This is a genomic window from Psychrobacter sanguinis (genome assembly GCF_020736705.1).
Classification (GTDB): domain Bacteria; phylum Pseudomonadota; class Gammaproteobacteria; order Pseudomonadales; family Moraxellaceae; genus Psychrobacter; species Psychrobacter sanguinis.
This window is the reverse complement of the sequence record NZ_CP085990.1, coordinates 2,306,858-2,537,543: the sequence shown is the minus strand read 5'-3', so window position 1 is coordinate 2,537,543 and position 230,686 is coordinate 2,306,858. Positions and strand designations below refer to the sequence as shown.

Below are 230,686 nucleotides of genomic sequence, written 5' to 3'. Positions count from 1 at the left end.
AAATGAGTGTGATTTAACATCACCAACCACAATTAAGCTGTTATCTTTAACAAGCTTGGCGGTGAATTTATGAATTAAGTCTAATCTTGTGTTTTTGATTTTAGCGTGGATTGCTTTGACACGCTTTTTATTCTTAGCACGCTGGGCTACTGCTAATTTACTCGCCCATTTTTGCGTTTGCTTAATAGTTAGCTTGTCACCCATTGAGGTAGTAGCAGACTCTTTTAAGCCCAAATCAATACCAACGCTGCCCTTACCACTTACTTGCTTAGGAAAGTCTTTAACGGTGATACACGCATACCAACGACTACGACTGTCTTGTACTATCTCAAGCGTGTTAATTTGATATAGGCTTAGGTTGTAGCTATCGAATACATCTATGATGAGCTTTTGACCTTTAGATAGCGATAGCTGTATGGTTGATTTCAGTGCCTTCTTACCTGTCTGCCTTGTTTGCAAATACTTGATGGCAGATTTCTTAAAAGGTATCCAACCTAAGCTTTTACGCTTGGCATCAGCTCTATTAGTACGCCAGTTAAGTTTGGCTTTTTTAAATTGTTTACGTGATTTAGCGTGTGTCTCATTGATAGCCTGTAAGGTCTGACTGTGTAATCCTAAATATTCACCGCTACCTTTGGTATACTCACTTAGATCATAAGCACTAAAAAACTTACCGGTACGTTTTAGATGCTCAAAGCAAAGTGCATTAACATAGTTCCACACGAAGTTCACTGAACCGCTTAGCTGATTCAGCTTTTTTATGTGTTTGTCTTTAATGCGTAGCTTGAGTGTTTTCATATCTTTAGTATGGCAAGATTAATTTTCACTTACAACCCTTTAACGGTTTCTTACGACAGTGTATGTCGCCTTATATCCACCCCCTGAAGTGGGTGGTTTTACGGCGACTGGTGATAAATAATGACAGTCAGCTAATGCTACTGATTTCTCAAAACAGCTGACAAAATAGCTAACCAAACTCTTCGCCAAACAGCTAGAAACACAACCAAGTTGTCTAAGGCTAATAGATTTTTAAAGCACATAGTATGATTAGAACCAAGAGCTATGTTAAAGCGGGTTCTGTCTAAGTAAATAACTTTGTTGAAACTACTGGTTTAGCTTTTTTTTAAATCGACCGGTTAGCACAGGCATTATTTTGAATGTCGGCCATTTTATCATATCCGCACTGCTGCGTCTTATAGACAACGTACTTAAAATCAAATACCGGTTATGTGGCTTGTTTGCTATAATCAAATTCCAAAATTAAAGATTAACCTTGTTGTATAGAGAAGACTGTAATGAAAAAATGGGAATGTATCGTTTGTGGCTGGATTTATGACGAAGAATTAGGCTGCCCAGAAGAAGGTATCGAGCCATGTACTAAATGGGAAGATATCCCTGATGATTGGACTTGCCCTGAATGTGGTGTTGGAAAATTAGATTTTGAAATGCTTGAAATTTAGTATATTTTAATACTAGAAATATTTAATAGTAGACATAGGCAATGATAGAGATAGCGCGTTGGTTATAGACCATATTAGCTATAGGCTGTATTAGTCATACCATGACAATGCAATCTCTCACCTGTGTCTACTTCAAGAAGCGTATTGTCACTATTGGTCAAATTACCTATATGTGTTGCAATGACTGTTAGAAATTGGCTGTCAAAAGGAGTTAGAACAATTATGCAAAACCCTGCTCTGTCACGACATGAATGGTACCCGTCTCCAATTTCAGACTTAATGCAACAAGCCATTATCCCGGTCTCTGATGAGATTGAACTCTGCGTGGAGGTCGGGGGTAATCCTAATAATCCACCGTTATTATTGGTAATGGGCTTAGGATCACAGCTTATTTTTTGGCCTGAAAGTTTTATTAAACGTCTTATTGAGGCTGGATTCTTTGTAATTCGCTTTGATAACCGTGATATCGGTCTTTCTACCAAAATATCGCGTAAAGATTTACCCAAAGTGAACACTATCGCCGCCATGATGAAGCTGCAGTTTGGTCTCGATAACTCAAAGACGCCTGTTCCTTATCGTATTGATGATATGGCAGATGATACGGCCGGCTTAATTCGGGCCTTAGGCTTTCGTCAAGTGCAAGTACTAGGGGCTTCTATGGGCGGCATTATTGGGCAGGTATTGGCCGCCAAATATCCACACTTGGTCAATCGCCTTGCGCTGATATTCTCTACTCATAATAAGCCTTTATTAGCGCCCCCTCGCCCCAAACAACTTTACTCTTTGATCAAACGTCCTAATAGCTATGAAGAGGAAGACATTGTTAAACACGGTCAATGGTTTATCAGGACTATAGGCTCACAGGGCCATATTGATGAAGAAGCAGTCGCCGAAGTTGCCAGACTAAGATACAGACGCTGCTTTTATCCTATTGGTTCGCTGCAACAGCTCAAAGCCATTTTGATGACTGGCTCTATCCACCCGTACAGCAGAGAAGTCAAAGCACCCACTTTAGTGATGCATGGTAGCCATGATGGGTTATTGCCACCCTCTCACGGCAAAGCAGTGGCCAATGATATTCCAAATGCCCGCTTTAAGCTCATCAAAGGTATGTCACACGATTTACCTGAGTATTTTCAGCCTTTCATTGTCTCTCAGCTGAAAAAACATATGTTAGACAAAGATTAATCTACTACGCAGTGCTTAATTACGCTGTGCTTAATTTAACGTACTGTGTTATTCAGTCAAAAGCACTTTATTATTCTGGAAACCCTATACTTTAGCAATCCTATTGCTCAAAAAATAGTACCTATAAAACTTAAACTACTATTAGTTTCTGCTAGAGCCTAGACCTTCTCTAGCTTCTAGCAGTACCTAATCACAGCATTTTATGGCTAATTGTCATCAAAATGACATTCAAATGCTCTAGTCTTCTTTGATAATAGCCTTTTGCTAACCGCCTATATCACCTCTAGAAATCTTCCTATTTAGGAAAGCAAACGCAAAAACCACAAATCATACAATTGATAAGTCGTAGGTTTAGCGAGTTTGACACAAATAGGTTGTTTTATAGCAAAGGTATTATTACAAAATACTAGGTTGTGCTCTATGTCCACTCCAGAATCACCGTATCAGATTAAAACCAAACCTTCGAAATATGCGCATTTTATGCAGGCATATAAAATTAAAACACCCAAGTATAAATTCTACTTAGAACGTGGTGGTAATGAAGGAGACCCTATCATTTTGTTAATCATGGGGCTTGGGGCACAATCTTTAGTTTGGTCTAATGTGTTTTGTGAGCGTTTAATCAGCTGCGGCTATCAGGTTATTCGATTTGATAATAGAGACATTGGCAAATCCAGCAAGCTAAAGCATAAAAACAAGCTTACCAAAGAATATAAGTCCGTCTCTAAAAAACTGGCCTTACTGTCTAGATTCAAACTGGGATTACCGATTAAGATTGAAGAGGACAGTATCCCCTACACACTATATGATATGACAGAGGATGTGCATCAACTTTTAAATGCTTTAGAGATTGAGAAGTGTTATGTCATTGGTATGTCGATGGGTGGGATGATAGCTCAAATATTGGCCGCTGAATATCCTGAACGGGTAGAAAAGCTAGGTCTACTGGCAACCAGTAACAATAAGCCTTTTTTGCCACCACCAAAGCTTGATGCCTTAAGAGCGCTAACCAAACCGGTAGCCGATTTGAAAGACCCTAAAGAGGTAATTGAAAACAACTTACAATTACAACGGGTAATCGCATCACCTGATTTCTTCGATGAAAGACGAGCCTTAAAAAAAACAAAAACTCTTTATAAGCGGCGTTTTTATCCCAAAGGAGTCAATCGTCAGCTATTGGCTGTTTTAGCAACCGGCTCTTTGGTGGAAACTGATAGCAAAATAAAACAACCTACTTTAATCGTGCATGGCTCCAAGGACAGGCTACTGCCCCCTGCTCATGGTCACAGCCTAGCCAAGACCATTCCTCATGCTACTTTTAAGCTTATTCCAGGTTTAGGACACGATATCCCTTATGCGTTGGCGCGTTATCTGGCTGATTTATTCGCTGAGCATTTTAGCGGTACAATAACGGACATAGAAAAAGAGGCAACGCTTAATTCACTAGAAGTAAACACTGCCTCTAAAGACTAAAACCCAGTCGTATTTATTTGATAAACCTACAACAGGCTCTTAACTGCGATAATCTGCATTAATACTGACATATTCATGAGATAGGTCACAGGTATAGACTGTGTCTGCTGCATCCCCCATACCCAAATCAATATTAATAGTAATCTCAGGTCGGCTCATGACCTTTTGCCCTTGTTCTTCGGTATAGTTAGGATCCAACTGACCTCGTGTACAAATAGCCACATCGTCTAAAGTGACACTGACTTGGTTAGCATCTAGATTTTCAGCCCCTGAATAACCCACAGCCGCAACAATACGACCCCAGTTTGGATCACTGGCAAAGAAAGCTGTCTTAACCAAGGGTGAATGTGCTACGGCGTAAGCCACATCACAACAGTCTTCAACGGTCTTGCCACCAGTCACTTTAACCGTAATAAACTTAGTAGCGCCTTCGCCGTCACGTACAATCAAAGTCGCCAAACGAACAAATACTTGCTTCAATGCTTCGAACAATCGGGCATAATGCGGATGCTGCTTAGAATCAATCAGATTCGACTCATTATCACCAGTGGCAATTAACACACAGCAATCATTGGTCGAGGTATCACCATCGATGGTGATGCGGTTAAAAGATTGATTGGTAAGTTCAATCAACATCTGTTGTAGTAATGGCTGAGTGATCGGTGCATCAGTGGCCACATAACCTAACATAGTAGCCATATTAGGGCGAATCATGCCCGCCCCTTTAGAAATACCGGTCACACTATATTCAGTACTATCATCGACCGTAATCTGAGTGCTGGCTACTTTGGGAATGGTATCGGTAGTTCTAATAGCATTGGCGGCTGCTAACCAATTATCTTGTGATAAATCAGCCAAACACGACTCTAAACCTTTAATAATGGCCTCGCTATTGATAACCTCACCGATGACACCGGTAGAAAAAGGCATTACTTGATTGACCGCCACACCCGTTTTATCCGCCAACACCTCACAAGTCTGTAGCGCACGACGATAACCTTCATCGCCGGTCGCAGCATTGGCATTGCCTGTATTAATCAGCAAATATCGTGCTGATTTATTGCTGTCTGCAAGCTGCTTCAAATGCTCACGCACTAACAATACTGGTGCAGCACAGCATTTATTGCTGGTGGTAACACATGCAACCGTGGCACTATCCGCCAAGCGAAATACGACCAAATCATCACGGTCTTTATAGCGCACACCAGCAGCGGTAATACCAATTTCAACGCCCTTAATGGCATGGATAACGTCTGGTGGTGCAATATTTCCTACTGGCATAAATGTCCCTTACTTATCGGTTAAAAATTATCGGTGCAGTCTTTATTTAATTTAAGTTAATTTTATTTGCTTAGGCTATTTCTTAGAACTTGAAAGAAGCCCAAATTGGCGCATGGTCGGATGGCTTTTCCATCGCTCTTAATTCATAACTAATACCGGCATCAATGCAATGGTCTTTAATGTCATCTGTGCACAGGATATGATCAATTCTTAGACCTCGCTTAGGGTCATCGTCAAAGCCACGACTGCGGTAATCAAACCAGCTAAATTTCTCATTACAATCTGGGTTATGAATACGGTAAGTATCAAATAAATCACGGCTCATCAAAGCGCTGTACCACTCTCTCTCTTCAGGCAAGAAAGAGGTCTTACCATTCTTGAGCCAACGCTGTGCATTCTTCTCACCAATACCAACATCATTGTCTTCAGGGGCAATATTCATATCCCCCATGATAATCAAAGTACGCCCTTCCTCTTTTAACTGATCGACATACTCATTGAGTGAGGCGTAATAGTCTCTTTTCATAGGAAACTTGATTTCGTGATCACGGCTTTCCCCTTGCGGAAAATAACCATTCAACACATCAATCTCTTTACCATCAAAAACATAACGGGCATGAATAAACCGCTTTTGTGCCTCTTCAGACTCACCTGGAAAACCTTTTTGTACAAATATCGGCTTAACTTTCGAGACCAAAGCCACGCCATAGTGAGCTTTTTGACCAAAATACTCCACATGATAGCCTAGAGACTCTACATCTTGTAAAGGAAACTGCTCATCATGTACTTTGGTCTCTTGAATACCCATTACATCAGGGTCAATAATATCTCTAACCGCTTCTAATTGATGCTGACGTGCTCTAATGCCATTGATATTAAAACTAACAAAACGGATCATAAACCTAAATATCCCAAGGTAAAAAGTAAGTGCTAATCATTATTATAAATTTATAGAGGTCAACGACCTTATGCTTATTATTGGCTTATAAGCATTACGCCAATAAAATGAGTACCCATAACAAGGTAAGTACCTATAAAATTTATGGCAATAGACGCTTAATGGTCCAATTTTCACTGCCCGCTGCTTTTGTATACAGTATTCTGTCGTGCAATCTGTTGGGTCTGCCTTGCCAAAATTCTATCTCAGTCGCGGTAATCTGATACCCTCCCCAAAAGTCGGGCGTCGGCACACTGCCTTCAGGATACTGTTGCTTAAGCGCTGCAAACTTGTCGTCCATAGTGTCTCGGCTATCCACTTCTCCACTTTGCGGTTGACTGACCCAAGCACCTATTTGACTTTCATAAGGACGTTTTTGGAAATAAGCCTCTGTGGTGGCAAGGTCTACTTTAGCGATACTGCCTCGGATTCTTACCTGACGCTGCATATCGTGCCAAAAGAACAGACTTTCAGCGTGAGGGTTTTGTGCAATATCCTGACCCTTTTCGCTTAGGTAATTGGTGTAAAACACAATGCCTTTATCATTAATTTCACGTACTAATACTGTCCTAACCGCTGGCATACTATCAGAACCACAAGTGGCCAAGCTAATGGCATAAGGTTCAGGAACCTTTTGTTCAATCGCTTCACTCACCCATAAGGTAAGTAACTCAAAAGGGTCATTTAATAAAACTTCTTCATGAAGTTCGCCCTTTTCATACGATACTCTTTGATCCGTAAAGTCCATAAATCACCTATGTTACGCCCTATTTGTATTAACCCCTATAAATTGTTTTTATGCTGATAAGTCTTATAAGGGCACTCAATATATTTAATAGAAAAATGCCGAATCAATACCTTTATTAGCCCGCCATAACAGCTTTGACTTTATCTGCGAGCTTATGAGCCAACGCATCGCACTCTTCCGTATTATCAAGCTCAACCATAACCCGAATCAAAGGCTCAGTACCTGACTTACGAATCAGAATTCTTCCTCGTCCCTCAATGCTTTTTGAAGCCTCGTCAAAAGCTTGGACTAATTCTGGGAAGTCATAAGGATCTTGCATCTGCTCAAGACGTACGTTTACCAAACTTTGTGGCAATAGCTTAAAGCCTGCGGTTAACTGGCTAAGCGTTTGCTTGGTTTCTGCCATAACTGCTAAGATTTGAAGACCGGCAATGATCGCATCACCCGTACGACTCTTGTCTAAACATAGAATATGACCTGAAGGCTCACCGCCTAAAATCCAATCATTTGCCTCTAGACCTTGCATCACATATCTATCGCCTACTTTGGCTCTCTCTAGAGGAATGCCTTCTGCTTCAAGTGCCAATTGCAGTCCCATATTACTCATTTGGGTACCGACCACACCGGCTGCTTTGGTTTCCGACTTAGTGGCTAAGATATATAAAATACCATCACCATCTACCAGCACGCCATTTTCATCGACCATAACAATACGGTCACCATCACCATCTAAAGCAATACCGACATCGGCTTTATGCTCTACAACGGCTTGTTGGATGGTTTCTGGATAAGTAGAACCACATTTATCATTAATATTAACGCCATTTGGCTTGTTATGAATAGCGATAACATTTGCGCCTAACTCACGTAACACACGAGGGCCTACACTATAGCCTGCCCCATTTGCACAGTCGATAACAATAGTCAGATTAGACAAATCGTATTGGTAAGGGAAGCTGCCTTTACAGAACTCAATGTAACGCCCTTTGGCATCATTGATTCTGAAATGCTTACCCAATCGTGCAGGGTCTTCTTGAAAATAATCAGCATGACCTTCAACAATACCCTCTAGCTTTTCATTGATGGCGTTTTGCATGTCATCGCTAAGTTTACGGCCATCTCCTGAAAAGAACTTAATACCATTATCATAATAAGGGTTATGAGACGCAGAAATAACTACCCCAGCATCGGCATGAAAGCTACGGGTTAAATGGGCGATAGCAGGTGTCGGTAAAGGGCCGATCATATGAACATCGACCCCTGCTGAGTTAAATCCTGCTTGCAGCGCTGCTTCGATAACATAGCCTGATAGACGTGTGTCTTTACCAATCACCACGCTCGGTTTCTTTTTGGGGTTAGGGTTTTTGTCTACCAAAACCTGTCCGGCCACATAACCTAGCTTTAAAACGAAATCAGGGGTGATAGGAAATTTACCAAAAAGACCACGAATACCATCTGTACCGAAATAGCTCATATATACCTCAAATAATTAACGGTTAAATTGAATTTATTATGTCCTAATATACTACAAAAAAAAGACCAAAAGATATGGTCTTTTGGTCTTTTAAATCACTATTTGAGAACAATCGACACTTCCTATCATTTTAATAAAAAACGTGGCTAAGCCTATTTAAATTAGTGATAAATAGGCTCAACTGAGTGTCATTTCTATAACAATAAATTATGCAACAGCTACCTGTAACTTAGTTAGCATACGGCATAATCAATTCTATCGATTAGCTGATGCGATAGTTAGGCGCTTCTTTGGTAATTTGAACGTCGTGTACATGCGACTCTTTCATACCGGCAGAAGTCACTTTAATGAATTGAGGCTTGGTACGCATCTCTTCGATAGTGGCACAACCGGTGTAACCCATAGAAGAACGTAAGCCGCCTACTAATTGGTTCACAATACCATTAACAGGACCTTTGTAAGGCACACGACCTTCGATACCTTCTGGTACTAACTTCTCAACACCGTCTTTGGCGTCTTGGAAGTAACGGTCTGATGAGCCGTTAGAGCCAGACATAGCCCCTAAGCTACCCATGCCACGGTAAGCTTTATAATAACGACCTTGGAACAGCTCTACTTCACCTGGCGCTTCTTCAGTACCGGCCAATAATGAGCCCACCATGATGCAAGAAGCACCCGCGGCAATGGCCTTCGCCATATCACCTGAATAACGGATACCACCATCAGCGATCAATGGAATGCTGTCTTTAAGTGCTGATGCTACATTATCGATAGCAGAGATTTGAGGTACCCCAATACCAGCAATAATACGCGTGGTACAAATAGAGCCAGGACCGATACCAACTTTCACAGCGTTCGCGCCCGCATCACGTAAAGCTAGAGCAGCATCACCGGTTGCGATGTTGCCACCGATAACTTGAATGTGTGGGAAGTTTTTCTTCACCCAGTTTACTTTATCAATAACGCCTTGCGAATGACCATGCGCAGTATCTACAACAATAACATCAACTTCAGCTTCAACCAATGCTTCTACACGGGCTTGAGTGTCTGCACCTGTACCGACAGCTGCGCCCACACGTAAGCGACCTTGAGAGTCTTTACAAGCATTTGGGTTATTCTCAGCTTTGTTAAAGTCATTAACCGTGATCATACCTTTTAGGCCGAAGTTGTCGTCAACCACTAGCACTTTTTCGATACGGTGTTCATGCAGTAATTTTTTAATTCTTTCGTTACTTTCGCCTTCTTTCACTGTCACTAGCTTATCTTGAGGCGTCATGACATTGCTAACAGGCTGGTTGTGATTGGTTTCAAAACGCACATCACGGTGAGTAACAATACCCACTACCTGGCCACTGCCTGCCTCAACCACTGGTACACCAGAAATGTTATTTTCATGAGTAATACGAAGTAGCTCACCCACAGTGATATCTGGGGTTACAGTAATAGGATCTACCACCGTACCGGCTTCGAATTTTTTCACTCGGCGCACTTGCATGGCTTGACGATCAATATCCATGTTTTTATGCACAATACCTAGACCACCAAGTTGAGCCATGGTGATGGCCATTTCTGACTCAGTCACTGTATCCATTGCTGCAGATATGATAGGAAGATTCAATGAAATCTCTTCAGTTAATCGCGTCGTCAATGAAGCTGATTTAGGAAGCACATTTGAATATGCAGGTAGGAGTAAAACATCATCAAAAGTTAGGGCATCATCTACGATTCGCAACATACAGACCTCTTGGCTAGGGAAAATAAGCAACCTATTATAACAAAATAAATGCTTTTGTGAGCAGTTGAATTTAAAGAGTTTCGCGGTTAAATACGCTTTAAGTAATTATTAATAATGACAACTTTGCTGGTGTTATTGTCCCTCAACTTACAATAGCAGGTTGCTCACTTTCAATAACAGAGCCTAATATCTCAACTTTAAATTTAGTCCCAATAATTAAGAGATATAGGTAATAAAGGGGCGAGTTGCATAAACTGGCTTTCAAATCAATATCTATCTCTCGTAGCAGGCAAAGTAAGCAGTTAATCTGCCGCTCTAAAACTTAACTTCTAGGTGCGAAATTTAATCTCTTGGTGCAAGCGTAATACGATCCGTCGGTAAATAGTCACGATGCGTCTCATTTAAGTAATCCAGCATTTGCTTACGAATATCGCATTCCAAATTCCAAGCGTTCATCGGCCCATCAGCGCTAACTTTACCTCGTAGTGTAATACTTTCTTGGGTCACTTCGGTGACTCTCATCTCAGGCTTCATTTCTTTGTCCCATAGTTTATGAGCTATAGCCAACTCATAAAACTTCTGCTCTATGGCATCAATATCTGCCCCATAGTCGACATACAAGTGAATAGCACTTGACTGATGTGATGAAGTATGTGACCAGTTTTCCAGCACCTCAGTGACAAAATACTTCATGGGTACAATAAGTCGTCTATCATCCCAAGTTTTTAATACCGCATAGGTATAACGTAAGTCTTCTACCTCACACCAGATATCATTAACAAATATGGTATCGCCAATGCGTACTGGCTGCGTAATCGCTACCTGGAATCCAGCAATAATATTGCCCAAAGTAGGCTGAGCCGCGATACCTATAATAGCGCCTGCAATACCGGCAGAGGTCAATAACGTGGTACCTAATCCTTCTAAATCAGTGAATTCTGCCAAACTTATCCATATACCACCCAGCACCACCACAAAAATAAAGATACGTCTGAAGATTGAAACGTAGGTCATTCTGATGCGCTGGGTATTTACCTGCTCTTCATCTAACGAGTCAATTTGATAATCTTGGTAACGGTTGGCAAAGAAATTAATCCCTCTAATGCCAAGCCATAGACCACTCATGACCAGACACAACCAGATAATGGGCCGAGTGGATGTGGCAATAGCATCTACTCTAGGTAAGCTGCCAGATACCAAAGCCAGCATCATAGAGAAGCTTAGGGTGACAGTGAGAGGCACAGTTATTTTAGAGAAGAAGTCAGTCAAGCTTCGACTACGTAAGGACAGCTCATTACTCTTAGTGCGTCGGGTAATGGTATTAGAGTAGAGACTAACTAACTTTGTCACGCCTTTACTAAGGGTAAAGCTTATACCCAAAGTGGCTAACATAAACAAAAATAAAGTCAGCACTTCCCAAGCGCTAATACCCCAAATCTTAGTCGTCATTGGCCCTGGTAAAAAGTGCTCAAACTCTGCAGGCTTATGAATGTCATATAACGCATTAATATTGGCCACAGTTTGCGAAGAGAACACCCAAACTGGGGCTTGATCGCCGACTCGCACGCGTTCTAAATATAGAGGTACACTTCTGCCTTTATAGTTAATACTGCCTAATTTTATGGAGCGTCTGGCCACCCCATGAATGGGACTATTTGTCCCTAACGCAGGTTCAATCAAACCATCTGAGCGATCCGGCATCTCATCAAACACATACAATGCTTTTTCATTCATCAGATAATCTAGTTTTTGTGCTAGATAAGCGGCTTCATTTTTTTGCTGAGCTTCGGGGAGTAAATTTAGGTTTAGAGCATAGCTTGCCAAGGCAAAGTTATTCTGTAGATTGGCACTGTTAAAGAATTCTAAGGTCGCAAGTGGTGTTTCTAGATTCGGTGGCGTAGATAATTTTGGAAGTCCTGTATTAAGCTTATTGATGACATAATAAGCCTCATTGAACTCGCCAGTGAGCTCAGGCTCAGCCAATAAGGTTCGACTGGGCGCTTCTTCGTCAGATTCAGACTCTTCCCCATCTTGTCCGATCTTCTGCAGGGCATATTCAACCAAATTCTCAGGCTGTTTGTTAGCCTCATTAGTGTCTTTACCCTCTTTGGCATGAGACAAAACAGAGAGTGACGACACCCCTATGATCACCACAACCAAACTGAAAACTCTCACCATACACCGAGTTAAGTTAGTCTTAGCCGAATCAACCTGCTCACCGAGCCCTGCGTTATCAGTGGCGTGCATTAATAAACGTACCATACGTGATAAAACGACTTTAAAAGGTAAGCAGTCGATGGCTGGCTTGGTTTCTAATTTAGGCGCTATTGACGGCCCGTCATCCTTTAAATCACTCATATCCCTTCCATTTCTTTGAGCCGTCATACCTTTTTACACCACCGACATTAAACCTTTATAAGACATCTAACTCTAAACATCTATTCAACTCAACCTCTGTTTAACTTAGATGCGTCTCCAAGTGGTTCCTTGCTTGCTGTCTTCTAATTCAATATTGTTTTGTTGAAGCAAATTACGAATCTCATCCGCACGGGCAAAGTTTTTGTTGGCTTTGGCATCAATACGCTCTTGAATCAGAGTATCAATTTGCTCATCTGTCATCTGACCTTCATCGACTGCCCCAATTTGAGCTTGTAAAAACTCAGTAGGCTTCACTTGACCAATGTTTAACGTGCCTGCCAAACCTTTTAAAGTAACTACAGCGGCTTTCAACTTAGCGATGGCTTGATCATCCTCTGTCTCACGCGCTAACTTGTTAACCTCTTTTGCCAAACTAAACAACACACTAATGGCCTGCGGGGTATTAAAGTCATCGTTCATAGCTTTGATAAAGTTAGCACTATAGCCTCTAATCTCGCTATCTATACTGGCAATATCTACTGTCGCCTCAGACTGTGTATTAACCGGCGTATCCAGCACTGCTTCCGCTGCTTTTAAGGCTTGGTACACACGGGTTAAACCTGAATGTGCCTCTTTTAGCGCCGCATCAGAAAAGTTGACTTGACTACGATAATGGCTAGATAAAATAAAGAAGCGAATGGTTTCTGGATGGAACTTTTCCATCACTTCACGAATGGTAAAAAAGTTACCCAAAGATTTAGACATCTTTTCGCCATCGACGTTAATAAAGCCCACATGCATCCAGTTGTTGGCATAGGTGCAGCCCGTTGCTGCTTCTGATTGAGCAATTTCGTTTTCATGATGCGGAAACTGTAAATCATGACCACCGCCGTGAATATCGAAACTATTACCTAAGCACTTAGTGGACATCGCCGAACACTCAATGTGCCAACCGGGACGACCGCCGCCCCAGTTTGAATCCCACTGTGGCTCGCCAGCTTTGGCGGCTTTCCATAACACAAAGTCAAATGGATTCTTTTTGTCCGTATCCACATCGACACGTGAGCCCGCTTGTAAGTCCTCTAATTTACGCTTTGAGAGTTTACCGTAGCCCTCAAAAGTATCCACCGCATAATAGACATCGCCATTAGAAGCGGCATAAGCATGCTCTTTTTGCTCAAGCGTACCGATCATTTGTAGCATGTCATCAATGTGCTGTGTGGCACGAGGCTCTGCATCTGGGCTTTCACAGCCTAATGCGGCAGCATCTTCATGCATGGCTGTGATAAAGCGTTCTGTTAATTGACCAATCTCTTCACCATTCTCATTGGCACGGGCGATAATTTTGTCATCGATATCGGTAATATTACGCACATAATTGACATCAAATCCTAAGTGACGTAACCAACGCGATACCACATCGAACGCCACCATGACCCGAGCATGACCAATATGACAATAATCGTAAACCGTCATGCCACACACATACATCCCCACTTTACCGACTTGTAACGGCTCAAAGCTACGCTTATTGGTGGTCATAGAATCATAAATCTTCAACGTCGCCTGACTTTCAATCAGTTGCTTCGATAATGATTCAGGAGTGGGTGTGATTTTGGCAGATACAGACATAATAAAACCTTAAAATTAAAGCTGATAGTAGATAACTGATAATAGATAAAAAGCTACAGCGAGTATTATTCTTTGTGGGGCTCATATTACCTAAGCTTGGCTAAAATTGCTATATTTCATCCGCATAGGATATGATGCAGCTTTTATATATGTGATAAAAATCGACAACACCTTAACTGGAGACACACATTATGGGCAATCGACTTACCAAAATTTATACCCGAACCGGAGATGATGGTACGACCGGATTAGCCGACGGCAGCCGAGTTAGTAAATCAGATTTAATTTTTGTGGTAATGGGTGATGTGGATGAGCTTAATGCCCATATTGGCATGATATTGGCTCAAATAAATGGTTTAACTGCAGAGAAAGTTGAAGCATTTACTACAATCTCTATCAGTTTAAGCACAGTACAACACTTATTATTTAATGTGGGCGGTGAGCTTGCTATGCCAGAATATATCGGTATTAGCGAGGCACACATTAGCTGGCTAGAATCAGAGATTGATGCCTTTAATGAAGAATTACCTGCCTTAAAGGACTTTATCCTACCAGCAGGCTCTACCTTGGTCAGCCAAATTCATATTGCCCGCACAGTCTGCCGTAGAGCTGAACGCCAAGCGGTCAACTTACAGCTCAACAATAAAGAGGCGATTTCTGCCAATGCACTTAAGTTATTAAATCGCTTATCAGATTGGTTGTTTGTTCTATCTAGATATTGCGCTAAGGTAGAAGGCTCTAAAGAAGTATTGTGGGACAAGACCATACTTACTAGATTTGATTAAGCTAATTTGATTCAATGACTTTGACCCATAGCCTATGCTAACGGCCCATAAAAAAGGTCCCACATTTAGAATGTGGGACCTTTTTAATTAGGCTATAAACCTTAAACGATAAAATCAGCAATAGTTATTAATAAAGTAGCGACTTAATAAGTGCCTTCTTCTTCAATAATAACCATTTCCATATCATCATCCTTAGGCACAGTTAATGGCTTAGGTTTAGGCTTTGCCACAGCTTCTAAGTTACTGTTTTGCTCAGGTGCAGGCTTTGATGCACTGGTCTTTGGCGCTTCAGAGGCTGTTGGTTTTGCAGGTTCAGCAGGTTTTACTGCTGGCTTTTGTTGGGCCTGAGTTTGTGCTTCTGCACTACGAGCGGGCTGGGTCTGACGTACCGCTGGCTTCTGTTTTTGTTCAGGCTCTGGACGAACGCGAGGCTGTGAAGGCTGTTTTGGCTCTGCAGGTAAGGCAGGTGCTGGTCTTGGCTTATTGGTATCTGGTGCAGAGCGACGGCTATCAATAACCGCTTGGAATTGTGATTTAGCAATCACATCTGCCGCTGCCATTAAGATAGCAGGCTGTCCCACAACTCTAGCCACTGACTGACCACCTTGCATACCGACAACATAGTTAAAGTTATCACTAACCAACATATTGTTGTTTAATACGATATTTTCTGAACGCAATAGATCGGCTAGACTACGCTCTTCAACTTGGCTATAGACTCTGTCAGCACGGCTAATATCTTGATTGGGTAAAGTTAAACTTAAGCTGGCACTACAAGTGACCATGCCTTGGGCATTGGCATCTTGAATCACTTTTGGATTTGCAATATCGACTAGTATTGAGCCCGCAGCATTATTCACATTGGTAACGCTTAAACTTTCACCAACATTATCGGCATAGTTCTTAAATAAATTCTGTGACTGAGCCCCTAAAGTCGATTTTACAGATTGTGTTAGCTGAGTTAAGGCCATTTGATCATCACATTTAACCACTGGATTGGTTGTGACTACTTCAACTTTGGTCTCATCTGACTTATCAGCAGACTCTTCTTTTTTGCTACATCCAACCACGGTTAATCCGCAAAGTAACAGCACGCCTACCAAACCAGTAGGACGAGAAACACGATCAAAACTTAACTTCATTATAACCTCTTTTAAGACCCGCTTTGACTACCACACGGCAACCCATTTATTTAATAAAGTACTGCAAAACTCATTCAGTTAAGACACGTACATTAACCCTGTTAGTCATATTGTTGCGTATTATACGCCAAAGCATTTAAATTTGTTAATCCCTATTACTGTAACCGTATTTTAATGAAGCCTTATCACAAATTATATCTATACTTTGTAAAGTACCTTTTTTTGATCCTATTTATCTGCCACTATTGATCTAAAATAATTAGACTTAAATTGAAATTTTCAGCCTCAAATTAAAAATACATTTAGGTTAAAAATGCGGCGTGATTAACAAAGCCGTTAGTCTAAACAGAGAACAGTCATCTGCTGGTTATTTTCCCACCGCTACCACTATATTTAATCTTTACCATTAACCGTTTAACGAGAAACTATGACTTCCCTCAGCTCTTTACTCAAAAACTCACATACAACTTGCCCTACAACGTATTCCACCTTTTTACTTGGCCATAGAGGGGCACGTGGTGAGCGACTAGAAAACAGCAGAGAAGGTTTTATATATACTCATCGCCTAAGTCACCATTCTCAAGATAGACTGGTGGGCATTGAGTTTGATGTTCAATTGACCCAAGATGGCAAGCTAGTAGTATTTCATGATGACACTATGCTTAGGCTATTTTCAAGGCAGTCTAGAATAGATCAATGTACCGCTGCCGAAATCCAACGTCTTAGCGGTGGTGCTATTATGTTGCTTGAAGAGATGCCAGAGGTATTAGTAGGCTACCGTCATATTGAACTTGAAATAAAAACCCACAATCGCACTAACTATTCCAGGCTACTTCAGGCCCTTAAACAGTGTCTGAGCCAATCAACGTTTAAACAGTTACCTATAACTTTAACCAGCTTCGATGTGCAATTACTTGACTATTTACAAGCCGATTGTCTGTTGAACACCTTTAAGCGTGGACTACTGGTAGAGCCTATCTCTAGCCAATCCAACCCTGCTCTCATGAGTACCGGTCAGCTCTTATCGCACACTATAGACACAGCTTTAAGACTGCAATGTGAGGCTGTTGGTCTTTATTATCTTTTATTTAATGAAAGTTTCGTCACGCAATGTCGACGATATGGCCTTTCTACAACCGCTTGGACCGTCAATGATACTGATTATGCAAAATATCTGATAAAGTTGGGGGTAAACTACTTAATCACAGACTATCCTTCTGTATTTCTTAACAATGAAATATTAAAAATCCGATAATATTTCGCTTTATTTCTATAGGACATTTTTGTTACCGTGCTATTAATTGACTGTTAGATATAAGTAACTATGGTCTAAAAAATCACTTTATCTTTTAAATCCGAGTGCATAAGTGTTCACTTTGATATTTATTTAAGGTATTCTACCAATATATAGTTTTATCTATATTGTAAATTTTAACACCAAGTAAGGATGCTATACGAATGCATACTAGACCACGAAGCCTTTTAACCTCATTGCGCGCTATTGGACAACGTTCAATACAGAGTGCAAATAAAGCGGTTAGTACGGGCAAAAATTTGGTTAATACCTTAGCTAATTTGCCATTAGCCCAACTAATCAATAAAGATCCATCCAATAAGCAACATTCTATTAGTAATGGCGAAAAACTAATTACTGTCAGCTCTAATAATGGATCTGAGGCGGCTTCTAATCAATTGTCTAAAAAACTTGACCTAGGTAATGAGTTAACTGAAAAGTTAAGTGCCGAGCAAGAGCTGCTAGAAAAAGAGCTTGCTTTTAAACGTGCACCCATCAACTGGATTCCAGCCGTTGTTCTTGTCGCCACACCGATTGCCGCAGCAATAATCACGCCTTGGTATTTGGCTACTCATAAAGTTAGCGCCCCAGTATGGCTGACCTTTGGTGCGGTTGGAGTTTGGACTGGCTTGAGTATCACTGCCGGCTATCATAGATTAATGTCACATCGGGCTTATAAAGCACATCCTGCAGTGCGTAATTTCTTCTTAGTAGGTGCGACACTTGCGGTACAAGGCTCAGCATTTGATTGGTGCTCTGGGCACAGAACTCATCATAGACATGTTGATGATCCTATGGATGATCCGTACTCAGCCAAACGCGGCTTCTGGTTCAGTCATATAGGTTGGATGCTACGAAACTATCCTAGCGGTAATTTTGATTATAAAAATATTCCTGATCTTACCAAAGACAAAGTACTACAAATTCAGCATAAATATTATGGTGCTTGGGTAGTTGTTGCTAACGTAGGTCTAATCGGTGCTATCGGTTGGTTAATCGGTGATGTATGGGGTACTTTATTACTAGCCGGCTTGGTACGTTTAGTGATTAATCACCACTTTACCTTCTTTATCAACTCGTTATGTCATATGATTGGTACGCGTCCTTATACCGATACTAATACCGCCAGAGACAACTTCATATTGGCGATTCCGACATGGGGTGAGGGCTATCACAATTACCATCATTTCTTCCAATATGATTATCGTAATGGGGTTAAATGGTGGCAGTATGACCCAACCAAATGGTTAATTGCCGCTTTAGCGAAAGTGGGACTGGCATCAGAATTACGCACAGTAGATGACATGACTATTAAGCATGCTGAAGTAAATATGATGTTTAAACGTGCTCAGAATAAGCTTGCTAAAATTACCAATGAAGATGGCATCGTTATCGACAATAGCTTGCCGCGTAGCCTACAGAATTTTAGTGATCGAGTACATTTCGAGTATCAGATGTTCAATGAAACGGTTAAAGAGTGGCAAGCTCTAAAAGCCAAAGCCATTCAACTTAAGAAGACCGAGTTTGCTGAACGCTTGCATGAAGTCGATGAGATATTAAAAGATCAATACCATGCACTTGAAAAGCGTATTTTCAAACACAATCGCAATCTCAAACAAGCATTTAAAGAGGTTAACTTTAAAACAGCTTAGTAGATGATGTGTGGTGGTTATTTGTTCCTCTTGTTGCTTTAGAAGCTTTCAATAAATGTTTGTTATAAATAACTAGAATAATAAAAAATGCAGTAAGCTTTCTCCACCCCCTTACCTCAGGTAAGGGGGATTTTTTTTATGAGAAAATCATTTTAGCCTTTGCAAGTTACTCATGTAAGTTACTCACAACATTCTCACCACAATCGCCAAAGCAAAGGTTTGTTAGAATCAATATATAGCAATTGCTATAGTAGTCCGCTGCACTCTTCTAATATTTCGACCTGTTAATTTTTTAACTTTTTAATATCGAATACCAGTGTTTTGGAAAGCTCTTATTATCAAAACCTACAATGCCAAACATTTAGATCACCAGTGATAGAATTATAGCCGCAACTATCAAGACGACAAATACTTAAGACAACCAACCTTCATTATTAACAATCCAATCGAAAACTATAAATAACCCATACGATGCAGAATAAAACTATGACAGACCGTTCCCTAAATTATAAAAACAGCTATGTAAACTTAGACCCTAGGTTATATCATCGTCAGCCTCCTACCCCGTTAAGCAATCCGCGAGCAGGACACTTTAATCCAATAATTGCCAAACAATTGGGCTGGGACAAAGATCCTGAACTTATGGCGCGTTGGGTAGATATCTTGGGAGGTAATTATGTGCCTGAAGGATTTGCACCCCTTTCTATGGCCTATGCTGGACATCAATTTGGACAATGGGCAGGTCAGTTAGGCGATGGTCGAGGTCTGTTAATGGCTCAGGTCATCGATAATGAAGGTGAATTAAAAGACTTACATTTAAAGGGTGCAGGACTTACTCCCTATTCAAGAATGGGAGATGGCCGAGCAGTACTGCGTAGTACCATTCGAGAATATCTATGCGGACATGCTATGTCTAGTCTAGGCATTCGATCTTCAAGCTCTTTGGGCTTTGTGACCTCTGACACCGCTGTCCGCCGTGAGACGGTGGAGCAAGGCGCTGCTCTAATGCGTGTGGCAGATACTCACATTCGTTTAGGCCATGTTGAATGGATTGCCAGCTTTGCGCCAGATTTATTACCAAGCTTTACTCAGTATATGATTGAGACTTATTATCCTGAGCTGACTACCTCTCAAACTCCAGTAGCAGATTTTATCTCTGAAGTCGTCACTTCTACCGCGGTGATGATCGCTGATTGGCAACTGATTGGCTTTGCGCATGGCGTCATGAATACGGATAACTTATCGATTACTGGCACTACCTTAGACTATGGCCCTTTTGGGTTTTTAGAGAGATTTGACCCCGCTTGGATCAATAACCATTCTGATTATTCAGGTCGTTATGCCTATCAAAACCAACCTGCTATTGGTCATTGGAACCTAAATGTGTGGATGATGCACTTTATGCAGCTGTCTGGGAAGACCTTATTCAATGGCATCAAAGAAACCCTTAGTCGTGAGGTTTTGGCCAATTGCTTAGCCAAATATGAACCGAGCTTCATGCGTCACTATCAACAAGGTATTTGCAAAAAGCTTGGGTTGTCTTGGGATTATCTATCCAGTCAATCTTCATCAACTGAACTGTTATCTAGAGAGCCATCATCTAACGAAGCCGAAACTATCAATGAGACTTTAAAATTGGCTTTTGAACTATTGGAAATTGTTGAGTCCAATAAGCTAGACTATACCAACAGCTTTAGAGCGCTGATAGCGGTCGTTAATGCAGAGAATTACCCTTATGAAGCAGGCCTATTACAACAAATAGATTCAGAACTAGATTCTGAACAACTGACTGTTTGGCATCAATGGCGACAGCGTTATTTGTCTCATATCGAGAAAGTAGCAGCTACCCATAAGTTAAACCCAGATGCTGAGACCGCTAATACTTCAGCTGACTCAGCCAAAGCTGCCGTTATTGAGCAATTAACTCAATCCAACCCCGTCTATGTATTACGTAATGCTATGGCACAGCGTGCGATTGAACAGGCGCAGTCAGGAGACTTCTCGGAGGTGGATCGTTTATTCCAGCTGTTAACTACCCCTTATCAACTGCATGGATTAGCAACAAAACAAGACATAACTCCTCCAGATAGAGCCGCCAAACCGTTGGTTATAAGTTGTTCGTCGTAGTCGTTTATAGTACCTCATGATATTTATTTGTCTTACCATTAAGTATTTTTCATGTAAAAAACTGTTTTCAGAGCGGGTTATACAAGCTATATGACGCCTGAATCTGTATAATCAGCATATTACTGACGTGCTAGATAAATCTAAATATTGCATACGTCATTAATAATGTTAATAATGTTAATAATATTAAGTGACTTCTGACCCTGCAGTTACCGCTGTAAAGTGTTAAAATATCGGGGTTAAATGCCACAATTTTGAGTCTCCCGTTTGCGGATTTCCTTTTTCTAAAGATAATTGGTCTTAAACATGAGCGATAATACTTCTAATTCAAATTCCACAGAAATTAATGACATCAATGCGATGAATAAAGAGCAATTTGAGCAGTCTGCCCTGCATTATCACGAGCATCCTATCCCAGGTAAGATCTCGGTTACCCCTACTAAGCAAATTGCTAACCAGCATGATTTGGCGCTGGCTTATTCTCCCGGTGTGGCCGTTCCTTGTTTGGAAATTCAAAGAGACCCAAAACTTGCCGCAAAATATACTGCTCGCAGCAACTTAGTGGGTGTTATCACGAATGGTACCGCAGTACTGGGTCTAGGTAACATTGGTCCTCTAGCTTCTAAACCAGTTATGGAAGGTAAAGGCGTTCTGTTTAAAAGATTTGCCGGTATTGATGTATTTGATATTGAAATTGCTCAAAACGATCCAGATAAGTTCATTGAAGCTGTAGCTTCTCTTGAACCTACCTTCGGTGGTATTAACTTAGAAGACATTAAAGCACCAGAATGTTTCAAAATTGAACGCGAATTGCGTGAACGAATGAACATTCCTGTTTTCCATGATGACCAACATGGTACTTCTATCATCGTGGGTGCGGCATTAATTAATGCGCTAAAATTAATCGACAAAAAGATTGAAGATATTAAAGTAGTTTGTTCTGGTGCCGGTGCCGCTGCTATCTCTTGCTTAGACTTGATTTGTGCGCTAGGGGTTCAAAAATCTAATATTACTGTATCGGACTCACGCGGTATTATTTCTACTAAGCGTGAAAACTTAGATGAAAGCAAACAACGTTATGCTCGCGACACAGAAGCCACCAGTATCAATGAGGTGATGGATGGTGTGGATATGTTCCTAGGCCTATCAATGCCAGGTACTTTAACTCCAGATATGATCACGCGCATGGCCCGTGACCCAATCATCTTTGCCTTAGCCAACCCTACTCCAGAAATTATGCCTGAGCTGGCTCATGCGGTTCGTGATGATGTTATCATGGCAACCGGTCGTTCAGACTATCCTAACCAAGTAAATAATGCGCTTTGCTTCCCTTATATTTTCCGTGGTGCTCTAGATGTGGGCGCAACCATGGTAAATGAAGAGATGAAAATCGCTTGTGTCCATGCTATCGCAGCTATGGCGCACGTTGAAGCTACGCCACTACAAGGACAAAAGTATGTTGATACCAGTAAGAGCTTTGGTAGAGAATACTTAATTCCTGGTCCATTAGAGCCAAACTTAATCGTTGAAATCGCTTCAGCAGTGGCCAAAGCCGCTATGGATTCAGGTGTTGCTACCCTGCCTATCGATGACTTCGCAGCTTATCGTCAGAAACTTTCTGCCTTCGTTTATAACTCAGCCTTCGTTATGAAGCCTCTGTTTGCACGCGCTAAAGAAGATCCAAAACGTATCGTATTCTGTGAAGGCGAAGATCCTGATGTGTTGCGTGCGGTACAGGTTGTGGTCGATGAAGGTTTGGCTAAGCCTATTTTAGTGGGTCGTCCAAGTATCATTGAATCACAAATCAATGCCCTAAGCCTACGTCTTAAAACTGGTGAGAACATCGAAATTGTTAACCAAGATGATGACCCACGTTATAAAGATTACTGGCAGTATTACTATGACAAGAATAAGCGTAAAGGCGTAAGTATTGAGCTTGCTCGTCGTGATGTGCGTCGTAAGACTACTTTGATCGGCTCACTATTAGTTGAGAAAGGTGATGCAGACGGTATGATCTGTGGTACATTCAGCTACTATAACTTGCACTTAAACTACGTTGAAAAAGTTATTGATAAGTTAGAGGGTGTGAATAACTTCTACTCAATGAATGCTGTACTAATGCAAAACCGTAACCTGTTCATTGCTGATACTTATATTCATGAAGATCCAACGGCTGAGCAATTGGCTGAAATGACTGTATTGGCTGTTGCTCAGATGCGCCGTTTCGGTATCACACCGCGCGTTGCTCTGTTATCACATTCTAACTTCGGTACATCAAATCGCGATAGCGCGGTTAAGATGCGTAAAGTATACGAATTGTTGACTGACATGAATGTGGACTTCGAATTTGATGGTGAGATGCATGGTGATGCGGCTCTAGATGATCGTATCCGCACTCAAGATTTCCCACACAGTGTGTTGAATGGCCCAGCTAACCTATTGATTATGCCAACACTAGATGCGGCAAACATTGCCTTTAACTTATTGAAAACAGCTACTGGCAGCGCGTCTATTGGTCCAATCTTATTGGGCGCTAGCAAACCTGTCCATATCCTAACTCCTTCAGCCACTGCTCGTCGTATCGTTAACATGACAGCTTTAGCGGTTACTGAAGCTCAGGATCTTGCTGCTAATAATGCACAGTAAACTGCTGAAATATAGCGGTTAAGAATTTATTATTTGTTAGCCTGACAAATTGAAGTTAATAAAAAGCCAGCTTAATGCTGGCTTTTTATATGGGACAGTGTTTAATTATTGAAGGTTATTAATGGTTGATAGCTTTTAATTTTGGTATAGATCTTTTAGCTATAAAAGCTTAATTAGATGACTGAATTAGTCCGTAGAATAATAAGCAGTAAAATGACCACCATAGCTAATAAGAATCGATGTAATAGGGTTGAGTCAAACAGGCTGGCTATTTGAACATTGGAGTCTTGTACCACATTATAGCTACCAGTCTGGTCATCATAGCCTTGATTAATATTATCAAACTTCTGCATGGTCTCTAGGAAATATTCCATAAACCACTCAGACCATTCCAGAGGCCTAAAAGGTATAAACTTTCGCAATTCAGGAGAGTTGGCCTGAAGAGAATTTTTAAGCCAAAGCCTATCGTCTAAGTTGAGGCTACGCATGCGCCAATCGTCAAAGCTGTAGTGATCAATAGGCTTAAGCAGCGTTACTTTAAGTTTACTATGTCTGTCGTCCTTAAAAATATTATCCATAAGAGGCAATAATTTTTCCTTAGTCCCTTCTAGACACTGTAAGAAATAGGTCTGGTTATTACAAAGCATACCTTTAATGTTATTTTTTCGGTTATAGTCTTCAGCATGACTGCGGATATGTTCGAACAGCGAAGGATCTAACTTACTTTTTTTGCTAATATTGCTGACATAGACCAATCTAATTAAGGAGTCATCCTCAAAATCATTTAAGGCTTTTTTTAAGTGGTTATAACTTGAAATAATCATTCAATAAAACTCCGCTATGACTCACTGATAAAATTTGTGATTTCTAGCTTGGCGATAGTAATTGGGTTAAATAAAACTAAAACAAATAACTTTGTTAAAAACCATACTAATGTAGTTAAATCACTCAAAAGCTTGGCATTATAATCAATTTTAGCGTTTTATATTTAAGAATTTATTGACCAAACCGGTCATTGAGATACTCGGGCTATATAACATAGCTTATTTTAAATTTATAAGTAAATATCATTATTAGAAAGAACAGATTAAGGAATATTATGCAGGTATATATTGTCGGTGGCGCTGTTCGCGATAAGCTACTTAATCGGGCTTACACAGATAAAGACTTCGTGGTGGTAGGTGCCACGCCTGAACAAATGGTACAAGCGGGCTTTATACAAGTGGGTGAAGACTTCCCAGTATTCTTACATCCTAAGACCAAAGAAGAGTACGCCTTGGCTCGTACTGAACGTAAGTCAGGAAAAGGTTATAAAGGCTTTGAGGTATATGCCTCTCCTGAAGTAACTATAGAGGAAGACTTATTGCGTCGTGATTTGACAATCAATGCTATGGCAATAGAAGTCAAAGGGCTAATGGATGACACCCCTACTTCAGGGACTGTGATTGATCCCTATAACGGTCAACAAGACATCAAAGATAAAGTCTTACGCCATGTCTCTGAAGCCTTTAGCGAAGACCCCCTTCGGGTATTAAGAATCGCCCGATTTTATGGCCGCTTCTATGACCCTAGTGCAGCACAAAACTTTATTATCGCTCCAGAGACAGTGAATCTCATTCATACCATTAATGATAGTGGTGAGTTAAAGCATTTAACGGCGGAGAGAGTATGGCAAGAAACGAGCCGAGCCTTATTACAGTGCTCGCCTCAAGCTTATGTCGACTGCTTGATTGAAGTAGGTTCCCTACCCCATATCATGCCTAATTTGGCTCAAGCTTTACAAAATCCTTTTATCAAAAGCTTGGTATTTAAAGCTCTGCAATTAGCAGGACAACAGAACTTAAACTTGGCTCAGCGCTGGGCAATTTTGATGTTTGGTTTCGCTGCTGACTGTACCTCTCAACTATCTAATAGTCTGGGTTTGAAAGATCAGACTATAGATAAAACGGATACCAAGGCGCTGCAGCTTTGGACCGCAGAATCGAAAGCGCTAGGCCAGCTATTAAAAGTGCCTAATAAGATAACACAGTATGCACAAGCCTATATTACTTGCTACCCCTACTTGACTAATTATACGCGGCTTTCCGCAGCTGATATTGCCCGACTCATTGGCGTTACTAAGGCAGACAAGAGTGATACCGAGATAAATGAGCTATTCCAAGTTCATAAGATATTAGAGCTGGCTTATCAACAGCTTGAGTTTGATCGCTATATTCAGGCCTTTAAAAGCATCACTATTAAGGATGTAGATGAGAGTTTAAAAGGCAGTGCCATCGGTGAGGCAATCCATCAAGCTAGAATAGATAGCATTGAAAATTTAAAAAAACTGCCATAAATTAGCGTCTTATGCTTGCAAATTTATAATTTTCAGGTAATATAATGCGTCTAATAAAGCTGATTAAACAGCTTGTTATTAGGGCCCATAGCTCAGTTGGTTAGAGCAGAGGACTCATAATCCTTTGGTCGTAGGTTCAAGTCCTACTGGGCCCACCAGATTTCTTATTACAAGCATTCAAGGCTTACCGTTATATTCGGTAAGCCTTTTTTATGGCTGTTTTATTTGGATTACAAACATTTGCGACAAAAATTGGTCATATAGAATATTAATTGGTATATAAATCACATAATCAAAAATTCTAAGTTTAAATAAATTCACAATAATGAATTAAGTGTTTATTTAAACATAGATTCGCCATCTACAGTAACGACAAGACCTCCATTTTTCCATTTTAGTCGTGGTGTTGCTTCGCTCATACGTTTCGATGTCTGTCCCGAATGCTCAATAACAATGCCTTGCTCATCAATGATTGCAGTCCCTATCACATAAGTATAAATAAAGTTACTTTTAGCTTTGGGAGAAATACTAGAATTAAAAACGCATTCAACTAATTGATCAGCATATGTCATTCGCATTTTCGGTTGAAGCGAGGCAATCGAAACAACACCATTACTAATAGCCGAATAGACCGAAAAAACAATACCAACTCTACGGCCAATTAACTTAGCAATGTCACAGTTAATTTCTACACGCTCAACTCCGGGCTCATTTTTACTCGCCTCCTTAACGTCTCCCATGTGTTGAATATAGGGAAACTTATTCAAAGCTCCCGTCTGGTTGGGTGCATGAATATAGTGCATAACACTTTCGCCTTCAACCAATAAACCAACTCGTAAATCTAAATCATCATTGTCACTGCGATTATCGCCATTATCAATCCAAATTGCTTCAACTATTAAAGAAGACTGCTTTTTGGTAAGATTTACTCTATGAGGTCTATCCGGTTTATCTAAAACAATTTTGTTTAACGACACTTTAGACTGACTATCAAGCTGTGTACCTGTATTAGTATGTTGCGATAAGCTAGTATCAGGTAGACTTACAGGTTCTTCAACTTCCCCGCCATAATATTCAATCAAGCTGGCTAACCCACCACTGAATCCTTGTGCTATTGCGCTAAATCGCCAGATACCTGATTTTTTATAGCATTCAAACAACATAATCGCACGTTCTTGATCAAACATACTGCCATCAAAAGCAAAGCTTGCTACAACTTGACTCTCCATATTGATTAAGCTAATTTTGCTTTGGTCTATCTGCGACATTGTACCGCTACCATCAATTGCTAATGTCACCATCAGATGTTCGATTTTGCTATCCAACGTAGCCAGATCTATTGAAAACAATGATTGTTGGTTTGTACTATGTTTAAGGCTTATAGAACCACAAGGGCTAACAGGTTGATTATAAAAAATCATATAGGCTTCATCGCTCAAATGATTTTCAGTATCTAAACCAAACACTGAGACATCAATCGTTAGTGGGCTGTTTAAATCAACCTGTAAGCTAAATGCTTTTTGAGTGGTTAAAACATCACTTAGCTTTGCTTTTTGCCCACGTATAAATTGCATAATAAAATTTCCGGTGGTGGTTCAAAAAGTAGGCTGACATTAGACATATCCATGATTGATGTAAAAGAAAGCTAAATCAAAGGCTTTAAAGTGATTTTCCAGCTTTTTAGAAAAGTTACAACTTCGCCTAAATGCTCGCCTTACTCGATGTCTGATAGTGCAATTATTACCTTCAATACCGACCGTGAAAAACTTGCCAATGACTTGGGTAAAGCCCTTAAAACCGGTAACAAAGCTATCCCAGGTATCACTAGCGATTCTAGCACAACTTACGCCTAAGGCTTGCAGTTTAGCTTTAAGCTTTTTGACAGTGTTAAGGTCTCGTTTTCCCCACACATAGGCAACAATTTCACCTGTGTCACGGTGATAGGCATAAATTAGCCATTGTTTGTTGGTCTTCTTGCCTACGAATGTCCAAAGCTCATCGACTTCAAGACAGTCGTATTGCCTTTGCTTGGGGGTTATTTGGTAGTGACACTTTTTTAGGGTGGCCAGTACTTTGCCTTTGCTGATTCTCTCAACGCAAGCGATGTCTTTTATGCCACTGCCTCGAACCATAAGATGGCGTATTTTGCTATCTTTTTGGGAGTGACAGCCTTGGTACGTTAAGGCATGGTCGCCAATAAACTGCCGTTTGCAGTCTTTGCATTTATAGTTTTGTTTACCATAGCTTTTGAAGCCATTTTTCTTTATACTGTCACTTAGACAGGCTGGGCATTTGATGTATAGTGTGATTTGCATTTCACTATTTTATCAATTTCTCAGCCTGTTTTTTTTCAGCCTACTTTTTGAACCACCACCAAATTTCCATGTAAATATTCGATTTTTATAATGTTTATGTAATTAGTACTTTATCGCATTACCGTTACTTTTCTTCACTCTTGCAGTTTCAAATATGATATAAGTATTTAAAAGCTAACTCATTATGGAAATGATTAATAACTTATCAAGACTATAAAATATCTAGATTTATCATCGAATATTAATCAGCTTTAAAAACTCATGTTCTTTAATGATTCTAATATCAGCACCGCTTTCTATTAACTCTTCGACCTTACGCTGCTTGCTACTTTTATCATGACCATTTAGTAAGTTTATGTCTGGTATCCCAACTACCAAGTAATGTAGCCTTAGAGTGATGGCAACATTGCAAATTCAACTTATCACTTTAAGAAAGTCTGATTAATCTCTTTGCCAGTAAATACTTCATCTGTCTCTTCATAATCTTCAGGTTTGTCATAATCATAGTCAATTTCGAACTTTCCATCAGGATATAGAGTAAAGGTCAAGCCCCATATTCTATCGCCTGTAAGATTTATTAAATGATCTCGGAGATAGATTGCAGCATTATGCTCTGATATTAAAATCTCACTTGGTAATTCCCTATATTCTTTAATAACTTTTTTACTAGAATAGATGATTTTTTCAGACCGTGACATTTTATTGAAAATTTCAGTATTTAAGACTAATCTGTCCCAAGTGTCATTACCAACATGCTTTAAAAGTGCTTTTACTAAGATATGGTATGCCTCATTTTCATTAGATATACTCATTCAAAGACTCCTTTACTGTTCAAAAATATATGGTGATTTTGCTTTTCCATCTACTTTAATATTAACGATGAATTTACTTGGTCTGCTTGAGCTGGAGTTAGCATAATCCAAATCAATCTTTATTGATACAGACTTACCTGCTTTGAACTCATTCCTTACTTCATTTTCCATTCTTTTCCAATTGCCTCTATTCAATGTGCTCGCTTGCGGAACCATATTTAATCTATAACCTGCAACACCTAATTTACTAGCAATTAAATGACCGCTATCATCACCTGTTGCATTCTCAGCTTTGCCTGCATTTCTTTGTCGATTGGTATTCCTATCTATTTTATTAAGAGACAGCTCAACTTTAAACTTATTGATTCGACCTTTACTGTTTGTGATGTATTTATGCCCGTTTGAGATTTTATATTGTTTAATTAGTTAAAAAATTGGTTTATTTATGAACCTATCCCCTTTGCCCTTTGATCCAGTAGGAAGGTTTATAACAAGCTTAACATCTTCACCTTTACTAACCATACTAATAAGGTCAGCACCAGATATCTAAAAAGACCTGCCGTAATAATACGACAGGTCTTTTTTATGGGTTTTGGAGAGGTTTAGAATGAGCCATTTACTCAAGCTACTTAGCTTTCAAGCTCACCCCTACTTACCCTCTGCAAATTCAACCAATGCATCAACAAACTTTTTCAAATACTTCTGAGTACGTTCGTTTGTAAAATTACCTTCATCATCTAGTGCATCATAAGCATTACTTAGATAGATTTCCGGTGCCAATAATACTGGCGCTTCAAAAGGCAGCATGGTTTTACGTAAGTCAAAGCCACAACTTCTACCGCCATATGAACTAGGTGAAGCAGTGACAAATGCTGTTTTTCTACCGGTTAATACACTGTTCTTAAAAGGTCGTGATAGCACATCAATAGCATTTTTAACACCACCTGGGATAGTACGGTTGTATTCTGGACTAACAATTAATAACGCATTTGCATCTTTTACTTGCTCTCTAATGCGAGAGTAACTTTCAGGTGGCGTGTCAGTGTCAATGTCTTCATTATAATGGGGTAAGTCGTCTATTCGGCACTCTACTACCGATACATGATCAGGCATTTGCGAAACCATGTATTCAGCAAATTTACGATTGACAGAATCTTTGCGAAGGCTACCAATGATAAGAGCTATTTTTAAAGGTTTAAAAGTACTCATGATGTATCTTCTCCTATATTAAGCTATTTTATTAATTCTATTTTTATGAACTGCAACTTCAATATAGATATGATATCATTAGTTTTAATAAAATAAAGTTAGGATAAGACGAAAATTTGTGTTGTGAATGTTAAAAAGTATTTTTCAAAGTTTAAGCCATATAATGCTCATGTTACCTCTAACTGTTAGCAATTTTTAGTCTGCTTAGAGTTGGTTTTTAAGTGTTAAATTTTTTTAGCTAATGTCGTATATTTAAGAAGGTTAATCAAAAATTAAACGCCTCGCCATACTCTCTAAAATCAAAGAACCCTTCCTGTCTAGACAATAAATGAGCGGCATATTTGTCAATCGCTTCGGCAGGGTTTATGAGTTTTTTGATGCTATAAACATCTTCATCTTCAATAATGAACATGTCTTTTTTAGCGTGATTAACAATTGAGAATAGCTGGAAGTTTTTTGGTTGCTCTAAAAGATTAAATCTTGTATCAATTAAAGCCCGTAGCTGAAAATGGGTGTCATAACTGTCGTCATCTTCATAATCTACTAAAAATGGCTGTTGAAACTTTCCTTCTAAAAATGCGACTTTTTCACGAGCTTTTTTACTCTTTCCTTCAATGTCTGGACAAATTGAACCAAGAGGAGGATTGTTACTTGACGGTAAAGCACTTGGGGCTAGTGATCCATAATTTACTCCATCAGAAATATACCAACCTGCACTACGCCATAGCCATGATTCAACAATCTCGTTAGGAAAATTGAATTCGTTTTGCTCAGCGTCATCTGAAATGTATGGGGTATACCGTAGATATATAATAATACCGTTTATATTAATACCAAACGCAGTGATGTCTGACATTATCTCTGGCATGTCTGTTCTTTCGATAGCATAAAAGAACTTTTCTTTAACCTGAGATAACACTATATAAGTTTCAGGTTGAGTGTCTTTAAAAGGCTTAAAGAAATACTCATGAAAGCTTATTCCTTCAGGCTTGGCATTCTTAAAGTTAATCGCATTAAACTCAATTCTTGTTTCATCTCTATTTTTAATGTAAACATCATCAATACTTACCTTATCTAAGTCATAATAAATCTCATCAAACTCATTTAAAATATGGGTATTCATTTTACTTTCCCTGTTTAGCTTTAATAGTTTTAGAAATTTGATTGGGACTCACTTAATGCTATGACAGTTACCGAGTATAGACAGGTGGACTAATGTTATCACCAGAGTTAATTTCTGTTATAAATATATTATATCTATAACTGACGACAAGGTTTACCGTCATACTATGATGCAACCTCTTACTTATTCGCTGCCTTATATGCTTACCCTCTACAAGCTACCTTATTTTTATGAAAAATATTCAATAACAACTTCCAACCTACTTGTTTTTTAGTCTGCCTATTCAGCTTGATGTTAAGTTTAATAACCGTCCAACACCTGACTCAGAGTTGATCGTCATCTTAACCAAACGATTGTTATAAAAGAATAAATCGTTGCCCTTAAGCTTTCTTAAGGTTCAGTTAAGGTTAAACCCTTACTATGCTCCCATGCCGATTATGGCATTTTAATTTATAACCGATTGGGAGCAATCCATGTCAATAATTAACGCTTCAGTTGGTCATCAAAACCCCCTGTTACAACAAGCGCTATCACAAAATCCAAATACCACTTTTCATATTGAGACACTTAATCCAACACCAGTAAGAAACGGGAAAACCGTCGTGTCTGAGTTGTCGGTTTATGCGACGACAGCGTCCTCGTCTCCTTTTATGGCTCACGATGTGTGCTCTCAGCATCACATGGCACAAAACTTTATCCAACAGATATATGAAGTCAGTCATCAAGCAAAACTTAGCTACTTCATGCCTATATTGTTTTCAGGATTTAGTCAGCCCACCTCTACAATTGCTGCTGCCCACAATAATGTTTTTATACCCAGTGTGGCGATTGGATTGACGCCGGTTACCCAACAGCCGATATTTTTAGAGCAGTATCTTAATTCTCCTATAGAAATTGAGATCGCTAAAATTGCAGGTCAGCATGTGCCCCGTGAACGCATTTGCGAGATTGGCAATCTGGCCTCTCAATGTGCGGGTAATGCCCGTTTAATGGTGGCTTTTTTAGTATTTCATTTGTCATCTCCAATAACCAGATTGGCTGATGACAGTGCTTGTCCGCCTAATGCGGCCGCTACCAAAGTCGATTGGGCGGTATGTACCGGAACCAATGTAGTCCAACATATATTGTCTAGCATGGGTATTGAAAGTCATGTCGTTGCAAGAGCTACGGTCGATGCGTTACAAGACCCTGAACAACAATCCGTTTGGGGCAGTTACTACGATAATAACCCATTGGTACTGGCCATCGATGTGGCTAAATCCAAAGCGGTGTGTTCGCCTTATTATCGATACACTGAACATACTCACGTTGAGACTGGGGTCAGTGCAGACATCTGTCTTGAACCTACTGAAAATTATCAACAAGCGTCTGTTTGTACGCCCACGGCTAATAAGCCATTCAATGATATACAGACAGCGGGTATGCAACCGACTGACATGCAAACAACGAATGCGCATACCATTGATACGCAAAATGGCCTATTAGTTACCCAGTCCTCTACTACCCAACCGCCTGTAGATAAACGGCCTGCCTGTTGCTAAGTACACGTCCTTATAAATATAAAAATGAGGTATATGCGTAACTGTTGACCCCTCTTCTTAACATGTGAGCCAATCATGACCCCTATTTACCATGCTATTTGTCAGCACGCCCGCCAAACTCCCAATCGAATTGCCATTAGCGCCATCCCTCATAATCAACCAAATAGTCAGCAAAATTCTGATGACCTAACCCATTTATCTTATGCCACCTTAAAGAGTTTCTTGGATAAATTGCAGCATCAACTGAGTAATTGGCAAGGTACCCGCGTGGCGATATATGCCCACAATGACATAGATTGGGTCTTATTAGACTTGGCTTTGAGTCATGTCGGGGCAGTTGTTATACCTATTCCACTATTCTTTAGTGCATCGCAAATTAATCATTTAATTAAAGATGCTCAAATCCATACCGTCTATGTTGGGTCCGGTCTTACTCTGTCTGAGCTTACTGAGACTCCTATTGAGACAAGTGCTGAAAATAAACTCAAGACAAGTACTTCCGGCTATATCAGCAAATTGGATATGGCGAATATAAACACCATTACCTTTGAACAAATGCCGTTGATTACTGGTGAGTTTTACCACGTTGATAGCCGTTTATTTCCTAATAAATTATCGACTAATAACTTATCGACGAATAAAGCCAACTCATTGCAACAAACGGCCAGTCACAGCAGTTCAGAAACATCGCCTTTTTGTAAGGTGACCTATACCTCAGGCAGTACCGGTATGCCCAAAGGCGTGTGCTTAGGTGAAGATACCTTAATGAAAATTGTGGTGTCACTATCGGACGCTTTAAGCGATACATTATTAGCTGACTCTCCTAACCACACTTCTAATCACACTTCACGCTATACCTCATCACGTACAGACATGACCTTCGATTTTAAAGCCGGTCATTTAAGCGTATTACCTTTTACTACCCTACTAGAAAATGTCGCAGGTATGTATGTCAGCTTTTATATGGGTCGCACTTTAGTCATAGGCGATGTGAGTAAATTTGGATTATTGTCTAATCAAGCCTTTGATGCCGACAGATTAATACAGGCAGTACAGACTCATAAAATAGCCAGTGTTATTTTACTGCCACAAATGCTTAAAGCCATTTGTGAGACTATGATAATCCAGCAAACTACTCAACCAGTCACTCAATGCGGTTATGAAAAAGAGCATAAACAAGAGTATCTAAAGGCACAAGAAACAAACAAAGACGACTCTGATCTAGTCTCCTTACGCTCATGCACCATGCCAACGCTACGATTTATGGCAGTAGGTGGCGGCAAAGTATCTCCCAAATTATTACAAGAAGCAGCGTCTTTAGGCTTGCCAGTATATGAAGGTTATGGACTCTCAGAATGTGGCTCAGTGGTTAGTCTCAATACACCGAAAGCTCATCGATTCGGTAGTGTGGGTAAACCGATGCCTCACGCTTCGGTCAGTATTGCCCCAAGTGGTGAAGTCATGGTGGCGGGTAATGCGATGCACGGTTATCTCAATCAAGACGATGAGCCACTTGAGTCATTGACTACCTCTAAGCAAAGTCAGCCATTGATTGCCACCGGAGACATTGGCCATATAGATGATGATGGCTATTTATACATTACCGGACGACTTAAAAATGTGCTGATTAGCAGCTTTGGTCGCAATATTTCACCAGAATGGGTAGAAGCCCAGCTGTTAACTCAGCCCGTTATCTATCAAGCAGCGGTCTTAGGTGATGGCGAGCCAGCCTTATCTGCAGTAATTGTGGTAAATCAGAACTGTCAGAACGTGCTGAGTGGTGATGGCAGTAGCAGTGCCAACATGAGTAATAGCAACAGCAATGATAATAACGAGATTCATAAAGCCGTTGCTGAAGCCATAGAACGCACTAATAACACCTTACCTGATTACGCACGTATCAAACATTGGCAAATAGTAGACACCCCGTTTAGCACTGAAAATGAGCTACTGACTGATAACGGGAAACTGCGAAGAATGCATATTCTCAGCGCTTATGGTCCTGCATTAGGGCTAAGTGTTTAGCCCTACTTTACCTACTGATTAAAATGATCATTTTCATTATTTATTATTGCCATTATCAATAAGGAAACCTTATGAACACCCTGTCTTCACAAACTGCTTCATCTCCAAAATCTGAGTCACAGTCTGAATCAGAGTCGCAGTCACAATTACAACCACAGTCAGCTATCGATACTGCTCACGAAAACCCTATTTTGACAGACAGCATAGAAAACGGCTTGCAACATAGAGCGGATATACTAACGGCTCTACAGACCCAAGGCTGGTTACTATTACGAGATGAGGGTTACAACGTAGATAGCTTTAGTAGCTTAATGAACGACTTATGCCAAACATTGACCTATGATCCTGCTCGCGAAAATATAAACAAAGAAGCACAGAAAGTGGATGCTGGCACGCATCCGGTCGGTCTACATATAGAAAATGGCAATACCCCGATGCCGCCTGATGTCATTGCTTTTTTTAGTGAGCTTAGTGCCAGTAAAGGCTCACAAACCACAGTATGTGATGGCCATGCGGTATATGAAGCACTACCGGCAGACCTAAAACAACTATTCTCCCAGCCTATCCGTATCAGCCGTTATCTTCCCAAAGCAATTTGGCAGACTTATATGGCCACAGCGATGGGGCAAACCGAAGGAAGTAATAATTTTAGCCTTGATGACTTAAAATCCTTTATCGATAAGACAAAGAGTGACTTATTGACTCATGCTGTTGAACCTCAGAGCGATGGCGGTGTACGTTACGTGTTACAAGTGCCCGCCATTCGTTCAGATAATTTAAGTGGGCTGCCTGCTTTTGCCAATACCTTACTAGGGCCTTCTTTTAACTATGAAAAACCAGAGTTTACCTTAGCAAATGGCGAGCCAGTAACTGCTGACATGATTGAGCGATTAACCCAGCTTTGTGAGGCCTATACGCAAGATGTGACTTGGCAAGATGGCGATGTGTTGGTTATCGATAACAAACGAATCATGCATGGTCGTCGTGAAATCCTGGTGCCTTTAAATGAGCGTAAGCTTTATATTGCAATGGGTTTAGGGCTTAGGGCTTAAGGCCTAGAGTTTAGATTTGAGAAACTAACCCATAGTTAACCCGTTACACCATTACGTTGTTGCCCTGATAAAAACAACATAAAAACAGCCATAAGGTCTACTTAAAATGACAACCTCTGACACTCAATCACACGCTGAGGCGACCATTCCCTCTTTATCCTATACTGTTCTTATTGGTGCGACGGGCGGTATCGGCCAAGAAATAGCCAAACAATTATGCCTCAATAACAGTCCTGTCATTTTAGTAGGTCGCAACACTCAAACATTAGCCGACTTACGATACAAACTGAGCCAAGACTATCCCAAGCTAGCGATTGAGTCTTATGTATGCGATTTAAGCCTGCCCGCCTCGCAAGATGACTTAGTCAATGCTTTAACTCAATTCACTAGTGGCTCAAATACTATCGACACTGTCATTCTCAATGCTGGGATTAACGACTTTGCACTGTTAACTGACCAAAGCGATCAGTTGCTCGAGCAAATGATGTTGGTCAACGTCTCTTATCCGCTACAACTGATAAAAAGACTATTACCGGTGCTAATAACACAAGGTCAGCCGAGCCAAATTATCACTATCGGCTCAACTTTCGGCAGTATTGGTTATCCAGGATATAGTGCTTATAGTGCCAGTAAGTTTGCTTTACGCGGCGCGACTGAGGCATTGAGCCGAGAATATGCCGATACCAATGTTCGGTTTCGCTATTTTGCACCTCGAGCCACTAAGACTACGATGAATAGCAACGCTGTCATGTCGATGAATCAAGAGCTAAAGGTGGGTATGGATTCGCCTGATATCGTAGCTGCTGCGTTGATTAAATTTATCAAAGGACAACAAGCCAGCCAACATATAGGCTTTCCAGAGCGGTTTTTCGCTTGGCTTAACCGGGCATTTCCGAGCTTCGTCGGTAGTGCTATTGTCAAAGATTTACCCACTATTAAACGCTATGCAAAAAAATAAGCATTATTCTATTAATCCAATAAGGTCTTAACATTTTCTTGATAATAAAATCGTTACTATGATGGGACAGCTTTACGGTAAGACTTAAGGTGCTATGTATTGGCCTAAGCTTCATACCCTCTCATGACGATTTTATAATACAGGAAGCCCCTTATGTCGACCTACGACTCCACATTATCACCCTTAGCTAGCGTATCAAATAGCCCTTCAAAGCCTCGTAATATGTTCAATAAAGTGCCTGAAATCACTCTGATTTTCTGGCTGATAAAAATGATGTCAACCACGGTCGGTGAAACGGCCGCAGACTTCATGATATTTAACTTTAAGCTGGGATTGCCACTTACCTCTTTAATCATGACTGTATTGTTTGCTATCGTTTTGGTCATACAGTTAAAAGCGAAACAATACATTCCTTGGAAGTACTGGCTCACGGTTGTATTCGTCAGCGTGCTAGGTACTTTGATTACCGATAACATGACCGATAATCTTGGCATACCATTATCGTACTCCACCATAGGCTTTAGCTTGTTACTCGGGGTGGTTTTTGCCATTTGGTACGCACGTGAAAAGACTTTGTCTATTCATCACATAGACACTTTCCCCCGTGAGTTATTCTATTGGACTGCTATCTTAGCGACGTTCGCCTTAGGTACTGCGGCAGGTGACTGGTTTGCCGAAGGACTTAACCTAGGCTATTTAACCTCAACCTTAATATTTGCAACAGGCATCGCTATCATTGCTGCTGGGTATTATGGGTTTAAATCGCACAGTGTCTTATTCTTTTGGTTGGCTTATATTTTGACCCGCCCTCTTGGCGCTGCACTCGGTGATTGGTTATCACAACCGTTAAGCAATGGCGGCTTGGGCTTAGGCGTTACCAGTATAAGCGTTGTGTTTTTATTGATGATTGTGGTCTTAGTAAGCTATGAGACCTACAAAAAAAATAAACCCTTTACTGTAAAATAATCTATCTTTGGCAAACTCACTGAGGCTACTTATTATTTATCACTTAGCACTTAGTATTCAATACTGATTAACAAAACTTATTAGTTACTTACAGGGTTGGCGCTTGTTTTACTTGATAAGCTAATTGATAGATTTAATATAAAAAACCGTTTTAGCCCCTGCCGAAAGACAGTGATTAAAACGGTTTTAGACAACATCTGTGATTTAATCAAGCTAAGCGACATTCAACGCTTAAGCTCTACTAAAACAGGGTAAGCTGCATCCCTCTTCTAGAAGAAACCCATAGCCTTGGTACTATAAGACACCAACATATTTTTGGTTTGCTGATAATGATCCAACATCATTAAGTGGTTCTCACGACCGATGCCGGACTGTTTATAGCCACCGAAAGCAGAGTGTGCTGGGTAGACATGATAGCAGTTGGTCCATACTCGACCTGCTTGGATACCACGACCAAATCGGTAAGCTTTGTGTACATTGCGAGTCCAAATCCCGGCACCTAAGCCGTACAAGGTATCGTTAGCAATGTGCATGGCCTCTTCATCATCTTTGAACTTAGTCACAGACAGCACCGGACCGAAGATTTCTTCTTGGAAGATACGCATATCATTGGTACCTTCAAATACGGTAGGCTTAATATAATAACCGCCTTCAAGCTCACCACTGCGGATATCTTGCTCACCGCCAGCCAATACTTTGGCCCCTTCTTGCTTACCAATCTCTAAGTAAGACTTAATTTTTTCTAGCTGCTCTGTACTCGCTTGAGCACCGACCATGGTCTCCGTATCTAAAGGATTACCAAGCTTGATCGCATTGACTCTTTCGATGCATCGTTTCATAAATTTATCATAGATGCTTTCATGCACTAAGGCGCGAGACGGACAAGTACAAACCTCTCCTTGGTTTAACGCGAATAGCACCAGACCTTCTACCGCTTTATCCAAGAAATCATCGTCTTCATCCATTATATCGGCAAAGAAGATGTTTGGACTCTTACCGCCCAACTCAAGGGTCACAGGGATGATATTTTCACTGGCATATTCCATGATTAGGCGACCGGTGCTGGTCTCACCAGTAAAGGCAATTTTATTAATACGAGGGTTTGAAGCCAATGGTTTACCCGCCTCTAAACCAAAGCCATTGACTATATTTAGCACCCCCTTTGGTAGTAGATCAGCGAAGCCGCAAATGTCTATCAAATATAGCAATGAGGCGGGCGTTTGTTCTGCAGGCTTGAGCACAATACAGTTCCCAGCAGCCAATGCCGGTGCAATCTTCCAAAACGCCATCAAAATTGGGAAGTTCCAAGGAATGATTTGACCGACAACCCCTAGTGGCTCATGGAAATGATAGGCCACGGTGTCATCATCAATTTGACTGAGTCTACCCTCTTGGGCACGGATGGCACTGGCAAAATAACGTAGATGATCGATGGATAGAGGGATATCAGCAGCCAAAGTTTCTCGCACCGGCTTACCATTGTCATAGCATTCCGCTACCGCAATCTTTTCTAGATTTTTCTCCATGGCATCTGCCATTTTATTCAAGATACTGGCACGTTCGGCAACACTGGTTTTGCCCCAAGCATCTTTGGCGGCATGGGCAGCATCTAAAGCTTTTTCGATATCTTGTTCAGTAGATCTGGCCACTTGGCAAATAATTTTGCCATCCACTGGGCTGACATTATCAAAATACTTGCCTTCAACTGGAGCTACCCACTCACCATTTATGAAATTATCATATTTTTTCTGAAATTGAACTGGGCTTTTTTCTGTATTTGGAAAATCATATAACATGTTACGTTCCTTGTTGTTTAAGTTATATATGACAGCGTAAGGCTTCCTAGCCCGCTGATAGTAACCGATTCCTCTCAGTTACTTCGGATAATGTAACATATGTTCACTGAAATTTGGAAGAGGTTTTATTTATTTTATTTCTTCATTTCTAATTTCTATTTTTGACTAATGTGTTAACGCTAGTTATACCTTTATTTCTATTAGGGACCACTGTTTAATGCCTTGATATTCTACTGCTCTAACACCCTGTGAGTTATCAAACTATTAACTTTGCTACAAAATTAACAAGCAAATGGTAAATGACAAGGTAGATGAGCTAAGGCAAATACCCCTCATCAGGCAGTATTTCAGTAGGTAGATCTGCCTCCCCCAATGCTTCCAACAGATTTCTCTCGATCATACGAGACAACGTAGTTAGCGGTAAATGGTTGGCCGCCTCTCCAAAAGGGTCGGCTATCTCTTCATTAAGCGCATCTAAACCGAAAAAAGTATAAGCAATCACTCCGCAGACCAATGGGGTCACCCAACCCAATGATGTGGCCAAACCAAATGGCAGCATAAAACAATATAGGTAAGTTGTACGGTGCACCAACAAAGTATAAGCCAGTGGCAGAGGCGTATTATGAATACGCTCACACGCTGACAATACAACGGTCAACGAGGTCAATCGCTCGTCCATATTTTGGATCATAAGATCAGAGGTTAGGTTCTTTTGTCGACATTGCTTTAACTGCTGACCCAATAATCGCAATATATATTCTGGTAAATTGCCGGCTTGACGCGCACTGACATGATGCTCTGGTGCAATAAATTTATCGACATCTTGCCAAGGGGAGGTGTTACGAAGTCTATACCGCAATGCATGGGTAAAAGCAATGGCCAGATTGACCATAGTTCGCTGCGCTTCTAGTCCGCCCTCTGTTTTATCGTCTACAAAAGACATCACCTGCCGGGTGAAGCTACGAGACTCATAAACCAGTTGTCCCCATAAGATTCTGGCTTCCCACCAGCGTTGATAACTGGCATTATTACGAAACCCTAGAAATAATGACAAGGCTATGCCTAATAAGGTCAAAGGCGCAGCGCTGTAAGAGGAAAAGGAGCTAGGTATCCAATGCTGGACCGCTGAAATGATCGTACTCATCAAGATTATAAACAGCACTTGACGATAGATATGGGGAATAATGGAGCCGCGCAACGTAAAGAGTATCTTAAATGCATTGGGTTTTTGCAACACAATCATGACTGCTTCCTATTGATGTAATCTTAGTATGCGCAGTATCAATTACTAACTAAATAAGGTCGATGATACAGTTCACCTATTATCTGGAGAAATGGGCGGACTATTTTAACATCAAACTTAGTCATAGCTCGACTATTGTCGTCACGATTAGTTGCTTCTTCCAAACAGTTCTTGTGAGGATAGTAAAGGCTTTAAGCAGACTCTTTAATCAACTCTAAGGCAGGTTAATACTTATTACCAACCTGCCAAAGTCTTATCTCTATATATCTGAGACTAAAAGCCACACTTTATCGGTTTCTACTGCTTGATAATCAGCATCACCAAGGGTTTGCTTTCTTAACAAGCGACTGCTATCCAGTTCTTGTATATAGGCTAAGTCATCCGGATCAGCCAGATTGTAAAACTGAATGTGACGATACAACGTCCACTGATAGCCATCTAAAAATTGTGCGGTCTGCTCATTATAATGGTTAGAGCTTTTGATACCATCGTCCGGCTGTCTCTCTACTGGCTCAAATACGTTAGAGAAGTCCATCGGTTCTTTAATAGTGCATAGTACTTGAGAACGGCTTATGCTTTGCTCAAATAACCAAATGGCCAGATAGTAAGGCCCATCTAACTGCTGCAAAGTGTTTTCCCACGACTGATATATTTTTAACAGATTGGCAATAAGCAAGGTTTCAAGCTCGCCGGTTGGCTCTGCAGGGATGCTATTGATTAACAGCGAATCCGACCAAGGTCGTACCCAAAGCTTGGCGTAATCATGATTCGTCTGTTGTAACCTGTTTAAATCCAAGGTTTTATAATACTCACCCCACTCGTTGATTAAACGTTTGCGGCGATTAATACCTCTGACTTTTCGGTATCTTATTTTATTATTACTCATGTACGACTCTATTTATCGTAGGCCTCAAATAATTTTAGAACCACTAAAGGTGTTTTTATATAGCGGTAAGTTATGAACTACCCGCCATCTGTAAAGGTGGAGGATTTCTGCTATTAGAGTTTAAATAAACTGAGTATTATTATTTTATTTATACAATTCATTCATTCCAAAATTAAGACCTTATTAATTCGCATACTTCCGACCTTTAGAGTTAATACAAGTCTTTAGATAACTATCTATTTCATTATTATAGATAACATTAGGATCATTTTTCCTTTCATAGTTATCTTCTAGTGAATTATGATTTAGCGATATATCTTCATGAGAAGGTTGGGAGTCATATAGAGAGATAGGCTTTTTAACAGCTTGATATGCTTCCGTCTTACATTCATCATAATCTTTATCAGAAACAGTGGAATGAGAGATGGAATAGGGTCTATCTGAACAAGCTGTCATAACACCTGTTGTTAATAATGCAAGCAGTACTAAAGGTAGCTTTGTTTTCATAATAAATCCTTAAATAAGATTAAATAGCTTGAAAAACAGTAACTTAAGACTCAATCAAATAAAGAATACATCAATCCGCATTCTGTGTCTTTAGCACTTACATTCATTTACTTAATATTTTTCAGTATTTATTGAATTAGCAAAACCTAATAATCAATCTTACCGCGAAGCACCTTTGTTCTACCCCGTTGTACTTTTTGATCCACCCGTTTGCGCTTTGCATTTCTACTAGGTTTGGTAGGTCGCCTAGTAGGATTGATGTGCGTTGCTGACACAATGAACTGCTTAAGGCGTTCCATAGCATCTATTTTATTACGCTCTTGAGTACGATATTGTTGCGCCTTAATAATGAGCACACCGTCTTTGCTAATGCGATTGTCTTTGCTATTTAATAACTGTTGTTTTTGTTCATCACTCAAGCTTGAAGCGTTAATATCAAAACGCAGATGAATGGCCGACGATACTTTATTAACGTTTTGCCCGCCAGCACCTTGAGCACGAATCGCCGTAATTTCTATATCGCTTTCGTTTAGGGATATTTTGTCGTTAATAGTTATCATAGTTATTCCACAGTACCGATAACATTCAATAAATGACCGGTTTTTAGATAAATAGTGGCACCATTCTCTCCAGCTATTAAGTTGCGATGATTGCTTAACTCACTGCCTGCGGGCAATCTTATCCAGCTTTGGGGTCGATATAGAGTTTCTGCATCTACAAGCATACCTTCAACAACTAATATTTCCGCTCCCCCAGACATATTGTTGCTATCGGCAACACTGTCTATAGCCAAATTATCACCAAATACTGGCTCGCCAGCTTTTATACGCTGCAAGCTCACCTGCTCGTAATCATCTGAAAATAGCTGACAAACCTCACGACCGTTTGACGTTTGCCAGTGGCTAGCGTCATTGGTATTAATCGCCACATAGCGGGTTTCGGATTCCGGCATCTGACGTAGCTTAACAAAAATTAAGGCACCCTCATCGCTATAAGGTCTATGACCTGAGTTTGGAGGATTCCGCAAATACCAACCAGTTGGATAATGAGTGTCATCTGCTGAAAATATCCCTTCTAGTACTAATATCTCTTCGCCACCAGGATGCTCATGATGCGGAAAATAGGACTGAGGAGCATAACGTACCAGACTAGTTGCGCGCGCCTTTTCAGCCCCTATTCGGTCTAACATCATTCGCTTCACGCCACCTTGAGGCGATGCTACCCATTGGTGTTGTTCAGGTTTTAAGCTGACAGGTTGAGAAAAATCTGCATTAATTAACATATATCTAGGCCTTTGGTATTCAATATGAGCGTAAGTTAAGTCTGTAAACAAATTCGATAGATAAGCTTTTATGGTGCTGTTACACCGAAACACCAAACAAATTACCAATAATAGTCGTGGCAACCATCGCCAAAACCCCCCAAGTAACTACCCTAGCTGTCGCAGGGACAACTGGTGCACCGCCTAAACGCGCTGAGACCACACCCAATATCGCTAAACCAAATACTGTTAACGCTGCTAAAGAGTAGACCAACGTATGCGCTGGAAACAAAAATATACCTATCACTGGCAGCACACCGCCCGCTATAAACGCCAATGCAGAAGCTATGGCCGCCTGTAGCGGATTGGCTTGACTGATTTCGGTAATACCAATTTCATCTCTGGCATGCGCCTCTAAGGCATTGTGTTCGGTGAGTGCTTTTGCCACTTGATGCGCAAGTTCAGGCTCGAGCCCACGTTTCTCATAGATGCGGGTCAATTCTAACAACTCACGTTCTGGATTATGATGCAGCTCATATTTCTCTTTTCTCAAATCGGCTTTTTCAGTATCTGCTTGTGATGACACAGAGATATATTCACCTGCTGCCATCGATAATGCGCCTGCTGTTAACGCGGCAAATCCTGTTAATAGTAGCGCTTCATGGCTTTGATTGGCAGCAGCGATACCGACCAATAAACTCGCCGTTGAAATCAAACCATCGTTAGCGCCTAAGACGGCCGCTCTCAACCAGTTATTTCTATCGCTTAAATGTGCTTCTGGGTGTATTGAATTGGGCATAATTGTTCTCTTCAATATTTTATGGCTGTAATACTTTAATGGTTATCCTATTATAATAGCTGTAAAATTATTATCTTTATAAAACCTTATAGATACTAGGGAGTTTTTCTATTGATTAATAAAACGTCTTATCCATCACGTTTCTAACTGCAAATTGGGCCTTAATATTGGCTTTGTTTTAAGCCGTAAATGACAAATATTTGCTACTATATAAGCCTATTTTAACCATACCAATAATTTAAGATAGTGTATGAGCGAAAATATTCTCAGCACTAGATAGCATACTTATTATAAGCTGCCGCTTCTAAGGCTTTAATTATGACGACCTACATATTAGATACTGAAACTACTGGACTGGTAGACCCGCACATGACTGAGGCGGCCTACTCCATTATTGATATTATTAATGGACAAGTACAGGTATTACAAGCACCTAGAGACAAACGTTTCAATCCATTGAAGCCCATCAGCTTAGGCTCTATGGCAACCTCGCACATCTGTGATGAAGACGTGGCCAATGAGCCTCCGCATACCGATTTTAGATTGCCTAGCAGTGTTCAGTATTTGGTCGGTCATAATATTGACTATGATATGCAGGTATTAAAAAATGCGGGGGTCACGCACACGCCCAAGCTTATTTGCACTAAAGCCATGTCTAATTTCTTGTTACCCACTTTAGAAAGCCACACTTTAGTAGCATTGTTGTACCATTTTCATCGTGATGTGGCACGCCGTGATGCCAAACAAGCTCATGCAGCCGTATATGATATTTTCTTTACTCAATTAGTGCTTAGCAGCTTGATTGATTTGGCCAATAGCCAAGGTCACTCCATTACCGATGTAGAAAGCTTATATCAATTCAGTGAATTGGCCCGTATCCCTACTCACTTAAGCTTTGGCAAATATAAAGGTCAAGCCATTGCTGATATAGCGGCTAATCCAGATGGTGCGGGTTATCTTAAGTGGCTGTTAAATCAAGACAGTGTCGATCCTTATCTGGCTCAAGCTTGCCAGCAAGCACTTCAAGCAGGCTAGTTCGTAATAACGAGGCGTTTTAGTATTAGGCAGTAAACGCTTCCAGCGAACAAAACTTCTTATAGAAAACCTACTTCTTATAGCAAACCTTAGGCCATCGATCTTTGGGTATCTATCAAAAAGCGAAAGTCCAAACAAGGACTTTCGCTTTTTTTTGTTTAGGTTTTATTCATCTAAATTAAGTGCTCAATAAATACATTTCTAAAATTATTTAGAGTAATCGATTGGCAATATGAAATATCTATAATTTTCTATTATAAGTTAACAGGCTTTTTTTAGTAGCTACTGCCTTGTAAATATCTAGGCATGACTATTGCAATGCTTGTTATAAACGATGACCAATACTGAGGAATAATAAAAGTAGAATTTTGTGGTGATTTTTCAAAGAGAAAATAATTTTGAAAGCAAACAGTTATTAATATTTATTCTCATCTTTCATTAATAAACTTTATACACATTTAATGATTGCGTTAACTTCTAGTAATTTTTAATAGAGGCTATAAAGGTCTTATGTTAAGTTTTATTAAGACAGTATTTACTTTAATAAGTCGGTGATATATTACTATTAATTATACAAATTAATATTGAATAATAAAAATTGATTTAGGGTTACTTAAAAATACTATTATAAAAGTCTAAGACTCAAACTCTAAGTAAAAAATGAACCAAAATTTTACTTACAGTCCTTTGCTGAAAGCCTTTGCACTTAATTATTCTAATTTTTAACTAATCATTATTAGTTGTCAGATAAAACCAAGGATAATCCATGAGTGACAGACCGCTAAATTTTCATACTATAAAAAACGATAAAAAAAGCATAAATACTATAGTAAAAGACTTTAAACCGCTACTCGCAAATGAGCAGATATTAACTTTAGGCAATTCTAGCTTGGATAAACCTGCCTTAAATACTTATATCTCAGATATCCATAAATCAAATGCCTATAAATTGGATAAATTAAGCTCTGACAAACTAAATACTCAGAAACAGGTAGCTTTGAGTTTTCAAATTATGACTCGAGCAGAGCCACCAGAGCTTGTGATAGAGACTATTAAATCATTATTGGCCGTAAAAAAACCTGAAGATGAAATTCTTATTATTGATAATAACAATCAAGAAACCCACTTATATCAGCCTCTGTCAAACTACTGCAATAAACTACATCCTAAGTTAAACGTTCACTTTTATCATGTCGATTCGGTGAAGGGTTATAAAGCAGGTGCGCTCAATTTAGCGCTTCAGCTGATGGATGATAACTGTACTCACATCGTGGTCGTAGACAGTGACTACCAAGCGCTTCCTCATGCAAGAGCGGCTATTGCCAATGCTATCGCTACCTATCCTAAGCATACCTTGCTACAGTTCCCCCAGTTTTATCGCAGTAGTGCTCAAACTGAAGTGCAAAGTGAGTTAAACCATTATTTTAATCATCACTTATTGCGCTCTTTTAATTGCTCAAAAGCCTTATCTACGGGTACTTTCGCTGTTATTAATCGTCGTGACTTGTTAGCACTTGGTGGTTGGTCTTCAGCGTCAATTACTGAAGATGCGCAGATGGGGGTTAAAATGCACCGTAGTGGGTTATTTAGTCAATTTATACCTGAAGTTATCTCTACAGGGCTATTGCCTCATACATTGAAAGACTTGATGTCACAGCGTCAACGCTGGATATACGGAAATATGCAGGTGCTTAGCGGCTATTTTAATTCTGTACCCGCCTCTAAAGTTGATGTCACTCAAACATCAACACACTCAGCTTCAACCACAACATCTAAAGACAGCGCTGCTTCTAAACACAACCAGAGTATGGGTGAAAAACTGGAATATTTGCGGGCCCATTTTTCTCAGCTCACAGCTTGGGTTAACTTTACCGGTCCGTTTATTGTGTTGCACTTTTTTGCTTTACTCATGATTGTGGCGTCTACTATTTATCCTATTTCTAAAGCGGCTGTACAGTTGCCTTTGATGATGGTTTATAGCGGTTATGCGTTTTTTGTGATTCGACGTTTGATGGCTTATTTAAATGATAAGGCACCTCTCAATAAGCAGGTCAATCATCAACATCAATTTACCCTTAAAGGCAAACTTCGTACTTGGCTTATGCACCTTAACTTCTGGGAGCTGGGAGCCCTATCTTGGACGCCCGTGTTGTGGGGGCAGAATAAACCCTTTAACTGTACGCCAAAGCACAACTTGATGACCGATGATACTGCCCCATGGTTAGAGAGTCTGATGGTTGCGCCCAAGCTGTTGTTGCTATTAAACCTATTCACCACTGTGATGGTCTCACCGCTGACTGACTTTTATTCGCCTGCACTGTTTGTCTGTGCGGTTAGCTTCCTGTTGCTAAAGGTTGCTTCAATAATGGTCGCTATTGACAACTTCTCTGCCGCCAAGACTCAAAAGCCGGTGAAAATAGCCACAATGCGCTCAGAGCAATATATTAATACAGTCGCAGGCCAGTTTGTCGGTCCGACACCCACTAGATTAGCCATGAAAACGACGTTAGATCGTTCTAAGTTAGAGGCAACTGCCAAACTAGACAAGCTAGGTAAGGTTATTGAGAAATCTAAGCTGTCTAATCTAGAAGCTTCTAATAATCAACAATTTATTAGTAAATCTGATGTGACTTATTTTGATAAGAAGCAACTTTAAGCGCCTGTTGTTATCCGTGTACTTAGTCATGGGTATGCTGAATTTTAGCTTTAAACAATTATTTTTAAACAATGATCTTTGAATCATTAATAACTTTATAAACTTATATTTTTACGACTTTTCGTCTTGAGACCCCTATGTTATCTTCTCCTGTTACAAGATCCGCTCAGCAACCTGCTGAGTCATTTCAAAATGATCCTTATATTGCTACTAACCCCCACTCGCCTGCCCCGCTACGAATAGCGGTTATTGCCCACTCGCTATACCCTATTGCCGAGCCTTATGCTGGCGGGTTAGAGAAGATGACACATTTAATATGCGATGGCTTAGTAGATCTTGGTCATGAAGTGCTGTTATATGCACACAAAGACAGTAAAACAAAAGTGACGTTAATCCCGTTACTTACTGAAGATGAATTTGATCAGCTCATTGGAGAAACAGGACCTGAAAATTTATCAATGAGCCGTGAAGAGCTACACAGTTACTTAGCTTATCAAATGGCAATGCGCGACATCATTGAGCGTGATGAACATGGTGACATTGATATTGTCCATAACCACAGCTTACACCATATACCTATGATGACTGGTCAAGCTTTTGGGCCCCGTTTTTTTACCACCTTTCATACTCCTATTTTCCCCACACTGCATCTGGCACTTCTAACGCTCAGTCAGGGTACCAGTACCCAATTTACAGCGGTGAGCGAATATCAGCAGCAGCTTTTTTCAGAATTTGTGCCCTCCCACGTGGTCTACAATGGTATCGATATAACCTCTTTTACTCCCAATCTAGAGCCCATTGAGGAAGAGGTGTATTTTTGGTGTGGTCGTATTTGCCCAGAAAAAGGCACCCATTTGGCAATGCAGTATTGCAAACAGGCCAATAAGAAACTGATTATTGCCGGACCAAAGAGTAATGAAGGATATTTTAACGAGCATGTTGAACCCTTATTGCAACAAGATGCAAGTCTTGGTAAAGACAAGCTGTTTAACTATGTGGGTCATCTTACTAACTCTGAGATTAATCAATATCTACGCCAAGCCACCGCTATGCTATTTACGAGCACCTGGGATGAGCCCTATGGATTAACCCTTGCTGAAAGCTTGGCATGTGGCACACCAGTACTAGGATTCGATGCAGGAGCAAGCTCTGAAATTATCACGCCGGAGACAGGTATTATCGTCGCCAAAGAAGATGCAGACGCTTTCGTACAAGGCTTTAACGAGATTAAAAATATTTCGCGTCAAGCTTGTCATGAGCGCGCCTTACAGTTTTGCTCTGTGCAAGCGATGGTAGAGGGCTATTTAGATTTATACTACCAAACGCTAGATCAAATTGACTCAGCCTTATCAAACACCACACGAGCCAGCCAATCAGCACGCCAGCAGCCTGATTGGCAACATCTAGTGGATTGTGCTGACAATATTAAAGGTACGCATAGCCTTAGACGTCAGACTGATAGCTTTATTAATATTGATGCCGACGCTCAGCAGCCATTGCTGCAGCCTGTTGACCTCGCTATTTCAAATTTTGGTCAGGAATAACATCAATGAATATTGGGTACTATGCTCACCATCATGGTTCAGGACACTGCCGCCAAGCTGATAAGTTGGCGGCTTTACTTCCTACTGATCAGAGAAGTCATCTCACCGTATTTACCAGTTTAAGTGCAGAGACCTATGCGTTTAACTCTATACCTGAGTTGCAAGTGATTAGGTTGGCTGCAGAAGATGAACTTGAAAGCGATACCTTAAAAGGTAGGGCCGGAGAATACTGGCACCCTAATAGTTTGCATTATTCCCCAGTGGGCAATAGCAATATACAAAAGCGCAGTCATAAGATTTTAGACAGTATCCATAAACTCAATATAGAGCTTATGATTATTGATGTCAGTGTTGAGGTTGCAATGCTGTGCCGAGCCGCGAGTATTCCTTATTTGTATGTAAGATTACCCGGTGTGCGTGATGATACCCCTCATTTGAATGCTTTTGCTGGGGCATTAGCTATGATTGCACCCTACCCAGAAGCTTTAGATGCTGGTGTTACCCCGCAATGGTTACCTTCTAAAACGTTATATCTTAATTTTATAAACGTTGGTCAATTTGCTAATGTCTCTTATCCAGAGTTTATTGCCTCGTTGGTGTCTTTTGCAAATAATAATAATCTACCTATAGAGGTGGATGATCGTCCCATTATAACGGTGATCAAGGGCTACGGTGGGCATGAAGATATTGATAATAAACTGCCCAAATTGCGAGAACTATTGCCTCATGCTCTCATTATTTCATTAGGTCCAATACATCATGATATACGTGATTATGTAGATATCGCTGCTGAAGTTAACGATGTGACACCTTTTATAGAACATAGTGATTGTTTATTAATGGCTTGTGGCTTAAATGCTATTGCCCAAGTTTATAGCACTGATACTCCCCTAGTGGTATTGCCAGATTTTAGACCCCATGATGAACAACATTTTACAGCTCAGGCCTTAATTAAAGAAGGACGTGCAGTAGATTGGGACTATTTTCAACAATTAGTCTCCAGACATGGTAATGAATTATTTTCAGATAACTCATTATTTAAGGGACAAGCTTCAGATAACTCTGCCTCTGCTCCTGCACCTATACTAGAATCAGAAATACCAATATCTGCAACATCAATAACTGAGACGGCAATATCTGAAACAGAGGTTTCTGAATCTGCTAATGATAATAGTTTTGCTGCTAATACTATAACTTCTAATATAAATCTAAAACCTTCAATAGCCGAAGAATTTATGCAAAGCACAAAAATTTATACGTCTATTAATTCATGGTTTCAAGATTGGTTGCTGCCACGCATTAATTTACAGCCAGATTAAACTTATTCATGGCTTAACTTACGACATTTCAATATCAAAGATAATCACCTATGGTTTCTCATTCTGTATCTCAATCGACGTCCTCAATGTCTGATTTGGCACAAGTCAGTGTCATTACCACTTGCTATGGCCGCAATACCCATCTCTATAATCTATTAAGCAGTCTTGAACAAGGCAGCGTTCAACCTGCTGAAGTGATTATCATCAACGACGATGCAGACCCTGAGCGTTTGGCTGAGTTTGCGCTAAATATTATCAAGATACCTACCACAGTGGCATCAAGCCCTAAAACTGAGGACAGCGCTAAGTTCGATATAGGACACAATCGCAATTTGGGAGCGCAGCATGCCAGTCAAAATGCGCTTATCTTTCTGGATGTGGACTGTATAGTGGCACCGTATTTTATTGAACAATTTAGTCTGAAGTTACAACGCCACCCTGAGGCCTTATTAATGGGACAGCCGCGTTATCTAATTCGGCCGTTAAGCTCTGAAGAAAGCCTGCAGTTAAAGTTGGGTCAATTACCGACGTCACATCTTGACGAGCTATCGGTCTATAACCCTTACCGTTTTAATTTTGATCCTAGTGAGTCAATACCTTCAAAGCGCGCTACAGACTCAGACAGCGATGGGACATTGCAAACGGCGTTACAGCAGACTGAAGATTACGGGGCTTTTTGGAGTCTATGCTTTGGTATTACCCGCCAGCAGTTCGATAAAATAGGTGGTTTTGACACTCAATATATTGGCTATGGTGCTGAAGATACGGATTTTGCTTTTACCGCTCGCTCACTAGGTATTAAGTTTTACCTAAGCGCGGATGTGGCTTACCATCAACAGCATAGCGTGTCTCGTCCTCCGCTAAATCACTTAAACAGTATCGTAATTAATGCCAATCGTTTTTATCAAAAATGGCAACATTGGCCAATGCAAGGTTGGCTGGAACAGTTTGTATCAATGGGATTGATAGATTGGCAGGAGCAGCAAGCTTCTTCGATAGAGGTTATTAGATTGCCCACTAAAAAGGAGCGGGACATGGCACACTGTCCTAACGCTCCTTTTGTTTAAATGGCTTTTTAAGGGTTCATATTTAAAAGATTAAAGACTGCCTTTCAAAAAAATGACAGCTATCAAACTACATATCGACTTTTAAACGATCCCAGTATTTTTGATACAGTGCCATGGTCTTATCGCCAACATCTCGACGGAATAAAGCGTGACCCATTTTATCCGCTGGCGGGTAGATAATCTCATTGTTTGCCATCTTAGGTGGCATTAAGGCGCGAGCAGCATCACTCGGTGAGCCGTAACCAATTTCTTCACTGATAATCGCTGAGTTCTCAGGGCGCATTAAAAAGTCGATAAAGGTATAAGCGTTCTCTAAATTTTTAGCATTTTTAGGAATGGCCATATTGTCCATCCACATGATGACACCCTCTTTAGGATAAACAAAATCAAGCTCAGGCATACCTTGGTCTTGCGCCATAATAACCTCACCATTCCAAGCCAATCCCAAATAGGTTTCACCTTCCATAAAGGGCATACGCGGTGCGTCTGAGTTAAAAGTACGCACATTTGGCATTAATGTTGCCAATTTTTCATAAGCTGCTTTGATGTGTTTGGGATCTTGAGTTGAGGTAGGATAACCAAGCGTCAACAGACTCATTGAGAATACGTCACGTAGGTCATTCATCAGCATGACTCGACCTTCATATTGCGGTAACCACAAATCATCCCATGATGTAATGGACGATAAATCGATACGCTTAGTATTAACCGCAATTCCTGATGACCCCCATAAATAAGGCACACTATATTTATTTTCAGGATCAAATTCTGCATTTAACAGTGTTTTATTCAAAAGTTTAAAGTTGCTAATCTTATTATGATCAAGCACTTCAAGCATATTCTCCTTTCGCATCTTATCCACAAAATCAGTACCTGGGAATATGACATCATAATCACCGCTATTGCGCATCAGCTTTAGCTTGGCATACATTGCTTCATTGGAGTCAAAGGTACTGTAAACCACCTCAATACCTGTTTCCGCGGTAAAGGCTTTAAGTACACTGTCAGAGATGTATTCAGTCCAATTATATACGTTTACGACTTTACCTCTCTTAGTAGCTGGTGCATTTTGAGTAGAAGTCGCATCTGCTGCCTGATTCTCATTATTACCAGACTGCTGGCAACCTGCTAAACCAAGACCTGTTAAACCTATCAGCCCTGCTCCAGTCATCTCCAAAAAACGTCGACGTGTGACAAGGTTATTTTTGGGCATATGGTTCTTTGGCATAACTTATCCTTAACGTTTTTTGAGAAGTAGTAATTGAGAGACGAGCAAACCTACTAGTGATATACCCAGTAAAATCGTACCCACAGCGTTGACTTCCGGCTTAACACCGACACGGACCATAGAATATATCTGTAAAGGTAAAATCTCAAAACTAGCGCCCGTATTAAAGGTTGATACCACCACATCATCTAAAGACAAGGTAAAGGCCAATACCCAGCCGGCCAATACTGCTGGCAAGATAATTGGCAATAATACAGTGCGAATCATGGTAAATTCACTGGCACCCAAATCACGTGCTGCCTCTAATAAACTATTGTCCAGACTGGCCAAACGCGCTGAGACCGTAATTACCACAAATGGTAGGCAAAACGTAATGTGCGCCAATAGTAAGGTTACGAAGCCCAGCTCAATACCTATCATCAGAAACAACGCCAACAGAGAAATTGCCAATACAATCTCAGGTGACATCATTAACACGAACAATAGGCTTTGTAAGACGCTTTTGCCTTTGAAATCATAACGCTGAAAAGACAGTGCGGTCAGACTGCCAATCACTGTGGTCACCGTGGCCGCTACTACTGCCAATAGCACTGAATTAATCGCAGCTTGTATCATCGCTTCATTGCTAAACAGCTCATAATACCAGTGTAAGCTAAAGCCCGCCCAGGTATAACCTACTTTAGAAGAGTTAAAAGAGAACACCACCATTACCAAAATAGGGGCAAATAACACCAAATAAATTAGGGTCAAATAGAGACGAGAGAACCATTTCATTGCATTGCTCATTGTTGTACTGGTCATATCCGCCTCCCCTAAGCCACTTCATTGTGATCGGTTTTGCCGATACGTTTACTGCTGGCATAATATGCCGCAATCAATATCGCCATGGTCAATGTCAACAGCACACTGGCTGCGGCACCAAATGGCCAATCTCGGGCATCTAAGAATTGGGACTTAATAATATTACCTACCAACAAGTTGCGAGACCCTCCTAAGATATCAGCCACATAGAACATACCCATTGCTGGTAATAGCACTAACAAAACCCCAGAGATAATACCTGGTGTGGTCAACGGTAAAATCACATGCCAAAAAGTTTGAAACTTATTGGCACCTAAGTCTTTAGACGCTAGGACAATGTCCTGTCGCAAGTCTGTAAATACCGCATACAATGGCAACACCATAAATGGAAACAACAGGTACACTAACCCGCCAATCACCGCTTTTTCGGTATATAAAATCTGTAAGGGCTCATTAATAAAACCCATGCCAATCAAGGCGCTGCTTAATAACCCATTGGCCGCCATAATCAGCTTAACCGCATACAAGCGAACCAAAGAGTTGGTCCAAAATGGAATAATCAGCAATAACATCAAAAACGATTGCCAGCGTTTTGAGGTGCGGCTCACCAACCAAGCAAAGGGATAACCCAATAGCAAACAGATAATGGTGGTCACCGAGGCCATACTAAGTGAGTGCAAAAACACCTTGACGTACAGCGGATCGACAAAACGCAGATAGTTATCTATTGTCACTGGCAATGCCAAAAACTTATCTTCATCTCGGGTCAGAAAACTGGCCAATACCACCAATATATTGGGAATAAAAGCAAAGATAATTAACCATGCCCAAATCACGAATAAGGTAACACGCTGGAACAATCGCCCGTTATTACGTAAGTTGGCAGCGGTATTCGGTAAAATTGACTTATTCATCTGGCAGTATCCACTCCCATCCGTCGACCCAGTCGACCCTTACTTCCTGGCCCAGCTTATAGTTAAAGTTGGGATCGTCTTCGTTAAAATACTCTGAGGTTTTAATGGTATTGCCGTTTTGCAAACGAATCACTGAGTCTAGCGTACTGCCTTTGTAAGCACTGTCTACTACGTGACCTACTAAGCCTTCATGACCTTCACTTAAGTAATAAACGCGAATGTCCTCTGGGCGTAGCAGTAGGTTAATACTTTGACCGACTTGTACATCAAACTTGGGCTTAGGCAAATCACGAATCGGGTGATAGCCCTCTTTTTGTTCGGTAACTTCTACTTTAATACGATGCTCACCCACTTCTAAGACACGGGCTTTAAATAAATTGGTTTCGCCAATAAAGTTTGCAGTAAATAAGTTGGCAGGTGACTCATAAATACGAATCGGGCTATCAATTTGCTGAAATACGCCAGCCTTCATAACCGCAATCCTATCTGACATAGACAGTGCTTCTTCTTGGTCATGGGTGACGAATACGAAGGTAATGCCTAGCTCGCGCTGTAGACGCTTTAATTCAGACTGCATCTGCACTCGCATCTTGGCATCAAGCGCAGACAATGGCTCATCAAGTAACAGCATTTTTGGTCGATTAACTACCGCACGTGCGATAGCAATACGCTGCTGCTGTCCCCCTGATAAGTCTTGCGGACGTCTATTAATAGTATGCTCTAGCTGTACCATTTCCAACGCCTCTTTGACTCGGGCTTGGATTTCATCTTTGGGTACTTTTTTTAGCTTTAAACCATAAGCAATGTTGTCAAAGACACTCATGTGCGGAAATAAAGCATATTGCTGAAAGACAGTATTAATAGGACGCTTTTCGGCTGGCATATTGCTGATATCAACACCATCAAGCTGCATCGTGCCGGCATCTGGCATCTCAAACCCACCTATTAAGCGCAGTAAAGTAGTTTTACCACAGCCAGAGGGTCCCAGCAGGGTTAAAAACTCGCCATCATAAATATCTAAATCAATACCATTTAGAATTTGCGTGTTATCGTAAGCTTTGCTTAGCCCACGAATACGCAGCAATGATTTTTTTTCAGATAATTGCGCTGAGGCCATTGAAGAGGATTCATTAAGTGACATAGGAACGGTCTCATATCAAAGGGGGTTGCTGGTAAAGCGTTATCGTACATGACCGCCATAAAAAAACCAACTGCTAAGCCAATATTTACCTAAGTTTAATGTAGTTAAGCAACATAGACTCTCTTGACAGCAGGTGCCAATTTAAATCATGCTGATATTTACGGCTAAATTAGACAATTTTACTAATCTGATTACCGAACTTATTACTAAATTAGCTACTTAATTAACGGCTGAGTGGATTGCTAATCAGCCTTAATCTCTATCAACTTTACTTATTTGAGGAATTACCATGAGTGACACCCTACCTCCGCTACGCATTGATATTGTGTCGGACATTGCTTGCCCTTGGTGTGTGGTCGGCTACCGCCAATTAGCAGAAGCTCTAAAACAAACGCATACCGCCCATGAAATACATTGGCATCCTTTTGAGCTCAATCCTAATATGCCGCCTGAAGGACAAAATATGCGAGAGCATATCATGGAAAAATATGGCTCGACCCAACAAGAGTCTGATGCAAGTCGCGTCAGAATTACAGAAGCTGGTGCTGAAGTGGGCTTTGAGTTTAACTTTAATGACGACACTTGGATGCACAATACCTTTAATGCACATCAACTGCTACAGTGGGCCGGCGAGCAAGGTTTGAAACACGAACTTAAGCAGGCATTATTTGCTGCCCATTTTACTGATAATCGTGATATCTCAGACACTGAAGTATTGGCGGATATTGCTGAAGATGTCGGTCTAGATCGCTCTCAAGCTTTAGAGGTTCTGGCAGATCAGCGCTACGCTCAACAAGTTAGAAGTGCCGAGCATCAGGTCCAACAGCAAGGGATTCAAAGCGTGCCAGCGATTATCTTTAATCAACGTCACTTAGTAAGCGGCGCTCAAGGCGTTGATAATTTCAAGAATATTATCACCCAATTGACCAGCAACTGATGAATATAATAGGTTATTAAAGGCATAGTGATGATAGTTAGCTATAAGCGATAACAATTGGCTTTAAACAGTTGGATTCGTTTATAAGATAAGAAACTATAGTTTTTAGCTTATAGGTATTAGATTTTAGGCATGTATATCACAATTATATAGATTTATTTGCTTAGGCTATTTTATATGACTGATATTGTATATTGTTATTGCTCGCCTGCCTCTGTCTAATACCTTTTTAAATTAACAAAGATATATCCTGCCCTTAAAATCAGATTCGACAACGTTAAAACGAAACCTTGTGTTTATATTATTGTTCTCATATGAAGAACAATGTTTTGCGATAACTGCTGTTTATTGAAAGCTTATAATCCCCTAGTATGAAGCTACTTATTTATAGAAAATAATTTTTATAAACACAAATTAATTGATTTTTTTAATTTTTGATTGGAGAACAACATGGGATTATTAGTAGAAGGCAAATGGCAGGATCAGTGGTATGACACAGAGGCCACCGGTGGACGTTTCCAACGTGATTTGTCTCGTTTCAGAAGCTGGGTAACTGTCGATGGTAGTGCCGGCCCTTCTGGCAGTGATGGCTTCAAAGCTGAGCCTAATCGCTATCATTTGTATGTATCTTTGGCTTGTCCTTGGGCACACCGTACCCTTATCTTCCGTAAGTTAAAAGGCTTAGAGGATATGATTAGTGTTTCAGCAGTACATCCTCTCATGCACGAAAATGGCTGGACGTTCCAAGATGGTCCTGGCGTGATTGCTGACCCTATCTTCAATGCAGACTATATGTATCAGATTTATACCGCTGCTCAGTCTGATTATACCGGCCGCGTTACTGTGCCTGTATTGTGGGACAAAAAGAACAATACCATCGTCAGCAATGAGTCCTCTGAAATTATCAGAATGTTTAATTCAGCCTTCGATGAAGTGGGCGCTAACAAAGACGTGAACTTCTTACCTGAAGACTTACGTGGCAAGATTGATGAGTTAAATGATTTTATCTACCCTAATATCAATAACGGTGTCTATAAGTCTGGCTTTGCCACTACCCAAGAGGCCTATGATGAAGCAGTGGTCGATCTATTTAAAGCATTAGATACTATCGAAGCCCGTCTAGAAAACAATCGCTATCTTACTGGCGACAGCATCACTGAGGCAGATTGGCGCTTGTTCACTACCTTAATTCGCTTTGATCCAGTGTATGTTGGTCACTTTAAATGTAATATCAGACGCATTGTGGACTACCCTAACCTATGGGGCTATACCCGCGACTTATATCAAGTACCTGGCGTAGCGGAGACGGTCAACATGGACCATATCAAATCTCATTATTATGGCAGTCACGATACCATTAACCCCACTTTAATTGTCCCTCGTGGCCCTGATATTGACTTTATGAGCGCTCATGGTCGTGAAAAGCTCGCTAAATAAAATTTATTAGATTAAAGGTTTCTTTAACTTGAAAAAATAAACCCAGTTATGCACTTAGCATTAACTGGGTTTTTATTTGGCTATTCATAATTTTTAAAAAATTAGAGTGCTTCTATACCATTCAATAAAGTAACGAGTGAGTCTATTAACGGGCATCAGGATGAACCAAGTTTTCCATTGCCTCTACTCTCTGAGGCGCTTCACGAGGGATAAATTTGTTTAATATTAACCATAGTAAGCCAATCAATGGTGATATCCAGCAAACAAATGCATATGGGGCATAAGTAATCGTTGCAGCGCCTAAAGTTGCGGCGACAAAGCTACCTCCCATATTCCAAGGAATTAATGGCGATAATAAGGTACCGCAGTCTTCGATTGAACGGGTTAACGTCGTACGCTTATAGCCCATCTGCTTATATTTATCTTTTAATAATCGACCTGGCAGTACTAATGTTGTATAAACATCACCAATAATGGTACCCACACTTAAGACAATGGCGTAGGTTGACCCTACCAAACCAAAGCGACCTTTTATCAGCTTGTTTAACTTTGCCATGATCGCTTTAAGTGTACCGTAGTGTTCGAGCGAACCGACAAAAGCCAACGCGAAAATAGTTAAAGTTACAACCCAAGTCATCGACATTACGCCGCCTTTAGTCAGTAGCTGATCGACCATTTCGACACCGGTCTTACTGACATAGCCATCTTGTAATACCACAAAGATATCGTGAACCCCTACCCCTTGCAAAAAGAAGGCAATCAACGATGAGACAAATACCCCAATCAATACGGTCGGTATCGCTGGAAACTGCATAACGGCCGCGGCAATTACCACCAATGCGGGTAACAAGGTTATCAAACTAATATTATAGTTGGCCGCCATAGTCTGCTGTAGTAATTCTACAGAGGACATATCAACCGAATCAGAGCTATAACCTAAACCAATCCAAATGTATAAGCCTAACGCTATCACAAAGGCAGGTAAGGTCGTGGGTAGCATACCCTTAATGTGCTCCCAGATATCTATACCTGACGCTGCGGGAGTAAGGTTAGTAGTATCGGATAAAGGGGACATCTTATCTCCGAAGAAGGCCCCTGAAACAATGGCACCTCCAGTCAACTCAGGGGGGATACCCAGTCCTGTCCCTATTCCCATTAATGCCAAACCCACTGTGCCTACCGTCCCCCATGAGGAACCCGTCGCAATAGATATCAGAGCGCAAATTATGCAAACTGAGGCAAGAAAGGACGAAGGACTAAAGATTTCAAATCCATAATACAAAATAGTAGGCACGGTACCGGCGATAATCCAGGAGCCTACGAGCATACCGACGCCCATCAAGATAATAATGGCAGGTAGACCAACTTTAATAACCCGTAAAAATCGAGACTCCATACCCTCCCAACTACGACCACGGGCTGCCATAAATACCGCGGTAATCAAAATACCACAGGCTAATGGAATGTGAGGGGTGAAATCTTTAAAGATGAAGAACTGTACCATTAAAATCATGGCAGTAAGTACGAGGGGAGCAATGTCTAGTAGAAAGCTTGATGAGGCTCTATAGCCTTTAACTTCGGGATCGTACGGCTTTTTTTGAGTCATAAAATTATATTCTCTCCTTAGTCTCAATAATGTTGCTACTTAGCTATCGAGCATAGTTATTAAAAATTTATATTGAAAATTAAAATTGGTTAACCTCTACTTAAAACAGTAAATAATTAATATAATAAATAAAATGATAAGGTAATTGTTTAATAAAACTAACATACAACCCTATTAAAATTTTCGATTGATTTCAAGTTATTGACCTAAAAAACTTATCTTTTAATACAAAACTTTGATTTTATTAGGCTAGATATTAAGTTTTTCATTCATTTTTTATGGGTTTTTATATTGCACTCAATTAACTGTTAAGATTTTTTTGAAAGTTATTTTTGAAAATTTGAGTTTTGATTTGAGTGAAAATTGGGGTTTGGGTTTATTGAGCTTTGGAAGGCGTTAATTATTAGGCATAAAAAAACGCCCTCATTGCGAGTAATGCCAGTCAGTTAAGGCAAAAACTCAATAAAAGTAATAAAATAGCCCATCTAATAAGTAGATGGGCTATTTTACTATGAGACTACAAGACGCTATTAATGAGACGCATAAAAGGATTCCAGACACCCTAGAACAATTTAGTGAATTAATAGACCCTGAGTGGATACAGCAGGCTTTAGAATATACGGGCAAAGCGAGCATTAGAAGACGTAAGCTACCTGCCGAACACGTTGTTTGGATAGTCATCGGCACAGCTTTATATCGAAACCGTTCCATCTGGTATATCACAGAGCAAATGCGGCTTAATATAGACTCCCAGGCCTGTGTGCCCAGCGCTGGGGTACAAGCAAGACAACGCCTCGGGCATGAGCCTCTAAAGCAGCTATTTCATCAACTAAGTGCTCACTACCAAACAGAATCACGAGCCCAGCAGCAAGACTTCATGGGACTTAGCGTCCAAGCTGTAGACGGCGTCGTATACTCACTCCCATACACTGATGAGAACCTTCAGCACTTTAGCTCAAGCAAAGGCAGAACTAAAGAGGCGCCCTACCCCAAAATGCGTTCGGTATGTCTGATCAATACTGACACGCATGAGATCATTGACACAACCCTTGGAGATATGGGTCAAGGAGAGATCACATTAGCCCGTCAGCTAAATATTCAAGACAATAGCATTACGCTATTTGATAGAGCCTATTTCTCAGCAGACCTACTTATCAGTTGGCAACAAACCCATCCAAACAGTCATTGGCTTATGCGGGCTAAAGATAATCTGCGTTACACTGTGATTGAAACCTTTAGTGAAGGGGACTACTTGATACAAATGCCGGTTTCTCCCCAAGCTCAAAAGAAAAACCCAAACCTACCCGATACTTGGCAAGCTCGATTAATTGAGTGTCGTTATGAGGGTAAGACAAGACGATACATAACCTCTTTAATAGATGATAAACGCTTTACTAAGGATAAAGTGGCACAGCTGTATTTGCAGCGCTGGGAGATTGAGATGGCTTTCAGGGAAATTAAGTCTGATCTACAGCAGGGGCTGTTGTTAAGAAGTAAGCTGCCACAGCTTGTGTTACAAGAGTTCTGGGGGCTTATGATTGCTTATAATCTGATAAGACGTTTGATGCGATATATGGCTCTTAGAGCTAAGGTTAGCCCTCTACGAATTAGCTTTCATATGGCGTCTATTACGATTGTTGATCTGTTACGGTTTGCACCTTTACAGGCTGCAGGACTCTTCCCTAAGTTGTTAGATGCACTTTTAGAGGAAGGAAAATTGTTTGTTATTCCTGAACGCAGAAAGCGATCTTGCCCGAGGGTGGTTAAGGGTAAGCCACAAAAATATCCCAAAAAAAATACCAGTCAGCCTTAACTGACTGGCATTACTCATTACGAGGGCGTTTTCTTATGCTGATTAAAAATTTCAGCTTATAAATTTAGATAACTTGGATACCTTGCTCAATATATACTGTTTCATCAGTCTTGATGTATACATCATAGGTATGATTGGTATTTAATGGATCAGACATAGACACGCCTGTTGCTGATTTGGTCCAACCATTTAAACTAGGACTAGAAACTGAACCACCATTATTTCCTAAATCAACTGTATCAGTAGAAGTACCATTTACAACTCTGCACACGACAAAAAAATCATCCCCACCCGATTTTCATAGGTTTAGGGGTTAAAAAGCTAACTAACTGTCGAAATACAGTCTTATCATTGTTAAAAAACACCAAGCGAAGACCTTCGATCAATAAATCCAGGCCAAGCGCAAACAAACTGGCTTGAGGTCGAGCGTTTGACTTTAACTTGCGTTTTAACGGCTTATCTTTGTCTTTATAAATACCGACATGATAAGCCCAACAAAATGCTAAGGCGTTCACTGCGACTAATTTACTGACCCGATCAAGATGGGTTAAGTGGGTATCTTCAAGATTAAAGCCACGCCCCTTTAGACAAGCAAATAAAGTCTCAATTTCCCAACGCTTAGCATAGTGACCTCTGCTGTCAACAACGGAGAAAAACATTTGGTAGATTTCATCAGGCAGCCTGACGGTAAAAGTCTTGGAATACTTGAGTAGGTGACTTAAATCCTAACCCTTTTTGTATTCGTTGACGGTCGTAAAAAATCTCAATATATCTAACCACATCCTTAATGGCTTCATCACGAGTCTCATAGACTTTGTGATAAATCAGCTCGTTTTTTAACTGACCCCAGAAGCTTTCAATCGGGGCGTTATCGTAGCAATTGCCTTTTCGGCTCATAGAGCCAGCAAAACCATACTTGTCGATGATTTGGCGGTATTGATGGCTACAATACTGACTACCCCTGTCAGAATGCACGATTAAGCCCCGAGCAGGGCGTTTGTACTTAATGGCATTGTTTAAAGCCTCACAAACCAAATCAGCGGTCATACGCTTATTTAGAGCATATCCCACAATCTCTTTGCTGTACAAGTCTTTGAACGCTGCCAAGTACACCCAGCCTTCATTGGTCCAAATATAGGTAATATCGCTAACCCAAGTGATATTGGGTGCTGCCACGTCAAACTGCTGTTCTAACAAGTTTGGATACACAGGCTTATTATGATTTGAGTCAGTAGTCACCTTAGATCGCTTGTGGCGTTTGCAGTAAATACCATGTTCTTGCTTGATTTGCCGAACCATGTACAGGCTGATGTCGTGTCCTTGGCTGGTTAAATGCTGATGCAAGCGTTCATGCCCATAGCTTTGCTGTGTATCCATATGAGCGGATTTGACCAGTAACTCACAGCGATTGTGGTGCTGTTTTCGCTTGCTCATGCCTCGCTTTAGCCAGTCATAGTAGCCTGATAGGCTGACTTCAAATACGGTCGCCATACGTTGTATGCAGTACTTCAATCGATTCTCTTGCATAAAGGCGTACTTGGCTATTGATTCTTGGCAAAGTACGCCGTTGCCTTTTTTAGAATTTCTCGTTCCTCTTGAGCGATTCTTAGTTGTTTTTTTAGGTCTTTGATTTCATCCAAGGCGGCTATGAGTTCAGAATTGTAATTTTGGGTGCCTGCAAGTACGCCTCTTTCAGCCTTCCTATGCCAGTTTGCTAGTGTGTTCATGGGTATGCCAAGTTCTTTAGCCGTTTGACTGATGTTGCCGTTATTTTCTTTGACTTTGGCGCTGGCTTCAGCTTTGAAAGTGTCGCTGTATTCTACTCTTTTCTTACTCATGGTAAACTCCTGTTTAGGATTCTAGTTTACCAAATATTTTTGTCCGTTTTTTTCAGCATACATCAAGTTGATCCATCGGCATTTTCTACCGTGTCAGTAATTACAGGCGCATTTGGTGCGCTGTTATCAGCAACTGCCGCATTGGTAGCTGGACCTGTATTGCCATTAATATCGGTGGCAGTCACAGGATACTCACCATTTGCCAATGGCTCAGTCACCTCTAAGCTGTAAGCACCGTTTTCATCAGCAGTCGTGGTGTAATCGTTAACACCATCACCATCAATGTCCACACCCACAGTTGAGCCTGCTTCTGCAGTACCCGTAATGGTGGTTGATCCATCAGCATTCTCAGTTACCTCACCCACAGTCGGTGCCGTTGGTAAGGTTGTGTCAGCAACTGCCGCATTGGTAGCTGGACCTGTATTGCCATTAATATCGGTGGCAGTCACAGGATACTCACCATTTGCCAATGGCTCAGTCACCTCTAAGCTGTAAGCACCGTTTTCATCAGCAGTCGTGGTGTAATCGTTAACACCATCACCATCAATGTCCACACCCACAGTTGAGCCTGCTTCTGCAGTACCCGTAATGGTGGTTGATCCATCAGCATTCTCAGTTACCTCACCCTATAAATATGCTTGTTATTATCTTTATCAGTGAATCCTAAAGAGCAAACTAAAGTAGATTTATTCACTTCAATTGTTTCTAGAGATAGCCCATTATATAAAAATTAAATTGGCTTATTTTGAATCAGTAAACACTTATGAACTAGGATAAACAATACTCTAAACAATATTGTTTAAAAAAGATAAACATTCAATATTTTATTGCTTTATAGGCTTTATAGATTTTTATAAAGCCTATTTGATGGAAAATGTTTTATGAGAGAGATTAAATAAGTACCTTAACGTTATCTTAACGGCAGACTTGCTACCTTATATATGTTTCAAACACTGCCGAGAAATCCGAACATGTCAAAAAAGCTGTTAACTCATACCCCATCTTTAACCCCGCAAGACCAAACTCATCCTACCAAAGCCCCTTTTTTAAGACGGTTATCACAAATCCAAATTAATCCAAATGTGCTTATATTATTGGTCGCTATCTACTTAACAGTTACTGCTAATTTAAGTTTCTTTGGCAAAGTATTGGATATTTATCCAATTGCAAATAATTTAGGCTTTGTTGTTTCAACCGTAGGGCTACTATTCGGTGTTATTTGGTTAGTACTTCAACTGTTTACCTACAAGCCTGCCCATAAAGTTATTCTTAGTCTAATGATCATTATCGGTGCGATTTGTGCCTATTTCACTGACAGTTACGGCACTATCTTTGATACCAATATGTTAGTAAATGGGCTGGAGACAGATCATGCGGAGGCTATGGATTTATTTGCACCAGCATTTTTGATAAGGGTTTTATTGTTGGGGGTTTTACCGGTATTTATTTTGTCTCAATTAAAGATACAAGTTTTGCCATTTAAACGTGCTGCTCTTCAGAGAGTCGTTACTTTATTGGCGTGTTTAGGCGTATTGGCATTGTGTTTATTACCATTTGGTGATCAATATGCAAGCTTCTTTCGTCAGCATAAACAGGTTCGATACTATGCGAACCCCGTTATGCCTATCTATTCCACAATCAAACTGGGTACTGATAAGATAGATGACCTACGTCGTCCTAAACATTTAATTCCACATGCTGAGGACGCAAAATTGATCACCCCTGTTGCTACTAATTCTGAAAGCAATAGTGCTGGCATGAATCCCGTTAAACCTAAACTAATGGTATTGGTAGTTGGAGAAACAGTACGCTCGGATCACATTGGCTTGAATGGCTACTCACGTGACACCATGCCACTACTTGCTAAGACCAAAGATGTGTACAGCTATAAAGACGTTAGCTCTTGTGGTACTTCGACCGCTTACTCTGTGCCTTGTATGTTTAGTTACGCGGATCGCAAAGATTATGATATGGATCTTGCCCCCTACAATGAGAACGTCCTTGACACTTTAAACAAACAAGGCGTAAACGTGATCTGGCGTGATAACAACTCTAGCTCTAAAGGGGTGGCAGATCGGGTGACATTTGAAGATTACAAGACCGACAAGCTCAATCCAAACTGTGATGTCGAGTGTCGCGATATTGGCATGTTAAAAGACTTCGACAAGATAGTGGCTAAGCCGCAAAATACCTTATTAGTACTGCATCAGATGGGTAACCATGGTCCTGCTTATTACAAGCGTTATCCTAAAGAATATGAAGTATTTAAGCCTGTATGTGAGAGTAACGAGTTATCAAAATGTGATAATCAATCAGTTATCAATGCCTATGATAATGCCATTGTTTACACTGATTACTTTTTGCATAACATTATTGAGACCCTTAAGCCTTATGAGCAAGAGTATGATGTGATGATGATTTATGTCAGTGATCACGGAGAGAGCTTAGGTGAAAACAATATTTATTTACATGGTTTGCCTTATAACATTGCTCCTAAATCTCAAAAACAAGTACCGCTTATTGTTTGGTCACCGGCTTCAAATAATATAGACAATGGCAGTATCACCAGTCTATTGCAGAAACCTGTTTCTCATGACTATTTGACCCCAACCTTATTAAGCTACTTTGGCATAAGCACTCAAGAAGTGGCCGACAAGCCCACTTTATTTAAGCCTGTTGCTAATTAATGCTTTGTGAGTAATTTAGAGGGCTGTATTAAATAAACACATAAGTGAATAATAAACTAATGCATAAAATTCTTATTATTGAAGATAACCCAGACATCGTTGCCAATATTTATGCTTTTTTTGAACCTAAGGGCTATGAATTAGACAATGCTCATAATGGGCCTAGCGGCTTATCTTTACTCGCTGAAAACCAGTATGATGTTATCTTGCTAGATGTCATGCTTCCAGGTATGAATGGCACGGAGCTTTGTAGAACGCTGCGAGAGAAACTACATATTAAGACCCCGGTGCTTATGCTAACCGCTAGAGACACTATCTCTGACAAAGTGGCTGGTTTCGATAGCGGCGCAGATGACTATTTAGTGAAGCCTTTCTCATTAGTAGAGTTAGAAGTGAGAGTAAAGGCATTATTACGTCGCCATCAAGATGAGTATTTCGACAAAGACATCACGCTTGGCCCTTTGACCCTTAATATTGAAAAGCATACCGCTTATCGTGATAATATCTTATTAAAACTAACACCGACTGGGTTTAAGATTCTGCAGGCTCTGATGCAATCCTATCCAAATGTGGTGAATAAAAATGAGCTAGAACAACGGGTGTGGGGAGAGGATATACCGAATAGTGACGCTCTACGTACTCATTTACATAGCTTACGCTCTCAAGTAGATAAGCCTTTTGCTCACTCCATGATAGTCACTGTTCCCGCTGTTGGTTATCAAATTGTCATCCCTGAAAAACAAGCCAGTTAACCACTGGCTTATTTTTTACTATTAATATCTAAAGCTATTTACTATGTTAAATACCGATTCAATCGTTTATAAATTCCGCCTTTCTTATTTAATCTTCACAATGATCTTGTGCGGTACTTTTATTGCTGTCTTTTATGCAGCGGAGACTAAGATTGAGGAGATATTAGTAGAGAGCTATTTATTACAACAGCTTGAAATAAATACTATCTTAACTTCCACAAGTAATGGTAGAGCACTGATACCTTTAGCAGAGCGAAACCCCGGGGTCAAAATATATCACTATGAAGATGCTCCAGAAATTTTAAAAAAGACAGCTACTTCTGACATACATGAAATGACTGTTAACGCTGATAACGGTAAGCGAGCAGATTTATACTTTATTAAACACCCTTCTCGAGGTGAAGAATACATTTTAACCTATCTTGATTTGGGCCAAAAACCGCAAGATTTATCAAAAGCAGGTTACCCCGACCATTCCTATCCCGTATTGGCTTTGTTCGAAAAACTTGAAGAGGTTTTCTATACTTTGCTGATTGGGGTGGTATTACTTAGCATTCTTATGGCATTCATCTTTTCATCGCTATCTTCTAAAGCCATTATTAAACCCTTGTTAGACTTAAAAGATGCCGTCGAATCAGATCAATACAACCTCGATCAGTTGACTCACCTGCCCTCGGAGGTCGGCGTATTAGCACGGGCTATTGATGATAAAAATCAAAAGCTTGAACAATATCTGAAGCGAGAGCAGTTATTTACTGGTGATGTCAGTCATGAGCTACGCACCCCGCTTACCATTATTATGGGAGCATCTGAAGTACTGCAAGCACAGTTAGAACATAACCCCAAAGCTCAGGAGTTTACTCAGCGTATTAACACCACTGCTAGAGAGACTTCAGAGATTATTAGTGCTTTACTTCTATTGTCCCGCGCCCCTGAACAGCTTGATGCGCCTTCCACTTGCATTAATCAAATTGCTCAAAAAGAAGTCAGCCGTCTTGATTATCTATTACACTATAAGCCGGTAACCTGCCGTATTGAGGCGGACAACGATTATTTTGCCAATGTCAGACCTGAGCTTCTTAAAATGGCACTAGGGAATCTTGTCAAAAATGCTTTTCAATACACAGATTCTGGAGAAGTTATCGTGACTATCGATGCTCAAAAAATCAGTGTGGCTGATACTGGGCTAGGTATTCCTGACAATATGATGCCCCTATTGTATGAGCGTTTTGAGAGAATCGACCCTCAAAACATCAAAACTGAGGGATCAGGATTGGGATTAAGCATTGTGCAAAGGATTATGACTCATCTTGACTGGAAACTGACTCATACCACGAATGAGCTAGGTGGCAGTACTTTTAGTATTTATTATAAATAACTCATACCGATATTGTTATTGTTGAAATACTTAATATTGACGTGCCTATTGTCGGTAACTAAGCCTCACTTACAGATTACTGATAGTGTGGTTTGTGTGTTCTTAACGTTTTCTTAACCTAGGACTTATTATACTAGAGTGGTGCAATGAAAAGTCACTACTCAATAGCTGTCCATTCGTCCAATTTAAGAAATGATTATGACTAAGTTATCTCCAGATTTACCGCCTAATACGTCTCATACTCAACAAGCCTCATCACAGACCCCCTTGAACCCCGATAGCTTTGCTTATAATGTAAAAGGTAAAACTGCCGTCGCCAGAATTATTAAGGCAGCGGGCTACTCGCTTGATGGCTTTAAGGCCGCCTATAATCACGAAGCGGCCTTTAGACAGGTCTTTTGGCTAAATCTTGTGCTGTTATTGGCTTTAACTTTCGTGCCTTTTGCGCTTACGGTTAAAATGGTTCTGGTCTTTGCCTCATTTCTTTCATTGATTGTGGAGCTTATCAATACCGGACTTGAAGCCAGTATCGACCATACCTCTACTGAACAACATCCCTTAGCAAAAATCGCCAAAGATGTGGGGTCAGCTGCTCAGTTCCTAGCTTTATTACTGTTATTTACACTATGGATGATGGCTTTATATAGTGTTTTTTCTGCAGATTTAGGGCGACTTAGCTAGGAGTGAACTATGGTGTCTCATTTAGTAACGCAATCCTTTCATCAAAGTCACAATCGTACTTCTGATGCCTCCCTGTCTATCAAAAGATGGTTACTTCTTATTGGTTTGACTGTCGTGTCGACATTTATGTTTGAACACAGTGAAATAGATGTGTCTATTAGTGAGCTTTTTTATCACAATGGTCATTGGCTCATTGAGAAAAACGCACAGCCATTTCGATTTATGTTTTACGATTTTCCAAAGACTTTGATTATTTTATTAGGCGTTTACCTGCTAATAAATTTAATAGTCAAAAAATGGAAATCATCAACCGCTGTCTCTACACAAAATTCGCCGAAAAATAAATGGCTATTGCCTTTTAGTACTACCAAGTTTAGTAGTAAAGAGTTGGGCTATTTATTACTCACTATAATTATGGTGCCCGCTATCATTGCGACTTTGAAGTCAGTTACCTACGTGAGTTGTCCTAATCATCTGACCATATTTGGTGGAGATACCCCCTATCTGTCACTTTGGCAAGATATCTTAACTAAGACACCAGCCAAATGCTTTCCTGCCGCTCATGCCAGTGCTGGATTTGCTTTATATGCGTTTGCTTATCTCCCCCGCTTTGTGCATAACAAAACCAAAATCATGTTAGTGGTGTCTGTGCTGGCTTGGACAATGGGGCTGTATAAAATGATGATTGGCGATCATTTCTTTAGTCATACGTTAGTGTCTATGTGGCTATCTTGGGCCATCGTTTATGGCATAGCGCTTCTGTTTTTTAGATCTACTCTTTCTGCTAGTCTGCAGCGCCGATAAGCTCCTTAGAATCTTACAATTTCCACTTGATTAAACTTAAGAGTCCTCCATACTAAAGCCACAAAGGCTAAGTTAAAGACTGAAAGTTAGACAATCAAGATATGATTAGGACATTGACATGCAAAACCCAGAATTAGTACAAGATAAAAAAAGACGCTTAGTACAAAAGTATCTACAGCAACTCACCAAAACTGACCCCAACTTGTATTACTCCTCGACCACAGAAATTGCGAATGCCTTGTATCCTATGATTAAGGAACATATGAATCGCATGCCTGTCGAAGAACAAGCTTTATTTAGGCACATCACGGTAAGAGACATTGAGATGCTGCTCAGCTTTCGCTAAACGCTTAGAATCTACTTAATAATTAAAGCCAGAAGTCTTACTTCTGGCTTTTTTAATGGGAGGATGACTGACACTACACCTTTGCTATAGACGATTGACTATAAAGACAGTTAAAACCTTTCAGCGTGTTTTTATATGTATCAAAAATTGCATTGATGACCCTGGGTCACATAAAATAGCGCTCTAACTTTTGGATCACATTCGGGTCAAACTCATGTCAGACAATTATTCAGAGAATAGTTTAGCAAACAATATCAGTAGTCTAGCTCCAAACTTAGTATGGCACTATTTCTACGCCCTTACTCAGATTCCTCGCCCCTCATTTGAAGAGGAAGCTGTGCAGCAGTTTGTGCTTGATGAAGCCCAAAGATTGGGGCTTTGGGCAGAGCGTGATGCGGTGGGTAATGTTTTGGTGCGTAAACCTGCTACAGCCGGAATGGAAAATGCACCTGGCGTTATCCTACAAAACCACTTAGATATGGTGGCGCAGAAAAACGAAGACAGCAGTCATAACTTTAGTACCGATCCTATTGACGCCTATATTGATCCTGAAAAAAACAACGAATGGGTAACCGCCAAAGGCACCACCTTAGGGGCAGACAATGGGATTGGCGCTGCTTCAGCATTGGCAGTACTTGCCTCTGATGATATCGCGCATGGCCCATTAGAAGCGTTATTTACAGCAACTGAAGAAACGGGCATGGACGGTGCAAAAGGTCTTCAGCCCGGTTGGATTCAAGGTCAGCTGTTATTAAACTTAGATACTGAAGAGCTCGGTGACATTTGTATTGGCTGTGCTGGTGGTATTGATGCGACGTTTTCACTACCGATTGAATGGCAATCACCCACAGCAAGCCACGCCTATCATTTAACCGTAAAAGGTCTAAAAGGTGGCCATTCAGGTATTGATATTATTAAGCAGCGCGGTAATGCAGCACTGATTATTTCACGTTTATTAGACAGCATGTCACAGCACATCGAAGTGGCTTCTATTCAAGCCGGCAACTTACGTAACGCCATTCCACGTGAAGCCAATGCACTGTTCGTCAGTGATACTACTGAGGCTGAACTTCAGCAGTTATTAACCGCACAAGTTGAGATTATTCGCCGTGGATTACCGGTAGAAGACCGTGAGATGAGTGTGACCTTGGTGACATCGGACATGCCTGCCCAAACTTGGACCAAAGCCTCACAGCAGACCCTACTAACTGCCATTCGCTTATGCCCAAATGGGGTGGATCGCATGAGTATGGACACCGCCGGCGTGGTGGAAACTTCCGTCAACTTGGCCAAAATCGACACCCAATCTGAACGCTTAGAACTACAAAGCTTATTACGTTCGTTAGATGATGATGCCCGTAATGATTTGGCCGATAGAATGAAGCGTTTGTTTGAGTCGTTTGGTGCGACAGTTGAATTAGACGGTGAATACCCAGGTTGGAAGCCTGCCCCGCAGTCAGCGTTGACAGACTGTGTGATTAAACAGGGTCATCAAGTATTAGGTTCAGAGCCTAAAGTGACCGTTATTCATGCCGGCCTAGAATGTGGCTTATTAGGACATCACTATCCACACTGGCAGATGGTGTCATTTGGTCCCACTATTGAAATGCCGCATTCTCCAGATGAGCGTGTCAATATTGAGAGCGTTGCTAAGTTTTGGACATGGCTAACTCAGGTATTGGGTGCTTTAAAGACAGCTTAGCCTAGTATAGTATCTTTGGCTTAAGGATTTATTGCTAAAAACAGGGGCTAAAAATTTTTAGCCCCTGTTTTTTAATTGAATTATTTGAGAGAAACGAACAGAGAGTAAACTATGGAATTTTTAGGATTTACGGTGGACATTGCCACTCTCACCGAAAGTTCACTACATTTGGTAACCCGTGTTATTTTGGCCATACTGATATTGGTGATTGGACGCTGGCTAGCCAATAAAATCGTAAAGTTAGCACAAGGCCTTATGATACGTAGTCGTTTAGACGATACGGTCTCAAGCTTTTTGAGTCGATTATTGCATGGCGTGTTACTCATTATTGTGGTACTGGCCGCTTTGAGCAAGGTGGGGGTTCAGACCACCTCTGTCATCGCTATCTTAGGTGGTGCTGCCTTAGCAGTTGGGTTGGCATTAAAAGACCAACTGTCAAACTTTGCCGCCGGTATTCTAATCGTTATTTTCCGTCCTTTCGTACGTGGAGATGTTGTCCAAATAAGTAGCTATACGGGTAAAGTAACGGACATTACTCTGATTAACACTCACATTACCACCACCAATAATCACGATGTGGTCATTCCCAATAGCGACATTAGCACTTCAGCCATTATCAACTACTCCTCCCTGCCCAATCGCCGTGTCGATATTACAGTAGGCATTGGTTATGATGCCAATATTAAAGCAGCCAAAGAGGTGTTATTAGCAGTGGCAAAAGCTAACCCTCTGGCCTTTACTGATCCAGAGCCTGTGGTAAGAGTAACCAATTTAGGGGATAACTCTGTGGATTTGACCCTGAATGTATGGACCTCAAATGATGACTGGTGGACACTACAATGTGAGTTATTAGAAGACTTTAAAGTTGCCTTAGATGACAATAATATCGACATTCCATTCCCGCAGCGTAAGATTCATGTCAGTGGTCTAGACAGCTTGGTCAATAAAGACTCTGCCGCAAATAGTAAGCCTGATTAAATCTTATTCAATCAGGCTATTGAGCATTTGTAGGGGATTTTGTAGCGGATAATGTAGACGGCAATAAAGACAAGTGTTGTTGTAGATATTGCAGCAACACTTTTATTTTAGGCGATAGGTGTTTGTTCTGAGGATAAACCGCCCATATTCCCTCTTCGGGTTCTCGGTAATCATCAAGTAGACTGACCAGCTCGCCAGTATCCAAATACTTTTGTACATAATAATCTGGCAGTTGCACAATACCGATGCCCTTTAGCGCAGCATCGACTAAGCCATAGCCGCTATTGTATTGCACTGTACCCCTCACTCGAATATTACGTTCTTTGCTACCCTCTTTAAAATGCCAAAAGTCGAGACTGCCTAACAAGCAATTGTGCTGAGCTAAATCATTTAAGGTCTGCGGTGCACCAAATTTATTAATATAGCTTGGCGCAGCACAGACATAGTTAGTACGATAACTGAGTTTTTTGGCCATCATAGTTGAGTCACTGAGCCGGCCTATTCTAATGGCTAGGTCATAACCACCCTCTACCAGATCTACCTTTTGATTACTCAAAAAAGCATGAACCTCAATGTCGGGATACTGCAACATAAAATCATTGATTAAAGGCAATAGTTGTTGCTCACCATAAGTTACAGGAGCAGTTAACTTAATTTTGCCCTGAGGTTTGGACTGCAAATCGCTGAGCGCTTGCTGTGCTGACGCCAATCTATCCAATATCACCCGGCAATGCTCATAAAACACCTTCCCCTCTTCGGTCAGCGAAATTTTACGGGTGGTTCTATAAAATAATTTGATGTTCAGTCGCCGCTCAAGTGCACTCACTTGCCGGCTGACTTGTGCTATCGATATACCAAGCTCTTTTGCCGCCCGAGTAAAGCTTTCATACTCAGCCACTGACACAAATTCACTAATTCCATCGAGTTTCATGATTATTACCATTATGTAAAAGATATTTGTCAAACCATCATATTATCATCTAATATGAGATAATCTATAATACAAAAAACCATTTACAACCCTTATTAATTAAAAAGCAAACCAACAATAAAAGAGAGCTTAACTATGTCAGATAAATTATCAGATAAATTCATTAAAGCAAAAGCAGCCGTGGCTTGGGGCCCAAATGAGCCACTAAAAATTGAAGAAGTCGATGTGATGTTACCTCGCAAAGGTGAAGTACTGGTCAAAGTACTGGCCAGCGGCGTTTGCCACACTGATGCCTATACCCTATCTGGCGCTGACCCTGAGGGAGTATTCCCTGCCATTCTAGGCCATGAAGGTGGTGGTATCGTTGAACAAGTGGGCGAAGGCGTGACCAGCGTTCAAGTAGGCGATCATGTGATTCCACTTTATACCGCTGAATGTGGCGAGTGTAAAATGTGTCGATCTGGCAAGACCAACTTATGCTCTGCAGTGCGTGAGACCCAAGGTAAAGGCTTGATGCCAGATGGTACCACCCGTTTTTATAAAGATGGTGAGCCAATCTACCATTACATGGGCTGTTCAACCTTCTCTGAATACACAGTACTACCAGAAATTTCATTGGCTAAAGTAAACAAAGAAGCCCCTCTAGAAGAAGTATGTCTATTAGGCTGCGGCGTGACCACAGGTATGGGCGCGGTAATGAACACTGCCAAAGTAGAAGAAGGCGCTACTGTGGCCATCTTTGGTCTAGGCGGTATTGGTCTATCAGCAGTTATTGGCGCAGTAATGGCTGGCGCGAGCCGTATTATCGGTATTGATGTGAACGAGAGCAAGTTTGAACTGGCCAAAAAGTTAGGGGCTACTGACTGCATCAACCCAAAAAATTACGATAAACCTATCCAAGAGGTTATCGTTGAGTTAACCGATGGCGGTGTGGATTATTCATTTGAATGTATCGGTAACGTCGATGTGATGCGTTCTGCGCTTGAGTGCTGTCACAAAGGTTGGGGCGAGTCTATCATCATTGGTGTTGCTGGTGCCGGTGAAGAGATTTCTACCCGTCCGTTCCAGTTAGTTACTGGCCGCGTCTGGAGAGGATCAGCTTTCGGCGGGGTTAAAGGCCGCTCTGAATTACCCGGATATGTTGAGCGTTATCTAAACGGTGAAATCCCTCTACAAGATTTCATTACCCATACTATGCCACTTGAAGACATTAACGAAGCTTTTGATCTGATGCATGAAGGCAAGAGCATCCGTAGTGTGATTCACTTTGATGCGTTAAACGATTCAGCCGTTCAAAGCTAAACCCTGTCTTTAGTGTAAAACATAATATTTTTTACGCTAACAGTAGTAGCAAAGGCCACCTGTCTTAGACAGGTGGCCTTTTTGCATTCCAATTTAATTATTCATATCCCAAGCCCGCCACAAACTCTTGCCAGATATCGCTCTTATGACGCTGCTTGTTCCAAATCATCCACCACACTCTTTGTAAATCAATACCCTTAATATCAACCGCAATCAGACTGCCTTGCTCCAAATCCGCCTCAATCACATGTTGCGATAGACAGCCAAAGCCAATATCGGCTTTTACCATATTTCTAATCGCTTCTGACTGCTGAATAGCAAGCACTACTTCAGCTTCTGGCATATGACGAAGTAACTGCTCATCAATCACTTGCCGAGTCCCCGATCCTGGTTCACGAACCAATAAGGGGATCTTAGCCAATTGTTGCGTGGTCAGCTGTTTACTGTTCTTTTTGCCCTTCTCTGTTATCAGGCTAATACCTGCCAGCCATTTACTGTCTTTTTTGGCAAATACCACCAGTTGGTCTGTGCGCCATGCCCTTTGCTCAATTAATTTGCTGTCAGTCGGTCTTGGCATACCTTCAACCAGACCAATATCTACTTTTAATTGCTCAACCTCACTTACCACATCACGGGTATTACCAATAAAAAACTCTACTTTGGCATCGGGCCTATCGCCATAAATCTGCTGAATTAAAGACGGCAAGACGTAGTTACCAATGGTGGTGCTGGCGCCAATGTGAATACGTCCTGCTTGATATTTATGATATTGCTCTAAGGTGAGGCACTGCCCTAATATCGCTTGCGCCTGAATATAAATCGCCTCGGCGTTGTCATTTTTATGCAGACGGCGCCCAATGCGCTCAAACAACGGCATTTTCAGCCGCTCCTCAAGCTCAGTCAAAGCACTGCTTACCGCAGACTGTGACAGATGCAACTGCTCACTGGCAGCACTGGTGCTTCCTGTCTGATAAATACTAATAAAGACCGATAGCTGCTTTAGGGTGATTTTCGGTAATAGCACCTGCCCGGCAGATAAAGGATACGTAGTGTTCTCTTGAGACGGTGTAGAACCCGGCATGGTATTAACCTTTTATGTTTGCGGTTTGGATTTTGAATAAAAAGCACAGCTATCTTGAGTGTAGCCCTTAATATTTAATTCTTAGTGCGTAAGGCTCAGTACTTAGTTCTGAGCACCTAATTCTAAGTACTTACTATTCATACTCAAGCTATTCTATTATTACTAACCTATTTTATCGATAAAAACTATCTAATCAATCTGTTTTATTAATATGTAAAAAAGGAATATAGTCATTCTTAAAACAACTAGAGCTCACTATTAACACTCTAGTCCGCATTTTAGCAAGTAAGCGAGTAAACCCATGAGAACTGAGCACCCCACATTTGACGCCCGCCACACCCATACTCAGAGCGACCATAGTTTGAGCAGGTTTTTAAATACTCAGTTAATCCAAAAAACCCGCAAAACTATCGGTGGCTATTTTCCCAAGCAGCAGCATCTATTAGGACTTAGTGTGGTATTACTCGGTAGCCTATTGAGTATCTGGCTTAATGACCGTATCAGTGACTGGACCGATGGTAAGCTACTGGGATTGTCCTCATTAACGCTTGCCATTTTGATCGGTATGGTGCTCGGTAATACCCTCTACCCAAGATTTTTCCCATCTTTATCTGCTGGGGTTACTTTCTCCAAGGCACAAATATTAAGATTGGCCATCGTGTTATATGGCTTTAAGATTACCCTCACCCAAGTTGCCAGTGTTGGTCTTTCAGCGGTTGTTATTGACGCGCTTGTGCTCAGCTCCACTTTTATTATTACCTATCTACTGGGTACCAAATGGCTCAAGATGGACAGAACCACCACCCTACTTATTGGTTCAGGGGCCAGTATATGTGGCGCTGCAGCAGTGATTGCCGCTGAGCCGGTGGTCAAAGCAGAGGCACACAAAGTAACCATTGCAGTAGCCACCGTGGTGGTCTTTGGTACCTTAGCCATGCTGTTATACCCTATGCTCTATCAGATGGGCTGGCTTGCTGGTGTCATAGATGCGCAACACTACGGCATCTATATTGGATCCACCATTCATGAGGTAGCTCAAGTGGTGGTCGCAGGTAATGCCATTAGTCCGGAGGTGGGCAATACCGCCGTAGTGACTAAAATGATACGGGTAATGATGTTGGCCCCTTTTTTATTACTGTTATCCGTTTTTATCAACTCTACTAATACTAAAGATGCTAAGACCCTATCAAGTGCTACGAACCATCAGCAAAATCAGCCCAATAAACTAAAGCTTTTAACTCAGCGCTTGAAACAAATTCATGTACCGTGGTTTGCGTTTGTGTTTATCGCTATGGTGGCTGTGAACTCTTTACTTATGGCGTCACCAACTCCAATGATTCAGAGCTTTACAGAGCGTATGGTTGATTTGGACAATATACTACTAACCATGGCGATGTTTGCTTTGGGCCTCACTACCCATTTTAGTGCCATTAAGCAGGCGGGTATTAAACCTCTTATCTTAGCGGCGGTTATGTTCTTTTGGCTCATCTTGGGCGGTGCAATGATTAATTTAGGGATTAGTCAATTCTGATCTTTGATGGTCTAAAAGCAAGCAAAATATTAAAGGGAAGCAAAAAATCTTATTTATTATATATTTATTTTATATACTGAAATATAATATAATAAATTGTATATTATAGTATCAGCCCTGCTGCTGATCGATTATTCTTTCCTGAAAGGAGTCCGCTTTGAATATTGTAAAACCTGCACTAGCCTTAGTATTCTCGGGATTATTATTAACCGCTTGTCAAACTTCTCCAACCACCAGCCACTCGGTGCAAAAGCAAGTGGTCGAAGATAATACCTTGCCAGCCGCTACCTTAACAGATCTAATCCAACCTGTTGAAGATAAAGGCCTTAGTGTAGACGCAGATAGTAGCTTTCCTATTATCGAACTTATGCCTTTTATTATGACGCACGAAAAGCAACTGGAACTTACGCCTTCGCAAGTTGAAGCTTTTGCCATTTATCGTAAAGCAGTTATGAAGCAGCGTATGGCCCTACAAGCCAATGAAAAGGCACTACGTGGACAATTGAGAGTTGCGCTCATTGAAGGGGCTGATGATGATATCACTACCCCATTAATGCGCCGAATCAGTGATACTGAAATGGCTCATATGGAACTTCGCCGAAACTGCATAAAAAATGCTCGCAGAATTCTGACACCCCAACAGTTTGAAAAGCTGATATCTTTGTACAAAACCAAGCTTAATGCTAAGTAACGATTACTGGTTTAAGCGAGCAATTAATTACCTTCAAAGAAAGTCAGCATAAAGCTGACTTTCTTATTTATTTCTATAGACGCTTCTTACCCTTCATCCGTTTAATGATGACTACATATCCTCTATAATACGCCCTATCTAATATCACCTACCCTGACTTTCATTTTGGCCGACTAAAATCTGAATGACTGAATGCTAACTTAGTAGCATTTGGCTTATTAAAATTTGGCTTACTAAAATATAGGTAATCACATGACTCAATCAAATCAAGATACCCAGACCCTTCGCACACCTGAGCTACTCTGTCCTGCTGGTACTTTTAAGAACATGCAGTATGCTTTTGCTTATGGTGCGGATGCGGTATATGCCGGTCAGGCGCGTTACAGCTTGCGCGTGCGTAACAATGATTTTGATGAAGACAACCTACGCCGCGGCATTGAATATGCACATAGCTTAGGCAAGAAGTTTTATGTCGTGGTCAATATTCAGGCCCATAATGCTAAGCTTAAGACCTTTATCGAAGATATCCGTCCCGTCATTGAAATGAAGCCTGATGCGTTAATTATGTCAGATGCTGGCATGATTATGATGGTGCGTGAAAACTTCCCAGAAATGGAAATTCATTTGTCAGTACAAGCCAACGCCGTTAACTGGGCAACGGTTAAATTTTGGAAGCAAATGGGAGTAAGCCGTGTCATCGTTTCTCGCGAATTGTCGCTAAAAGAGATTAAGCAAATCATCGATGAAGTACCCGGCATGGAGATTGAAGTATTCGTGCATGGTGCGCTATGCATGGCCTACTCTGGTCGCTGCTTATTGTCAGGCTATATTAACAAACGTGATGCCAACCAAGGCACCTGTACCAACGCTTGTCGCTGGAGTTACAACACTTATAAAGCTGAAGAGAACGTTACCGGTGATATCGTACCTGTCCAAAATGAAGTACAGCAATTCAACCCCACTAATACTGACTCAAAACAAACTGCCGACTCAAAACAAATCGAAACCGTCAATCTTAACGGTGACGTGGTGATGGGTGATGATTATGTGCAAGCACCAAGCGATGAAGTGGTGTTACTAGAAGAACAAAACCGTCCAGGTGAGCTGATGGCCATGTATGAAGATGAGCATGGCACTTATATCATGAACTCCAAAGACCTGCGCGCCGTCGAATTGGTGCCTGAGCTGACCGCCATGGGCGTACATTCCTTAAAAATTGAAGGCCGTACTAAGTCGCACTATTATGTGGCCCGTACTGCTCAAGTGTATCGCCAAGCCATTGATGATGCGGTCGCCGGCAAGCCTTTTGATGAGTCATTAATCGGAGCTTTAGATGGGCTAGCAAACCGCGGCTACACCGAAGGCTTCTTACGTCGTCATGTTCACAGCGACTATCAAAACTATGAATACGGAGCCTCAAAAACTGACCAACAGCAGTTTGTCGCGGAGGTAACTGATATCACTGATGACCGACTTACTTTAGAGATTAAAAACAAACTTGAGGTCGGCGACACTATTGAGGTAATGACCCCTAAAGGCAACCTGACCTATACGCTTGATCAAATGTGGGACAAAAAAGGCAATCCTATAGAAGCAGCATTGGGTTCGGGATGGACAGCACAAATTATTAATCCGTTTAAGGACATTGATCGTGAAATGCTACAGTTTGCCTTGGTTATGAAAAACGTAAAACAACCAATATTTAGCTAACTGCTTTGTCTCAGTCAGTTATTTTGAGGTTAACTGTCTGATAAGGTTCAATATTTAATCGCAACATTTTAAAATAAACCGCCTTATCTGAAGGATTGCGACAACATTCGGGGGTACTAATTACACAGTACTCCCGATATAAATAATCCAACAAGTTATTATTTATGCAATTAACGCAACCTTACAAAGCTTGAGTACAGAGACGCGGCGAGAACTCTTAATATTTTTATTGCCATCACAAGCAGGTTTATCTAAACATTTATGTACGGCATTTAGAGTTACTTTTAAAGAGTTACTTCTAAAAAATTAAACAAGACGCTTTGACAATAAAGAGTCGCCGTACCCAAAGTGTTAGGCTATGAGTAAGATATAGGTAGATGATTAGATAAACGGCAATACTGCCATGCTTGATAAAGAGGTGATGCGCATTTTAATTCACTAAAATATAAAGAGTTTTATTATGAAAAAATTAGCAATCGCATTATTCGGTATCTCAACAGTTCTTGGCGCGCCAGCATTTGCTGAAACTGCTCCCAATCAAGCCACTACTTCTACCTCCCCTCATCAAGTCAGTGCCAATTATCAATGTGACCAAGGCAAACAAGTTACTGTTAATTACGCCATTAATCAATCTGGCACTCCTACCCAAGCTTCTTTTGAAGTAGAGGGTAATACTCAGCAATTACAACTTGATCCAGCCAATACCAATGAAACAGCCGTCGCCTTTAACTCAACACAAGGCTATACGTTAACTGCCAGTGTCCCTTCTCAAGACACGCCTTTTGCACAAGCCATAAATATTAATACGCCCTCTAATGACAGCGCCTTCCAAAACTGTACTGCTGTTGGTCAAGGTTAATCAGTCATTAGCCTATGAAAGTCAAAGTTATTAACCTCTTCGTTATAACTTTTTATCCCTAACTAACTATCCATAACTAGGGGAGTAACCATAAATAGGAAACCCCTATCCATAAAAAGGGACCCAAAATTAAGCAAGGATGTTTAAAAGCTTGGCCGCCTAGCAGCCAAGCTTTTTTTATGTGCCAAAATAAAGTAACAAAAATGTCGCTGAGCCCCAATATTTATTATTTAACGTTATAATACGCAGCTAACTCTCACCGTCACCCATTGTTATGCCAAATGTTTTAAGATACCTGTTAATAATCGTCGGTTTAATCCTAGTTATTGACTGCATTTTTTTAATCGCTGCTGATAAAATCAACTTCGGTACTGTCGTGCCGTTTTTGCTAGGCATGATATTTATTGCCCATGGCATTTTTTGGCCTAAAATTAAAAAGCTACTCGGCAAATATCATTACTTACGCAAGATTTGGAAAACACTTTGGGCTGGTTTTGGTATTTGGCTCGTCAGCTTTTTAGTATTTGCTTTTACCCTGCACAGCCATATTAGACAGCCTAACGAACCTTTTGAAAAAGTAGACGCTATTATTATCTTAGGCGGCGGTATTCAAGATGGTATACCCACGCCTACTCTAGCTAGCCGACTGGATACAGCGGTGCCTTTAATCCGAGAGCAGCCAGAAGCCATTGTGATTACCAGTGGTGGTGTCGGTATCGGTGAGACTCGCAGTGAGGGCGAAGCCATGGCCCAGTATTTATATGCGCTATATGGCATCCCATTAGACGATATTTATCAAGAAAAAAAGAGCACTAGCACCGAAGAGAACTTTTTATTCAGTCAAAAGATTCTGACCGATAAAAATATTTCCTTGGAGGACCCTATTGCGATTGTAACCAGTGACTTTCATATGCCCCGCTCCAAAGCCATTGCTGAGCATCAGGGCTATACCAATCTGGTAACAGTGGCAAGCCCCACCCCATTAGAGACCCGGTACAATGCTTGGTTCCGTGAATACTTTGCCTATATCAGTGGCTGGATTTTGGGTGAGTATTAATCTGTAACCCTTTAGGAGACGACCATGGCACTAAAGATTACCTCTGAGTGCATTAACTGTGACATCTGTGAACCTGAGTGCCCTAATGAGGCCATTAGCTATGACCAAAAAGGTCAAAAGACCTATGTGATTGACCCCAATCTATGCACAGAATGCGTGGGCTTTTATGATGAGCCAACCTGTGACAAGGTTTGCCCGATTGACTGCATTATCCCAGACCCTGAACGTATTGAGACTGAAGAAGAACTGCTGCAAAAGCACAAAGCCATTTGGTCGAAATAAAAATGGTATATATAAAAAAAGACCTGTCTAATTAGACAGGTCTTTTTTTATGAACGTTGACTATTAATAGCAGGCCTAGGCCTAGTTTTTAAGAATAGGCTAAAGCTTAACTTAGCTTAAAGCGCTTGTGACAACGCTGACAATGCGCCTTTTAGCATGGCCGATACCGTACTGGTATGGGTACCAATACCTGAATAAATCTCGCCATCCACGTTTAGCTGAATATAAGCGGCAGCCTTGGCATTGGTTTTGTCACTTTGACCCTCATCGTCATCACCCTGAATGAATTCAGGACTAATTGCATGCTCAGAGTAGTTGATAATGTGTAGCTTCTTACCGGTATGACGGGCTACCCCATCGATGAAAGATGACAGTGGACCATTACCATGACCAGAGATATCGATTGTCTCACCATTTAAGGTAATTTGACCGTTAAACTCAACCTCACCTCCCTTATTGTTGACACTATGGTCTAACAACTCAAAGCCAGAGTTTTGTAGGTAAGTAGATTCAAAGGCTTCCAAGATTTCTTCATTTTTAAGCTCACGGGCAGCGTCTTCGGCTTTTTGTTGTACCACACGACTAAAGTCAATCTGCATCCAGCGCGGTAAGTTGAAGCCATAGTTGCGTTGTAGAATATATGCTACGCCGCCTTTACCTGACTGACTGTTAATACGTACCACATCTTGATAGCTACGACCAATGTGCGCAGGGTCGATGGGTAGATAGGCGACATCCCAGATATTCTGAGTGCTCTGATTATTCTTCTCATTGTAATCAAGTGATTTCTTAATCGCATCTTGGTGCGAGCCACTAAAGGCAGTGAACACCAACTCACCCACATACGGATGACGGGGGTGCACAGGCAAGTTGTTACACTCACTGACCACTTGTACGATGCGGCTCATATCACTTAAATCAAGCTCTGGGTCCACGCCTTGGCTGTATAGGTTCATGGCCATAATCATGATATCCATGTTACCCGTACGCTCACCATTACCCAACAAGGTACCCTCGATACGATCAGCCCCTGCCAATACCCCAAGCTCCGCTGCCGCTACCGCACTGCCACGGTCATTGTGGGTGTGTAGACTGATGATAACGTGCTCACGGTTTTTGATATGGCGACAGAAGTATTCTACTTGGTCGGCATAGACGTTTGGCATTGAAGATTCAACCGTCGCTGGCAAGTTGATGATAACTTGCTGACCCTCTTCTGGCTTCCAAACTTCGTTCACCGCATTGACCACTTCTACCGCATAATCGGGTTCAGTTTGACTGAAGCTCTCTGGTGAATATTGGAATACCCACTCTGTGTCAGGGTGCTTAGCCGCATGATCCTGCAACATTTTTGCGCCTTGTATGGCAATTTCTTTAATTTGAGCAAGGTCTTTGGCGTAAACTTTGTCACGCTGCACTTTACTGGTTGAGTTATAGACGTGAACTACCGCACGACGGGCCCCTTTTAATGCTTCAAAAGTACGCTCAATCAAATGCTCACGCGCTTGTACCAATACCTGAATGGTCACATCATCTGGGATATGATTTTCTTCAATCAATTTACGCGCAAAATCAAACTCGACCTGTGCCGCAGAGGGAAATCCGATTTCAATTTCTTTAAAGCCCACTTCTACCAATAATTTGAAAAACTGCATTTTTTGGTCAATGGTCATGGGATCAATTAAAGCTTGGTTACCATCACGCAGATCCACACTGGCCCAAATTGGTGCTTTTTCAATAGTCTTGTTCGGCCAGGTACGGTCCGCTAGATTCGGCGCAAAGGCAAAAGGCTGATATTTGCGAAAATCAAAAGCGTCAAACTTTGGCTTAACTTTGGGTTCAACTGATGGTGCTCGGTCAGTAACTTGGCTCATGGATTGCCCTCTATGGTCTATTATTTTTTAATTACAATTAACAGCTGGGTACAACAAAATTAATAAGTATTATATCGCGAGTCTTTGTCGACTGCTTTATATATTAATCTATGCTAACTATCTTAACAAAGAATATTGAAAATAATACTGCAAAATGACGTCTAATTAAGGCTATAATTAGCACTTAACTCTAATTATCTATATAAAATTAGTGAATTAATCTAATAAAATTATAGAGAGCCTGATAAATGACTATGACTGATCGCTCACATTTCATCGACCATCCTGATTTAGACCATATTGACCGTCAAATTTTGGTATTACTGCAACAAGATGCGCGTATGAGCATTACCGATATTGCAGAAGCGGTACATTTGTCAGCAACACCTTGTGCCAGACGTATCAAACGCCTTGAAGAGACAGGTATCATTACTGGCTATCATACGGAAGTGGACCCCCAGAAATTAGGCTATAGTCTGTCAATATTTATTGCGGTCAGTATGGATCGGCATACGGCAGAGAGGTTTTCACAGTTTGAAAATAAAATACAAAGCTTTGATGAGGTGGTCAGCTGCAGTATTGTCACCGGCCGTAGTGAAGACTATTTATTGAAAGTTGTGGTGCGTGATATGGCACATTATGAGGAGTTCTTATTGCACCGTTTAAACCGTATTGAAGGGGTCAGTCAGGTGCACACCAGCTTTGAGCTGCGTGAAGTTTTTAACCGAGGCATTATTAGCTAGCTACAACTGTTAGCCGCTATATTGTAAAAAATAATTGTAGAAACAAGCAGATAGCCCCTAACACTCAAAAGGCTAACGTCGACCACTGCTAGCTTAGAAATACGAATGCTTGTACCAAACAAAAATAGACAAAGTCAAACAAACTAAGGCCATCACCAAGCCAGTAAAATAAGTGACCAACACCTTACTTAACTGACAAAAAACGTCCTATAATAAGTGATTTATGACTCAGGCCAAAGGAGCCTACATGTACGGCATAACCGACCTTACCGCTTACATCATAGGTACTATCGCTATTATTTTATTGCCCGGACCCAATAGTTTATATTGTTTGTCCGTGGCTGCCGCTCATGGGATTCGCAAAGGTTATCAAGCGATAGCTGGTATTTTCATCGGTGATGGTATCTTAATATTGATTACGGTGTTTGGAGCGGGTAGCTTACTCAAGCTTTATCCCTCACTATTTAATGCCATCAAATTAATCGGTGGGCTGTACTTGATGTACCTTGGGGTTAAATTGCTCATAGGCGCTTACCATACCTACTCGCAGCGTGCCCTACTGGCAGAAGCCACACCGCAAATTAAGGCCCCTAGCGCCCAACAAAACTATTTTTATCGGGCCATGCTGCTGAGCTTGACCAACCCCAAAGCTATTTTGTTTTTCTTATCGTTTTTTGTTCAATTTGTAGACCCCAATTACCCGCACCCTTTGCTGTCATTTTTTTTACTGGCAGTGATACTGCAAATTATCAGCTTTACTTATCTCACCGTACTGGCCTTTTCAGGACAAAAGCTGTCCAAAAAATTCAGTCAGCATCCGCTATTAATTGTAGTCAGCATGACCTTGGTCGGGTTACTGTTTATCGGATTCGCGATCAAATTGTGGCAGGCTCAACTGCTTTAAATGGCCCTTATTACAGATATTGTTAGTGTTGATTGCCACCATGAATAGGTATTAAATATCTCGCTTCTCAGGCAGGCTATTGGACGCTATTTGATAGAACATAGCAGCCGTCAACACAATGCCTACAGGTATGAGCATAGCAGTATAACCAAGTTTAAAGTAACCAAAGGCACCGACCACACCTCCGCCACAGAAGCTATACCAGATGATGGCCTGAAAACCAAGGGTCAGTTTACTGATTCTACGGCCAGCTAGCCAGTTACCAATCGCCGCCCCCATATCTGAGGTCAGACCTGTTAAATGAGTGGTACGAATAACCGCACCGCTATAAGTGGCCACCATCGCGTTTTGTAGGCCACACGCCATTGCTGCCAATAATTGACCAAAATAATCATGATGGAAAAACAATAAGAAACTACAAAACAATAGGGCGGCTTCAGTGAACAATGCCACCCCATAACGTTTGCCCAGTTTTAAGGAATCTTGCCCAATTAAGTAGCCGCTTAATATAGAGCCTGACAAAAAAGACAATAACGAGGCGCCAATGAAAAATATTCTATACCAATCAAATCGAGCCAATGCTGCCGAAAAAAGACTGACGTTGCCGGTCACATGCGACACTGACAAATTGGTAAAGCCACTTAACGCAATAATATTAACGCAGCCAGCACTGAATGCCAGCACTGCCCCGCCAATCAAAATCCACAAAGGTAATCTAGTTATCATAACCACTACTTATTGTCAAGGCCTCACAAAATACGACCTTAAATCAAAGTTATTTGCTATTGATGATTGCTATTGCTGCCGCCCAATAGACCCACGATTGGATAAACCATGGCTATTGAGCGGATAATGATATTAATTTGCTACTGATTTTAAGTTGATACTGATGTTAAATTGGTACTGACATTAAACTGATATTTCCATTAAACGGCTATTAACATTGAACTGTTAACAACCATGAACGATTGCCAACTGCTACCCAATGCGGCTTATAGCGCACTACCCAGTAAGCTAACCCGTGCATCGTTAAACATATCCATATCAGGGGCCAAAGTACGCATAAAACGGTCAAAATAGAGCATCTGCTTGGTCAATAAAGCGAAATCTCGTGGGAAATGAATACCATGGCGCTTGCCCACTTCCACTATTTCTAACATCATTTTATTAAGTTCATCGGCCTGCTCTTTGCTATTAAAGGGCTTACCGCTGGTATAGGTTTTGTCTTCCGCCATGATGCGGGTGATCATTTTTGCCAAGTCGCCTGCCAGCTCAGCTTGATCTACTTTTTCTCGCTCATAGGTCATGCCCATGTCGATCATACAACCGGCCATGGTGACATAATCGTTTTCTTGCAATGCTTGCATCATACCCATACAGGCTTGCCAGCTTTCAGGGGCTAATTTACCGACGATACCAAAGTCAATAAACCCAATACGGCCATCTTCTAGCAGCATCAAGTTGCCGGCATGTAAATCAGCATGGAAACTATTGCACAGCATCAAACTGGTAAACCAAGTATTCAAAGTATCGGCCATCACTTGAGCAGGGTCATCGCAGTACTGACGCATCGCTACTTCATCGATCATAGAGATACCATGCAAGCGGCTCATGGTCAGTACACGCTTGGTAGTTAACGTATCCACCACTTCAGGCGCCACAACTCTTGTGTTGCCGGTGACCTTTAAGAACTGCTGGAAATCTCTAATGTTGGCTGCCTCTGCGATAAAATCAGTCTCGGCCAACATGCGGGTACGAATCTCATCAATAATGGGAGAGATACTCGCAAAGCGCATTTGCGGCATTAGCTTTTCCATAATCTTGGTCACGCCGTGTAGCACGCCAAGATCCGTTTGCATAATGACATCGACATCTGGCTTTTGTACTTTGAGCACCACTTCTCGCCCATCCGGCAATGTGGCGGCATGGACCTGAGCGATACTGGCAGAAGCCAATGGCTTTTCATCAATTTTTATAAATAAGTCTTCTAAGCGCTGACCATCGGTTAACAGCTCTTCTTGTAGCACTTGCTCAATATACTTGAAGGGCAATGGCGTGGTTTGGTCCAAACAGCCTTGGAATGCAATAACATAATCGCGAGGAAATAAAGACGGTGTACTGGCAATAAACTGACCAATTTTGATATAGGTCGTGCCCAATTGCTCGAAGGTCTCACGCAGCATGACAGCGTCAAGACGCTCGCCTTTGGCTACCCTTAAAGCAGACAACCCTGCAACACTGGCAGTGTGACGAACACGATTTACAACATTGAAGGATTTTTTGAGTAAATTAGGCATAGTTATTTGGTTCTATTAAAAAACAGTTATTTAGTTCTATTAAAAAAAGGTTATTTGGTTCTATTAAAAAAATAGTCAATCGGTTCTATGAAAAAAAACAGTTATTTGGATCTATTAAAAAATAGGTTAAGACCGTAACCCTATAAATTATAACCGAAAATTAGATATGTAGATCGTGACCGCAACGATCACAAAACTGAGCACCGGCTGCATGACCAAACTTACCGCAGTTGGGACACGTGACTGGGTGTAGCTGTGGGCGCATACTTTTGGCCAATTCTGAGGTAAAAATACCGGTGGGTACCGCAATAATGGAGTAACCGGTCATCATCACCATGGTCGCTATAAACTGGCCCAGCGGCGTCTTCGGCGACATATCTCCATAACCTACTGTGGTTAGGGTTACCGTCGCCCAGTAGATAGATACCGGAATACTGGTAAAACCATTTTCCGGACCTTCTACCACGTAGATAACCGAACCGAAGATCATAACCAGCAGCACTAATGATAAGAAGAATACGGTAATCTTCTGCTGACTGGTCCTAAGTGCTGAGGCCAAGAAGCCTGCCTGCTGCATATAAGACTTGAGTTTAAGGACTCGGAACACACGCAGAATACGTAAAATACGCACCACGATTAAGTACTGCACGCCGCCAAATATCAGACTTAAATAACTGGGCAGTACCGACAACAAATCCACTACCCCAAAGAAGCTAAAGGCGTAGCGTACACGATTGGGCGCTGAAAAAAGGCGAAGCAGATATTCTATGGTAAACAAAATGGTGAAGAACCATTCGGCGTAGAAGAATACCGTGCCAAATTGCAGACGCAGATACAGCACACTGTCCAACATCACCACAGCCACACTGGCGGCAATGGCTATCAATAGCACAATATCGAACAATTTACCTAAAGGCGTATCGGTCCCTTCAATAATAATATGGATGCGATCGCGTAGGTTATTAAGCGTATTTGAGGAGAGTTTTTTCATAAATACGGGTTACTGGTCTATAATAGAAGGCCATTATACGTGATTAAGTTAACAATGTTACCTATTACCCCAATTTTGTTTAACGTTGTGTTGTTTTGATAGGCAGTACGCCACTATATTGCCATAAGCTTGGATAGCAGGGACTAAAATACAGCACAATAAATTCTGTTATAATTGGCCTGTTTTAGCCAATGTGGTTAGGGGATTAAAACTGGTTAAGACCCTCTTTTAAAGAGCCGCTTCTCTACAGTCAGCTATCCTAGACACAATATCGTGTTAACACCTTTTATCGAGAACTGATTTATATTGATCTGTATTGATTAAAGGTCATTAGCTATTACCGTACAACCCCCTTCTCTCAATGACATGAATGATAAGTTATTGGGATATTAAGTTAGCAGATGGACGGCATAAGTGTGCTGTGGCTGGCCTATTCTTACAGTCGCAGAACTACTTTGCCTTTATGACATTAAAGTCGTTTTTGACAATTAATTTGTTTAACGTAATTTATAAGGATAAACACATTATGGCAGGTCATTCTAAATGGGCAAATATCAAGCACAAGAAGGCCAAAGAAGATGCCAAGCGTGGCAAAGTCTTCACTAAAATTATTCGTGAGCTGGTTTCCGCGACCAAGCAAGGTGAACCTGATCCCGAGACCAACCCTCGCTTACGTGCGGCAGTTGAAAAAGCACTTTCAGCAAATATGACCAAAGACACCATTCAGCGCGCTATCGAGCGTGGGGCCGGTAATGCTGAAGGCGGCGAAATGGATGAGCTGACCTATGAAGGTTACGGCGTAGGCGGTGTGGCTGTCTTGGTTGAGACCATGACTGACAACGTTAACCGTACAGTGAGTGAAGTACGTCACGCCTTTACCAAGTTTGATGGCAACTTAGGCACGTCAGGCTCAGTGTCTTATCTGTTTACCAAACGCGGTGAAATCTTATTTGACGATGTGTCACTGGAAGATGAAATCATGCTAGTGGCATTAGATGCTGGCGCGTTGGATATTGAAAACGATGGTGAGAGCTTATTGGTTATCACTGAACCGGCAAGCTTTGGGGCGGTAAAAGATGCTTTAAATGCGGCTGGCTATGAATCGAGCAACGCGGAAGTAACCATGTCGCCTTCGACCACTGCCTTAATTGACAATATCGAAGATGCTGAAAAAGTCATGAAAATGATCGATATGTTAGAAGATTTAGACGATGTACAAGATGTGCATACCAACGTCGACTTCCCTGACGAAATCTTACAACAATTGTCATAAGTCTATTTGCCGCGACGATATATAAAGTGATAAAAGACAGCTCTATTGATTAGACATAAACCATAAAAAATCCCGCTAATATTTAGCGGGATTTTTTATGGGTCTAACCAGCCTTGTTTTATCGCAAACTGCAACTGCTCAGGGGTGTCAATATCGAGACTAAGCTTACTATTGTCAACCACACTGAGCTCATTATTGGATAAACTTCTAATTAAGTAACGCAGCCCCTTATCGCCGTTAAGTAGCGGCTGCCACTGAATTAATAGCTGGTAATCAATGTTGATGGGTAAGCCGACAATGGATTTACTATCGTCTGTATGTTCAAGATGGGATGAAGTCTTTTCTGTAATTTCATAAGATTTAGGATAGTGGCTGGCAATGACTTTATTATATGAGCCCACCTGTTTAATGCCTCTAATCCCATTATCGCCTGCCAGCAACTGCTGTAAATGAGTCGCCTCTAATAATATCTGATCCACACCTAATATCAGTACTCGCTCAATATACAAGCCCTGCGCTACTTTGGCAGTTAACGTATCTATCGCCAAACTTAGACTGTGCGCCATACCTTGTTCAGGTTCGGTGTTAATCACAGGCATCACCACATCATGCTGTGCCGCCAAGGTCTGACTCAATTGGATAGTTTCACTCTGTGAACTAGCGATAACCAATAAAATGGCACTGGGGTTCGTGGCCAATGCTAGGTTTGTCATTACCTCAAGCAGCGGTTGAGACTGCTTCTTTAATAGCTGCTTGGGCTGACCTAAGCGCTGACTTAACCCACTGGCCAATAGGATCACAGCATGAGATTGTTCCGGTAAGTTTGGGTCTTTATTGCTAGCGTTTTGCTTTATCATTAATTAAACACTTCAAATTGTGCGTTAGTCGCCTGAGTTGAATCAACTTGTGAACGTTGCACAGGCTGTTTGTTAATTACATTGCTTAGCTTTACAGTTTTTAGGTTTACCTTGTGCATGACTGCATTGATTTCTGCCATGATACCTAAAGCTAAGGCTTCAGGCCCCTCGCCACCCAGTTTCAAACCAATTGGATAGTGTAACTGCTCAATACCGGCCTGAAACTCATCGACATTACCATCATACGCTTCGGTAATCTCATCAATCAAACGCTCAGTACGGTACTTCGGTCCCAATTGACCCAAATAGCCAGGTGGATTGGCAAGCAATACTTTAAGTCGGGCTCTATCTTGAGTCAAGCTGTGCGACATTACCGCCACCGCAGCATTGCGACTAAGTTCAATAAGGGTTTCGCTGTCCTCTAAAGGCAAACAAAGCACCCTATCAGCCTGCATAAAGCGAGCACGGGTAGCATAATGGCTACGGCTATCAATAACAGTCACCTGCCAATCCTGCATTTTTGCCAACGTGACCAAAGGCATCACGTCATTACCTGCACCACAGATTAGTAGCTTAATTTGCGGCTGTAAACGGCGTACCAGCCACTGAGTCTGTACCCGCTGCTGTAACGAATTATCAACTGCGCCTTGTAGCGTGACAAATTGTGCGGGCTTCTGTTGATATTGTTCTAAGCACAATGTGTTTATGGCTTGACTCAGTATCGGATCATGTATCGCATCATTGGGGCTTGGTTCACTGAGGTCATTTACTCCCATGCTGTCTTTATTTAGTGCAAACTGATCTAAATTGACATGTAGACCAATGGGATGATCAGACGACTCAGAACGGACTAAAGTGGCCACCGTCATAGGCTGACCACTACGACGCACCTGCTTCATGCTCTGAAGTAACTGCGCCGCAGAAGCCAATCGTTCAAACAGCACGTGTACTCGACCATTACAACCTAAGCCAAAATTAAGCTCAAGTTCGCTGTCCATGCTATTTTCAATATCATGTTCATCACTATGACTTGTAGCACCACTCTCATCTTTATCGGCAATACCCTCACCCGTCTGATAGACCTGGACCACCGGACCTTGACGGGTAAGCCAAAACGCCTTTTTGATAATGTGCGGCTCTAAACAGCCGCCACTAATCATGCCCGCTGAGCGACCATCGGCACAGATGAGCATCATAGCCCCCGCTTTACGATATGCGGAACCTTCAGTATGGACTACGGTCGCTAGTACTGCCTCACCTTGCTCATTAAGGGTCTGATCAGCAAGTTTTAGAATGTCGGACACCTTGTTCATAAGCACATCTTCTTGTTTTAAATAGTCTTTTAAGAAACAAGATTGTTTTAAATAAACAATCTTGTTCTAAAAAACTAATCTTATGTTGAATAAGTTAAGCCTAAAAATAAAACAAGAGCTTAATCAGGTAACTGATCAATCAGCTTATCCAAGGTAATCGGGAAGTCATAAACTCGAACCCCTACCGCATTATAAACCGCATTGGCAATGGCAGCTGCTGCGCCTGAAATGGCAGTTTCACCAATACCTTTGATGTGCATAGGGTTGGTATAAGGGTCATCTTCTTCAACTAAAATAACTTCTAGCTGTGGCACATCTGCATTGACTGCCACATGATACTCAGCCAAATCATGATTACACAGTCGACCATCGCGTTTATCATGGATAATTTCTTCCATTAACGCCGCGCCAATACCGAATACCATACCTCCATAACACTGCGATGTCGCAAGCTTATGATTTAAAATACGACCTGCAGTGAAGGCGCCGGTCATGTTTTTAACACGAATTTCACCAGTGACACGATGTACAGCAACTTCAGCAAAGTTAGCCCCATAACAAGCTTGGCGATGTGACTTACCATTTTTACCCGGAGCAATGGCCCCTTTAGCACTTAGCTTCTGTCCGTCAAGCTTAGCGATAATATCTACCAAAGGATAGGCGGCATAGTCGCTAAAGTCATAATCTGTCTCATCAGAATCAGTGAGTGACACAGACAGTCCTGCCTTGTCAGCGATATTTTCCACGTTGTCTTTTAGCGTGTCTAGCGCAGTATCTAATGCATCCTTACCGGCTTCTAAAGCGCTTTCTGCCAAGCTAGGGTCATGCTCTCCAGTCTGGGACACTTTTCCTTGCTCTAATTGCACATTATCGGCATGTAATCCTACCAATTTAGCAATCTGCTCTCTTAGCTCAGCACAGGCTAGATAGATACTACTACCCGCACTAGCAGCCCCGAAGCTTCCTCCAGACCCTGGAGTAGAAGGATAATCACTGTCGCCTAATTGCATATCAATATGATCTATCGGTAAGCCTAATAAGTCTGCGGCTACTTGGGAAAATACTGTGTAGGAACCAGTACCGATATCGGTCATATCAGACTCGATAACCGCTTTTATACCCAAAGATTTGCTAGGATCTAGTTGTAGCGTAGCACGAGCTTCAGCAGGCATTAACTGATTGCCACGTGAGGCCACTGCCATACCCGTTCCTATCCACCAATCGCCTTCCAACTGGCTGGCAGGCTTAGGATTGTGTTTTTCATCCCAGCCAAATGCTTTAGCGCCCTGCTCTAGACAAGGCAGTAACTGACGCGTTGAAAAAGGCACCTTAAGTGAAGGGTCTTCCTCAGGCTCATTACGGCGACGAAGTTCAATAGGATCGATACCTAATTTGCAGGCTAGCTCATCCATCGCACATTCTAAAGCCAATTGGCCGACCGCCTCGCCTGGGGCACGCATTGACCCAGATAACGTCCAATTCATTTCTACCATTTCGTAGCTTACCCTACGGTTGTCACCCTGATATAAGAAATGAGTTGACAAGCCAGCAGGCTCAAAAAAGCTTTCTTTAGGCAGGTTACTACTAATAGTGTCATGAATAATAGTATTTAATACCCCATTTTCATCGCTACCCAGCGCAATACGTTGACGGGTATTTGAACGACGTACCGTAGCTTCCATGACTTGCGGACGCGTCATAACAATAAGTACAGGACGCTCGAGTTGTTTCGCCGCAATAGCTGCAGCAATAGTTTCGGGAGCAATACCCAATTTACTACCAAAGCCACCACCGACAAACTTAGAAATAAGATGTACTTTTTCTTTTCCAATTTCTAACGCATCGGCAATTTGCTTTTGACCAAATGCTACCATTTGGTTAGCTGAATAAATGGTCAGCTCATCGTCTTCCCAATAAGCAAGGCTGGCATGCGGTTCCATAGCAGAGTTACTTTGGCTAGGTGTGGTATAGACATTATCTACCGTTACTGGCGATTGCTCTAAAGCTTTATCCGGATCACCTACAACACTATTTTTATCCGAGCCTTCTTTCTCATTCACTTCATGAGCGTTTTTAAGCTCTTTACTAAATTCTAGTGCAGCTTTATCGGTCTCATCTTCATAAGTAATAACCAAGGCATTAGCACCCTCGGTTGCGGCTTCTAAAGTCTCTCCAATAACCACTGCAATCGGTTGACCGTGATAATCAACATCCGTAGCACCCTGAGTAGGCGCTTTCGCCTTTCCGCCTTGCTGCGAGTTACGCAAAAAATGCTTGGCGTCTGTCACAACTTTGATAACACCTGGAATATCGGCTACTGAATCAGTATCTATACTTTTAACCTTACCTTTGGTAATAGTAGCACCGGCCAATACACCATATGCCATATTGTCTCTATGAAACTCTGCTGAGTACGTCGCTTGACCACTCACTTTAAGCGACCCATCAACTCGGGTAATAGGCTGACCAACGAGTTTGCTTGAAGTCTTATCAAACAGCGTCTCAACCGGCCCGTTCATCATCATTTTTTTGGTGGGTTCAGAACCCAAAATATCTGTATCAAATAAAGTCATGATTATGCGTCCTTAGCGGCTAGAGCACGCTCAATAATTTGTTTTAGTAACCGACGGGTTAAAGCAATTTTGAAGTCATTTTTACCATGTCCCTGCGCCTCTTTTAATAAGATATTAGCCGCTTTAACGATATCAGGCACACTGCCTTTGCTGCCTTCTAGACTGGCTTCGACTGCTTCATTGCGCCAAGGTTGAGAGCCAATACCGCCAAAGGCCAATCTTACAGTGGATAAGGTACCCTCAGCATCGACATCAATGACCGCCGCGCAAGATACCAATGCAAACGCATAAGAGGCACGATCTCGCACCTTATCGTAAGTGTGCATACCTTTAATCGGCGGTGGTAATACCACATGAGTGATTAACTCACCTGGCTCTAATACGGTCTCAATATGCGGTGTATCACCGGGCAGCTGATAAAAGTCTTTGATTTCGATGCTACGTGTAGTGCCATCTGCTTTTTGAGTTTCTAAAGTAGCATCTAACAGGCGCATTGCCACTGCCATGTCTGAAGGGTGCTGGGCGATACAATGTTCGCTGGTACCTAAGATGGCCAATTCACGATTTTCACCATCGATGGCAGGACAGCCAGTGCCTGGTTCACGTTTGTTACAGGCACTGTCCGTCTGATAAAAGTAAAAGCAGCGGGTACGTTGTAAGAAGTTACCACCGGTAGTGGCTTTATTACGCAGTTGACCTGATGCCCCTGCTAGGATAGCGCGTGACAACACGGGATAATTGGCTATAACGGTAGGATTTGCTGCCAAATCACTGTTGGTCACTAAGGCCCCTATACGTAGGCCACCTTCAGGAGTTGACTCAATCTGCTTTAATTCAAGCTGAGTGATATCGACCAATTTAATAGGTGTTTCAATTTCAAACTTCATTAGGTCAATTAAGTTAGTACCTCCACCAATAAAGGCAGCACCTTTTGAACTACCCTCAATACAAGCAGGCTTTAACTCATTGGCACGTATATATTGAAATCGTTTCATGAGTTTACTCCTGTTAATTGTGAGCGATTGGCAGTACTTGGGTTGGCGGTATTAGAATGTTGATCAGTTTTGGCAGGTGGGGATTTTAATTGAGCTTCACTAGGCGGTGGTGACCAGATACCGGTCACTGTTGAAGACAATGCGCCATTAGAAGAATCGACTTGAACCTCAGTCTGTAACAGCTGATTTTGTTGGATTTGTTTTTCAAGTACTTCGGTAATTGCTTTAATGATATTGGGATAAGCAGAGCAGCGGCAAATATTGCCACTCATACGCTCGGCTATCTCATGTGCCATTAATGCATTTGGCTGGGTTAAGTCCTCGGTAACATAGCTTGGCCAGTTTTGCTTCACCTCTTCAATTAAAGCAGTGGCTGAACAAATTTGACCAGGGGTGCAATAACCACACTGAAAGGCATCATTGTCTCGAAATGCTTTTTGCAAATCAGACAGGGTTTCAGGTAAACCAATACCTTCAATAGTGGTAATCTCATCCCCTTCATGCATTACAGCTAGGCTAAGACAAGAATTGACCCGTTGACCATTAATTAAAATAGTACAGGCACCACATTGCCCATGATCACAGCCCTTTTTGGGACCGGTAATCTTAAGATGATGGCGGCAAAGATCAAGTATGGTGGTTCGAGGATCAAGGTCTTCGAATTGATAGGGTTTATTATTGATATTGAGTGTTAGAGTTGTCATGCTGGCGTCCGCTGGCAAGTGAAGTTTGGGTAAAAATCTTATAAAAACAGTTTTTCCGCTTTGTTATCTATCCTAATGAAAAATCAAAAGTTTTTTTATTAGCTCGTGTTGTTAAACTGTGCTTTTTAGTAAACGAAATAACTATTTTGTTTTAGATGGCTTAATAAATGAGTCTGAACAAGCGCTAAACGTTTGTTAAATTTAGGGTAAATAAAAAACTCTGCATATAAGAAACTGAACACAAAAAACTCTGAACATAAAAAACGCTAAGCATCAAAACATTGGACATAAAAAAGACCCTCACCACCTTAAGTAGTGAAGGTCTTCTTTATAAAGCTGATTAGCTGATTAGTTTCTTAGATAGAAAGCTCTGTTTATGCTAGGTCAATAAGCCGCCGTCCACATTGATACAAGCGCCTGTGGTATAGCTTGAAGCATCAGATACCAAGTACAATACGGTGCCTGCCATCTCCGAAGGCTGTGCCACCCGCTTTAACGGTATCATTGCCAGTGCCATATTAAGCACTTTGTCATTTGAGGTGAGCGCTGAGGCAAACTTAGTATCAGTTAGTCCTGGCAGTAACGCATTGACTCGAATATTATCAGGGCCACACTCTTTGGCAAAAGCTTTGGTCATGCTGATGACTGCCGCTTTGGTAATAGAATATATACCTTGTTTATCGCCTGGACTTACCCCGTTGACTGAAGCGGTGTTTAAAATAACCCCACCGCCCTGCTCGCGCATCATCTTGCCAGCCGCTGTCGACATAAAGAAGTAACCCCGAATATTAACGTCAACAGTCTTATCAAACGCAGCCAAATCGGTGTCCAAGATATGACCATAATAAGGATTGGCAGCAGCATTGTTGACTAGGATATCAATACGACCAAACTCATTTTTGATATGCTCAAATATGGCCTCAATCTGAGACATTTCGCCGACATGACAGGCGTAAGCCGTGGCTTTTCCACCGTCTGCTACGATACTATCAGCCACTGCCTGACACGCATCTATTTTGCGACTAGAAACAATGACCTCTGCGCCATAAGCGGCCAGTAAACGGGCGATGGCTTCACCAATGCCACGACTGGCACCGGTTACCAGCGCCACTTTTCCAGTTAAATCAAAGAAGTCTTTCATAAAAAATTCCTTTTTAGTAGATAAATACACGTTACAGGCAAGATGCGGCATAGTTATGCCAACATACCCCCATCTAACGTTAAGCTATGACCATTCATGAAGGTGCTCTCATCACTGGCCAGCCAAGCAATCGCACTGGCAATCTCTTCAACCTTACCCAGTCGCCGCATAGGGCTGGCTTTCAGTAGAGCTTGTTGCTGCTTTTCACTCATATTAAGCATGCTGTTGCGTACCATAGGCGTATCGATAAAGCTTGGGCAGACAGCATTAAACCTTATATTGGCGCGGGCATACTCAATCGCTGCTGATTTGGTCAGGCCAATTACCGCATGCTTTGAGGCACTGTAAGCCGACAGCATAGGGGCTGAGCGTAGGCCGGCAATAGAGGCTACGTTAATCACTTGACCACCACCATTAGGGCTCAGGCAAGCAATAGCAGCGCGCATACAGTGCCAAACCCCTTTTACATTTACCGCCATGCAGCGATCAAAGTCGTCCTCTGTTAACTGGTGTAGCGGCGCTGGCGGATGATCAACCCCCGCATTATTGATGACCACATCAAGGCCTCCCAATTGCTTCACTGCATAAGCAAATAACGCTTCAACTTCAGCAGCTTGAGTGACGTCTACTTTCATAAAGCTTATCGTTTGGCCTGACGCCTGAGCTTGTTCTGCTAAAGCCTGGCCCAAATCCTCAGCCAAATCAGCAATCACTACTTTGGCACCGCGACTGGCCAATAGCCGTGCGCTGGCTGCGCCAATACCTGAAGCGCCGCCTGTAATTAAAATGCGTTTATTTAAAACGTTTGCGACGGTTTTGTTGGGTTCAAATTCCATTTTGATACTCAGCTTAGTTCGGTTTTTATATTAAAGATTATGAGATTAAGGGCTATTAAATTCAGGGTTATCCAATTGACAGATAATCGTTATACATCTAACAGATAGTTAATTTAAAGTGGCTAAAACCACTGTGGCTGCATATCGCTACACACTGAATTGTCAGCGGTTAATAGCTCGATATCACGTTGAATAAGCGGTAACTCCCAATCGATGAAGTATTTTGCCGCCTGTATTTTGCCGTGATAAAAGTTTTGTTTATCGCTATCTTCAGTAAGCGCCAATAGTTGCTCAGCCTTGCTGGCTTGACGAATCCAAATCCAGCTTATAACCATAGTGGCAAATACATTCATCAGCGCTTGAGCGTTGGCAGTCAAAGTGGCCGTCTGCGGTGTGGTTAGGGTTTGACCCACATGCTGCAATAGAGGTTGCAACTGTTCGATATAAACCATTAATTTTTTGGCAAGTTTGGCGGTTTGTGGAGTGGTAATAGCCGTGAGGTCTCGAGTGATTTCTTGCTGTAATACTTTTAACCCTAAACCCTGCTTTTGCCATAGTTTACGGAAGGTTAAGTCCAATGCTTGAATGCCATTGGTGCCTTCGTGAATGGGATTTAAACGGTTATCACGCCAAAACTGCTCAGCTTGATACTCTCTGGTATAGCCTGCACCGCCCAATACTTGAATGCCCAAATCATTGGCTTTAGGGCCATACTCTGACGGCCAAGCTTTTAATACTGGGGTCAATAAATCCAATAGCTCAGCCAACTCTTGCTTTTGGGTCTCATCGTCACAGGTATTAATGCGATCAATTAAGTTTGAGCCATACAAACACAAAGATATTCCACCTTCGCTATAGGCCTTTTGCGCCAATAGCATCCGCTTCACATCGCCATGCTCAATAATTGGGGCAGCATCATCTTCTGGGCTTAAATGTGGTGCGACACGTCCTTGTAACCGATCTTTGGCATAGGCTAGCGAATACTGATAGCCACGGTAGCCTATCATTGCCGCCCCAAAGCCTACCGCAATACGGGCTTCATTCATCATCTTAAACATGTAGCGAAGACCAAAGTCCTCTTCACCGATTAGATAGCCCACACACTCATTATTATCACCAAAGCTCAAAGCAGTCGAAGTGGTGCCACGATAGCCTAGTTTGTGAATCAAACCTGCTAAATGTACGTCATTACGCTCAGCAACTTGACCTTGCTCGTCCAGACGGTATTTGGGAACCACAAATAAGGAAATGCCTTTTACCCCTGCCGGCCCACCCGGAACTTTGGCCAGTACCAAATGCACAATATTGTCAGATAACTCATGATCGCCGCCTGAAATATAGATTTTACTGCCGCGAATACGATAAGTACCATCCTCTTGCTTAATAGCTGTGGTTCGAATATCTGCCAATGACGAGCCTGCATGAGGTTCAGTCAACGCCATAGTTCCGGTAAATTCGCCGGTTAACATGCGCGGGATAAATGCTTGTTTAATGGTGTCATCGGCAAAGTGAGTCAACACATTGATGGCCGCTGAGGTCAAAAAGGGATAGGCTGTGGTAGCTGGGTTTGCGGCCATAAAATAACCACTTAGCGCGGTCATTACGGTCTCTGGCAGCTGCATTCCGCCCTCTTCAAAGTTATAACGCCCGGCAATAAACCCCGATTCTCTAAAAGCGTCAAAGGCAACTTTCACCTCTTTTATCATACTGACTTTCTGGCCATCGAACTTAGGCTCATCTTTGTCAGCGGTTGTATTGTGAGGCAGAAATAAATCAGTGGCGATTTTCTTGGCGGTATCGATAGTGGCATCGAAGGTATCACGTGAATGCTCAGCGAACTTAGGGTGCTGACATAATTTTTCGGTGTCTAATACATCATAAAGCTGAAACGGTAATTCAAACTCATTAATCAGGATATCTGCGTCCATGCTACTTGCTCCATTAATTCTACTGGCTACTGATTTAGCCCATTGTTTAGATCGTTCATTCAAACTATTCATCTAGCGCTGTTGGTGATTAGCACTTAACGTTTAGCATTTAAGGCCGGTTATTCAATTAAGGCTAGTTATTCAATACTAGTCTAATTTTAGCAGCCACCCTATTGTCATTTATGACATAATTAAGGGCATAACTGACAAAACTCTTGCTTAACGTTGTTTATCACACCCGCAAGCATTCATCAGTATCCATTACAGCATTCAAAGGAATGAACATGCATAACAATCAACCATTTAACGTCATTATTGTCGGCTTCGATGGGGTGCTCGGTAGTGCGCTCACGGGCGCTTTAGACTTGTTTTCGTTTACCGGTGTTAGTTGGCAACGCTTTTTAGGACAGGCAATACAGCCGAGATTTAAAGTGCAGATTGCCAGTTTAAACGGTGCCAATATTCGCTGTAGCAATCGTTTAATCATGCAGGCACATTGTGATATCAAACAGGTAGCCGAGTGTGATTTACTGCTTATTCCCACCATTGGTGACTCAATTGATAAAGTGCTGGCAAGCAACCGTGAACTTATCAGCCACCTACAGCGTTTGGCCGATACCCAAACCGATATCGCCAGTAATTGTAGTGGTGCTTTTTTATTGGCTGAGGCAGGACTGTTACAAGGTAAGACCGCGACCACTCACTGGGGCTATGCCAGTAAGTTTAAGCAAGATTATCCTGAGGTAGATTTGCAGCCGAAGCAGTTCGTTACCCAGTCAGACAATATATTTTGTGCAGCAGGCGGCAGTGCTTTTTATGATTTAGCACTGTTACTGATAGAACGCTATTGTGGTCGAGAGGTTTCAGCACAGGTCGCCAAGACCCAAGTCATTGATAAAAAAATAGGCGACCAGAGTAGCTATACCAATGCTACCTTGCACAGCCCACATTCAGACCCTGTGGTAACTCGAATACAGCATTATATTGAACAGCATTACACTGAGTCATTACAGGTAAACGAACTGGCGGCTCTAGTTAATATTACACCACGAACCCTGAATAGACGTTTTCAAGCTTGTTTATCGATGCGCCCTATTGAATATATTCAGGCAGTGAGAATTGAGCAAGCGAAGCGGCTGCTTGAGTCGGCGGATGTCAGTATCAAAACATTGGCCTACCAAGTAGGCTATCATGACTTGTCATCATTCAGTCGCTTGTTTAAACGGGCTACCAATTTGACCCCCAAAGCTTATCAGCAGAAGTTTTCTCGGACTTTAATTTAAACGGGCTTTTCAATCTTAAGTAATAACCGCTTTTTATCCAATCCCCCTGTATAGCCGCCCAAACCGCCATCGCTGGCCACTACTCGATGACAAGGAATGATAATACTAAACGGGTTTTTGCCATTGGCATTAGCCACCGCGCGGTAGGCTGTCGGTTTATCGATATTTTGTGCTAACTGAGCATAGCTTATAGTTTCTCCATAAGGAATTTGTTGCAACGCTTTCCAGACACTTTGTTGAAACGGAGTCCCCAACGACAAATCTAAAGAAATATCGAACTGTTGTAACTCGCCAGCGTGATAACGCTCTAATTGAGTGATGGTGGTTAATAGCAAAGCCTCAACTGGACTTTCTTTGCTTAGGCTATTTTTATCTATAAACTGAAAATCCTCATTAACTAATCTGTGATATTTTTTTAATGGGTTCAGTGACTTTGATTCAGACCACTCTTGACCATCTGCTAGCCAATCTAAGCTGACCAACTTCGGCGTCTCGGAGGCCACAGCAGACGCAATAAGTAACAATCTGTACTGTGCAAACTGAGTGATGGTAACAATCATTATCAGGGTCCTCAAACAAAAAAATGGCACCTTATGATGCCATTTTTTTAAGATTAAAGCTTACTTTTTGAGATAGACATAAGCCTATTATTCATCGGTTTCAAACAATGCTGCCACAAACTGCTTCGGACTAAAGGCACGTAAGTCATCAATAGACTCGCCCACACCGATATAGCGGATTGGGATATCTGTGGTATTGGCAATATTAAACACTACACCACCTTTGGCAGTGCCATCAAGCTTGGTAATGGTGATACCGGTTAACGGAACAGCGTCATTGAAGATTTTAACCTGATTAATGGCATTTTGACCGGTACCCGCATCAAGTACAATCATACCTTCGTGCGGTGCTGTCGGATCTGATTTGCGCATGATACGCACTACTTTTTCAAGCTCGGCCATTAAGTGAGTTTTGTTCTGCAAGCGTCCCGCAGTATCAGCAATTAGGACATCGATATTTTTGGCCTTCGCTGACTGCATCGCATCAAATACTACTGAGGCACTATCGGCACCATGACCTTGAGCCACTACTGGAATATTATTGCGCTCACCCCAGATCTGAAGCTGTTCAGTGGCGGCGGCACGGAAGGTATCACCGGCTGCTAACATCACTGATTTACCTTCGGCTTGTAAGCGTTTTGCCAGTTTACCAATGGTAGTGGTTTTACCCACACCGTTTACGCCAACCACCAAAATAACGAAAGGCTTCTTCGAGGTATCGATAATCAGGGGCGCTACTTTGGGCTCCAAAATCTCAACCAACTCTTTTTGCAAGGCTTTATACAAAGAGTGTGAGTAAATCAAATCACCACGTGCGGTTTGCTCAGTCAGACTCTTGATAATCTTATCTGTGGCTTCTACCCCAATATCGGCGACCAATAGCTGATCTTCGACTTCCTCTAGCAGCTCATCATCGATCTCTTTACCACCGATTAAGATGTTAGCCACACCTTCGGCTAAGTTCTTACGTGACTTAGTGAGGCCCGACTTCATACGTGAGAACCAACCGCCCCGTTTTTTATCTTCTTCAGCCTGTTGAGCTTTCTGGGCGCTGGTCTGGGTCAATGGCTGTGTATCTGCAGTGGTTTGCTGTACTGCGGGTGCTACCGGCTTTGGCTCAACTGGTTTTGACTCAGGCGGTAACGTTGATGCAGGAGTCACCTCTCGTTGCTGCTCTACACGTGGCGTCTCAATAATAGGGATATCTTCTGCACTGGGCAGGTCCGGCAGTGTGATGTCGTCATCATCTAGCTCATCTAAGCTACCATCTAGGTCAATGATGATGCGAGTCGGATTATTTGAATTGTTCATGGGCCTCTCTTTTTATAAGGGTTTTTATAGGGGATTAAGTGGTTTAATAAACGATTATTTGGTAAATGTTATTATTGTTGCCTAGTTTACCATAATTGCCTCAAACCTTGATAAATCCCCTTACTAAGGCTACTAAAATCAAAAATTTAACTTTTTTCCACTTTTTTGCAGAAAAAATTTGACAGATATTGATATATGTATATAATACGCTCCTACATTCAGACGATATATAACGTTTGATTTGTGCAGGAAGTTAAGCCTTTAGAATTTGCGGTATATGCAAATTCTCTTGCGCAATTAATAATATTTATTTTAATTGTGATAGGTATTATAGCTTTTAGCCAAGCACAGCTTGGCTCTTGCGAAGCTAAAAACGTCTCCCAGACGTTTTCTTAACGCTTCTCAGGGTGATTAGCTCAGTTGGTAGAGCGTCTGCCTTACACGCAGAATGTCGGCGGTTCGAATCCGTCATCACCCACCACTTATTTTAGAGAGTGGTTAAATATTCTAAAGCGACCTAAGCAGCGGTAGTTCAGTTGGTTAGAATACCGGCCTGTCACGCCGGGGGTCGCGGGTTCGAGTCCCGTCCGCTGCGCCATATTTTAAAACTGGTTTTTAAAACAAAGTTTCAGCCTCAAGTATTAATTTACTTGAGGTTTTTTTATGTCTGTTAATTTTTAAACTACCCTCTTTTCTCTCCTACTTATATAGCCCTATTTCTTTATTGATATTTTAGCCTTCTCTATCCTCTTATCAATTTTATTAAAGCAAATACTCATAAAAAAACAGTAATGCTCTTTATTATTTTCTGCTTATACCTTAATTAACCTACGGTTAACCATACCATACTGATTGGCAAGTCTTTTAGATTAATGCAGTGGTAGGTGGCTAATTGCGGTATCAGTGAGCATAAACAGTGTGTATTATCCAGAAAGTGACTGTTGACGTTGCTTATGATGTTTGACCATATATTTACCGAGTAGTGGCAGGCAGAACGCAGGGAGTTGAAAAGCACCCAATAACGGTAAAAATAGGGCACCCATAAACGGAACAGTGATAGTGTAAGCCAATAATACATTGCGCCCGCCACACACTATCGCTGCGACAATGGCATTTTCATAGCCAAAACGTCGATATACAAAATAAGCGCTGAAATAAAAGAACAACGCTAACACAGAGCTGAGCATTAGTAGGGAAAACGCCTGCCATGGATTGTGATCAAATGTCTCACGAAACCCAGCCATTAACCCCAGTGGAAATAGCAGCAGCAGTAAAATATTAAACTGCCCAATCTTGGGATAATAGCGAGACAAAACAGCAGGGGCAATGAAGTGGCGTGCCAGCACCGCAAGTACCATGGGCATAATGATATAAACCACCAAGCGTTGGACATAAGTAACCAGATCTAAATGAGCGTTTTTATCGCCCAATAACCACAATACGCCCAATAAGGTGCAAGGCATAACCAGCGTAGCCGCAATCGTTTTTGCCATGGCCAGCTGGGCATCAAAGCCCACGGCATTGACCAGTGCCCCACTCCCAAACAAAGGCGCAGTGGCACCAAGCCCCGCAATCGCCAACAGTAAGTCGCCACGGACACCGAGTGCATAACTGATTAATACTAAAATTAGGCTCATGCCCGCACTTTGTAGCACTGCAAAGCTCCAGACATATCGTGTCGCAATACGCTTTAACAGTGCATATTGATCAATCCCCAATAAGGTAAAAAACATTAGAAAAAACAGCACTTCAGGTAAATAGGCCAATACTTCATTGGATAAGTCTGGAAAAATAAAGCCCACAACGGCGCAAAGTGGCATAATTAACGTACTATGACGCGCTATAAAACGAAGCATGGCCTTTCCTAAAACTTAATTTAAACTAACGCTTATTTAGACTCATAACTATGTTGTGCAAAGCAAAAAGCCATAGTGTCTAAACAATCCCTATTTTTCAGACCCTACGTTATACAATGATTCTGCATAAGTTACAAATATAATAGTATTTGCTAGTTTATTTTTATTAAGCAGCGAAAGCCGATGACATTCATCAGATTTGGGAACAGCTTGTTTTTATCAATTAAACGCTTTAAGCACAATTTGCTTTAACAAGAATCACAGTAACAAAGGAAATTGATAAAGATTGGCATAGATGAAGGCACCGATTAAGACACTAATAGCACTGAGCCAAACCAAACGTAGCTGAGAAGCAGACCACTGTATTTGCCAGTTGATTTTGCCTTTGGCTCTGAGCCATTCCGTCACACTAATCGCCGCCGTTAACCATAATGCACCGACCAAATAGCCGCCCATTACATCACTTAGATAATGTTCATTTAAGACAATTCTACTCAGGCCTACCAAGACACAAAGAAAGACCGTGGTCACCAATATCCGTACTTGCCTGCCAAAATCTCGACTAAAACGAATGGCCATATAAGCAATAAACCCATATAGGGCTACCGTAACCGTCGCGTGTCCACTTGGAAAGGAGAAAGTTGACTCGTGCAGTAGAATATCTACGGGTCGATCTCGATGAAATAACAGCTTGCTCAAATAGGTAAAGGCAGAGCTACCGATCACTGATATCAAAAAACCAATCAATAGATAGTGTTGGCGAATGGCAAAGCATACGATACCCGTCAGTAACACGACTAACAGAGTAAGCGGTGTGGAGGCAAAACTGGTAACGACGATAAAGAAATTGACCACCGCCGAGTCACTCAGCACACTCATTTGCTGCGACACAAAGTGGTCCATGGCCACGATTGAATCCGAGGTGACCACATCTTCAACGAGCCCAACAAACAAAGCCAAAATATAGCCCATGACCAACAACAACACAGTCAAAGGCAGACCATAAAAGTGCTCTACATGAAGCCTTTGTGATAAAAAGTGATAGACTTTAGGGTAACGGGTCTTAAATTGAAGCCGTCGTTTGTCTACCTCAAAACGCTGTTTAAACCTTCCCCAGTACTCCATTTCCTGAGCCAGTAATTGTTTACCATAACGAATAATGAGGTACTGCACGCTCCACAAAACAATAACCACCAATAAAAGCAGACTGCCTAAGGTGAACAACTGCTGATGGGTTTCAATTAAATTAATCATACGAAAGGTTCTTTTTCTGGCACGTTTTGGTGGGAATATAAATTTTAGGCTGATTGTCGCAGATTAAGTAACCACAGTCGATATCCTATTAACACGAAGACTAAACTCTGACTTAACGCATAGAATACTAAAAGGGGTAAAGCTTGATTGTCTGACCCCACCGCAAACAAATGGATACTGACCAACATATAGGCCATAAACGTTAAGAAATGCAGCAAGCGCCAGACCGATTGACCCAAATAAGATTTAACATAAAAACTCATGGCACAGATAAACAACAACCAAAAGCCAATCTGACCTAAGCCAACCCCTATGGTATCTGTCTGAAAACCAAAAGGTACCAATACTTGCCCAATACTTAAATTAAGGTAGCCGTCTCCCAACAAAATCAGCGCGTGAAAACCTGCAAAGCCAATAGCGACAAGGCTGGTAAATTGATGCAACACAAAGAGTCGGCTTGCTGTGAAATATCGGCCCAGTTGGGAGCTTAGCCTGGTGCTTAATAGCAACCCAAAAACCATAGTTAACCAAAATAGCGTATAGGCAATAAAGCCACTAGCACGCGACAAATACCAAGCGTGTTTATCAGTTTGCGACAGTAAGTCTGCCACTTGTGGCCCCCAATTTAATAGAAAAAATACCCCAAGGCCCATCCCTATTATTATGATTAACAGCCCGCCGATGGCTTTTAGAGCTTTAGTGACAAAAAACTTACCACTGTTTAACAGCTTGTTATGCAGGCTCAGATGAGATAGAGACTGTGACTTAAGATGATTGGCCATGCTGACCCTCCTAATAATAATCTTGAGGCTAAAAATCTTATAGCCTTGTGTTTGTGTTTATGAAGTAGCAATCATGGTCGAGGTCATTTTATGTGAGGTGACGACTTGATAACTTGTGTCTACAATCAAACCTGCTAAGTTATTTCGGTTTAACCATGATATCGCCTCAGACGCTCCCACTAATACACAGTACTTTGCCCATACCTCCGCCTCAAGCGTATTATCAGCGATAACCGTGGCACTTAGCACATCGCTAATGGCTGATTGTTGAGTCTGAGGATTAATAAGATGATGCCGCCACTGGTCATGACACTTCCAGCGCCGATAATCTTGTCCAGAAGTCGCGATACCGCCCTTATCCAATGCCACAACTGCTAAATCAATGCCTAACGCTTGATACTCACTAAGCTTCTCATCTTCTGTGTTAAGCGCATTTGGTCTAGCAATAGCCACTCCCCAATTGGGTGACTTGTTATTAATTAACTGACTATTAGTTGACTGACTATTAACTAACTGACTACTTGATAATGTACTGCCATTATCTGTACTAGGTACACCAATAGCGATATCTCCACCCATATCGACCAAACAAGGCATTTGCCACGGATGCTGTGAGCTGATTTTCTCAGCCAACTTAGTCGCTGCCCACCCTTTAACATAGCCATTTAAATCTAAGCTCATCCCCCTCTGCAGCTTTAACTGATGACTGCCATCAGCCAATACACGAAATTCGATATCTCTAGCATGTTGAAAATGCTCAACTGAGAGAGACTGATCACTTACTAAGACATTCGTTAGCGTTTCAAAGGATTGAGAATAGCCAAGGTCACACAGTGCCTGCAATAAAGTTGGGGTTACCAGCCCTTGAGTTTTATCAATGAAAGATACAGCCAGCTTTAATACCTCAAATAACTCAGCGCTCACTGTAAACCACTGACTTTCTGGCTCACAACATTGAGTAAATCGATTTAAGCGCATCAACTCACTACTGTCCTTAAAGCGACTAAATATCTGTTCCCAATGGGACAAGGTGTGCTCAATATCTTGCTTAAGCTGTATTAATTGCTGCTCAATCTGCACCTCTGAATGAGAGGATTTAATAGCCGTCATGTCTAAATGCACTTGGATATAACACCCCATTGCTTTAAGAGCCAGTGTTTCAATAAATAAAGGCGGCTGATTCATAGCTGACTCCCGTTTTTTGATTTTTTCTATTTAAAATGCTCATTTGTTAGTGAGACGATTAGGTTTTCAGCAAGACGATTGGGTTTTTAGCGAGAAGATTGGGTTCGCGCGACCACTCGAACAGGCGCACTAGGTACTGGGGCCGCCTCATTAACTTGACGTAATTGACTGATATCGATGTTCTGGTTTGACGCGTTGTTAGTCAGACTCTCGCCAGCAGTAGTGGTCATGCTCACCGTCATCGGCTTGGCCATTTCCTCGTCCCAATTAGCCAAATTAGTATCGGGTACAACATTAGTATCGGTTACCACTTGATCAAAGCTTACAGTGCTTTGATCCGTTACTTGGGCAGAGTTTGTCTCTTGATTTAATAGCATCAGCCAGCCGCCCATCGTACCGATAATGGACAGCATCAAAATTGCGGTCTTAACCCCAAGATAAGACTCCGCTTTTTTTGCTGATTGCTTTGTCGCTCTCTTTATTGGTTTGTTGCCAACCGTTTTAGCAAGTCTAGGTGTATTAGTCATCGTAACTCTCCTCATCATGATCTCTGTTCGCATATTCTGATTTCTTATGATGACGATTATCTGCCACCATCAGTAGAGCGCGCTCTTCATCGTGCTCATCGCGATGCGCTTTGCGTCTGTCCTCTTTATGCTTGTCTTTGTGCTTTCTTTCATGATGCTCTTCATCTTCATGATGTTCCGCTTCGTCGTCTTCCCTTTCATACTGTTTGCCATTAACCACAGTAGTGGCAGGAGGATTCAACAGTTGAGCAGACCAAGCATCAACGTAGACTGGCCCGCTACTGAGAGGCACTTCATAGGCAGCAGACCCGTTGTAATTGACCAATTCAATAGGCGCTTGTAAGTTATCATTGGGTAGATATTGTGAAGCTACCGCCATCGCTTGCTGCGCGGTTATGGTAGTGGCCGCGCTGGTAGGCACAATATTGGTTTGAGAGGTTGCTAAATTTGCTGGCTGATCCGTATTACCTGGGCTATCTGGGCTATTAACGCTATCGAAACCATTGACGCGATTGATAAGGTTTTCAGCAGTGTCTTTAGCGTTTAAGCTAGATTCTGGTAGGCTCAGAGCAATGATGCCGCCAAAGAAGATCATTGAGGCGGTGCCTAGTAGGATTAATAAAGGCTTTAGTAAAGGTTTTAACACAGGGGTGCTCATGACAAATACTCCAATTCGTTGTTGATTGGAAGTATCTTATGTCATGAAAATTAACTGAAACTTAAGAGAAAATAAATTTAGTAAACAATAACGCCAGACTAAAATACTAGCAGGCACGGTTCAGTGATTACTCTGAGCGCCGTTGATTAGAAGGCTACGATTGTTATTTAAAACTTACGGATATTTTGAACTTACACAGATTATGAACTGAGGGACTTAACGCTCAGCTTACTTGAAGCTGAGTTTGCTTAAGGTTGGACTTTTTTAAAATTAGATCTATTTACAATTGGGTTTGCTTGGCAGCTCTTTAGCCTAACTTCGCTTAGCTTAGCTTATTTAGCCTACTTAGCTCATTAGGACTATTTAGCCTCAGGTAAGCTGACAGTCACCACAAATCCAGTTTCTGGTAGAGGCCGATTTCCAAACTTGAGCTGTAATCCGTGAAGCTCTGCAATCTGATGAACGATAGACAGTCCTAGGCCACTACCCCGCTGGTTTTGTCCAGCTGGGCGATAGAAGCGTTCGCTTAATCTGTGTAGCTGATCAGCAGGCGCGCCAGGTCCATTATCGATAACGGTAATGGACCGTGGGCTTAATTTCAGTTCAACCACACTGCCCTCAGGACTATAGCGAATCGCATTATCTATTAGATTACGCAGCAGTAATTTGAATAAGGTAGGATTGATCTCAATGGGTAGGATATCAGCCGCATTATCCCCGTCAATTGAGCGCTTTAATTGAATGTTCTTCTCTCTGGCTTGACGGTTGCTATAAGACAACACCTCGTTGGTCAGACTTAACCAGTCTACTTGCTGTAACTCTGATTTTGGTAGCTGCTGCTGTGGGGCAAGTTTGGCCAGGGCTAGCAGTTGCTCTACTAAGTGATTTGCTCTATCGATACCCTCGCTAATGCGCTGGGTATGATAAAGCAGATCATCATCGAGCGTCGCCTCATTGGCTTGTGATATTTGCTGTTGCATTAATTTTTGTTGTAGCAGGTCTATTTGTAATTTGAGTGCGGTTAAAGGACTGCGAAGCTCATGTGAGGCATCGGCTGTAAAGCGTTGTTCACGCTCTAAGGTATCGGCCACTTTGACAAATAGCGCATTTAGAGCAGTGACCAACGGCTGAATTTCCTTAGGCACTTCAGCGTCAATAGGACTGGCATCTTGCGGTAGGTGGGTGCTTAACGTCTCACTAATCTTAGTTAAGGGCGCAAAACCGCGTCGAACCGACCAGATCACCAATCCTATAAACGCCAATAATCCAAGCGACATTGGCAAAATTTGCAACATTAAAGTATTAACAATCATCTCTCGACGTACTTTGAGGTTTTGACCGACGGCAATCACTCGGCCATCGTGCTGACTAAAGTTATCATCGTGAATATAAAACAATCGCCACCGCCGACTAAAAGGGTTCAAACGTCGATAGGCTCTGTTTTTTCGCTCCAAAAATCCCTGTTGATCGGCTATAAAAGCAAAAGATTCACCGTTTTCATCCGCCATCAGCAATCGACCTTTGCTATCCCAAATCGCAAATCCCATATAGTCATCTTTTGCGTCACCTAAATTACCTAACAGCTCGCTCTGCTTTAATTTATAGATCCTAGCATTGTGATGGTCATCCTCATAGTCAGCGTCATCTTTATCCTTCTCGGAACCCTCTTGTTTGTCATGGTCATCACTCTTTGACTTATATTTCTTATTTTCTTGTTTCTTTTTCTCGTAGTCCCCTTCAAGGTCCTCATCACTGGCGATACTTACCAAATAGCGTGCCACTTGAGTAATCTGAGTGTCATTAATTTCACTGATTTCATGCCAAAAACGCCAAGCCACAAAGCTTGACGTTAATAGCCACAACAGTGGCAAGCCGATTAATAATGAGGTTAACAGTCGTTGCTGAATACTTTTCATATAGGGATTCTAGGCTAGCGCTATCAGTCGATAAATTTGGCTCAATAAATACAACTCAATAAAGCTTAATAAATATAGCTCAATAAATAAAAGACAACTTACTGAGCAGGACTGTGCTGATAGCTAGGATTTAAATAATAGCCAATGCCGCGCTTGGTCAAGATAAAATCATTGCCCAGTTTTTTACGCAAATGATGAATATGAACCTCGATAGCATTACTCTCAATATCTTGTTGCCAACCATAGAGTTTGTCCTCTAAGCTGGCCCGATTATGAATCTTTTGTGGCTGAGTCATCATTTGCTCCAATATGGCCACCTCTTTTGTGGTCAAGTCAATCGACTGTCCTTGATAAGTCACTTGCTGACTGTGAGGATAATAGACCAACTCTCCAAAGCGAATTTCAGGATAGATTCGACCTTGACTGCGGCGCATTAATGCTTGTAGCCTCGCAATTACCTCATCGAGCGCAAACGGTTTGACCAGATAATCATCTGCACCAGCATTAAGTCCGGCCACCCTATTAGCAATGGCATCACGAGCCGTAATAATCAACACCGGCGTATCTATCTTCTTGTCACGCCAGCTCTTTAAGACCGACATCCCATCACCATTTGGCAACGTCAAGTCTAACAACACAGCATCAAACATCGACTCTTGCAGCGCCAATTCTCCCAGCTTTGCATCACTGAACCAGTCCACCATTATGCCATGGTTTTTGAGGCCTAAGATTAAGCCTTCTGCAATAGTGCTGTCGTCTTCTATTAATAATACCCGTGCCATAAGAGTCCTTATTCTAGCCACTTTCTTTAAACTAGATAACACCTAACGATAAATACAATTTTAACTTTATTCAGTTTTATTAACTGTTTTATTACCAGTAACCATGGATTTGACAAGGTTTTGCTTTTGTAGACGGCTCATAACGATGGCCGATATCACATGCAGTGGCACTAACACATATAAGCTATTTGCCAATACTTCATGAATGCCTTCAAACAAATCTTTGTTTCCTAGTACTCGTGATTCCATCAAATAACCGGACAATCCTAGACCGATGATAGCACCCCAAAGGGCAAACATCATCAGTGCCCCTAAGGGATTATGACCCAAATGCTCAGTTTTAACACTTTGATTATTAAGATGTTGGGCTTTAAGCTCATTTAGATGGTTTTTAACTAGTGTGGGTGTCGGAAAGAAGTCGCTGAAACGGGCATATTTAGTGCCTACCAGTCCCCATAAAAGGCGTATTACTACCAACGCCACTACTGTATAACCGACATACTGGTGAATATCGCTACCATCTTCGGTAAAGGCTAAGTTGGCAATGACACCGGCGGCAACTGCCCAGTGAGTAAACCTGACTAAAATGTCCCAGACCTTCACTTGTAATGGTTGCTTAGAAGCAATAACGGATTCAGAGGCTGAAAAATTAGAGTTAGCGAGATTTTTTAGGTCATTTTTGCTAGATTCTTGGTTCATGATGAGAGATTCCTTAAGCTTACTACAGTATAAATAGCGTCTAGTAAGTCAGCGTGCGGATGCCTCTCTATAGTTAATGAAGCATCCACCGTGACTGTGTCATGAGCGTATTACAACAGATGAAACTTAAGACAATCTTAGGAAAGTCATTATCGATTGATAATAATAGATAAGCGGAATCATAGATAATTGCGTTTCAATAAACTACTTACACCCCTTCAAATTTAAAGTCATCAGCCTTTATGATACTTATAAGGTTGGTAATTTGACTGCGTGTCGCCTGTAGGTACTTTTCGCGTTTATCAGGTGCTACCAAATATATCGAACGTTTTTCTTTTTGGGGTTTGTGAAACTGACTCATAAAAGGCTCATCATCGGCATTATGGGTCAGCAACGTAAAGCTATGCACGGGCTCATTAAAATGGTCATTGTACTCGTACATGCCGGCGATGGTAAATGGCTCCCCGTTGGTCTGATAAATCCGTTGCCATTCGTTATTATCGCTATCGCCACTAGGATAATATGGCTCCATAAAGGCACTCATGGGTACTAAGCAAAACTGATTGTGAGTGTAGGCAGGTTTGAAGGTCTTTTTATCTTCTATCGACTCAAGTCGCGCATTGTAAGTGGCATAATCCACTGGATTACTCGCCCATTTGGGGCTAAGCCCAAAATGACCCTTGACCACTTTCACCCCATCTACGGTAGGAATCAAAATAGGACAGAAGTCTTTGGGATAAACCCGCTTTTTATAGTTGAAATCCAGCTCTAGCTGCTGATTAACGATAGATTCTATTTGCTTGGGGCTGGCAGGTTCGAAGTTTGAGCACATTTTTATTCCTTTTTTAAACATTATTGTTGAGGGTCGAAAGGCTATTTAGTAGTTTATTCGACAGTTATTTAATAATATTCACCGGTTACAATATTAAAAGAATTTTAGTCACTGTTTTAAATAAAGAACCGATATGCGATAAAGTATAAAAAAACTTTACATCACCTTAACGGTTTCTTAACGCGAAACCCTCTATTATCAAATCATTAAAGCCTTTTGGTGTTTTTCCAATAAAGTATTAAAAAATTGACTGTTCAATTCTTAATGCCGGCATTTATAAGATATAGGACGATTCTAATTTAACTAAGGATAAAATCATGAAAGCTTTATTAATTACCTCTGTGATCGCTGGCACGATGGCTTTTTCGGGTTGTACTACTTTAAAAAACGTAGCTGGCGAAGACTCATCAGGCACGCATGATGTTCACGCTATGCAAAACAACTCAGCACCTGTGACTAAGATGAATGGCGTATTGGTTGATTCGACCAACCATATGACGCTTTATACTTATGATAAAGACGAACCAAATAAATCAAATTGTGGCAAGGCATGTCTTGTTGCTTGGCCTGCATTTTTGGCACCTAAAGCCTCAACCACAAACGGTAAATTTACTACCATTAAACGTGATGATGGAAAATATCAGTGGGCAATGAATGGCAAACCTTTATATTTCTATGCCAATGATACTAAGCCAGGCGATAAAAATGGTGACGGTAAATTTGGTACTTGGGATGTGGTTAAAGCCCAGTAATCATCTTCTGAGATAATAACTTAGCTCGTATCCCATTCGTTATTAGTTCAGATCGGTTTTACTCTAACGCTCGGACAAACTTAAAGTTGTCTGAGCGTTGTGCTATTTAGCGTTTATAATTTATATTTTAATCATCATATCTAGGTATTCCCTACCTCACAATAGATGTTTATAGTAATATCATTTTATTGAAAGCAGCCTGTGTTTATTGAAAGTAGAGCATGCGTTTGAAGGTTAATATAAATAAGAAAGCGATTTTGTGAGATAGATAATATTATGGGCCATCCAAATCACTTGAGTCCCTTAACTGCTCCTTCTGCCGACTTTCAAATAGATTTCCTAAGAAATCTTCAATGGCTATTAGAATCTAGTTCTTATAACACCACTTATAAGTTTGCACTAATTATTGCCTTATCTAACTTATCTATTGAATCCGGTATTAGTGACCAAAGAAGTTTGACACTCTCGTATGAGCAGATAGCCGAACAATTCATCGCTTTGTACTGGCGTCAAACCATGCCATTTTCAGCAGAAGATTCAAGTTCAGTACTCAGTCAAACTGTTAATAGAGGTCAAATCAAAGTCATTAATAGTATTCTTGAACTTCAAAAAAATTCCTCCTCAAGCTTATTAAAAGCCCAAAAAGTTAATCCTAAAGCATGGAATAGAGCAATCAATCAAATTGTTAGAATCCTTAAAGACAATCCTATAGAAAGATTGCAATTAGCCGATCAGAAGATTGAACGTGATTTTTTATACAATTTTGATAATGACTTGGTAACCCTTAAACCAGGTATTACCTACTGCTTCTCAAGATTTAATCAAATCGTACTCAAACTTTGCCAACAGTATTGGGCAGACTTTGTGCGTAACAACCGTAATAACAAAGACTTATTTAGTGATGATATTGATTTACAAGGATTTTTATTTGACCAGCCTCGACAGAATCTGGGAGCGTTGGTGCCAATTCTGTACGACATTCAACAAGGACAGTGTTTTTATTGTCATAAGCTACTTAAGAATCACCAACAAGTCGATCATTTTATTCCTTGGTCAAAATACCCGATAGATACTACTCATAACTTTGTATTGGCAGATAACAAATGTAATAACAATAAGCGCGATTACCTAGCAGAAGAACGCTTTTATGAACAGTGGCTGTCTAGAAATCAAAGGTATGGTGGTCAAATTGCCAACGAAACTAAATCAATGGGCTTCATTAGTAATCAATAACGCTCTGAAACTATTAGTAGTTGGGCTTATCAGATAGCCATCGAACACAATGACTTAGTATGGACACCTAACTCGAAGATTAAGCTTCGTCCTATTGACCCTAGTTTATTACCTAGATTGAGGGCTTAAAAATATTATTCCACGTTACCCTCTCTATCTGAACCTCTCCATTTGAGCTTACTTATCTGAATTTACTGGAAAACTTATAAATACCCTAAAGAGTCACTAATAATTGATAAATATTCATTAAAAATCTTTGAAAATTTAATAATAGTATTAGATAATTATTAATAGGACGTTTATAAATCAGAGCTTAAGGATAATAACCAATGAAACCTATGAAGACAGCCACCACTCTAGCGCTTGCCCTAAGTTGCTTTGCTTTTGCTACTACCGCTTCTGCCAAATTACAATCATTTCACGATGACACTTCCTGTGGCTTCAAAAATGAAAAAGGCCAGATCGTTGTTCCTGCCAAATATGATCATTGTGGAGATATTTCAGATGGTATGGCTTACGTGGGTAAGTCAGCCAATAACCCTGATGAAGATCAGTACTACACGGGTTATATCAATGAAGTGGGAAAATTAGTTATCCCCGTTAAGCTTGATACTGAAATGCAGTATCCCAGTATTATGTACCGAGACTTCCATGAAGGTGTTGCTGCCGTCTATAAAGATGGCGTAAAAGGGGCTGAGGGTAAATATGGCTATATGAATAAGTCTGGCAAACTGGTTATCCCCTATCAATATGAACAAGCTGGAGATTTTAACAAAGGTCGTGCTGTTGCATGCAAAAACGACAAATGTGGCGTGATAGATAAGTCTGGAAAAGCAGTGGTTCCCTTCAAATTTGCTTCGTTAGACGACTATTCTGATGGTCTGGCTAAATACAGTACGGAGCCTTGGGGACAAGGAAAGTCAGGATTTATAGATACCAATGGCAAGATTGTGATCAATGCAAAATGGGATGCAGCCATGCCATTCTCTCAAGGATTGGCTGCAGTACGTGTCGGTGATTATGAGAATGGAAAATGGGGTATTATAAATAAGACCGGTAACGTTATCGTTGCCCCTACTTATGATCATGCCTATATAGAGCCTGAAGGTGATGCAATGGAAGTAGATGGCGGGACTTATGAGAATGGCACTATTGACCTATATAACGTAGCCAAAAATAGTGGCTCTATAACTCGCTATACCCTTAACACCCAAGGAAAAGTGGTCAAAAAGAAAGTGTTTTCAGATTGGTATGAAATTCAAAAAGAGCGTCATCCTGAGTATTATGAGTAATTTCTTATAGGCACCTTGTGCTTGAAGCTGGTAATAAACTAGCTTCAATCGTTTTTCAATTTGTTTGGAAAGCTTTTAATCCGATGTAAAATAACAAAATCTTTCATTTCTGAATAAATAATTCGAAAATAAATTTGACAGAATAAAATTAATGTATATAATACGCTCCTACATTCAGACGATATATATAACTGTTCTGAATAGCTAAGGGTGATTAGCTCAGTTGGTAGAGCGTCTGCCTTACACGCAGAATGTCGGCGGTTCGAATCCGTCATCACCCACCACTCATTTTAGAGAGTGGTTAAATATTCTAAAGCGACCTAAGCAGCGGTAGTTCAGTTGGTTAGAATACCGGCCTGTCACGCCGGGGGTCGCGGGTTCGAGTCCCGTCCGCTGCGCCATATTTTAAAACTTAGTTTGCTTATATCATTAAGCGCACAGTTTCAGCCTCAAGCATTAATTTACTTGAGGTTTTTTTGTGTTTATTGGTTTCATACTTACCTCTTCTCATCCCCTGATTTATATAGTTTCGTTACACTATAGTGAAAGAACTTATAAACTGTTACAAAGCCAAAGAAAATAAAAGAACAAAGTATCGATACACTGCAGACGCCAGTCTTTACGTTTACGCTTGATCCAAGCCCAGGCTTTTTCGATGGGATTTAAATCTGGGCTATAAGGTGGTAGCCATAAAATACAGTGTCCTGCATCATTAATAAGCTCTTGAATATCAAGTCTTTTATGAAAGGTGGCGTTGTCCATAACAACAACGCTGTTCTTAGGGAGGTTTGGCAGTAGCAATTGTGTCACCCAGCTATAGAAGACGTCGGCATTGACATTACACTCATAAAGGCCAATAGCGAATAGTTGATTATTGTGAATAGCACCGATAGCATTGGTTTGATTCTTTAGTTGCCAGTTATAACTGCCAAAGCACGGTTTGCCTTTATAGGAATAGCCGTGTGGTCGGTTCTCATGAGACTTAAAACCACTTTCGTCTAAATAAATAATAGCTCTATCGCTTTCTTTAAACTCAGACAGTTGTTCAAGAAACAGACGCCTTAGATCGTCATCTGCTTTAGGGTGATTTAGTGTCTTTTTTTTGAGTAATGCCGAGACGCTTGAGAGCTTTTCCTATGCCTCTGTCGCTACAGTTAAATCGCCTTGCTCGTTCATAATGATAGTCATCAGGATAGGCTTTGACATCTGCTATAAGAGCATCGTTGTCTATCTTACTGGGGATTCGTTTGCATTGTTTGCGCTCAAGCCGTTTCTTCCAGTTTTGTATACTGGTTGGGCTAATTTGATACTCTTCGGCTAACTCTCGAAAGCTGTAGCCTTCGTCAAGTTTGCTAAGAATCATTTGTCGGTAGTCTTTTGAATATGCCATAAGTTTTAGTGTACCACTTTATTCGTTCTTTGACTATACTAGGGCTTAAGATAAGACCTCCTCACTTTTAATTTAGTAAGCCTTCGCTTTAGCAAGGTTTAAAGAGCTATTATTAATTAATCATTGTTTATAATTAAGCTAATCTACGGTGACCATTTTGTGACTACAGCTGAATAATTGAATAAGAAGGTATCGTAAAAAAAATTAGCGAATTTAAAACGAGCACAATCAAACTCAACTATAAATTTAAACCCCGCAACCTTAGCGCATTACCAATTACAGAGACCGACGATAGACTCATTGCAGCTGCTGCTATCATAGGACTGAGTAGTACACCAAAGAAGGGATAAAGTAAGCCGGCAGCAACTGGAATACCTAATGAATTGTAGACGAATGCGAAAAATAGATTTTGTCTGATATTCTGCATGGTCGCTTCACTTAATTTATGCGCTTTGGCAATACCCATTAAATCTCCTTTGATTAAAGTAATGCCTGCACTTTCCATAGCGACATCTGTGCCAGTACCCATCGCAATACCAACCGTGGCTTGTGCTAATGCTGGCGCATCATTAATACCATCACCAGCCATTGCGACAGTGAGTCCATTACTTTCAAGCTGTTGTACAATGCGTTTTTTATCTTCAGGTGATACATCCGCATACACCTCATCAATTCCAAGTTTTTTAGCAACGGCTTGTGCGGTAACCTCATTATCACCGGTAAGCATAATAACTTTGAGGTTCTCGCTATGCAGAAAATCAATGGCGTCTTTGGTGCTGGTTTTGATAGGATCAGAAACAGAAATCAAGCCAGCAGGCTTATTATCAATGGCCACAAACATCACCGTTTCACCATCGCTACGGCGCTTGTCAGCTTGATCGGATAACGCCGAATCATAGCTATTCAAGTGTTTCATCAGTTTGTCATTACCAATCGCAACGTCATGATTATTTACGCTCGCTTTCACCCCTTCTCCGGTAATAGAGTCAAAGTTTGTTGCAGTAGGTAGATTCAGATCACGCTCTTTGGCGGCCTCAACAATAGCAGTAGCAAGTGGGTGCTCACTCGACGCTTCGACAGCGGCAACCAAAGCCAGAATGTCATCTTCTTGCCAACCTGAGCTGACATCAATAGAAGTCAATTTAGGCTTACCTTCAGTCAATGTGCCTGTTTTGTCGACAACAATGGTATCAACCTTTTCCATGCGCTCTAATACTTCAGCATTTTTGATTAGCACCCCATGTTGAGCGCCTTTGCCGGTACCCACCATGATAGACATGGGTGTGGCCAAACCCAATGCACAAGGACAGGCAATGATAAGCACCGCAATGGCATTAACAAGAGCATAAGCCAGCGCTGGCTCTGGACCAAATATTGCCCATACTATAAAGGTAATAACCGCAGAGACAATCACCGCTGGCACAAACCAACTCGATACTTTATCGACTTGTCTTTGAATTGGTGCCTGACTGCGCTGAGCCTCACTAACCATTTGTACAATCTTGGATAACACGGTATCCTGACCAACCTTTATCGCTTCAATTAGCAATGTGCCTGTACCGTTTACCGTACCACCAGTTACACTGTCATTAACTGATTTTGAGACAGGCATTGGCTCACCGGTGACCATGGATTCATCAATACGACTCTCACCGTTAATGACCAATCCATCAACAGGTACTTTTTCACCGGGTCTAATGCGTAGTTTGTCGCCTGTCTTGACCTCTTCAAGTGAGACCTCAACTTCTTGACCTTGTTCATCGACACGTCTGGCAGTTGGTGGCGCAAGCTCTAGCAATGAACGTATAGCCCCAGATGTTTGACTACGTGCTCGTAATTCCAAGACCTGCCCTAACAACACCAACGTGGTAATCACTGCTGCTGCTTCAAAATAAACACCTACCTGACCTGAGTGATCCTTAAAGCTTGGCGGAAAGATATCAGGAAAGAAAGTCGCAACAATACTAAACAGATAGGCTGCACCTGTACCAATGGCAATTAAGGTGAACATATTGAGGTTCATGGTCTTAATCGACTGCCAGCCTCTTATAAAGAAAGGTTTAGCGCCCCACACCACAACAGGTGTGGCAAGAACTAATTGAATGATATTAAGCCCTTTATTAGAGATACCATAATCTGCCAAAATGCTATTTAGATTGATACCAACCATTTCACTCATGGCGATAATAAACAGCGGAACGGTGAGTACAGTACAAACCCAAAAGCGTCTGGTCATGTCATCGAGTTCAGTGGTGTCTTCTTCCTCTAGCGAGACAGTTTCAGGCTCTAATGCCATACCACATATCGGACAGCCACTGTTTTTGACATCTCGTACTTGTGGATGCATTGGGCAGGTATAGACGGTGCCTTCATAATCATCTGGAACGAGATTGTATTTACTGTTTTCAATCTCACTACTGCTTGGCGTATCAATGCTGTGACTTGAGCCGTGATGCGAGTCATGATTATGGCCATGTGCCTGCGTATCACCTTCTGCCTTAACCTCATGCTCAGGTTTTAGGTGCATGCCACATATAGGACAACCATTGTCTTCAACCTCCCTAACTTCAGTGTGCATCGGACATACATAAACCGTGCCCTTGTAATTGTCCGGCACTCTATTGTATTTATTGCTCTCATGATTATTATCGGAATGATTGTGATTCATGGAAAATCTCCTAATTGTGGCATCAGAAACTAAAGCATAGCTCTATAGAAAAGGCGTATCAGCTGTAAATGGGGACTAATCTTTATTGAAATAATAGTTAAGCTAGTCGTCTGTCTTAATACTATATAGCCTATTATTTTAATTCCTCAATCAGCGTTTGCATTTCTTTAATTTCACTCTCTTGAGCGCTGATAATATCATCTGCCAGCTTTTGCACTCTTGGATCTTCAATATTGGCACGCGAGCTGGTCAAAATAGCAATGGAGTGATGTGGAATCATCGCCTGCATCCAGTCAACCTGATCCACGGTTTGCTGAGAGCGTACACCCCAAATCCCCACTGCAAATAACAGCACACTAATTCCATATATGGCCAGATTCAGCTTAGTCTTTTTATACATGTTGCCCATAAAGGCGAGCATTAATACCGCCATACCCGCCCCCATATATAATGCCATATAAGCTCGGGTTTCACTAAAATAGACGTGATCCCAAGCATAAGTATTGAAGTACATCATCACATACATCACTAATGTTGAGGTGACAATCATCAGAGTGAACTTTAAATAGGGGTTCATGCCAGAATCTGAATGCTGCTCATTGTGCTGTTTTGCGTGTTCCATTGTCGTCTCCTATTAATAGATATTAGAACCAGAAACTTAACCCTGCTATCACACTGCTTGAGTCTACTGATTTTCCATGTGCTCTATGTTGGCCACGGTTTGCGCCCAGTGCGGTTTCATAACTGACACCAACATAAGGGGCCACTTGGCGATTTAGAGTTTCATAAGTGAGCCGTACTTTAGCTTCTAATTCGTTAAACCCTCTAACAATATGCTGTTTATCATCGTCCTTAACAAAAGCCGTTATTTCTGCTTCAGGGATAACCACCCAGTGCTGACTCAAACGCCACTCATACTCCGCACCGGCATTTAATCTGACCTGCCCATTCGAGTACCAATAACTATTGGCAGTGGTTTCGATAAAATATGGTGCCGTACCCTCAATACCCAGCATAAGCGCGGCGTCATCCATCACTGTATCATAGGCCACACCGACATGGGTGTTCCAAAAAGTGCTGGTCGGTTGCCAATAAGACAGTGACGTTAGGCTGTCAATATCATTGTCGCCTTCTGTATCGACCCTGCCCTCAGTCTTTATTACTAGACGCTTCTCATCACTACCATACCAAGCATCAGCTTCAAAGTTAACCATGTCTTCATCAAAGTCATACCCCAAGTCAGAAACAGACACGCCCCACATTGGCATGTCTCCCATCATCATGGGTTGGCCGAATTTGCCATAGCCGATTCCATTTGAATAGTCAGAGCTGCGCGCATCCGTAGGTGCTTTGCCACCTTGCATACTCGACATATCCATTGAACTGTGGTCCATACCTGACATATCCATCGAGCCATGGTCCATATCTGACATATCCATTGAGCTATCGTCCATATCCGACATATCCATTGAACTATGGTCCATGCCAGACATATCCATCGAGCTGTGTTCCATATCAGCATGGCTCATTGTCGCCATTGGCTCCGCCGCAATCGCCAGTGAGGGCGCTAAATATAACAGGGAGACCAATCCTAGATAGTGGTAACCTGTGTTGTGTGTTTTCATTGTCTTACCTTTTGCAAACCTGCAGGTTAATGTGAATTAGATAACGGCAACTTCACGGAACATGCCAGCTTCCATGTGATACAGCAAATGACAATGCCATGCCCATCGGCCTGCTTCACCTGTGACATCGAAACTAATCTTTTGCGCCGGATGAACCAACATGGTGTGTTTTCGTACCTGAAATTCACCGGTAGCCGTTCTCATATCACTCCACATGCCATGCAAATGCATCGGGTGCATCATCATGGTGTCGTTCACCAGGGTGATTCGAACACGCTCGCCCGGCTTGATATTTACCGGTTTAGCATCGGCAAACTTAACCCCATCAAATGCCCAAATATAACGCTCCATATTACCAGTCAAATGCAGCTCAATTTCACGGGTCGGCGCACGCTGTTCAGCAAAGATATGCTCATCAACGCTGCTCAAACGATCATACGTCAGGACATCGCGCTTAATATTACGCAAATTAATACCTGGATCATCTAAATTAGCACGCGGCATATCGACACGCATGTCCGTTTTAAAGTCATATTCGGTGCGAGCGTGTTTGGCATGAAAACCATTTTCCATATCCCCCATCATGTCTGCCATGGTTAGCCATTCAACGCCGTCCATCGCAGGAACAGCGGCACGGACATTGTCTTTGGTCGCCAGTGTTGCGGTCACATAACCGGTGCGATCCACATTTTGGGCAAAAATGGTATGTGCTTCTTGAGTTGGTGTGACAATCAGATCAAAGGTTTCAGCCACCCCGATACGAAAATCATCAATAGACACTGGATCGACATCAATACCATCGGTGGCAACCACGGTCATTTTCAGACCCGGAATGCGCACATCAAAAATAGTCTGTGCAGACGCATTAATAAACCTTAGTTTTATCGCCTGACCTGCTTTGATCTTTTTATACCAAGCATCATCAGAGGCTCTACCATTTATTAAATAGGTGAAAGTGTTTTCGCCGGTCAAATCACTAAAGTCTGTCGGCATCATGCGCATCTGATTCCACATCTTGCGCTTGTCCATCGCCGTTTTTAAATCGGTTTGGGCAATGTCTGCCAACAGCTTTTTGAAATCTGGCAGATGATAGTTATCAAAGTCCGCACGCTGCTTTAATAGCTTTAACAAGGTGTGCGGATTTTTATAGGTCCAATCGCTTAACACCACCACATGGTCTTCTGCCACAGGGTGACGCTCACGGCCTTTAGGCTCAATCACAATCGCCCCAAACATGCCAGTTTGCTCCTGGAAGCCTGAATGTGAGTGATACCAATAGGTGCCGGATTGTTGCAATTTAAAGGTATAAGTAAAGGTGCTTTTAGGCGGGATACCATCAAAACTAATGCCGGGGACGCCATCCATTTCATAAGGCACAATCAGACCATGCCAATGAATCGAAGTGGTTTCTTCCATCTCGTTGTGCACACGAATCGTGACCGTCTCGCCCTCTTTCATCTTCAAAGTGGGCGCAGGTAGGGAATCATTAATCAACGTTGCCGTCGTGTTTCGCCCATTAATAACTACCGGCATTTTTCTGACATACAAGTCAAATTCATTGCCAGTTAGTATCTGCGTTTCCTTAGCAGCTGGATTATAGTCACTTTTAAACTCAGCGCCTGCCCACGCAGGTGCAATCATTGCTGAGCCTGCGACGATTCCTGCACCAGAGAGAAACTTACGTCGGTTGAGGTTGTTAATGTTATTCATGAGAAAACCTAATTCAAAAAGGTGGTTTAATGCATCTTTTCTTTATGTGATGCTTTTTAATGGCCATTTTCGTTGTACTTTTTGATTTACAATTGCTGTTGAGGTGTATCAACTGCCGCAAATTCTTCATATGAGCCATCTTTGTTTAATTGAAAGATTTTGTATGGCATAAACTTGCCCTTATATTCCATACCAGGACTACCAACCGGCATACTCGGTACGGCCAATCCAATGGCTTTACTTGGTGGATTTTCTAAAAACTGTGCCATAAATTTGGCGGGAATATGACCCTCAAACACATAGCCGTCATTGGTCACTGTGGTGTGACATGAGCGCATTTGTTGTGGCACCGCATATCTGTCTTTTACGACCGATAAGGCTTCTGGATGCTGATAGGTAGACTGCAAGCCAGCTTTATTCGCATAGCTAATCCACTCGGTACAACAGCCACAGTTGGCATCTTTATAAACACTCGCCGACACGCCCTGTAATAGCGGAGTACTGTGCTGATTGGTTTGCGTAAATGACGTGTTTGCTTGAGACGGTGCAACTTCTGCTTCTGGTGTCTGTGCGTTGGCAGCAGACTCAACCCTAGGCTGAGTTTCCGTTTGGCTGGGCGAGCTACACGCCGACAAGGTAGCCACAATAGCAAATAGCACAGAACTGCCAAAAACCCGTTTGCGACAGCAACGAGTGGTTTTATGGCTTAAGCCCTTATCCAAATCTGAAGAAAAATGACCTTTTAGTTTCATACCATTACCTTATTGATTTTAAAAATTGCCTTGATAGTAAAACTTGCTAGTAAAAATAGGCATTATCATTAAAGGATAATGCCTACTAACGATTGCTTTCTATAAATATATTGCTGTCTATCACTGTATAGATACTCATTCAGCACGACGATGAACAGCACTGACAAATATTACTGAGCTGTCTCACTGTCAAAAGCATCCCTCATCACCACATCATCAAATCGAGTGGTCAGGATGGCGTATTGATTGCTATCAAGCTCTGGCAGTTCTCTAATAAAAGCAACCATATCCCAAATTCGCTTGTCATCATGTGACGCACCCCATGCTGGCATGCCCGAGGCCATAATGCCATGCTTAATAGCCCAAAAGCCTTGCTTCGCGCCTGCATCAGTAGCAAAACGGCTAACAACATTAGCATCTGTAAAATTAGGCGGCCTTGGATATAAACCCGTGCTCAAATCCGTTTGCTCGACACCCGGTGATAAATGACAGCTGGCACACATATCTTTATAGTCGGCACCGCCTGCACTAATGCTTGCTGCTTCATCCAGCTTTGGTACGTCAATATCACGGCTAGCATGTTCAATAGAGCTGATACGTGCTTTTTCTAACAAACCATACACCAGCGGACTGTGCTCATGATCTGCGCCTATATTGATGCGGCCATTAAATACGATGACCGCCATGCCCACTGCTAACAGCAATAAACTACTCACTATTCCTAGCAAAAACTTCATTTACTGCCTCTCATTGCAAGTATTTGCTCGGTGATTAATTAGTGTTGCATGCCTGCGTGATCTGCCTTATCAGACTGATCGCCTTGGCTTACACAGTGTTTGGCATACATCTGCTTCATCTTGCTCATGTTGGCCATCATGGACTTCATTGCCGGATCATTCATATCCATTTTGCTATGGTCCATATTTTTCATCATTTGCATGTGTTTACCCATTTTTTCACAGTTCATTTGATCATTTTTGGCATGCAATTTAGGATCATGAGCCATAGCAGTGGTCGCGATGGTGAAAGCAGTCGTTGCCGCTAAGAAAATTTTAAGAGATTTCATTTAAGTCGCCTTGAGTTATGTATTTCTGATGCAGATTAATAAATAGTGTTGCAGCAGAATCTTTTAAAAGAATGTCGTTTGGCGTTAAATCAGGCTTTAGACCTATAGATAAACATCATTAAAACACCATCTGACTTTCATCATATCGTTTTGCAAATGACATCAACATGACACCAACATTACAAATTTGTCATCTTGGTCATTACATATTTTAATGTTGCACGTATTGGTCTAATATGACGTCAGCATTCTCATCACGGTCTTTGCCATACTTTTGCACAAAATTCTTTTCTGCTTGCAGATATTGATCATCATGCTGCACTTGCGTTTTCATTCTGGCATAAACATAACTCTGCATTTGAGCGTCGGAAAGCTTGACATCATTATGATCTAGGTTGCGAGCAAACTGAGTGAGTTTGTCTGGGTTGTTTAAGATAGCAGCAGTTAAAGGTGTGCTATGTGCATTGGCTGCCGAAACCCCAGTAAATGCTGAAACCGTTAATAAAATTATTGCGCTAATGACATTGTGCTTTTTCATAAAAACTCCGTTACATTGAAAGGATGATTAAACACAGTGATCTGTTCTATCATGACAACCACTGCCTTGGGATTTACAAACAGAATACATCCACAATGCTGACAGAATCCTGACGCACCAATGACAAATTCGTCATGCAGATGACAATAATGTCATGAGTCTTATTATCCAGTAGCTAACCCAGTAACGTATGATTAGCTAGGGCTGTTGTAAGGCAGACCTAATTTCAAAACACGCCAAAGCATTGAGTGAGCAGGCCACTGTTAATGATTAAACCCTTGAGGAATCAATGAAGATTTTATTAGTAGAAGATGAAGTCACGCTGGGCGAATACATAAAAAAAGGCCTAACTGAGGCAGGCTTTCTGGTTGATCACAAGCTAAATGGCTTGGATGGCTACCATGCGCTAATGTCTGAAACCTATAATGTCATCATTATGGATGTGATGCTGCCTGATATTAGCGGTTTTGAACTGGTCAAAAACTACCGTGCTGCAGGTCATATCACGCCTGTGCTGTTTTTGACCGCTAAAGATGATTTAGAAGACCGTATTAAAGGCATCGAGATTGGTGGAGATGATTATCTGACTAAGCCTTTTGCTTTTGCCGAACTGGTGGTGCGTATAAAAAATTTACTCAGACGTGCTAATCAATCGGAATATTTAAATACCCAACTTAAAATAGCCGACTTAACCTTAGATCTCGCTAAACGCACTGTACACAGAGGTGGAGTCTCTATTCAGCTGACCTCAAAGGAGTTTGCCTTATTGCAATTTATGTTGGAGCGAGAAGGCGAAGTGTTGCCGCGCTCAGTCATTGCCTCTCAGGTGTGGGATATGAACTTTGATAGTGACACTAACGTAATTGATGTGGCGATTAGACGGTTGCGAGTAAAAATTGATGAAGGGTTCGATCTAAAGCTGATTCATACTGTACGTGGCATGGGCTATAAGTTGGCCAATGAAATCAGTTAATAAATAGCCATCCATTATATAAGCGGATAAACCTATATTTTATGAATATTAGAATTTCATTACTTTGGCGAACGGTTATATTGCTCGCTATATCTGTGGTGATGTGCCAAATTTTGATGTATTTCTGGATACAACGCTCTGTAAACAGCCATTTTGAAGTCATGGACGCAGAGATATTGACTCATGCCGTATTTAACTTGCGTAAATCTAGCGAACTTACAGATTCTGGAAGTGATAACAGCGAACTAACACACCGTCATAATGATGGGTTGGACTATGATATTAAAGTATTTCGCTTTAACAATAATGGAAAACCTATTATCAGTGAAAGTCAAAACCCTAACCTATCTAATAGGATAGAGGGCGTAGATATAAAGGCAATCAATATACTCGAATTGATGAATAAGCATAGGGATGAACAGTTCGAATTACAGCTAAATAATCGACCTTATCGAAGTATTATTATCAGAAACAATAACCTTATATATCTATTGGCTCTACCTATTGATGTACATCATCTATATTTAAATCAGTTCTCATTACAGCTTAAAGTTATATTAGCGGCCATAACGCTGTTACTGCTGTTTATTGCAGCCTTTAGTGTCTATTGGGGATTTTCTCCGTTAGCTACTTTCATCCAAAAAATGAAAACCATTAACTCCGAGCAGCTCGGTGAGCGTATTACAGTTTCTGATATGCCCAGTGAGCTACGTCAACTCGCAGAGTCTTATAATATAATGATGAGTAAGCTTGAAGACAACTTTGAGTCTTTATCTCGATATTCTGACAATATTGCTCACGAGTTACGCACCCCGATTGCAACGCTAAGCACTCAGACCCAGGTTATGTTGAGTAAGCCTAGACAGATTAATGAGTATATTGAACAACTGCATCATCAACATGAAACACTCGAGCATTTATCCGAGGTGATTAATAACATGCTGTTGCTAGCCAAAACTCAAAAAGGACTTACTCAGGAGCAGCTAAAAAATGTAGATATGGATAGTTTGATAAATCAACTTATAGAATATTATGAGTTACTAGCTGAAGATAGAGGGATACATATTATAAAACGAGGTAGTTTTTCAGCCATAAAAGGTAATAAAGAGTTACTTCAACGCCTGTTTTCAAATCTAATTTCAAACGCCATTTATTACTCTAAAAACTATAGCACTATTCATATATCTGCTCATCTCAAGCAATCGAACAACCAGTTAAATCATTCAGAGGAAGATCTTGCTGAATTTGGCAATGAACTAAAGTCTTCTTGCATACCAGTGCTTATAATCATTATCGAAAATGAAATGCTTGAACCCATGACTGAAAAGGATACCAGTCTATTATTTGAGCGTTTTTATCGACACTCTAGTAAAAATACAAACAGTGCGGAGATAACTCAGCATTCAGGTACAGGACTAGGACTGTCTATCGTGAAATCTATTGTGAGCGCACATGGTGGTAGTATCAGTATCTCTGTCAATGAAGATAGTATTTTTACAGTTGAGTTAATTTTTCCAATTAAGAGTGACTAGTATTTACACTGTAGCTATGCCCTTAAAGTAAGCATCCGACCATCCCATCTTTTTTTCTATTAAAAAATGCGAGATAGTGTCCACGAACAAATAATCGTGGACACTAACATGACAACACAACCCCCTAATAAACCCAAACGCAGAACTTACAGCGGCGAGTTTAAAGCACTTTTAGTAAAAGAAGCGACAGACTCAGGTCGATCAATTGCCAGTATCGCTCGAGAGCATGGCATCAACCAAAACCTTCTACATAACTGGAAACGCCAGTATCAGCGGGCACATGCTCAAGCTGACACATTACCTGGCGCTATAAGCAGACCAGATGATCCAACAAACCCGCACTTTATTCCAATTCATCTTGAGCCTGAAGGTGCGCATCTAGGCTCAGCCTCCGTCATACAAAACATCAAACTGCAAATCACAGCTGCAAGATCTGGGGCGATAAGCCTCAACATTGCCCAAATAGACACTCAAAGCTTGATTGACCTACTACGAGGACTGCAATGATACCCATCACTCACATCTGGCTATCCACCACGCCCATGGACATGCGATGTGGTAGTGGCAAACTACTGGCCTACATCCTCACCGAGCACCAAAGCATTCGCCCTCACTGTGCCTACCTGTTTTACAACAAAGCAGGCACACGCCTAAAAGTATTCATTCATGATGGGCTTGGCGTATGGCTTTGTAGCCGTCAGCTCGATGACAATAAATTTCATGGCTTAACCAAACAGCTTGCCACCACTCAAACTGGCATCAGCATCAACCGTGAACAATTTAATGCCTTAATCAGTGGACTGCCTTGGCGTAACATGGGCAAAGATAAATTAACCCCCATCCTATAAATAGCAGATGACAGGCAAATAAAACTCTGGCAACATATCGCCATGACTGTTGCCAACTTATCCGACTTATCAAAAGTGACCCCTGCCGTCAAATCCGTACACCTAAACTTGGGAGATTTTAATTACGCAGCCTGACGGTAGAAATCAACCCAAACCTGTCTTGGCGATCTCATACCTAAATCTTGCTGAATCCTCGTTTGGTTGTAATCTAACTCAATATATTTGATGATACTGTTAATAGCCTCAAATCGAGTTCTATAATTATGATGATATACCAACTCATTCTTTAAGACGCCCCAGAAGCTCTCTATTGGTGCATTGTCGAAACAATTACCTTTCGCACTCATTGAACCTTTAAAACCGTGTTTACTGATGATTGTGCGATAATCATCGCTACAGTACTGACTACCTCTATCTGAATGCACAATAAGACCTTGGCTAGGTTGTTTATCCTTGATCGCTTTATTTAAGGCCTTACAGACTAAATCAGCCTTCATACGTTTATCGATAGCGTAGCCAACCAATTCTTTGGTATACAAGTCTTTAACACCTGCCAAATAAAGCCAACCCTCATCTGTCCAAATATAGGTGATATCACTGACCCATGCACAATTAGGACGATTGACGCCAAATTGTTGTTTAAGCAAATTAGGATAGATTCGCTTGTTATGGCCTGAGTCCGTTGTCACTTTAAAGCGCTTATGACGTCTACATTTGATGTCATGTTCTTCCTTGATACTACGTACCATATACTTGCTGACATCGTGCCCTTGTTCACTTAAGTGTGCGTGTAGACGCTGATAACCATATCGCTCTTTAGTCTCACTGTGAGCAGCTTTAACAAGTAGCTCACAGTGATTACGATGTATTTGCTGAGTACTGATATCACGCTTCGTCCAGTCATAGTAGCTTGATGGTTTGATATCAAGGATTTTACACATGCTGGTAATGCTAAATTCATATTTGTGATGGTCAATAAAGGCGTACCTTACTGACCGTTCCTTGCAAAGTACGCCGTGGCCTTTTTTAGTATCTCTCGCTCTTCTTGTGCAATCTTTAACTCTCGCTTTAAACGCTTATTCTCTTCAATAACGGCCATTAATTCAGAATCAAACTGTTTAGTACCTTTGAGCTTACCTTGATTAGCTTTCCGTTGCCAATTAGCTAGCGTTTGCATTGGTAGCCCTAACTGCCTTGCTGTGGCACTGACATTGCCACCATTATTTTCTATTGCTTTGACCGCTTCTGCTTTAAATTCTTCACTATATCTCTTAACTTTCTTAGTCATGGTAAACTCCTATTTGTCTTCTTTAGTTTACCAAGCTTTTGTCTACGGTTTTTTCAGCATACATCAGTGGCCTATATGGATTACGATGAGTATATGAATGCCGTTGAATGCTGGGGGATGGAAAAGATTATCTTACCCGCTTTTGTTTTTGAAGCGCCGACCAAGTGTTAGCGAATAGACCTAACAGATAGCCTGTACCCCTGCTTTGATGGCCTAATAAGCTTTGAAGCACCTACGAAAGATGATCCATCTTTCTATAAATTTTATTAGCCAAAAGCTTTAGCCTTAAAGCTTTTGGCTATACTTCAATTTAGCTCTCCCAATTAAGCGGTTATCTTAATATGATGAATGAGACAAATGCTTAGTTCACTACCCAAATCGTCTTGGTTTGGCAGTACTGCTCAAGCGCCTCAAGCCCATTGTCTCGGCCACCAAAACCAGATTGCTTATAACCACCAAACGGAGTGGTAATATCGCCTTCAGAGAAGCCATTGATAGAGACTGTGCCGGCCTGAATCTGATTTGCCACCCGAATGGCTTGTTTCAAATCTTTGGTATAAAAAGAGGCTGCTAAGCCATAACTGCTATCATTGGCTAATTTAATCGCCTCTTCTTCTGTTTCAAAGCTAGTAATGGCAAGAATTGGACCAAATACCTCTTCTTTGAAAATAGACATTTGTGAATCAACATTATCAAAAACAGTAGGTTCAATATACCAACCACTGCCTAGAGTATCGTGAATCTTACCGCCGGCAACAAGTTCACCGCCCTCTTCCAAAGTCTTATCAAGATAGCCTTTCACTTTTTCAAAATGGGCTTTCTCAATCATGGGTCCGATAGATACTGCCTCTTCTCGAGGGTCCCCCAACTTCCATGAATCCAAGCCTGCGATAAGCTGCTCAATAACTTGCTGCTTATGACTGCTGTGCACCAACAAGCGAGAGCCACAGCTACAGTTTTCACTCATGTTCCAGAAGGCAGCTGATAAGATATTATCAATCATATCTGAATTTATCTCGGCCTCCTCGAAAACGATTTGTGGGCTTTTACCACCGCACTCTAGCACCACTTCTTTTAGGTTACTTTTTGCCGAATAAGTTAGGAACAATCTGCCTACTTCAGTTGAGCCCGTGAAGGACACCATATCAATATCCATATGCTGTCCGATGGCCGCGCCTACTATTTCTCCACGTCCACACACCATTTGTAAGGCTGCTTTGGGTATACCGGCTTCATAGGCCAGCTCAACCATACGATAAGCCGATAATGACGTCAGCTCAGCAGGTTTTACGATGACGCTATTTCCCATGATAAGAGCAGGAGCAACTTTCCAAGCAAACATCTGGGCGGGGAAGTTCCAAGGCAGCACCACACTCACCACCCCAATAGGCTCTTTAACAATCCACGATAAGGCATCGCTACCAGTCGGCGCCACTTTACCAAAAACTTTATCGATAGACTCTGCATACCAGTCAAAAGTTTCGATAGTCGCCGGTAAATCCGTGTTTAAACATTCGGTAATAGGCTTGCCAGCATCGATGCAGTCTAATGCCGCAAGCTCTTCAAGGTGCATCTCCAATAACCTTGCCCACTTTTGCATGCGACGTTTGCGTTCAGCAGGCGGCAACTTACGCCATTCACCATGATTAAATTGCTCACGAGCTGAGACAACCGCAACATCCACATCTTCTGCTGTGGCATCAGCGATATTACCAATGACACTATTGTCAATTGGAGTGGTGTTTTCTACGGTTCTTGTTGAAGATGCTCCTTCAATAAGATTGCCTGCATATAATTGCTTGTCTTTGGCAAGTTGAAAGACTTGTTCTTTGGTCAAAGGTTGATTGTTAGCGGACATAGTGGCTCCAAATCATAATACAGCCTACGAACTTATAAATGGTTACGCTGTTAACCTCGCTAAGCCTACGCCAGTAGTACTTGTACTTGGTTGCCTTGTCACCTATTTAAAGTTCTCTGACTATAGTGTTAAAAGAAATACGATCGAAAGAAATACGATGAAGAGAATGATTCATAGTGTTATAGATAGTGCTATAGACTCCATGCAATTTTTTATTCCTTTACTAACTTATCATATGGTTAAATTTCATATTTCAAAGTTTTTAGATGACGTATGCTAGTCTAGCAACTAAATCGAAGTGAGGGTGTTATGACATTGCAAATAGAACAACTAAGTCCCAATATTGGTGCACTCATTAAGGGATTTGATTTCAGCCAACCGATGACAGATGAGACTAAGCAACAAATTACGGATGCTTTATTACAGCATCAAGTAATCTTCTTTAGAGATCAGCCTATTACGCCGACCCAACAAGTCGACTTTGCCAAACAATTTGGTACTTTGCATATTCATCCCATTTTTCCGCATGCCGAAGAAGCGCGAGAAATCGTCGTGCTGGACAATCATCAGTTAGACCTAACAGACAACTCAATCTGGCATACCGATGTGACCTTTATTGAGAAGCCACCTCTAGGTAGTATTTTGGCTGCCAAAAAAGTACCTTCAATCGGTGGAGATACCACTTGGTCAAGTAGCTATGCAGCTTGGGAGGCTCTGTCCCCTGCCTATCAGCGTATGTTAGAAGGGCTTACTGCCACGCATGAATTTGTGAACTCATTCCCTCTTGAAAGGTTTGGCAACACCCCAGATGCTCATAAAAAATGGATACAGGTGCAGCTAGAAAACCCACCGGTTACTCATCCTGTGGTTAGAACACATCCGGTTACTGGGAAAAAGCTAATTTTCGTCAACGAAGGCTTTACCAGTAAGATTAACGAGGTCTCTCCTGCTGAAAGCAAATCGATCTTAAGCTTCCTATATCAACACATCGCCAAACCTGAATTTACCATTCGTTGGCATTGGCAAAACAATGATATCGCTTTTTGGGACAATCGTGCCACACAGCACTATGCCGTAGGCGATTACACCAAAGAGAGTCACCGTATTATGCATAGAGCGACGGTGAATGGAGATAGACCGGTTTAATCTAATATTGATTGCTTAATTAGTTAACTGCTTAATCGTTTTGCCCGCTATGAGTTTTAACAGTTAGTGGTTTTGATAGCGACTGGCTTTACTAGTTACTGATCTTAATAACAACTGGATTTGATAGTTATAGTTCATGAAAACTGGTAATAACTATTAATCATTTCGATGACAGTTTTTGAAAACATTAAGAGCCTTGAGTCATTTCACTATGAAAGACTGCAAGGCTCTTTTTTTAGCCTAACCCCTTAATACTCTGAGATTTAATTTAACGATACGTTTGGCTTCGACTTATTCAAGAATAGATAAACCATGAGTCCTAAAACACACCATAAAATAAGAACATAGTACGAAGGCATAGTGATATTTGAATCAAAGAATGGGGTTAATAAGAATACTAAAAAGGCAAATGAGACCAGCACACCCATAATACTAATAAATTTACCTGTACCCGTTTCAGCAATTTTATAAGCACACACACAGGTGACTAAGTAAGCGATTGACGCCCCTACAGAAGATAAATCTACAAACCATAGTAAGGCATTACGACCTAAGAATGGCACCATCAACGAACAGCCACCAATGAAAAAGATAATCCATTTTGGGATATTAATGCTTCCGCTGCTAGTCTCAGCATTCTCAACAGTTTCAACGTTTTTAGTGGCTCTAAGATCTGCATCACTTTTGTTATTTAGAGACTGAGTGCCGATATCATAGTCTTGACTCATGCTCAGCACCAAACGACTCGAACCTATAAAGAAGCCATTTAATCCAGATATGACCGCACCAAACATGGCCACGCCCAATAAATAGAACAGACCATTACCCACCAGTGTTTTCACTGCCTGTCCCGTTTGCCATGAGACCGCATCAAGCTCGGTGCTATTCACGCCCAAAGCAGTAATCAGATTTAACACGTTATAAATTAAGGCACCAATGATAATCGCTAGCAACGTCACTCTTGAAACTGTTTTCGCCGCAATCCTATGGTCCCCTGCCAGCTGAGCAACGGTATCAAATCCTATGAAAGCCCACGGAGCGAAGGCAATTATGCGAATAATAGAGGCGGTATCGATAGTACCCAAGTTGCTTTGTAGGTTTTGTTGTTCTACCTCACCAATACTACCAAAGGTAAATAAGGTGATTACCATCAGCGAGAAAACCAAAGTGAAGACGCAAATCTTTTGAGCCAACGCAGCATCTTTTAATCCGCGTAAATTAATAATAATGAAGAAAATAATGATCGAAAGAGAAACCAAGACATCATTGCTAAAAACCTCATAGCCTGACACCGTATACAACAAGCTGCCTTTTGAATAAGAAGGAAATACCTTATCAAGCACCATGGGTACGGCTGTGGCATTTAGCGGAATAATCGATATATAAGCAAGTAACAATCCCCACCCAGTGACAAATGCTGTCTTCTTACCCAATAGGTCATTCGCAAAGCTATACTCTCCGCCTGATTTGGGCACACGCTCCATGACCATTGAATAGCTTTTTTCTATAAATACCAACATAAAGACGGCAATGGTAAAACCAATAGCCGTATTTAACAGTCCATAGTCTTTGAGAAAAACATTACCCGGTAATACAAAAGCACCCCAACCGATAACTGAACCTAATGCTACTGAAAATATTTCTTTTTTCTGTAATTTATGAGACATCTGTTGTTCCTTTATCGCCAAACAGGCCAGTCCGCTATTTAATTACCTTAGCAGGGTGCTAAAGTCTCAAGTCAGCAGTGAGTTAAAAGAGACACCTATTGGTAAATGGGTTTGTGATAGATGAGCGTGAACCATAAATTATATTCGATGCACCAATCCTCACTTATATAGTTAATTAGACTAGACTTATTCTTTATTGCTGTTCGTCTTCTAATTGACCTTCTTAACAACATCATTATCCCAAGTAGAATGAACTAATAGCTAAAAACAGAACAAGCAATTATTCAAGCAACTACTGAAGAGACTAGCCGAGCTTAATGACCCTTCAAACTCATCTATAAATCATTGGTATTATGATTACTCCACCTTTAACTAAACGCGTGTTAGCGACAACGATTATTCAGTTTTCGTTGTAAAACTTCTCTCCTAAAACACATACCAAACGACACATTATTGTCATCGCAATACAGTTATTTTTATGCCACGATATTAAAGTGGTTATGTTTATTATTACTATAATTATTAAACGGTTACCTATAAAACCACCTATGAATTTGGCTTAAATTAAATTTTAATGGACCTCCTTTTAGAGTATTTTCCTACTGGGAAAGCCTCTTTTTAGGTCAAAAAGGACAAAAGCGTGAATTCAGCACAACTTACTGATTTAGAAACACCTACTACCTCTCCTACTCTCATCGGACCAGATAATCTTGCTGATTATTTGTCTGCTGTCTCTCACTATTGCTTGTTTTTGGACATAGATGGCACGCTTGCTGAATTTACACTGAATCCTAAAGACAGCTTTATTCCGCTCTCTACATTGACCCTTTTGCAAAATATTCAAAGTTCTGGCATCCAAGTTGGCATAGTAACGGGACGCAGTCTTGTTGAAGCGAAGCAGATGTTATCGCCATTACAGGTGCCAATTGCGGCGACCCATGGTTTAGAGATGTCATGGAAACAGGACCCTATGGGAGAAATCGACCTTTTAGAATTGAGTCAAATTAAGCAAAACCTGACTGTGGCTTGCCAGCCTTATCCTGATTTAAGGATAGAAAATAAACCCTATTCCTCTGCCCTGCATTATCGTAAAGATCCTACTCTGGCGGATATCAGCCATAGCCTAATGTCTAACGCTATACACAATCTTGATAACTGGACGTTAAAGCCTGGCAAATATGTGTGGGAAGCGGTACCTAAAGGGATTAATAAAGGTACGGCCATATTAGCTTTACAACAATATATGTCACAAAGTCAGCCGCTATGCCCTATTTTTATTGGCGATGATATTACCGATGAAGCGGGATTTGAGGCAGTTCAAAACCTCAGTATTCCAGTAGAGCAGTCAACAAATTCTGATTCTAAATTTCCTAAGCAATTACAAGGTATCGGTATTAAAGTAGGCAATGAGCCTACGTGCGCTAATTATTATGTACAAGATATTGATGCGGTTAGCGAGTTACTTGAAGGCTTTGTAAAAATGACAATGAGTGACTGCCTATGAGTCGCTTAATTGTGTTATCTAACCGAGTGAAAATGCCTGATAACAATCCTATGGCAGGGGGACTTGCGGTAGCATTATCTGAGCTCTTAAAAGAAAGTTCAGGCATCTGGATGGGCTGGAATGGGCAAATTGCCGAGAGTGATAACACCGCTGATTCTGCGGTATTGGATAACGGTTATAAAGATAACAGTAATGAGTTTACTACTTATACAAAATCAACCTCCGTATTGAGCAGTGTCGGCTGTCCCGCCTCTACACTAGAGATTACTTATATTACTACTGCCCTAACCCCCAAACAGTACGAGCATTATTATTGCGGATTTGCCAACAATGTCTTGTGGCCTTTATTGCACGAGCAAACCGATCTTATTCGACAAGCGCCAGAGGACTATGACAGTTATCAATCGGTTAATCGCCTATTTGCCCAGCAGCTGAAGCAATTTATTCAGCCCGACGATGTGATTTGGGTTCACGATTATCATTTTTTGAGTGTGGCTTATTATTGTCGACAATTGGGTATCACCAATCGTATTGGCTTCTTTTTACATATACCTTTTGCGCCATTAAAGTTTTGGCAGCAGCTTGATAGGAGTCCTGAGTTAATTAAGCATTTGTCTCATTATGATGTCATTGGCACTCAAACTCAGCATGATAAAGCGAATTGCTTAACGGTCATGCAACACTATCTAAAGCCAAGCAGTGTCACACAGCATGGTAGTGCGCATTGCTTAACCGTAAATATTGGCTCAAGCAGACCGCATCGTTTGACAGTAGATGCTTATCCTATCGGGGTCAATGTTGCCAAAATTCAGCAGCTTGTAAGCCCACTAAGCTTAGAGTACGGCTTAGAATGCGAACCGAACACTCATAAAAATACCCATATCAAAGCGGCTGCCCAAAATATCATCGCTGTCGATAGGATTGACTACTCTAAAGGTCTATTAGAGCGATTTTCAGCTTATAGTGTTTTTCTGCAGCAATATCCTAACTATCAAAACCAATTAAAACTATTTCAGATTGCCTGCCCTAGCCGCTTAGATCTCAGTGTTTATCAGCGACTTTATGACAATGTTAGACAATCAGTTCATGACATTAATCAGCAGTTTTTGGGCACGGATGAAATATCCGAATCGGTTAAGTTAGGGTCTGTTGATTTAGACGCTATTAATGAAACTGCGCCGAGTATAGAGGGCCTCAGTACAGCCGCCTTTAAAAGACGTTGGCAAGCCATTTCTTATTGCGAAAACGTATTAAGTCACGAAACATTGATGAAGGCGTTTTGGCACAGTGATATCGGCTGGGTCAATTCACTAAAAGATGGCATGAACTTGGTCGCTAAAGAATACATTGCGGCCCAAAATCCCGCTAATCCAGGTGTGTTATTACTGTCCCGCTATGCTGGTGCGGCTGAACAAATGCAGGCAGCGGTCATTATTGATCCTCAGCAACCTGATAGCATAGTTCAAGGGTTAAATACCGCACTTAGTATGCCACTGCAGGAACGAAAAGAACGCCATCAAGCCCTATTAAATGGGTTGAAGCAGGATAACTTACAGTCTTGGCAGCAAGACTTTTTGGAAGATCTATACCAAGTGGTCTAGACCCAAATTACGGCTGTTGTAGAACTATTAAACTTATAAAGACTATTAAACTTATTAAGATTAAATCTAACAGGCAATTTAAATAATAATTATTTAGGAACCTATTATGTCAATTTCAGAGGAAAAAAATGGCTTGCTGGCACGTATTAGAGCCAGTGTAGAATCTTTATTACCTATTAATCAGCACAATAAGCGTTGTGATACCTTTAATATGACTGATGACATTCGCCAGAAGGTGTTACAAGTGTTAGTGACTTTTTCTGATGAAATTCCTCATCCTGCTCAAGTCAGTACTGATGCTAGCAATCTAGAGAGTGTCAATAAACAAAATAACGAAGGTCAGAATAAGAATACAGAATCATCGACTTTACTACGTTGGCAAGTCTTGGCCTATATCTCAGGCATCGACTTAACCCTTGCTAAGTGGTTTGAATCACATCTTGATGCGCTAAGCATCCTATATGAATTGGGTCATGGCGAAACGCAGCAAGGTCTCTGGGCGGTATGGGCGGCTGAAGGTCACCCCAACCCTATTCGTTATCAAGATGGCAAAATTAGTGGCTCTAAATCTTGGTGTTCAGGTGCCCATATCGTGGACTATGCGCTGATGACTTATCGTGATGAGCAGGGTAAATCACAGTTGCTGACCGTAGACATGAATCAAAGTGGTATCGACATTGATAATAGTGCTTGGCAAGCGGTAGGTATGCAAGCTACAGACACCGCGACCGTCACCTTTGATCACGTTGCAGCCACTCAAGTGGGCACTCCCAATGCTTATCTAGATCGTGTCGGCTTTTGGCATGGTGCAGCGGGTGTCGCTGCTTGTTGGTATGGGGCGACTGCAAGCTTGGCGGCCTACTTAATTGAGTCTTATCAACAAAAACCCAATGACTATAAAGCCATGTATTTAGGTCAAATAAGTAGTGATTTGGCCGTCTCTCGCCAGTATTTGCATCAAGTTGCTTATTTGATAGACAGTCAGCCTGAAGACAATCATGAGCTTGCTATCCGTCAGTTAAGAACAAATATTGAGCAGCTGGCACGACAAGTGATAGAGACGGTTGGACAAGCTTTAGGGGCAGCGCCTTTTTGTGGTAATGCGCACTTTGCTACCTTATCAGCGGATTTGACTGTATTTATTCGTCAAAGTCATGGCGCCTTTGATTTGCAAAGAATTGGAGAGTTAACCAGTTTTCAGGCAGAGGGCAATATATGGCAACTGTAGGCTCTGATACCAATATCGGTCAGCAAAAAGATCAACCTAGTCACTCGGATAATAAAGACGGCTCTAAAAACAAAGAGCATAATCATCCCATCGTTGGCGACCGTGTCATTGAAGGTGAAGGGACTAGCCAAGAAGCATGGCAGAACTGGCAAGGTCTGCATGATTTACCAAAATTAGATATCGCTAAAAGCTTTTGTGCAGACTTCCCAGCTCCTAGGCTAGCCGAAGCCGAAACGCAACTGCCTCGGGTATGTGTCTTTGCACCGCATCCTGACGATGAGATATTGGGCTGTGCTGGATTACTGCAAAAGTTAGCAGCCAATGGCAATCCTATCTTATTGGTTCATGTTACCAATGGTACCCAAAGCCACCCTGACTCTCAAATTTATCCACCCAGTAAACTTGCAGTAATCCGTCCTAATGAAAGCGTTGCCGCCTTAAAAGTCTTAGGTATAGAACATCAAGTGGCTACTGCTGCTTTAGATTTGGAAGACGGTAAAGTGTTTGAGCAGCAAGAACTGTTTTATCAGAAGCTTGACGACATTATCCAGCCCAATGATATTTTGATAACGCCTTTTGTTCATGATGGACACCCTGACCATGAAGCAACCGGTCATGTGGTGACTACCTATGCCAAGCAGCATAACTTGGATTGCTATCAAGCCCTAATCTGGGCGTGGCATTGGGCCAAGCCTTCCGATAGCCGCATACCCTGGCAAAATGCGGTCAGATTTGAATTAACGACTGAGCAACTGCAGCGTAAAGTGGATGCCATTCACTGTTTCGAAAGTCAAATTACGGTCGATGACAGTACCGGCAACCCCCCTATTTTATCTGCTCAAACCATCACTAGAATTAGCCAGCCTTGGGAAGTATATCTGTATGAGTAATAACCTTAACACGCTAACTGACCTTGTTGAAGTTGGTAGTCGCAACGCCTTTAATGAAGAAGCCACGACTTATTCAGAAACCTATTTTGATACGTTATATCAGGACAATACCGACCCTTGGCAGTATCAAACACGTTGGTATGAAAAACGCAAACGTGACATGTGCCTTGCAGTCTTACCACAAGCTGAATATGGCAGAGCTATTGAATTAGGATGTGGCAATGGGGTGTTTAGCGAACTACTTGCTCGGCGCTGTCAGTCTTTACTAAGCATTGATGGCAACAAACAAGCGGTGCAACTTGCTCAGCAGCGTTTGGCTGACTTGTCTCATGTGCGAGTGATACAAGGAGTGATACCGAACGTATTATTCACTATCGATAATGAGCCTGTTTCAGATAAACCGTTTGCTTTGAAAGCACCCTTTGATTTGATCGTTATTAGTGAAATTTTATATTACTTATCGGCAGAAGATATAGATAGAGTCACTGCTTGGATTGGTCAAAATCTTGCTGTCGGGGGTACCTTACTCTGCTGTCATTGGCGCTATGACATTGAAGGTTTTGAGATGAATGGTGAGAAGGTACACCAGCGCTTATATCAAGCGTTTAATTCGATCAATCAAACGGACAGTAATCCTCTGACTTTTACCCACCAAAGCAAGATTGTGGACAGTGATTTTTTGTTAGATATTTGGCAGCACTCGTCGAATACAGTTGCTATGAGCGAGAATCTAGTCTAAAAATGTTTTTATACTAGGTTTAGCGGTAATGAATTTAACACTCGTGCATTGTATAGAATAGAATAGAACAGAACGATACGATCTGATGCTTAATAAAATACCTAAAATAAAGGGCAATTTAAGGGATGAGATATGTCCGCTATAAACAACACACTAAGTCCTGACTTCAAAATTGGCATTGTCATTCCTGCTCATAATGAGGCCGATACCATTGCTGACTGCCTCGCATCGATTAAGATCGCTATTAATCAGCTACCTCCCTCTATCGAAGCCTTTGCAATCGTGGTACTTGATAGTTGTGCAGATGATACCCTTACCTTGGTTAAAGCTGCAGGCGTCGATTATATTAGTTGTGACTATCGCTGTGTCGGCAAAGTACGTGATGCCGGCATTATTGAGGCTATTGACCAAGGAGCGATATGGATTGCCTGCACAGATGCCGACTCTGTGGTATCACCCGATTGGCTAACTCAACAAGTGGCGCATATTGCCACTCAAGCACTATCAGAACAGTCTACGGCTATGATTTGCGGGGTGGTGAGTATCGATAAATGGGACCATTTAACCCCTCAGACCAAACAAGACTATTTAGCCCATTATCAAGACGTCATGGGTCACCATCACATTCATGGGGCCAACTTAAGCTTTAGCAGCAAGGCTTATCTCAATGTAGGCGGATTTGCTCCCCTTGCTTGCCATGAGGACGTAGACTTGGTAAATAAATTTAAAGCACAAGGTTATGACATCTTATGGAGTAATAAAGTACGTGTTACCACCAGTAGTCGCTTAGAAGCTCGAGCGTCCGAGGGCTTTGCGGCATTTTTAAATAATCTGGAACAGAGTGATCTTTAATAAACAGCACTATTCTAAAAACAATTATGATTAAAATTACAAAAGGTTAACTGGAGAAACTTTTTAACAGATTTTTGCTAATTAATGCATAGTAGCACCAAACCTCGTTATTATAGAGAGAAACGGACTTATGCTTTACTTTTCTATAATCGTCAAGCTTCTCATAAATGTCGGGTTGTAAATCATACCTAGTTAGTTACTATAATCTGGCTATCATTTCTCGCGCTTCCCCTATCTTATCCTTTACTTATCAAATAAGGCGACATCTCTTGTCGCCTAAGATGTGTTAGTACATTGCTTATACTTAAATAATACAATATTATTAAATTATGTATTAAATTAATTTAAATATTTGCGGTGCGCTAACCATGCCAAACAGTAATGCCTATACAAATAATAGCTTTTCTTCTTTTGATCTAAAAATCATTCCGCACTCTAAACGTACCAATATTTACTATTTGTTTCACTGTAAGGTTATGCAGAAGGTGGCTTAGAAAATGTTCACTGCTCGAATGATCACAACCCAATACTTCACCATCGCCTAGATAGTTTATGATAGCCGTTTAAAAATAGTCGAGTAAAGTTTATAAATTTTTACTTGCTTCGCACCCAATCACGGGTGCATGGATTAAAACATAAGGAACAGTGAGATGAGAATGAAATTATATTGCACTAAGTTTGGTAAATTGGTTGAAGCCCATCCGTTTAGTGGTGGCGAGTTGATACAGCTGGCGAACTGGATTGATGACTTGAAATGTGACGTTAAAACAAGTGCTGTATTCGATGGAGGCTTACCGACGCTTATACTTACTAAGGGCGACGATGTTGTAACTTTAAAACCTCATCAGTGGTTAGTACGTGAAGATGAAAATGAATTCAAAGTAGTCAGTGCGGAACAGTTCCCGAAACTATACACGCTACACAACCCAAGCGAAGACGAGTGACATATACTTATGCTAACCTTCCAGAAAAATCATAGATTTTGCTTTGCGACGAGCTGGACAGTCCCCAACTGTCCGGAAAACTCCCCGTCTCACAGCAAAGGTGCTTAAATTTAGACATGGTACAAAGGATTCATAATCCTTTGGTCGTAGGTTCAAGTCCTACTGGGCCCACCAACTTCAAACCCTTACAACTCAAAGGTTGTAAGGGTTTTTTAATGCTCAAAGAAAAAGCAGCTCTTATCATCAATTTAATACTTTATATACTTTTTATGTACTTTAATTAAGCTAACTCGTGCTATATGCTATATAGCATTGTTGTTAATTGTTGTCTTGAGGGAAGGCTATGAAAGTTAAGCTAACGAAGAAGTTTATTGATGATCTACCACTTACTGAAAGTGGTTATAAGATATATCCTGATGAAGTTTTGACGGGTTTTGCATTATACGTTGGCACTAAGAGCAAACGTTATATTTTAAACAGACGTATTAACAAAAAAATGTACCGCACGCTAGTTGATGAAGTTCACATGACTACTCTAACAGCCGCACGTGAAAAAGCAACTGCAATGATGGTAAATATCAGACAAGGATTACACCCTTACGAGGGACTGCATGAGCTACCAGAGATTGAAGATGAAGAGAGCAAGGCACCACAAGTACCTACTTTGCTAGAGGCTTATAATTATTTTAAAGAAATGAAATCAGAGCTTTCAGATGGAACTATAACAACCTATGACCGACAGATATTAGGTAAGCTTAGTGACTGGCTTGATAAGCCGCTTAACGATATAACCAAGGCCATGATCAGCAAGAAACATAAAGAAATAAGCGCCAATAGTAAGGCTCAAGCTAATGCGACTATGAGGGCATTAAGATCAGTTTGGAATTATTGTAGAGATAGTTTTTTAGACGAGAATGAAGACTTCATAATCAAAGAACAGCCTATCAAGATACTTAATGCCAAAAAGGACTGGAATAATATAAAACCACGTACCAGGCACGTAGCAGAAGAAAATCTAGGCCAGTTCTTTAAGACATTACTAAAATACACCGATCGCAGCTCGCACATGCAAGCACCACATAGTAATAATGCTCGCGATCTTATGCTAATGTTTATGCTAACTGGCGTGAGACTTAATGAAGGTCAAAATCTTGAGTGGTCCGACGTTGATCTTGATAACGGTTATATCGTATTTAGAGATACAAAAAACGGATCAGATTATGACATGCCACTGGGCAAAATACTTGCAGCATTACTCAAAGAACGCAAGAGGTTAAGTGATGGTAGTCGTTGGGTTTTTCCAAGTAGTCAACGCAATACTGACGGACCTATAACTGACTTAACCCGTAGCTACAAACGCATTGGTGAATTAAATGGCATGTATATCACACCCCACGATTTAAGGCGCACGTTTGGCACCGTGGCCAACAGCTTGAACATCAACTACCCAGTCCTTAAAAGGCTGTTAAATCATCGTGAGACCAAGGCAACCGATGATGTGACATTGCAGTACGTGCAGGTGTCACAGAAGCAGCTTAGAACGGCTTTAAATCAGATTGAGAAACTGTATTGCAAGCAAGCTGAAATGACTCAAGATGAAGTTATAGCAAAACTCATATAAGCTACAATTGTTCATGCACTACCCACCCTCTCTATAGGTGGTGGGTAATTCATAGACGGCTCGTTGGAGATAACGCAAATAGGATGATTTCCTGGATTTTTGCCTCCACCCATATCCAAACAAATATCATCGTAATAGATTTCATGCGTCTTAAAACCCAAATATCCACCTATCACAAACATAAATAGTAGAGCCAGAAAAAATTTAATATTCACGTAAAATAACCCTCATATTTATTAACCAATTTTTCTAAAAAAAATTAGTGGCTTTAAGTATATTTATGTATATTTTGTGTTTATTATTAATGTGATATTATATGACTACTTCCTCTCGTAGCTAAATCGAGAGGGCTATACCCGCGAGATTGTCAAACGTGACCAAAGGTCTTAGAGAATGGGTACTGCCTTTAAAGTCTGATCTTAACTCTAATATATAAGCAAAGGCTTGGCTAGCTCTTAGTGGATGTTTCATATTGTAAACAATAGAGGTGAGTATGAAAAACTTAATTCCTACCCTGTTAACTTCTGTAGCTTTATTAGCAAGCAGTTCGTATGCCATGGCATGTAATGAGACTAAGCCAATCGAAGTAAGATTCGCCAAGGGAACAACATCCTCTAGTTATACAGGCCAAATTATAGGCTACCAGTATTATTCATATCATTTTATAGCAAATAAAGGTCAAAAATTAAAAGTTAAAATAGATGGTGGAAATGTAGATGCTTATTTATTTCATGATAAGCTAAAAGACTCAGTGTATATGGGTCAATATTCTCCAGAATTAGACGCTCAAGGTAATTATACTCTTCCTTATTCAGGAGAATACGAGCTTCGGGTGCTTCAGCCTCGCTCTCAGGCTAGACTAGGCAAGACTCCAAAGTACAATCTTAAAATATCTATACAGTAATATTATAAAGGTAGAGAGGATGGCAAAATTATGAACCATAGAGTCAAAGAGCTCTTCATATCATCTCTTATAGGGATGGTGGCTTTATATCCAAGCCTATTAATCGTATCAATAGTCCTTGATCCTTACATGCAAGATTTCACCCTACCAACTGTAGTCTTAATTGAGTCGATTGTTATTGCTCCTATCTTACAAGTAATCGCATTACCTTTGGCTTATAATTTTATCAAACGAATCACCGGTCTTTAATATTTATGATCTAAATATCTTTCAATAAGTATAACTAAGCCCTTCTAGGTGGACCTAGAAGGGCTTTTTGTAAACGCAATAGGAGCGATGATGCCAAAAATCAGCGTAGCATTAGGTATGACCCTTTTAGTAGTGGGAAATATTTTTGCAGTATTTTCAGATGCACTAATAAAAGACTTGCCAGCTGAAACAGCGTTATATCAATTTATTCTTTTTCGGCAGTTGACCGCTGTTGCTATGCTTTTACCACTTTCTTTGATTAACAAAAAACAGAAGTTGTTTAATGAGATAAAATGGCATTTTGTTCGCAGTCATATTTGGTTAATTGGTGTGGTATTCATGGTAATATCCCTTCAATCCCTCCCCCTGGCAACTGCAAATGCTATTTTTTACGCAGCCCCGCTTCTTATGTTACCAATAGGCTTTTTGTTATATAAGGATAACTTAAGCCCTTCAACAATTATTGTATCTATCCTGGGTTTTATCGGCATTTTGATTATTGTTCAACCTAAGCAAATCAACATAGGCGCAATATTTGCGCTTTTAGTAGCGGCCACAATTGCTATAAATAATCTTTTAGTAAGAAAACTGCCTCAAAACCATACCGTTTATCAAACTTTATTATTGACTAATTTAGTGGGGACACCTACTGCCTTAGTATTAGCTTTATGGGAAAACAGCCCGTTTAGCTGGGAATCGCTTACTATAGCAGCTCTATCAAATGTTTTTATTTTAATTTATGCCGGAATATGTGTAGAAGTATACAAAAACATCGAAGCCCACAAAGTTTCTAGTGCTGAATACTCTGGATTACTAGTCGCAGTAATTGTAGGCATTATATGGTTTAATGAAGTACCAAATTTAAGCTTACTGGTTGGAGGAACTTTAATTGTTGCTCCTTTAATTTGGCTAGCAAACGCTGAAAGAGTAAAGTATAGAAATTTGAATTAGCACTTCCCTACTTAGTTTTTACAAAAGGAGGGAATTTCTTCACTAAAACTCACTCCCCGTAATATGAATATGCTGTTTCGTAGTTCAAGCTACCACCGAATCAAATGATCTAACGCTAAATTATTATTTGGCTGCCTGCCAAAAATAGAGTCCATCAAAGCTTCATCGGCTGATGCATTTTCGAATACCTTCTCATCTTTGATTACTTTGAATAGCTTATCAAATGCCGCATTAATACGGGCACGCTCGTCACCCTCAGGATAAGCCTTATGGGCGCTATCGTATAAATCATTGTTAGCACCATAACTCAAGTAGTCATTACGGCGTCCTTGCGCCTCTAAACCATCCTCAAGATACGCCTGAAATGCCCTTGCCGCCATTTCAACTGTTGTAGACCAATACGGCTTGGCGCGTGTTCCATCAAGAGATACCGAATTTGCTTTATATTTAGACGATATAGGACCGGTTTCAAGAACGACAGTTTCTCCTGCCTTATCTTGATTATAATATGCAGCCGCCACTTTTCGCCATACTGTATGCCGTTTGCTACGGCGGCTTCTATTTGTTCTGCCATACATATCGTCAATCGCTCTTACAGCGCCGCTGGCATTGCCTGCATCTAAGATTGCTTTTGTCGTCCTATTAAGCTTATCGGGATTAATATTTAATTTTGCCAGCTCAATATCTTTTTCTGTAAGCTTAAACACTTCAGGTGTATAGGTATCACCAATGAACATGGCATCTTGCAAATCTTTAAAGGCGTTTGAAATTTTAGGGTTACTAGCAAGGCTTGGATTTTCTGTTAAAAAATTATTGGCTCCAACAGCTTCTTCATTACCTAGTACTTCACCTAAAATGTTATCGATAGCATGAAACCATTCATGGCCAAGCGAGCCACCACCACGCATTTTGGTTAAGTTAATGACGCGCTGAACTGGCTCATAATGAGCAAGCGCTCCTCCTCTACCACGCGCACCAAAAGCCATTGCTAATCTACCGTTAAATCCAAGGGCTTTATGGTCAATACCGATAATATCTGACAAATCAAACATGGCTGCTGCCGTATTCTTCACATGAAATTCAGCACTAGATTTTTCTTTTAAAATCCAATCTCCTGATTGAATATCTCTGAAGCCAAATTCATCTTTAAGCTCTTTGGTAGAGTTGATGACAACTTCTTTCCCGCCCTTACGCTCAATTTGTTCAGCAACAATTAATTCAAAAGTTGTTTTTTTCTTACCTTTTTTGCCACCACTTCCAGTCTTGCTGCTATCTGTAATAGTCAGTCCCCAGTCGTCATATTTACCATCTATGGCTAGGTTTAGGTGTTTAACAAAGGCTGATGAAGTACGCTCAATAATTGCCCAAAATCTCTCACCAAGAGCAACCCATTGCTGAATGTTCCTATTTGTAGTTAATGTCTCAAATGCCCCTATTGCATTGATAGCTTTTAAAGCAACAGTATACTCTTTCCACTTTTCAAACTTATTTGTGTCAACAATGCCTTTACCAATGTAACTACCACTAAACTGGCGTTCGGGGTATTTTTCTGTAGCCCAGCTCATTACCCACTTTTGTATATTATATTCAATTGGGTTTACACCCTCTTCCTTGGCCATTGCAGCAAGCCCAGCAATCGCTTCTTTGTATAACGCCTCACTCTCCTCTTCCATCTCAGTTCTTAATGCATCTTGCTCTGCGGACAACGTTTTATATTTATCTGCGACGTCCGAACTAAGCATTGAACCACCAAGTTCACCTGCGATAGCCACAAGTTCATTGTACAAATCACGAGGTGTGACACACTTACTAATGCGCGCTTTTAACGTATCAATACCTGCCACATAAGCTTTACGCATCATCTGCTTTTGCTGAGCTGCGCCAAACTCATCTGTTAATCTTGCAAATGCGAGTAATTGATCTTGATTGTAGCTTATGTTTCTACGACCAGCATAAGAGTTTTTAGCAAATTCAACTAAGTCCCAATGAGGCTCTGTTGCCACAGATGCCAATATTTTTTGAATTAAAAAAGCGGTACCAGGCTCAATACCATTATCTTTTAACTCATTGTAGTCAACCTGACCCATAATGTTTGATTTTTTAATTAGGGACTCAGCAAGCAGCGCATCAGTTTCAATTTCCGACCAATCTATGTCTTTAACTTTTACAGCAACCCCATCTTTGGCCAACTGTTTTATGCGGTTACTTGCCAGCTCTTTTTTAGAGCCGGCAATATAACCCGTATCAGCATACCGATAGTTATTATCGTTTGGGTTATCACTAAAGCCATCCTTAACGTTATTTTCAGGCTGATAATTCATCCCAAGCGCTTTTAGGCCGCTTATAACCGCTTTCCGCTGTGGCTCATCGCTAGGATCGTTAAAGTTTTCCAGCGACAATCTCAAGGTCTCAAGATTGCTGATAAGCTGTACTGTCTCATTCATTTATTAACCTCATTGTCGTTATACAGTGTTATACACATTATCGCAATGATTGTTCTACGCCCTGATTGCGTGTTCCTAGAGGCAAAAAAAAAGAGCCACGCTAACTGGTAACGCAGCCCTTACTCACAAAGATTATTTGATCAGCGTCAGGCAGTCTAAAAATTTGATTGCGTACCCTGCTATCAGTGTGTCTTTGTCAGTACCGTTAATGACTCGACGAGCGTTTTTAAACTGCTCAAACGAACCATATCTTATGTATCTTGATAGTGATTTGCCAGTGAAATGACCTTCCAGCATGCCAACGATCATAATATCTGCTGCATGTTTTGGGTCTAGTGCCAGCTCAGGCTTATTCACAAAATCTACACCTAGTAATTTACGCATCAAGACATAGTTTGTTAACCAGGTTAGCTGCACATAACCACGGCCATAGTAAATTGGAAGTAAATCAGAATACCTGCCGCCATGGATATCAATACGACTACCATAAGGCCTACCACGGCCTTTTCCGTATTCTTCGATGGGCCTCATGGTTCTTGCTGTTTCATGCCAGGTAGTAGCTAGCATATAAGCAAAATAAAGTGGATTAATAGCGTTGCCGCCGTATTGGTTGCAAGCATCTAAAATACTATCAAACCCATTAACCTGGGATTGTTTGAGTAGTCCAAAGTGTCTAGCAAGTTTGCCAGGCTCATAGCCAAGTCGCTTGCCAGAATCAGTCAAAGCTTTTTGCGAGTTCAGGCCCCATAACCCATCGGCTTTGGCACCAGCCTGCCCTTGCAATCTCTTGATGTTTTCTCTAATTTTTGCTGTCATTTTCTCTAAATTCTCTTATCTTACTTTTAAGCTCACTAACTCTTTTGGTGCTGCCCGCTATATCAAGCATGAGCACTGCCATTGATAGAATGAGCAACACTCTTGCTAGAATGGTATGCCTAGACGGTACAAATACATCACTACCAACATCGGCCCATAAAAGCCCCAGCCATATAAATGCATAAAGCACTATCAACGTCGAAGTTGATTTACGGTTGGTGCAATATCTGCCACTAAACATAACGACTGCACACATAAACAATCCAAGGTACGGTGTTATATTATTAATGACTTGCAAGTTGATGATGATTAGATGTTCCATTTTTACCTATCCCCATTTCCCTTAGTGAAGATGTTGGCCAGCCATGACACCCTGCTAATTAATAGCTTACGTACTGAGTCTTGGAGTTCTTTATCACGCTTTAAGTCACCTAGGTTGTTGATAAGTACCACACCTGAAAATGACATAACCAACGCTGTCATCAGCATAACTTCAATCGGTGGGCTTGCAGCATCGGTAAGCGCTGGCAATAAAACGAACGCTCCAATAATTCCACTAAAAAACCCACCAGCAAGATGAAACATTTGTTGCAGCACAGAAGGTCGCTGCTCCATATCACTTGTATAAATATCAGTAAGCAAAGAGGCCACTGAACCGACCATGCTCAATAGCAATACAGCAAAAAAGAATACCCAAATTGGGATGTTTAGATACAAGAAAGTACGGGTTTGATTGAGCTGATCCGTAAATGCCACTGCACTAGCAGACGCACTAAATATACTTGCTACCGAGCTAGCAATTAGCCCGATAGTAAGCTTTGCAGTATCAATATTATGTTGCACCCTTCACCCCTTTTCATACACCCGAGCACGTTTATTACCGACGTGCTGTTAAAATCTTGATGATAGCGTCTAGCCTTTTGTACAGTCCTAATTGGACTGTTGTGTCTCTCTCCATTATCTTTGAGCGATAATCAAATGCTTGCGACCTATCATAAAGATCAACAAAATTTAGACTCATTTTAAGCGCTTCAAACATGCTCATTTGGCCATGTTCCATCAGCAAAACAATGTCACTCAACAATATATCGTGCAAGCTGTCTTGCATGCCCTCGTAACTCAAAAAGGGCTTGAAATCGTGCTGGCACGTATTCGCCAGCAACCTCCCCAATCACCGTAATACCCTTGTTATCAATACTGGTATCAACATAATGCGATAAATTAGATATGAGGCTATCAAACAATTCAGCCAGGTTGTTAAAGTCAAATTCACTAAGATCGCTGATAGTTTTGGCCCGCGCTAGGACCTGTTTGCTCAGCTCATTTTGGGTTAAGCTATCGTCTAGCTTGTCCCAAACCATATCACCACCCACAATGCTGCTGAGATTGCCGAAAAGCTGGCAAGCCATAAGGCCGCAAGTCCAATCAAACAAATTTTCACATATCGTTTCAAGTAAGCAGACATGAGCACCTCTAATATGTTGTACGCCTATTTGCGTCTCCTCGTCTAAATACTCTTTTGGTACCAGTGATTCGACTGTATCAATCAAATATTCGCTTAAATTACTCTCAGCGGCATATTTGTTTTGGGATAAAGCTTGTTGGTTTAATAAAAAATAATAACGTTCTTGTACTGTTAACTTATCAGCCAACTCCGGATAGCCTGTAACTAGCGTAATTAACGCGCTAATACGCTTTTCGTTAAAACGCTCTGGTATTTTGGCGACCTCCATGGCTTGACCAATAGTAAGATCTGGCATTGGTACTGTGTGCTCAAGCAACTGTAACTGCATTACTGCAACGTCTGTCATTTCTTGCCCCCGTTAGATGATGCTCTTAGGTTTGCTATGTCGTATTTATCCCATGCGGTTAGGGATAGTAATGTTATTTGTACTTTAATCGCGATTCTGTCGCCGTTCTTATTCATCGGCGCCGTAATAGGTGCTGATAAGCTCTCAATAAACATAGGCTTATATGTTTTCCCAGCGTATTGAAACTGCACAAGCGAGGGTATGGTCGATGGAAACATACCATCAGCACCCTCACTAAGCGTGCCCACTACTAAAGACGCATCTGATAACTTTCTAGGTGATGCATATTGCTGTAATACATTCAATGCGCGCTCAACTTCTGAGGCCGCATCAACCCACGCCTGAAAAACAAGCGTCCCACTAATGCGTACTGAGCTTGATGAGGTATAGACTTGACGGCTATTAATCTTAGTAAACGTAGACTTATCTTTTAACCCAAGTAGCTTGTCAGCAGCGTCGCCCGCAACACTCTTAACCGCGCTGTCATCCACTGTTTCTGAGTCCAAGTTAAAAATGCTATACATTGATGCGGGCAGTTCGCCCGATTGAATCATACCCATCATATTGGGCATCCGACCTTCAGGATTGGATGTTTCAAAGGGTGTTGAGTACTGAGACTCAACTGTAAACTCACCATCTTCAAATAGCGCAGCAATAATGGTATTACCTTCAATGGGGTTATAGGTCTGTTTGCCCTGGCCGCCTTCCAGGTTATCCTCTGATACCGGTCGTATCTTGGCGATCAGTCGCTGATTTAAACCTTTGTGCATCCAGGGCACGCCTGATCCTACTACTATGCTTTTCTTGGGCTTGTTTGCGTTATCCGCGGGCTTGTTTGTATTTTTTTTCATAGCTAAACGATCGCTTTGGTTTTCTGTAAGCTCTTGATAGCTAAAGACACAAGTAAGTCACGGTAATGTTCAAGTGTATCTTTGAAAATCTGTGCAAGATCAGGCCTATCTGCATCTTCAATCTTGCCAGCCAGCTCTTTTGCAAAGTCACTATCAAATCCCAGTGGGTCAAAGCTGCTTTCTGATACTTTGTCGCTAAGGCTTTTAACCTGTTCGCCAAGGTAATCAGTTTCGTTTTCTTTATTGCTTACTAGGCCTAAATCCTTACGCAACTGCATAATCTTTTTAAGCGCTTGTAGCTTTTGCAAATTGCCTAGTTCTTTGGCATCTGATACGGCTGATTTAAGCTCTTTAATCTTTTTAAGTTTTTCAAGCGGTGTTAGTGTCATTGAGTCGAACATATCTAACCCTTTGTCGTTACCGTAAATACTTTGAACCTTGTCAACTGCATAGTTAGCAGCGTCTTTGGTGCTAACAGGTGGCGAGCCAAATAGATCATCAGCGAGGCCGTGTTGAGACTCTTTTTCACAAAATTCAGCCATTGCTCTGAAAAATAACCCCATCTTCTTTGCACTACGGTTGTTTGTAGCAATAAACACGGCTATTTCGGCCACACCTTCTGCCATGTCGTTAAATAGCCCGAGCTGCTTAACGTATTCAGCAACGTCATGGTTATTTTCTTTAGCACTCATAACCACGTTAGCTGCGTCAATGATTGCGTTTGTAACCTCGTCATCAAGGCCTTTTTCGATGCTATCTACAATGCCACTAGATATATCTTGGACGTTGCCACGGCTTATGGCTTGTGCCTCAATAAATTTAGGTGCGGCCACGCTCAAGGCATTTAGTACGTTTTGTAGCTCTGGCTTTGCGTCATCGGCCATCATTTCCGTTAATCGCTCGTCATTGTAGGCCTTGCTAAAAATAGCGGCTTTCATGCGTGCCACCAGCGCTTGTGTTGGCTTACCGTCCTTTGTTGTGTATTGGGCCGCCTCCGTATCGCCTATTTGCTTTAAAAAGGCGACAACGAAGTTATGATTACTTGCTGCCGTTAAATCCCCGTTTTCACTTGGATTGAATAGCATGAGCATGTGGTCATCTAGCATTTTAGCGTCCGTCTTTGCTCGCTCTGTTGCACTGTATGACAGCTTGTCGTCCTGGTTGGCCTCAATAGCAAACTTAACTCGATCAACCTCGCTGGTTCTAATCCTAATCAGTATTGGCCGTTTAAATGCTTCTACGTCTTTGGGGCTGAATCCCAGGTAGTCGGCTTCATCAATGAGCCAATCCCTATAATTACCGGCTGTACCATTGTTATAAGCCATAGCTATTGCCATAGTTCGGCCGTTACCACTTTCCACGGCCATATCATCACCGACAATAGGCGCTCCACTATCAGCCCTGCCAGAACGCCCTAAGCTTTCAGGGTCAAGGTCACGTGATACTTTTTGCACCCATGCGACTGATGAATCACGGCCACGATCACGAGGCTGTAATTCTTGCGGATATATTGGGTTTTGGCTGCCGCTTGCCGTGTGACTAGCAATGACGTTATCAATTTCAGTTACGGCTAGGATCGTTGATACCCTGGTTCCTTTTGCTGTTTTAACATTATTGCTGCGGCCCTTGATAACCTTGCTTACCTGATTAGGCTGGCTAGTTGAATTATCTGATTTAACAGATAAGCCAAGATCAGCTCTAAGCTGCATAACTCTTTTTATTTCATCAAGGCGCTTTAACCCATCAAGGCTTTTAGCGTCTGATATAGCAGCCTTGAGCTGCTTCACCAGTTCTATCTTCTGTAAAGGTGTCATGCCCGCCCCTTATAAGTCTGATGATTCTTTATCAACTGCGCTTAATACAACATCTAACGCTTGAGTAAATAGCGGGTTGTGTTCGTCTTTTTCGCCAATAACTGTCAGCCTATCAAGGTCAATATCCTCGGTACTTAAAGAACCATCGATGATTGAATTTAGGTAATCTGTATCATCTTGGCTGTAGGCTGTTTCTGTTTGCTGCATCGCATGTCCTTGTCCAATATCACTGACTTCTTGTTCACCGCTTTCAATATCTTCAGGGGCATTTAATATGGCTACATTTTGTTCATTTAAGCTTCCGATATCTTGATTCAACCAGTTATTGGCCTTTTCAATATATTCAGGTAAGTCATTGGTATACTGATAATCTACAACTTCACCATCTTGTGACCACTCAATGGTGAAGTCATTAGGTGATTCCTTTGCGGACTCGCCATCATAGTTTTTGAATTTGCCTTCAATTTCAACTCTCCGGTTAGATACTTCTTTAACCGCTTGGAATACGCCTAATCCGGCATGTCTTGATTCGATAAAAGCTGTAAAACCAAAAGATTCAGCAAGTTCATTGAGCTTTTCTAAACCTTTTTCCGTCAATACTTCTCTCGCTTCCCAGCGCTCAGCATTCGCCATAGCGTCCTCGTCATTATCGGCATAACGTGCATAAGGGTTTTCAGGGGAGAAAGTTTCAACATCAGATTTCGGCGCTTCTTTTGGATCAAGCTGACTAGTGATAGATTGCTCTTTTGCACTCTTGTCCGTGGTATCTACAAAGTTGTCCTCGGCCTGCTTAGAACTATTACCTTGTTCTATTACTTCTAGTATTTCGATGTTTATCTCATAATCATCTTCAATAGAATCAAACATATTGACTTCATCTGCATAGTTTGATTTAATATTATCAGTGCCTGAAGCAACCCCTGAATCGTGATCAGGGATCGCTGTTTCAGGCATTTTTTTATTGTCATTTTCTTGTAGTGAATCAAAAGATTTGTTTTTGGGCACTAAAAGGTCATAATGCAGCAATCCATCTTTAACATCTTTCTCAACCACGACTCTTAGCTTAATTAGCTCTTCGCCAAGTTTGATGGTATTCTCAAGATGATAATATCCAGACACCATTGGTTTGTTAGAAACTTTGATATTTTCCTGCCAGGTTGCGTTTGTAGCTGTGGCTATAATATCTTCGATCTTTGCTACTAATTTAAGCTTTCTTGGGTCTGTGCTATGTGAGATAAACTTCTTGATACCTCGTTTGCGAATCTCGACTTTCGCATTTTCACCCTCATCATCTTCCAATGCAGGGCAATCAATCCAATTGCCGGCAATGCTGTTAAAAACATCTTTCGCTTTACTTCTTAAGTCTATTAAGCCCTTTTTTGTTTCATCGAAACTACCAAGCTCATTGCCGGATAATTCAACCTTGGCTTCATCTTCAGCTACATTTGAAGAAGTTGAGACCGTCATTTCATCTGGTTCTGGTATGTATGCTGGCTCGCCGTCCGCGTTTTCCGTAGTGTCAATATTGGCTTTTGATTTGTTTTGTTGCATAGCAGCATCAATCTGATCTTTTAAGCTGGCAATATCTTTATCTAGCTGCTCAATGGTTTGTTTTTTCTGCTCAATATTACTTTGAGCTTCATTGATATCAGCGTCACGCTTAGCTTTACGTTCTTGAGCACGTTTGAAGTTTTTACTGTTTTTGCTGGCAAGCAACATCATTTGACGTGCAAGAGTTGGAATCTTGACGTCCTGGCCGTTAATCGGTGACAAAATAGCGGTTACGTCGCGTTTGTTTAATAACCATTTCCAGCTAACCATCATATCGCCTGCCAGCAATTTGCTAGGTGTGCTGTCTGGGTTGTGGAACCAAATAGATAGTTTTTGGCCGTCCGATAAATCAAACACAAAAGCAACGTTTACCACGCCACCACGTTTAAATGGCTTGGTTTGAGTGACATTGGTTACAGATAGGGTTTCATTTGAGGCCTGGCTCATTGCTCTAAATAAGCGATCTTTAAGCATTGGCAAACGGTTAACTGTGTCCATGATTGAATCGAATTCAGCTTCTTCTGCCTCTAAGTCAATCAATGCTTGCTGCAAATCAAATTCTTGTGTCAGCTCTTTAAACGTGTCAGCTCGGATCATATCTGTATATAGATTGGTTAAGCTGCCACCATGGCTTGATAGGGTTAAGTTATCCCATTGAACATCATTAAAAGCGGCTCGTGTCGCCTCTTCGTATAGTTCTTTTGATGTAATAACAGGTAGGAAGTGTTTATCTTGTGATGGGTTGTTTAGCAGCTTAGAAATAGCATCAATTGACCACGCCCCATCATCTGTCATGTGATCAAACTGCATGTTATCGGTATAACCAACGACAACGCCATAATCGGCACCTAAATGGTCGAACTGAGTAACCGCTAGTGTGCGTGCATGCTCGTCATCTAAAGCACCGCCAATGGCCACTGAATCAATATAATGGCCCCTATTCTCAAATAAGTTAACCACATGCCATTTATCATCGTTGCTGCCAGCTGTTGAATCAAAGCCTAATCCATCAAAGCCTGTTTCATCAGCAATTAATGCCAATATATCCCGGTAATCACCTTCGATGAAACCGGTCTCATACCGGCTATAGCGTGTCTTTTCGTTACCGTATCGATCTTCTGTTAATTGGCTGGCATGTGCTGTGCCTGTTTTAATGTAAGACATGATAAAAAACCCTATTACAATAAATATAATAGGGTTATTTTGGCATTGGAGAGGTAGTATGGTTTGGGGGTGTTCCTAGTTTGAAATGACGGCTATATTTAGTGAATGCACTAGCCTCAACAAACTAATGTTGTTAAAGTATCAACTTTTTAATTGAAAATTTAATATTCATAGCGCTCTATATGTTTAACCTCTTATTCTCACTTTAATAAGAGAAACCATACCAACATAATAAATACAGTTTTTTTCTATTTTTTTGAGCATCAGGACATAATATGACCAGCCTACACACCGAAACACTTTTTGATGAAACCGAAACTGTGAATAGTAAACAAATCTCTGTTTTAAAGAAGCATTTCCCTCAATGCTTTGATAAGCATGGTCATTTTCAGCCTGAAAAGATGATGGAGGTTGTAAAAGCTAATGAAGTGGAGATAGTCAAAGAATCTTATAGTCTGAATTGGCTGGGTAAGTCTTATGCAAGGTTACTAACCAATCTGCCTCCTCAAGGACTGTTAAAGCCTGATACAGAGCATAATTCAGCACCTCAGAATAGTGAGAGTGAGAACTTACTGATAAAAGGTGACAACCTTGAGGTATTAAAGCATTTGGTAAATGGCTATCGTGAGCAAATCAAGATGATCTACATTGATCCGCCTTACAATACTGGATCGGATGGGTTTGTTTATCAAGACAGCTTTAAGTTTTCAGTGGATGACTTAAGTCGCCTAGCTGGCATTGATAAGGCTGAGGCAGAGCGTATTCTGAGCTTTAATGCTAAGGGCTCAAATAGTCATAGTGCTTGGCTGACTTTTATGTACCCAAGGCTTTATATAGCCCGTGAATTGCTTAAAGAAGATGGCGTTATTTTTATCAGTATTGATGATAATGAACAGGCACAGCTGAAGCTTGTATGTGATGAAGTTTTTGGAGAAGAAAATTTTATTGCAAATACAGTTAGGGTAAGTAATTCAATGAAAAATAATGCTTCTCACCTTTCAGTTACACATGATTATACTATGGTATATGCAAAGCAGAAAAATGCGACAAGCAAAGACTGGAAGATCAGAAAAAGAAATATTGATGACTTTGTCAAAATTGTGAATAGATTAAAAAAACAAGGTACATCTAATTCTGAAATTGAATCAGAACTTAAAGCGTTGGTTAAATATCCTAAGTATTATGATTTTGATCACTACTACTATTGTGATGATAGAGGAGTTTACAGAACTGATAACTCAGGTGGTGTCGATAATGGTAACTTTGAAAGCGATATTCTACATCCTGTAACTAATAAACCTTGTAAGAAGCCAGCCAAAGGGTGGCGTTATAATCAAAAAACTATCGATAAGATGCTTGATGAAAATATGTTTCATTTTGGGACTGATGAAGGAACTATACCTTTACCAAAAAGGTACTTAAATGACTATACTCATACAGTTCCAATAGGTGTAGGTTTTTACGATACTCAGATTGATACAAATTTTTTCAAGTCTAATTCAATTTATTTTGACTTTCCTAAACCTAAAGATTATATAGTGTCTTTGCTTGAAATGGTTACATCTAATCAAGATATCATACTGGATTTCTTTGCTGGCTCAGCTACTACAGCTCATGCAGTTATGCAATTGAATTCTGATAATAGTGAAAATCGCAAATATATCTGTATACAATTAGATGAACCAACTGACCCTAAAAAACCGGCTTATAAAGCGGGCTTTAAAAGTGTATTCGATATTACAAAAGATCGTATTGAAAAGTCTGCTATTAGTATTGCCAATGAAAAACCTAGCTTTGAAGGTGACCTGGGATTTAAAGTTTATGAAAGTACCAATGATTTCCGCCCCAAAATAGATGATGATTTTGAAGTTGCTAATGAAAGCCTGTTTGATGACATGGTGCTTAGTGATGAGCAATATCAAGCACTACTGACCACATGGATGTTATATGACAATAACCATCTAACTCAGCAAATTGAAGATATAGATCTGCAAGGCTATAAAGCTCACTTAGTTGATAAAGGCTTATATCTAATCGATTCTGGCTTCAGAACAGAAAGCTTAAAGCACCTGCTTGATAAGCTAGACACAGATAAAAGCTTTGCGCCAAATAGAATCATTGTTAATGGGTATAACTTCGATACAGCTATGCAAATGGAGTTAAATGAAGCAATTAAAAGCTATCAAAATAAAAAGTCGATTAATATCAATATCATCGTTAGATACTAAGTTATGAAATAGCAGTATTTGATAGCACATTTGACCCTTTAATTGAGCATACGAGAGATATTATGGCAGGCTTTAACTTTGAACCAAACTTACCACATCAAGAAAAAGCAATTATTGCACTGCTTAAGTCTTTTTCGAATGTGCAGTTTGACCCATCAACAGACTATACTGTCAAACAATATATAAACCCCAAGATTAGCTATAACCACACTGTTCTAGCCAATGACATTGAGCAAGTGCAACAAGACAATGGCATCTTTGGTAAAGACAAGCGCAGTGACGACTTAGTGTTTGATATCTCAATGGAGACAGGCACGGGTAAGACCTACACCTATACCAAGACCATTTATAAGCTGAATGAAATATATGGACTGTTTAAGTTCATCATTGTCGTTCCGACCTTATCTATCAAGGCAGGTACGGTAAACTTTTTAAAAAGTGATGCACTTCGTGAGCACTTTCGTCATGACTTTCAGGGTGAGTTCCATGACAAGCAAATAGTGACTTATGTCGTTGAAAGCAAAAAAAAGAAAAAAGGCAGTAAGTCTTATATGCCTGAGTCTGTGACTCAGTTTGTTAATGCCAGTAATGGTGATAAAAGTAAGATCCACGTCTTAGTTATTAACCAAGGTATGATTAACTCACCGACGATTCAAGAAGATCGGTTTGATACAGCCTTGCTAGGTGAAAAGTACGATAAAGCGATAGATGCATTAGCAGGTATCAACCCTGTTGTCATCATTGATGAGCCCCATAAATTCCCTCAAAGTGGTAAAACGTGGCAAAGTATATCTAATCTGCAAGCACAGTTTACAATTCGCTATGGCGCTACTTTTAACGATGAATACAAGAATCTGATTTATCATCTGACAGCTGTTGATGCCTTTAACCAAGATCTTGTGAAGGGTGTAACGGCTTATATTGAGACCATGTCAGGCAATGATAATGCTAAGCTAACGCTGAAGTCTTTAGATGGTAAAGAGGCTGTCTTTGAACTCAGTGAAAATGGCGTTAAGACTCGTAATACATTAAGAGAGAATGACTCATTGTCTACTGTTCATTCAGCGATACACAGTTTAAATATTGAGAAGCTGAATAAAACAACGCTTGTACTTAGTAATGGTATCGAGCTTAAAAAAGACGAGAGTATCAATCCTTACTCTTATCATGAGTCTTTGCAAGACAGCATGATGCAAAAAGCCATTAAAGAGCACTTTAAACTTGAGCGAGACCTACTAACTCGTAACCCTAAGATTAAGCCATTAACTTTGTTCTTTATCGATGATATCGAAGGATATAGGGATGGTAATGAGTTAGCTGGTAGCTTGAAAACACGCTTTGAGGCTTGGGTATTGGCTGAGGCTAAAGCTTATTTAGCGAAAGAAACAGATCCGTTTTACAAGCAGTATCTTGAGCAAACAATTGCAGATGTCAGCTTAACTCACGGTGGTTACTTCTCAAAAGACAATACAGGTAATGACGAGAAGATTGAAGCTGAAATTAACGACATCTTACATGATAAAGAAAGCCTATTATCACTCGATAACCCTAGACGCTTTATCTTCTCGAAGTGGACATTGCGAGAGGGTTGGGATAATCCAAACGTTTTCCAGATTTGTAAATTACGTTCCAGTGGTAGCAAGACCTCTAAGCTACAAGAGGTAGGCCGTGGACTACGTTTACCTGTGAATGAGCATATGGCGAGAGAGAAAACAGATGACTTTCGTCTAAACTACTATGTTGATTTTACGGAAAAAGACTTTGTTCAAGAGTTGACTCAAGAGATTAACGAAACTGCCGTATCAGAAGTTGAGCCAGAATTATTAACTAACGACTTAGTTGAACAAATTAAAGGCTTTTATGAGGTCTCTAAAAGAGAGCTTAGTAACCAGTTATATGATCAGAGTTTAATCGATGATGATGAGAAGTTCTTAGAAGGTGGCTATCAGGCACTCAAAAATCTATATCCCAATGCTTTTGCCCAGAAGCTGAAAAAAGGTAAGATTGTTGATAAGAGCAAAGAAAATACGAAAGCTAAAACCAAAGTCAGAATCGGTAAGTATGAAGAGCTTAAGGAGCTTTGGGAGCTTATTAACCAAAGAGCCATTTTAGAATATCAGTTTGATAGTGAAGATGCGTTTTATGAAAACTTACTGATGGATTATCTCCAGCAGGAAGTGATGGCTGATAACTTTGACAAAACAGGCTTAGTGACTAAGGTGTCTGAGCTATATATTCATAATAACCAAGCTGGCTATCAAGACGTATATGGTAATGAAGAGAACTTCGTAAAACTCAGCACCATGAGCTATGGAAGCTTTTTACGCCAACTGTCCGAGAAGACTTATATTAAGCTACCGACGCTGCATAAGGCCTTTGTTAACCTAAGGCAGATGCAAGATAAGGGTGAGAAAGTTTTAGATATCAGCAACTATCTGAATATTCAAACCATCCGTAAATTGGTAGATGGTATTAGATTATATATCTTCCAAAATGCGATGCAAAAGTTTGAAATTGGCTACAACATTATCTCCAACCAAGTACATCCCACAAGCTATACAGATACTAAGGGTGAGCCTTTAGCGGAGGTCAACGCTAGTCAACTAGGTGTGCATTACGATGACGGCAAGCCGAGTGATGATTTTCTGTTTGAAGATGTGTTTTATGACTCGTCCCTAGAGATGAAAAACATCAAGGAAAAGATTAAACACGTTACCGTATTTAGTAAAATTCCTAAAAACTCGATCAGGATACCCATATCAGGTGGTGGCACGTACTCACCTGACTTTGCGTACGTTGTTGAGACTAAAGAAGGTAAAACCTTAAATCTAATTATAGAGACCAAGGATGCTAAATCATCTGATAACTTGAGAGCAGAAGAAAATCGCAAAATTAAGCACGCAGAACTGTTATTTTACAAGATGCAAGACGAGGGGTTGAGTGTTAGTTTTAGCACTCAGTTTAAGGATGATCTCGTTAAGGATATTATTAACGAAGCACTGGAGCGCGATAAATGAATGAGAGCTTGTTTAAAGTAAGCCCTATCAGCCTACATTGTTTGACCAAAAAGTAAGGTGCTTTTCAAAAAAGCACCTATTTTTTAAAAAGCTAAATATTATGCTATCAAGGTGTAAGTGATTAATTGATTATACTAGAAACTAGTCTGGTTTTTTGAAAGACTCTAAGGGGTGTTTATTGGCAAGTGTGGATTGGTATTCATTATAACTATCTGCCTACTTTATTATTGATTTGTTTCAAAGACTTAGCAATAGATTTTAGCGACTCTCTAACATCTTTTTCAAAAAGAGATTCGCTTATATCCACCCCTTCAAAAGCAGTAACATCTATTACGAACTTACTTTTAATCTTTTCCTTCCTTAATTGCAAGCTATTACGGCTAAAAAATACAACCTCTAATTCTAAGGGCCTTCCATTCAGCGCCTCTCTGAGACCACCAAGTTGCCCCCAAGAATAAACTAACTTTTCATCTGGAAACAAAATAGGAAACCCGTTAATAAAAGCACCAGAATTATATACTTTCGATGGTTGCTCTAAACCAGTAATTCCATAAGCCTGCTTAGGAATACCGACTGGGCAAATAAATCTGATATCCCTGGCAATACCTTTACCTATATTATGTACTACTAAGTTAATGACTGTAGGTCTTTTTTTATCTACCTGTGCATATACAACAACATCTGCGACAGAATTATTGTAGTAAACAGCATAAGCAACAATTAAAGACAGCAAGGCAATGGCAAATGTCAATATTTCTATCATCCGTAACTCTTTTAATTTTTCATCATATTCTAAAATCAATACAATCGCTATCAGAATCTCTAGCGCAACTATATCATTGCTAAACTGGTACTTAAAGAATCCTTTTATTTATCTTCCTGAATTGATAAGTACTAAAAAAGAGTAAAAGCCACTACTCAAAGTAGTGGCTTTTCTTTCAACACTCTCTGAAAATCAAGTTTCTTTACTTTTACCTATGCGGCGAATCCAAAGCTCGCTAACACCTTTGTTGAAAGCATCTTCAACGGTTAAGTAATCAGGGTTGTTGATATCGCGCCCCAACATACCAGGGTAGCTTAAATTATTGACTTTAAATGGTTTGTCAGTACGGCCACGTTTAAAACGACCAATAACCAGCCCGTTTTGAGCTGATGGCACAATAGTTGATTCTGTCTTGTCGTTTACGTCACCACGCTGCACACCCACAGCGGTTGAGATAATTTTGGTTTCAATCATGGTTAGTCCTTAGCTTGAGAATGATAAAGGTCTTAGTTTTTCAAAAGTTACTGGTATTTCTACTAGCTCGCTTCTACTGCTGGCTGATAGCTCAATGTTTGCTGACTTAACACTAACAATCCAAGCCCCTTGTACTGCGACCTTTTGTGGATTTCTGGGATTTAGTAATGCCACTGATAGTTTAAACGCATATTTTTTTGTTTCGTTAACCGTTCCATCGTTGTTAAAGGCAAGCCTGCGGCACGCTAGATACGACTTGGAGATATCGCCTTTGGCTGTCTCGATAAAGGTAATATCCATTTCACTGCTTATTTGCTGCGTCAGATAGTTTGCCTGAATTGACCCTGCGTAAAAGCTATCAGATTCACTCGACCCCAAAGACAATTCTGCATCGGTAGCGAGGTAACAAAGTGTCTGATCTTTAAACCAGGGTATATCCCCTTTATGGCCAAATATATTTTCTATTTTTACTTTGTAAATGGCTTTAATTAACGCATGATGAGCCTTAACCCGCCCATAAATACGCGCGTATTCTTCTAATAATTTACTACTGACAGCAAGATCGGTGTTTGAGTTGGTCTTTTTAGTTGCATTGCTTGCTATATTAAGCGCTATGCCGCCAAAGTCATCACCAGCTGAAAAATCAAAGTCAATTAACTCGTTAACCAAATCCAGCATTATTCATCATCCCAAAATACGTCATCATCTACATCGTCTACTGGTGTCTCATCTTCATCTGACATTGACTGATCGCCTGGCATGCCAGCTTCTTGACCCATCATCCCGCCTTGCTCGCCTGCTCTTGCGGCTAGTCCCACTGCTATACGCTCTGCTAGATTAATATCGGCCCCAAATACGTCCTCTAGCATTAATTGGTTGGTTTCCTTATCAAAGCCTAGTTCCCGAAGACCAGCAAGCGACTGAGCTACAATAGCGAGCGTATTAGCTCTATTTTGCTTGTTGTTAAGCATTTCGGTAGCGGCGGCTGATTGATCTGAGTAAAAGTCGAACTGCCAAGGATATTCTTGAGGCTCGAACCATTCATTATATTTGATGCCCCAGTGTATGCTCATTAAGTGGTTAAATGCGTCAATACAAGCCTGTCTGATTAGCATTGACCGCCTCATAACTTGAGCTGACGTATGGAAGGCTGCACCGTCACCCAGGCCACCTGCCAGCATATCGGCCCAGCCAATTAGTGATAAATCCATACCCAGGCCACCGGCTAAGCGTCGCAAGTTAATCATCAAGATGCCTTCATTCAGTGGTGCTACGCGTTGCGCTAGATCACCCACCGACTGAATAACTTGCTTTTCACCATACTGCGGTAGTACGTGATATTTTGTACCGTACAAAGCCTCACCGCCGTCAAATGCGTCTTGAATTTGATCGCGGTAGCTCTTTAACATTTTAGTTAACGAGCTGATATAGCCTTGTCTTTGTTTGGCTGGCATGCCTTCCATGTTAAGCGTTAAAAAAGCCTGTTTTACGCTGTCTGCAATTTGCTGGTTGTTAAGGCCAGCACGACTAATGGTTACGTCTCTCCATGCGTCCTCAATAGGATATAAGAATGAGCCGCCCACCTCGGAAGGTAGGATTGGGTTGTCGGATCTTAGGTCGTAAACTAGGGTTGTTCTATCCTGCCAAACGTCTAATGCCATTTGCGGTATATTCTCAATACGAGGCATTTTAATTCTAAGCATTTGCTCTAAAGATAGCTTGGCAATGGTTCGTTGCTTATCTTCATCTTCTAAGGCGTGGAAACCAATAGTACGCCCTGCCTGCTCAAATGGCATGATTAGTGAAGGCTGCGTAAAGCGGTTGTTCATCAAATCAAGCACGCCACGACGCTCATCTGTATAAATACGAGCGTAGCTATCACCATAAGCAATAGCTTGGCGTGCCAATGAAAATACGTGTCGATTAATGATAGGTGCGATATGTTTAGCTTCACGCTCAACCTTTTTTCTAAGCTCTGAGGCTCTGCGGCCCCCTTCTCTGATGTGATCGCTTGGTGTAATAAAAATCATGTCACCGGTTGATTCATGACCACCTAAAGCCGCTGTAACATGCAAGCTTAGCGCCTCTGAAATTTGAGGGTCAGCCTGCATTATTTCCCACATCGTATAAATCTGTCTGCGAGTACGTGGCTGTTTTGCCTTGTGATGAAAGGTGCCAAGCTCAAATGGATTGGTAGCTTCATAACTACGATCTACATCGTCAATAGTAGGCATTTGCTCTGATATTCGAGCCTGTCTATCATCAATTAAAAAGCTTGCTAGACGTTTTCTAAAATTCATTATTCAAGCCCTTATGTTGGTCCAGAAGTTGAGCTGCCACCACTTCTAACACCGCCGTGAACGTGGCCTTTTAGTGATATACCGCCACCAACTACGTCATTACTTGCTGACATAGTGCCTTGAGTTTTGATATTGCCTTTGGCCTCCATAGCTCCATCGGCGGTAATGCCGCCACTGGCTGATATATTGCTGCTAGTTGAGACATTGCCCTTAACAGACATGGTGCCCGATGTGCTTTGGTTGCCAGTATGGTTAATTTGAGCCTTAACATTCATGTTATCGGCCGTTATAGATACTGTACTTGCGTCAATGGTCACGCTTTGGGCCTGCATTTGTATTAGGTCTTTTGCTGTCAAAGTAATACGAGCTTTTGCCAGCAATTCAATGTTTTGCTGCCTTATGCGGCGAACATCAATAACCGCCTGGCCACCGCCATGACGACGGTAAAAAGCAATTACTGGCATTGATGTATCGCCTTGTTCAAAAAATACCCATACGTCGGCACCTGGTAGCAATTCACGCTCGGTATCAAGATCATCATCACCGATTGGATAAGCCACCATAGCTGTAATGCCTTCGGGTACCCCATCGGTTAGGCCAGCTATTGTCACATTGGCCGTCCGATACGCCTTGTCATAAGAAACAAGCTTGGCTGGGTGAAAGTATGGTGATATTACGCTCATTTCTCGCCCTCTAATTGTGCAAGCCACGCTTGAGTGGCCATTATCGGCCTGCCACCTAAAGCCCCGGTGTCATAGCGATGGGCTGCTGTTAGAACCACCAAATTGTCTTGGCTAAGCCCATCATCAATAGTGATTAACCTGCCAGCTGTTATTTGATCATCAAGCTGTCTCACCATTTTGGCCCTAGTTACTAAAATGCGACGTAAGTTTTGTAATTCTCTTGCGTCTGCTCTTGGGTAATAGCCTACTTGCTTGTTGCTAAATGGCGCCCCTAAAATATCTGATCCGTTATCATCAATTGATAAGAAGTTGGTATTGCCATGTGATAACACATGAGGACTATCTATCCACTGTAAGGCGCTACGATCGTAAACTGCTGCCTCACCTTTGAATAAGTCATTAATCCTCACAACAGACATACCGCCGTCTCTATATAACGATACGGCCGCCTCTTTTTGTAAGGCGATTGCTATTCTTTTTGTCGGTAGCTGGCCTTTTAAGCATATAAATTGATTTAACTTGATATCGTTTTCAAGCCTAATCTTTGCACCCAAGCCACGATAAACCTCGTTAAAGCTTGTATTGTTTAATGAGGTAGCCCTACTAGCTACACTTAGCAGCGGCTCGCAACCAGACAATACAGCAATAATAATTAATCCACCTACGCGCTTGCCTGCTTTAACCGCTTGCATGTTTATATGCTGCGATTTAACGATCGTTAAGCTCGTACCCTCGCCGGCAATCAGCTTATCGCCTATCTTTAACAGCTCTCTTAGCTCGTCAGTAGCCTTAACCACCAGCTCAAGAGACACGGGAACTGGTACCAAGTCAGTACGATAAATCGCACTGATTAAGTCTCCCCCGCCGATAGTTGAGCCGTCTGATAAAACTATTTTCACTTCCACCAACCGTTATAGTTAATTTCAATACTTTGCAAGCTATTAAACGTGCTATTGCCTTGCTTAGCCTCAAGATCGGCCGTGCTATCAACGCTAAAAGGGTGTGTATTAAACGCCTCCCTTTTCATTTCCATCATAGCTTCCCTATGATTTTGGTAGGCCTCGCTTGAGCTCATGCCAACTGGCTGAACCCCTAAGTTTTGCGCACCTTCCATACGCCTAGCCTGAATGAGGTCGCATCTAGCCACAACAACAGGCCTGATAATACTCCATTCGTCGTTGTAGATATTAGTTGTGCTATCAATTAGCAGCGTATAGGTATCATCTTTATCATCAAGATCATACGCACGTAACGCGCCTCCCCATGCTAGGTAATCACGGCAAACATCAACAATAATACGCTCTACATCACTTTCAAGAAGTGAGTAGCCTGTGGTATATAACTCTTCATAGAATCGAGTGGCGATACTTTTGATATCGCCCTCGATATAGCTATCTTGTCTGCTAGTAAACATAGCCGCTTACCTTAACCAAAGATAGTTGTACCACCAATGGTAGAAACTGGCTTATAGCCACCAAAAGCGTTTAGTGCGTTGGTTAATAGGCCGGCAAGTTTGTTAGCAGTACCAGCACCGATATCACCAGTTTGGCCAAAATAGTTATAACGACAAGTTACTTGAACTTGTAGAATCTGGCTGCGGCTTGCTGAATCAATCTCACCACCACCATCAGGGAAAGTGATAGCACAGTCTTTAAGTAAGTATTCCGTCTTGCCTTTAATCTCGTTGCCATCGGTAGCAAACCCATCATAAACACGTACTAACGGGATTTCGCCATTGTGTTTAATAACGATATCTTCTGCAAACTTAGCAATGGTACCTGATTCAGTCTCAATCATTGTCCACTGGCCTTCAAAGTTTGTTTTAGGAGGCGCTGTAACGTGGGCCTGGAAGCCGTAAGCATAATCTGCATCGGCTGGCTCGTGGTTGGTGATCATAGGACGTTGGAAGTTTTGGATAAGGATGTAAAGGTTTTCATAACCTTCAGGCTTACAAATTGCGTTACAAGCCAGCATAGCTGAGCCCAAAGACTTGGCCAGCTCGTGCATTTGAGAATAGGCTTGCAAGGTAGGTGATGAACTTTTCATGGAAATAACCCTAATCAATAATAAGTGATAGGGTTATTTTGAGGTATAAAGGGATTGAGTTTTTAGGGGTGTTCCACCTAAAAAGGCGATAGATAAGCCACATGATAGCGATAACCGCCAACTGCGACAGCTACATCCACTTGGCCAAATTCGTTAGAAACAGCAATTTCTGGCACGATATGCCACGGAACCAGCTTTTCTAAAACAGGGGCAATGTCTGAAATATCGCTATTATTATCATCAAGGGTTAACGCGATACGTACACGGCTAGTCAAAAATGAGCCTGGCATCTCTTTTTCACTTACTGCTACTGGGTAAGAGTTTGCCAGCTCTTTTGAGTGCCAAAGTCTTAGAACCCTGTTATTACCTGGGAATAACATATCTAGGACGAACTGCAAAAAAGCCAAGCCACGGCCACTGGTCATAGCCTGCCAGCTAGACAAAATCATGGCCATAATATCAGTTGATAGCCCGTCTGCATCCTGCCTCAGGATAACCAAGCCATTAAGCTTGCTGAATCGTTCGATAACAACAGGACTACTTTCAAGCCATGGGGTACCATAACTATTCATATCTACCAAGTTTTCAAGCTCATATTCTTTGATTAGCTTGGTAAAGATGCCAGAAATCGCCTCATCGAGCTCATTTGCCTTATGGCTTTCTTGTACTGTTCTAGTAAAGTCGGTAGCTTGTAAGTTGCTTGTTTTACCCATTTTACAAAGTCCAAATGGCTGTGCCAGTATCGGCCGTTCTTGTCATATTGATAGTGATGCTATCTTCTGTAATATAGGCCCATTCATGCGGTTTAATAGGATTTTCAGCGGTATCTTCTGTTAATACAGAAAAATCACTAATACGGTCCTGGAAGGCTGTAATATCACTTCTGATCTTAATGGCAATCTCTTGTTTGTTAAAGCCGTCTGGGTTGTGATAGCTGGAAGACAGCGAGCCCTTACCAAAGTTTTCAAGCAGCAACTCTTTAATTTGAGTCTTCACTGAGTCCATATCATGCACCGAAGCCAAACGGCCAGCAATGGTGATTTTATAAGGTCTTTCTTTAACCTCTTTAATGTAAACCTTGCCATCTAACAGCGTATCAGCATTGGCCACCAGCTTTTTAATATCTTCTACCAGCGCCTTTTGCTCAATCTTGTTTTTAGCTACCACGGTTAAAAACAGATGGTTAATTGCGTCTAACGAAGCTCCATAGTGCTTCTCATTGATCGTTTCATTCCAAATGGCCATGTAATCAAACCGCTGCATAAAGTGCTTTCTAACCAGAAAGTCAAAGTTACCCATGAAAACGGCGTTATGGTCATACATTGACGGGTAGCTGGCAAGTAGTCGCATTTGAGCCACACTTAACGGATCTGCACCAGCTCGCACAAGCTCGCCAGCCTTAAAGTACATATTGAGCTTACTTTCTTCTGTGGCATATATCTCGCTCAAGGCTGCACTGCTTAGGCTTGTTTGATCAACATATCCATAGCTTTGGGTGATTGCGATCTCGAAAGTATCGCCAGCTTGAACCGTTGCCCCTGCACGTTCAGAATCACCAAAAACAATGGTTATATCCTCAAGGTTATGGCTCTGCAAGGTATAAACAGACTGACCAACTCCAGCGTTCATAAATTTTGGTGTGTATTGATAGGTAACGCCTAGGGTGGCGTTAACAACCGATAAGCCTGAAAAGTAAGCCCCATCGGTCGTTGATATATCCAAGCGATAAAACGACTCGCTAACAGGTATAGTCGTTTCAATGTAGTTTATGGTGCTTTGCTCTGCCAAAACCTTTTTAGTCTCACCTTCTGCTAATGTGATTGAGGACATAAGCCGCCATTGTCTGCCGGTACCATCTTCAATTAAGCGGCCCTGGCTTAAACTCACCTTTTCAGAACCATTGTTTTCAATGGTCAGCATGTGCTGGCAAGGTGTGGCAACTGGCAATATACCCTTGTTAATTGCGTCTGCAATGATGGTACTTTGCTTAGACTTGATAAATGGCTCTGTGATGTTAACTGCGTTGTCACGTGATAGCCACAATACAGTTTCCACGATAGAGGTCATCATAGCTCTTACCGTGGGGTCGCCAGCTCGCCAGCGTTCTGCAACTTCTGGGTAGTCGTTTAAGTGGCTATCTATGCTTGATAGTATCTTTTTTCTTAACTGGTTACTTGGCACTGACATTGTAGTAATCCTGGTCGATATCGGTTATTGGGTTATCATTCAATTGAATATCGATATTGCCAATAGATAAGACAACGTTAATCTTGTCAAATCCTACTGTTTCAACAGATATACTCAACTGTTCTTCATCTAATGTACCTATTATCGGTATATCGGCCCTAAGCTTTCTCAAAAAATCATCCGCCGTATCAGCTGATAATTCTTTTAATAACATTGCCTTGGCATCGGCACCGTAGCCTTGAGCAAAATAACCATTAGGCGGCGTGTCCAACCAATGAATAATCATTTGTCTAATGTGTTCAGCGGTAATCACTTAATACGCACCTCTGATAGCGGGGTGTTAGGGCCTGGCAGTTTGAATTTAGCCCTAGTCTTTTTGGCGGTGCTGATAAGCTTTGAGGCATCAACAAATCTTGAGTTTTTAACGCAAATTAATAACATATCAAGCCATACAAAAGACGATCCTAGAATGGCCATAATAACCAGCAAGCCAGCACCGCCAACGCCCCATGACTGCGATATAACCATGACAGCATAAAAACGCCACAATAAGAACATAAGCAATATTAAAAGCGGCACGCTCAACAATACAGATTGACGCAAGGTTTGACCGATAGCCACGGCCAATGTATTGCTATCAATAACCTTATTGAGTAGCTTTAATCTGCTAAGGATATCCACATACAAGTAAAACATCATAATCATTAACATGCCGCTTAAAAAAAAGTCTACTATATAGGCGTTTTGCATATCACTACCTTACGCTGCGTTCTGCTCTTTTACTTTCTCTAATTGGATCTCAAGGTCTTGTTTTTCTTTACCCTTAACTTCAATCACCTTGTCTAATTCTGCGGCCTCTTCTAACAGTAATTTTAACGTTTGGGCTTTGTTGGCTGGCGCTCTATTACGCTTGGTTCTAGTTACCTGGGCGCGAGCTCGTCGGGCACTAAATCCCTTTTGGCCCTGGCTAACAAGTTTAGCGATCTCGTCAACTGATGCGTTGAATGAGGGCTTATAAGAGTTATCAAAGTCACCCGTAGTCGGCTGTGTTTTACTGTTAATATCAATACGGAAAATATCAAGGCCGTCTGGCTGATCTGATTCAGGGGCTTCTCGAATATAAAGCTTTACAACCTGGCCACCGTCTAAAGCGATATGAACAGGCCTGGCACTGGCACCAGATACCCTTGATACTCTTAAAACGTCAACAACAACCACTTGCTGCCTGGCTGTTTTGGCTAAACGCTTAACAAAGTCGCTGACAAGCGATGTTTTTTGTGTAATCTCTGATAGTTTCATGAAAAAATAACCCCAAACAAATTAAATGATTGGGGTTATTATCGCTTGCTGTTAGCTTTGATTAGTTGGGGTGTTCCAACAAATTACATGCCAACACTGCGGCGGTAGTGACTTGCTTTTAGGCCACGACGCATATTGCGTGCTTTTTGTGGATCAATGTTATAGATATTACGTTGCAATCCTTTAGCAAATGACCTCATACGTTTTTTAACTGCGGTACCCGTTACAGACTTTTTGCGAGCTTTTTTAAGGGCCGCTTTTTGGGCTGCACTCAAGCGGACACTGCCGCCAATACGCTTGTTAACAACCTTGATTTTACCATCACGAACCGCTTTAACTGCCTTATAAGTAACCGTCTTATTACCTACTTTGCGGCGTGTCTTGCGGCCAACTGTTAATGGCTTTTTGGCTGCGTCGTACATATCTTCATCGTCTTCTTCTTTCATCATTGCGTCATAGGTGTCTTCGTCACCGTATGCAAAGATTGAAATAAAGTCGTCTAGCTCGTCGTCTGCTGGCATGTTCTCTAAGATGATTTCTGACGCTGTTTCAATAGCTGCATCTGCAATATCAACATCGCCATCAAACACATCATTAATCAAATCTTCATCAACACCCAAAGTACTCATAGCGTCTGCAATATGCGCTGATAGGATAGTCTTAACAGTTGAGTCGATTTCATCATCATCATCGTCTGGGTCCTCAACAAACGCCTCAAGAATTAGGCTATCAAGAAGCTCGCTTGGTAGTAATTCTTGGTCCTCAAAGTCAACCTCTGACATGATGCCTGCCAGCATAAATGTTACTTGCAGTGCTGCTAAACGCATTTGAGTTGTGGTATGCGTGGCAATGCGCTCATCAATTGGGTCAAACTCAATAGATTCTGCGGCTTGCTTGGCACTATTAGTAGCGTCAAATTGTGACTCTTGACGCTCTAACATGCGATCCTGGTTACGCTCGATAATATGGCTTGATACTAACATTAGTTGGTTTTCCTTTTTTACGCTAACAAAGTGACGTTATTACTTGGTGATTGTGGTTTCAAAGTAAACTTGTCGAGCACAACCCTCTGGGCGTTTAACAAGTCTGATATCAACCTTCTCAAATGGATTGTCTGATCTTGGCGCAACTTCTAGACCGTAAAGCTTGCCTGATAGCTCTGCAACTGGTTGCAATAAGCCCGCTGAACTACAAGCGTTCAAGAAGCGACGGATTTCTGCGTCTGCGTCGTTCACATAGCTGGCCATACCTTTAAGAAGGTGCTTTTTAGCAATGCTAACTACTGCGTTATCAACGTAAGTTGTGATTTCAGATGCGTTGATTAAGCGTAAAGCACTTGTTTTGCTATCGTACTGAGTTAAAGCATCACCATAAATCCAGCGATCGCCTGCATCGAAACGCTCGTTTAAGACCACGTTCACGCCAGCAGCCGCTAGGGCGTTTTGAGCCTCTTCATCAAGGCTGACGTTTGGTAACACTTCCATATCACGGAAGCTAACGGGAAAGTCGTAACCAGCAACAGGACGGTTAACAGGCGGTATACCAGACGCATTGGTAAGGGCGTTACGAACAAGCAATTGGCCAAGGTAATCACCGACACAAGGGCGCCATTTTTTACGTGATAGTACGCTTGCGCTGTTTGAAGGGCGTGATACGTTCGGGTTCCAGAATATCCAAAAACGATGGTCTTTAATGTTAATTGAGTCAGCAAGTGCCGCGGCTGCCACCCAGTCATTAATATTGCCTAAATCTAGCAGTACGTGACAGTTAAGCTTATCCATAACTTTGGTTGTAGCTTCAATAGTTGGCATATCGTCAGTTGAGCAAACAACGATATAGCGTGGGCGTTCACGCATATCAAGTAGGCTACGTGTAATCTGTTCTGGTGTTGACTCAACAACCTTGCTGGCTGGCACGTCAACCACAATTTCAGCTTTACGGTAAGTGCCATGATCTTTTAAGGCTTTAACGGCTTTTAACGCTGAAACGACTTGAGTAGCATTGGTCTTAGAATACGTTGTTTCAACACTCTCAAAGAAGTCATTGCTGCTATCTAGCGCACCATGGAAGTCAAGCTTTTGGCTGATATATGAGAAGTCATTAGGATAGTTGTTTTCAAGCTCGTCTGCGCCACCGCCGGTATATAGACGGCCTTGCAGTGATGTGATCTTGCTATCATCAACCTTATCTGCAAATGTAATGTCAAATAACAGGTTGTTTAACGGATCAGCTGCGTTAGTTGGTGTCTTATCATCAACTACTTGTATCTTGGCTACGACGTTGTTATCAAAGCCGTATTCAGTAACAAGCTCGATAGTTGCTAATGCCTTACTTTCCTTGCTATTGGTGATAGTAACGGAAGTAGGCAGGATATTAATAAACAGTTGAGTTGCCATAAAAAATGCCTATATTGGTGAATATAGGCATAGTATAGAGTTGGGCTAACAGTATTGTTTAGGGGTGTTCCTATGCTTGATCCTCACCGCGCGGGCAGGTACCCCATACTGGTTTGGGTAAAGTCCAATTAACAGCATTAGTATCAAAGCCAGGGGGAATAGATTTTATCTTACTTACGCACCATTTAGATAAATCTTGATTATATGAAGTAGCTTCCCCAAACATATAACTCATATTAGTGACATTACTAGTGTCAAAGTTTAAGGGTTGATTAAATGATGTTGCACCGCTGAACATACTACCCATAGCAGTAACATTACTAGTATCGAAGTTTAGCTGTCGGTTAAATGGTGTTGCACCGCTGAACATACTAAACATATTAGTAACATTACTAGTATCAAAGTTTAAGGGCTGATTAAATGATGTTGCACCGCTGAACATACTACCCATATCAGTAACATTACTAGTATCAAAGTTTAGTGGTTGGTTGAACGATGTTGCATGATGGAACATAGCACCCATACTAGTAACATTACTAGTGTCAAAATTTAGTGGTTGGTTGAACGATGTTGCACGACTGAACATGGCCATCATATTAGTAACATTACTAGTATCAAAATTTAGTGGTTGATTGAACGATGTTGCACGATGGAACATACTTCTCATATTAGTAACATTGCTAGTATCCCAATGAGATATGTCAGTGTTAAACGTAGCTGCATCGGCAAACATTTGAGCCATATCAGTCATGTTGGAAGTAGCAGCTCGTTCTGCATACAATCTAGCATCTTCTTTCGTATAAACCGAAATATACTCTTTAGGATCGCCTTCAAACTTATAGGTCTGACCCTCTGGTACGTCTTTATTATAAACAATGCCTGTATCAACGGCTTTATACCAGCCAGTACCAGGATAGTCTTTAGCTAAACCCTGATCGGCTGGCTCAGTCTTTGGGTTAGAATCATCCTCACCGCGCGGGCAGGTACCCCAAACTGGAGGTACGACGTTTTTATAGCCTTCCCAGCCTTCGGGTCGAGTTGGGATTTTAGCCACACACCATTCAGATAGATCTTGATTGAACTTATCGGTAAAGTTGAACGTGTTATTCATGTTCTCAACATTTGACACATCCCAACCGCTGATATCTTGGTTAAAGGATCTTGCCTGAGTAAACATACTTTTCATGTTGGTTACGTTTGATACGTCCCAGCCGCTAATATCTGTATTGAATTTAGCAGCAATAGCAAACATGCTATCCATGTTAATTGCTGAACTTGTTTTCCAGTTTCCAATACCTACAATATCTTCGGCTTGAGCATAGAAAAACGTTTTCTCAAAGTTAGTTACGTTTGACACGTCCCAGTGAGATAGGTTTTGACCGACATAAGTCGATTTGTACTCTTTTTGATTAAAAAAAGCGAAGCTTAAATCAGTTACGTTTGACGTGGCCGCAATATAAATATTATCTACTGCGTCCTCTTTAGTGTAAACGCTCAAATACGCTATTGGATCGCCGTCCGAGAATACATGAGTCTCACCCTTTGGTACGCCCTTGTTGTAGATAATACCGGTATCAGTGGCTTTATACCAACCTTGGCCTGGATAGTCTTTATCTAGGCCTATGTCGTTCATAGCGGGTGGCTCAACTTCAACTTCTGGCGTGTTCATAAGGATTTCGACCTTATCTTCCAAGCCTCTTAAATTGGCTCTGACTTGCTCAAGTTGACCAAGCATTTCTTTCATGCCCTGGCCAAAAATACCCGCAAAGCCCTCTACAAATTTAACCATTTCATCATGTGATACTAATTTTTTCATATTAACCTCTTATGCCCAGGACCCATCTTCAACTTCAGGGGTCATTGCTTCTTCAAATGCCTGCATAAACACTTCAAAATAACCTTCGCCAAACTCTAAATCCTCTTCTGCTAAAGCGGCAATATTGGTGCGTGCCTGCTTCTGCTGATCTGTATCAAAAGATTGAGCCTGTGTAGCGCTTACGATACCGCTATCAGCTTGAGATAACGCGGTAATCTTGTCTGCTAACTCTTTCAAGGTGTCCGAATCAGCATCGGCGCCGTTGATCAAGTCGGCAATAGCCTGCGTTAATTCATCTTTGGTGGCGTATGGTGCTACTAGGCCAGGCAATGATGAAACAAGGGCGTATTCTTCGCCTTCTGGTGCTTTTTCAGCCTTAGCTTCTAAGTCTTTCTTAGTTGCCAATGGCTTAATAGCGGTCGCAATACCTTCTAACAGGCCTTCTTTTTGTGCTTCAAGCTCGCTAGTTGAAACTGCATCAATATTGCTACGTGCTTGTGCTTTTTGCTCTACCGTAAAGCCCTGGGTAACTGTTACGTTAACTAGGCCTTCATCTGTTTGAGCTAAAGCAGTGATTTTGTCTGCCAACTCTTTTAGTGTGTCTGAATCAGCATCAGCACCATTGATAAGGTCTGTTACCGCTTTTGTTAACTCAACCTTGGTAGCAAATGGCGTTAAATCCACCTCTGGGATAGCGTCGATAGCTTCCTGGATTTTCTCGCCAGTCTTAGCAAGTTCACCACGGATCGCTTCATCTTCCGCTTTACGGGTTTCCTCTTCTGCACCAATAGCTTCTAACAGCTGGCTTGCATTAGCTTCGATAGAATCAGCCAATTCAGTTTTAGCTTGCGTAAGTTCGCTGCGTGTAGAGTGAGTGTTGCTAAGTTTTTCTACTGCGCTGTTAAGCTCTGCCGTTGATACTGCGTCAATATTTTTACGGGCCGTCTCTTTTTCAGCCGCTTTAAAGCTTTGCTTGTTGGCTGCACTTACTAAGCCTTTATCAGCCTGGGCTAAAGCCGTGATTTTGTCCGCAAGCTCTTTTAGCGTATCAGAATCGGCATCAGCACCATTAATCAGGTCCACAATGGCCTGTGTTAGCTCGTCCTTAGTGGCATAAGGCGCTAGGTCTGGAATAGCTGAAACAAGCGCATATTCCTCGCCCTCTGGGGCTTTATCAGCTTTAGTAGCAATCTGCTCATTGATAGCGGTTTCAGCGGCTTCACGGACCGTTTTTTCAGCTTCAATCGCTTCTTGCAACTGCTCGCCAGCCTTCGCTAGTTCGCCTCGGATAGCTGCATCTTCTGCATCAACAGCTTCTTTTAGTTCCTGGTCTGCCTGGGCAAATTCACTGCGAATAACAGCGCCTTCGGCCTTTCTAGCTTCTTCTTCTGCACTAATGGCTTCTTGAAGTTGCTGGCTAGACTGGGTAAGCTCGCTGCGAATAGCTGCGTCTTTCGCCTCAATGTCGTCTTTTAAGCTTTGGTCTGCTAAAGCAAGTTCGCTGCGAATAGCTGTATTTTCAGACTTACGCTCGGCCTGCTCTTCGTCAATAGCTGCTTTTAGTTCAGCGCCTTTATCCTGAATAGATTGGCTTAATTCAGTTTTGGCTTGCGCAAGTTCAGTACGATCAGCTTTAGTGCTATTGATTGTTGTTACTGACTGCTCAAAATCCGCCTTAGATACTGCGTCGATATTTTTACGAGCAATTTCCTTGTTGGCTTCTTTAAACTCTTGAGCGCTGGTAGCACTAACTAGGCCTTTGTCGGCTTGGGCTAGGGCTGTGATCTTATCGGCCAGCTCTTTTAACGTATCAGAATCAGCATCAGCGCCATTGACTAAGTCAGTGATCGCTTTGGTTAGCTCGTTTTTAGTAGCATACTCATTACGAATAGCTGCATCTTCCGCTTTACGAGCCGCGCTTTCTGCATTGATAGTATTTTGTAGCAGCTGGTTAACACCTGCCAGCTCGCCGCGAATGGCCACGCCTTCTGCTTTACGTGCGCTCTCTTCTGCAACAACCGAGGCTTGTAGTTTTTGGTCTGTGTTAGCCAATTCACTACGAATGGCTGCGCCTTGCGCCTTGCGTGCATTTTCTTCTGCTGTAACGGCCGCTTGTACCTGGCTATCAGCTTGTTTGAAATCTACACGAACAGCTGCTTCTCTAGTGTTGATTGTGCTTCTAAGCTCTTCTCTAAGCTTTTGATCAGCAATGGCAAATTCACTGCGAATAGCAGCATCTTCTACCTTACGGATAATCTCTTCTGCTTCAATCCCACTTTGTAGCAGTTCATCGTACTTAGTAAACTCGCTACGCATAGCGGTTTCTTTAGTGTTGATCAACGCTGTTAAAGCTTCTTTGTTCATCGTGTCTGCATGAGCAAATGCTGTGCGAATTGCTGCGCCTTCTGCTTTGCGATTAGCCGCTTCATCCTCAATAGATGATTTAAGCTGTGCGCTCTTAGCGTTAATAGAGTCTGTTAGCTCTGTTTTAGCTAGGCCAAGCTCTTCACGAGTTGCTTTAACTTTGTTGATATCAGCTACCGTTGTTTCAAACGTGGCTTTAGCTACTGCATCAATATTATTGCGTGCAATCTCTTTGTTAGCCGCCTTGAATGATTGAGCTTCGGTAGCACTTACCAATCCCTTATCGGCTTGAGCCAGGGCAGTAATTTTGTCCGCAAGTTCTTTTAAAGAGTCTGAATCGGCGTCTGCACCGTTAATTAAATCGGTGATAGCCTGGGTTAATTCAGCCTTGGTTGCGTACTTGTTACGGATATCGGTATCTTGTGCTTTACGGGTGGCCGCTTCTGACTCAATCGCTTTTTGTAGTTCTTGATCAGCTAAGGCAAACTCGTTACGGATAGCTGTATCTTCTTCTAAGCGTTCAGCTGCTTCATCTTCAAGCGCTTTTTGGGCCTGCTGGCTAGATTCAGCAAGTTCACCACGAATGGCTGTATCTTCGGCCTTACGTGCTTCTGACTCTTGCTTGGCTTCTTGCTTTAGGGTTTGAGTAGCTTGGGTAAGCTCACTGCGAATGGCCGTATCTGCTGCGTCAACTGCGCTTTTAAGCGACTTATCGGCCGCTGCAAACTCACTGCGAATTGCTGCGTCTGCTGCATCAACTGCCTTTTTCAAGTCTTGGTCGGCTTTGGCAAACTCACCACGGATAGCTTTATCTTCGGCTTTACGAGAAGTTTCCTCTGCACCGATAGCTGTTTGTAGTTGGTTTCGAGTTGTTTGGATTGTTCCGGATAACTCTGTTTTAGCCTGGTTAAGTTCAGTACGCGATGCCTTTTCGCTATTGATAACGCTAATTTGTTGAGCAAAGTTTTTGTCTGCCTCTAACAAACTTGCGATCTTATCGGCAAGCTCCTTTAAGGTATCATCATCTTCATCTGCACCGTTGATAAGATCAGCGATAGCTTTTTGTAGCTCTACCTTGCTGGCAAGCTTAGCAGCCTCTTCTTTGGTGGCGTAAATCTTGCCAGCCTCAACAGTTGCTTTTTTAACCTCATTAACAGCACTTACAATGCTCTTTTTATCGCCAGTTGTAAGATTGTCAATGCTACCAATATCTTTACCGATACGGGTCGCAAGCTCTCTTACGTCTGTGTCCTTGCTAAGAACAACGCCTTTGATGCTCATAATTAATCTTCCTTTTTATTTTCGCCTGATTGCTCATAATCAGCAATGTAGCTGCTACCTAATTTAATATCGTCAACCTTTAAGGATTGCTGGCAGGCTTCCTTAAGCTCTTCGATTTTCCCCTCTTCCACCAGAACATACGCCATAAATTAACTCCTATTGATCATTTTGGCCTTGTTGATAATCAGGAATATAACCATCGTCACCGACACTCATATCACTGTCTTTGATAGTCTTGTTTAAGCAATCAGTTAAACTACTCACGTCAGCACGCTTGTAGCTGCTTCCCACTCGCATAACCCAAACTTCACTCAATCCACTGTTTAAAGCGTCCTCAATAGCTAGGAAACTAGGGTTTGCCACATCACGGCCTAGAATGGCTGAAAAATTGCCTTCATTGACCTTAAATGGGGTACCCATAACGCCACGTTTGAACCGACCAACGATGATACCGTTCGTGACGTTCTGAAGTTTCGTGGATTCTGTCTTATCAATAACATCACCACGCTGTACGCCAACAGCGGTTTTTAAAATCTTAGTTGTGATCATAAATCCGCCTTAGTTTTTAACCTCTTTTTGAAGTAGGAATAAAAAACGATTATCCCTACCCATACCCATGCGATACAGGTTTGTACCGCTTTCTAACACCTGTAACTTATGCTCTGTTCTATACTGCTCGCGCTGGTACCGGCAACAAAGCATTGAGTCCTTGATGTAAGCAAAGATCACGTCCGACGTGAAATCATTTGCATATCTATTGTCATCAAGTGCCACCATAGGGGTTATACCACCTCTAATTGATGCAGCAATGCCGCCAACAAGCGAGCCATTGCGACCTACCCACAGTTTGGAGTCAATTCCAGCCTGGTAAGCTATTACCAGATTCATATTGCGATCAAAAGCAACTGAAACTGATGTTATATTCTTGTCGGTTAGCACTCTATCAGGCCTAGAAACGTCGGTACGCTGCAAGTAGATAGCTGCACCGTCCGTCCAAGCCTGCCAGACATAATCTTTTATACCTTGGGTGATATCGCCTATATCAGCACCACCCAAACAAAACGAGCGTGTATCAGGGTGTTTTCTATCCCTTGGCTCATTTAGATCTTCAAGCCATTTTCTGACACGCTTTATTTTGTTATTCGGTAACATTAAGCTCACCCTCGTAACGAGCCCATGTAAAGCGAATTGGTACTGTCAAGGTATCGTTTTTGGATTTAGGAATTGGGTCGTCACCGTCTTTTGAGCCATACTGAATCTGATAGTTACCCATAGTGGTAGGCACCAGTACGCTTCTAACTGGGAAACGTGCATCATCAAGGCCAAAGAAAATACTCATATCACGTGTATATGAGCCTTCCTCGTAGTCACTAAGAGTTACACTCGCGGCTGCCCCCATATTAATATTAGGCACGCCTGTAACTTCACCAATATCGCCAGCGTATGAGTAAAACTCACTGTACGTCTCTGATGCGTACTCAGTATCTTTTGCAAACACCATACCTACTTTAGATTCATAGTAAGCCCCTTCATCACCAATACCAGACAAGCGGCATTTAGCCTTATACAGCTTCTCGCCTCCGATATCGTCAGTGATTTTGATAGAAAAGTCTTTATCCGACAGTTCGAAAACCTGCCAGATACGGTAGGTTATCTCTAACACTTCATCATCTTTCAAAGTGATAGAAATTGGCGCGCCTTCGGCACTCTTAATTAAGGCTCTCGTGCAAAGGTGATACTCATCTTTGCTTGTAAACTCGCTAGCCAGCCCTACCTCTGAAATAGTCTTGCCGCTGATACCCTCAAAACGATATGTACTAGAACGCCAGGCTTTAAAATCCTGATCACCGCTTAGATATGGCTCTGATCCGCTGTCAGTGGCCTCGATTGAGTTATGCTTAGCTACAAAACTGATCAGCTTAGCCTGAGTGGCTTCTGGTGCCGTGTTACCGCTACCAACTAAGCAGTTAGCAAAAATATCATCACCATGGCCACCACCAAAAAAATCTAAGCCTGTGTTAAGAAACATGTTCTTTTGGTAGCCAGTATCTTGGACGGTTGAGCCGTCTTTCTTTTTGACAACGCAACGCAGCTCGCCTGCAAAACCTGTTTTCATTACTTAATCCTCTGTGTTGTAAAGATATCTAGTGGTTTAATAATTGGGGTGTAGCCGTCCTGGGAAACCTCTATATCCACTTGCTCAAAATTAACCTTGGCTGCATCCAAGGCTTCAACTCCAACTAAATAGCCGCTATTTGCATCATAATTGCCAGCAAGGTAGCTGACATATTCGATATTTAACTGCTCTAAATTAGCGAGATAACCATCATTTAATGTTGCGTATTGGCCTTTGTCTGTTAAGTGAACACTCAACGCCTCAATGGCTGGCAAGTAACCGCTATTAACCTTGATATCAACAACGCTTAATGCTTGTTGTAATACCAGTGATAACTGCTCAATCTGTACCTGGTAGCCTTCAGTATTAATGGCTGTCTCAACTAGCCCGCTCGATATGGTTAAGTCTAGCAAGGTGTAAGTTTGCGTATAGAAGCCTGTTCCTATGTTTAAGCTGTGAGTCTGTAATGCTTGTGATAATCGAACATCTAGTATTTCAGCTTGATGCGTATATCTTGAACCCACCTCTTTTTCTTTAATTTTCGATATACGCTCAATGTTTAACTGCTTGGCTGATGCACGGTAACCGTATTCATATTCAAATGATTTAAAGCCATAACGCAGTGATAGTGAAAGAGCCTCAAATCCCGCCTGATAACCGTCTACGATCGGCACTGGTTGTTTAACTACTGACCCTAGGTGAATATGAAGCGGGTCAATTTTTGTCTGATAGCCTTCTGTGATATCAAACGCCTTCCCAAATGTCGTTTTTTCAATATCAAAGTGATTAATACTAGGAAAGTATGCATCTACAACATCGGCTGCTTTTTTGATTAGCGATCTCAATTCAACGTCAAGCAGCTTAACCAATGGCTTGTAAATATCATCTTTGATGACTGGTATTGGGTATAAATTACTTTCAAATGCTATTTGCTCAAATTTCTTCCCGTCGGTAATCTCAGTCTCATTGCTAAGCTTTAGGGTGGGATTACCGATACGCAAAATCCATAATTCAGAGGCACCAGCAATAAAAGCATCTTGAACGATTGTGTAGCTTGGATTGGTTCTATCTTCGCCTAATAAGGCCTTGTAGTTTTGGGAATTGACCTTGAACGCCTTATCTGAACGGCCGCGTTTAAATCGGCCTACAATCACGCCATTTTGATTGATTGACGGTACGTTTGGGCCGGAATTTCCAGATACTTCGTCCTGGCTTATGCCTACTGCACGTCCTAAAGTATTGCTGTTTAACATTTAAGCCGCCCTTAGCCAAAAGACGGCTGCGATGCAATGCACCACAGCCCAAAATTAACGAATTACTAAAACTTTGCCGCGTGTCGCGTTGATCTGTTCGATATTGCGCAACACTCGCTCTTTAGTAATGCTTGGCTTTAATTCGATAACCGCTTCTTTACGAGCGTAAAATAAAGTGCGGCTATGTGGATCATATAGATTGTATGAGCCACTGTTATAAACAGTGATTTTTTCAAACTCTTCTTTTTTCGCTTCTGGTTTTGGTTCAAGCTCAGCTTCTTGCTCTACTTCTGGTCCAAGCTCTACCTCTGGCTTAACGCCTTCTTGTTGAGCGTCAAGAAATCGCCATACTAAAGCGTCTTTACTATCGCTTGAGCGATAAGCAACGCCCAGGCCTTTAAGCTCTGCTTGCAGCTCTTTAACCGTATAGGTTTCATCAACTTCTGCATATCCAGGGGTGATAACAAGCTCTGCTAAATTGCCTGGTACTTGTTTTGGTTCTGTCATAATCAGCCTCGTATTTTTGTCAAAAGAAAGGCCCTGTTGCCACAGACAACAAGGCCAATTCAGCCATACAACGTGGCGGTTACATGGCTAAGTTATCGAATTAAAGTGTTGGTAAATTGCGTAATTCAATTAACATGCACTGATTGCGATAACGTGGAATTGGGTTAGCTTCTGCTGCCATACGGTTATAAACCGCTACGTCTTTTTCAAACGCATTGGCTGATGATGCTAGAACCATAGTTGGGACTGCCACAGTACCTACGAATGGTGCTTTAGCTGGTGTTGTTGCACGTGGTACTAACAACGCATAGCCGCCCTGGGTTAATTCATCTTCGTTGAACACGCCCATTGAGGCTGGCACGTAGTAAATGTTTGCACCAGTGTTTAACTGGCCAATGCGGTAGATTGAGTATTGATCACCGTACTGCTCGCCAGTTGGGGTATATTCGTCGCGGCTCATAGCTTCAAAGAACGCTGCACCACGGTCTGACACGTATAAATCGTACTGACCAATAGCTGTGTTAGTGATTGTTGATAGTGCGGTACGAGCTTTACCTAGGACAACACGAATGTTTGAGTAAAGATCAGTTAATGTGGTATGAGTCACGCCAGCGATATCAGCATCAAACACTTTGACATGCTTCTCTTGGTTAGCTAAACACTGGTTAACTGCACCACGTAGCAAGCGGCCGTTTTGCTCAAAGTTGTACTTGTTGATAAAGATCATTTGAGCGGCTGCATACCAGTTAATGCCAAGCTCATTTTGTAGCTGGGTGATAGCGTCGATGGTAGCACTTGAACGTGCGCGGCTTGGATAAGCGTAAACGCCATAGTAGTTAAACGCCATGTCGTGACTTGGGGCGCGTAAAATATACTCACCTTTCTCGTCTTTACGTTCATAGTCAAAGATTAATTCAACTTCTACTTCATCTGCACCTGGGGTAGCACCATCGGTAGTGTCAAAAGCAACTTCAACTGTGTGATTGTCAAGGTCTGCAACTGCTGACTTAACGATAAAGGTATCAGCGCCTAAAGTAACCGGCTCAAGCGGCTGTAACGTGCTCTTACCGCCAAAAGTTGGGTGGTTTCGATGATTATCATTAGCAACTTCCACGCCGCGAACTTTAATGCTAACTCGACCGCCCAAGAATGGAGCTTTGATAGAGTCTTTATCTACAACAAACTTGGTAGTTTTGTTGTCACGAATTTCTTTAGTGTAAGCAACATGTGATTCAAGGGTGAACTTACCCTCACCAGCATCTTCCATTACCAATAGGTGACGGTTATCGAAGTATGGTAAACCAGCTTTTTCACCGTCGATTAATTCACCACGACGCATAACGCCCATATCCATGCCAGCGGTACCTTCGCCGGCAACGATTGGCACTTCGTTTGAGCCAGTAGGGTTAGGTAGCATTGAGATTAATGGGAGGCTGTTTGCGATACCCATAGTAATAACAACTTGTACGGCAGCTGGTACTACTGATAAGGCTTCATGGTGGCTAAATGATAGGCTGTCGAACGATGGATCATTGTCATCACCGCGATGCGCGTTTTCAGTAAATGCGGTAGCAGCTGATAAAGCTGATTGCACAACTTCTACTGGTGGCATATCACCGCCGTTACGACGTTGATACTCTGCAATACCATCACGTAAGCCGTCAAATACCGCTTGCTTGCCAGCTGTTGTAGCTGCGATGTTTTGAGCCTCTAACAGTTTTTGCAATGACTCAGGAATTGCCTGTAATCCCATTTCACGGTCATGCGAGTTGGCTGCGATCATTGAGTCAAATTGTGCAACGTCAGATTGTTTGGTGTCGAACTTCGCAAATTCACGCATAAATTGGCGTGTTTTGGTTAATTCACTAGAAACAACGGATAAATGTTGTTTGGCTTGTTCTTTATTCATAAGGCACTTCCTATCGTCATTGAAAAAAATTAAACATATCCGATAGGGTTATATTAAGACTCGCCTACATCGCCTATTTAGGGGTGTTCCAACAGCAAAAAACCGCCATTTAAGGCGGTTGATTGGCATTACTGACAGGCTTACATCAAGAAAGTCAAAATAAATACCAGGGCAAGGTTGATTACATCCAAAACCTTACTTATATGGCGTCTCAACATCCTCAATTTTGCTTTCATCGAACGCATCTAAATATTCCAGGTCAAATCTTTGGTTTAATAGGTACCTATGGCCATGACTCACCAATAATGAATTACCAACCACGCCCACGCACTCATGGTATTCTTTATGGTTGTTTAGCAAGAAACAAAACAAGTCGCCTTTTTTGGGGTTCCAGTCTGGTCTCATTCTTATGCGATCATCGCCTTCCAAATCAATATCGTAAGGCTCAATCAATACCATTGAACTAAATTGCTCTGGTGTGATAAACATGCCGCTATCGTGCATAGGACCACCTAAGCTATCTAGTAGCACGACCATTGCGTGTCCTAAAGGCTCATAGTCTATTGAATGCTCATCACTGTCACTTACTGTACCCAGGCCTGCCCATGACAAGTCTGAACGCTCATAATCATCATCACTCACTGTTAGCACTTTACGCCTAAATACAAACGTCGGAATCGTTGATTGATTGCGTAGTGTGATAATGCGCGTACTTAGTGCCTGGCCGTCTGTGACTAGCTTATTTTCAATTTTAAGCGTCATCGTTTACCCCATTTCTTCTCAAAGTCTTGAATATCTGCTTTGTATAGCTGCTTATATCTATCAGGTATGCCTTTTTGCTTTAACTGGCTTTGAGCGTACTTATAACTGCTTAATTCAGCCTTTGTTGGCTCGTGCGGGCGTGCTTTGGCTTGTCGTTTTTGTTCAGTGCGTACTTTTTGCTCAGCCTGTTTAACAGCTTGCTTAATAACCTTCGACCAATGTAAACGGCCATTCCAGTTGTTTAGGGCCTCTGTCTGCTTGCCAGCCTCTCGCTTGACTTGCTGGCTAGTGCGTCTATGCGGCTTAACCTGGTTCTCTGCCTTGGCTATATCGGCCTTGGCATAGTCTCTGATCTGATTGAGCATGATACCGCTTGTTAAGTGTTTCATTACTCGCAATGTATGCTTACAAGCCACGCCCGTTAGATTGGGGTTACGTGTCGATGGATAGCGATTTTCATCTATTCCATAGTTGTATTTACCAACGGTGGCTATATAGCGATACCAGAATTGATGACGGCCACAATCGCAATCAAACCTTACCTTGCCGTGTAAGATACTGTTCCTTATCTCTGTCATGCTAGGCGGCTTGGTTCTTAGCAGCAATCCAGGATAATCTAGCAGCTGCACTGTTACTTTGTGATTAGCAACCTTACTTTCTGGCCCTGAGTTGGTTAAGAAAAATAAGGTATTGCCTTGCCGCTTGTAAACCATGGCCATGTATATTTGCTTGTTAGCACGCTGGATATCTACTGGCCTTGAATTATTAATCACATCTTGAGGTGTGATACCGCCAGCAAACTTTTTAGCCGCTTTCTTAACGTTTGCTAAGTATGCGTCTAATACACTTGCGTCTAGCACCTGCATTAAGCTTTGGTTACGCTTAGTGTTGCCTAGCGTAAATTCCAATAGCTCGCTTGCTGATATGCCAGCTAAGCTTTTAGCACTGGCTACCAGGCCCTCCAATTGCTGGTTAGTTAGCCTCTCACCGCCTTTAATATCTCTGATCGTATCTTTTAGATACTGATTATGACGGCTGGCAAACTTGCCCTGCTCGCTGGCTTGCCTAGCTGTATCAATACGCCAGCGTCTAAGCTCCTCAAGGCTCATTTTATTAACGAGCCTGTCTTGCCTACTTACTGGGTCGTCGTGATTCTGTGGACTGTTATTGTTAAACCAATCAGTATCTAGGCTATCCATTTACATCTCTTTCAAATACTTGCGTTTAATTGCAATCAAATCCACGGCCACTGGCAAAAAGATAATTTCCTTGGGTAGTGGTTCGCCAATTCTATTCGTGCCAGCACATACCATCACTACATCTGCATAGCTGCGATTTTTATATGCTCTAAAAGCAATTAGCGTAGGATCGTGAACTTCATCATTACCCACTTGCCAAGCGATTAATCTATCGGTACGGCCACGTCGATAGAGTAAATCAACGTGGTCACGTATCGCATTATGATAAATATTCAATACATCCATAATTAGGCCGTTCTTAGCCAATAAGCGACAACAGTTGATGGCTGTACGTTATTATGGGGTTTATCACCCCCAACATTTGAGGCTACTAAGTTTGAAGGCGACGCACTTGTACTTTGCGTTGCAGGCCTTGTGTTACCTCTAATATTACTCACTACAAAGTTTAAGTCGTGAGTGTGGCTAGGTATTTCAGCAACGGTAAGCTTGTGGTCATATTCACCAAACTCTGTTTTTAGTTTTTTAGTCCACTCAGGGTCGGCCGCTTTGGTTGATATGCCAACAAGCGTTTGACCTTCTGCGAATCTCGCCCACGTGCCATAACCTAAAGCCGCTTTAACTTCTGCACCGCTCTTATAGTCATTGGTCGTCACATACAATGAGCCAATTGGTAATTCAGTGACCTTGTTTTGGGCAACTGTTAACTGCTTTTGTAACTCGTCAATCTGTTGTTTCATTCCAGCCAGATCAGACTCTCTTAGATATTGGGTATGAGGGTGTTCTGCACTAGTATGGGCAGATAAATCAGTCTTTTTAGCGTATTGCGTATGCGGATCAGCCGCACTTGTATGGGCTGATAAGTCTGTTTTCTTGGCATACTGCGAATGAGGGTCAGCCGCCTTGATATGATTAGCAAGACCGTCCTCTAAGTTGGCTATATCTTTACCTTGCTGCGTTAAATTGCCACCCTGCTGAGATAACGTACCTTTTTGAGCGTCAAGCTCTTTTTGTAGTGCCTGGTTTGCCGCCTCAAGCTGGCTAGTTTTCTGATCGCTATCTTTTTTGAGTGTGTATTGAGGGTGTGGGTTTGCGTGGGCCAGGTGTCCTGCTAAGTCGCCAGCTGCACCGTTGATGTTTTGGCCAAGCTTATCCACTTTCTTATCGAGCTGTGTAAGCCTCTCAAGCTTAATATATTGAGGGTGAGGATCTGCTGCCGCTAAATGGTCTTCCATCATCTTAACAGCGATAGGGCTGTTGGGATCGGCTTCAATTGTTATGTTCTCAACGTCAATTTCGCCTAACGACAAGCCAAAGCTGCCAACAAATGTAACGTTTGCATAAACGGTAAACAATGGTCCGGTACTGGCTGCAATTGCAAAAAGCTTGTTGTCGCTGGTTAGTAATCCAACTTCGTAGATATCTTTTGAAGTGACACTATTTAAGGTCACGCTAAACCGTAAAGACTTACTTTCGTTCTCGATGCCGCTTGTCACGATATCGGACCGCATAGTCTCCGTTTTAATGCGTGTTTCTCTGCCATTTGGCACGTATTTTGACGTGCCAGCGACAAATGTCTTTAAAGATAAGCTTATGCCTTGCTTTTGAGCGTCTAACACTGCTAAACGCCCTGCTTCGGTTATTTTAAATATAATTGGGTTTGGTTTATTAGCCATGACTTACGCAATCCTTAAAATTTCAGTACTGCATAAGTTTAACCACTTAGGCTGGCAAGCCTGCCGTGTGTTCCACTTTCCCACCTAGTCACCAAGTAATTCATCGGCCGCTTGCTTCAATAGGTCTAATTCGTCGCTTTCAGTGCTACCGATATTTAGGTCCTCGTAACTTTCAGCCGGCGCATAGCTTATATTTTCCATAAAGCCAAACGCTATGGTATCTGCAATATCCGGTGACTTAATACCCTTTTTGAGCATGTCTTTTTTACTCATCATGCACCAGCGCGCCTTTTCGTCAAAGTAATACGGTAAGCGCGTCATCTGTTCTTCTAAGTTGGTGATTACCTGGTACATTTTTTTGATTTTATCGCTTACACTGAAATAGCCTTTTTCGACCGCCTTAGCCATTGATACATAAGCGTGGCTGCGCTTGTTCATATAGTAGCGTTTAAGCGTGTTGTTAAAGCAAGGTGAACCCCAATGCACTTCATCAAAATACACCCCGTCAGCTTTTACCGACTGCGTTAAGCCCATACCAGCGCCTAATGGATCAATCACCAATGTTGCCCCTGGGTAATCACTCATTACATCATTAATTTTGGCTTTAAGCGTATTAATATTGGCTCTATTACTAAACAGCGGTATATCAAGTAAATGTACGTGTCTCTCAATACGGCCCTTAACCATCTTATCAACGACTTGCAGCACCGATATCACGCTACTATCGCGGCCAACATCGCCGCCCACGTCCACGGTTACGATGATACCCCACTTGTCACCCTCTTTAATCACGCAAGGGTGAGCCTTCATATTCTCGTAGTCAGTGCGCGTTAATAGGTACTCGCCTTTAAGCTCTGGAAACTTACCGCGAATACGAATTAGATACCCTGGACTGTTTCGACTGCCATACTGATATAACGCCTCAATCAATTTTTCTTTACTAACAATCGGTGACATTTCACCGTTGAACTCAAGGGCAATCCATTTACCGCCATTATAGTGGCTTAACTTATGGTGTGTGTCGTAGAAGAAACCAGTATTTTTAGCTGGCTGGCTGGTCAGTACGGCCCGGTTGTTTTCATGGGTCAATGCACCAATAGCAACTTCCATAACCGCGTCATCAATACCACAAGCTTCATCAGCCCATACCATGTAGTGATCGCCGTGTTGACCAGCAATGTTAGTTGGCTGGTGTTTCGGTGCGGTCTTGGCAAACACAAACCAGGTATCTTTAAAGCCCTTGATGTAGATCTTTTCTGCTAATACGACAACATAATCAGCAAGCCAGCCTAGCGCCTTGTTATTGCGCAGGCGCTGCAAACAGATATTAATCTCTTTCCAAACAACGGTTCTAAGCTGTCCGATTTGAGGCGCGGTAAACAGCATTACCGACTCGGGGTAAAATAAAAGGTGCCATAAGGCGATAATGCCAGCCGATCTGCTCTTACCAGTACCGTGACCAGACGCAACGCTTGTACGACTGCCAGGCACAACAATAGATTTAAACAATAGCTCTTGTTGCCAGGTTACTGCTTGTCCGGCTTGTATTGTCATATCTAATGCTTCAACGGCAAAGCGTGTAATGTCATAGCGATACCTTTGGCATACCTCTTGCCATTCAGGTAATAGCATTAAATCATCTAACATTTTTTAGCCCTTAATATTAAATACTAAAAGGCATTAAGCCATAGTCGCTATCCTTGTCGTTTGAGCTATCGTCAAGCGTTATTGGTGCGGTTGACATAAGGTAGCCGCCATGCACTTTCCTTGCAGCCCAAATAGCCAACAAAACGGCCATGTGACCATTGGTAATACCCATTGAATCAAAGTCTAATACTTTTCCTCGTTCGTCCATTTTGCGCATCTGAATAACGTCTTTTGGCTCATATCGTCTTAACGCATCCTCAATCACAATTAAGCCTGATCGCTGGGCTTCGTTATAGACAGCCATAACCTCGGCCATTTGCTCGGACTCGTTAAAACTCATATCCCAGTAATCAAAAATCATTGGCGTATCAGTGACCACCACAGCATTATCTTTTGGTACTGGCTGCTCTTTCCACGTGGCTTGTTTTTTAAGCATTACCCTGCCTGATGCTGGCAAGACAACGCCTAATACGCGTATGGCCTCGCCAGCATAAGCGGCCGCCCTTGCATCAATAATTACTGGTGTGTCTTGTGCTGCGTTATTCATTGCTAGGTGGCTCTATCTTATTTTCGGTGATTACACCTGTTTTAGGATCAATAGCGACCTTAACTCCCAACTCTGTATAGTCATCGGTAACGTCTGCCTCAGTAACAAAGCTATTAAGCTTCTCATAACTATCACGGCTTCCTCCAATTGGCTTGCCGCCCTCGCCTGGTATTGGCTCTCTTGGGCTGTTAATCGCGGGCCCGTTAGGATTATTAGGATCAAGCGGTATCGTTGGCTTCTCTGGATCATATTCAGGGTTTGGCCGTGTTGGTAAGCTCTCGTATGGTTCACCAGTATCGGTCACTTCATCCCAATCACCACCCAATCCCACAAATTCAGGGATAGCACCAACGATCGTACAATCAACCGTTACGATGAATAGGTTTTTAAGGTCAATAGATGCGTTATCAGGGTAAAGGCTGTTTTCTAATACCCTAAAATTCCAATCATCTTTAATCGCCTTACCCTCAAGAACCCCAACGTCATAAGACACTGGGAATGTTCTTTTCTCTTCGTGTTTCCAAAAGCTGGCAAACTGCCTGGCAATATCCGACGCGCTATGGGGATCGGGGCTAAAAAAGGCAATTTGACAACGATAAGCCACGGGGACCGATCGCATTTGCACCACTCGCTTTAATGGATCTTGAGGTAGCACCACGTTTACCCAATACGGTAGGCCGCCTACCTGGTCATATTCAGGCGGCGTTTCGATCGGACTAATGGCCGTCATAAGGACCGGTAAGTAAACGGACGAGCCGGACTTATTTTTATAGCCAGCGTTTTTTGCGTTATCGTTTTCCTGGATAGCCTTTAACATGCTCTCCACGTCATCAACCATTGAGGTTTTGGCCACAACAATAGCCGCTTCCAACCTGCGTCGTTTCCAGTCATAAACGCCTTGAGTGGTTGGCATGCACCACTGCCTAAAGTCTCTTAGTTTCATGGCCCATGCCAGCTGCAAGCACTCAAGCGGTGATAGTAGTCGTTTTGTCTTGCTCATTGCTCAACCCTTAATTAAAGACCACGGAATCTATCAACAATACTGATGCGCTCTTCTTGTCTATCTGACTTGCCAGCCACTTTATCTAGCTCGCTTATGCGTAAATCTGCGTCTGATGTACTGCCAATATGAAAGCTATCCCATTGGGCCTTAATTTCATCAAACGGCTTAGAAGGGCAAATTAGGCTGTCGTAAATATCTAATTCTCGCTGCTTCTTACGCTCTAACACTTTTTGACGGCGCATTTCTGCATTGATCAAAGCGTCCTGGGCTGCTAGTGCTTCACGCTGATAATGGCTTACCAGTGACTCTGAATGTAGGGCTGTTTGCATTGAGTCATATTGAGCAATGATGATGCGCTCTAAGGCCTCTTTTAAGACAATCTGATCTTGTGGTAGCTCTACCAGGCTGTCAAAGCACGCCTCACCTTCGGTATAAGCGCCATTCAAGATACTATCAAACATGCCGTCGCCTTTATTTGTGGCATAGTTTGGCGTTCTCACATAGTCAAAGCCATGAAAGCCGGTGACCTCATAATAACCGTCTGGTTTGCGTCTGCGGTTAATAGCACTACTAAACCCGCCAGCTTTATTCGCGTATAAGCGTGCGGCAAATTGGCCGTCGTCTGTATCTAAAAACTCATGCTGGGTAACAACGTTTCCATCGTCATCTGCTTCAAGTCGAATTGTGCGTAAGGCTGGCTGGATTTTAATAATACGGCCCGTCTTTTCATCCACCCATTGGTCTGGTGGGTACATGCCAAAACGAGCACGTATCTCATGGCCATTAAAGCCAAACAAATCACCACTGCTAACAAGCTCTTGAACCTCTGGTGAGTTAATCTTGTTAACCATTGAGCGAATATCTAAATCTGAACGGTCCTGGCCGTTGTATTTGCGGCCACGATCCGCCAGGTTGTATGTAATAACTTTCGTTTTCTTAGCCATGAAAAAACCCCTTAAACAAGGCATAAATATTAATAATATGGCCTTAGTTTAAGGGGTTAAGCTGTTTTGCCTTTGGGGTGTTCCTTTGGAGTCTTAGTCCCAAGCTCTACTCATACCAATACCGCCTGTAATTGCATGTGCCAAATCTCTATCAGACACGTTTTGGCCTATGCTCTCATTATTTGACTGAACAATGATGGGCTTGTCTAGACCGCCACCTGCCAGCGGCAATTTAAACGAAGGCATTTCAGGGATGTTAAGCACATTTTTTAGTATTGACGCGCCCAAATCGAGGCCTATTGACTGGCTGGCTGGTAGGTAGGCTGGCGTGTTACCTGCAACAAAGTTATTGGCCAAGCCACCAACATTAACACCTAATACACTGTTAGTTGTTTTGGTTTTTTGTTGAACCGACTGAACCGCTGTATTGTTATAGATACCCTCTGCAATTTTCGCACGCTCTCTCTTTTCAGCCTCAACTGCACCTGGTCGCTCGTAGTGCTCTGACATAATAGCCCCGGATTGGCCTGCTGTTTTGGCTTGTTTTAGCTTATTACCAGCCGCCTTCTCTTTACCCTTCGTTAGCTCATACTGAATAAAAGCTAACTGCTCTTCGAACGACGCTTGCTGTACTGACTTACCCATAGTGTTACGGAAGTCTGCAAGCCTGCTATCTCGCCATTGAGCTAATCCGTGGGCCCTATAAACACCGTTTTTATCTTTATCCCCTTGGGCTCTAGGGTCGAACCTACTTTCTTTTTGGATGTTAGCTACAATACCAGCGGCTTGCTGCTTAGTCCAACCTTGAGACATGAAGTATTGCATAGCCTGATCACGTCTAGTCTTTTCATTTTGTGAAGTTAGTCTGCTTGAGCTAACATCAGTACTGCTACCTGTTGGCAGTGTCCCATCTGGTATCATACGTGCAATAGTGGGCTTAATCTTGCCTGACTTAATTTCTTCGTAGTAGTCTTTGTGGTGGTGGTTCAAAAAGTAGGCTGAAAAAAAACAGGCTGAGAAATTGATAAAATAGTGAAATGCAAATCACACTATACATCAAATGCCCAGCCTGTCTAAGTGACAGTATAAAGAAAAATGGCTTCAAAAGCTATGGTAAACAAAACTATAAATGCAAAGACTGCAAACGGCAGTTTATTGGCGACCATGCCTTAACGTACCAAGGCTGTCACTCCCAAAAAGATAGCAAAATACGCCATCTTATGGTTCGAGGCAGTGGCATAAAAGACATCGCTTGCGTTGAGAGAATCAGCAAAGGCAAAGTACTGGCCACCATAAAAAAGTGTCACTACCAAATAACCCCCAAGCAAAGGCAATACGACTGTCTTGAAGTCGATGAGCTTTGGACATTCGTAGGCAAGAAGACCAACAAACAATGGCTAATTTATGCCTATCACCGTGACACAGGTGAAATTGTTGCCTATGTGTGGGGAAAACGAGACCTTAACACTGTCAAAAAGCTTAAAGCTAAACTGCAAGCCTTAGGCGTAAGTTGTGCTAGAATCGCTAGTGATACCTGGGATAGCTTTGTTACCGGTTTTAAGGGCTTTACCCAAGTCATTGGCAAGTTTTTCACGGTCGGTATTGAAGGTAATAATTGCACTATCAGACATCGAGTAAGGCGAGCATTTAGGCGAAGTTGTAACTTTTCTAAAAAGCTGGAAAATCACTTTAAAGCCTTTGATTTAGCTTTCTTTTACATCAATCATGGATATGTCTAATGTCAGCCTACTTTTTGAACCACCACCGTCTTTGTTAGGCGCTGCGGTATTGCCGTATTTTTCGCCTTGCTTGTAGTCTGAAACCCACCCTTCTTTTGTATATACCGCAACGTGACCGTAATTATGCTTAGACTTACTGTTTGAAGGCATGCTCATAACATCGCCAACTTGAGGGGTATAACCCTCACTGTATGCCACCTCTTGAAACTTGCCTTTGTTAAGGTTGATTAGGTTTTTCGCCGCATCAACCCCGTTACCCGATGCCTGTAAACCTTGAGCACGAAAAGCATCATTCACGTACTTAGCACAAGCGCCAAGCGATACATATGCCGCATTTTTAATCGCATAATCACTGGCATTTGCTGCCGCTTGAGTTGGTGCTCCAATGCCACTATCGCCACTGAAAAAGCTACTAACGCCATCACCCATTCTTGATAGCCACGACTTCATGCCGCCGGCCGCTTCACTTAGTTTAGAAAGGACCGGTGCTAATCCTGTCTCCCACTTAGTTTGCATTTTTTGAGGTAAGTTGTAAGCCTTAATACTATCGGTCCATGACTTAATATGTGGTGAAGCGGTACGGCCTAAAACCTCGCCGCCCTCGCTACCTATCCAGCCACCCACGGCCGCCCCAATAGCGGTACCCACCACTGGGACTGGTATTAGTACTGAGCCGATTGCACCACCGGCCATAGCCCCAGCGCCTCCACCAGCTATGCTACCAATACCCGCTGTTCTTTCTTCATTGTCGAGCTCGTCCCATCGACTTGCCAGGCTGCCTGCCCCAATAGCTGTGGCCAGAGGGGTTAGCACCCTAGTTTTACCAAGTGCTTTAGCGGCATTACCAATATGTTTACCGCCAGACTTGCCAGCACCTAAGATAGCGGCCCCAGCTCCAGACAAGATGGCCTTAACGCCTTTACCTTTACCCTTGCTCTTATCCTTGCCCCTGCCTTTGCCTTTTCCGCCGCCTCCCAAAAGACCTAAGCCACGCCCTAATTTACCTAATAGTGAGCCCTCACCACTCGGCATCCTCTTTAGGATCTCACCTAGCGTTTCCTCGTTCTGCTTATTGTGTCTTGCCTGTTCTTTTGGCAATGGCTCTTTACGCTTCAAGCTTTTGTATTTAGAGAATGAGAACCTGCCGGCCCTTAAAGCTGCCTTGCCAGCCATTCCACCCATTTTTCCAGCTTGTGTAGCCATATTAAATAGCGGGCTTGCTACGTCTTTAACCTCATTCATTGAGCCAATTAGCGGATCAATATCTTGAGCACTGCCATAACTTGTGCGGCCACTCTTAGCTATCTTAGACAATGAGTCAAACAGCGACTTCTCTTTGGCTGTAAAACGGCCTAGCTCGTCACGTTCACTGTCATTTTTCTTTTTCTCACGTCCGTTTTTGCCAGTAGGATTGTTTGCCTTACGTGTTGCACCAGTTGCACTAGGTACGATGCCAGTTACGTTATTAGTAGCATCTAAACCCTCCCTGCCTCTATCAGCCGTTGATCTATTAACGTCATTTGAGCCGCTATCGCGTTGGATATCAGCCCTATTTGTAGCTGATCCTGATTTGACGGTAGCATTTGAGGTGACATTGCTAAGAGCACCACCGTCCTTGCTACCCGCTGCCCTTTTCTCGCTTTTTACTGTCTGGCTTGCACTACTTAAGTCCTGCTTGTGTTGCTGCTTTGACTGTTCCTGGCCTTGTGTGCCTGGCTGGCTCGCATTATTTCGATCTGGGTTATTAGGGTCATAAGTAGGGACAACACCCTGAATACGCATAGACTTTTTGTTAGCTATACGCTCATTAGACTTGGCTATACGGTTTAATACCGTTTGGTTAATCTGATTTTGTGATTTTAGTATTTGAATGATTTCTTGAGTATCTTCACCAATGGATTTAATGCCGCTTTCCAGCCGCTTGGTACCAACGATGAAGCCTTGATCATCATAGTTAAGATAAGTTTCCATGATAAAGCCTTAATACTGTACGTGTGGCTTAAATTATGGCATTGCTGGCGGGTTGTGGCTTTGAGTGTTCCTAGGGGTATGAAAAAGCCCCAATCGTAAGATTGAGGCTTTAAAGTTTAATAGGTATAGCTATACTTAAAATAGCGGCCTCTATCGGGTCGAGGTAACGCCCTAATTAAGCGGCCTTTATCCCATGCACCGAAGAATGTGTAGCGCAATTTATATAACGCTCTTTAGGAGCCTTTTCGGGAAAAACTAATATTATGAGTTTCTATTTTAAACCTTTCAGTAAGCTATCTTTTAAATAACTCACCCCCGCATCTTTTTGCATTTCTATCCAGCTTTCATAGGATGTGTTTTTTTGAATAAACTCCTCCCATTCCTGATCTGGGATGGCTGCGAAATCTTCCTCTGATTCTACTTTGAAACCTGAAGCCTCTATTAACTCCTCAAAACTTGAATATTGACTGCAACTAGATATAAATCTAGGATTCATGAGCTCACCTAGTGAGCCGCTATTAGTACCAGATAACTTTGAGATATTTTTCTCTAGTTTATCAAGACCACTTAAATCTAATTTCATCACTTTTCCCTCGTATCAAAAAGCATATAGCTTGTATCGTTTTGACTATTAAAAAACTACTAAAGAATGAGCTTTAGCCTCATCTGGGATGAGCTAGTGCGAGATCAACTCCCTTTCTGCCAAAGTTGCTAAAAAATTGCTTCGATTTTTATAACGTTTCTTGTTTGCTGCTACCTTTTCATCAATCATATGAATTAAAGTGCTAGGCAATGTGACATTAATTTTCTCTGTTTTCCCCAAGTAGCGGTTAATATCTACCGGGACAAGCGCCCAAGCCATTCCTTCATACTCAGGATTATCTATATGTGTTTCAATATCAGTTGGTAGAGGAATATTTTCACCATCCTCTACTAAACCTTCTAGGCAAAGCTCGATAGCTTCAGTCGCATTATTAATTACATCCTGATAGTTATCTGCTGCCGAGATACAGCCTTTAATATCAGGGACAAAGATGCCATGAGCCGTTGCATCGTCGCCTCTGGCGATTGCAATTGGGTATAACATACTTTTTACTCCATTTTGCTATGCTACATCGTGATTTATAGAACCAAGTGAGATGACTGAGGTTTTATGTTTTCTGTTAATCTAGCTGGATTATTTCAACCCAGCTTGTTTTAAAATACTTTCAATTGTTTTTTTCGGTAGATCTTTTTTTGGATGAGGGATTGTCACTCTACCCTTTTTGATACTATGTTTAAATTGGTGGTGACTTCCCTTAATCTTTACTAGATACCACCCATCATCCTCAATCATTTTTACTAATTCACGACTTTGCATAACCTCCTCTTAATTTGTTTGATACTTAGAAGATATCTTATCTTCATGCCATTATTATAACCCTAGAGTTATGATTATGCAATGATAGAACGTACTCCAATCACTAATACGGATGGATTTAATCTTCATCAAATTCTGCATCTTCAATATTCTCAGCATCACCATTACCAAAAAAATCAGGGTCATGCTCAAGCTGGGTAAGCGACTGCATCCGCTCTTGCAATTCCCTATGCAGCTTTTCACGAGCTACACGCTCTTCTTCATCAATACCTGCCAGCGCTTCAAGCGCGCCTAAACGGCGTTCTTGTTCTGATTGCTTAAAGTCCTCGGCGCTAATACCGCACATAGGCATTTCTTGTTCAGCAATTACCTTTTGTGCCTGGGTTAAATTACCCAATACAAAACTTAGACTTTTTATCACCCCTAACTTCTTAGCAATAGGGTCCTCTTCATCATCATAGAACCTATAATCATCATCGTCACCAGTACTAACGTGGTCCAACTCAATAGGTGTTGGATTTAGTACGTTTTCTGCTACGTCAAGTGATAGCATAGTGATTGCATCTTCTAATGCGCCCAAGTTATGCAGCCTATTTCTGTGTTTAATAATGACGCTGGCACGCTGTTCAGTTGAGAGAACGATTTTCTGTTTTGTTCTGTCTGTACTATCGATTATTGTTCTGTAAATTTGGGTTTCATGCTCATTTTTGACTTTATTGTTTTCTTTGTTCTCTAATTTTTTCTCAACCCCGTTCTGTTCACTTTTGTTCTGTTTTTTTTCCGCATTTTCCGCTCGTTCTTTCAGTTCAAGCATGGATAGCTTTTGCCAGTCATATTTTTTGGCACGGTTATATACGGCGGATTTAGAAGCCGGTGCCTTATCCCCATACACTTCTTGTAAGTGGTCCACAACCTCTTGATAAGTAATATTGGGGGTGCTTTCCCAAAGGGCTTTAGCTGCCGCCCACACTTCCTTTGGTACTGCCATCAGTTAACCCCTTTAACCATTTCTTCATCGCTATATACAGGCTCCGGCAAGGGCAGGCTGTACTGATAGTCACAATCAAGATCAGATAGCATGATGTGCTTATCCTCTTTATCTAGCCGCTGTTTTATCTGCAACATTTGAGTTTCCACAGCCATAACCTGCCTGGCTTGCTTAGCCTCAATACCTCTAATAACTAGCATTAGCTTGTTCATACAGTTGGCCACCTCCTTATCATGACCCCCAACTTCTCGCAATTTGCTACACAAGTCTTTGGACGCGTACATCAACGCCTCGTGATCGTTACGACATATCGACTTCATGTGTTCGGTAATGGTTTCTGCAAACTGCTCTGTAAGATACTCAACCATTGATCTTGATTGGTTTACCACATGATTAACAGTGCTTGCCAGCATATCCAGCTCTGGCTCTACCGATAGGCCGCAAATATAATCAAGCGACTGGTTATAAAGATTTTGAAATATCAGCAAGTCTGTAAGCGTTAAATCCTTATTGCCGTTCTCAATTTCACTAATACGGTTTCTATTGTTATCCACATTCCACACAATGCGCATGACCTCAGCTTGCGTCATGCCAGCATTCTTTCTTGCAGCCGCTAAATTACGGCCTACTGTTACTCTAATTTGCCTTAACTGTTTATCCGTAAACCCAAGCCGTTTTTTTGCCACACGCGCGCCCTCATTGCAGTTTTTTCTGTCATTGATATAATCATGTTGCCTAATGGAATAAAGGCTGGAATTGTCATCCTTTGGCGCTCATGTAACCGCATGAGCGCTTTTTTTTGCCTGTTTATTTGTCGGCCGTTAACTGGCTTACGCCATCAAAGTCACCTAATTTAATGTACTGCTGAATAACTGCTATTACGTTATCAATCCCTTTAGCGACAACCGCGCAATATCCCTCTTTAGCCAACATCTCGATTCGTTCTTTTTGGGCCGGCGTCGCATAGCTTTTACCATCTTTTTTAATCTCAATACGTAGGCCGTGATAAGCGCCCCTGGCAATATCAATAATCAAATCTGGGTAGCCCGCTTTCACACCCATACGTTTAAATTTAGCCGCCTCTGGTGAATATCGCTTACCGCTACACCCAATTTTAGCGGCTCTCTTGCCGCCGTTTGGCGAATGATGAATATAATCAAACAATGGTCGGCCTTTGAACTTCTGGCGCTTAGACCAATTCATTACTACTGTTTGTACCTCATCTTCTGATAATCCTATTCGTTTACCTTTCATGCCCTTTTAACCCTTACTTGCCTGATAACAAACTGATAAACGCCACTGTAAAAAAAATAACTGGAACGGCTATCAGATACCCTAAAACGCACTTGTGGTACCAGTGCACCTGAAACCTATACACCCGCCTGCCATCACCAAAAACAACACGAGCAATTAAATACGTGCTAAATAGGGAAAGAAAAAGATAGCACCACAACATCATCAAAAATAATTTGCTTAACATAAAAATCCCTTACTAAAATCTAAAAATATTCTCGCCTTGTCTTAGTTGATAATCCCCAGTACCATCTGCACCCCAGACAATATCGCCTAACTCATGATTAATCGCATTACCCTCTAAATCCCATCGAACGATTTGATCAAAAAAAGGATTACCTTCAACTACTCTTACCCGGGCGCTATACTGATTCCAATGATTGCCGGCCGGGTCATATGCTCTGCTTAAGCGTGTGAGCGTATAGCCCTTACTTGTTTTAAGCTTATCTGCTCTTACACCCACCGATAGCCACCTGGTGCCTTAATCTTTGTTTTAAGCGCCCGTATGACCACATGACACTCACTGTAATTAAGCTCAACCTCTGGCGCGTGCTCCATGAGCTCATCGCAAAAGTCTCTAAACGCTTGACCAATAGCAGCAACTAGCCCAGCTTGGTCATGCTCCCCTTCTATTTCAGCCTTAGCGTGTGCACGTTGACCATCTTTGCTAACTGCGTTCATGGTGAAAGTGTAAGTCCGGTCGTGGCTGAAAATATCATAGGGCCGGGTTAAGAAGTCTTCAGTGCGTACTAACCGCTTGATCAGCTCCTCCACCTTGTCACCGTCCAAAAACATTTTCATGTACCCTTGATACTGGCGCGGCTTAGACTTCGCTTGTTGTATCTTCGTGGCTTTTTTTGCTCTTAACGCCTTAGCACGGCGCTGATCTTTATTGGATTTATTCTTAGCCATGGATTCCCTTTATTTTAAATTTCCGCTGTTTCTTGTTCGCAAGACTCTGACTGCTTGTCTTTTATACCCTTCTTGAACCCATATGTACGCAATAGCTCATCCACAAATTCAGCCGAAGCCGGTATATTTTTATGCTCAATTCTTCTTGCTGGCTGGATAACAAAATTAGCACCGGCCTGATGCTCGCTGACAACCCGCTCATAGACCGTGGCAAAGTATTTAATAAATCCGTTACCAGCACCCGCTAATTTGCCCCACCCGATGCGATTTGCCGTTTCTAGTACAGTTGGGTGTCTCCAGTCTCTTTCGACGTCTCCGCGCATTCCTGAGCATCTGCAGGCTGTCTCAAATGCGGTTTGTGTGTCTAGGTATTCACTTTGCTTGCCAGCTCTCGCTAACTCTAAAAAATCAGCTGGGGCTGTTGGTGGCCATGAAAGACTTAACGACTTACGCTTAGCTTGGTTAAACTCGTCTTGTGTCATGCCTAGGTCGGTTAATGCGATATACCAGACGGTCAGTGTGTCAACACCCCAGTCCTCATCTTTGATTTTTGATCTAAATAACTTTTTCCACCCTGCAAACAAACTGGCTATCTGCTGCTTAGAAAGGCACGTTTGCGAATTCGTCTGGGTACTGCTGTGCAAGGTCTCTGGCAAGGTTTTCTGCGTAGATGTCTGCGCTTGATTTCTTTGGCTGTTCGTTAGCTGGGTTGTTAGCTGGTTGATTGTTTTCATGATTGTTCCCCGTGCTCTGAGTCTTATTCTGAATGTTGATGTACCAGTCTGATTTAAAACCTTTCCAATCCCGTGTTATCCACTCAGTGATTATCTGATCCAGTGAATGACCGGTTGCTTGCTTCGCTTTTTCCAGTTGACCAAAAATCACATTCCAAGCTGTTTGGGTGTTCGACGTTTTTTTAATTTTTCTGTGACTGAGTAAATCACTCCAAACCTGATCTGAAACTTCATCTGGTTTTTGTGGTTTGTAAGTCTCCACCGCTGACTGAGTTTTCGATTTTGTTTTTTTGGTATTTTTTTTATTAATATGATTATTAGTATTCTTATAATTAGTATTCTTATTTGTCGGATTCAAATCCGAGTTTTTAGGGGTTTTTTCGGATTCATTTCCGAATTTGCTCGGATTTGAATCCGAATTTTGGGTGTTTTTCGGATTTATTTCCGAGTTTTGATTATTTTTCGGATTTAAATCCGAATTAGAATCAGGTGTAAAAGTGGTTTTAGAGTTCCATTCCTTGCCCTTTTCAGTTAACTTAACTAAGTCTTTTTTTCCTTCCTTGATGTAATCAACCAAGCCTTTTTCCTCAAACAGTTTTAGGGCTCGATAAACAGTATCTGGCTTACTGTATGCTAGGGGAATTTCATCAATCACCATGTTGCGAGATACCCAATAATAAAACTCGCCATTAATTACATGGGGTTTGGCCCATGAGCTTGCTTGGTTAAGTAAATCAAATAAGGCACCTTGGTTTAAGTTAAGGCCCCATTCATGGCATTTGACTGCATTTATGCTCAATGTGTATCTCATTACGCTACCTCATGTACTATTGCGAATATCTGTGCCAATCTTGCCAGACCTTTTGGTGTGAACATCGGCTGTGTTGTCGCCCTGGTAGTCCCGTCACGGCCATTAAATGTGACCGGACGCTGTTCCATATACCCTTGTTGAATGCGACCGCTATACGGCTGTAACTTGTCTTTAGAGTCTCTATACATCCAGCCGTTATTTACGCACCAAGCAGTAAATTTATTCTGCGCAATATCTAATGTTTTTGCAGTCTCACGTACACCAAGACTGCCCTCTGCTGCGCCAATCAGATCAAGCGCTGCCGCTTTAGGAGTCGCTATAGCTAATTGTGCTTGCTGCTGTTCTAATTTTTCTGCCAGGTCAGCTGCTAGGCGTAGCGCTTCTGGTAGAGATTGAGGGATGGCTGGCGTGCTTATTTGGGCCTCTAATTCTTGCCAGCGTCTATTTACTCGAATGCGTAGATCAGCACGATAACCAGTTATGAGATCCAGGCACTGCTCTTGAGTTAATAAAAACTCTCTATGCTTCTGATTGCCCGTGTTTGGGTGGGTGTAATACCCCTCTCCAACTTTGGATAGGCCTAATGATTCATAGGTTTCATTAAGTTTTTCGATGTCTCTACAAACGTGGCCATGCTGTTTTTCACACAGCTGAGCAATTTCTCGGCTGCTCATAGTAGTTTTATTACTATTTGAAATATTTTCTAAAAACATGTTATGATCCTCTTCGTTAACTGCTTAGTACTGTTGATACAGTCTTTTAGATTGTTGGATGCAGTTCTTGAAAGTACCCGCAAGTTAATTTCCAGGAAAGTCAAACCCCAGTGGCCCTCCAGCGCTGGGGTTTTTTATTGCCCGTTTTAATCGTCTACTGATTTTTACTAAACCTGGCATTTAAACCCCCAAACTTGCCCGCGGCCTATAAGTCCCTTCCGCTATCTGAATTCGCGCATCATCATGAAAAAAATCATCCACTTCTTCTGACTTCATCAAGTTATCCCTCGCAAGAGCGTAAAGCATCTTGACCATTTCGGGGTTGTAGCATTTAAGTTCCATAGGAACGATCTTTAGCCCAAGCGCTGCCAATAGGTTGCATAGCTTGATTAGATGCACGTCTTTTAAGCGCGTGATAGTCCCACTATCGATACCCATTATTTCTGCTATATCTTGCTGGCAAGTGCCTGCAAGCGCATTCAAAACTTGTGTTTGCATATTGCGTGACCATGCAACTTGTTCTTGTGATAATTGAGTCATAGTTAAGTCTCCTCGGTTTGTTGTTTAAAGTCATTCCAGTGTTGACCTTGAGCAATGACATGGTCGTAAAGATTATTGATTTTCTCAACATCAGACCATCTTGGATTTTTAGTTGCTCCACTTCCTAGTCTCGAGACTCGGTACTGTGGAATATCAGTTTGCTCTTCAATCATTGCCTGAGTCATTCCGGCACTAATGAGTGCATTGATTTTCTCAATTAGCTTTGGAGTCATTTTTAGAATCCTTAAATTTATTAACATCATTATTATAATGCACATTTGCATAATGTAAACCCATATTTGCATAGCTACTTACATATATATGCGTTTTTGCATAAAATAAGCTTGCACTTTAATATTAATAGGTTGGTTGTATGTCTTACTTAGTTAGTAACTTAGAATTTTTATTAAAAAAACATGGAATTAACGCCTATCAATTACAGGACAAGTCTGGCATTCCACAGTCAACGACTTTCAGAATCATAAATGGTGATACGCAAAGCCCCAGCAGTAAGACTGTTAAGAAATATGCGGAATATTTCGGTATTGAAGAGGCTGAGCTTAGGTTTAAAGATCTCACTAGAATCCAAGGTGATAACTTCAGAGTTTTACCAATGGATAATGTACGGCGCGTACCCGTCCTTAATTACGTACAAGCTGGCGAGTTTTGCCATTACTTCGATGATGCTATTGCTGATACTTTTGAAATCATCATAGGTGATTACCCGCCCCACGTTCACTGGGTAATCATTGAAGGCTTAAGTATGACGCCTGACTTCAATCCAGGCGATCTAATCTTGGTTGATCCAGACACCCAGCCTTCACCCGGTAATTATGTCGTTGCTAAAAAGGCAGGTGAAAATGCCGTAACATTTAAAAAGTGGCGACCTCGTGGTTTCGATGACAACGGTGTGGAATACTGTGAGCTAGTACCTCTAAACCCTGACTTCCCTACCATTGATAGCAGACACACTCCGTTCACAATTTGCGGTGTGGCTGTTGAGCATAAGAAGAAACTGAAATAAGAAAGACAGGCCATAGTGGGCTATAAAAGGTCTACGAAAATATATGACAGGATAAAAATTATGAATAATAGCGAATTACCTATTAACAAGCTTATGGCTCAAATTAATGCCGCAGCAGATAACAATGAGCCTATGAATTTGACAATTGAGCAGGTTAAGTTGTTAGCGAAGCATTACGGGGATCTAGTTATGATCCCTGTTTACACTATGGACAACTTCCCCATTAAAAAATTCATTAAAGATCAGAATACGGATGAAGAGTAGAAGGTGGGCAAAGTACATTAAAAACTTGAGATAATAAGGATGTGCGATATGACAAGACTACTGGTATTTAGTTTGGTGCTTTGTAGTGCTCAAGCGTATGCTGCAAAATGGGTGCAGCTTGCAGACGACGATGATTCTAGCTTTTATATAGATATTGATAGTGTTAGAAGTATTAGCCCTTACCTGGTAGGCAGCAGTTCGACTGATCGGTATCTATCAGTGTTCAGCAGGATTGACTTCAATGACGGTGCTCGCTTATCAAGCGGTGAGGCCTATACTCACACTATTCAATACAATTATATCAACTGTGATATGGGCAGCTATTTTGTTAAAGGTTTTAGAATGTATAACAACAGAGAAGTTGTAGCATCTGATGACTATACGATTGAAGATGAAAGTGAGTTTAAAATTGCATACCCTACCACTCCACCAGATGACATAATTAAAACCATCTGCGTATAACAAGAAAAAGGCAAGTAGAGTGGCTGGCAGGATGTCGGGTATTCGGAGGGGGAGTCGCTAAATTAGGGCTTCCGTGTCAATGCTTGGCGTAATGGCTCTCATAGCACTGAAGATACGATGGATGCTATTGAGCGTAACTGTGGGGTGTATGGGGATTTGTGGAGCGAGTAATTATGATATTAGATAGAGATTTACAGCTTGAAATGCTGAACAAAATGGCAAGTGTCTATCCGTTTCCTTATGATTTTGGAGATGAGCTAGACAAGATGAATGATGATGAACGGGGAGTTTTTGGTGCCAACCTTTATTATCTAAAAGAGCATGAGTTGGTTTCACCACAATCAATCAAAATATCTTTAGACAATATTTATACCTTGGGTCCAACTAAATTGACAGCTAAAGGAGCTGACTTTATAGCTGATGACGGCGGCTTATCAGCGATATTGGGTGTAGTCACTGTGCGCTTTGAAGCAGAGCAATTACGCCAAATTCTAGAAGTTAAGATTAGGCTGTCTGATTTAGACCCTGAACGTAAGCAATCAATGATTTCTGCGCTTCGAGAGCTGCCTGCCGAGAGTATAAAACACCTGACAACGAAAATATTGGATATGGGTTGGGATAGTTTGCCGACTTTAATGGTTTTAATTCAAACCTTTATTTCTTCTCAATTATAATAATATTGCGAAAATAGACTGCCATTCATCTTTTAACTTGGCATAAATTTTACAAGGTGGACTAACCATCCTAATCGCCTCTCCAACTTTTTCTAAGTAAAGAGTGAGCTGCAAATCATTTAGTGCATAAAAAGAAGCGCAACAGTGGTACGACCAGCGCAAGTGCTCTGATCAGAATGGTTGGAAAGTATTAGATCGTGATAAAGATGGTGAGCCTTGAGAGTGTTTACAGGGTGGTAGTGCTTATGGCAAGAGTGTTTGTAAGAGATAAACAACCTGTTTTAGGAGTCAAAAATGGAAGATTTTGTCAATATCTTGCCGGGAGATTTGCCTGCGTGGGCTTATGTGACCATTGCATTAATTATATTAATAGGAATTATTGCTATTGCAAAATTGACTAGTAATAGTAACAAACAAAGTATGGGTTCCAAAAATATCTTTTCAGGTGATACCAAGATTAACCAGCAGATAGGGCGTGACATTACTAATCATGAGAATAAGGATGAACCATGATAAACCAACATAATAACGAGCTTGGTTCAGAAAACACATTTAACGATTCTAATATCCAACAACAGAACGCTAAAACCATTAATAACTATATTAATAAGGTTGGACAGATGTCAATACCTGAAAAAAAATCTATAATTCAGGAGGTTTTAGAAGGCATCATAGATTTGGATATTGAGATAAATCCCATCACATTGGATACAGTAGATTATACAATTCATGATAAAATAGATCATAATAAAATTACAACATATCAAGTAGCTTTTGACTGGTATATGAGTGACAGCTATCTTATTGAACAAAGATTAAATTTTTTAAATGAGAATAAAAGTGCAACATCCTCTCAAAGGATTTATAGATTCGTTAAAAGAATTTATATGAAACACTGTGGTATGTTTAACCCAGATCAAAGGATATTTTGTATTTGTGAGGAAATAAAGAATGACTTGAGCAAATATCCAAATATTAGCGATGAAGATAAAGCACTAATACCAGTCGTTGTTTTTTATGTTTTCTCTAAATGTCACATATTTGAAAAACCACCGATATCACTATGATACTACTATCCACAGATAATCCCAATAACGCTGTCTACTATTTAGGTTCCAAGTTATTGGAACTGATGATGCAGTATAATGAGAGTCGCTACACACTGGGTGTCACAGAATACTTTGAAATAATGAATAAAACACATCCTGTAAGTATGAACCGGTTTTTATTAGTAGTAGACTGGCTTTTTATGCTTGGGAAGATCACTTCAGATAGTGAAAAAGGGTTGCAGCTATGTACCTAAAATCCCTAACAATTAAAGACTCTGATGGCTTTGTTATTCGTCATGTCGACTTTAAAATGGGTGTTAATATTATCAAAGGCGATACTGTCAAAGGTGACGACACCAGTAATACCAATAGTATTGGTAAGACTACCCTATTGCGTTCTATTGATTTTTGTCTAGCAGGTAATTGGGAAAGCTTAGTAAACGATAAAGAAATAAAGACCAATCGCAACAACACAGTATTTGACTTCTTTAAAACCACATCACCTAACTTTGAACTCATTATCACCAATTCATTAAGTCATGGTGTGTCTTCAAACATGAAGATTAATAGAATGTTAACTATTGATTTAGATAAAAAAGGTAGAGATAAAGTAACGGTAAAAAATCTAATTGATGGCAATGAGGTCTCTAATGACGACTTAAAAAGTCAATTAAAACTATACTTATTTGGGCTAAGTATGGATAAGCCTACATTTCGCCAGTTAATCCCTAAGTTCATCAGGTCTTCAGATCATCAAGTCTCTAATGTTGTTAGATATCTACACCCAACGACACCTAACTCTACCTATGAAGTACTTCATCTAACTTTATTTGGTTTTTCGAGCATGGGCTTAGTTTATGAAAGAATTACACTTGAAAATGAATTAAAACAGAAAACATCTCAAGTTAATACTTTAAGAGACTTAGTTTCAGTAGGAACGCAAGAAGCCAATGATTTACGTCAAAGCCAGCTTAAAAAACTACAGCACCAATATGATACTTATCAAATATCCAAAGAATATGAGCGTGAAAATGACCAATTAAACCAACTCAAAGAGTCGATAGGAAAAGTCAAAAATCAAATCAACAACCAGCATCTAAACCTTGATGTATGGCAGTCTCGACTCGAAGAAATAACAGGCGAAAACCAAGAAATCAATGCTGAAGCTGTCAAATATATGTATGAAGAAGCACAGTTATATAACGTGAAACTTCAAAAAAAGTTTGAGGAGACCTTGGCGTTTCATAGTAAAATGCTACAAAACGAAGTGCAGTATATTCATAACGCTATACAAAAAACTCAAAACAGCATCGCTAACCTTGAGGCAGAATACAGCCTAAAGGCTGAAGAATATAGCCTGCAATTAGATAAACTCGCTCAAAGTGGTTCATTGGCAGAATACACTGAACTAGGCAATAAAATAAATGCGTTAAATAAAGAGATTACAGAAAACCAAGCCATATTAAGCTCTTATCAATCCGCTCTAGACGCTCAAAAAAAGATTAAACAAGAGCTTGAAATATTATCGCAAGAGTTGGAGCAAGAGATTAAAGAGTTTCGAGCCAAGCTGATTGTTTTTAATCAGTATTTTTCACAATACTCTAAAGCATTAAGTAAAGGCGGCTATTTACTTGCCATAGAGCCAGACAAGAACCGTCATTTTAGCCTTGTGCCCAGACCTGTTGATGGTGATAGCCATGTAGGTGATGGACATAAGCAAAGTATAATTATTGCCTTTGACTTAGCGTATGTGGCTTATGCTAACAATCCAACTGTCAAATTAACTCGACCTCATTTCTTCACTCAAGATAGAGTTGAGGTAATTGATAATCATATGTTTAGTAAATTGATTGAACTAGCCGACGAGGTAGAATGTCAGTTTATATTTCCAATTATTAAAGACAAACTGAACCAAATACCAAACTTTGACGAAACTAATGTTATTTTGCCATTAGATAAAGATAATAAATTCTTTGATATAGAGGATTATCAGAAGAATAAAAGAAAAGCGCTTTTATTTAAAAATTTAAAGCATCTAGAGTTTAAAAGAGTTGTTAAAGATATTAAAGTTGCCTAAGACCAAAAAGTCATCGAACCGCCCCAGTGGCGGTTTTTTATTGCCCAAAAAAATACCTATCAACTCAAGCGAGCCAATAGGCATAAAAACATTCTTAAACCACTGTTTTACATCTTACACACTTGCTTAGATTTACTAATTTTGCCATTTTTACAGACAAATTTACCGTCTTTACAATGCGAGACCCCGCCCATACTTTGAGAGCAAGGATAGTTACGAGCATTCGCTTCCATTACTGGCGCCATCATAAGCATAGAGATAAGTAGTGCTGACCAGACTTTCATAAACCACCACCTTAATAATGAAATAAAGTAGTCTTAAACCATAGCATTAAGCCCTTCTTTTATCCACAATTATTTGAAGGGTTTTGTCCGCCTCCAGTGGCGGTTTTTCATCCTCTTAAAGTTAATGACTTGCCAGCAGTACATTTGCTAAAATTAAAAAACCCATCGAATCATGAATCAAAAAAGAGGACACATATGCCTAAGAGGGCTGAGCAAAGTCTAGAGAAAACTATATTTAACAGTCGCTGGCTGTTAGCTCCATTTTATTTAGGGCTTATAATAGGAATTATTCTTCTTTTCATAAAATTTTTTCAAAAAATCTGGTATATCACTACGCATGTATTCACTGCTAGCGAAGCCGATGTGATTGTTGGCACATTAGTTTTAATAGATATAGCACTAGTGGCCAGCTTATTACTTATTATTGTATTTAGTGGGTACGAAATATTTGTTTCAAAAATTGATACAGGAGACCATGAAGATCGTCCGGGCTGGATGGGAACCATTGATTTCTCTGGTTTAAAACTAAAGGTCATTAGTGCCATTGTTGCTATTTCTGCAATTGACCTTCTCAAATCGTTTATGAATATACCTGACCAGATAAGTGATGGGGATGCTAATAGACTAATGTGGAAGGTTGTCATACATATGACATTCGTTTTATCTGGACTATTGTTTGCTTTAATGGATAAGATTGCTGGTGATACTAAAAAGCACTAAATAAAACATTTGGATGAAGATTTATAAGTTAACTAAACCGCCATAGTGGCGGTTTTTTTGTGCTTAACACCAAACTAATAGTTCTTTCAGTAATGATAATTAGTCATAAAAACACGCTCTGTTATTTAATACACTGGCAACAGCTGATTGGCCCTATAATCTCATTATCATACATTTAGGAGTTGCAAAGTGTTTTCTAGTTATAGAGAAGATAAATATTTTCTAAGCAGGGCTTTACCTGTCTTAGTAGGACTGATTACAGTTTATAGTCTGTTAATACTTTTATCAGTACAAATCAACGCTGTAGCACTAGCCATTTTGTTGATGGTTATTTTTTGCCTCATCAACATTCCTGTTGCAGTTGCAATCGTTTTAGCTGCATTACTTGGCGGTTTACACGCAGGTATGGATTTTCCGGCAATTTTAGAAAGTTTAAACGATAATATATTGGGTGGCGCTCAGGTTGGCATGACCTATATTATGGTTGGGGCTTTCGCAGTTGCTTTAGCTAGAAGTGGTATTCTTGATTGGTTGGCACAGAAAATGACCCACCGCCTAAACAGGGATAGCGTACAAGTACGAAACCAAGTTAAGTGGACTTTATTTTTTATCTTTATCGTCGCCTCCCTGTTATCGCAAAATTTAATACCTGTCCATATCGCTTTTATACCCGTATTAATCCCTCCCCTACTAAATATGATGAATAAGCTAAAAATAGATAGACGAGCAGTCGCCTGTATTTTGGCCTGTGGTATCAGCTCATCATACTTACTATTGCCATTCGGTTTTGGCGCTATATATCTCAATGAAATACTATTAGAGAATATAAATACTGTAGGAGGTGGTTTAGGACTAGAAGCAACTGCTGGTATGGCACCTAAGGCTATGTTTTTCCCAGTTATGGGGATACTAGCTGGTATGCTCGTTGCTGTATTTATTAGTTATCGCAAGCCGCGCGAGTATGCGTTAAATTTAGAGACCATGAATACAGAAGAACACAAAGTTGATAGTACTATTAAATGGCAACCATTAGTAATGACTTTATTAGCTGTAGTAGCTGTATTACTTTTTCAGGTGTTTTTTGATTCTCTGTTTATAGGTGCAATGATTGGCTTTATGATTCTTGGTTTTTCAGGTATTTATAGTTGGAAAGAGCAAGATGATGTATTCACTCAAGGCATTCGATTAATGGCTGAAATTGCTGTCATTATTACTATTGCCTCTGGATTTGCAGGTGTTTTGACTGCCACAGGGGATATCGACCCCCTTGTCGCCTCTGCAACAGAATTCTTTGGCAATAATCAGTTGCTCGGCGCTGCAATAATGCTATTAGTGGGATTGTTTATAACCATCGGGTTTGGTGACTCCTTTGCTTCAGTGCCTATACTAGCACCTATATACATCCCTTTAGCTGTTGCGCTGGGCTTTTCACCACTTGCCACTATAGCCTTATTAGGAGCATCAGCCGCACTAGGTGATGCCGGATCTCCCGCTTCAACGATTACTCTTGGTGCTACTGCTGGTCTTAATGCAGATGGACAGCACGACCATGTTAAAGACAGTGTCATTCCAACTTTTTTACATGCAAATATAGGTATGTTGCTCTTCACTTGGATTGCAGTTGTTTGGATTTTGAATTAATGAAATAGTGCTTATCATCCATTTTTATAGAAATCAACCGCCCCAGTGGCGGTTTTTTATTGCCCGCAATTCAAGAAGCAAAATCCTTTGTTTCTTAAAAAACACAAAATGATGTGAACGAAGCCGCCTTGAGGGCGGTTTTAACTTAGCGTTAATTATTTCCCCAGCTGCGAAGGCATAAGCATAAGTACGAATAAATTAATGCATAAATGCATTTATTTTCATTTCATACTTGCATTTAACTATGCATTATTGCATAATCATTATATCAACAAAGACAAGCAAGCAGACGATGATGCTAGTGACTATATAAAAACATGGTTAAAGGCTAACAAATTACAGTCGATTCAAGTAGTCGGCTGTTGTGTGTTAACCATAAAGGAAAAAATCTATGAATGAGCATAAAAGAGCTCTTATCCACCAAATGGCCCGGCAATTAATGCCAGTTGTTTATACGGAAACGATGCGTACTGCAAAGGAGAATGCATTATTTCAAAATGATGACTGGCCCACTGGTATCGCTACCGAAGCTTATCGAATAGCTCAGGCATTTGCAGACGTTTCAGATGCGTGGGAAGCGAAGCATAGCTAGACATTCATGTTTATCTAGACATTTTTTAGACATTAAAAAGCCCCTCACGACTGGAAATCAAAGGGGCTCCTAACACTAGGAGAGAAGATTATGACACAAATCAGCATGCCAGCACAACACATAAAAGCGCTGCTAAGCAAAACAGATAATAAAGTGCGCTTTTTCAATGACAAAATCATTGTGACTTTAAGAGAGTCAAAACATTCTTCGATAACTCTTATTGGTCATATCGACACAAACAAGCACGTCATTGATATGGATGCAACTCTGGTTGAGCAGCATTACAGCGGTGATGATCAACTATCTTTCATTAGTACAGATAAAGATGAATTAATTAGCTATCTGAATAATCAATTCTTTGAAGGGGCTTAATATGCAAACTCTAAAACTTTTACAGCGTGGTGATAGAACTAAGCCCACTATCTATAAATTAGGTGCTAATGAAACTCTATGCTTCTACCGTGATATGCAAGGCACTATCGAGATATGCGATACGCAAGGCCGGTTTATTCGCTCGTTAACCCTGTATGACTTATTAGACTGGGGTTACTCGCCAGCCAAATTAGCTGCTGGTAATGAAGTAGATCAATTTAGCGATGATGTTAGTGAGCCTCTTGCAACGAAACTGGTAAGGATCGCAACGCAATTACTGGTTGTGATTGTCGCAGCAATCGCTTTGGCGACTATAAGCAACATCACAGGCTGTACCACTTATGTTTTAAAGCAAGCTGATAAAGATATCTCGACCACAACTATAGCACCAGTTGAAAATAGTCTCGAACAAGTGCGATTTAAGCAGGCTCAAGCTCATGCCAATGAATATTTAGCAAAGCAGCGAATAACAAGGCTTAACAAACAAAATGGCAATAATTAATTATGTATGACAATTACCAGGCCCCACAGGCCGACTGGGAATGGCTGCAAATGTTAGAAGAGCAACGAGAGCTCGAATCTAAGCAGCCGGACCACCAGCAAAACTATAGGAGTGAAAATAATGGCGATAGTGACAATGATTCTAGGTAATTCAGGTGAAGGTAAATCTTACAGCCTAAAAAATCTCGATCCCGACCTTGCCGGCTTAATCAACGTAATGAATAAGCCACTCCCATTTCGCGGCGGTAAAGACATTAAAAAAATAGCAACAGATAATCCTGATCAAATCTGTTCAATACTTCCAAAGGTCAAAGCGCCCATTATTGTCATTGATGACTTTCAGTACATCATGGGCAATGAATACATCAAAGGCGCCAATCAACAGTATAAAGGCGATGCCGCCTTTCAACGCTACAACATAATGGCTTATAACGCGTGGAACGTCATTAATACGGCAATTACTCAAGTTAGTAATGATACTCGTATTTACATACTAGCTCATGTCCAAGAAGAAAATGGCCGGACTAAAATCAAAACGATTGGAAAAATGCTTGATGACAAAATTGTCTTGGAAGGCATGGTAACCATGGTTTTACAGACGGCAGTGCGTGACGATGGCCACTTTTTCATGACGCAAAACAATGGGTTTAACACAGTCAAATCACCCGAGGGTATGTTTGATAGCGATCTTATTCCAAATGATTTAAACGCCGTAGATGACGCAATTTGCGAATACTACGGTATCCCTAAAACAGGCTCCCTACCCGCACAGGATCAATTACAACAATTGCAAACTGCATAACTTAAGAGGATAAAACAATGCAAAATCAATGGGCTTTAGATAAATCAAAAGCAACCAAAGTTGGGCAATCGGCCTATGTTTCAGGCAATACCGCTGAGATATATCAAATACAAAGCGCCGCTTGGAAGACCAATGCGAAACAAGATGGTAGCGAGACCTATTATTTGTCTCTTCATATCATCAACTCAGAGCGCAGCTCTGCTCATATAGATATTTACTATGGCAATAGCGCTGGCGAACATTGGAGTGGTGAAAACCTAATCCACGCGATGATGTTATGTGCCAACGTGCCAGCCATTTCTCAAGCTCAAGGTCAATACCAAGAGTATGACTTTGATGTTAGAAAAGATGTCACTAGAACCGGATTCGTAGCACCAGAACTTTCCGGTAAAAAAGTAGGTATGTTTTTAGCTGAAAATTATTACTTTAACAGCAACCAAGGCGAAGTTAAAAAAGGCGGCTTAAATCTTTTCAATGTTTTTGATGCCAAGACTAGACAATTACCCATCGAGAAGGCAAATAACCAGCCAGCCAATCCGGATGAGTTTACTCGAGTGTTAGAAGCTACGATTAAGTCTAGTGAAAAATCATTAGAAAAAGCGAATAGCCAGGCGGGTATCGCTACTACACACAACCAGTTTACGCAAAATGCTCCGCAACCTGTAACACAGCAAAATCCTGCTACCTATAAGCGCCAAGCAGCGCCCCAACAAATTCAGCAACAACCAGTGCAGCAACAAAGCTTTAACAACCAGATGACAGCAGCAGCAACGCCAGGGCCCAGTGATGATGATATCCCGTTTGCACCTGCCTTTGGAGGCTAGCTACATACCTATCATCCCTACCGCTGGGTTACGCGGTGCGCCAAGGCATGATGATGGTGCGAGCAGTTAATAAGCGTGGGGTTAACTGACAAAAAATCACATGCAGCTAAGACTAAGTTACTCCTGACCATGCAAATGCATGGGGGCTTTAAAGCGCTTAGGGCAAGGCCGATGCCAGTATCGAGAAACTGGCACCTTATTTATTATCTTATTAGGGGATTAATAATGCTAATACAAACAAATTTATCAGCTGTTAAAGCCAATCAAGGAACGCCAATTGAGGTTGTCGAAGAGTGGTTAGCAGAAAACGGAAGAATCGATTCGCTACCCGATAATTTAGTGAAGGGCGACTCTTATTTTAACAATGTAAATACCAAGGATATCAAAAAGCGACAGGCTGAGAATAAAAAGCAAGAGCAAGATCTACAAGCTGCGCTTATTACTGCTGCTGGCAACGTGCCAAAGCCTAAAAATAAAATGATTGATGTCTCAGATGAATCATTTGAAGGGTTAAGAGGCCAGATTAAATCACGGCTTTTTAACGGCGAGCTCGTCAGAGTATCTGACTATAAAAGCATGTATGCACCTTCTACAATGCGTGTCATCTTATCCAAAATCACTTCTGATTTAAAAGCCCGTGGCTTTGAGGTTATCACAATCCAGACTGAGACTAAAATTAATCTTGGCTGGATGTTAGAGAGCGCTTTTTACGATATCTTTTTAACAAAAGCTAATGCTGAAGCTGTTCGTCAACTCCGTGAACCATTGCCTAAAAGCGTTTCCTCACAGGTTGCTTACCATCAAACCATCGAAGAAATCGCTCAAAGGCTGTTATCAGGTCAATTTGTACGGGTTGATGAGTACCTACCTCGCCATTCAAGAGTTGTGATTTTAAGAATGGTTGCCTTGGCCATCAAACAGAATAAAGAGATAAAAAACGTGGTGTCTATCAACTATAAGCTTGGCAGAAAAGCTGGTTGGGTGCTCGAATCTGAGGTGCATAAAAAGTTCACCAAGGTAAATGACTACCCTAAAACTGAGGAGGCATAAATGGACTTATTAACCAACCGCCGATTTGCTAATGCATCTGAATTTGAATTGATAGCACTCGCATTAGATGAAGGTTATGACTCACTAGCATATGCCCTTGCCTGCCGCTTAGAGCGAAACTTAAACCCTGAAGAGTCCGGACAACTCAGAAAATTGCAAGATGAAAATCATAACCTATCTTATGAGGTAGATGAACTAGAGTTTAGGGTTTGTGCGCTCGAACAAGAGCTTGCGAGTATGGCCGGCAACGAAGAGCGCCTAAAAGAGCTAGTCAATCGAGCCAGCCAAGCTGTTAACAGTAGCTTGGCTTTGTTTAAGGAGGATTGATATGACTAAGCATAAGGTAATAGTTTGGGCGTCAGTAGGTGGGCGAACAGTTACGGAAGTTGTGAGCATTGAGTCAGGCACTGTACCCACAGATACCGAGATAAATGAAGTATATGAGAGCCATATAGGCAACATATTAGATAGTGGTGCATATTTAATTATCGAGGATGAAGATAATGAATAAGAAACCAACGCAATCAGTTTTTGGTTCGAATGGATAGCATGATGGTATATAAACATAGATCAAAAAATATCACTTGCACGGTCTTAGATGCAAGTGATGGCTGCGTGATCTACCAGTACTTGCAAGATGGCTTGGTAATGACAAACAAAGCATGCGTCGATGACTTTTTAGAAGAATGGGATGTCTTACAATGAGCTTAGCTAGAAGCCAAAACGATCAAACTGAGGCATTAGTTAAAACGCCTAAACAGGTTAATTGCATTTTTGCCATACACTTTGACGATGAAAACGACCCTCGTTATCAGGAAATTGTAAAACTTGTTCTTAATAAAGAGTCTTGGGATAACGGCAACTTGGTGACTGCACTACATTGTGACAGCCTGGATAATATGATTAACGTAATTGAAGGCAAATAATATGACAAACAAGGCAATCGATTTATTTTGGCATAACGACAGTAAGGCTCACAGCCCTTTTACTGAATATGAAATCAGGAAAAACGTGGAAACCGGTAAGTACCTAGTTAAATACTGGAACTATAACGAGGTTACTCCAACTACTGAAAAAGCAGTTGAGCCACCGCAAACCGCAACTGGATTTATCAGCCTTGATGGTGCTAAAAATTGGGCACAAAATCATTTTGAGGAGAAACTACAAAATTGGTTCAAAGCCCCAACTGAGCGTGAATTATTAACTACTAGCATACAAAGTCTTGTTGATGCATGCCACTCACGAGCTGCAGCAAATGGCTGGTGGACTGATCTATCAACTGGTGAACCTCTAACTCGCAACAAAGGTGAGATGATGATGCTAATAGTCAGTGAGATTGCTGAAGCAATGGAAGGTCACCGCAAGGGCTTAAAAGATGATCACTTGCCAGCCTACGGTATGGAAGATGTCGAATTTGCCGATGCCCTTATTCGTATATTTGATTATGCCGGTGGGCACAACCTGGAATTGGCCAACGCGTTTGTTGATAAGCTTAATTATAACGACAGTCGCGCTGATCACAAGATTGAAAACCGTAAAAAAGACGGTGGCAAAAAATATTAAGGAGTTGAAATGATTGCACGTAAACCATGGTCAAAATACACGGCTCAAGAGATTGAACAAATGCGTATAGCAGTGATGTACGCACCGCCAGAGACACCATTCACTCCAGAGTATGCAGCGGCCTACCTGGGCAAGTCATCAAGCACGTTACAATATCTACGATCGCACAAACCAAAAGCAATTCGATATAGTAAGATTGGGGGGCATATTAGATATCTCAAAAAGTATTTAGACGAATATATTGCTAATGGCGAACACCATCAGACAGCTTAAATTTATGAAGCCATATACAAAAAAAGCCAGCGGTACGCTGGCTTTTTTTGTATGCCTAACTAATGCATTATTCAACCGAACCCTCATAATCGTACACCTGTGCCACCGCAAATCTAAGTTATAAAACCATTGTTGCTCATCGTTGTTTGGTATTTTATATACTTTTTATGTACTCGAAATTTGTTGTTACATATTGCTCATTGTTGTCTTGCCCACCCAATATTTTCTTATAACCTATGTAAATCAAAGGATTGAAGCCAAAATATATTGCTGATCATTAATAATTGTTTTTGATTGTTGACGTGATTAACAGGATTCATAATCCTTTGGTCGTAAACTAAATCTATGATATACAGTACACCAATCAAAGCTTCCCTCAATGAACGCCTAAATCATCACTCCTAATAGCCATAGCTTCATATTCTAGCGATTTTGTTGATTATTGGGTGGTGGTTCAAAAAGTAGGCTGAAAAAAAACAGGCTGAGAAATTGATAAAATAGTGAAATGCAAATCACACTATACATCAAATGCCCAGCCTGTCTAAGTGACAGTATAAAGAAAAATGGCTTCAAAAGCTATGGTAAACAAAACTATAAATGCAAAGACTGCAAACGGCAGTTTATTGGCGACCATGCCTTAACGTACCAAGGCTGTCACTCCCAAAAAGATAGCAAAATACGCCATCTTATGGTTCGAGGCAGTGGCATAAAAGACATCGCTTGCGTTGAGAGAATCAGCAAAGGCAAAGTACTGGCCACCCTAAAAAAGTGTCACTACCAAATAACCCCCAAGCAAAGGCAATACGACTGTCTTGAAGTCGATGAGCTTTGGACATTCGTAGGCAAGAAGACCAACAAACAATGGCTAATTTATGCCTATCACCGTGACACAGGTGAAATTGTTGCCTATGTGTGGGGAAAACGAGACCTTAACACTGTCAAAAAGCTTAAAGCTAAACTGCAAGCCTTAGGCGTAAGTTGTGCTAGAATCGCTAGTGATACCTGGGATAGCTTTGTTACCGGTTTTAAGGGCTTTACCCAAGTCATTGGCAAGTTTTTCACGGTCGGTATTGAAGGTAATAATTGCACTATCAGACATCGAGTAAGGCGAGCATTTAGGCGAAGTTGTAACTTTTCTAAAAAGCTGGAAAATCACTTTAAAGCCTTTGATTTAGCTTTCTTTTACATCAATCATGGATATGTCTAATGTCAGCCTACTTTTTGAACCACCACCGATTATTGCTGTTTTTATTTAGAAAAGTAATTTTTTATGATGTTTAACACTTTAAGTGTTCCTCATTGAATTTTCTTAACAAATTCTTAACTGCCTCACTGTTAATTTACCTTCTCTCCAACATGACATGCCGTCTGTTGATGGTCACAGTGAGTTAAGATATGGCTATTATTACCAATAACAATGGCGTTGAAGGCAGTAGTGTGACTACTAACCCTTCTTACAAACCCTCAAATTCCTCTGCTGTACATGCTGCACTTTCCAAAGTTCCTGAAGTTACCTTAATCTTCTGGCTCATCAAAATTGCTTCTACTACCTTAGGCGAGACAGCTGGCGATGCCCTGTCTATGTCACTAAATTTAGGTTATCTGGTAAGTACTGGGATATTTGCAGTCATTTTTGCGATAGCCGTGGCTACCCAAATCAAAGCGGATCGTTTTAATAAGTGGTTATATTGGGCGACTATTATCGCCACTACCACACTAGGCACAACGATTGCTGACTTTGTCACTCGCTCTTTGGGTATCGGTTATGCCGGTGGTTCTGCTTTACTATTAGGCCTGCTTTGTCTGAGTTTATTTACCTGGTACAAAAGCATGGGCAGTATTTCTGTCGGCAGTATTAACAACCCCAAATCAGAAATATTTTACTGGGCAACCATTATGTTCTCTCAAACCCTAGGTACCGCACTGGGTGACTGGGTTGCTGACACCAAAGGTATGGGCTATACCACCAGTGCTATTATCTTTGGTAGCTTATTGGTCTTAATAGCGTTAGCACATTTCTGGACAAAAATATCAAAAACATTGTTGTTCTGGAGTGCGTTTGTACTTACCCGTCCTCTAGGTGCCGTATTGGGTGACTTTTTGGACAAACCTATTGACCATGGCGGATTGGCGTTAAGTCGTTTTGGTGCTTCTGCCGCTCTACTAGGGCGTGTCCCTAATTTGAAAAATACAGATAAAGCCTTATTTTAATCCTATATATCAATAAAATATAGGGAAACTCAAACCATGGCGAGAACAGTAATAACTGACAACATATGGGAACAACTACAAACAACAATGAAGGCTCACGGTTGCCATCAATGGAAGAATGACCGCACCGTAATGGAAGCCATACTTTGGAAACTAAGAACAGGTTCTCCATGGCGAGACATACCTACCGAACTAGGTTCATGGAAAACCGCTTATAACCGCTTTAATCGATGGTCTACAAAAGGGCTATGGCAGAATTTTTTTTTGACCTACGAACACAAACTGATAAAGAATGGGTATTCATTGACGGAAGTTATGTACGGTGTCATCAACATGCAAGTGGAGCTCGGCGTGGTGAAGAGCGAGCAATTGGACTCAGTCGTGGCGGAAACACGACAAAAATACACTTATGTGTGGACGCGCATGGAAATCCGATCGATTTTAAAATCACTGGGGGTGAAGTGCACGACAGTCAAGTTGCAAACGACCTAATAGAAGTGATTGAACAGGCAGAATATTTTATAGCTGACAAAGGATACGATTCGCAGAAAATCAGAGATAAAGCGATAGAACATGGCATGAAAGCGGTTATTCCTAGAAGAAAAAAGACGAAACAACCTAACCCAGAGTTTGACAGTTACCTTTATAAATTACGCCATCTAGTTGAAAATATGTTCGCTCGATTAAAGCATTTTCGCAGTATAGCAACACGCTATGAAAAGTTAGCACGCAATTTTAAATCTATGCTTTACCTAGCTTGTACTATTATTCACTGTAAGTTAAATTGAGGACACGCCCTAGTATTTATTGTGTTCTGCTTAGTGGTCTTTAAACAACGGGCAAGTGCCAAAGCCCACTAGTAAGCCAAAGTCGTCGATAGTAAAGCTGTCAACAAGAGAACAATTAGTTAAGGCAGTAACAAATTAATTAAGCAATAAGTCAAGTAAGTAATAAGTTAAGCCATAAGATAGCGTATAGGGATGTAGTCAGTGTGCAGTCTGAATAGATAGAGAATAATAAACACTGTCTTAATTCTGGTAATAAATATTAACCGTTAATGACTAAATCCTTAACGCTATCTTATTGTCTGCTAAGTTATTATAAATCTTCATAAAATTTATAAGATTATAAAATGAATCAAATTAGTGAATGGGTACTGGCCATAATGGCCAAATTTGGCTACTTAGGTATTATCTTTGCCATGTTCGCCGAAAACGTATTTCCCCCGATACCGTCAGAAGTTATCATGCCCGCAGCAGGCTTTGCGGTGGCTCGAGGGGATTTAAATTTATTATTGGTTATTGTCGCCGGTACATTAGGCAGTGTCTTAGGGGCACTTCCCTTATATTACTTCGGTAGCCTTTTTAATAAAGAAAGGCTGATTGACTTTACCGAGAAATATGGAAAATATGTCTTTGTAAAGCCTGATGATGTCATATCGGCTGATGACTGGTTTAACAAACACGGTAAAAAAGCGGTATTTTTTGGCCGTATGGTGCCCGGCATTCGCTCATTGATCTCTATCCCTGCTGGCATGAATAAAATGCCGCTGCTTCCCTTTATTATTTTGACCACTGCTGGCGCCGCTATTTGGACTACCTTACTGACCTTAGCAGGGTATCATTTTGGGCAAAATTATGAGGTCATCGAAAAATTTCTTGCCCCTTATTCCAAAATATTCTTGGGAGCAGCGATAGTTATTGTAATTATATGGTTACTGAGAAGACGAATGAGTCAGTCAAAGTAAAAATAGTCGCTATTCCCTATTGTTTAAACTTATTTTTCTCAATTAAAATGAAAGCGAAACATTATAAGGAGCAACGCTCATGTTAATTATAAAATTAACTGAGACCAAAGAAACGTTGGATGATATCGAAAGAATTTGCCGTCATCTCAGCGAACACAAAGATTTGGTCAAATTAATGACACCAGAGGAAAGTCGAGATATCTCATATATCTTGAGACCAACCTTCAATACCAATCATAATGAAGACCAAAAAAGAGTGCATTGGGAAAAACTACTCAATGAATTTACCGTGACCGATAAAAAAGGCAACGAACTGCGCTTTTTTAGAGACCAACCCACTGAAGCCTTATATTTTGGCAATCAACAAGGCTTTGATACTCTTGAGAGTATGTCGACCCACTAGGCCATCTACTTACCTTAAGCCCAATAATTAATTATTGGGCTTTTTTTTACTTAAATTTCCACAACAGTAGGTTTCGCAAGATGCTTAGGATTGGAGAAAGGAGATTTAGCTATTGTAATTATTTTATAATGTTATGTTATACTATAACATTGTATTAAGTTCTAGAATTAAAGCTGGCCAGGTTTGATTCACTTTCGCTCTCAACAGGCTGCCTGTCTGGGATTTTTTATCACCGTTATCAAAAGCCTTTAATTGCTATGAAAATAAAACCTTTATCTTATGCTGTCTCTGCCATTATGTTGTCCTATATTTCCCACGTCCCACTGGCACAAGCGGCCATTAGCTCTACTGCAAATACTCAAGGCCAAAAGTTGATGTCCCCAATTTTAGCTTCAAAGCAGCCTTCTGAACCTAATCCAACCCTTAATCCTGTATCAATACCCACTGCCATTTTTGAGACCATCAGCGTTGCCTCCTCTTCCAAGCATGTCCCAACTGGCTTAGCTTTTGACAATGCCCAAAAAGCCAGCGACGTCATTATTAACAAAGAAAAGCTACAGCAGCGTTCTGCCACACTGGGTAATGCCTTAGCCGACGAACTTGGTGTGCATAGCAATCCTTTTGGGGGTGGCTCCTCTACACCCGTGATACGCGGCCAAGAAGGGGTTCGCGTTAAAATCTTGCAAAACGGGCTGGATGCCATTGACATGTCTACCTTATCACCAGATCATGCGGTGGGCGTGGACACCTTATTGGCAGATAGAGTGGAACTGATACGGGGTGCCTCTACTCTACTTTATAGTACCGCCTCGCCTGCTGGAGTCATTAATGTGGTAGATGGACGTATTCCTACTGAAGTTCCTGAAGACTATAACGGGGAGGCTGCGCTACGCTTCAATGAGAATAATGATGAAAGAGTGGCAACAGCTGGCGTAACTTTTGGCTTAACTGACCGGGTGGCACTGCGGGTTGAGGGCTTAACTCGTAAGGCGAATAACTATGAAGTGCCTGAGATTAAGCTAGGAGAACCCTTAAACTATTTGCCAGACTCACATAACAAATCCAACGTCGGTACAGTCGGTTTATCTTATATCGGTGATAGCGGTCACATTGGGGTGGCTTACAGTCAGCGTGAAGACAATTATGGTCTAGTCGGTCACAACCATAAGTTTGACGAATGTAGTGGGCACGTGGTCTATCCACAAGGTATTGGTAAAAATAGACCTTATTTAAATGCTTATCCCCATTTAATGGGCGATAATGATTTAGCAGACTCTTTTCACTTTCACTGTGGTACCGATCATGATCTAGATGCCCCTCACAGCCATGATAATCCTTATGGACACAATCATGATCATACGCAAGGCGGACCTTGGGTCGATATGAAAAGCAAAAGCTATTACTTACAAGGTGAACTACTTGACCCCATTCCTTCTATCGAAAAAGTACGTTTGAATGTGGCTTACCATGATTATCATCATGAAGAACATAACCACGGTAAAACACTGCCTGATTCATCGAAGCCAGATGGTAGCGTATTTATAAAAGCAAATCCCTCTTATTTTGACAACCAAGGTTATAACGCCAAGCTAGAAGCCTATCATACGCCTACCGAGAATCTACAAGGGGTCTGGGGCATTCAGAGTCAATCTCATAAAAGCAGTGCGCTTATCCCTTCTAAACAAGAACGTACTGAAAATCGCCGTCTTTTAGTTGAAAATAAACACCAACAATTAAGTCTATTTGGGGTTGAGCAATATAAGCTTAATGACTGGCTGTTTGAAACAGGACTGCGTTATGAGCAATCGAAAATACCCGTTACCTATGACATGGGCGAGATTGAAGCTCAAAACAAACTTCATAGTCAGTTATCAATACCTGAACAGCCAGATTTAACACCTTATAAAGAATCCGCTTTCTCATATGCCTTAGGTTCTATTTGGGACATAACCCCTGAGTATCGCCTGGATATGAGCTTTTCACATAATGAGCGTCTACCCACGCCAATGGAGCTTTATTATCATGGCAAAAATTTAGCGACTAACTCATTTTTATATGGCAATAAAGACCTCAATAAGGAAGAATCAGATAACTTTGAGCTAGGCCTTCAGTTTACGGGTGACAAATGGCATTACAAAGCCAGCGCTTACAGCAACCACTTTGATAATTATGTCCATGCTGAAAATCTACACAAAGATGGCAATCTGTATATGCGTCGCATGACCCAGTCCAAAGCTAAGATTAAGGGCTTAGAAGCAGAAGTCCGCTACGAATATCTGCCAGGTCATAGAGCCACTTTATTTGGTGACTATGTGCGCGGCAAACTCTATGGCTTTGCCCCAATTTATGGCAATAACATCTATGACGAAGTGACCAAATATATGCCACCCGAGGAATGTGGTGCCACGCCAAATGACCCTGATTATGAAGAATGGTGTGGTTATCCAGACTATGAGTTGGTCGGTGTAGACAAAGTTGACCGTCCACAACGCAACGCGCCGCGTATGTCACCAATGCGATTGGGCTTCCGCTTAAATAATGACTATAACAATAACTGGTCTACTTCCTTGGACTTCACCCGAGTCTTTGCCCAAAACAAAACCTCTACGGCGATAATTGCCAATATACCAAGAGAGGAAACCCGGCTAAAAGTTGTAGAAATACCTGAAGAGGCCACTAGCGGCTACTCACTATTAAACGTTGGGGTGGACTATAAGAACACCTGGCACAATGGCAAGCATCCGTTAGATTACACCGTATCATTACGCGCCAATAACTTATTAAATGAGGACATTTATGTACACAATTCATTTTTGCCTTTCGTACCGCAAATGGGCCGGAATGTCTCATTAGGTTTGAATGTCTTATTCTAATCAGTCCGCAATCTATGCTGCTAGTTCAATGATATCTGACTCGCGTTCTTTATTTGCTTGATAAATTTAAAACTAAATGATTGTTTTGAAATAAGCTTTAACCTGAATGACAGAGCATATCCTTGGTAATGGCAGCCTACTATAGGAGAATCTCCGTTAAACGTATTAATGGCAGCACCTTGGCTACTGAGTGACTATTAGCTAGCTAAACTAAGCATCAGTATTATCAGACGGGGACAAAATAGCTTAGACCGACTTATTGTTAATCATATTTAAGTCCTTCTACTGGAAGGCTATTCGCTGCCTTTAATGCGGGATATATTGACGCCAAGGCACACACAATTAAACTAACAATCACAATCAATGAAATTTCTACAATATTGATTTTGGCAGGTAATGCTGTGACATAATAACTATCAAACAATCCTAAATTAAAAGTCGTATTTACCCATCTTGAAACCTCTTCAATAATCAAAGTAAGGCCAACCCCGAATACTAAGCCAACGACAGTACCTAAAGCGCCGATCAAGAACCCTTGAGCCAAGAATATCTTCATAATGGTCTGTTTTGATGCACCAATGGTTTTGAGGATTGCTATTTCAGACTTTTTTTCTGTAGTCATCATTACCAAAGCCGATATGATATTAAATATAGCGACTACAATAATCAAAAACAGCAATAATGCCATCATCCTCTTTTGTCGTTGAATACTGTCAAATAGATTTTGATGAGTCCGTTGCCAAGTTGCCGTTGTTGAGTCAGCGTCATTTTCACCTAGGACCATTGCTGATTTTTTGGCACTTAGCTCAGCAGCCATAAGGTCTTTTAACTTTAGTCTTAAGCCAGTGGGTTTGTTGGATATTCCTTTAATGGCAGCCGCATCTTCAATGTTGATGTAACTCATCCAAGAGTCAACCTCCTGGCTTACACTGAATACGCCAGACAAAGTAAATGTATGAAATATAGGTGTAATTCCGATACTGGAGTTATTAGGCTTAGTGAGCATCACCGAGACCTTATCTCCTAACGACAGCCCTCTTTCTTCCACCAAACTCTTGCCCAATATAATATTATATCTTTTAGGCTGTAAACTACTTAGCGTCCCATCAACCATTACTTTGGGCAGAATTGAGACTTGGCTTTGTAAGTTAGAATCAATACCATTGATTATACTGCCATGCACTTCATCATCGATAGAGATCATACCTCTGGTAGTTATAAAAGGCGCTACACCAATGACATTTGAATCATTATTTATTATTTCTCTAGCATATTGCTCCCAATTATCGAATCCTTTTCGGTTAATAATCGAAGTGTGGGGCACCATTCCCAATATTTTCTGATCTAAGGCTTGTTGAAAGCCGTTTAGCACTGAAGTGACTATAATTAGAGCAGTAATACCAAGCACTAGACCAATCATTGAGATCCAAGCGATAAAAGATAAAAATCCATTTGTATTCTTTGATTGGATAAATCTCGTTGCTACAAATATTGGAAAAGTTTTTCGCATGAATTAGGCCTAGAAAAGAGAGAGATTAAATAGAAGATATGTTTTTCTGACACCTTGACTGTTACTGTGCCGTAAATAAAAAATGACCATTAAATATTGATAATTATATTAATTTATTGTTCGCCTACTTTGGTTGTTATATGTAGCGAAAACTCACACATAAGCATGAGTTTAATTGGCGGTTAGTAGCAACCTTCTACATCAAAAAGACTTAGTGAGTTCAACTGATACATTGGTTTTATCGTATTCTTCGAATGGAGAGTTACTTTCAACTTTGTAATAATCTAACTCAAGACGGGGGGTTAAACCGAATACGGTAAAATCACGTTTCCAAAAAGATAGTCCTGTACTGTACTCTTCATTTTCACGTTTAATACCGAAGAAATCTTCAGCTTTATAATCTCGTTGCGCATACCCTATATTAAATTTAGTAGAGTACCCCTTTGGCCATGTTTGACCCCAACCTAACCTTAAACCGGTACGATCAAAAGTTGCAGAATCGTCTTCAGAGTTTTTATTTGAATAATCTAAACCAAATATCCAAAACTGTTGACCATTTGGAAAGTAAATACCGGTATTCGATAAGTATAGATCTTTACCATCATTATGATCATATTGCTCTATATAACTGGTCTTTCCATATCTTAAAACACCTTGGTATCGAAACTTAGGATTAATCCATTGATTTATATGGGTCATCAGGCCGATAGTTTCTGCATAGGGATGTAAATCACCATCTCCTTTGTTGCCTTGACCATACCAACGCTTGTTGTAAAAAGGACCAATTTCAACTTCTGTCGCTGCATTTTGATAGCCAAAACCAGTCCCAATACCGGCAGTAACATCATTAAAATTTTTGTTATCCCAATAATATTTACCAAAGCTATTTAAATGAAGCACAGTGAAAAGCTTATTGTCCTTTCTCCATTTTTTATCAGCACTCAAATAATAGTTTAGTCCCTTGCCCTCTTGACGTGGGGAGGAATAAGTCACTTGACTATTGCCGTTATCAAGCTGAGTACCTTGTTCAGGTGAATTGGTTATATTTGAATCATCTAAATAGGATACAGAGGCATATACA

217 protein-coding genes, 5 tRNA genes and 1 pseudogene (2 of these 223 cut by a window edge) are annotated in these 230,686 nt (G+C 41.3%); 94 read left to right on the top strand and 129 right to left on the bottom strand.

The features are described from left to right. On the bottom strand, positions 1-798 hold the 5' portion of the coding sequence (locus tag LK453_RS10785; protein WP_227953996.1) for an RNA-guided endonuclease InsQ/TnpB family protein. Its footprint begins 309 nt before the window's first position; 798 of the gene's 1,107 nt are visible here — the first part of the coding sequence; its start codon is at positions 796-798; its stop codon lies off the left edge, out of view. Between the two features lie 497 nt (positions 799-1,295). Between LK453_RS10785 and LK453_RS10780 the strand changes: the two genes are divergently transcribed. The 3 genes from LK453_RS10780 (at position 1,296) to LK453_RS10770 (ending at position 4,121) form a co-directional block, all read left to right on the top strand. After that, positions 1,296-1,460 carry a rubredoxin gene (locus LK453_RS10780; protein ID WP_201537810.1) on the top strand — a complete coding sequence of 55 codons (165 nt, stop codon included), beginning with the start codon at positions 1,296-1,298 and terminating at the stop codon, positions 1,458-1,460. 222 nt (positions 1,461-1,682) lie between these two features. Continuing rightward, entirely contained in the window at positions 1,683-2,648 is a 966-nt protein-coding gene (locus LK453_RS10775; RefSeq protein ID WP_201537808.1) for an alpha/beta fold hydrolase, read from the top strand. 420 nt (positions 2,649-3,068) lie between these two features. Beyond that, a complete protein-coding gene (locus LK453_RS10770) occupies positions 3,069-4,121 on the top strand; it encodes an alpha/beta fold hydrolase (protein WP_201537806.1) in 1,053 nt (350 codons plus the stop codon). A gap of 39 nt (positions 4,122-4,160) precedes the next feature. Here LK453_RS10770 and argJ read toward each other — a convergent pair whose 3' ends face one another. The 7 genes from argJ to cysS form a co-directional block, all read right to left on the bottom strand. After that, a complete protein-coding gene (gene argJ, locus LK453_RS10765) occupies positions 4,161-5,402 on the bottom strand; it encodes a bifunctional glutamate N-acetyltransferase/amino-acid acetyltransferase ArgJ (RefSeq protein WP_201541957.1) in 1,242 nt (413 codons plus the stop codon). Between the two features lie 82 nt (positions 5,403-5,484). Then, the gene (xthA, locus tag LK453_RS10760; RefSeq protein WP_201537802.1) at positions 5,485-6,300 is read right to left on the bottom strand and encodes an exodeoxyribonuclease III; all 816 of its coding nucleotides are present in this window, start codon (positions 6,298-6,300) and stop codon (positions 5,485-5,487) included. Positions 6,301-6,442: 142 nt separating this feature from the next. After that, the gene (pdxH, locus tag LK453_RS10755; RefSeq protein ID WP_201537800.1) at positions 6,443-7,087 is read right to left on the bottom strand and encodes a pyridoxamine 5'-phosphate oxidase; all 645 of its coding nucleotides are present in this window, start codon (positions 7,085-7,087) and stop codon (positions 6,443-6,445) included. Between the two features lie 115 nt (positions 7,088-7,202). After that, positions 7,203-8,561, bottom strand: coding sequence for a phosphoglucosamine mutase (gene glmM / locus LK453_RS10750; protein ID WP_201537798.1), 1,359 nt, complete (start codon positions 8,559-8,561; stop codon positions 7,203-7,205). A 262-nt stretch (positions 8,562-8,823) separates the two neighbouring features. Then, complete coding sequence (gene guaB / locus LK453_RS10745; RefSeq protein ID WP_007393414.1) at positions 8,824-10,296, bottom strand: IMP dehydrogenase; 1,473 nt, start codon at positions 10,294-10,296, stop codon at positions 8,824-8,826. A 342-nt stretch (positions 10,297-10,638) separates the two neighbouring features. Further along, positions 10,639-12,654 carry a mechanosensitive ion channel family protein gene (locus tag LK453_RS10740; RefSeq protein ID WP_227674440.1) on the bottom strand — a complete coding sequence of 672 codons (2,016 nt, stop codon included), beginning with the start codon at positions 12,652-12,654 and terminating at the stop codon, positions 10,639-10,641. Positions 12,655-12,759: 105 nt separating this feature from the next. Next, positions 12,760-14,196 (bottom strand): cysteine--tRNA ligase, encoded by a 1,437-nt coding sequence (gene cysS, locus LK453_RS10735; protein ID WP_455566951.1) that lies wholly within the window; start codon positions 14,194-14,196, stop codon positions 12,760-12,762. Between the two features lie 281 nt (positions 14,197-14,477). Between cysS and LK453_RS10730 the strand changes: the two genes are divergently transcribed. After that, a complete protein-coding gene (locus tag LK453_RS10730) occupies positions 14,478-15,071 on the top strand; it encodes a cob(I)yrinic acid a,c-diamide adenosyltransferase (protein ID WP_201530150.1) in 594 nt (197 codons plus the stop codon). Between the two features lie 143 nt (positions 15,072-15,214). On the opposite strand, the gene LK453_RS10725 is transcribed toward LK453_RS10730, so the two are convergent. Then, entirely contained in the window at positions 15,215-16,213 is a 999-nt protein-coding gene (locus LK453_RS10725; protein ID WP_201530151.1) for a hypothetical protein, read from the bottom strand. Between the two features lie 427 nt (positions 16,214-16,640). Here LK453_RS10725 and LK453_RS10720 point away from each other — a divergent pair, with 427 nt between their 5' ends. The 4 genes from LK453_RS10720 (at position 16,641) to LK453_RS10705 (ending at position 23,932) form a co-directional block, all read left to right on the top strand. After that, entirely contained in the window at positions 16,641-17,468 is an 828-nt protein-coding gene (locus tag LK453_RS10720) for a glycerophosphodiester phosphodiesterase (protein WP_201537790.1), read from the top strand. Positions 17,469-17,965: 497 nt separating this feature from the next. Next, positions 17,966-19,159 carry an acyl-CoA desaturase gene (locus LK453_RS10715; RefSeq protein WP_201537820.1) on the top strand — a complete coding sequence of 398 codons (1,194 nt, stop codon included), beginning with the start codon at positions 17,966-17,968 and terminating at the stop codon, positions 19,157-19,159. A gap of 486 nt (positions 19,160-19,645) precedes the next feature. Then, entirely contained in the window at positions 19,646-21,286 is a 1,641-nt protein-coding gene (locus tag LK453_RS10710) for a protein adenylyltransferase SelO (RefSeq protein ID WP_227674438.1), read from the top strand. A gap of 306 nt (positions 21,287-21,592) precedes the next feature. Further along, positions 21,593-23,932 (top strand): NADP-dependent malic enzyme, encoded by a 2,340-nt coding sequence (locus LK453_RS10705; protein ID WP_288776017.1) that lies wholly within the window; start codon positions 21,593-21,595, stop codon positions 23,930-23,932. Positions 23,933-24,105: 173 nt separating this feature from the next. Here the strand turns inward: LK453_RS10705 and LK453_RS10700 are convergent, their stop codons facing one another. Continuing rightward, the gene (locus tag LK453_RS10700; protein ID WP_201541954.1) at positions 24,106-24,756 is read right to left on the bottom strand and encodes a BLUF domain-containing protein; all 651 of its coding nucleotides are present in this window, start codon (positions 24,754-24,756) and stop codon (positions 24,106-24,108) included. Between the two features lie 275 nt (positions 24,757-25,031). Between LK453_RS10700 and LK453_RS10695 the strand changes: the two genes are divergently transcribed. Further along, a complete protein-coding gene (locus tag LK453_RS10695) occupies positions 25,032-26,267 on the top strand; it encodes a tRNA cytidylyltransferase (protein WP_201538495.1) in 1,236 nt (411 codons plus the stop codon). 81 nt (positions 26,268-26,348) lie between these two features. After that, positions 26,349-26,425, top strand: a tRNA-Ile gene (locus LK453_RS10690). Between the two features lie 180 nt (positions 26,426-26,605). Here LK453_RS10690 and LK453_RS10685 read toward each other — a convergent pair. From LK453_RS10685 to LK453_RS10660, 6 genes are all read right to left on the bottom strand, one after another. Next, positions 26,606-27,841: a TerD family protein gene (locus LK453_RS10685; RefSeq protein WP_201541953.1), complete on the bottom strand. Its 1,236-nt coding sequence runs from the start codon at positions 27,839-27,841 to the stop codon at positions 26,606-26,608. A gap of 39 nt (positions 27,842-27,880) precedes the next feature. Then, entirely contained in the window at positions 27,881-28,582 is a 702-nt protein-coding gene (locus tag LK453_RS10680) for an IS1 family transposase (RefSeq protein WP_227953986.1), read from the bottom strand. A gap of 422 nt (positions 28,583-29,004) precedes the next feature. After that, positions 29,005-29,394, bottom strand: a complete 390-nt coding sequence (locus LK453_RS10675; protein ID WP_201538499.1) for a hypothetical protein — start codon at positions 29,392-29,394, stop codon at positions 29,005-29,007. A 12-nt stretch (positions 29,395-29,406) separates the two neighbouring features. Beyond that, positions 29,407-29,802 carry a DNA/RNA non-specific endonuclease gene (locus tag LK453_RS10670; RefSeq protein WP_227945206.1) on the bottom strand — a complete coding sequence of 132 codons (396 nt, stop codon included), beginning with the start codon at positions 29,800-29,802 and terminating at the stop codon, positions 29,407-29,409. Positions 29,803-30,042: 240 nt separating this feature from the next. Continuing rightward, complete coding sequence (locus tag LK453_RS10665) at positions 30,043-30,603, bottom strand: NADPH-dependent FMN reductase (RefSeq protein ID WP_201538501.1); 561 nt, start codon at positions 30,601-30,603, stop codon at positions 30,043-30,045. A 265-nt stretch (positions 30,604-30,868) separates the two neighbouring features. Beyond that, a complete protein-coding gene (locus LK453_RS10660) occupies positions 30,869-31,726 on the bottom strand; it encodes a hypothetical protein (RefSeq protein WP_201541934.1) in 858 nt (285 codons plus the stop codon). Between the two features lie 473 nt (positions 31,727-32,199). Between LK453_RS10660 and LK453_RS10655 the strand changes: the two genes are divergently transcribed. From LK453_RS10655 to LK453_RS10635, 5 genes are all read left to right on the top strand, one after another. Next, positions 32,200-33,267, top strand: a complete 1,068-nt coding sequence (locus LK453_RS10655; protein WP_201538613.1) for a thermostable hemolysin — start codon at positions 32,200-32,202, stop codon at positions 33,265-33,267. 75 nt (positions 33,268-33,342) lie between these two features. Continuing rightward, positions 33,343-35,292, top strand: coding sequence for an AMP-binding protein (locus tag LK453_RS10650; RefSeq protein ID WP_201541943.1), 1,950 nt, complete (start codon positions 33,343-33,345; stop codon positions 35,290-35,292). Positions 35,293-35,363: 71 nt separating this feature from the next. Further along, positions 35,364-36,344: a TauD/TfdA family dioxygenase gene (locus LK453_RS10645; RefSeq protein WP_201537955.1), complete on the top strand. Its 981-nt coding sequence runs from the start codon at positions 35,364-35,366 to the stop codon at positions 36,342-36,344. A 106-nt stretch (positions 36,345-36,450) separates the two neighbouring features. Next, positions 36,451-37,302 (top strand): SDR family oxidoreductase, encoded by an 852-nt coding sequence (locus LK453_RS10640; RefSeq protein ID WP_201537953.1) that lies wholly within the window; start codon positions 36,451-36,453, stop codon positions 37,300-37,302. Between the two features lie 153 nt (positions 37,303-37,455). Further along, the gene (locus LK453_RS10635) at positions 37,456-38,268 is read left to right on the top strand and encodes a COG4705 family protein (RefSeq protein ID WP_265088903.1); all 813 of its coding nucleotides are present in this window, start codon (positions 37,456-37,458) and stop codon (positions 38,266-38,268) included. Between the two features lie 269 nt (positions 38,269-38,537). On the opposite strand, the gene exaC is transcribed toward LK453_RS10635, so the two are convergent. From exaC to LK453_RS10600, 7 genes are all read right to left on the bottom strand, one after another. Then, positions 38,538-40,064: an acetaldehyde dehydrogenase ExaC gene (gene exaC / locus LK453_RS10630; RefSeq protein WP_201537951.1), complete on the bottom strand. Its 1,527-nt coding sequence runs from the start codon at positions 40,062-40,064 to the stop codon at positions 38,538-38,540. A 316-nt stretch (positions 40,065-40,380) separates the two neighbouring features. Next, positions 40,381-41,307 carry a bestrophin family protein gene (locus LK453_RS10625; protein WP_201537949.1) on the bottom strand — a complete coding sequence of 309 codons (927 nt, stop codon included), beginning with the start codon at positions 41,305-41,307 and terminating at the stop codon, positions 40,381-40,383. Positions 41,308-41,566: 259 nt separating this feature from the next. Continuing rightward, positions 41,567-42,193: a hypothetical protein gene (locus LK453_RS10620; RefSeq protein ID WP_201541945.1), complete on the bottom strand. Its 627-nt coding sequence runs from the start codon at positions 42,191-42,193 to the stop codon at positions 41,567-41,569. Positions 42,194-42,376: 183 nt separating this feature from the next. Beyond that, positions 42,377-42,700, bottom strand: coding sequence for a hypothetical protein (locus LK453_RS10615; RefSeq protein ID WP_201537945.1), 324 nt, complete (start codon positions 42,698-42,700; stop codon positions 42,377-42,379). A 146-nt stretch (positions 42,701-42,846) separates the two neighbouring features. Then, positions 42,847-43,260, bottom strand: a complete 414-nt coding sequence (gene arfB / locus LK453_RS10610) for an alternative ribosome rescue aminoacyl-tRNA hydrolase ArfB (protein ID WP_201537943.1) — start codon at positions 43,258-43,260, stop codon at positions 42,847-42,849. A gap of 2 nt (positions 43,261-43,262) precedes the next feature. Next, positions 43,263-43,982 carry a cupin domain-containing protein gene (locus tag LK453_RS10605; RefSeq protein ID WP_201537941.1) on the bottom strand — a complete coding sequence of 240 codons (720 nt, stop codon included), beginning with the start codon at positions 43,980-43,982 and terminating at the stop codon, positions 43,263-43,265. A 79-nt stretch (positions 43,983-44,061) separates the two neighbouring features. Next, positions 44,062-44,760 carry a VIT1/CCC1 transporter family protein gene (locus tag LK453_RS10600; RefSeq protein ID WP_201537939.1) on the bottom strand — a complete coding sequence of 233 codons (699 nt, stop codon included), beginning with the start codon at positions 44,758-44,760 and terminating at the stop codon, positions 44,062-44,064. A 318-nt stretch (positions 44,761-45,078) separates the two neighbouring features. Here LK453_RS10600 and LK453_RS10595 point away from each other — a divergent pair, with 318 nt between their 5' ends. The 5 genes from LK453_RS10595 (at position 45,079) to LK453_RS10575 (ending at position 52,381) form a co-directional block, all read left to right on the top strand. Further along, positions 45,079-45,795, top strand: a complete 717-nt coding sequence (locus tag LK453_RS10595; RefSeq protein WP_201537937.1) for a 3'-5' exonuclease — start codon at positions 45,079-45,081, stop codon at positions 45,793-45,795. A 766-nt stretch (positions 45,796-46,561) separates the two neighbouring features. Further along, entirely contained in the window at positions 46,562-48,451 is a 1,890-nt protein-coding gene (locus LK453_RS10590; protein WP_201537935.1) for a glycosyltransferase family 2 protein, read from the top strand. Between the two features lie 137 nt (positions 48,452-48,588). Further along, on the top strand, positions 48,589-49,995 hold the full coding sequence (locus tag LK453_RS10585; RefSeq protein WP_201537933.1) for a glycosyltransferase: 1,407 nt from the start codon (positions 48,589-48,591) through the stop codon (positions 49,993-49,995). Positions 49,996-50,000: 5 nt separating this feature from the next. Then, positions 50,001-51,314: a hypothetical protein gene (locus tag LK453_RS10580; protein ID WP_201537931.1), complete on the top strand. Its 1,314-nt coding sequence runs from the start codon at positions 50,001-50,003 to the stop codon at positions 51,312-51,314. Positions 51,315-51,364: 50 nt separating this feature from the next. Continuing rightward, the gene (locus tag LK453_RS10575; protein WP_201537929.1) at positions 51,365-52,381 is read left to right on the top strand and encodes a glycosyltransferase family 2 protein; all 1,017 of its coding nucleotides are present in this window, start codon (positions 51,365-51,367) and stop codon (positions 52,379-52,381) included. A 67-nt stretch (positions 52,382-52,448) separates the two neighbouring features. Here LK453_RS10575 and LK453_RS10570 read toward each other — a convergent pair whose 3' ends face one another. Genes LK453_RS10570 through potA form a run of 4 tightly spaced genes read right to left on the bottom strand, consistent with a single transcriptional unit; the run spans position 52,449 to position 56,465 of the window. Then, positions 52,449-53,609: an ABC transporter substrate-binding protein gene (locus tag LK453_RS10570; protein ID WP_227674436.1), complete on the bottom strand. Its 1,161-nt coding sequence runs from the start codon at positions 53,607-53,609 to the stop codon at positions 52,449-52,451. Between the two features lie 9 nt (positions 53,610-53,618). Continuing rightward, positions 53,619-54,410: a spermidine/putrescine ABC transporter permease PotC gene (gene potC / locus LK453_RS10565; protein ID WP_227674437.1), complete on the bottom strand. Its 792-nt coding sequence runs from the start codon at positions 54,408-54,410 to the stop codon at positions 53,619-53,621. An 11-nt stretch (positions 54,411-54,421) separates the two neighbouring features. Then, on the bottom strand, positions 54,422-55,324 hold the full coding sequence (gene potB, locus LK453_RS10560; protein ID WP_201537926.1) for a spermidine/putrescine ABC transporter permease PotB: 903 nt from the start codon (positions 55,322-55,324) through the stop codon (positions 54,422-54,424). Next, entirely contained in the window at positions 55,317-56,465 is a 1,149-nt protein-coding gene (gene potA / locus LK453_RS10555; RefSeq protein ID WP_201537924.1) for a spermidine/putrescine ABC transporter ATP-binding protein PotA, read from the bottom strand. The genes potB and potA overlap by 8 nt, the downstream gene beginning before the upstream one ends. Before the next feature lie 289 nt (positions 56,466-56,754). On the opposite strand from potA, the gene LK453_RS10550 reads away from it, so the two are divergent. Then, positions 56,755-57,402 (top strand): DsbA family oxidoreductase, encoded by a 648-nt coding sequence (locus LK453_RS10550; RefSeq protein ID WP_201529710.1) that lies wholly within the window; start codon positions 56,755-56,757, stop codon positions 57,400-57,402. A gap of 450 nt (positions 57,403-57,852) precedes the next feature. Beyond that, positions 57,853-58,839 carry a glutathione S-transferase family protein gene (locus tag LK453_RS10545; protein WP_201537922.1) on the top strand — a complete coding sequence of 329 codons (987 nt, stop codon included), beginning with the start codon at positions 57,853-57,855 and terminating at the stop codon, positions 58,837-58,839. A 145-nt stretch (positions 58,840-58,984) separates the two neighbouring features. Here the strand turns inward: LK453_RS10545 and nhaC are convergent, their stop codons facing one another. Next, complete coding sequence (nhaC, locus tag LK453_RS10540) at positions 58,985-60,445, bottom strand: Na+/H+ antiporter NhaC (protein ID WP_201537920.1); 1,461 nt, start codon at positions 60,443-60,445, stop codon at positions 58,985-58,987. A gap of 511 nt (positions 60,446-60,956) precedes the next feature. Between nhaC and LK453_RS10535 the strand changes: the two genes are divergently transcribed. Next, positions 60,957-62,258, top strand: a complete 1,302-nt coding sequence (locus LK453_RS10535; protein ID WP_227953995.1) for an IS4 family transposase — start codon at positions 60,957-60,959, stop codon at positions 62,256-62,258. Positions 62,259-62,322: 64 nt separating this feature from the next. On the opposite strand, the gene LK453_RS10530 is transcribed toward LK453_RS10535, so the two are convergent. The 4 genes and pseudogenes from LK453_RS10530 to LK453_RS10515 form a co-directional block, all read right to left on the bottom strand. Beyond that, entirely contained in the window at positions 62,323-62,529 is a 207-nt protein-coding gene (locus LK453_RS10530; protein ID WP_201538738.1) for a hypothetical protein, read from the bottom strand. Between the two features lie 10 nt (positions 62,530-62,539). Further along, positions 62,540-62,917 carry a transposase gene (locus LK453_RS10525; protein ID WP_227945153.1) on the bottom strand — a complete coding sequence of 126 codons (378 nt, stop codon included), beginning with the start codon at positions 62,915-62,917 and terminating at the stop codon, positions 62,540-62,542. A gap of 13 nt (positions 62,918-62,930) precedes the next feature. Continuing rightward, a protein-coding gene (locus tag LK453_RS10520) for an IS3-like element ISPssp1 family transposase (RefSeq protein ID WP_201542083.1) occupies positions 62,931-64,096 on the bottom strand; the annotation gives its coding sequence in 2 pieces (ribosomal slippage) (positions 62,931-63,838 and positions 63,838-64,096; 1,167 coding nt in all). Between the two features lie 62 nt (positions 64,097-64,158). Further along, positions 64,159-64,689: pseudogene (locus LK453_RS10515) on the bottom strand (Ig-like domain-containing protein); the annotation flags it as partial. A gap of 378 nt (positions 64,690-65,067) precedes the next feature. On the opposite strand from LK453_RS10515, the gene LK453_RS10510 reads away from it, so the two are divergent. From LK453_RS10510 to LK453_RS10475, 8 genes are all read left to right on the top strand, one after another. Next, on the top strand, positions 65,068-66,783 hold the full coding sequence (locus LK453_RS10510; protein ID WP_227673854.1) for a phosphoethanolamine transferase: 1,716 nt from the start codon (positions 65,068-65,070) through the stop codon (positions 66,781-66,783). A 59-nt stretch (positions 66,784-66,842) separates the two neighbouring features. Beyond that, positions 66,843-67,535, top strand: a complete 693-nt coding sequence (locus LK453_RS10505) for a response regulator transcription factor (RefSeq protein ID WP_201529722.1) — start codon at positions 66,843-66,845, stop codon at positions 67,533-67,535. A 43-nt stretch (positions 67,536-67,578) separates the two neighbouring features. Continuing rightward, positions 67,579-68,913 (top strand): sensor histidine kinase, encoded by a 1,335-nt coding sequence (locus LK453_RS10500; protein WP_201529724.1) that lies wholly within the window; start codon positions 67,579-67,581, stop codon positions 68,911-68,913. A 192-nt stretch (positions 68,914-69,105) separates the two neighbouring features. After that, the gene (locus LK453_RS10495) at positions 69,106-69,594 is read left to right on the top strand and encodes a diacylglycerol kinase (RefSeq protein WP_227674469.1); all 489 of its coding nucleotides are present in this window, start codon (positions 69,106-69,108) and stop codon (positions 69,592-69,594) included. A gap of 9 nt (positions 69,595-69,603) precedes the next feature. Further along, a complete protein-coding gene (locus tag LK453_RS10490) occupies positions 69,604-70,398 on the top strand; it encodes a PAP2 family lipid A phosphatase (RefSeq protein ID WP_201529726.1) in 795 nt (264 codons plus the stop codon). Positions 70,399-70,516: 118 nt separating this feature from the next. Next, on the top strand, positions 70,517-70,744 hold the full coding sequence (locus LK453_RS10485; protein ID WP_201529728.1) for a hypothetical protein: 228 nt from the start codon (positions 70,517-70,519) through the stop codon (positions 70,742-70,744). 214 nt (positions 70,745-70,958) lie between these two features. Beyond that, the gene (locus tag LK453_RS10480) at positions 70,959-72,446 is read left to right on the top strand and encodes an aminoacyl-histidine dipeptidase (RefSeq protein WP_201536577.1); all 1,488 of its coding nucleotides are present in this window, start codon (positions 70,959-70,961) and stop codon (positions 72,444-72,446) included. A 111-nt stretch (positions 72,447-72,557) separates the two neighbouring features. Beyond that, entirely contained in the window at positions 72,558-73,424 is an 867-nt protein-coding gene (locus LK453_RS10475) for a mechanosensitive ion channel family protein (protein ID WP_201536580.1), read from the top strand. A 16-nt stretch (positions 73,425-73,440) separates the two neighbouring features. Here LK453_RS10475 and LK453_RS10470 read toward each other — a convergent pair whose 3' ends face one another. After that, positions 73,441-74,355, bottom strand: a complete 915-nt coding sequence (locus tag LK453_RS10470) for a LysR family transcriptional regulator (protein ID WP_201536583.1) — start codon at positions 74,353-74,355, stop codon at positions 73,441-73,443. A gap of 162 nt (positions 74,356-74,517) precedes the next feature. Here LK453_RS10470 and LK453_RS10465 point away from each other — a divergent pair, with 162 nt between their 5' ends. Next, positions 74,518-75,657, top strand: coding sequence for an S-(hydroxymethyl)glutathione dehydrogenase/class III alcohol dehydrogenase (locus LK453_RS10465; protein ID WP_227674470.1), 1,140 nt, complete (start codon positions 74,518-74,520; stop codon positions 75,655-75,657). Positions 75,658-75,754: 97 nt separating this feature from the next. On the opposite strand, the gene LK453_RS10460 is transcribed toward LK453_RS10465, so the two are convergent. Continuing rightward, positions 75,755-76,738, bottom strand: a complete 984-nt coding sequence (locus LK453_RS10460; RefSeq protein ID WP_227674468.1) for a LysR substrate-binding domain-containing protein — start codon at positions 76,736-76,738, stop codon at positions 75,755-75,757. Between the two features lie 301 nt (positions 76,739-77,039). Between LK453_RS10460 and LK453_RS10455 the strand changes: the two genes are divergently transcribed. From LK453_RS10455 to LK453_RS10430, 6 genes are all read left to right on the top strand, one after another. Then, entirely contained in the window at positions 77,040-78,269 is a 1,230-nt protein-coding gene (locus LK453_RS10455; RefSeq protein ID WP_227674467.1) for a YeiH family protein, read from the top strand. Between the two features lie 157 nt (positions 78,270-78,426). Further along, positions 78,427-78,960: a Spy/CpxP family protein refolding chaperone gene (locus LK453_RS10450; protein ID WP_201536589.1), complete on the top strand. Its 534-nt coding sequence runs from the start codon at positions 78,427-78,429 to the stop codon at positions 78,958-78,960. A 252-nt stretch (positions 78,961-79,212) separates the two neighbouring features. Continuing rightward, on the top strand, positions 79,213-80,670 hold the full coding sequence (gene trhP, locus LK453_RS10445) for a prephenate-dependent tRNA uridine(34) hydroxylase TrhP (RefSeq protein WP_201536592.1): 1,458 nt from the start codon (positions 79,213-79,215) through the stop codon (positions 80,668-80,670). Positions 80,671-81,130: 460 nt separating this feature from the next. Then, complete coding sequence (locus LK453_RS10440) at positions 81,131-81,529, top strand: ACP-like domain-containing protein (protein WP_201536595.1); 399 nt, start codon at positions 81,131-81,133, stop codon at positions 81,527-81,529. Positions 81,530-81,803: 274 nt separating this feature from the next. Further along, positions 81,804-82,586 (top strand): YdcF family protein, encoded by a 783-nt coding sequence (locus LK453_RS10435; protein ID WP_201536598.1) that lies wholly within the window; start codon positions 81,804-81,806, stop codon positions 82,584-82,586. Between the two features lie 24 nt (positions 82,587-82,610). Continuing rightward, positions 82,611-82,868, top strand: a complete 258-nt coding sequence (locus LK453_RS10430) for a YfhL family 4Fe-4S dicluster ferredoxin (RefSeq protein WP_201536616.1) — start codon at positions 82,611-82,613, stop codon at positions 82,866-82,868. Between the two features lie 116 nt (positions 82,869-82,984). On the opposite strand, the gene leuA is transcribed toward LK453_RS10430, so the two are convergent. Further along, positions 82,985-84,742, bottom strand: a complete 1,758-nt coding sequence (gene leuA / locus LK453_RS10425) for a 2-isopropylmalate synthase (RefSeq protein ID WP_007394961.1) — start codon at positions 84,740-84,742, stop codon at positions 82,985-82,987. A 254-nt stretch (positions 84,743-84,996) separates the two neighbouring features. On the opposite strand from leuA, the gene LK453_RS10420 reads away from it, so the two are divergent. Beyond that, positions 84,997-85,485 carry an Lrp/AsnC family transcriptional regulator gene (locus tag LK453_RS10420; protein ID WP_044298405.1) on the top strand — a complete coding sequence of 163 codons (489 nt, stop codon included), beginning with the start codon at positions 84,997-84,999 and terminating at the stop codon, positions 85,483-85,485. 247 nt (positions 85,486-85,732) lie between these two features. Continuing rightward, positions 85,733-86,389 (top strand): leucine efflux protein LeuE, encoded by a 657-nt coding sequence (gene leuE / locus LK453_RS10415; RefSeq protein ID WP_201536619.1) that lies wholly within the window; start codon positions 85,733-85,735, stop codon positions 86,387-86,389. Positions 86,390-86,440: 51 nt separating this feature from the next. Here the strand turns inward: leuE and LK453_RS10410 are convergent, their stop codons facing one another. The 3 genes from LK453_RS10410 to LK453_RS10400 all read right to left on the bottom strand — a co-directional run bounded on the left by LK453_RS10410 (position 86,441) and on the right by LK453_RS10400 (position 89,677). Next, entirely contained in the window at positions 86,441-87,115 is a 675-nt protein-coding gene (locus LK453_RS10410; RefSeq protein ID WP_007394965.1) for a YoaK family protein, read from the bottom strand. Between the two features lie 266 nt (positions 87,116-87,381). Next, on the bottom strand, positions 87,382-88,686 hold the full coding sequence (locus tag LK453_RS10405) for an ABC1 kinase family protein (RefSeq protein ID WP_201536622.1): 1,305 nt from the start codon (positions 88,684-88,686) through the stop codon (positions 87,382-87,384). 160 nt (positions 88,687-88,846) lie between these two features. Continuing rightward, positions 88,847-89,677: an ion transporter gene (locus tag LK453_RS10400; RefSeq protein ID WP_201536625.1), complete on the bottom strand. Its 831-nt coding sequence runs from the start codon at positions 89,675-89,677 to the stop codon at positions 88,847-88,849. Positions 89,678-90,203: 526 nt separating this feature from the next. Between LK453_RS10400 and LK453_RS10395 the strand changes: the two genes are divergently transcribed. Next, positions 90,204-90,950, top strand: coding sequence for a YebC/PmpR family DNA-binding transcriptional regulator (locus tag LK453_RS10395; protein ID WP_044298406.1), 747 nt, complete (start codon positions 90,204-90,206; stop codon positions 90,948-90,950). A 95-nt stretch (positions 90,951-91,045) separates the two neighbouring features. On the opposite strand, the gene LK453_RS10390 is transcribed toward LK453_RS10395, so the two are convergent. The 8 genes from LK453_RS10390 to LK453_RS10355 form a co-directional block, all read right to left on the bottom strand. After that, positions 91,046-91,807 (bottom strand): NTP transferase domain-containing protein, encoded by a 762-nt coding sequence (locus LK453_RS10390; protein ID WP_201536628.1) that lies wholly within the window; start codon positions 91,805-91,807, stop codon positions 91,046-91,048. Then, complete coding sequence (locus LK453_RS10385; RefSeq protein WP_201536631.1) at positions 91,807-93,120, bottom strand: XdhC family protein; 1,314 nt, start codon at positions 93,118-93,120, stop codon at positions 91,807-91,809. The genes LK453_RS10390 and LK453_RS10385 overlap by 1 nt, the downstream gene beginning before the upstream one ends. 119 nt (positions 93,121-93,239) lie before the next feature. Continuing rightward, positions 93,240-95,693: a xanthine dehydrogenase family protein molybdopterin-binding subunit gene (locus LK453_RS10380; RefSeq protein WP_201536634.1), complete on the bottom strand. Its 2,454-nt coding sequence runs from the start codon at positions 95,691-95,693 to the stop codon at positions 93,240-93,242. A gap of 2 nt (positions 95,694-95,695) precedes the next feature. Further along, on the bottom strand, positions 95,696-96,688 hold the full coding sequence (locus LK453_RS10375; RefSeq protein WP_007394972.1) for an FAD binding domain-containing protein: 993 nt from the start codon (positions 96,686-96,688) through the stop codon (positions 95,696-95,698). After that, positions 96,685-97,392, bottom strand: coding sequence for a 2Fe-2S iron-sulfur cluster-binding protein (locus LK453_RS10370; protein WP_201536637.1), 708 nt, complete (start codon positions 97,390-97,392; stop codon positions 96,685-96,687). Before LK453_RS10370 ends, LK453_RS10375 begins: the two co-directional genes overlap by 4 nt. A gap of 379 nt (positions 97,393-97,771) precedes the next feature. Continuing rightward, the gene (locus LK453_RS10365; protein WP_201541648.1) at positions 97,772-98,533 is read right to left on the bottom strand and encodes an SDR family oxidoreductase; all 762 of its coding nucleotides are present in this window, start codon (positions 98,531-98,533) and stop codon (positions 97,772-97,774) included. 53 nt (positions 98,534-98,586) lie between these two features. Then, on the bottom strand, positions 98,587-99,369 hold the full coding sequence (locus LK453_RS10360) for an SDR family NAD(P)-dependent oxidoreductase (RefSeq protein WP_201541650.1): 783 nt from the start codon (positions 99,367-99,369) through the stop codon (positions 98,587-98,589). A gap of 122 nt (positions 99,370-99,491) precedes the next feature. Then, a complete protein-coding gene (locus tag LK453_RS10355; protein WP_201536642.1) occupies positions 99,492-101,297 on the bottom strand; it encodes an acyl-CoA dehydrogenase in 1,806 nt (601 codons plus the stop codon). Between the two features lie 284 nt (positions 101,298-101,581). On the opposite strand from LK453_RS10355, the gene LK453_RS10350 reads away from it, so the two are divergent. Further along, positions 101,582-102,580 (top strand): GlxA family transcriptional regulator, encoded by a 999-nt coding sequence (locus tag LK453_RS10350; protein WP_201536645.1) that lies wholly within the window; start codon positions 101,582-101,584, stop codon positions 102,578-102,580. Here the strand turns inward: LK453_RS10350 and LK453_RS10345 are convergent. Both LK453_RS10345 and ftsY read right to left on the bottom strand, forming a co-directional pair. Then, positions 102,577-103,140 (bottom strand): methylated-DNA--[protein]-cysteine S-methyltransferase, encoded by a 564-nt coding sequence (locus LK453_RS10345; protein ID WP_201536648.1) that lies wholly within the window; start codon positions 103,138-103,140, stop codon positions 102,577-102,579. The genes LK453_RS10350 and LK453_RS10345 overlap by 4 nt on opposite strands. Before the next feature lie 87 nt (positions 103,141-103,227). Next, a complete protein-coding gene (ftsY, locus tag LK453_RS10340; protein ID WP_007394979.1) occupies positions 103,228-104,451 on the bottom strand; it encodes a signal recognition particle-docking protein FtsY in 1,224 nt (407 codons plus the stop codon). A gap of 405 nt (positions 104,452-104,856) precedes the next feature. Between ftsY and LK453_RS10335 the strand changes: the two genes are divergently transcribed. Next, positions 104,857-104,932, top strand: a tRNA-Val gene (locus LK453_RS10335). 40 nt (positions 104,933-104,972) lie between these two features. After that, positions 104,973-105,049 (top strand) — tRNA-Asp (locus LK453_RS10330). A gap of 325 nt (positions 105,050-105,374) precedes the next feature. Here LK453_RS10330 and LK453_RS10325 read toward each other — a convergent pair. The 10 genes from LK453_RS10325 to LK453_RS10280 form a co-directional block, all read right to left on the bottom strand. After that, positions 105,375-106,307 (bottom strand): lantibiotic ABC transporter permease, encoded by a 933-nt coding sequence (locus LK453_RS10325; protein ID WP_201536651.1) that lies wholly within the window; start codon positions 106,305-106,307, stop codon positions 105,375-105,377. Positions 106,308-106,565: 258 nt separating this feature from the next. After that, positions 106,566-107,561, bottom strand: coding sequence for a phosphatase PAP2 family protein (locus LK453_RS10320; protein WP_201536654.1), 996 nt, complete (start codon positions 107,559-107,561; stop codon positions 106,566-106,568). Between the two features lie 44 nt (positions 107,562-107,605). Then, the gene (locus LK453_RS10315) at positions 107,606-108,343 is read right to left on the bottom strand and encodes a ferric reductase-like protein (protein ID WP_227674375.1); all 738 of its coding nucleotides are present in this window, start codon (positions 108,341-108,343) and stop codon (positions 107,606-107,608) included. A gap of 57 nt (positions 108,344-108,400) precedes the next feature. Then, a complete protein-coding gene (locus LK453_RS10310) occupies positions 108,401-109,528 on the bottom strand; it encodes an FAD:protein FMN transferase (protein ID WP_201536669.1) in 1,128 nt (375 codons plus the stop codon). Positions 109,529-109,614: 86 nt separating this feature from the next. Continuing rightward, positions 109,615-110,055, bottom strand: a complete 441-nt coding sequence (locus tag LK453_RS10305) for a hypothetical protein (RefSeq protein ID WP_007394995.1) — start codon at positions 110,053-110,055, stop codon at positions 109,615-109,617. Beyond that, positions 110,048-110,713: a hypothetical protein gene (locus LK453_RS10300; protein ID WP_007394996.1), complete on the bottom strand. Its 666-nt coding sequence runs from the start codon at positions 110,711-110,713 to the stop codon at positions 110,048-110,050. Before LK453_RS10300 ends, LK453_RS10305 begins: the two co-directional genes overlap by 8 nt. A gap of 359 nt (positions 110,714-111,072) precedes the next feature. Beyond that, positions 111,073-112,629: an ATP-binding protein gene (locus LK453_RS10295; protein WP_201536672.1), complete on the bottom strand. Its 1,557-nt coding sequence runs from the start codon at positions 112,627-112,629 to the stop codon at positions 111,073-111,075. A gap of 98 nt (positions 112,630-112,727) precedes the next feature. Next, on the bottom strand, positions 112,728-113,411 hold the full coding sequence (locus LK453_RS10290; protein ID WP_007394998.1) for a response regulator: 684 nt from the start codon (positions 113,409-113,411) through the stop codon (positions 112,728-112,730). Between the two features lie 66 nt (positions 113,412-113,477). After that, positions 113,478-114,110, bottom strand: coding sequence for a cytochrome b/b6 domain-containing protein (locus tag LK453_RS10285; RefSeq protein ID WP_201536675.1), 633 nt, complete (start codon positions 114,108-114,110; stop codon positions 113,478-113,480). A gap of 208 nt (positions 114,111-114,318) precedes the next feature. Further along, positions 114,319-114,942: an SOS response-associated peptidase family protein gene (locus LK453_RS10280; protein WP_052628384.1), complete on the bottom strand. Its 624-nt coding sequence runs from the start codon at positions 114,940-114,942 to the stop codon at positions 114,319-114,321. A 317-nt stretch (positions 114,943-115,259) separates the two neighbouring features. Between LK453_RS10280 and LK453_RS10275 the strand changes: the two genes are divergently transcribed. From LK453_RS10275 to LK453_RS10255, 5 genes are all read left to right on the top strand, one after another. Then, positions 115,260-115,694, top strand: coding sequence for a COG4315 family predicted lipoprotein (locus LK453_RS10275; RefSeq protein WP_007395002.1), 435 nt, complete (start codon positions 115,260-115,262; stop codon positions 115,692-115,694). A gap of 276 nt (positions 115,695-115,970) precedes the next feature. After that, positions 115,971-116,927, top strand: a complete 957-nt coding sequence (locus tag LK453_RS10270) for an HNH endonuclease (protein WP_007395003.1) — start codon at positions 115,971-115,973, stop codon at positions 116,925-116,927. Between the two features lie 338 nt (positions 116,928-117,265). Further along, a complete protein-coding gene (locus LK453_RS10265) occupies positions 117,266-118,219 on the top strand; it encodes a WG repeat-containing protein (RefSeq protein ID WP_227945152.1) in 954 nt (317 codons plus the stop codon). Positions 118,220-118,427: 208 nt separating this feature from the next. After that, positions 118,428-118,503 (top strand) — tRNA-Val (locus tag LK453_RS10260). A gap of 40 nt (positions 118,504-118,543) precedes the next feature. Beyond that, a tRNA-Asp gene (locus LK453_RS10255) sits at positions 118,544-118,620 on the top strand. A 151-nt stretch (positions 118,621-118,771) separates the two neighbouring features. Here LK453_RS10255 and LK453_RS10250 read toward each other — a convergent pair. The 10 genes from LK453_RS10250 to LK453_RS10205 form a co-directional block, all read right to left on the bottom strand. Further along, on the bottom strand, positions 118,772-119,275 hold the full coding sequence (locus LK453_RS10250) for an IS630 family transposase (protein WP_227945205.1): 504 nt from the start codon (positions 119,273-119,275) through the stop codon (positions 118,772-118,774). Between the two features lie 22 nt (positions 119,276-119,297). After that, positions 119,298-119,609: an IS630 transposase-related protein gene (locus LK453_RS10245; protein ID WP_201535551.1), complete on the bottom strand. Its 312-nt coding sequence runs from the start codon at positions 119,607-119,609 to the stop codon at positions 119,298-119,300. A gap of 238 nt (positions 119,610-119,847) precedes the next feature. Continuing rightward, on the bottom strand, positions 119,848-122,277 hold the full coding sequence (locus LK453_RS10240) for a copper-transporting P-type ATPase (protein WP_007395005.1): 2,430 nt from the start codon (positions 122,275-122,277) through the stop codon (positions 119,848-119,850). 133 nt (positions 122,278-122,410) lie between these two features. Continuing rightward, a complete protein-coding gene (locus LK453_RS10235) occupies positions 122,411-122,899 on the bottom strand; it encodes a DUF305 domain-containing protein (RefSeq protein WP_007395006.1) in 489 nt (162 codons plus the stop codon). A gap of 22 nt (positions 122,900-122,921) precedes the next feature. Further along, positions 122,922-123,902 (bottom strand): copper resistance protein B, encoded by a 981-nt coding sequence (locus LK453_RS10230; protein ID WP_201538396.1) that lies wholly within the window; start codon positions 123,900-123,902, stop codon positions 122,922-122,924. Between the two features lie 36 nt (positions 123,903-123,938). Continuing rightward, the gene (locus LK453_RS10225; protein WP_007395008.1) at positions 123,939-125,612 is read right to left on the bottom strand and encodes a copper resistance system multicopper oxidase; all 1,674 of its coding nucleotides are present in this window, start codon (positions 125,610-125,612) and stop codon (positions 123,939-123,941) included. Between the two features lie 86 nt (positions 125,613-125,698). Then, complete coding sequence (locus LK453_RS10220) at positions 125,699-126,364, bottom strand: DUF411 domain-containing protein (protein WP_201538398.1); 666 nt, start codon at positions 126,362-126,364, stop codon at positions 125,699-125,701. Positions 126,365-126,534: 170 nt separating this feature from the next. After that, on the bottom strand, positions 126,535-127,101 hold the full coding sequence (locus LK453_RS10215; protein WP_007395010.1) for a c-type cytochrome: 567 nt from the start codon (positions 127,099-127,101) through the stop codon (positions 126,535-126,537). Positions 127,102-127,139: 38 nt separating this feature from the next. After that, positions 127,140-127,430 (bottom strand): hypothetical protein, encoded by a 291-nt coding sequence (locus tag LK453_RS10210; RefSeq protein WP_007395011.1) that lies wholly within the window; start codon positions 127,428-127,430, stop codon positions 127,140-127,142. Between the two features lie 211 nt (positions 127,431-127,641). Further along, a complete protein-coding gene (locus tag LK453_RS10205; RefSeq protein WP_007395012.1) occupies positions 127,642-127,968 on the bottom strand; it encodes a hypothetical protein in 327 nt (108 codons plus the stop codon). A 289-nt stretch (positions 127,969-128,257) separates the two neighbouring features. Here LK453_RS10205 and LK453_RS10200 point away from each other — a divergent pair, with 289 nt between their 5' ends. The 4 genes from LK453_RS10200 to tnpB all read left to right on the top strand — a co-directional run bounded on the left by LK453_RS10200 (position 128,258) and on the right by tnpB (position 131,321). After that, the gene (locus LK453_RS10200) at positions 128,258-128,941 is read left to right on the top strand and encodes a heavy metal response regulator transcription factor (RefSeq protein ID WP_007395013.1); all 684 of its coding nucleotides are present in this window, start codon (positions 128,258-128,260) and stop codon (positions 128,939-128,941) included. A gap of 41 nt (positions 128,942-128,982) precedes the next feature. Next, a complete protein-coding gene (locus tag LK453_RS10195; RefSeq protein WP_201538400.1) occupies positions 128,983-130,473 on the top strand; it encodes an ATP-binding protein in 1,491 nt (496 codons plus the stop codon). Between the two features lie 108 nt (positions 130,474-130,581). Further along, positions 130,582-130,980 carry a transposase gene (locus LK453_RS10190; protein ID WP_201538732.1) on the top strand — a complete coding sequence of 133 codons (399 nt, stop codon included), beginning with the start codon at positions 130,582-130,584 and terminating at the stop codon, positions 130,978-130,980. Continuing rightward, positions 130,977-131,321 (top strand): IS66 family insertion sequence element accessory protein TnpB, encoded by a 345-nt coding sequence (tnpB, locus tag LK453_RS10185; RefSeq protein WP_115342990.1) that lies wholly within the window; start codon positions 130,977-130,979, stop codon positions 131,319-131,321. Before LK453_RS10190 ends, tnpB begins: the two co-directional genes overlap by 4 nt. Positions 131,322-131,443: 122 nt before the next feature. Here the strand turns inward: tnpB and LK453_RS10180 are convergent. Both LK453_RS10180 and LK453_RS10175 read right to left on the bottom strand, forming a co-directional pair. Then, positions 131,444-132,609, bottom strand: a protein-coding gene (locus LK453_RS10180; protein ID WP_201542363.1) for an IS3 family transposase whose coding sequence is annotated in 2 segments (ribosomal slippage) — positions 131,444-132,351 and positions 132,351-132,609 — 1,167 coding nt in all. Because the reading frame shifts where the segments join, the coding sequence is not laid out codon by codon here. A 361-nt stretch (positions 132,610-132,970) separates the two neighbouring features. Then, entirely contained in the window at positions 132,971-134,467 is a 1,497-nt protein-coding gene (locus LK453_RS10175; protein ID WP_007395020.1) for an aldehyde dehydrogenase, read from the bottom strand. Between the two features lie 309 nt (positions 134,468-134,776). Between LK453_RS10175 and tauD the strand changes: the two genes are divergently transcribed. Continuing rightward, complete coding sequence (gene tauD, locus LK453_RS10170) at positions 134,777-135,613, top strand: taurine dioxygenase (protein ID WP_201534864.1); 837 nt, start codon at positions 134,777-134,779, stop codon at positions 135,611-135,613. A gap of 263 nt (positions 135,614-135,876) precedes the next feature. Here tauD and LK453_RS10165 read toward each other — a convergent pair whose 3' ends face one another. After that, complete coding sequence (locus LK453_RS10165) at positions 135,877-137,280, bottom strand: APC family permease (protein WP_044298327.1); 1,404 nt, start codon at positions 137,278-137,280, stop codon at positions 135,877-135,879. A 640-nt stretch (positions 137,281-137,920) separates the two neighbouring features. Here LK453_RS10165 and otsB point away from each other — a divergent pair. The 10 genes from otsB (at position 137,921) to LK453_RS10110 (ending at position 148,763) form a co-directional block, all read left to right on the top strand. Beyond that, positions 137,921-138,784: a trehalose-phosphatase gene (otsB, locus tag LK453_RS10160; RefSeq protein ID WP_007395025.1), complete on the top strand. Its 864-nt coding sequence runs from the start codon at positions 137,921-137,923 to the stop codon at positions 138,782-138,784. Further along, positions 138,781-140,385, top strand: a complete 1,605-nt coding sequence (locus tag LK453_RS10155) for an alpha,alpha-trehalose-phosphate synthase (UDP-forming) (RefSeq protein WP_007395026.1) — start codon at positions 138,781-138,783, stop codon at positions 140,383-140,385. Before otsB ends, LK453_RS10155 begins: the two co-directional genes overlap by 4 nt. Before the next feature lie 106 nt (positions 140,386-140,491). Further along, positions 140,492-141,613 (top strand): acyl-CoA dehydrogenase family protein, encoded by a 1,122-nt coding sequence (locus LK453_RS10150; RefSeq protein ID WP_007395027.1) that lies wholly within the window; start codon positions 140,492-140,494, stop codon positions 141,611-141,613. Next, positions 141,601-142,503 carry a PIG-L deacetylase family protein gene (locus tag LK453_RS10145; protein ID WP_007395028.1) on the top strand — a complete coding sequence of 301 codons (903 nt, stop codon included), beginning with the start codon at positions 141,601-141,603 and terminating at the stop codon, positions 142,501-142,503. The genes LK453_RS10150 and LK453_RS10145 overlap by 13 nt, the downstream gene beginning before the upstream one ends. Continuing rightward, positions 142,496-143,242, top strand: coding sequence for a class I SAM-dependent DNA methyltransferase (locus LK453_RS10140; RefSeq protein WP_007395029.1), 747 nt, complete (start codon positions 142,496-142,498; stop codon positions 143,240-143,242). The genes LK453_RS10145 and LK453_RS10140 overlap by 8 nt, the downstream gene beginning before the upstream one ends. A 132-nt stretch (positions 143,243-143,374) precedes the next feature. Beyond that, the gene (locus LK453_RS10135) at positions 143,375-144,094 is read left to right on the top strand and encodes a glycosyltransferase family 2 protein (protein ID WP_201534867.1); all 720 of its coding nucleotides are present in this window, start codon (positions 143,375-143,377) and stop codon (positions 144,092-144,094) included. Between the two features lie 650 nt (positions 144,095-144,744). Beyond that, complete coding sequence (locus LK453_RS10125) at positions 144,745-145,038, top strand: hypothetical protein (protein WP_044298328.1); 294 nt, start codon at positions 144,745-144,747, stop codon at positions 145,036-145,038. 343 nt (positions 145,039-145,381) lie between these two features. Further along, positions 145,382-146,659, top strand: a complete 1,278-nt coding sequence (locus LK453_RS10120) for a tyrosine-type recombinase/integrase (RefSeq protein ID WP_201541656.1) — start codon at positions 145,382-145,384, stop codon at positions 146,657-146,659. A 481-nt stretch (positions 146,660-147,140) separates the two neighbouring features. Then, the gene (locus LK453_RS10115; protein ID WP_376785346.1) at positions 147,141-147,563 is read left to right on the top strand and encodes a PPC domain-containing protein; all 423 of its coding nucleotides are present in this window, start codon (positions 147,141-147,143) and stop codon (positions 147,561-147,563) included. Between the two features lie 339 nt (positions 147,564-147,902). Beyond that, entirely contained in the window at positions 147,903-148,763 is an 861-nt protein-coding gene (locus LK453_RS10110) for a DMT family transporter (RefSeq protein WP_201541659.1), read from the top strand. 89 nt (positions 148,764-148,852) lie between these two features. On the opposite strand, the gene LK453_RS10105 is transcribed toward LK453_RS10110, so the two are convergent. From LK453_RS10105 to LK453_RS10070, 8 genes are all read right to left on the bottom strand, one after another. Beyond that, on the bottom strand, positions 148,853-151,207 hold the full coding sequence (locus LK453_RS10105) for an LPD1 domain-containing protein (protein ID WP_201541661.1): 2,355 nt from the start codon (positions 151,205-151,207) through the stop codon (positions 148,853-148,855). Positions 151,208-151,339: 132 nt separating this feature from the next. Next, entirely contained in the window at positions 151,340-152,023 is a 684-nt protein-coding gene (locus LK453_RS10100; RefSeq protein WP_007395037.1) for a hypothetical protein, read from the bottom strand. Beyond that, a complete protein-coding gene (locus LK453_RS10095) occupies positions 152,007-152,279 on the bottom strand; it encodes a hypothetical protein (protein WP_227953994.1) in 273 nt (90 codons plus the stop codon). The genes LK453_RS10100 and LK453_RS10095 overlap by 17 nt, the downstream gene beginning before the upstream one ends. A gap of 68 nt (positions 152,280-152,347) precedes the next feature. After that, positions 152,348-152,866, bottom strand: coding sequence for a hypothetical protein (locus tag LK453_RS10090; protein WP_201541663.1), 519 nt, complete (start codon positions 152,864-152,866; stop codon positions 152,348-152,350). 230 nt (positions 152,867-153,096) lie between these two features. Next, on the bottom strand, positions 153,097-153,834 hold the full coding sequence (locus tag LK453_RS10085; RefSeq protein WP_007395041.1) for a hypothetical protein: 738 nt from the start codon (positions 153,832-153,834) through the stop codon (positions 153,097-153,099). After that, positions 153,831-154,685 carry a hypothetical protein gene (locus LK453_RS10080; protein WP_201534883.1) on the bottom strand — a complete coding sequence of 285 codons (855 nt, stop codon included), beginning with the start codon at positions 154,683-154,685 and terminating at the stop codon, positions 153,831-153,833. Before LK453_RS10080 ends, LK453_RS10085 begins: the two co-directional genes overlap by 4 nt. Positions 154,686-154,687: 2 nt before the next feature. Continuing rightward, positions 154,688-156,499 (bottom strand): hypothetical protein, encoded by a 1,812-nt coding sequence (locus LK453_RS10075; RefSeq protein ID WP_201541665.1) that lies wholly within the window; start codon positions 156,497-156,499, stop codon positions 154,688-154,690. A 9-nt stretch (positions 156,500-156,508) separates the two neighbouring features. Further along, entirely contained in the window at positions 156,509-159,214 is a 2,706-nt protein-coding gene (locus LK453_RS10070) for a defense against restriction DarA-related protein (RefSeq protein ID WP_201541667.1), read from the bottom strand. Positions 159,215-159,489: 275 nt separating this feature from the next. Here LK453_RS10070 and LK453_RS10065 point away from each other — a divergent pair, with 275 nt between their 5' ends. Both LK453_RS10065 and LK453_RS10060 read left to right on the top strand, forming a co-directional pair. Next, on the top strand, positions 159,490-161,442 hold the full coding sequence (locus LK453_RS10065; protein WP_201541669.1) for a site-specific DNA-methyltransferase: 1,953 nt from the start codon (positions 159,490-159,492) through the stop codon (positions 161,440-161,442). A gap of 62 nt (positions 161,443-161,504) precedes the next feature. Then, positions 161,505-164,459, top strand: a complete 2,955-nt coding sequence (locus LK453_RS10060) for a type III restriction-modification system endonuclease (RefSeq protein WP_201541671.1) — start codon at positions 161,505-161,507, stop codon at positions 164,457-164,459. Between the two features lie 208 nt (positions 164,460-164,667). On the opposite strand, the gene LK453_RS10055 is transcribed toward LK453_RS10060, so the two are convergent. The 33 genes from LK453_RS10055 to LK453_RS09895 form a co-directional block, all read right to left on the bottom strand. Further along, positions 164,668-165,222, bottom strand: coding sequence for a hypothetical protein (locus tag LK453_RS10055; RefSeq protein ID WP_201541673.1), 555 nt, complete (start codon positions 165,220-165,222; stop codon positions 164,668-164,670). A 192-nt stretch (positions 165,223-165,414) separates the two neighbouring features. Further along, a complete protein-coding gene (locus tag LK453_RS10050; RefSeq protein ID WP_007395047.1) occupies positions 165,415-165,696 on the bottom strand; it encodes a hypothetical protein in 282 nt (93 codons plus the stop codon). Between the two features lie 9 nt (positions 165,697-165,705). Further along, entirely contained in the window at positions 165,706-166,374 is a 669-nt protein-coding gene (locus tag LK453_RS10045; protein WP_201541675.1) for a hypothetical protein, read from the bottom strand. Next, positions 166,374-167,996 (bottom strand): hypothetical protein, encoded by a 1,623-nt coding sequence (locus LK453_RS10040; RefSeq protein ID WP_201541678.1) that lies wholly within the window; start codon positions 167,994-167,996, stop codon positions 166,374-166,376. Before LK453_RS10040 ends, LK453_RS10045 begins: the two co-directional genes overlap by 1 nt. 11 nt (positions 167,997-168,007) lie before the next feature. Next, positions 168,008-168,679, bottom strand: a complete 672-nt coding sequence (locus tag LK453_RS10035; RefSeq protein WP_201541680.1) for a hypothetical protein — start codon at positions 168,677-168,679, stop codon at positions 168,008-168,010. Beyond that, positions 168,676-169,578 carry a hypothetical protein gene (locus LK453_RS10030; protein WP_227674377.1) on the bottom strand — a complete coding sequence of 301 codons (903 nt, stop codon included), beginning with the start codon at positions 169,576-169,578 and terminating at the stop codon, positions 168,676-168,678. Before LK453_RS10030 ends, LK453_RS10035 begins: the two co-directional genes overlap by 4 nt. Continuing rightward, the gene (locus tag LK453_RS10025; RefSeq protein ID WP_007395052.1) at positions 169,575-170,093 is read right to left on the bottom strand and encodes a hypothetical protein; all 519 of its coding nucleotides are present in this window, start codon (positions 170,091-170,093) and stop codon (positions 169,575-169,577) included. The genes LK453_RS10030 and LK453_RS10025 overlap by 4 nt, the downstream gene beginning before the upstream one ends. 11 nt (positions 170,094-170,104) lie before the next feature. Further along, a complete protein-coding gene (locus tag LK453_RS10020; RefSeq protein WP_007395053.1) occupies positions 170,105-170,725 on the bottom strand; it encodes a hypothetical protein in 621 nt (206 codons plus the stop codon). 77 nt (positions 170,726-170,802) lie between these two features. Then, the gene (locus LK453_RS10015; RefSeq protein ID WP_201541682.1) at positions 170,803-171,438 is read right to left on the bottom strand and encodes a hypothetical protein; all 636 of its coding nucleotides are present in this window, start codon (positions 171,436-171,438) and stop codon (positions 170,803-170,805) included. Between the two features lies 1 nt (position 171,439). Next, on the bottom strand, positions 171,440-172,912 hold the full coding sequence (locus LK453_RS10010; RefSeq protein ID WP_201534931.1) for a hypothetical protein: 1,473 nt from the start codon (positions 172,910-172,912) through the stop codon (positions 171,440-171,442). Beyond that, complete coding sequence (locus tag LK453_RS10005) at positions 172,896-173,225, bottom strand: hypothetical protein (RefSeq protein WP_007395056.1); 330 nt, start codon at positions 173,223-173,225, stop codon at positions 172,896-172,898. Before LK453_RS10005 ends, LK453_RS10010 begins: the two co-directional genes overlap by 17 nt. After that, a complete protein-coding gene (locus tag LK453_RS10000; protein WP_201534932.1) occupies positions 173,222-173,662 on the bottom strand; it encodes a hypothetical protein in 441 nt (146 codons plus the stop codon). Before LK453_RS10000 ends, LK453_RS10005 begins: the two co-directional genes overlap by 4 nt. Positions 173,663-173,671: 9 nt before the next feature. Further along, entirely contained in the window at positions 173,672-174,211 is a 540-nt protein-coding gene (locus LK453_RS09995; RefSeq protein WP_201534933.1) for a hypothetical protein, read from the bottom strand. 83 nt (positions 174,212-174,294) lie between these two features. After that, a complete protein-coding gene (locus tag LK453_RS09990; RefSeq protein ID WP_201541684.1) occupies positions 174,295-175,194 on the bottom strand; it encodes a hypothetical protein in 900 nt (299 codons plus the stop codon). Between the two features lie 39 nt (positions 175,195-175,233). After that, on the bottom strand, positions 175,234-176,607 hold the full coding sequence (locus LK453_RS09985; RefSeq protein ID WP_201541686.1) for a hypothetical protein: 1,374 nt from the start codon (positions 176,605-176,607) through the stop codon (positions 175,234-175,236). Between the two features lie 70 nt (positions 176,608-176,677). Further along, positions 176,678-178,423 carry a BspA family leucine-rich repeat surface protein gene (locus tag LK453_RS09980; RefSeq protein WP_201541688.1) on the bottom strand — a complete coding sequence of 582 codons (1,746 nt, stop codon included), beginning with the start codon at positions 178,421-178,423 and terminating at the stop codon, positions 176,678-176,680. A gap of 9 nt (positions 178,424-178,432) precedes the next feature. Continuing rightward, positions 178,433-182,068, bottom strand: a complete 3,636-nt coding sequence (locus tag LK453_RS09975; RefSeq protein WP_201541690.1) for a hypothetical protein — start codon at positions 182,066-182,068, stop codon at positions 178,433-178,435. 2 nt (positions 182,069-182,070) lie between these two features. Then, complete coding sequence (locus tag LK453_RS09970) at positions 182,071-182,214, bottom strand: hypothetical protein (RefSeq protein ID WP_201541692.1); 144 nt, start codon at positions 182,212-182,214, stop codon at positions 182,071-182,073. A 10-nt stretch (positions 182,215-182,224) separates the two neighbouring features. After that, complete coding sequence (locus tag LK453_RS09965) at positions 182,225-182,617, bottom strand: hypothetical protein (RefSeq protein WP_201541694.1); 393 nt, start codon at positions 182,615-182,617, stop codon at positions 182,225-182,227. Positions 182,618-182,626: 9 nt separating this feature from the next. Further along, positions 182,627-183,220, bottom strand: coding sequence for a hypothetical protein (locus LK453_RS09960; protein WP_201541696.1), 594 nt, complete (start codon positions 183,218-183,220; stop codon positions 182,627-182,629). After that, a complete protein-coding gene (locus LK453_RS09955; RefSeq protein ID WP_201534939.1) occupies positions 183,207-184,184 on the bottom strand; it encodes a hypothetical protein in 978 nt (325 codons plus the stop codon). The genes LK453_RS09960 and LK453_RS09955 overlap by 14 nt, the downstream gene beginning before the upstream one ends. Beyond that, complete coding sequence (locus tag LK453_RS09950) at positions 184,184-185,437, bottom strand: hypothetical protein (protein ID WP_007395067.1); 1,254 nt, start codon at positions 185,435-185,437, stop codon at positions 184,184-184,186. Before LK453_RS09950 ends, LK453_RS09955 begins: the two co-directional genes overlap by 1 nt. 54 nt (positions 185,438-185,491) lie before the next feature. Then, positions 185,492-185,944 carry a hypothetical protein gene (locus tag LK453_RS09945; RefSeq protein WP_201541698.1) on the bottom strand — a complete coding sequence of 151 codons (453 nt, stop codon included), beginning with the start codon at positions 185,942-185,944 and terminating at the stop codon, positions 185,492-185,494. A gap of 100 nt (positions 185,945-186,044) precedes the next feature. Beyond that, a complete protein-coding gene (locus tag LK453_RS09940; RefSeq protein ID WP_201541700.1) occupies positions 186,045-187,853 on the bottom strand; it encodes a hypothetical protein in 1,809 nt (602 codons plus the stop codon). A gap of 195 nt (positions 187,854-188,048) precedes the next feature. Continuing rightward, entirely contained in the window at positions 188,049-188,615 is a 567-nt protein-coding gene (locus LK453_RS09935; protein ID WP_007395070.1) for a hypothetical protein, read from the bottom strand. Beyond that, positions 188,612-189,814, bottom strand: coding sequence for a hypothetical protein (locus LK453_RS09930; protein ID WP_007395071.1), 1,203 nt, complete (start codon positions 189,812-189,814; stop codon positions 188,612-188,614). The genes LK453_RS09935 and LK453_RS09930 overlap by 4 nt, the downstream gene beginning before the upstream one ends. Then, positions 189,815-190,099, bottom strand: coding sequence for a hypothetical protein (locus tag LK453_RS09925; protein ID WP_007395072.1), 285 nt, complete (start codon positions 190,097-190,099; stop codon positions 189,815-189,817). Between the two features lie 2 nt (positions 190,100-190,101). Then, on the bottom strand, positions 190,102-191,487 hold the full coding sequence (locus LK453_RS09920; protein ID WP_007395073.1) for a phage baseplate protein: 1,386 nt from the start codon (positions 191,485-191,487) through the stop codon (positions 190,102-190,104). 84 nt (positions 191,488-191,571) lie between these two features. Further along, positions 191,572-193,134 (bottom strand): hypothetical protein, encoded by a 1,563-nt coding sequence (locus LK453_RS09915; RefSeq protein ID WP_007395074.1) that lies wholly within the window; start codon positions 193,132-193,134, stop codon positions 191,572-191,574. Positions 193,135-193,150: 16 nt separating this feature from the next. After that, positions 193,151-193,681, bottom strand: coding sequence for a hypothetical protein (locus tag LK453_RS09910; RefSeq protein ID WP_007395075.1), 531 nt, complete (start codon positions 193,679-193,681; stop codon positions 193,151-193,153). Beyond that, the gene (locus LK453_RS09905; RefSeq protein ID WP_201541702.1) at positions 193,674-194,681 is read right to left on the bottom strand and encodes a hypothetical protein; all 1,008 of its coding nucleotides are present in this window, start codon (positions 194,679-194,681) and stop codon (positions 193,674-193,676) included. Before LK453_RS09905 ends, LK453_RS09910 begins: the two co-directional genes overlap by 8 nt. A gap of 14 nt (positions 194,682-194,695) precedes the next feature. Continuing rightward, positions 194,696-195,628 (bottom strand): hypothetical protein, encoded by a 933-nt coding sequence (locus LK453_RS09900; protein ID WP_201541704.1) that lies wholly within the window; start codon positions 195,626-195,628, stop codon positions 194,696-194,698. Between the two features lie 93 nt (positions 195,629-195,721). Continuing rightward, complete coding sequence (locus LK453_RS09895; protein WP_227674378.1) at positions 195,722-196,618, bottom strand: phage tail tip lysozyme; 897 nt, start codon at positions 196,616-196,618, stop codon at positions 195,722-195,724. A 47-nt stretch (positions 196,619-196,665) separates the two neighbouring features. Here LK453_RS09895 and LK453_RS09890 point away from each other — a divergent pair, with 47 nt between their 5' ends. Then, positions 196,666-197,367 (top strand): IS1 family transposase, encoded by a 702-nt coding sequence (locus LK453_RS09890; RefSeq protein ID WP_227953993.1) that lies wholly within the window; start codon positions 196,666-196,668, stop codon positions 197,365-197,367. Here the strand turns inward: LK453_RS09890 and LK453_RS09885 are convergent. The 14 genes from LK453_RS09885 to LK453_RS09820 form a co-directional block, all read right to left on the bottom strand. After that, positions 197,332-199,338 (bottom strand): CHAP domain-containing protein, encoded by a 2,007-nt coding sequence (locus tag LK453_RS09885; RefSeq protein ID WP_227674449.1) that lies wholly within the window; start codon positions 199,336-199,338, stop codon positions 197,332-197,334. The genes LK453_RS09890 and LK453_RS09885 overlap by 36 nt on opposite strands. 271 nt (positions 199,339-199,609) lie before the next feature. Beyond that, positions 199,610-199,921, bottom strand: coding sequence for a hypothetical protein (locus LK453_RS09880; RefSeq protein WP_201541993.1), 312 nt, complete (start codon positions 199,919-199,921; stop codon positions 199,610-199,612). Between the two features lie 93 nt (positions 199,922-200,014). After that, positions 200,015-200,425 carry a type II toxin-antitoxin system HicB family antitoxin gene (locus LK453_RS09875; protein WP_201541991.1) on the bottom strand — a complete coding sequence of 137 codons (411 nt, stop codon included), beginning with the start codon at positions 200,423-200,425 and terminating at the stop codon, positions 200,015-200,017. 90 nt (positions 200,426-200,515) lie between these two features. Beyond that, positions 200,516-200,698: a type II toxin-antitoxin system HicA family toxin gene (locus LK453_RS09870; protein ID WP_201541989.1), complete on the bottom strand. Its 183-nt coding sequence runs from the start codon at positions 200,696-200,698 to the stop codon at positions 200,516-200,518. A 118-nt stretch (positions 200,699-200,816) separates the two neighbouring features. Further along, positions 200,817-201,686 carry a hypothetical protein gene (locus tag LK453_RS09865; protein WP_201541987.1) on the bottom strand — a complete coding sequence of 290 codons (870 nt, stop codon included), beginning with the start codon at positions 201,684-201,686 and terminating at the stop codon, positions 200,817-200,819. Beyond that, positions 201,686-202,372: a helix-turn-helix transcriptional regulator gene (locus LK453_RS09860; RefSeq protein ID WP_201534999.1), complete on the bottom strand. Its 687-nt coding sequence runs from the start codon at positions 202,370-202,372 to the stop codon at positions 201,686-201,688. The genes LK453_RS09865 and LK453_RS09860 overlap by 1 nt, the downstream gene beginning before the upstream one ends. A 121-nt stretch (positions 202,373-202,493) precedes the next feature. Continuing rightward, complete coding sequence (locus LK453_RS09855) at positions 202,494-202,940, bottom strand: VRR-NUC domain-containing protein (RefSeq protein ID WP_201535002.1); 447 nt, start codon at positions 202,938-202,940, stop codon at positions 202,494-202,496. 238 nt (positions 202,941-203,178) lie between these two features. After that, positions 203,179-203,442 carry a hypothetical protein gene (locus LK453_RS09850; protein WP_201535014.1) on the bottom strand — a complete coding sequence of 88 codons (264 nt, stop codon included), beginning with the start codon at positions 203,440-203,442 and terminating at the stop codon, positions 203,179-203,181. Further along, positions 203,433-203,891 (bottom strand): hypothetical protein, encoded by a 459-nt coding sequence (locus LK453_RS09845; RefSeq protein ID WP_201535016.1) that lies wholly within the window; start codon positions 203,889-203,891, stop codon positions 203,433-203,435. The genes LK453_RS09850 and LK453_RS09845 overlap by 10 nt, the downstream gene beginning before the upstream one ends. Before the next feature lie 14 nt (positions 203,892-203,905). Further along, on the bottom strand, positions 203,906-204,547 hold the full coding sequence (locus LK453_RS09840) for a hypothetical protein (protein ID WP_227674448.1): 642 nt from the start codon (positions 204,545-204,547) through the stop codon (positions 203,906-203,908). Continuing rightward, a complete protein-coding gene (locus LK453_RS09835) occupies positions 204,492-205,424 on the bottom strand; it encodes a hypothetical protein (RefSeq protein WP_201535018.1) in 933 nt (310 codons plus the stop codon). The genes LK453_RS09840 and LK453_RS09835 overlap by 56 nt, the downstream gene beginning before the upstream one ends. Positions 205,425-205,435: 11 nt before the next feature. Continuing rightward, positions 205,436-206,149, bottom strand: a complete 714-nt coding sequence (locus LK453_RS09830) for a phage antirepressor KilAC domain-containing protein (RefSeq protein WP_201535021.1) — start codon at positions 206,147-206,149, stop codon at positions 205,436-205,438. Positions 206,150-206,329: 180 nt separating this feature from the next. Continuing rightward, positions 206,330-206,689 carry a CII family transcriptional regulator gene (locus tag LK453_RS09825; protein ID WP_201541985.1) on the bottom strand — a complete coding sequence of 120 codons (360 nt, stop codon included), beginning with the start codon at positions 206,687-206,689 and terminating at the stop codon, positions 206,330-206,332. Between the two features lie 2 nt (positions 206,690-206,691). Then, the gene (locus tag LK453_RS09820) at positions 206,692-206,922 is read right to left on the bottom strand and encodes a helix-turn-helix domain-containing protein (protein WP_201528569.1); all 231 of its coding nucleotides are present in this window, start codon (positions 206,920-206,922) and stop codon (positions 206,692-206,694) included. A gap of 140 nt (positions 206,923-207,062) precedes the next feature. Here LK453_RS09820 and LK453_RS09815 point away from each other — a divergent pair, with 140 nt between their 5' ends. From LK453_RS09815 to LK453_RS09785, 8 genes are all read left to right on the top strand, one after another. After that, a complete protein-coding gene (locus LK453_RS09815; protein ID WP_201535039.1) occupies positions 207,063-207,713 on the top strand; it encodes a S24 family peptidase in 651 nt (216 codons plus the stop codon). A 60-nt stretch (positions 207,714-207,773) separates the two neighbouring features. Further along, complete coding sequence (locus tag LK453_RS09810; RefSeq protein WP_201535042.1) at positions 207,774-207,977, top strand: hypothetical protein; 204 nt, start codon at positions 207,774-207,776, stop codon at positions 207,975-207,977. A gap of 48 nt (positions 207,978-208,025) precedes the next feature. Continuing rightward, positions 208,026-208,439 carry a surface-adhesin E family protein gene (locus tag LK453_RS09805; RefSeq protein WP_201528563.1) on the top strand — a complete coding sequence of 138 codons (414 nt, stop codon included), beginning with the start codon at positions 208,026-208,028 and terminating at the stop codon, positions 208,437-208,439. A gap of 173 nt (positions 208,440-208,612) precedes the next feature. Further along, a complete protein-coding gene (locus LK453_RS09800) occupies positions 208,613-209,113 on the top strand; it encodes a hypothetical protein (protein ID WP_201535048.1) in 501 nt (166 codons plus the stop codon). Between the two features lie 294 nt (positions 209,114-209,407). Beyond that, on the top strand, positions 209,408-209,626 hold the full coding sequence (locus LK453_RS09795; protein WP_201535051.1) for a hypothetical protein: 219 nt from the start codon (positions 209,408-209,410) through the stop codon (positions 209,624-209,626). Further along, a complete protein-coding gene (locus LK453_RS09790) occupies positions 209,623-210,180 on the top strand; it encodes a hypothetical protein (RefSeq protein WP_201541983.1) in 558 nt (185 codons plus the stop codon). The genes LK453_RS09795 and LK453_RS09790 overlap by 4 nt, the downstream gene beginning before the upstream one ends. After that, entirely contained in the window at positions 210,177-210,416 is a 240-nt protein-coding gene (locus LK453_RS14405; RefSeq protein ID WP_379652729.1) for an ABC-three component system middle component 6, read from the top strand. Before LK453_RS09790 ends, LK453_RS14405 begins: the two co-directional genes overlap by 4 nt. Continuing rightward, on the top strand, positions 210,407-212,239 hold the full coding sequence (locus LK453_RS09785; protein ID WP_227953991.1) for a DUF2326 domain-containing protein: 1,833 nt from the start codon (positions 210,407-210,409) through the stop codon (positions 212,237-212,239). Before LK453_RS14405 ends, LK453_RS09785 begins: the two co-directional genes overlap by 10 nt. 107 nt (positions 212,240-212,346) lie before the next feature. On the opposite strand, the gene LK453_RS09780 is transcribed toward LK453_RS09785, so the two are convergent. Next, positions 212,347-212,523 carry a YdcA family protein gene (locus LK453_RS09780; RefSeq protein WP_201535058.1) on the bottom strand — a complete coding sequence of 59 codons (177 nt, stop codon included), beginning with the start codon at positions 212,521-212,523 and terminating at the stop codon, positions 212,347-212,349. A 195-nt stretch (positions 212,524-212,718) separates the two neighbouring features. Here LK453_RS09780 and LK453_RS09775 point away from each other — a divergent pair, with 195 nt between their 5' ends. From LK453_RS09775 to LK453_RS09690, 19 genes are all read left to right on the top strand, one after another. Continuing rightward, positions 212,719-213,243, top strand: a complete 525-nt coding sequence (locus LK453_RS09775; RefSeq protein ID WP_011960590.1) for a TIGR00645 family protein — start codon at positions 212,719-212,721, stop codon at positions 213,241-213,243. A gap of 294 nt (positions 213,244-213,537) precedes the next feature. Further along, entirely contained in the window at positions 213,538-214,884 is a 1,347-nt protein-coding gene (locus LK453_RS09770; RefSeq protein WP_201541995.1) for a Na+/H+ antiporter family protein, read from the top strand. Positions 214,885-215,347: 463 nt separating this feature from the next. Beyond that, positions 215,348-215,476 carry a hypothetical protein gene (locus LK453_RS14330; RefSeq protein WP_265088908.1) on the top strand — a complete coding sequence of 43 codons (129 nt, stop codon included), beginning with the start codon at positions 215,348-215,350 and terminating at the stop codon, positions 215,474-215,476. A gap of 90 nt (positions 215,477-215,566) precedes the next feature. Next, the gene (locus tag LK453_RS09765; RefSeq protein WP_201535060.1) at positions 215,567-215,848 is read left to right on the top strand and encodes a hypothetical protein; all 282 of its coding nucleotides are present in this window, start codon (positions 215,567-215,569) and stop codon (positions 215,846-215,848) included. Between the two features lies 1 nt (position 215,849). Then, positions 215,850-216,350, top strand: coding sequence for a hypothetical protein (locus LK453_RS09760; protein WP_201535062.1), 501 nt, complete (start codon positions 215,850-215,852; stop codon positions 216,348-216,350). Between the two features lie 120 nt (positions 216,351-216,470). Continuing rightward, complete coding sequence (locus LK453_RS09755) at positions 216,471-217,151, top strand: ATP-binding protein (RefSeq protein WP_201535064.1); 681 nt, start codon at positions 216,471-216,473, stop codon at positions 217,149-217,151. 17 nt (positions 217,152-217,168) lie between these two features. Continuing rightward, on the top strand, positions 217,169-217,975 hold the full coding sequence (locus LK453_RS09750; protein WP_201541981.1) for a hypothetical protein: 807 nt from the start codon (positions 217,169-217,171) through the stop codon (positions 217,973-217,975). Positions 217,976-218,200: 225 nt separating this feature from the next. Further along, complete coding sequence (locus LK453_RS09745) at positions 218,201-219,025, top strand: hypothetical protein (RefSeq protein ID WP_201541979.1); 825 nt, start codon at positions 218,201-218,203, stop codon at positions 219,023-219,025. Continuing rightward, complete coding sequence (locus LK453_RS09740) at positions 219,026-219,352, top strand: hypothetical protein (RefSeq protein WP_201541977.1); 327 nt, start codon at positions 219,026-219,028, stop codon at positions 219,350-219,352. It abuts the gene before it with no gap. 1 nt (position 219,353) lies between these two features. Beyond that, positions 219,354-219,536 (top strand): hypothetical protein, encoded by a 183-nt coding sequence (locus tag LK453_RS09735; protein ID WP_201541975.1) that lies wholly within the window; start codon positions 219,354-219,356, stop codon positions 219,534-219,536. Between the two features lie 190 nt (positions 219,537-219,726). Beyond that, on the top strand, positions 219,727-219,951 hold the full coding sequence (locus LK453_RS09730; protein ID WP_201541973.1) for a hypothetical protein: 225 nt from the start codon (positions 219,727-219,729) through the stop codon (positions 219,949-219,951). A 1-nt stretch (position 219,952) separates the two neighbouring features. Next, positions 219,953-220,588, top strand: coding sequence for a nucleoside triphosphate pyrophosphohydrolase family protein (locus tag LK453_RS09725; RefSeq protein WP_201541971.1), 636 nt, complete (start codon positions 219,953-219,955; stop codon positions 220,586-220,588). 9 nt (positions 220,589-220,597) lie between these two features. Continuing rightward, the gene (locus LK453_RS09720) at positions 220,598-220,861 is read left to right on the top strand and encodes a helix-turn-helix domain-containing protein (RefSeq protein ID WP_007395111.1); all 264 of its coding nucleotides are present in this window, start codon (positions 220,598-220,600) and stop codon (positions 220,859-220,861) included. A gap of 505 nt (positions 220,862-221,366) precedes the next feature. Continuing rightward, entirely contained in the window at positions 221,367-222,068 is a 702-nt protein-coding gene (locus LK453_RS09715) for an IS1 family transposase (protein ID WP_227953986.1), read from the top strand. Positions 222,069-222,256: 188 nt separating this feature from the next. Beyond that, positions 222,257-223,072, top strand: a complete 816-nt coding sequence (locus tag LK453_RS09710; RefSeq protein ID WP_201535090.1) for a COG4705 family protein — start codon at positions 222,257-222,259, stop codon at positions 223,070-223,072. Between the two features lie 36 nt (positions 223,073-223,108). Further along, positions 223,109-223,860, top strand: a protein-coding gene (locus tag LK453_RS09705) for an IS5 family transposase (protein WP_265335039.1) whose coding sequence is annotated in 2 segments (ribosomal slippage) — positions 223,109-223,310 and positions 223,310-223,860 — 753 coding nt in all. Because the reading frame shifts where the segments join, the coding sequence is not laid out codon by codon here. Positions 223,861-224,204: 344 nt separating this feature from the next. Then, the gene (locus tag LK453_RS09700; protein WP_007395113.1) at positions 224,205-224,819 is read left to right on the top strand and encodes a DedA family protein; all 615 of its coding nucleotides are present in this window, start codon (positions 224,205-224,207) and stop codon (positions 224,817-224,819) included. A 79-nt stretch (positions 224,820-224,898) separates the two neighbouring features. Then, positions 224,899-225,222, top strand: coding sequence for a hypothetical protein (locus tag LK453_RS09695; protein WP_007395114.1), 324 nt, complete (start codon positions 224,899-224,901; stop codon positions 225,220-225,222). 257 nt (positions 225,223-225,479) lie between these two features. Beyond that, positions 225,480-228,095: a TonB-dependent receptor gene (locus LK453_RS09690; RefSeq protein ID WP_201542179.1), complete on the top strand. Its 2,616-nt coding sequence runs from the start codon at positions 225,480-225,482 to the stop codon at positions 228,093-228,095. 262 nt (positions 228,096-228,357) lie between these two features. Here the strand turns inward: LK453_RS09690 and LK453_RS09685 are convergent, their stop codons facing one another. Then, the gene (locus tag LK453_RS09685) at positions 228,358-229,605 is read right to left on the bottom strand and encodes a lipoprotein-releasing ABC transporter permease subunit (RefSeq protein WP_007395116.1); all 1,248 of its coding nucleotides are present in this window, start codon (positions 229,603-229,605) and stop codon (positions 228,358-228,360) included. Between the two features lie 201 nt (positions 229,606-229,806). Then, positions 229,807-230,686: the 3' portion of a surface lipoprotein assembly modifier gene (locus LK453_RS09680; protein ID WP_007395117.1), read on the bottom strand. Its footprint extends 620 nt past the window's final position; the window shows 880 of its 1,500 coding nt (coding positions 621-1,500); the start codon falls outside the window, past its right edge; the stop codon is at positions 229,807-229,809.

Excerpts from the sequence above, each read along its gene's own strand:
- LK453_RS10300 (WP_007394996.1), bottom strand. The coding sequence starts at position 110,713 with ATGAGCACCCCTGTGTTAAAACCTTTACTAAAGCCTTTATTAATCCTA.
- LK453_RS10505 (WP_201529722.1), top strand. The coding sequence starts at position 66,843 with ATGCATAAAATTCTTATTATTGAAGATAACCCAGACATCGTTGCCAAT.
- LK453_RS10575 (WP_201537929.1), top strand. The coding sequence starts at position 51,365 with ATGGTTTCTCATTCTGTATCTCAATCGACGTCCTCAATGTCTGATTTG.
- LK453_RS09830 (WP_201535021.1), bottom strand. The coding sequence starts at position 206,149 with ATGTTTTTAGAAAATATTTCAAATAGTAATAAAACTACTATGAGCAGC.
- LK453_RS09910 (WP_007395075.1), bottom strand. The coding sequence starts at position 193,681 with ATGAATAACGCAGCACAAGACACACCAGTAATTATTGATGCAAGGGCG.
- LK453_RS14405 (WP_379652729.1), top strand. The coding sequence starts at position 210,177 with ATGATACTACTATCCACAGATAATCCCAATAACGCTGTCTACTATTTA.
- LK453_RS10290 (WP_007394998.1), bottom strand. The coding sequence starts at position 113,411 with ATGGCACGGGTATTATTAATAGAAGACGACAGCACTATTGCAGAAGGC.
- tauD (WP_201534864.1), top strand. The coding sequence starts at position 134,777 with ATGACATTGCAAATAGAACAACTAAGTCCCAATATTGGTGCACTCATT.
- LK453_RS09760 (WP_201535062.1), top strand. The coding sequence starts at position 215,850 with ATGCAAACTCTAAAACTTTTACAGCGTGGTGATAGAACTAAGCCCACT.
- LK453_RS10080 (WP_201534883.1), bottom strand. The coding sequence starts at position 154,685 with ATGAAAAAAAATACAAACAAGCCCGCGGATAACGCAAACAAGCCCAAG.
- LK453_RS10240 (WP_007395005.1), bottom strand. The coding sequence starts at position 122,277 with ATGAATCACAATCATTCCGATAATAATCATGAGAGCAATAAATACAAT.
- LK453_RS10200 (WP_007395013.1), top strand. The coding sequence starts at position 128,258 with ATGAAGATTTTATTAGTAGAAGATGAAGTCACGCTGGGCGAATACATA.
- LK453_RS10625 (WP_201537949.1), bottom strand. The coding sequence starts at position 41,307 with ATGATTGTGTTGCAAAAACCCAATGCATTTAAGATACTCTTTACGTTG.
- LK453_RS10230 (WP_201538396.1), bottom strand. The coding sequence starts at position 123,902 with ATGAAAACACACAACACAGGTTACCACTATCTAGGATTGGTCTCCCTG.
- LK453_RS09915 (WP_007395074.1), bottom strand. The coding sequence starts at position 193,134 with ATGTTAGATGATTTAATGCTATTACCTGAATGGCAAGAGGTATGCCAA.
- LK453_RS10060 (WP_201541671.1), top strand. The coding sequence starts at position 161,505 with ATGGCAGGCTTTAACTTTGAACCAAACTTACCACATCAAGAAAAAGCA.
- pdxH (WP_201537800.1), bottom strand. The coding sequence starts at position 7,087 with ATGGACTTTACGGATCAAAGAGTATCGTATGAAAAGGGCGAACTTCAT.
- LK453_RS10035 (WP_201541680.1), bottom strand. The coding sequence starts at position 168,679 with ATGAGCGTAATATCACCATACTTTCACCCAGCCAAGCTTGTTTCTTAT.
- nhaC (WP_201537920.1), bottom strand. The coding sequence starts at position 60,445 with ATGACTCAAAAAAAGCCGTACGATCCCGAAGTTAAAGGCTATAGAGCC.
- LK453_RS10245 (WP_201535551.1), bottom strand. The coding sequence starts at position 119,609 with ATGGCATATTCAAAAGACTACCGACAAATGATTCTTAGCAAACTTGAC.
- LK453_RS09730 (WP_201541973.1), top strand. The coding sequence starts at position 219,727 with ATGAGCTTAGCTAGAAGCCAAAACGATCAAACTGAGGCATTAGTTAAA.
- LK453_RS09950 (WP_007395067.1), bottom strand. The coding sequence starts at position 185,437 with ATGTTAAACAGCAATACTTTAGGACGTGCAGTAGGCATAAGCCAGGAC.
- LK453_RS10075 (WP_201541665.1), bottom strand. The coding sequence starts at position 156,499 with ATGACACCTTTACAGAAGATAGAACTGGTGAAGCAGCTCAAGGCTGCT.
- LK453_RS09940 (WP_201541700.1), bottom strand. The coding sequence starts at position 187,853 with ATGAATAAAGAACAAGCCAAACAACATTTATCCGTTGTTTCTAGTGAA.
- LK453_RS09855 (WP_201535002.1), bottom strand. The coding sequence starts at position 202,940 with ATGAAAGGTAAACGAATAGGATTATCAGAAGATGAGGTACAAACAGTA.
- LK453_RS09720 (WP_007395111.1), top strand. The coding sequence starts at position 220,598 with ATGATTGCACGTAAACCATGGTCAAAATACACGGCTCAAGAGATTGAA.
- LK453_RS10350 (WP_201536645.1), top strand. The coding sequence starts at position 101,582 with ATGCATAACAATCAACCATTTAACGTCATTATTGTCGGCTTCGATGGG.
- LK453_RS10100 (WP_007395037.1), bottom strand. The coding sequence starts at position 152,023 with ATGACAGCAAAAATTAGAGAAAACATCAAGAGATTGCAAGGGCAGGCT.
- LK453_RS10700 (WP_201541954.1), bottom strand. The coding sequence starts at position 24,756 with ATGATTATTTCAAGTTATAACCACTTAAAAAAAGCCTTAAATGATTTT.
- LK453_RS10370 (WP_201536637.1), bottom strand. The coding sequence starts at position 97,392 with ATGACAACTCTAACACTCAATATCAATAATAAACCCTATCAATTCGAA.
- exaC (WP_201537951.1), bottom strand. The coding sequence starts at position 40,064 with ATGTTATATGATTTTCCAAATACAGAAAAAAGCCCAGTTCAATTTCAG.
- LK453_RS10400 (WP_201536625.1), bottom strand. The coding sequence starts at position 89,677 with ATGAAAAAACTCTCCTCAAATACGCTTAATAACCTACGCGATCGCATC.
- LK453_RS10195 (WP_201538400.1), top strand. The coding sequence starts at position 128,983 with ATGAATATTAGAATTTCATTACTTTGGCGAACGGTTATATTGCTCGCT.
- LK453_RS10165 (WP_044298327.1), bottom strand. The coding sequence starts at position 137,280 with ATGTCTCATAAATTACAGAAAAAAGAAATATTTTCAGTAGCATTAGGT.
- LK453_RS09825 (WP_201541985.1), bottom strand. The coding sequence starts at position 206,689 with ATGACTCAATTATCACAAGAACAAGTTGCATGGTCACGCAATATGCAA.
- LK453_RS10455 (WP_227674467.1), top strand. The coding sequence starts at position 77,040 with ATGAGAACTGAGCACCCCACATTTGACGCCCGCCACACCCATACTCAG.
- LK453_RS10420 (WP_044298405.1), top strand. The coding sequence starts at position 84,997 with ATGACTGATCGCTCACATTTCATCGACCATCCTGATTTAGACCATATT.
- LK453_RS10310 (WP_201536669.1), bottom strand. The coding sequence starts at position 109,528 with ATGAATCAGCCGCCTTTATTTATTGAAACACTGGCTCTTAAAGCAATG.
- LK453_RS09755 (WP_201535064.1), top strand. The coding sequence starts at position 216,471 with ATGGCGATAGTGACAATGATTCTAGGTAATTCAGGTGAAGGTAAATCT.
- LK453_RS09870 (WP_201541989.1), bottom strand. The coding sequence starts at position 200,698 with ATGCAAAGTCGTGAATTAGTAAAAATGATTGAGGATGATGGGTGGTAT.
- LK453_RS10110 (WP_201541659.1), top strand. The coding sequence starts at position 147,903 with ATGCCAAAAATCAGCGTAGCATTAGGTATGACCCTTTTAGTAGTGGGA.
- LK453_RS09865 (WP_201541987.1), bottom strand. The coding sequence starts at position 201,686 with ATGGCAGTACCAAAGGAAGTGTGGGCGGCAGCTAAAGCCCTTTGGGAA.
- LK453_RS10645 (WP_201537955.1), top strand. The coding sequence starts at position 35,364 with ATGAACACCCTGTCTTCACAAACTGCTTCATCTCCAAAATCTGAGTCA.
- LK453_RS10000 (WP_201534932.1), bottom strand. The coding sequence starts at position 173,662 with ATGCAAAACGCCTATATAGTAGACTTTTTTTTAAGCGGCATGTTAATG.
- LK453_RS10460 (WP_227674468.1), bottom strand. The coding sequence starts at position 76,738 with ATGCCGGGTTCTACACCGTCTCAAGAGAACACTACGTATCCTTTATCT.
- LK453_RS10620 (WP_201541945.1), bottom strand. The coding sequence starts at position 42,193 with ATGAGTAATAATAAAATAAGATACCGAAAAGTCAGAGGTATTAATCGC.
- LK453_RS09980 (WP_201541688.1), bottom strand. The coding sequence starts at position 178,423 with ATGAAAAAATTAGTATCACATGATGAAATGGTTAAATTTGTAGAGGGC.
- LK453_RS09710 (WP_201535090.1), top strand. The coding sequence starts at position 222,257 with ATGGCTATTATTACCAATAACAATGGCGTTGAAGGCAGTAGTGTGACT.
- LK453_RS10550 (WP_201529710.1), top strand. The coding sequence starts at position 56,755 with ATGAGTGACACCCTACCTCCGCTACGCATTGATATTGTGTCGGACATT.
- LK453_RS09750 (WP_201541981.1), top strand. The coding sequence starts at position 217,169 with ATGCAAAATCAATGGGCTTTAGATAAATCAAAAGCAACCAAAGTTGGG.
- LK453_RS09740 (WP_201541977.1), top strand. The coding sequence starts at position 219,026 with ATGGACTTATTAACCAACCGCCGATTTGCTAATGCATCTGAATTTGAA.
- LK453_RS10120 (WP_201541656.1), top strand. The coding sequence starts at position 145,382 with ATGAAAGTTAAGCTAACGAAGAAGTTTATTGATGATCTACCACTTACT.
- LK453_RS09790 (WP_201541983.1), top strand. The coding sequence starts at position 209,623 with ATGATAAACCAACATAATAACGAGCTTGGTTCAGAAAACACATTTAAC.
- LK453_RS10135 (WP_201534867.1), top strand. The coding sequence starts at position 143,375 with ATGTCCGCTATAAACAACACACTAAGTCCTGACTTCAAAATTGGCATT.
- LK453_RS10325 (WP_201536651.1), bottom strand. The coding sequence starts at position 106,307 with ATGCTTCGTTTTATAGCGCGTCATAGTACGTTAATTATGCCACTTTGC.
- LK453_RS10655 (WP_201538613.1), top strand. The coding sequence starts at position 32,200 with ATGTCAATAATTAACGCTTCAGTTGGTCATCAAAACCCCCTGTTACAA.
- LK453_RS10705 (WP_288776017.1), top strand. The coding sequence starts at position 21,593 with ATGAGCGATAATACTTCTAATTCAAATTCCACAGAAATTAATGACATC.
- LK453_RS09745 (WP_201541979.1), top strand. The coding sequence starts at position 218,201 with ATGCTAATACAAACAAATTTATCAGCTGTTAAAGCCAATCAAGGAACG.
- LK453_RS10360 (WP_201541650.1), bottom strand. The coding sequence starts at position 99,369 with ATGGAATTTGAACCCAACAAAACCGTCGCAAACGTTTTAAATAAACGC.
- LK453_RS10440 (WP_201536595.1), top strand. The coding sequence starts at position 81,131 with ATGAAAAAATTAGCAATCGCATTATTCGGTATCTCAACAGTTCTTGGC.
- LK453_RS10010 (WP_201534931.1), bottom strand. The coding sequence starts at position 172,912 with ATGTCAGTGCCAAGTAACCAGTTAAGAAAAAAGATACTATCAAGCATA.
- LK453_RS10070 (WP_201541667.1), bottom strand. The coding sequence starts at position 159,214 with ATGTCTTACATTAAAACAGGCACAGCACATGCCAGCCAATTAACAGAA.
- LK453_RS09880 (WP_201541993.1), bottom strand. The coding sequence starts at position 199,921 with ATGAAATTAGATTTAAGTGGTCTTGATAAACTAGAGAAAAATATCTCA.
- LK453_RS10525 (WP_227945153.1), bottom strand. The coding sequence starts at position 62,917 with ATGTTTTTCTCCGTTGTTGACAGCAGAGGTCACTATGCTAAGCGTTGG.
- LK453_RS10355 (WP_201536642.1), bottom strand. The coding sequence starts at position 101,297 with ATGGACGCAGATATCCTGATTAATGAGTTTGAATTACCGTTTCAGCTT.
- LK453_RS10615 (WP_201537945.1), bottom strand. The coding sequence starts at position 42,700 with ATGAAAACAAAGCTACCTTTAGTACTGCTTGCATTATTAACAACAGGT.
- arfB (WP_201537943.1), bottom strand. The coding sequence starts at position 43,260 with ATGATAACTATTAACGACAAAATATCCCTAAACGAAAGCGATATAGAA.
- LK453_RS10390 (WP_201536628.1), bottom strand. The coding sequence starts at position 91,807 with ATGATAAAGCAAAACGCTAGCAATAAAGACCCAAACTTACCGGAACAA.
- LK453_RS10025 (WP_007395052.1), bottom strand. The coding sequence starts at position 170,093 with ATGTTTACTAGCAGACAAGATAGCTATATCGAGGGCGATATCAAAAGT.
- LK453_RS10365 (WP_201541648.1), bottom strand. The coding sequence starts at position 98,533 with ATGAAAGACTTCTTTGATTTAACTGGAAAAGTGGCGCTGGTAACCGGT.
- LK453_RS10265 (WP_227945152.1), top strand. The coding sequence starts at position 117,266 with ATGAAGACAGCCACCACTCTAGCGCTTGCCCTAAGTTGCTTTGCTTTT.
- LK453_RS10225 (WP_007395008.1), bottom strand. The coding sequence starts at position 125,612 with ATGAATAACATTAACAACCTCAACCGACGTAAGTTTCTCTCTGGTGCA.
- LK453_RS10380 (WP_201536634.1), bottom strand. The coding sequence starts at position 95,693 with ATGACTTTATTTGATACAGATATTTTGGGTTCTGAACCCACCAAAAAA.
- LK453_RS09765 (WP_201535060.1), top strand. The coding sequence starts at position 215,567 with ATGACACAAATCAGCATGCCAGCACAACACATAAAAGCGCTGCTAAGC.
- LK453_RS09785 (WP_227953991.1), top strand. The coding sequence starts at position 210,407 with ATGTACCTAAAATCCCTAACAATTAAAGACTCTGATGGCTTTGTTATT.
- LK453_RS10490 (WP_201529726.1), top strand. The coding sequence starts at position 69,604 with ATGGTGTCTCATTTAGTAACGCAATCCTTTCATCAAAGTCACAATCGT.
- LK453_RS10045 (WP_201541675.1), bottom strand. The coding sequence starts at position 166,374 with ATGCTGGATTTGGTTAACGAGTTAATTGACTTTGATTTTTCAGCTGGT.
- LK453_RS09775 (WP_011960590.1), top strand. The coding sequence starts at position 212,719 with ATGCCTAAGAGGGCTGAGCAAAGTCTAGAGAAAACTATATTTAACAGT.
- LK453_RS09780 (WP_201535058.1), bottom strand. The coding sequence starts at position 212,523 with ATGAAAGTCTGGTCAGCACTACTTATCTCTATGCTTATGATGGCGCCA.
- LK453_RS10470 (WP_201536583.1), bottom strand. The coding sequence starts at position 74,355 with ATGAAACTCGATGGAATTAGTGAATTTGTGTCAGTGGCTGAGTATGAA.
- LK453_RS10345 (WP_201536648.1), bottom strand. The coding sequence starts at position 103,140 with ATGATTGTTACCATCACTCAGTTTGCACAGTACAGATTGTTACTTATT.
- ftsY (WP_007394979.1), bottom strand. The coding sequence starts at position 104,451 with ATGAACAATTCAAATAATCCGACTCGCATCATCATTGACCTAGATGGT.
- LK453_RS09985 (WP_201541686.1), bottom strand. The coding sequence starts at position 176,607 with ATGGCAACTCAACTGTTTATTAATATCCTGCCTACTTCCGTTACTATC.
- LK453_RS10675 (WP_201538499.1), bottom strand. The coding sequence starts at position 29,394 with ATGAGTATATCTAATGAAAATGAGGCATACCATATCTTAGTAAAAGCA.
- LK453_RS09960 (WP_201541696.1), bottom strand. The coding sequence starts at position 183,220 with ATGTTACCGAATAACAAAATAAAGCGTGTCAGAAAATGGCTTGAAGAT.
- LK453_RS09690 (WP_201542179.1), top strand. The coding sequence starts at position 225,480 with ATGAAAATAAAACCTTTATCTTATGCTGTCTCTGCCATTATGTTGTCC.
- LK453_RS10220 (WP_201538398.1), bottom strand. The coding sequence starts at position 126,364 with ATGAAACTAAAAGGTCATTTTTCTTCAGATTTGGATAAGGGCTTAAGC.
- LK453_RS10385 (WP_201536631.1), bottom strand. The coding sequence starts at position 93,120 with ATGAACAAGGTGTCCGACATTCTAAAACTTGCTGATCAGACCCTTAAT.
- LK453_RS10770 (WP_201537806.1), top strand. The coding sequence starts at position 3,069 with ATGTCCACTCCAGAATCACCGTATCAGATTAAAACCAAACCTTCGAAA.
- LK453_RS09970 (WP_201541692.1), bottom strand. The coding sequence starts at position 182,214 with ATGGCGTATGTTCTGGTGGAAGAGGGGAAAATCGAAGAGCTTAAGGAA.
- cysS (WP_455566951.1), bottom strand. The coding sequence starts at position 14,196 with ATGACCACCAATAAGCGTAGCTTTGAGCCGTTACAAGTCGGTAAAGTG.
- LK453_RS09920 (WP_007395073.1), bottom strand. The coding sequence starts at position 191,487 with ATGGCTAATAAACCAAACCCAATTATATTTAAAATAACCGAAGCAGGG.
- LK453_RS10590 (WP_201537935.1), top strand. The coding sequence starts at position 46,562 with ATGAGTGACAGACCGCTAAATTTTCATACTATAAAAAACGATAAAAAA.
- tnpB (WP_115342990.1), top strand. The coding sequence starts at position 130,977 with ATGATACCCATCACTCACATCTGGCTATCCACCACGCCCATGGACATG.
- LK453_RS09815 (WP_201535039.1), top strand. The coding sequence starts at position 207,063 with ATGTCTTACTTAGTTAGTAACTTAGAATTTTTATTAAAAAAACATGGA.
- LK453_RS10205 (WP_007395012.1), bottom strand. The coding sequence starts at position 127,968 with ATGAAAAAGCACAATGTCATTAGCGCAATAATTTTATTAACGGTTTCA.
- LK453_RS09845 (WP_201535016.1), bottom strand. The coding sequence starts at position 203,891 with ATGGCTAAGAATAAATCCAATAAAGATCAGCGCCGTGCTAAGGCGTTA.
- LK453_RS09810 (WP_201535042.1), top strand. The coding sequence starts at position 207,774 with ATGAATAATAGCGAATTACCTATTAACAAGCTTATGGCTCAAATTAAT.
- LK453_RS10595 (WP_201537937.1), top strand. The coding sequence starts at position 45,079 with ATGACGACCTACATATTAGATACTGAAACTACTGGACTGGTAGACCCG.
- LK453_RS09890 (WP_227953993.1), top strand. The coding sequence starts at position 196,666 with ATGCAAATCACACTATACATCAAATGCCCAGCCTGTCTAAGTGACAGT.
- LK453_RS09900 (WP_201541704.1), bottom strand. The coding sequence starts at position 195,628 with ATGGCTAAGAAAACGAAAGTTATTACATACAACCTGGCGGATCGTGGC.
- LK453_RS09820 (WP_201528569.1), bottom strand. The coding sequence starts at position 206,922 with ATGACTCCAAAGCTAATTGAGAAAATCAATGCACTCATTAGTGCCGGA.
- leuE (WP_201536619.1), top strand. The coding sequence starts at position 85,733 with ATGTACGGCATAACCGACCTTACCGCTTACATCATAGGTACTATCGCT.
- LK453_RS10680 (WP_227953986.1), bottom strand. The coding sequence starts at position 28,582 with ATGCAAATCACACTATACATCAAATGCCCAGCCTGTCTAAGTGACAGT.
- LK453_RS10480 (WP_201536577.1), top strand. The coding sequence starts at position 70,959 with ATGTCAGACAATTATTCAGAGAATAGTTTAGCAAACAATATCAGTAGT.
- glmM (WP_201537798.1), bottom strand. The coding sequence starts at position 8,561 with ATGAGCTATTTCGGTACAGATGGTATTCGTGGTCTTTTTGGTAAATTT.
- LK453_RS10685 (WP_201541953.1), bottom strand. The coding sequence starts at position 27,841 with ATGCAATTTATACGTGGGCAAAAAGCAAAGCTAAGTGATGTTTTAACC.
- LK453_RS10495 (WP_227674469.1), top strand. The coding sequence starts at position 69,106 with ATGATTATGACTAAGTTATCTCCAGATTTACCGCCTAATACGTCTCAT.
- LK453_RS10640 (WP_201537953.1), top strand. The coding sequence starts at position 36,451 with ATGACAACCTCTGACACTCAATCACACGCTGAGGCGACCATTCCCTCT.
- LK453_RS10780 (WP_201537810.1), top strand. The coding sequence starts at position 1,296 with ATGAAAAAATGGGAATGTATCGTTTGTGGCTGGATTTATGACGAAGAA.
- LK453_RS10020 (WP_007395053.1), bottom strand. The coding sequence starts at position 170,725 with ATGAAAAGTTCATCACCTACCTTGCAAGCCTATTCTCAAATGCACGAG.
- LK453_RS10500 (WP_201529724.1), top strand. The coding sequence starts at position 67,579 with ATGTTAAATACCGATTCAATCGTTTATAAATTCCGCCTTTCTTATTTA.
- LK453_RS10650 (WP_201541943.1), top strand. The coding sequence starts at position 33,343 with ATGACCCCTATTTACCATGCTATTTGTCAGCACGCCCGCCAAACTCCC.
- LK453_RS10720 (WP_201537790.1), top strand. The coding sequence starts at position 16,641 with ATGACTTCCCTCAGCTCTTTACTCAAAAACTCACATACAACTTGCCCT.
- LK453_RS10545 (WP_201537922.1), top strand. The coding sequence starts at position 57,853 with ATGGGATTATTAGTAGAAGGCAAATGGCAGGATCAGTGGTATGACACA.
- LK453_RS10085 (WP_007395041.1), bottom strand. The coding sequence starts at position 153,834 with ATGACAGACGTTGCAGTAATGCAGTTACAGTTGCTTGAGCACACAGTA.
- LK453_RS10535 (WP_227953995.1), top strand. The coding sequence starts at position 60,957 with ATGAGACTACAAGACGCTATTAATGAGACGCATAAAAGGATTCCAGAC.
- LK453_RS10585 (WP_201537933.1), top strand. The coding sequence starts at position 48,589 with ATGTTATCTTCTCCTGTTACAAGATCCGCTCAGCAACCTGCTGAGTCA.
- LK453_RS10065 (WP_201541669.1), top strand. The coding sequence starts at position 159,490 with ATGACCAGCCTACACACCGAAACACTTTTTGATGAAACCGAAACTGTG.
- LK453_RS10725 (WP_201530151.1), bottom strand. The coding sequence starts at position 16,213 with ATGAAGTTAAGTTTTGATCGTGTTTCTCGTCCTACTGGTTTGGTAGGC.
- LK453_RS09905 (WP_201541702.1), bottom strand. The coding sequence starts at position 194,681 with ATGAGCAAGACAAAACGACTACTATCACCGCTTGAGTGCTTGCAGCTG.
- LK453_RS09695 (WP_007395114.1), top strand. The coding sequence starts at position 224,899 with ATGTTAATTATAAAATTAACTGAGACCAAAGAAACGTTGGATGATATC.
- LK453_RS10150 (WP_007395027.1), top strand. The coding sequence starts at position 140,492 with ATGTCAATTTCAGAGGAAAAAAATGGCTTGCTGGCACGTATTAGAGCC.
- LK453_RS10015 (WP_201541682.1), bottom strand. The coding sequence starts at position 171,438 with ATGGGTAAAACAAGCAACTTACAAGCTACCGACTTTACTAGAACAGTA.
- argJ (WP_201541957.1), bottom strand. The coding sequence starts at position 5,402 with ATGCCAGTAGGAAATATTGCACCACCAGACGTTATCCATGCCATTAAG.
- LK453_RS10570 (WP_227674436.1), bottom strand. The coding sequence starts at position 53,609 with ATGCCAAAGAACCATATGCCCAAAAATAACCTTGTCACACGTCGACGT.
- LK453_RS09930 (WP_007395071.1), bottom strand. The coding sequence starts at position 189,814 with ATGGATAGCCTAGATACTGATTGGTTTAACAATAACAGTCCACAGAAT.
- LK453_RS10375 (WP_007394972.1), bottom strand. The coding sequence starts at position 96,688 with ATGAAACGATTTCAATATATACGTGCCAATGAGTTAAAGCCTGCTTGT.
- LK453_RS10430 (WP_201536616.1), top strand. The coding sequence starts at position 82,611 with ATGGCACTAAAGATTACCTCTGAGTGCATTAACTGTGACATCTGTGAA.
- LK453_RS10105 (WP_201541661.1), bottom strand. The coding sequence starts at position 151,207 with ATGAATGAGACAGTACAGCTTATCAGCAATCTTGAGACCTTGAGATTG.
- LK453_RS10315 (WP_227674375.1), bottom strand. The coding sequence starts at position 108,343 with ATGGCCAATCATCTTAAGTCACAGTCTCTATCTCATCTGAGCCTGCAT.
- LK453_RS09800 (WP_201535048.1), top strand. The coding sequence starts at position 208,613 with ATGATATTAGATAGAGATTTACAGCTTGAAATGCTGAACAAAATGGCA.
- LK453_RS10635 (WP_265088903.1), top strand. The coding sequence starts at position 37,456 with ATGTCGACCTACGACTCCACATTATCACCCTTAGCTAGCGTATCAAAT.
- LK453_RS10285 (WP_201536675.1), bottom strand. The coding sequence starts at position 114,110 with ATGAACCAAGAATCTAGCAAAAATGACCTAAAAAATCTCGCTAACTCT.
- LK453_RS09735 (WP_201541975.1), top strand. The coding sequence starts at position 219,354 with ATGACTAAGCATAAGGTAATAGTTTGGGCGTCAGTAGGTGGGCGAACA.
- LK453_RS10155 (WP_007395026.1), top strand. The coding sequence starts at position 138,781 with ATGAGTCGCTTAATTGTGTTATCTAACCGAGTGAAAATGCCTGATAAC.
- LK453_RS09975 (WP_201541690.1), bottom strand. The coding sequence starts at position 182,068 with ATGAGCATCAAAGGCGTTGTTCTTAGCAAGGACACAGACGTAAGAGAG.
- LK453_RS10775 (WP_201537808.1), top strand. The coding sequence starts at position 1,683 with ATGCAAAACCCTGCTCTGTCACGACATGAATGGTACCCGTCTCCAATT.
- potB (WP_201537926.1), bottom strand. The coding sequence starts at position 55,324 with ATGAATAAGTCAATTTTACCGAATACCGCTGCCAACTTACGTAATAAC.
- LK453_RS10435 (WP_201536598.1), top strand. The coding sequence starts at position 81,804 with ATGCCAAATGTTTTAAGATACCTGTTAATAATCGTCGGTTTAATCCTA.
- guaB (WP_007393414.1), bottom strand. The coding sequence starts at position 10,296 with ATGTTGCGAATCGTAGATGATGCCCTAACTTTTGATGATGTTTTACTC.
- LK453_RS10510 (WP_227673854.1), top strand. The coding sequence starts at position 65,068 with ATGTCAAAAAAGCTGTTAACTCATACCCCATCTTTAACCCCGCAAGAC.
- LK453_RS09805 (WP_201528563.1), top strand. The coding sequence starts at position 208,026 with ATGACAAGACTACTGGTATTTAGTTTGGTGCTTTGTAGTGCTCAAGCG.
- trhP (WP_201536592.1), top strand. The coding sequence starts at position 79,213 with ATGACTCAATCAAATCAAGATACCCAGACCCTTCGCACACCTGAGCTA.
- LK453_RS10055 (WP_201541673.1), bottom strand. The coding sequence starts at position 165,222 with ATGATAGAAATATTGACATTTGCCATTGCCTTGCTGTCTTTAATTGTT.
- LK453_RS10190 (WP_201538732.1), top strand. The coding sequence starts at position 130,582 with ATGACAACACAACCCCCTAATAAACCCAAACGCAGAACTTACAGCGGC.
- leuA (WP_007394961.1), bottom strand. The coding sequence starts at position 84,742 with ATGAGCCAAGTTACTGACCGAGCACCATCAGTTGAACCCAAAGTTAAG.
- LK453_RS10730 (WP_201530150.1), top strand. The coding sequence starts at position 14,478 with ATGGGCAATCGACTTACCAAAATTTATACCCGAACCGGAGATGATGGT.
- xthA (WP_201537802.1), bottom strand. The coding sequence starts at position 6,300 with ATGATCCGTTTTGTTAGTTTTAATATCAATGGCATTAGAGCACGTCAG.
- LK453_RS09685 (WP_007395116.1), bottom strand. The coding sequence starts at position 229,605 with ATGCGAAAAACTTTTCCAATATTTGTAGCAACGAGATTTATCCAATCA.
- LK453_RS10485 (WP_201529728.1), top strand. The coding sequence starts at position 70,517 with ATGCAAAACCCAGAATTAGTACAAGATAAAAAAAGACGCTTAGTACAA.
- LK453_RS10175 (WP_007395020.1), bottom strand. The coding sequence starts at position 134,467 with ATGTCCGCTAACAATCAACCTTTGACCAAAGAACAAGTCTTTCAACTT.
- LK453_RS10275 (WP_007395002.1), top strand. The coding sequence starts at position 115,260 with ATGAAAGCTTTATTAATTACCTCTGTGATCGCTGGCACGATGGCTTTT.
- LK453_RS10600 (WP_201537939.1), bottom strand. The coding sequence starts at position 44,760 with ATGCCCAATTCAATACACCCAGAAGCACATTTAAGCGATAGAAATAAC.
- LK453_RS10305 (WP_007394995.1), bottom strand. The coding sequence starts at position 110,055 with ATGACTAATACACCTAGACTTGCTAAAACGGTTGGCAACAAACCAATA.
- LK453_RS10215 (WP_007395010.1), bottom strand. The coding sequence starts at position 127,101 with ATGAAGTTTTTGCTAGGAATAGTGAGTAGTTTATTGCTGTTAGCAGTG.
- LK453_RS09885 (WP_227674449.1), bottom strand. The coding sequence starts at position 199,338 with ATGGAAACTTATCTTAACTATGATGATCAAGGCTTCATCGTTGGTACC.
- LK453_RS09955 (WP_201534939.1), bottom strand. The coding sequence starts at position 184,184 with ATGAAAACAGGTTTTGCAGGCGAGCTGCGTTGCGTTGTCAAAAAGAAA.
- LK453_RS10580 (WP_201537931.1), top strand. The coding sequence starts at position 50,001 with ATGAATATTGGGTACTATGCTCACCATCATGGTTCAGGACACTGCCGC.
- LK453_RS09965 (WP_201541694.1), bottom strand. The coding sequence starts at position 182,617 with ATGATCACAACTAAGATTTTAAAAACCGCTGTTGGCGTACAGCGTGGT.
- LK453_RS10475 (WP_201536580.1), top strand. The coding sequence starts at position 72,558 with ATGGAATTTTTAGGATTTACGGTGGACATTGCCACTCTCACCGAAAGT.
- LK453_RS10605 (WP_201537941.1), bottom strand. The coding sequence starts at position 43,982 with ATGTTAATTAATGCAGATTTTTCTCAACCTGTCAGCTTAAAACCTGAA.
- LK453_RS10140 (WP_007395029.1), top strand. The coding sequence starts at position 142,496 with ATGAGTAATAACCTTAACACGCTAACTGACCTTGTTGAAGTTGGTAGT.
- LK453_RS10740 (WP_227674440.1), bottom strand. The coding sequence starts at position 12,654 with ATGAGTGATTTAAAGGATGACGGGCCGTCAATAGCGCCTAAATTAGAA.
- LK453_RS09725 (WP_201541971.1), top strand. The coding sequence starts at position 219,953 with ATGACAAACAAGGCAATCGATTTATTTTGGCATAACGACAGTAAGGCT.
- LK453_RS10270 (WP_007395003.1), top strand. The coding sequence starts at position 115,971 with ATGGGCCATCCAAATCACTTGAGTCCCTTAACTGCTCCTTCTGCCGAC.
- LK453_RS10040 (WP_201541678.1), bottom strand. The coding sequence starts at position 167,996 with ATGAATTTTAGAAAACGTCTAGCAAGCTTTTTAATTGATGATAGACAG.
- potC (WP_227674437.1), bottom strand. The coding sequence starts at position 54,410 with ATGACCAGTACAACAATGAGCAATGCAATGAAATGGTTCTCTCGTCTC.
- LK453_RS10295 (WP_201536672.1), bottom strand. The coding sequence starts at position 112,629 with ATGAAAAGTATTCAGCAACGACTGTTAACCTCATTATTAATCGGCTTG.
- LK453_RS10050 (WP_007395047.1), bottom strand. The coding sequence starts at position 165,696 with ATGATTGAAACCAAAATTATCTCAACCGCTGTGGGTGTGCAGCGTGGT.
- LK453_RS10095 (WP_227953994.1), bottom strand. The coding sequence starts at position 152,279 with ATGTGTGCAGTCGTTATGTTTAGTGGCAGATATTGCACCAACCGTAAA.
- LK453_RS09945 (WP_201541698.1), bottom strand. The coding sequence starts at position 185,944 with ATGACAGAACCAAAACAAGTACCAGGCAATTTAGCAGAGCTTGTTATC.
- LK453_RS09795 (WP_201535051.1), top strand. The coding sequence starts at position 209,408 with ATGGAAGATTTTGTCAATATCTTGCCGGGAGATTTGCCTGCGTGGGCT.
- LK453_RS10695 (WP_201538495.1), top strand. The coding sequence starts at position 25,032 with ATGCAGGTATATATTGTCGGTGGCGCTGTTCGCGATAAGCTACTTAAT.
- LK453_RS10405 (WP_201536622.1), bottom strand. The coding sequence starts at position 88,686 with ATGCCTAATTTACTCAAAAAATCCTTCAATGTTGTAAATCGTGTTCGT.
- LK453_RS10210 (WP_007395011.1), bottom strand. The coding sequence starts at position 127,430 with ATGAAATCTCTTAAAATTTTCTTAGCGGCAACGACTGCTTTCACCATC.
- LK453_RS09990 (WP_201541684.1), bottom strand. The coding sequence starts at position 175,194 with ATGTTAGTATCAAGCCATATTATCGAGCGTAACCAGGATCGCATGTTA.
- LK453_RS09925 (WP_007395072.1), bottom strand. The coding sequence starts at position 190,099 with ATGGATGTATTGAATATTTATCATAATGCGATACGTGACCACGTTGAT.
- LK453_RS10710 (WP_227674438.1), top strand. The coding sequence starts at position 19,646 with ATGACAGACCGTTCCCTAAATTATAAAAACAGCTATGTAAACTTAGAC.
- LK453_RS10280 (WP_052628384.1), bottom strand. The coding sequence starts at position 114,942 with ATGTGCTCAAACTTCGAACCTGCCAGCCCCAAGCAAATAGAATCTATC.
- LK453_RS09715 (WP_227953986.1), top strand. The coding sequence starts at position 221,367 with ATGCAAATCACACTATACATCAAATGCCCAGCCTGTCTAAGTGACAGT.
- LK453_RS09875 (WP_201541991.1), bottom strand. The coding sequence starts at position 200,425 with ATGTTATACCCAATTGCAATCGCCAGAGGCGACGATGCAACGGCTCAT.
- LK453_RS09935 (WP_007395070.1), bottom strand. The coding sequence starts at position 188,615 with ATGACGCTTAAAATTGAAAATAAGCTAGTCACAGACGGCCAGGCACTA.
- LK453_RS10660 (WP_201541934.1), bottom strand. The coding sequence starts at position 31,726 with ATGAATACCCATATTTTAAATGAGTTTGATGAGATTTATTATGACTTA.
- LK453_RS14330 (WP_265088908.1), top strand. The coding sequence starts at position 215,348 with ATGCGTACTGCAAAGGAGAATGCATTATTTCAAAATGATGACTGGCCC.
- LK453_RS10665 (WP_201538501.1), bottom strand. The coding sequence starts at position 30,603 with ATGAGTACTTTTAAACCTTTAAAAATAGCTCTTATCATTGGTAGCCTT.
- LK453_RS10235 (WP_007395006.1), bottom strand. The coding sequence starts at position 122,899 with ATGGAACACGCAAAACAGCACAATGAGCAGCATTCAGATTCTGGCATG.
- LK453_RS09700 (WP_007395113.1), top strand. The coding sequence starts at position 224,205 with ATGAATCAAATTAGTGAATGGGTACTGGCCATAATGGCCAAATTTGGC.
- LK453_RS10395 (WP_044298406.1), top strand. The coding sequence starts at position 90,204 with ATGGCAGGTCATTCTAAATGGGCAAATATCAAGCACAAGAAGGCCAAA.
- LK453_RS10410 (WP_007394965.1), bottom strand. The coding sequence starts at position 87,115 with ATGATAACTAGATTACCTTTGTGGATTTTGATTGGCGGGGCAGTGCTG.
- potA (WP_201537924.1), bottom strand. The coding sequence starts at position 56,465 with ATGTCACTTAATGAATCCTCTTCAATGGCCTCAGCGCAATTATCTGAA.
- LK453_RS10320 (WP_201536654.1), bottom strand. The coding sequence starts at position 107,561 with ATGATTAATTTAATTGAAACCCATCAGCAGTTGTTCACCTTAGGCAGT.
- LK453_RS10145 (WP_007395028.1), top strand. The coding sequence starts at position 141,601 with ATGGCAACTGTAGGCTCTGATACCAATATCGGTCAGCAAAAAGATCAA.
- LK453_RS10125 (WP_044298328.1), top strand. The coding sequence starts at position 144,745 with ATGAGAATGAAATTATATTGCACTAAGTTTGGTAAATTGGTTGAAGCC.
- LK453_RS09995 (WP_201534933.1), bottom strand. The coding sequence starts at position 174,211 with ATGAAACTATCAGAGATTACACAAAAAACATCGCTTGTCAGCGACTTT.